This is a genomic window from Microbacterium sp. LWH10-1.2, assembly GCF_038397765.1.
GTDB classification, from domain to species: Bacteria; Actinomycetota; Actinomycetes; order Actinomycetales; family Microbacteriaceae; genus Microbacterium; species Microbacterium natoriense.
Window position 1 is genome coordinate 1401830 of record NZ_CP151638.1, and the last position, 226987, is coordinate 1628816.

Consider the following 226987-nt stretch of genomic DNA (forward strand, 5'->3'; position numbering starts at 1 on the left):
GCCGTCGGTGCCGAGGATCGCGATCCGAGGGCAGGTCACGTCGAAGATCCGACCGGAGAAGAGGTGGAGGTCCTTCTTGTCGCGCGGGCGGCGCACATCGGTGATGGTGACTCCTGCGGCGATGCTCGCGGAGACGAACTCGGCATCGTCGCCGAGGAACTCGTGCAGACCGCTGACGATGTGCATTCCCCGTGAGATGCCGTCGAGCAGGGCCCGGCGCACCGCGGGGGAGATGAGCCCGTCGGCGGGGGCGACACCGCAGATGAGGTAGTCGGGCACCCGCCCGGCGTTGACGATCGCCTGGGCGAGGTTCGCGAGGATCGGGATGCCGTTGTCCGCGCCGTCGAGGAACGCACCCGTGTCCTGGAACGCGCGTGTGCTGTCGATGACGCTGAGGATCTCGTACTTCTCGGAGTGGCGCACGAGTCCGTTGGCGGTCTTGCCGTCCTGCTCGCCGAACTGTCCCTCGCAGTACACCACGGCCGTCGAACCGGCAGGAAGCGTCGCGGGGAGTGCCCAGTCGAGCGCAGAGGAGTCGATCGGGTCGGAAAGGGAATGGGCGGGCATGGCGCGCTCCTAGGATCACCCAGAGGAGGCGACGGAGAACGAAATGGCTGATGGAGCCCGTTGGTCGACAAGAAGTCTTCCCTGACGTCGGCGAGGTGCCGACCCGGTCACCGTAGCAGTCGAGCCTGGGACTACCCCGCGAACCCGGTCGACGCCGTGGCGACCCCGCGCTGACGACTCATCGTCCAGACCAGTGCAGCCGCGGCGAGGAGGGCGAGCAGCAGGCCTCCGGCGGTGGCCGCGAGTTGTGCGGCGCCCCGTTCGGGAAGGAGGAATCCGTAGGGGACCCATCCGTCTGTCGCGCCGCGGACGAGCGTCACGACGAGCCAGGTCAGCGGATAGGGGAGGACGATCCAGAGCCGCCGCCAGGGCAGCGGCGGCCGATCGCCGACGAGGAGCCAGTCCAGCACCAGCAGCACGGGGAACACGAGGTGGAGCGTGATGCTGACCCACGCGGGAGCGGTTCCCGTACCCGGGACGATGAGGTTGTAGATCAGGGCGACGATGATCATGCAGGTGACGGCCGCGCCGCGCGCCTGCGGCATCCAGTCCGGCACGGTGCGGGTGACTGCCGCCGCAGCCCCGCTCGCGATCAGGATCAGGCCGGTCAGCAGGCTGGTGAGGTTCGTGAAGTAGCCGAAGTAGTCGAACGGATTCGCTCCCTGTGCCGGGATGCCGATCGCATACGTGTAGATCAGGGTGCCGATGACGGCGGCCCCGACGAGCATGCGTGCGATGGCGACGGGGCGAGAGGCGGGGCGGATCTCGGGCACGTCCCCAGGGTATGCGGGTAAGTCGGCAATCCGTTTCCCCCTGCGCTCCGAACCAGCTGTGAGTCGCGATCCGCGGCGCAGCTAAGGAGGAATCATGCGTTTCATCCCCACCAAGGTCCACGGTGCCCTCGACTACTTCGTCGGCGTGGCGTTGATCGCCGCACCGTGGCTGTTCGGCTTCTCCAGCGTCGGGGGCGCTGCCGTCGTCATCCCGATCGTGCTCGGTGTCGGGCTCATCGTCTACAGCCTCTTCACCAAGTACGAGTGGGGTCCGTTCGGGTTCATTCCGATGCCGGTCCACCTCGTGTTCGACATCGTGGCGAGCCTGTTCCTCGCGCTGTCGCCGTGGTTGTTCGGCTTCTCGGGACAGGCTCTCAACGTCTGGCTGCCGCACGTCGTGGTCGGCGTCGCGGTGATCGTGGTCGTGCTGTTCTCGCAGCCTCAGCCGGCCCGCGTGAAGGTCTCTGCGGCTCACGCGTGAGAGCGACGACGACGGTGCTGCCGGACCTGTCCGGCGGCACCGTCATCGACGTGTGAGGTCACCGAAGGGCATCGCTCAGCCAGCGGGCATAGAGCGTCCACGGCTCGCCGCGTTCGCGCAGAGCCGCGATATGCGCTCTCACCTCGTCGGTCAGGGTGAACCACTCGCCGCCCTCCCTGACCGAGGCGAACTCTCGATGCCGCTGCTGTTCGAGGGCCCTGCCGCCCTGTTCGAAGGCGAGGAGCTCGTCGTGCCGGATGCTCGCGAGGCGCTGCCGTGGCCTCCGGCTCGTGCCGATCTTCACGCGGCGGTCGTATCGGAGGTAGTAGACCACTTCGATCACGGGAAGAGGCAGGTCCGGGTCAGGCGCATCTCCGTAGCGCCAGCCGCAGTCGACGCAGATCAGGGAACCTTCGCGCCGCGTGCCGCGCAGACCCCCGCAGAGTCCGCACGGCCCTGGCAGGGGAGGAAGGTCTGACACGGTGTGAACGGTAGCCGTGGGCTCCGACACCCGAGACTGAGCCGGTCGGGCCTTCTGCTGCGGTGAGACGAAGAAACCCCGCGGAGTCGAAGCTCTGCGGGGTTCTGTGGTGGGCGATACCGGACTCGAACCGATGACCTCTTCCGTGTGAAGGAAGCGCGCTACCAACTGCGCCAATCGCCCATACCCGTGGGGTACGTCAACCGATACTACCCGACCGTCGGAGGCCCTGTTGACCAGATCGCGGGACACGCGCGAGATTCGGGTCTGGTTTTGACAACCGCCGATCGTCGGCTAATGTTTATCAAGTGCTCGGGGCAACAACCCGGGAACAACGCGGATGTAGCGCAGTTGGTAGCGCACAACCTTGCCAAGGTTGGGGTCGCGAGTTCGAGTCTCGTCATCCGCTCAAGTGCAGGGGCCTTCTTCGGAGGGCCTTCGGCACGTGGGGTCAATCCACACGGTGGCGTGGCCGAGCGGCTAGGCACCGGCCTGCAAAGCCGTTTACACGGGTTCGAATCCCGTCGCCACCTCTCAGAAAACTGAATAGCCCCAACGGGCGCGATTGGCGCAGCGGTAGCGCGCTTCCCTGACACGGAAGAGGTCACTGGTTCGATCCCAGTATCGCGCACACTTGAATTCCCAGATCAGCTCCGGTTTTCCGGGGCTTTTTTGTTTCCGCTACCGCGCCGCTACCAGTTGGTATCGCGTTCCGGACCGCTCACTGTTCCGGTTTCCGTGTAGCTTGACCACCGTGACGATCCTCGACGACATCATCAACGCCAGCACCGATTCGTCAGTGGCAACCGCCGATCTCTTGCGCAAGGTGCAAGTCGTTGCTCACCGCCTTGGCGCTACCGATGTCGTGGCCTGGGCCAAGAGCGAGCTAGCTGGATACGACGCCGAAGCTGAGCTCCCCTCGTATCGCACCATGAACACATCTGTCATGGGCGTGTTCACGGGTCCGTATCAGTCGGTAATCAGGCAGCAGCTCACCATCCCGACGCCTGAGTTGGAGTCGATGTGGTTGGTGGAGTTCCGCGTGCCGCTCACGGAGCTTCAGGCGCTGTCGGAACTAGAGAAGGATCCTCAGCGCGAATGGCCGGCGATGATCGTCAAGGCCTATGAGGACTCCGGGGTCTTCCGCATGCAATTTCACAGGCTGTTCTCCGCGCACAACGTGATCACGCGTCAGAGCCTTAAGGGTTTGATTGACATCATCCGCTCGAAGGCGATGGAGTTCGCGCTCGAACTTCAGACTGACTATCCCGAGGCGGGCACTCCCGGCGGGCCAACCGTTGCGTCTGAGCCGGGACTGTCGAGCACAGTGATCCACATGACCAACAACATCTATGGCGACGGCACGAACGTGGCAGCTGGCTCTGAGATTCGGCAGCGGTCGCGAGTCGAAATGGGCGACCTCGCTGCGTTGCGACGCGAGGCAGAAGCGAACGGCCTCTCTGCTGACGTCGCCGAAGAGTTCGTGGCCGCAGTGCAGGCTGAGCGCTCATTGGACGGCACGAAGACCAAACGCATCCTCGACGGGGTGCGGAACGGGGCGATCGCTCTTTCAGGCAGCATCGCCTCCGACGTGGCGGCGGGCGGCCTAGTAGAGATCGTGAAGGGATTCCTGGGTCTGTAGTAACGCCCTATGCCGTGATTCGAATGAGTCACGGCTCCGCTATCTTGTGTCTTGTGCCCACTTGCAATCTCGCATATTCGACGGGCGAGAAGGGGCGATTGCGTGGCTGACGAACGAGAAGTCCTGTCCGAGGTCTTCACTGATTTCTCGAGGAAGCGCGACGCGCTCAAGGAGAATCCCAACGTCGGAATCGACGAGATCGCTCTTCTCCCTCTGGTCGAGGTATGGGTACGCCTTCTTGAATGGGCGGAGACAGCAAAGTTGCCCGACGATGCGGTGAGGCACGTCGCCACCGCCGCGCGAGAGGCTTACACCCAGCAGAACGTCTATCGACAAGTGGCCGGGAACGCGAAGCGCCAAGCACTTTCCGGGGTAGACGGGAATCTCGATGTCTTCTTCCCGATCTTCAATGCACTGGCCGCCCCTGCGCACTCAACCCCGAAGACTGACGCGCTGAAGGGATTCATCAAAGAAGCGCGTGAAGAGTCGCGCCGCTCCTCCTCGGTCATGGCTTACGTGACGCAGCGCACCTCTGGCCTAGAAGAGGCCGTCCGTGACGCGAGCGAGGCCGCAGGACGGGCCGAGGCCGCCCTGGAGCTTGCGGAGAAGGCAGCCACGAAAAGCGCGACTTCCACTCTCGAGCGCTCATTCGAAACGACTGCGAACAAGAACGCCCGCTCAGCGTTCTGGTTCCGAACCGGAACGATTACCACGCTCGTGGGAACTGTAGCTCTAGGCGTTTACTATGCCGTCGACAGCCCGACACATCCGGCTGATGACTGGCGTGGCCTCGTGTATCGAGTAGCGATCCTCTCGGCGCTCGCTGGAGTCGCTGCCTACCTCGGGCGGCAAGCCAGCCACTACCACCGCATCGCTACGTGGGCGCTCGGCATCGAGATCCAACTCAAGGCGTTCCGCGGGTTCGTGAACGAGATCGACGATCCCGAGGCACGGCAGACGATGTTTACTCTCTTCGGAAAGCGCGTCTTGGAGGCACCACCGGACGGCAAGTCCGGCAACGACGAAGTGACGAATGTGATCCAACCCATCATCGAGCACGCCACCCGATATCGGCCGTCCAGCCCGCCCAGCACGCCAGGCGCGTAGCCGACTACTCGGGGCGATAGCCGAGCAGCGCGTTCACGCTCTCGCGGACCTCGCTGAGGTCCATGTGATCCCCACGGCCGAGCGTTCGGAGCCGTGCCGGCCGGGAGCGCTGCCCAGCCGATCAGTCCGTCGATGCTCTCGAAGGACCGAAGGTGGCGGGGGACTTTCAGGAACGAGCGCAAGCTGACGGTCATCGCGGTGCGCCCGACACCGTGCGCGGCGTCGATCGCGTCGTCGCAGACTCCAGAGACGACACTGGGAAGGGTTCATGATCCCGACGCTTCGCGTTCTCGACGACGGGATCGTCAGGCACTGGCGGGAGTTTCAGCCGCTGGTCGCAGACGCGGCGGGGCTGACGGAGTCTCAGAAGCAGGAGATGCTGCCGTCGGGCAGTCAGGTCAAGTACGAGAACCGCATCGGCTGGGCGGTCTCGTTCCTCACCAACGTCGGTGCGCTCGCACGGCCGAAGCGGGGCCATTACACGATCACAGACGCCGGCCGTCAGCTCATCGGCTCCTTTCCCGACGGCATCCGCGAGCGCGACATCCGTGTGCTCGGTGCCGACCCGGAATCGCCGATCAGCCTCTACGAGAAGACCGAGCGGGCGAAGCCCAGCGATACGGTCGCGGCGGTCGACGGCGAGTCGATGACACCGATCGAGCAGGTGCAGAGCGGTATCGCGCGCATCGATGAGGAGGTCGCCGCCGAGCTCCTCCAACGACTCCAGGGCAAGGAACCCGGATTCTTCGAGCAGGCGGTCGTAGAACTGCTGCTCGCCATGGGCTACGGCGGAACCACCGGCGGCGGCAGCGTGACCCAGCGCAGCAACGACGGCGGGATCGACGGGGTCATCGATCAGGATGTGCTCGGGCTCAGCCGCGTCTACATCCAGGCGAAGCGCTATGCCGACCACAACGTCGTCCAGCGCCCCGACGTGCAGGGTTTCGTCGGGGCTCTCAGCGGAAAAGCGGACAGCGGCGTCTTCATCACGACGGGCCGGTTCTCCGAGGGGGCGCGCGCCTATGCCGAAGGCGTCCCGATGCGCGTCATCCTCATCGACGGTGCGCGGCTCACGAGCCTGATGATCCGTTACGGCGTCGGGGTCCAGGTGCGCGAGACGTACAAGGTCGTCGAGATCGATGAGGACTTCTTCGCCTGAGCCGACGCGCGACGTACGACGCTTGCGGGTGCGCCCACTGCCGGAACCCCAGGCGGGACACGCGCTGTCAACGGAGCGGGTCGCCACCCTCGGCGGTCGCCCACAGCGCCCAGAGCACGAGCAGCGGCTGCAGGAAGAGACGGCAGAGCCGGCGGGCATCCGTGTCGAGGCCGGGTGCGGAGCGGCGCGTACGCCACTGGTGCACGTTCCCGGGGAACACGGCGACGAAGAATCCCGCCACGGCCCAGCCCATCCTGCGACGTTCGCGGGGGAGGGCGACGAGACCGGCAGCCAGCGCGAGCTCCGCCGCCCCCGAGGCGACGACGATCGTGTCCTTGTCGAGGCGCGTGACCCGCGTCGCCCAGTCCGGGACGACGATCCGAAAGCCCCGGGTGCGGACGAGATGGGCGGCGCCGGCCGCGGCGAGCACCAGCGCGAGCATCCATCGTGCAGCAGTCCTGATCATGTGCCCACGCTATCCGGTGCCCGTCGGCGACCTCAGTCGACCTGCGCCGATCGAGCCGCCTCCCATGCCCGGAACTCTTCGGCGATCCGCGGCGACTGCGTGTGGTGCAGATAGTGCGAGCCGTCGAGGGCGATCACCGTTCCGTCCTCGACGCTCGCGGCCTGCTTCTCGTGCAGCTCCCGCCACTCCGGGACCTCCTCGTTGTGCTCGACGACGAAGAGCAGCAGCGGCAGCGTCGGGGCGAACCCGGTGCCGAGCGCGTCAGCGAAGTTCGTGCGGATGTGCGACATCTCATCGAGATACGTCGCACTCAGCGAGTTCCGGTTGGAGAGCATCACCAGTTGCTCGCGCACCTCTTCGGAGTACGCGTCCTCCTCGTAGCCCGTGGCGGATGTGGCGACGAGTCGGATGAGCCCGAGGTTCTTGGCGGCGCCGAGCAGGCCGATGGGGAACGCGGTGTCCGTTCGGGGCTGACCGGGCACACTGGAGTCGATACCCACGAACGCCTGGACCTCGTCGGGATAGCGACGTGCGAGTTCGATGCCGTACACCCCGGCGATCGAGTGCCCCATCAGCACATACCGGTCGATGTCGAGCTCGTCCAGAGCCTCGTGCACCTCGGAGACGATGTTCGCCGTGGTCCGTTCGCGGTCCGTGCCGTCGCTCAGGCCGTAGCCGAACGGCTCGACCACGACGACGCGGTGATCCGCCGACAGGTCATCGACGAGAGGCGCGAAATCGAGCGCGGGGGACGCCGTGCCGAACCCGGGGAGGAGCACGATGGTCTCGTCGCCCTTGCCGCTGATGACGACGTTCATGTGGCGTCCGTCGACCTCGACGAGCTGGCCGTAGGGCTCGATCCGCTCCTGTTCGGCGTCGGTGGCGACGACGTTCACGATCGTGGTCGTCGCCAATCCGACGGCGATCACCGCGGCGACGGCGGTCACCGAGACGAGCACTCTCTTCACAGACTTCTTCATTCGGACCTCTCCCGCGGCGCACGGTGCGCCCCGTCCTTCCAGCGTCGTTCGGATGCCCGCTCGAGGCATCGCCCCGGCGCAGACATCTCCCTACCGCGTTCGCAGTACGGGGAAGTCATCCTCAGGGCGGACTCCCGATCCGGCCGCGCGCGGAATACTGGAAGGATGCCCGCCCGCCCCGCTTCCGGACTCACCGCGCCGTTCGGGGATGTGATCGCCGTCGCCGTCATCATCCTGTTCGCGGTGCTGCCGTACCCGGAGGCGGTCTTCCAGGTCCCCGGGATGCTGCTCCCGATCGCGCTCCTGCCGGCCGCGGTGATGCCGTTCCGTCGCCGGTGGCCGCTCGCGGTCCTGGGCGTCAGCGTCGTCGTCGCGGTCGTCCTCTCGCTGACGGGGATACTCTCGCCGAGCTCTCTCATCGCGACGGCGATCAGCGCGTTCGCCGTCACCGCGTATACACGTCGCACCGTGGGGCTGATCGCGCTGACGCTGGTCGTCGGAGTCGTCTTCGTCTCCAACGCGGTCCCGCTGCACGGCGAGTTCTTCGATTCGAGGGCCCTGCAGTTCCTGTTCTTCATCGCACTGGCCGGGGCGATCGGCGATGCCACACGATCACGTCGCGAGTTCGGCGCCGCGATGACCGAGCGTGCGGAACGTGCGGAGCGCGGCCGAGAAGAGGAAGCCAGACGTCGGGTCGCGGAGGAGCGTGTGCGCATCGCGCGCGATCTCCACGATGTCGTCGCGCATCAGATCACGGTGATCAGTCTCAACGCGGGAGTCGCGTCGTCGGCACTGGAATCCCGACCGGATCGCGCGAGAGAGGCGCTGACGACGATTCGACGCGCGTCCCGCACGGTCCTCACCGACATCGGGGGCCTGATGGCGCTGCTGCGCTCCGAGGATCCGGAGGACACCGGGGACCTGCGCCCGCAGACCGGGCTCGCGGGCGCCGCCGACCTGATCGCGCGCTTCGTGGTCGCGGGGCTGCGCGTCGAGCTCCACGACGAGTCCGCCGGGGTCGCGCTGTCTCCGTCGAACGATCACGTCGCCTACCTCGTGCTCCTGGAGGGCCTCACCAACGCCCACAAGCACGGGTCGGATCGTCCCGTGCGCGTCCGCCTGGACGTCGTCGGCGGCGATCTCCTCATCGACGTCCGCAACGAGGTGCGTCCGGGGCCGGAGGCGTTCCCTGGCGGTCACGGGCTCGTCGGCCTGCGTGAGCGCGTCACAGCCGTCCGCGGTACGGTCCGGACGGAGAGCGTCGACGGAGTGTTCCGTCTCGACGTACGACTCCCCACAGCCGGAGAGAGTGACGAATGGTCAGCGTGATCATCGCCGATGACCAGCCGCTCATCCGGCAGGCCGTCCGCGACATCCTCGGCGACGCCGGCATCCTCGTGGTCGGCGAGGTCGCCACAGGGCGGGACGCCGTGCGCGCCGTGGAGCGCGAGACGCCGGACGTGGTGCTGATGGACATCAGGATGCCCGACCTCGACGGCATCGCCGCGACGGCTGAGATCTGCGCAGAGGGCGCAGGGGGTCGCACGCGCGTGCTCATCCTCACGACCTTCGAGGAGGACGAGTACGTGGTGGCGGCCCTGCGCGCGGGTGCCAGCGGATTCATCGGCAAGGGCGCCGAGCCGGAGGAGATCGTGCGCGCCGTGCTCACGATCGACCGGGGAGACGCGCTGCTGTCGTCCGCCGCGACTCGCGCCCTCATCGAGCGCTCGCTGCGCGCCGCCGACGCCTCACCCCGCGTTCCGGATCTGGGCCTTCTCGACGCGCTCACCGATCGCGAGCGCGAGGTGATGCTGCTCGTCGCCGGCGGACTGACCAATCAGGAGATCGCCGAGACCCTGACGATCTCTCCGCACACCGCGAAGACCCATGTGAATCGGACGATGATGAAGCTGGGAGCCCGCGACCGCGCACAGCTCGTGATCCTCGCCTATGAGTGGGGCCTCGTCGTTCCCGGCGTCTGACGAGACCTCCTCGTACCGCAGAGGGAGGCGGATTCCATACCCCGGTAGCTGTTCAGCGGCCCGGCGCCTCCGTAGCGTGTCTCCCATGCGCTCCCGTCTGCTGTCCTCCACCGTCATCCTGCTCGCCGTCACCGCCGCCCTGACCGGCTGCGCGGCGTTCGACACGGGGACACGGGTGAGCGAGGACCGACCGATCACGGACATCAACGAGGTGGTGCTGGACACGAGCGGCGATCTCACGATGCGCGTCGGCACCACGCCATCCCTGCGCATCACCGCAGGGGAGAACGTGATCGGCGAGCTCACGTCAGAGATCTCCGATGGGGTGCTGACCCTCGGCATGGAGAAGACGCCCATCGGATGGAACGGTGAGATCCGCTACGAGCTCACGGTGACGACCCTCGAGACTCTCCACGTGCGAGGCTCGGGCGACGCGCAGGTCGACTTCACCGGCGCGACGGCGCCCTCGATCGACGTGCAGGGTTCGGGCGATGTCGAGGCCACAGGCGTCGCCGCGGACTCGGCCTCCGTCGTCGCGGACGGGTCAGGCAGCATCTCCGTCGACGATGTCCAGCTCTCCGAGCTGACCGTCCGCATGACGGGATCCGGGGGCGTCGAGATCGACGGCACGGCCGCCGCCCAGGACGTCGAGGTTGCGGGGTCGGGTGGGTTCAGCGCGGCATCCCTGCGCAGCGACCGCGCCCGCGTGGTCGTCACCGGGTCGGGGGATGCCGATGTCGACGCCCGGCTCTCCCTCGATGTCGTGATCGACGGGAGCGGAGACGTCTCCTACGCGGGGGACCCGAGCGTGACGAAGAGGATCTCCGGCTCGGGGGAGCTGTACCGTCGCTGAACCTCGGAGGTCAGCTCCGGGACCGCGTACGCGAGCTCACCAGGAGCGCAGCCCCTCCCGCGCCCAGCAGGACGGCCAGGGCGCCGAGACCGAGCGCGGCGCGCGCATCTGATCCGGTGGTCGCGAGAGTGCTCCCCGACCCCGGCGAGGTCGGCGCTTCCGGAACGAGGGGACGTGCGGAGACGGTGACCTCTGCGGTGGGCACCGGTGGCTCCACGGACTCTTCCGCGTTCCGGGGCACGACTCCGCGGGCGTTCCCGCTCCAGGAGACGGTTCCCGGACGAGGCCCTGATGCCGTCGCGCGGAACGTGTAGGTCACCACGAGCGTCTCGCCGGGGCCGACGATGCCGGTCCAGCGGACGGCGCGGCCGTCCACCGTCACGGCACCGGAACTCGCGTCCGCATCGCGGAGGAGGACGGAGGCGTCGTTCGCGGCGAGGAGGTCGGCGACGTTCACGTCGAGCGGGGTGTTGCCGGTGTTCGCGATGGTGAGAGCGACCCGTCCGGTCGTCTCTCCGGGGGCGGCGGTGTCGGGGGTCACTGCGCGGTCCACGGACAGCGCCGGAGAGATCGGGGCACCGGAGGCCGCTCCGCCCGAGCCGGCGAAGAAGGCGAGAGTGGACAGCCCTCCCACTCCGTTCCCCCCGCCCTGGTGCCCGCCGACCGATCCGGTCACGATACGGGTGCCGGCGCCGAACACCTTCCGTCCCTGAAGCGGGAGGGCGGTGTTGGGAGCGTCGAACAGCGAGGGGCCCGCCGAGACGAGGTCGTACGCCTGTTCGACGACGATGTATCCGGTCGGAGAACCGGTGACCGTGACGCCGAACACCGGCCCGCCATCGTGCGTCTCCTGCTCGTCCACCGTGTAGTCGACGCCGTCCTGCCACAGGGATGCCGGATCCGTGAACCCGTCCAGGGTGGCGGGGAGCTCGTCCAGCCCGAACACCCGGGTGGTTCCGCTGACAGGGGCGAGTCTTCCGGACCAGTCGCTCGCGCCGCCCACTCCGATCCACTGACCGCCATCTTCGGCGAACTCGGGGACGGCCTCGACGACGGAGCGTGCGAGGAAGCGCAGGGAGCCGGTCGGGCTCGGGACCCACGTTCCCACGGTGCCGGCGGGGTTCCAGGCGAGTCCCGTGTAGGAGGCGCTGAGCGGGAACACGAGGCCGTCGGCCGCGGCCTGAGCCGTGAGCGTGTCTTTCCCCGGGCCCACGGAGTCGGCGCTGACGAAGATCGCGAGCTCGGCCTGCAGATCGACGACCGCGGCGGCTGCGGCGGAGTACGTGACGGTGATGCGGTGTCCGTCGGGTGACACGGCGAAGGTCGCGAGCTCCACCCCGTCCTCATCGCGCAGCGTCCCGGGAGCGGCCGCCGCAGTGAGATTCGCGGAGAGGTCGATGTTCGTGGCTTCGCCTGGCACGGGATCGGCGTCGGAGAGATCGATGCGCAGCGCCCAGGTCGGGTACGCGGTGGACGGCCAGGACGGCTCGCCGGGGAAGTACGGCTCCAGCGACACGGCCACGACCGGAGTCACGTCGTCGGAGGGAGCGACCGCGGCGACCGCGGCCGTCGGCAGCGCGACGATTGCGATGGCGAGAAGGCCGGTGACGGCGGCGGGGCGGGAGCGGACAGAGCGCATGGCAGGGCCTATCGGGTGCAGTGGGGGAGACGGGGATGCGATCAGCTCCCCGTGATCACCGTATCGATCAGGACGGTGAGCGCGGGAACCCTGGAACACTGAACGCATGACCGTTCTGCGCATCAGCATCCTGTTCCTGCTCGCGGCCGTCGCGGAGATCGGCGGCGCCTGGCTGATCTGGCAGACCGTGAAGGAGGACCGCGGGTGGCTGTTCGCCGTGTTCGGAGTGATGGCCCTCGGAGCGTACGGATTCATTGCCGCGCTGCAACCCGATGCGAACTTCGGGCGAGTGCTCGCGTGCTATGGCGGTGTGTTCATCGCCGGCTCCCTGGCGTGGGGCATCATCGTCGACGGATTCCGGCCCACGACATGGGACTGGGTGGGTTCGACCGTCGCGCTGGTCGGTGCGGCGATCATCGTGTTCGCTCCGACGGCTGGCGGCGCGAGCGAGCCGGCAGCGCTGTGAGTCAGGGGAGATCCGCGGAGGTTCGTTTCATCCGCTCATAGGCCGCGAGAGCCGCTTTCCTCGTGGCGCCCAGGTCGACGATCGGCGTCGTGAGGAGGGAATCCCCGGCCCATCGTTCGACATAGCGGGACTGCGGATCGAACTTCTTCGCCTGAAGCTCAGGGTTGAAGACCCGGAAGTAGGGCGCGGCATCGGCGCCGGACCCGGCAACCCACTGCCAGTTGAAGGGGTTGCTCGCCTCGTCCGCGTCGACGAGCGTGTCCCAGAACCACTCCTCGCCGAGCCGCCAATCGATCAGCAGATTCTTCACCAGGAACGACGCGGCCACCATCCTGACGCGGTTGTGCATGAATCCGGTGCTCCAGAGCTCCCGCATCCCGGCATCCACCAGCGGCACGCCGGTGCGTCCCTGCTGCCACGCGGTGAGCTGTTCGACGTCGACCGGCGGCCAGGGGAAGGCGTCGAAGGACGGGCGCAGGTTGCGGGTCGCCAGATCGGGGAAGTGGAAGAGGGTGTGCCAGGCGAACTCCCGCCATCCGAGCTCGGCGAGGAACTTCCCTGTCCCCGGTGCGCCCGCGGCGCTGTGCCACACGGTGAACGGGCTCAGCTCGCCCCAGCGCAGTCGAGGAGAGAGCAGCGAGGTCATTCCCGCCGCGGGCTCATCACGCGTCCGTTCGTAGTCGTCGACGTCTTCCGTGAGGAACTGAGCGAGGCGGTCGATCGCTGCGGGCTCGCCGGGTGTCCACGTCTCTCGCAGACCTCCGGCCCAATCAGGGGACGACGGGCGCAGAGCCCACCCGGCGATGTCGTCGGATTCGAGAGCGGGTGGGATGCCGACGAAGTCGTCAGGTTCCGGCAGCGGATGCCGGGGCGCCGGAAGCGCCTGGCAGGCGCGCCAGAACGGAGTGAAGACGGAGAAATGGGTGCCCCCGCCCGTCCTGACCATCCACGGCTCGTGCAGAAGCGACGCCGAGAAGGACTCGACCAGAAGACCGGCCTCGCGTAGGGAGGACTTCAGGGCGCCGTCGATGTCGCGCTCGGCCGCCCCGTAGCGCCGGTTCCAGTACACGGCGCCGGCGGAGCTCTCCCGAACCACATCCTCGACGACCCGTGACACGGGGCCTCGCCTCAGCACCAGGGGCACGCCCTTCTCGCCGAGCCGCTCCGCCAACGACGCCAGCGAGTGGTGCAGCCACCAGCGAGCAGCCCCTCCCAGGACCCGGACACCGGGTGATTCCTCATCGAGCACGTACAGCGCGATGGTCGGCTCCCCGCGGCGCGAGGCCGCGAGCAGGGCCGGGTTGTCCGCGATTCGGAGATCATCGCGCAGCCAGACGATCGTGGGAGAGGGCATATCTCATTGTCCCCTCTGCGTGCTCTTCACCGCGGAGCTCCCCACGGCTCGCCAGATTCCGAGAGCGAGAGCGGTCTGAAGCACCCGGTCGTGCGGGTAGCCTGGATTCCTGACCCAGATGGAGTGCTCAGTGCCTGAAAACGCCCAGCCGAAAGACGGCTTCGCCCTGTTCTCTGACCGATCCGTCGTCGCGATGCGCGTCGGCGGCGTCCTCAAGGACCTCGCCACTACCGTGACCGACGCCGACGAGGTCGAGCCCGTCACCATCGACAGCCCCGACGGGCTGAACATCCTGCGTCACTCGGCCGCCCACGTGCTCGCTCAGGCGGTGCAGCGCATCAATCCGCAGGCGAACCTCGGCATCGGCCCGCCCATCACCGACGGGTTCTACTACGACTTCGGCGTGGACACGCCCTTCACCCCCGAAGACATCAAGGCCATCACCAAGGAGATGCAGCGCATCGTCCGCGAGGGCCAGCGCTTCGTGCGCCGCGTCGTCACCGACGACGAGGCGCGCGCCGAACTCGCCGATGAGCCGTTCAAGCTCGAGCTCATCGGGCTCAAGGGCTCGAACGCGGACGCGGCCGAGGGCGCGTCCGTCGAGGTCGGCGAGGGCGAGCTCACGATCTACGACAACACGACCCGAGACGGCGAGGTGGTCTGGAAGGACCTCTGCCGCGGGCCGCACCTGCCCAACACGCGGATGATCGGCAACGGCTGGGACCTCACCCGCATCGCCGCGGCGTACTGGCGCGGCAGCGAGAAGAACCCGCAGCTGCAGCGCATCTACGGCACGGCGTGGCCGTCCAAGGACGAGCTGCGCGCGTATCAGGAGCGCCTCGCCGAGGCCGAGCGTCGGGACCACCGCAAGCTCGGCGCGGAGATGGACCTGTTCTCCTTCCCCGACGAGATCGGCTCCGGCCTCGCGGTGTTCCACCCGAAGGGCGGCATCATCCGCTACGAGATCGAGGAGAACCTGCGCCGTCACCTGCTGCGCAACGGGTACGACCTCGTGAACAGCCCGCACATCACGAAGAAGGATCTCTTCATGACGTCGGGTCACCTGCAGACGTACGCCGACGGCATGTTCCCTCCGATGCACCTCGACGAGATCGTCGACGAGGAGGGGAACATCACACGGCAGGGGCAGGACTACTACCTGAAGCCGATGAACTGCCCGTTCCACAACCTCGTCTTCCGTTCGCGTGGACGCTCGTACCGCGAGCTGCCGCTGCGGCTCGCCGAGTTCGGCACCGTCTACCGATACGAGAAGAGCGGCACGCTGTCCGGCCTGACCCGCGTCCGAGGGCTGACGCAGGACGACGCGCACATCTACGTGGCCCAGGATCAGGTCAAGGAGGAGCTCACCACCAACCTGAACCTCGTCCTGGACCTCCTGCGCGACTACGGGCTCAACGACTTCTACCTCGAGCTGTCCACGAACGAGGAGGGGAACCCGAAGTTCCTCGGAGAGCCTGAGCAGTGGGCCACGGCCATCGAGACCCTGCGCGAGGTCGCCGTCGCATCCGGCCTCGAGCTCGTCGCCGATCCCGGCGGCGCGGCCTTCTACGGTCCCAAGATCTCGGTGCAGGCGCGCGACGCGATCGGCCGCACGTGGCAGATGTCGACGATCCAGCTGGACTTCAACCAGCCCGATCGCTTCGAGCTCGAGTACACCGGATCCGACGGGCAGAAGCACCGTCCGGTGATGATCCACCGCGCCCTGCTGGGTTCGGTCGAGCGCTTCTTCGCGATCCTCCTCGAGCACTACGCGGGAGACTTCCCGCTGTGGCTGGCGCCGAGCCAGGTCGTCGGCATCCCGGTGGCCGAGCAGTACGGCGACTACCTCGACGATGTGATCGGCCAGCTGCGCGCGGCGGGAGTGCGCGCAGACGTCGACCACTCCGACGACCGCATGCAGAAGAAGATCCGCAACCACACGACGGCGAAGGTCCCCGTGATCCTCATCGTCGGCGAGCAGGACAGGGCCGCTGGTACGGTCTCGTTCCGCTTCCGCGACGGCACGCAGGAGAACGGCGTGCCGGTGGCGGATGCCGTGCGCCGGATCACCGCGGCGATCTCCTCGCACGCGCTGGTGCTGAAAGCAGGGGACCTGGCGTGACATCGGGTTCTGAGTCGTTGGAGGACGCCGGTCATCTGGCCGGCGTCCCCGACGAGTTCCAGAGGCTGTGGACCCCGCACCGGATGGCGTACATCCAGGCGGGCCCTGAGCCGCTGCGCGAGGAGTGCCCGTTTTGCGAGGCGCCGAAGCACCCGGACCCGGAGAGGCTGATCGTGGCACGGGGCGAGACCGCCTATGTGCTGCTGAACCTGTTCCCGTACAACTCCGGCCACATGCTCGTGTGCCCGTACCGGCACATCGCGACCTACGATCAGGCGACGCCGGAGGAGGTCGCCGAGATCGGCGCCCTCACCCAGACCGCGATGCGCGTGCTGCGCGAGGTGTCACGCTGCGACGGCTTCAACCTGGGCATGAACCAGGGCGCCGTCGCCGGGGCCGGCGTCGACGCCCATCTGCACCAGCACGTGGTGCCGCGATGGACGTCGGACGCCAACTTCTTCCCGATCATCGCCAAGACGAAGGCGCTGCCGCAGCTGCTCGGCGAGGTGCGCGAGGCCGTCGCGAACGCCTGGCCCTCCGCCTGAGCCTCACACGTTTCGTCTCGTCGCTGCGCTCCTCGCTCAACGACCAGACGCGGGAGTCCGGTCGTTGAGCGAGCGAGTGCAGCGAGACGAAGCGCGGTAGCGTCCGCGCCTCAGCGCACCTGGCGTGCGGTGAACTGGAGTCGCGGGTTCGCATAGAACTCCTGCGCCTCGATGAGCTGCAGCTCGCGTTCGCCCGACTCGAGGGTCAACGACAGCAGGTCGAACACGCTCGACGCCGTGCGCTCCAGCGCCGTCTGCGCGCTGCCTGTCTGCACGTAGTGGGCGGTGAACAGTGCGGCGGTGACGTCGCCGGAGCCGTTGGCCTTCATCGGAAGGCGCGGGGTCTGGACGATCCACGCACCGGTCGCGTCGGCGACGAGCATCTCGATCGTGCCCTCTTCGCGGTCGGGTCGCTCGACGCTGGTGACCAGCACGGTCGAGGGGCCCATGGCCATCGCGAGGTCGACGGAGGCGAGGGTCGACTCCAGGGTGTCGGGCTCGGTCTCGGTGAGGAAGCCCAGCTCGAACTGGTTCGGCGTGATGATGTCGGCGACGGGGACGACCTTCTCGCGGAGCAGGATCGGAATCGCGGGAGCGACGAAGCAACCGGACTTCGCGTTACCCATCACCGGATCGCACGCGTAGACGGCCTCCGGGTTGGCGGCCTTGACTCGGGCCACGGCGTCGATGATGACGTCGCCGATGCCCTCTCCGCCCTGGTAGCCGCTGAGCACCGCGTCGATCTCGCCGAAGACGCCGCGCTCCTCGATGCCGGTGATGACCTCGGCGACATCGGCCGGCGCGATGAGCGGGCCGCGCCAGGCGCCGTAGCCGGTGTGGTTGGAGAAGTTCACCGTGTAGACCGGGAGCACCTCGACGCCGATGCGCTGCAGCGGGAAGACGGCCGCCGAGTTGCCGACGTGGCCGTATGCGACGGCGGACTGGATGGAGAGGACCTTCATTCTCCGATCCTTTCGTTCAGAGCGGGCCGGAGACCGCGGGGGTGGATCATCGCACTGCCGCGACGAGGTCGGTGACGAGCGTCGCCGCATCGTCGTCGGAGAGATCGTGGACGGTGAGGCGCAGGTGGCGCGACGGCTCTGCCCTGTCGTCGAGAGCGAAGTCGTCACCTGTGCGGGCCAGCCAGCCGCGCCGCATGAGGCGCTCGGCGACCGTGCGCGCGGCGATCGGCAGGGCGACCCACAGGCTCAGTCCGTCTGATGCGGCGGCCTCGATGCCGTGCTCTCGCAGGCGCGTCGCGAAGTCGTCGTTCTTGGCCGCGTAGTGCTCGGATGCCGCCGCGATCCTCGCTGCCACGGTCTCGTCGGTCAGCTGCGCGAGCGTCAGGCGCTGCAGCAGGTGGCTCACCCAGGTGGTGCCGGGGCTCAGCCGCATCGCGAGACGCTCTGCGGTCTCGGGATCGGTCGCCGCCACGGCCAGGCACATGTCGGGACCCAGGAACTTCGAGACCGAGCGCACGAGCGCGAACCGTCGATGCGCGGGGCCGATCAGGGTCTCGTAGGGGCGGCGCGACAGCATCGAGAAGTGATCGTCCTCGATGATCAGCACGTACGGGTGCGCGGCGAGCACGGTGCGCAGCTCCGCCGCCCGGCGGGCGCTGAGGCTCGCCCCGGTGGGGTTCTGCGCGCGGGGTGTGCAGATCACCGCGCGGACGCCGGCGTCGAGTGCGGCCCGCAGACCGTCGACCGTCATGCCCTCTTCGTCGACGGGCACGGGGACGGCACGGTATCCGCCGAGCCGGACGGTGTGGATGCTGGCCAGGAAGCACGGATCCTCGAGCGCGACGGCGTCGTCGCGCATGAGAGCCTGCGCGAGCAGGCGCTCCACGGCATCCACCGCACCGCTGGTGATCGTGATGCGGAAGTCGGCGTCGCCGAGGTCTGCGGCGACCCAGTCGTGCGCCCACTCGTCGAGCCCGCGGTCGATCACGGGCTCTCCGTAGAGCACCGGGCGGCCGGCGAGGGTGGCGAGTGCGGGGGATGGGTCCGGGATCAGCCGAGGATCCGGGTTTCCGGTTCCGACATCGCGGAGCACCGTGTCGGCGGCGTATCCCTCCTGGGCGACGGACTCGTGTCCGGCGACGACGGTCCCCGCGCGGCCACGCGACACGACGAGTCCCGCCTGGGCCAGCTGACGATACGCGGCGACCGCCGTGTTGCGATTGACGCCGAGGGTCGAGGCGAGCTCACGCACCGGAGGCAGGACGCTGCCCGCACGCAGCAGGCCGCGGTCGCGTAGCCCGCGCACGCTGTCGGCGATCTCCGCCGCTGTGCTCCCTGTGATGTCCGTCATGAGTCCTCGTGACCGATTCTAGGTCGTTCCGGACAGTGCTATCTTTTGACATAGATCAAAACGAGCTTTGGTTCATCCTGACAGGAGCCCCTCATGACCGAACAGACCACCACCGGATCCTCGCGCGTCAAGCGCGGGCTCGCCGAGATGCTCAAGGGCGGCGTCATCATGGACGTCGTCACCGCCGAGCAGGCGAAGATCGCCGAAGACGCCGGCGCCGTCGCCGTGATGGCCCTCGAGCGCGTTCCCGCCGACATCCGCGCCCAGGGCGGCGTGTCGCGCATGAGCGACCCCGACATGATCGACAGCATCATCGACGCGGTCTCGATCCCCGTGATGGCGAAGGCGCGCATCGGCCACTTCGTCGAGGCCCAGGTGCTGCAGGAGCTCGGTGTCGACTACATCGACGAGTCCGAGGTGCTCTCCCCGGCCGACTACGTCAACCACATCGACAAGTACGGCTTCACGGTGCCCTTCGTGTGCGGCGCCACCAACCTCGGCGAGGCACTGCGCCGCATCAACGAGGGCGCGGCGATGATCCGCTCCAAGGGTGAGGCGGGCACCGGAGACGTCTCCGAGGCGATGAAGCACATCCGCAGGATCCGCGGCGAGATCGCCGCGCTCACCGCGCTCCCGAAGGACGAGCTGTTCGTCGCCGCCAAGGAGCTGCAGGCGCCGTACGAGCTGGTCGCCGAGATCGCCGAGACCGGCACGCTCCCCGTCGTGCTGTTCGTGGCGGGCGGCGTGGCCACCCCCGCGGATGCCGCCATGATGATGCAGCTCGGTGCCGACGGCGTCTTCGTCGGCTCCGGCATCTTCAAGTCGGGCAACCCCGCAGAGCGCGCGAAGGCCATCGTCAAGGCCACGACGTTCTTCGACGACCCGAAGGTCATCGCCGAGGTGTCCCGCGGACTCGGCGAAGCCATGGTCGGCATCAACGTCTCCGACCTCCCCGCACCGCACCGCCTCGCCGAGCGTGGCTGGTAGCCCGAAGGTCGGCGTGCTCGCGCTGCAGGGCGACGTGCGCGAGCACGCCGCCCTGCTCGCCGGTCTCGGCGCCGAGGTCGTGCTCGTGCGCCGTCCGGAGGAGCTCGCGACGGTGTCGGGGCTCGTGATCCCCGGCGGCGAGTCGAGCGTGATCGACAAGCTCTCCCGGATCTTCGGTCTGCAGGAGCCCATCCGCGAGGCTATCGCCGCGGGGATGCCGGTGCTCGGCACCTGTGCCGGTCTCATCATGTTGGCGGATGCCGTGGTCGATGCGATCGACGGACAGGAGTCGTTCGGCGGGCTCGACGTCGTCGTCCGACGCAACGCCTTCGGCCGCCAGGTCGAGTCCTTCGAGGCCGAGCTCGACGTGCCCGAGCTCGGCACGGGGTCCGTGAAGGCGGCGTTCATCCGTGGACCGGTGGTCGAGAGCGTCGGAGAGGCGGCATCCGTCCTCGCCGCGCTGCCGGACGGCCGCGTCGTCGCCGTCGAGCAGGGCGGTCTGCTCGGGCTCAGCTTCCACCCGGAGATCATGGGGGAGAGCCGCTTCCACGCGCGCTTCCTCGATCGGGTCGCGGCGCGCGCGGCGTGATTCGTTAGACTGGACGATGCCCTGGGCCAGGCGCCCGGGCGGATTCGACGAGCGGGAGACTTATGTCCGGGCATTCCAAGTGGGCCACGACCAAGCACAAGAAGGCGATCATCGATTCGCGGCGTGCGAAGTCGTGGGCGAAGCTCATCAAGAACATCGAGGTCGCGGCCAAGCTCGGCGGCGCCGACCTGCAGGGCAACCCGACGCTGTTCGACGCCGTCCTCAAGGCGAAGAAGACCTCCGTCCCGAAGGACAACATCGACCGCGCCATCAAGCGCGGCGCCGGTATCGGCGGCGAGGCCGTCGAGTACACCTCGATCATGTACGAAGGCTACGGACCCAACGGCGTCGCCCTCATGATCGAGTGTCTGACCGATAACAAGAACCGTGCGGCGGCCGAAGTGCGCACCGCGCTCAGCCGCAACGGCGGCACCCTCGCCGACCCCGGCAGCGTGGCGTACAACTTCAGCCGCAAGGGCGTCATCGTGGTGAGCTCTGAGGGCACCACCGAAGACGACGTCATGATGGCGGCGCTCGAGGCGGGCGCCGAGGAGATCGAGCCGCACGCCGAGGGCTTCGAGATCGTGACCGAGCCGACCGACATGGTCTCGGTGCGCTCGGCCCTCGTCGACGCGGGCATCGAGTACGAGTCGGCCGACGTCGAGTTCGTCCCGAACCTCAAGGTCGAGATCGACGCCGACACGGCGCGCAAGATCTTCCGACTGATCGACGCCCTCGAGGACAGCGAAGACGTGCAGAACGTGTTCAGCAACTTCGACCTGTCGGCCGAGGTGCAGGCGGAGCTCGAGAACGACGAGTGACGGGCGCGCCGGGCAGCCGGCGCCGCTGACGGCGCATAGCCTGGAGAGGTGACCTCCTCCACGTTGCGCGTCCTCGGCATCGACCCCGGTCTGACCCGGTGCGGTGTCGGCGTCGTCGACGTCGACCGCGCCCGTCGAGGGACGCTCGTGCACGTCGGCGTGATCCGCTCCGCCGTCGACGCGCCGATCGGCGAACGTCTCGCGACGGTGGCCGCCGGCATCCGCGAGGTGATCGCGGCGCACCGCCCTGACGCGGTCGCCGTCGAGCGCGTGTTCGCTCAGCAGAACAGCCACACGGTGATGGGCACCGCGCAGGCGAGCGGTGTCGCGCTCCTGCTGGCAGCCGAGGCCGGTCTTCCTGCGGCGACCCACACGCCGAGCGAGGTGAAGGCCGCGGTCACGGGCTACGGTTCCGCCGACAAGCGACAGGTGCAGGCGATGATCGCCCGCATCCTCCGTCTCGACGCCCCGCCGCAGCCCGCCGACGCCGCCGACGCGCTCGCGATCGCGCTGTGCCATGCCTGGCGCCGAGGGGCTGCGGGAGCGCCAGGGCAGGATGTGCTGACGCCCGCGCAGAAGGCCTGGGCGGATGCCGAGCGTGTCGCTCGAACGTATGTACGATCCGGTGCCTAGACTGGTGAGATGATCTCCTCGCTGCACGGCATCGTCCTGCACACGACGCCGGACCAGGTCGTCATCGAAGTCGGAGGAGTCGGGTTCTCCGTCGCCGTCCCGGCCGACGTCGCGCACACCGCCGCGATCGGAGAGCGGCTGATGCTGCACACGAGTCTCATCGTCCGCGAGGACGCCCTGTCGCTCTACGGGTTCGCGGATCGCAGCGAACTGGAGGTCTTCGGGCTGCTCATCAGCGTCACCGGGGTCGGACCGAAGTCCGCGCTCGGCGTTCTCTCGCACCTCACGGTCGACCAGATCGCCGAGGCCGTCACCGCGGAGGACGACGCGCCGTTCCGCCGCGTGTCCGGCATCGGTCCGAAGACCGCCAAGCTGATCGTCGTGCAGCTCGCCGGCAAGGTGGCGCCCGTCGGGAGCCCGGCCAGGAAGCCCGCCGCCGGGGGCGTCGACATCATCGATCAGGTCGCGGCGGCGCTCATCGGACTCGGCTGGTCCGAGAAGGTCGCCGTCGAGGCGGCGACCCAGACGGCTGCCGACGCCTCGGAGGCGGAGCGCTCGTCCGTCGCGTCGCTCCTGCGCCGCACCCTCGCGATGCTGGGGCCGGCGCGTGTCTGACGCGCGCGACGCGACCGAGCCGGTCGACGAGACAGAGCTCGCCATCGAGGGCGCGCTGCGACCGACCAGTCTCAGCGACTTCGTCGGTCAGCAGAAGGTCCGCGGCCAGCTGCAGCTGCTGCTGGACGCCGCCGGCATCCAGAGCCGCCCGGCCGACCACATCCTGCTCGCGGGCCCCCCAGGGCTCGGCAAGACCACTCTGGCCATGATCGTCGCCCACGAGAGCGGGCGTCCGCTGCGGCTCTCCAGCGGCCCGGCGATCCAGCACGCGGGTGATCTGGCCGCCCTGCTGTCGAGCCTGAGCCCCGGCGAGGTCCTCTTCATCGACGAGATCCACCGCATGGCGCGCTCGGCCGAGGAGATGCTGTACCTCGCGATGGAGGACTTCCGCATCGACATCATGGTCGGCAAGGGCGCCGGGGCCACGAGCATCCCCCTGGAGCTCGCCCCGTTCACCCTCGTCGGCGCGACGACCCGCTCCGGTCTGCTCCCGAACCCGCTCCGGGACCGCTTCGGCTTCACCGGCCACCTCGAGTTCTACGACGAGTCCGAGCTGGAGCGCGTGATCGACCGATCCGCTCGCGTACTCGGAGTCGATCTGCCCTCTGACTCCCTCGCCGAGATCGCACGGCGCTCCCGTGGCACCCCCCGCATCGCGAACCGCCTCCTCCGGCGCGTCCGCGACTACGCACTCGTGCACGGCGGGGGAGAGGCGACCCTCTCCGGCGTCCGCGCGGCCCTCGAGCTCTACGACGTCGACTCGATCGGCCTCGACCGCCTCGACAGAGCAGTGCTGGAAGCGCTGGTCCGCCGGTTCAAAGGCGGCCCCGTCGGTCTCAGCACGCTCGCCGTCGCCGTCGGCGAGGAGGCCGAGACCGTGGAGAGCGTCGTGGAGCCGTACCTCGTGCGGATCGGCTTCCTCGGTCGCACTCCGCGGGGTCGGATCGCCATGCCGGAGGCCTACGCGCACCTCGGCGTCGCCCGTCGCACCGAAGACGGACTGTTCGATCACCTATAATCGCTGAAGACTTCCTTCCGATCCCCCCTGGTGCACGCCGTCGTCGGCGTGTGCGCGACTGAAAGGCATCCGCGATGGATCCCACACTCATCATGCTCCCGATCCTCGCGGTGCTGATCATCTTCATGTTCGTCAACACCCGCAAGCGTCAGAGGCAGATGAAGGCCGACCAGGAGGCCAAGGCGACGAAGACCGTTCCCGGCGCCAAGGTCCTGCTCCAGGGCGGCATCTTCGGGACGATCGTGGCCTACGACCCGATCGACCTGGACGAGCCGGCTCTGGTGGAGATCGCACCCGGCACGATCATCGAGGTGCACAGCCAGGCGATCCTGCGGGTCGTCGAGCCCAAGGACGCCATCGCGGACGACGTGACGGATGCCGTCGACGAGACGCCCGCCGCTGACGCCGCTCCCGGCATCGAGACGGCCGAGGAGACGCGCGCGCGTCTCGAGCGCGACGCGGACGACAAGTAATCCTCCTCAGGACCATGGCGCCGCACCGGCGCTCCGGCATCTCAGAAAGCTGATCACGTGGCTTCTTCCTCTCCGGTCCGTCACGCCTGGAGGGTCCTTCTCGGACTCGTCCTGGTGACAGGCGTCCTCTTCGGCATCAACGCGCTCGGCGTGTATGTGTTCAAGCAGAGCTCGTGGACCCCAGAACTCGCCCTCGACCTCCAGGGCGGCACGCAGATCGTCCTCCAGGCGCAGACCGAAGACGGCGCAGCGCCCTCGCAGGAGCAGATGGACCAGGCGGCCGCGATCATCCGGCAGCGTGTCGACGCCTCTGGTGTGAGCGAGGCCGACATCACGACCGAGGGCGGCCAGAACATCGTCGTGCAGATCCCCGGTGTGGCCGACGAGGCCACGCGCGAGCGGATCAAGTCGAGCGCTCAGCTGGAGTTCCGCGCGGTGCTCTACACGACGGCCGCCGCGACGTCGTTCACCGGGGAGGACGGCAACACCACGCCGTATCCGACGCCGGACCCCTCGCTGAACGCCACCCCGACGGTGAAGCCGACGGACTCGAGCGACCTCGCGTGGGTCACCGACAAGCTGCAGGCCGAGTTCCTCGCCTACGACTGCGCGAACCCGCCGGCCGACGCCTCCCGGGCTCCCCAGGACCAGCCGCTGATCGCCTGCGACCCGAGCGGCACGGCCAAGTACCTCCTGGGCCCGGCCGAGCTCACCGGCACCGCGATCACCGATGCGACGGCCGGCCGCGACCCCAAGTCGGGCGCCTGGCTCGTGCAGCTGACCATGACGTCTGAGGGGGCCGACGCCTTCGGCAAGGTCAGCACGCGTCTGTACCAGAACAAGCTCGCCAACCTCTCGCCGCGCGACCAGTTCGCGTTCGTGCTCGACGGCAGCGTGATCAGTGCTCCGCAGATGAACGGGCAGATCCTCGACGGCCGCCCGAGCATCTCGGGCAGCTTCACCCAGGAGTCCGCGACCACTCTCGCCGACCAGCTCAAGTTCGGCGCCCTGCCTCTCAGCTTCGTGGTGCAGAGCTCGGGAACCGTGTCGGCGACTCTCGGTACGCAGCAGCTGCAGATCGGCCTCATCGCCGGTCTCATCGGCCTCGCGCTCGTCGCGATCTACTCGCTGATCGTGTACCGGGCTCTCGGCGCCGTCATCGTCGCCTCGATCGCGGTGATGGGTGTGCTGACCTACATCATCATCTGCATCCTCGCGTGGCGCATGGGCTTCCGTCTCTCGCTCGCCGGCGTCGCGGGTCTGATCGTCTCGATCGGATTCGTCGCGGACTCGTTCATCGTGTACTTCGAACGAATAAGGGACGAGCTGCGCGACGGCAAGTCGATCACGGCAGCCGTGGAAGACGGCTGGGGCCGGGCGAAGCGCACGATCTACATCTCGAAGTCGATCAACATCCTCGCCGCCGTCGTGCTGTACATCCTGGCCGATGCGACGGTGAAGGGCTTCGCGTTCACCCTCGGGCTCACGACCCTGATCGACGTGTTCATCTTCGTGATCTTCACGCACCCGGTCATGCAGCTGCTCGTGCGCACCCGCTTCTTCGGCGGCGGACACAAGCTCTCGGGCCTCGACCCGGAGTCCCTCGGCGCGGTGTACCGCAGCCGCTCGCAGTACCGCGAAGTCTCTACGGCATCCGCCGGTCGCGGGGCGAAGAACGCGCGCTCGCGCGGAGAAGCAGATCGCAGGCAGACGATCGCCGAGCGCAAGCGCGCGGAGGCACTCGCCGGCGACAGAGCCGGCAGCGGCGGAAATGAGGGGGCGAACTGATGGCTTCCATGAGTGAGTTCGGCAACAACCTGTACTCGGGAAAGACCTCTTTCCCGTTCGTCGCCAAGCGTCGACTGTGGTTCATCATCGCCATCGCGCTGGTGGTCGGGTCGATCCTCGTCCCGTTCATCCGCCCCGTGCAGTTCTCCATCGAGTTCACCGGCGGATCGCAGTTCACGGTCACCGCCCCGAACAGCATCGATCAGAGCACGGCGACCAAGGCCGTGCACTCGGTGGTTCCGGGCGCTGCGACGAAGGTCGTGGTCGTCAGCGGCAAGGACATCCGCGTCCAGACCGATCAGATGAGCGACGAGGAGACGCAGAAGGTCTCCGCCGCTCTCGCCGATGCCTACGGAGTCGACCCGAAGAGCGTCACGTCCTCGTTCATCGGCCCCGCGTGGGGTGAGAACGTCACCAAGCAGTCGCTGTGGGGACTCGCGATCTTCCTCGCGCTGACCTTCCTCATCCTCGCCCTGTACTTCCGCACCTGGAAGATGTCCGCTGCGGCGATCATCGGCCTGCTCGACGTCCTCGTCATCACGATCGGCGTGTACGCTCTCGCGGGCTTCGAGATCTCCCCGGCGGCCGTCATCGGCTTCCTGACGATCCTCGCCTACTCGCTGTACGACACGACCGTCGTCTTCGACAAGGTCCGAGAGAACACCACGGAAGACGGGGAGAAGTCCGGACGCACCTTCGGGGAGTCGGTCAACCTCGCCGTCAACCAGACGCTGGTGCGCTCGATCAACACCTCGGTCGTCGCCGCCCTGCCCGTCGGGGCGATCCTCTTCATCGGCGCCTTCTGGCTCGGTGCGGAGACGCTGACCGACATCTCGCTGTCGATCTTCGTCGGCATCCTGGTCGCGACGTACTCGACGCTGTTCGTCGCCGCTCCGCTCTACTCGCTGTTCCGCGAGAACGAGCCGCAGCTCATGGCGCGTGACGCGAAGATCCGCGAGGCCCGAGCCAAGGCGACCGTCGACGCGTGAGCGTGCCCGTCCTGCGGGGCTCGGCCCCGCAGGACCCGCGTAAGATGTACTGATTGGGGAGGTGAGCGGATGGCGGAACCGCAGACGTCGTCGCAGGGTTCGAGCCTGCGACGCCTGGTTCCCCGCATCTTCTCCCGCGCGCCCCGGATCAATGATCTCGACAACCTGATCCGCACGGTCCGAGCGAATCATCCTCGCGGTGACTTCGCCGTGATCGAGCGCGCCTACGCGGTGGCCAAGGAGAAGCACGAGGGCCAGAAGCGTCAGAGCGGCGAGCCGTACATCACCCACCCGCTCGCGGTCGCGCAGATCCTCGCCGAGCTGGGCCTCGGACCCAGGGCGATCGCCGCGGCACTCCTGCATGACACCGTGGAGGACACCGGCTACGCGCTGAGCGAGCTCACCGCCGAGTTCGGCGACGAGGTCGCGATGCTCGTCGACGGCGTCACCAAGCTCGACAAGGTCAAGTACGGCGAGAGCGCCCAGGCAGAGACCGTCCGCAAGATGATCGTGGCGATGTCGAAGGACATCCGCGTGCTGCTGATCAAGCTCGCCGACCGACTGCACAACGCGCGCACCTGGGGCTTCGTGCCGCCCGAGAAGGCGGCCAAGAAGGCCAAGGAGACGCTGGAGATCTACGCGCCCCTGGCCAATCGACTCGGCATCCAGGCGATCAAGTCCGAGCTCGAGGACCTGTCCTTCGCGGTGCTGCACCCGAAGATCTACAACGAGATCCACAGCCTCATCGCGCAGCGCACGCCGCAGCGCGAGAAGTACCTGAACCAGGTCGTCCAGGAGATCGACGAGGATCTGCGTGACCTGCGCATCCGCGGCAAGGTCGTCGGACGCCCCAAGCAGCTGTACTCCGTCTATCAGAAGATGGTCGTGCGGGGTCGCGAGTTCGACGACATCTACGACCTGATCGGCATCCGGGTGATCGTCGCCTCCGTGCGCGACTGCTATGCGGTCCTCGGAGCGATCCACGCCCGCTGGACCCCGCTGCCCGGCCGGTTCAAGGACTACATCGCCACCCCGAAGTTCAACCTGTACCAGTCGCTGCACACCACGGTGATCGGTCCGGCCGGTCGCACGGTCGAGATCCAGATCCGCACGCAGGAGATGCACCAGCAGGCGGAGTACGGCGTCGCCGCCCACTGGATGTACAAGGAGCGGATGAACGGCGGCAAGGCCGAGGTGCGCGCCGCAGACGCCGACATGGCGTGGCTCGCACACATCTCCGATTGGCAGGCGGAGACGGCCGACCCCGGTGAGTTCCTCGACTCCCTGCGCTTCGAGATCGGAGCCAAGGAGGTCTACGTCTTCACGCCGAAGGGACGTGTGATCGGCCTTCCGGCCGATGCGTCTCCCGTGGACTTCGCCTACGCCGTGCACACCGAGATCGGTCACCGCACGATGGGCGCCAAGGTCAACGGGCGCCTCGTGCCCCTGGAGTCCGAGCTCAAGAGCGGAGACGTCGTCGAGGTCTTCACGTCGAAGAACCCCGACGCGGGTCCGAGCCAGGACTGGCTGGGCTTCGTCAAGAGCACACGGGCGCGCAACAAGATCCGCGGATGGTTCACGAAGGAGCGTCGCGAGGAGGCGATCGAGCAGGGCAAGGAGGCCATCGCCCGGGCGATGCGCCGGCAGAACCTCCCGCTGCAGCGCCTGATGAGCCAGGACTCCTTCGCAGAGGTCGCGCACCAGCTTCGCTACGAAGACGTCTCCGCACTGTACGCCGCGGTCGGCGAGGGGCACGTCTCCACGCAGTCCGTGCTGGAGAAGGTCACCGCGCTGGTGGCGGCCAACGATCCGGCCACGGGTCCCATCGACCTCCCCGGGAGCATCCCGACCAGGGAGCCCCGTGCCGGAGACTCCGGCGTGCTCGTGCGCGGAGCCGCCGACATCCTCGTGAAGCTCGCAAAGTGCTGCACTCCGGTGCCGGGCGATCAGATCGTCGGCTTCGTGACCCGTGGCAGCGGCGTCTCTGTCCACCGGGCCGACTGCGTGAACGTGAAGGCGCTCAGCAGCGAAGAGGACAAGGACCGCTTCGTCGAGGTGTCCTGGGCGCCCACGACCAAGAGCGTGTTCCGCGTGCAGATCCAGGTCGAGGCGCTCGATCGCTCCGGACTGCTCTCCGACGTCACCCGCGTGCTCAGCGAGCACCACGTGAACATCCTCTCCGCCACGGTCTCGACCACCGACGAGCGCCTCGCGCTCAGCCGGTTCGTCTTCGAGATGGGCGATGCCGTGCACCTCGATCGCGTCCTGAACGCGGTGCGGCGCATCGATGCGGTGTACGACGTGTACCGCGTCACGTCCTCCTGAGCCTCAGCCTCTCGAGAGTCGCGAGCGCGCCACGTGATCCGGGGACGCGCGTCCTCGCCGACAGGGAGCGAACGGCCTCCTCGACGAGCGGTGGGCTCTCGGCCGCGAGCAGGCGCATCCAGACGAGCATCCGCGGGTCACGGGTGGTGGTGAGCGCGAGATCGACCATCGTCCTCACCGGAGTGGTCGTGAGGACTCCGCCGAGCACCTGGACATCGGATGCCGGGACGCGCGTGTCGTGGAAGATCAGCCGATGATCGGGGTCCGGTCTGAATCTCCTCTCCACGGCGCGGTGCACGTGGTGGGGTGTCGGGGGCGTGTCGCCGGCACCGTGGATCCACGCGGCTGTCGGTCCCGAGGCCGCAGTGCCGGCCGGGACCAGTCCGGCGATCATGCGAGCCCTGAGAGCCGGCCCCTCGATGAGATCGGCGGGGATGTACCCCTCGCCGAGCTCGACCACGTGCCCGTCGAGCCGCGCGGAGCTGAGCTCGGGCAGCGTCAGACGATCGCCGGGCAGATACACGAACGCGGGATGCATCACGCCAGTGTGGCGTACGGCATCCCGCGTCCGGGCGTCTCTGCGGAGATCTGTGGAGAGGGTCAGCCCCCGAGGGCGTTCAGCCAGGTGCGACGCGCCTCGAGAGCGTCAGCCGCGGTCTTGGCCGCCTTCTTGTCTCCTGCCTTCTCCGCCGCGGCGAGCTCGGCCTCGAGCTTCTCGATGGCCTCGACCAGTTGCGAGCTCATGTCGTTCGCGCGTGCCTTGGTCTCGGGGTTGTTCTTCTTCCAGTCGACCTCTTCGCGGGCCTTGAGCGCCTGTTCGATCACGCGCAGGCGGTCATCGAGAGCGCGCTCCTTCTCGCGGGGGAAGATGCGACCGACCTCGTCCCACTGACGCTGGATGCGGGTCAGCAGTGCGCGGGCGCTCTTGATGTTCGGCTCGTCGGCGACGGCCTTGGCGTCTTCGAGGAGCGCCTGACGGGCCTCGATCTTCGGAGCCGAGTCGGCTTCCTCCGCCGCGGCCTGCTCGGCACGGGCCGAGTACAGCGCATCTCCTGCGGCCTTGAAGCGCGCCCAGAGCGCGTCGTCGGCCTTGCGACCGGCACGGCCGGCGGCCTTCCACTCGTCGAGGAGGTTGCGGTACGACGGGATGCCGTCGGTCCCGCGGGGAGCGAGGGCCTCAGCGCGCTCGACGAGGCGGGTCTTCGCATCGCGGGCCGCCTTGTGCGCGTCATCGAGCTCCGAGTAGAACGCGCGGCGCTGCTTGTCGACGACGGCGCGCGCATTGCGGAATCGCTTCCACAGCTGCTGCGAGACGCCCTTCGACAGACGAGGACCGTTCTGCTGGTGGGCCTGCCACTCGTCGAACAGCGCGCCGAGCTCGGCGGTCAGCTGCTTCCACTGCACCTTCGAGAGGTCGCGGGCGGCGATGGCCTCCGCGCGCTCGACGAGGGCGGTGCGCTCGGCGATGGCCCTGTCGACCAGCTCCTTTGCCTGGCGCGCCTCTTCGGCGGTGGCCTCGGACAGGGAATCGGTCAGGGCGTTCAGGCGGTCGCGGAGTCCGGCGAGATCGCCGACGGCCGCGGCATCCGTCGCCTCCGTCAGAACGTGGCCCGCCTGCTTCGCGAGATCGCCGGCCGAAGCGCCACCGGCCTGGTGGCGCTGCTCCAGCGCGTGCACCTTGAAGGCGATGTCGTCGTACTTGCGCACGAAGTAGGCCAGCGCCTCCTCGGGAGTGCCGTCGGGGTACTGACCGACGACGCGCCAGGTCTCGCCCTCGAGCACCTCGACGGTGCCGTCCTCCGACACGCGTCCCCACTTCGCCACCTCCTCGGGAGTGGACGTGGGGGGCGTCGCGGCGGCTGCGACGGGCGCGACAGCGGCCGGCGACGGCAGCTTGCGCGGCAGCGGCGCGGCAGGGGGAGCGGGAACGGGGGGAGTCGGCTTCGAGGACTCGGGGGCAGACACGATGATTCTCCTTGCGCGGTACGGCCGCGGGAGGCGGAAAGGACGAACTTCAGCCTAGTACGAGGGGCACTCCCGTTGTGGCCCCGCGTTCTCACGCCGACGTTATCGATCTGTGAGGAGAACGTTCGATGCGCGAAACACGGCGCATCACCTCCGGGAAACACCGCGCTCCTATCGTCGCCAGCACGACAGTCCCCGCGTCGACAGGAGATCCATGGACGACATCGCCCCCGTAACCCCCGAGATCGTCGTCGTCGGGGCCGGCATGGTCGCGCATCGGTTCGTGGAGAGTCTGCTCAGCAGGACGGATGCCGCGATGCGCGTGACCGTGCTCGGCGACGAGGGGCGGCATCCCTACGACCGGGTCGGACTGAGCGGCTTCTTCTCCGGCGCGGGGCCAGAGGATCTCGAACTCGACCGATCCGTGTTCGACGACGATCGCGTCGAGCTCGTGAGGGATGACCGCGTGCTGCGGCTCGATCGCGCCGCGCAGACGGTGACGACGCGATCCCGGCGCGTGCTTCGGTACGACACCCTGGTGCTCGCCACCGGCTCGTACGCCGCGAGGGTGGCGGTCGACGGGGCGGACCTGCCCGGATGCTTCGTGTATCGCACGCTCGACGACATGCAGCGGCTGCAGGAGTTCGTGTCGCGACGCGCAGGCATGCTCGGGCGCCCGCTTCGCGGCACCGTGATCGGGGGCGGACTGCTCGGCCTCGAGGCGGCAGGTGCGCTGCAGGGGATGGACGTCGACGTCACGGTGGTGCAGTACTCCGATCGGCTCATGTCCCAGCAGCTCGACGCGGTCGGCGCCTCCATGCTGCGTCGGCTCCTGGAGGCCCGCGGCATCACGGTGCGGACGGAGGCCCGCACGACCCGAATCGACCCCGATGAATCGGGAGCGGTGACCGCTCTGGAGTTCCAGGACGGCTCGTTCCTGCGCGCCGACGTCGTGATCTTCACCGTCGGAGTGCGTCCGCGCGACGAGCTCGCCCGCAACGGGGGGCTGCGGGTGGACCCTCGCGGCGGTGTGCTCATCGACGATCGATGCACGACATCCGACCAGAACATCCTCGCTATCGGCGAGGTCGCCAACTACGAGGGGCGCTGCGTCGGGCTCGTGGCGCCCGGGTACGCGATGGCCGAGGTCGCGGCGACCGGTCTGCTCGGAGGAGAGGCGGCGTTCCCCGGATACGACGACTCGTCCAAACTCAAGCTCTCGGGCGTGGACGTGGCGAGCTTCGGCGACGCCATGGCGACGACGCCCGATGCGCTCGACGTCGTCTACGCAGACCCGGTGGCGGGCGTGTACAAGAAGCTCGTCCTCTCGGACGACGCCCAGACCCTGCTCGGCGGCATCCTCGTCGGCGACGCGTCCGCATACGGAGCGTTGCGTCCGCTGGTCGGCGCGCGTCTGGGTGCTGACCCTGCCGCCTACCTGCTGCCGGAGAACGGCGACGAGCCCGCGCGAGCGGCCCTCCCCGACGAGGCGGTCGTGTGCTCGTGCGCGAACGTGACCGCCGGGCGCATCCGGAGCGCCGTGCACGAGGAGGGGTGTCGGGATGCCGCCGCCGTCAAGGTCTGCACCAAGGCGGGCGCCACGTGCGGCTCGTGCGCCCTGATGGTGAAGAAGCTGGTCGGACAGGAGCTCGTCGCGCTGGGTCAGACGGTCTCCCACGCGCTGTGCGAGCACTTCGAGCTGTCGCGGGCGCAGCTCTTCGACGCGGTGAGGGTATCCGGGCTGAGCACGTTCAGCTCGATCGTCGAGCGCTTCGGACGAGGGCGCGGGTGCGACATCTGCAAGCCGGCGATCGCGAGCATCCTCTCGGTCCTCGTCGGATCGCACGTCCTCGACGGCGAGAACGCCACGCTGCAGGACACCAACGACCACGTCATGGCGAACATGCAGAAGGACGGCACCTACTCGGTGGTGCCTCGCATGCCGGGCGGCGAGGTGACGCCGGACGGTCTGTTGGCGATCGGCGGCATCGCGAAGGACTTCGCCCTCTACACGAAGATCACGGGCGGCCAGCGCATCGACATGTTCGGCGCCCGTCTCGAACAGCTCCCGCTCATCTGGGAGCGGCTGGTGGATGCGGGATTCGAGTCGGGGCACGCGTACGGTAAGTCCCTGCGCACGGTGAAGTCCTGCGTCGGATCGACCTGGTGCCGCTACGGAGTGCTCGATTCCGTGGGGATGGCCGTGCGGCTCGAGCTGCGCTACCGGGGCCTCCGAGCGCCGCACAAGCTCAAGCTGGGGGTCTCCGGATGCGCTCGCGAGTGCGCGGAGGCGCGAGGGAAGGACGTCGGCGTCATCGCGACCGAGACCGGCTGGAACATGTACGTGGGCGGCAACGGCGGATTCGCTCCGAAGCACGCGCAGCTGCTCGCCTCCGATCTGGACGACGACGGGCTGATCCGCGCGATCGACAGGTTCTTCATGTACTACATCCGCACGGCCGATCGACTGCAGCGCACGGCGCCCTGGCTCGACGAGCTCGAGGGCGGGCTCGACACGCTGCGCTCCGTCATCTTCGACGATGCGCTCGGCATCTGCCGCGACCTCGACGAAGCGATGGCTCAGCACGTCGACCGGTACGAGGACGAGTGGGCGGCGACACTGCGCGACCCCGAGAAGCTCGCCAGGTTCCGATCGTTCGTGAACGCGGCTGACACTCCGGACCCCTCGCTCGCCTTTGTCGCGGAGCGAGGGCAGATCCGCCCGGCGACGGCGGCGGAGAAGCGCGGCGGAGTCCTCATCGCCGGCACCGCTCTGGAGGTGCGCCGATGACCTCGCCTGCGGTGCGGGAGAGCATCCGGGTGTGCGGGCTCGACGACCTCGAGGTGGAGCGCGGACGCGCCGCCCTGGTCGACGACCTCCAGGTCGCGCTCTTCCGGCTGCGGGATGGATCGGTGCGCGCCGTCGACAACCTCGACCCGTTCACCGGCGCCCAGGTGATCGCGAGAGGGATCGTGGGCACTCGGGGGGACGCGGACACCGTCGCCTCCCCGCTGCACAAGCAGGTGTTCGATCTCGCCACGGGTGAGTGCCTCGACGCCCAGGGGAGAGAGGTCGTCCAGGACGGGGCGCAGTCCGGTCTGCGGGTCTGGCCGGTGCGGGTCATCGAGGGCGACGTCTTCGTCGAGGTGCCCCGGTGAAGCGGCGGCGTGTGGGACGGGTCGATCTGGTCGGAGGCGGCCCCGGCCCCGCGTACCTGATGACGCTCCGCGGGTACCGGCTGCTCCAGGAGGCCGACGTGATCGTCGCCGACCGCCTGGGACCGTTCGACGAGCTGCGTGCCGAGATCGACCCTGATGTCACGGTGATCGACGTCGGCAAGCGACCGGGGCACCATCCGGTGCCGCAGGAGGAGATCAACGCGCTGCTCGTGGCGCATGCGAAGGCGGGGAGCAGGGTCGTGCGCCTCAAGGGCGGTGACCCCTTCGTTTTCGGACGCGGCGGCGAGGAGGTCATCGCGTGTCAGGTGGCAGGCGTCCCCGTGAGCGTCACTCCGGGAGTGAGCAGCGTGATCTCCGTCCCACAGGCCGCGGGCATCCCGGTCACCCATCGCGGCGTCGCCTCGGCGCTCCACGTGGTGAACGGTCAGGGCGAGATCACGCACAGCACGCTTGCGTCGATGGCCGATCCCGCAGTCACGACCGTGGTGCTCATGGGCGTGTCGGCCCTTCCGCGCATCGTCTCGACCGCCCTCGACTTCGGGGTCGATGCGGCGACGCCCGTCGCCGTCGTCGAGAACGGGCTCACGGATCGTCAGCGGACGATCCGGTGCACACTGGGAGACGTGGTGAGACAGGCCGAGGACGCACGTGTGACCAACCCCGCGGTGATCGTGTTCGGTCAGGTCGCGCGGGCGGACCTCCTGCTCCCCGCCGATCTGATCTCCACAGGTACAGCGTGAGTCCGACGCGTCCGCTCGAACACGCACTCGCCGGCTGCACGATCGTCGTCGCCGCCGATCGACGCTCCGCGGACCTGGCGTCCGCCCTCGAGCGCCGCGGCGCCGCCGTGCACCGGGCGCCCGCGCTCAGCATCGTGCCCAACGCCGACGACGAGGAGCTGCTGCTCCGCACGGAGCGGCTCGTCGCCGCACCTCCGGACATCGTGGTCGTGACGACCGGTGTCGGCTTCCGAGGCTGGATGGACGCCGCCCACGAGCACGGCGTCGATGAGCGACTGGACGCCGCGCTCGACGGCGCGCACTTCGTCGCGCGGGGGCCCAAGGCGCACGGCGCGATCCAGCAGGCGGGATTCTCCGCGGACTGGGTCGCTGAGTCCGAGACGTCAGCGGAGGTGGGGGAGTACCTGCTTGCGTCGGGCGTGTCGGGCAAGCGCATCGTCGTGCAGCACCACGGTGCGGGTGCGGACGGTCTCGACGAGCTCCTGGAGGGCGCGGGCGCCGAAGTCATCAGCATCACGGTGTACCGCTGGGGCCCGCCGCCGAACCCCGAGGTCGTGCGCCGCTCCACGCTGCAGGCAGCCTCCGGTGAGGCGGATGCCGTGCTCTTCACATCCGCCCCCGGAACGGCCTCATGGCTCGCCGTCGCTGCCGAGGCAGGGGCGCTCGACCGGATCCGTCGACGCGCGGAGGCCGGGCGGCTGCTGCTGGCTGCGGTGGGGCCGGTGACCGCGATCCCCTTGAAGGAAGCGGGCCTTCCGCTCACGATCGCCGAACGGGGTCGACTCGGCTCCCTCGCGCGGACCGTGATCTCTCACTTCGGGGGCGGTCGGGCGCCGTCGCTTGTCACGGACGTCGGCCGCGTGGAGGTGCGCAGCAGCGGTGCGCTCATCGACGGGCGCTTCATCGCGCTGTCGCGCACGGGATCGGCGCTCCTGGAGGCACTGGCCGATGCCGGTGGCCGGGTGCTCACCAGGGCGGACCTCGGGAACGCACTGCCCGGAGGCGAGCGCAATCCCCACGCCGTGGAAGTCGCGATCGCGCGACTCCGTGAAGCAGTGGGCGGGACGGATCTCATCCAGACGGTCGTCAAGCGCGGCTATCGCCTCGCCGTCAGCGACCGCTGAACACGACGACGATGGCCCGGAGCTGCATGCTCCGGGCCATCGTCGTTGAGGCGCTCAGATCGCTCCGACGACCTCGGGTGCGCGCTCCGGTGCGGTGCGCGGCGCGCGGCGCTCGCGTTCGGCGCGCTGGGCGCGGATCGATCGGGCTGCGGCCGTCCTCCCGTAGGTGAGGTAGAGCGGGAGGCCCGCGAGGAGGAGCCCTCCGACGAGGTTGCCCACGACGGTCGGGATCTCGTTCCACACGAGATAGTCCATGATCGTGAAGTCGGCGCCGAGGAGCAACCCGGAGGGGAACAGGAACATGTTCACGATGGAGTGCTCGAATCCCATGTAGAAGAACAGGGTGATCGGAAGCCACATCGCGACGATCTTGCCGAGCACGGTCTTGGAGACCATCGACATGATCACCGCCGTCGACACCATCCAGTTGCACAGGACTCCTCGGATGAAGAGGGTCAGCATGCCGGCGGCGCCGTGCTCCGCGTAGCCGACCGTTCGACCGTGTCCGATCTCGCCGATCGCGAGGCCGACCGGGCTCGGATCGGCCGAGAAGCCGTAGGTGAAGTAGATCGCCATGAGCAGCGCGACCAGGAGCGCGCCGGCGAAGTTGCCGAGGAAGACCAGTCCCCAGTTGCGCAGGACGGCGGTGACCGTCGCTCCGGGGCGACGGTCGAGGACGGCGAGCGGGGCCAGAGTGAACACCCCCGTGAGCAGGTCGTAGCCGAGGAGGTAGAGAAGCACGAAGCCGATGGGGAACAGGAGAGCGCCGAGGAGCGGCTGCCCGGTCTGCGTCGAGACGGTGACGGCGAAGGCGGCGCCGAGGGTGAGCACGGCCGCACCCATGAAGGCGCGGATGAGGGTGTCGCGGGTGGAAAGACGGAGCTTGTAGGCGCCGGCATCCACCATCAGGGTGACGAGCTCTGCGGGCGTGGCGTATGACATGGGCGGACCTCCACGAGGATCGAGGCGAGCGGATCACTCGCTGTGCCCACACTCGTGCATACGCGTTTCGGACAGACGCCCGAGGCGTTACATCCGTGGTGCGATCCGCTCACACCGCGCGGCGGCGGGTGTGAGGTCGTCGGTCACTCCGCCGGGGTCTCCGCGGGCGTGGGCTCCTGCGAGGGCTGCACGGTCGGTGCATCCGTGGGGGAGACCGTCGACGTCGGGGTGTGGGTCGGCTCGGGGGCGGTCACCTGCGCGTGCACGAACTGGCTGGCGATGGCCGCGGCGACGACGAGTCCTCCGACGACGCCGGCGATCGTGTTGTCGCGCACCCGACGGCGGATCTGGCCGTCGTGCCAGGCGCCGCGCGCCGCATGCAACCGGGCGCGCTCCGCCTGGGCGCGTGTCTGTGCGCTCTTCGAACCGCGTGCCACCATGCCGTGCTCCCTTACTGGACGTGAATCGACGACGTCGCCTGAGAGCCTATCGCCGCGAGTGTCCCTCTCCCGCATTAGCCTGGAGAGCATGACATCCGCTGCCGCACTGCTCTCAGGGCAGACGCCCCTCGCCGTGCGCATGCGACCCGTCTCGCTCGCCGAGGTCGCCGGTCAGAAGCACCTGCTCAGAGCGGGGTCGCCGATCGTCGCCCTCGCCGATCCCGCGGCGACCTCGCCCGGAGCCGTGTCGATCATCCTGTGGGGGCCGCCGGGCACCGGCAAGACGACCCTGGCGCAGGCGATCGCGCGCTCGTCCGGTCGCCGGTTCGTCGAGCTCTCGGCGATCACGGCCGGCGTGAAGGACGTGCGGGAGGTCATGCAGGAGGCGATCACCCAGCGCGACCTCTACGGCCAGACGACGATCCTCTTCCTCGATGAGATCCACCGGTTCACCAAGGCCCAGCAGGACGCCCTCCTGCCCGGCGTCGAGAACGGGTGGGTCATCCTCATCGCCGCGACGACCGAGAACCCGTCGTTCTCGGTCATCTCGCCACTGCTCTCCCGATCCCTGCTGCTGACGCTGCAGCCGCTCACCGACGACGACATCGGCGTGCTCGTCGACAGGGCGGTCGCCGACGCGCGCGGACTGAACGGCGGCGTCTCCCTCTCCGACGAGGCGCGCTCGGCGCTGGTGCGGCTCGCATCCGGCGACGCCAGGCGTGCTCTCACCGGGCTGGAGGCCGCGGCAGCGGTGGCGCTGTCCCACGGCGAGAGCGACGGCGACGCCGACGGCGTTCCCGTGGTCACCGCCGACGACGTGGCGCAGGCCGTCGACAAGGCGCTGCTCCGCTACGACCGGCAGGGCGATGAGCACTACGACGTGATCAGCGCGTTCATCAAGTCGATCAGAGGATCGGATCCGGATGCCGCGCTCCACTACCTCGCACGGATGATCGAGGCGGGGGAGGACCCGCGCTTCATCGCCAGGCGGCTCGTGATCTCGGCGTCGGAAGACGTCGGCCTCGCCGACCCGCAGGCCCTGGTGATCGCCGTCGCGGCCGCAGACGCCGTCGCCTTCATCGGCATGCCGGAGGGGCGCATCCCGCTCGCGGAGGCGACCGTCTACCTCGCGACGACGGCGAAGTCCAACGCCGCGTACGTCGGCATCGACGCGGCGATCGCCGACATCCGTTCAGGCGGCTTCGGCCGGGTGCCGCTGCATCTCAGAGACGCGCACTACCCCGGGGCGAAGCGTCTCGGGCACGGCAAGGGCTACGTGTATCCGCACGACAGCGAGTACGGCATCCTCCCGCAGCAGTACCTGCCGGACGAGCTCGACGGGCGACGGTACTACGAGCCCAAGAACCTCGGCGCGGAGCGCGACATCTCCGCGCGTCTGGAGCGGATCCGCAAGATCCTCGGGGATCGCTGAGCGGAGCTGCATCCGCGGTCCCGCGCCGCCTTCCCTCTACAGTGGGCTCGTGCCAGGCAGACTCACCCGCATCCCTCCCGATCGCGATCTCTCGATCGACTTCGTCCGCGCGATCTGCCTGCCCGTCGTCGTGCTGCTGCATGCGCTGCAGATGGGCATCGACGGGGATCCTCTCCGCGCCTTCAACGCGCTGGCGGAATGGACCCCGCTGGCCGGGCTGACCTGGGTGGGCATGATCATGCCCACCTTCTTCATCGCCGGCGGGTTCGCCGGCATCACCACGTGGCGTCGGCTGCGTCATCGCGGGGAGACAGCGGGGGAGTACATCCGCGTGCGCGCGCTGCGTCTCGCCCGGCCCGTGCTGCTGGCGATGCTCGGGGTGCTGGTCGTGATCGGCGTGATGGCGGCGAGCGGGGTGGATCCGGAGTTCCTGCGCACCTTCGCGTTCCGCCTGGCCGAGCCGCTGTGGTTCATCGCGGTCTATGCGATCTGCACCTCTTTCGTGCCGCTGATGGCGTGGTTCCATCGCCATGCCGCCTGGGCGACCTATCTCTCGCTCGCGGCTCTCGTCGTGGCGGTGGACCTCGCCGGACGGTATCTGGGGCTGCCTATCGGCGCGCTGAACTGGCTCTTCCTCTGGCTGTTCGTGCAGCAGCTGGGCTTCGGGGTGCGGGACCAGTGGTACTCCCGCCGTCCGCGGTGGCTGCTCCTCGTGCTGGCGGCAGTCGCCTACGGGCTCATGTGCATCGCGGTCTTCGGCATGGGGTACGACCCGGACATGATCGCCAACCTGAATCCGCCGACCGTGCTCCTCCTTCTGCTCGGGCTCGCCCAGGTCTATCTGTTCACCCTGCTGCAACCGGCGATCCGCGCCCTCATGCGCAGACGGTCCGTCCTCGTCGTCATCGGCGCGCTGGGGCTGTACGGCATGGTGATCTATCTCTGGCACACCGTCGCGATGGCCGTGGTCGTGGGCGGGCAGCTCGCGTTCGGTCTGCCGTTCCCGACCGTGCTGACGCCGGAGTGGTGGCTCACCCGCATCCCCTGGCTCATCGCGATCATCGTCGTGATCGGGGTGTTCTGCGTCGTCGTCCCGCCCATCGAGAAGCGGTGGCCGACGGAGAAGGCGCGCGTCATGCCGCTGTGGGCGGCGGCATTGTGCACCCTGCTGCTCGTCGTCGCCGTCGGCTGGGTGCTCACGCAGGGGTATCTGGCTCCTGGCGCCGCGGGCGCGCTGCTCGCCCTCGTGGCTGCGATCGTCTGGCTCACCGTGGGCGGTCCCGGTCCTCGGCGGAGCGTCGAGCCGATGGAGGATGCGGGGAACCCCGGTGTTCCGCGGGAGTGATCGGCGATCTGTTAGACTTGATCGGCTCGAAACCGAGTTTTCGGGCATCTCCTCGTTCACACCCCACCTTGCTGGCGCCCCGGCGTGCGCTCCAAGGCAGAACGCGGGCGATACGTCCGCGAGTCGCGAAAGTCGCGACCGCGTCATCGGAAGGACAGCTTCGTGACCACGAAGTCCCAGGACCGCCGCAAGGTCCGTCTCAGCCGCGCCCTCGGCGTGGCCCTCACCCCGAAGGCCGCCCGCTACCTCGAGAAGCGTCCCTACGCTCCGGGTGAGCACGGCCGCACGAAGCGCAAGGCCGACAGCGACTACGCCGTCCGTCTGCGTGAGAAGCAGCGTCTGCGCGAGCAGTACGGCATCCGCGAGAAGCAGATGCGCAACACCTTCAACGAGGCTCGCCGCCAGGAGGGTCTGACCGGTGAGAACCTGGTCGAGCTCCTCGAGATGCGTCTCGACGCCCTCGTGCTGCGTTCGGGCTTCGCCCGCACCACCGCGCAGGCTCGTCAGCTCGTCGTGCACCGTCACATCCTCGTCGACGGCCAGCTCGTCGACCGCCCGTCGTTCCGCGTGAAGCCGGGTCAGCTCATCCACGTCAAGGCCAAGAGCGAGGGCACCGAGCCCTTCCAGGTCGCAGCAGCCGGCGGTCACGCCGAGGTCCTGCCTCCCGTTCCCGGCTACCTCGAGGTCGAGCTCGACAAGCTCCAGTCGCGCCTGGTCCGTCGCCCGAAGCGCGCCGAGGTCCCCGTGACCTGTGAAGTGCAGCTCGTCGTCGAGTACTACGCAGCTCGCTGATACAGCGTTTCTCACACAGGAGGCGTCGGGGTCACCCGACGCCTCCTGTCGTTTGCGCATACGATGGGATGACCGCGCCTTCGCGGGTCTAATGGCAAGGATGACGACATGAAGAACGTGCTGTGGTTCCTGATCGGCGTGATCGGCGGCTTCGTCGCGGCCCACTTCATGAACAAGGACCCGCGCGGCCACGACATCCTCGCCGAGGTCGACGCCCGGATCAACGAGTTCACGGCGATCATCGGCGACGCGTACCGCGAGCAGGAGGCACGGCTCACCGAGCCGGCCGACGACTGAGACCCGCGCTCCACCACGCGGCACCCTTCCCCTCCCTTCACACGCAAGGACACCCGGCACAGCTATGAAAACTGCGGAGATCGCGCAGCGCTATCTCGATTTCTTCGAGAAGAACGACCACCTCATCGTCCCGTCGGCTTCGCTGGTCAGCGACGACCCGTCTCTGCTCTTCACCGTCGCCGGCATGGTGCCGATGATCCCGTATCTCACGGGCGTCGTCCCCGCGCCGCATCCCCGCATCGCGGATCTGCAGAAGTGCATCCGCACCAACGACATCGAAGAGGTCGGCCGCACGGCACGCCACGGCACGTTCTTCCAGATGCTCGGCAACTGGTCGTTCGGCGACTACTTCAAAGAGGGCGCGATCCGCTACGCGTGGGAGCTGCTGACCTCGTCTGAGGCCGACGGCGGCCTCGGTTTCGACGAGAAGGACCTCTGGGTCACCGTCTACGAGACCGATGACGAGGCGGAGGCGATCTGGCGCGACATCATCGGCCTGAAGCCCGAGCGCATCCAGCGTCTGGGCCGCGCGGACAACTACTGGAACACCGGTCAGCCCGGCCCCGGCGGACCCGACAGCGAGATCTTCTTCGATCGCGGCCCCGCCTACGGCAAGGACGGCGGACCGGCGGCCGACGACTCGAGGTTCCTGGAGATCTGGAACCTCGTGTTCATGCAGGACTTCATCGAGAACATCCGCGGCAAGACCGAGTTCGACATCGTGGGCGAGCTGCCGATGAAGAACATCGACACCGGCATGGGGCTCGAGCGCGTCGCGTTCCTCAAGCAGGGCGTCGAGAACATGTACGAGACCGATCAGGTGCGCCCGGTGCTCGACCGTGCGGTCGAGCTCTCCGGCCGCACGTACGGCTCCGTGCACGAGGACGACGTCCGCTTCCGTGTCGTCGCGGATCACGTGCGCTCCTCGCTCATGCTGCTCTCCGACGGCGTGCGTCCGTCGAACGAGGGCCGCGGGTACATCCTGCGTCGGCTGATGCGCCGCACGGTGCGCTCGATGCGGCTGCTCGGCGTCGATGAGCCGGTCTTCCCTGAGCTCTTCGCGACCTCTCGCGACGCCATGAAGTCCGCGTACCCCGTGCTGGAGCAGGACTGGTCGACGCTGTCGGCATCCGCGTTCGCGGAGGAGGAGACGTTCCGCCGCACGCTCGCCCAGGGCTCGACGATCCTGGACCTGGCGCTCGACGAGACGAAGAAGGGCGGCGGCACGACCCTCAGCGGCACCGAGGCCTTCCTGCTGCACGACACCTACGGCTTCCCGATCGACCTCACCCTCGAGGTCGCCGAGGAGGCGGGGCTCGATGTGGACCGCACCGCGTTCGACGGGCTCATGCAGGAGCAGCGCCAGCGTGCGAAGGCCGATGCCCGCAACCGCAAGCGCCAGCTGGCGGACGTCTCGGTGTACCGCGAGCTCCGCTCGCTCGGCGAGACCGGTTTCGACGGCTACACCGCGCTCGAGGTGGAGTCCCGCATCCTGGGCATCCTCGTCGACGGGCAGCCGGTGAAGAGCGCAGCGGAGGGCCAGATCGCCGAGGTCGTGCTGTCGGAGACCACGCTGTACGCCGAGTCGGGCGGCCAGGTCGCCGACAAGGGGACGATCGTCGGACCGGGGTACGAGCTCGAGGTCCTCGACGTCCAGCGTCCGGTTCCCGGGCTCATCAGCCACACGGTCGAGGTGAGCCGCGGCTCCGTGGCGGTGGACGATGCGGCGACGACCGTGGTGGACGCCGCGAACCGTCGCGCGGCACGCCAGGCGCACTCCGCCACGCACCTCGTGCACGCCGCTCTGCGTGACACCCTCGGCAAGACCGCGACCCAGGCGGGCTCCCTGAACCGCGCCGGCTACATGCGCTTCGACTTCGCGTGGTCGCAGGCGCTCTCCGCGGAGACCCGCACCGAGATCGAGGAGATCACGAATCGCGCCGTGCAGGACGCGCTCGAGGTCACCACCCGCATCGTCTCGCTGGATGAGGCCAAGGAGGCCGGCGCCATGGCGCTGTTCGGCGAGAAGTACGGCGACGTCGTGCGCATGGTCGACATCGGCGGCCCGTGGTCGCGTGAGCTGTGCGCCGGCACGCACGTGAGCTCCAGCGCCGAGATCGGGCTGGTCAGCATCGTCGGGGAGTCGTCGGTCGGCGCCTCCAACCGCCGCATCGAGGCTCTCGTTGGTCAGGACGCGTTCCGCGAGCTCGCAGCAGAGCGCGCTCTCGTGTCGCAGCTGAGCGCCTCGCTGAAGACGCCGCGTGAGCAGCTGCCGGAGCGCATCGCCGACCTGTCGGCGAGCCTGAAGGCCGCAGAGAAGCGCATCGCCCAGTTCGAGGCGAAGGAGCGCGCCGGTCAGGTTCCGGCGATCGCCGATGCCGCCGCCCGCGTGGGCGATTTCCTGCTCGCATCGCAGTCGCTCGGGGAGCTGGCCTCTGCCGACGATCTGCGCGATCTCGTGCTCGGGGTCCGCGATCGCCTGGGGTCGGATGCTGCCGTCGTCGCGCTCGGCGCGGTCGTGAACGGCCGCCCCGTCGTGGTCGTCGCCACCAACGACGCGGCTCGCGTGTCCGGAGCCAAGGCCGGGGTGCTCGCGAAGCGCGCCGCCGGGGTGCTCGGAGGCGGAGGCGGCGGTCGCGATGACGTCGCCCAGGGCGGTGGAACGGATGCCGCGGCTCTGCCCGCGGCTCTCGACGCCGTCTCCCAGGAGCTGCACGCAGCGTGAGCGGGTTCCGCCGCGGAGTGCGGATCGGCATCGACGTCGGCAAGGCGCGCGTCGGGGTCGCCAGGTGCGATCCCGACGGCATGCTCGCCGTCCCCGTCGAGACCGTGCCGCGCTCGGAGACGTCGATCGACAGGATCGCCGAGATCGCCGCCGAGTACGAGCCGCTCGAGTTCGTGGTCGGTCTGCCCGTGAACATGCAGGGCGCAGACACCGCATCCACGACGGATGCGAGGGAGTTCGCCGAGGCGCTGCAGAGGCGGACGGGCACCACGGTGCGTCTCGTCGACGAGCGTCTGAGCACCGTGTCCGCACACGCCGCGCTCCGTTCTTCGGGGAGAAATCAGAAGAACTCTCGTAGCATTGTGGATCAGGTCGCCGCCGTGGTGCTTCTGCAGCAGGCGATCGACACGGAGAAGAGCACGGGGAAAGCGCCCGGTGCCGCGATTCCGTTCGACGAGGAGTCCCACTGATCATGCCCGAACGTGAGAGTGCCGCCCCCCAGCACGATCCGGAAGCGCGCCTCGGCGAGCTGTTCGAGAATCTCCCCGCGCCGACGCACCAGATCCCGACGGTGGACAACACCCCTCCCGCCCCCGGATCCCGTCGTGCCGCCCGCGAAGCCGCATCCTCCGGTGCACCCACCGCGTCGAACGGCCCGGCAGGGGAGCAGCCTGCGGCCCCCGGCCCCGCGCCTGCGGCCGAAGCGCTCCTCGCATCGACCGGGTCAGCTCCGAGCGGCCCGCCTGTGGCATCGGCTGATGCCACGCCGGCGGCAGTGGCCCAGGAGTCCGCTGCGGCGCGATCCGCGGCGCAGGAGCCGCTCGCCCCGACCCCGGTGTCTCCCGTCGTTCCCGCATCGGCCCCCGACAAGCCCGCGGGCGGCGGACTCGAAGACCTCTTCCACCACGTCGACGAGGACGATCACCGGGCAGCGCCCAAGAAGAAGCGCCGCACCGGATGCCTGGTCGCGCTCATCATCGTCCTGGCGCTCATCGGCGGCGTCGTCGCCGGGGGAGTCTGGGCGATGAACACCTACGGCGACAAGATCAACGAGATCATGGGCTGGGGCGACCCCAAGGACTGGGAGCCCGGGCTCGCCTCGGGCGAGGCCATGGTCACCATCCATGACGGAGACACCGGGAAGCCGGTCTCGGCCGCGCTCTTCGAAGCCGGGGTCACCCGCACGAAGGACGTGTTCTACGACTACCTCGTCGACGAGAACATCGCCGTCACCTTCTACCCGGGCATCTACCGTCTGCAGGAGAAGATGACGGCCGCCGACGCCCTGGAGGCGCTGAAGAACCCGGAGAACAAGCTCGAGAACACCGTCGGGGTGAACGAGGGCGGGACGATCGCCTCGATCCTGCCGGGGATCTCGGAGTCGCTGGGCTTCCCTCTGGCCGATCTGCAGGCCGCGGTCGCCGATCCATCGGCGTACGGCGTCAGCGCCCAGAGCCTCGAAGGCTGGCTCTTCCCCGCCGTGTACACCTTCGATCCGGGTGTGACGCCGGTCCAGGTCATCCAGCGCATGGTCGACCGCACCCGCGAGTCCCTGACGAAGGCTGGCGTGCCGGATGCGGATGCCGAACGCATCCTCACCATCGCCTCGATCATCCAGCGCGAGGGCCGCACGGACGACTTCGCCAAGGTGTCGCGGGTCATCCAGAACCGCCTCGACATCGACATGAAGCTGCAGATGGACTCGACGGCGCAGTACGGATACGGCTCCCTGCACGAGGGAGTGGTGTCGAGCTCGGCCGAGGCGCTCAAGGACCCGAACCCGTGGAACACGTACGTCAACACGGGGCTTCCCGTGACGCCGATCGCGAGTTCGAGCGACGCCGCGATCGACGCCGCCATGCACCCCGCTGACGGGCCGTGGCTCTACTTCGTGACGATCAACCTCGCGACGGGGGAGACGGTGTTCTCCACGACGTACGAGGAGCACCAGGCGGCGATCGAGAAGTGGGACGCCTGGTGCAAGGCGAACCCCGACGGCGGCTGCAGCTAGTGAGCCGAACCCGTCTGGCGGTGTGGGGTGACCCCATCGCCCATTCGAAGTCCCCTCAGCTGCACGCTGCGGCGTACGGCGTCCTCGGGCTCGACTGGTCGTACGACCGTCGCCGGGTGACGGAGGGCGAGTTCGCGGGTGCGGTCCGCTCCCTCGACGACTCCTGGCGGGGACTGTCGCTGACGATGCCGTTGAAGGACGAGGCGTATCGGATCGCCGACGTCCGCGACGCGCACGCCGAGCTCACGGGAGTCGCGAACACGCTGACGCTGGGCGACACGGTCCACGCGTTCAACACCGACGTCGGTGGCATCATCGACGCGCTCGGCGAGAGCGGGATCACGACCGTCGAGCGCGTTCGGCTGCTCGGCGCCGGGGCGACGGCGGCATCCGCACTCGTCGCCGTCGCGGACATGGGCGCGCGATCGGCGGACGTGCGGGCCCGTCGGCCCGAGAGCGCGTCGAGCCTTCGCGAGCTGGGTGCGCGGTTGGGCGTGGAGGTGACGGTGCTCCCGTTCACGGAGACGGCGGATGCCGTCGAGTTGACGGTGTCGTCGTTGCCGGGCGGCACCGCGCTGCCCGGGGACGTCGTGGCGCCGCTCGCCGCGGCCGGCGGTGCGCTGTTCGACGTGGCGTACGCGCCGTGGCCGTCGGCTCTCGCGACGAACTGGGGCGAGGCGCCGGCCATTCCCGGTCTGGGCATGCTGCTGCATCAGGCCGTGCGGCAGATCCGCGTCTTCGTGCACGGCGATCCCGGTGTCCCGCTGCCGGATGAGCAGGACGTCGTCGCCGCGATGCGCGCCGCGCTCTAGCCTCTCGGCGACATGCGGCGCGGAGCGGGTCGAAACGCGTGGGAGACTAGAGCAATGCTCCGCGTGCTCACGGCCGGCGAATCGCACGGCCCAGAACTCATTGCCGTCATGGAGGGTCTGCCCTCCGGCGTCCCGGTGTCGTCCGAGGCCATCCAGGCCGACCTCGCCCGTCGCAAGCTCGGCTACGGCCGCGGCTCGCGCATGAAGTTCGAGCAGGACGAGCTGACGATCTCCGGCGGAGTGCGGCACGGCAAGACCCTCGGCAGCCCGATCGCGCTGCGCATCGGCAACACGGAGTGGCCGAAGTGGATCGAGGTCATGAACCCCGAGCCCGTCGAGCTCACCGACAAGTCCCGCGGCCGCAGCGCCCCGCTCACGCGTCCGCGACCCGGGCACGCCGACCTCGTCGGCATGCAGAAGTACGACTTCGACGAGGCGCGTCCGATCCTCGAGCGCGCCAGCGCCAGGGAGACCGCCGCCCGCGTCGCGCTGGGCGCCATCGCCCGGTCCTTTCTCGGCGAGCTCGGCATCCGCCTGGTCAGCCACACGCTCTCGATCGGCCCTGTGCAGGTGCCCTCGGGCTCGCCGCTGCCGACGCCCGACGACGTCCAGGCGCTCGATGCCGATCCGCTGCGCTGCTTCGACCCCGCGACCTCTGCGCTGATGGTCGCCGAGGTCGACGACGCCAAGAAGGACGGCGACACCCTCGGCGGCATCGTCGAGGTGCTCGCCTACGGCCTCCCGCCGGGGCTCGGCTCGCACGTGCACTGGGACCGTCGCCTCGACGCGCGACTCGCCCAGGCGCTGATGAGCATCCAGGCGATCAAGGGCGTGGAGGTCGGCGACGGCTTCGAGACCACCCGCCGCCGCGGATCCGCGGCTCACGACGAGCTGTTCGCGACCGCGGACGGCATCTCCCGAGGCTCCGACCGGGCCGGCGGCACCGAGGGTGGGATGTCGACCGGCACCGTCCTCCGCGTCCGCGCGGGCATGAAGCCGATCGCGACCGTCCCGCACGCGCTGCGCACGATCGACGTCGCCACGGGCGAGGACGCCACCGCCCACCACCAGCGTTCCGACGTCTGCGCGGTTCCCGCGGCCGGCGTGGTCGCGGAGGCGATGGTGGCGGTCGAGCTCGCGAACGCCGTGCTCGAGAAGTTCGGCGGCGACAGCATCCGCGAGACCCGGCGCAACCTCGACTCGTACCTGGAGAGCATCCCGGCCGAGCTGCGGACGACTCCCGCATCCGAGGCGGCGCTCATCGCGCATGACGAGCGCGGCTGATCCTCTGACGCTGGTGCTGGTCGGCCCGATGGGGGCCGGCAAGACCAGCGTCGGTCGACGGGTCGCGCGCGCGCTGGGGGTCGCGTTCATCGACACCGACAAGCGCATCGCAGCCGTGCACGGACCGATACCGGCGATCTTCTCCGAGCACGGGGAGGCGCATTTCCGGGCTCTCGAACGTGAGGCGGTCGCGACGGCGCTCGACGAGGGCGGCGTCGTCTCCCTCGGCGGCGGTGCGGTGACGGACGCGGCCACGCGGCAGCTCCTGCGCACGCATCAGGTGGTCTACCTGACCGTGAGTGCGGAGGCGGTCGCAGACCGGATCACCGGCGGGGGGCGGCCCCTGCTGGCCGGAGACGACCCCGTGCAGCGGTGGAGACAGATCTTCGAGCAGCGCCGGGGTCTGTATGAAGAAGTGGCATCGGCGACCTTCGACACGTCGCGTCGTCCGATGCAGAGGATCGCGGACGATATCGCCGCATGGAGGAGAGAACAGCGATGAGCACGACGACCATCAGCGTCACGGGCGACGACCCCTACGACATCCTCATCGGACGGGGCATCCTCGACAGCGTCTCGGCGGCGCTCGACCCGGCCGTGCGGAAGGTCCTCGTGGTGCATCCGCCCACGCTCGCCGCGCGGGCCGCAGAGCTGCGCGATCGCCTGCTCGCCGACACGGCGAACGGGCCGCGCGAGGTGCTGCTCGCCGAGGTCCCCGACGCCGAGCAGGGCAAGCGCATCGAGGTGGCGGCCTTCTGCTGGCAGGTCATGGGGCAGGCTGACTTCACCCGCACGGACGCGGTGATCGGCTACGGCGGGGGAGCGGTCACCGACCTCGCGGGCTTCGTGGCCGCGACCTGGCTGCGCGGCGTGCAGGTCGTGCAGGTGCCGACGACCGTTCTGGGCCTGGTCGATGCCTCGGTCGGCGGGAAGACCGGGATCAACACCGCCGAGGGCAAGAACCTCGTCGGCGCGTTCTGGGCGCCGAGCACGGTGATCGGCGACCTCGACGAGCTCGGCAGTCTGAGTGCGAACGAGGCGACCGCCGGCTACGCCGAGGTCGTGAAGGCCGGGTTCATCTGGGCGCCGGAGATCCTCGACATCATCGAGGCCGATCCGTCGCGCGCCGTCGACACCACGACCCCGGAGTTCCGCAGGGCGGTCGAGCTCGCGATCGACATGAAGGCCAGGGTCGTCACCGACGACTTCCGCGAGGCGGGTCAGCGCGAGATCCTCAATTACGGGCACACCCTCGGGCACGCGATCGAGCACGCGGAGCGCTACAAGTGGCGTCATGGCGCCGCGATCTCCGTGGGCATGATGTACGCGGCCGAGCTGTCGCGGCTCGCCGGACGGCTGTCAGACGACTCCGCCGAGCGCCATCGCACCGTGCTGGAGTCGCTGGGGCTCCCGACGACCTACCGTTCGGGGGCATGGAAGCAGCTGCTCGCCACCATGCAGCGCGACAAGAAGACCCGAGGGGGGATGCTGCGCTTCATCGTCCTCGACGAGATCGGCAAGCCGACCGTGCTGCAGGCGCCCGACGAGTCGCTGCTGTTCGCCGCGTACCAGGAGGTCGGGGCGTGAGCGCACCGCGCCGTCTGCTCCTGGTCAACGGGCCGAACCTCAACCTCCTCGGCACCCGTGAGCCGGGCATCTACGGTTCGGCCACCCTCGCCGACGTCGAGCGGCTCTCGGCAGAGGCCGCCGCCGAGGTCGGCTTCGACCTGCGCGCGCTCCAGAGCAACCACGAGGGCGTGCTCATCGACGCCATCCACGCCGCGCGCGAGGACTGCGCCGGCATCGTGATCAATCCCGGCGGCCTCACGCACACGTCCGTCTCGCTCCGCGACGCCCTCACCGGCGTCGGTCTGCCGTTCGCCGAGGTGCACATCTCCGATGTGTATGCCCGCGAGGAGTTCCGGCACCACTCCTACCTCGACGACGTCGCGGCGGTGCGGGTGGTCGGCCGAGGCGTGGACGGCTACGCCGACGCCGTGCGGGAGCTCGCAGCGCTCATCCCGTAGAATCGACTGTCGGCTCGCGCTTCGACCAAGCCCGGCCACCCGCGAACTTCACACCACGAACGGAACTCTCAGCGCATGGCATCTACCGCAGACATCAAGAACGGCATCGTCCTCAACCTGGAGGGCCAGCTCTGGAGCGTCGTCGAGTTCCAGCACGTCAAGCCCGGCAAGGGCGGCGCGTTCGTGCGCACCAAGCTCAAGAACGTCCTCACGGGCAAGGTCGTCGACAAGACGTTCAACGCCGGTTCCAAGGTCGAGATCGAGAACGTCGACCGCCGCGACTACACGTACCTGTACACGGACGGCGACGGCTACGTCTTCATGGACCAGACCGACTTCGATCAGATCACGGTCGGCTCGGCCACCGTCGGCGACGCGAAGAACTTCCTGCTCGAGAACCAGCAGGTCACGATCGCGCTGAACAACGGCAACCCGCTGTACCTCGACCTCCCGGCATCCGTCATCCTCGAGGTGACCTACACCGAGCCCGGCCTGCAGGGCGACCGCTCCTCCGCCGGCACCAAGCCCGCGACGCTGGAGACCGGCTACGAGATCCAGGTGCCGCTGTTCCTCGAGACCGGAACCAAGGTCAAGGTCGACACCCGCACGGGTGACTACCTCGGTCGCGAGAAGTAAGGCGTGAGCGCTCGGACGAAGGCGCGCAAGCGCGCACTCGACATCATGTTCTCCGCCGACGTGCGCGGAGACGAGGTCTCCGTGGCACTGGCCGCCGAGGCCAAGCGCGCGGCGAGCGAGCCGGCCCGTGAGGCGTCGTGGCTGTACGCCCGCGAGATCGTCGACGGGATCATCGATCACCGCGACGAGATCGACGAGCACATCACCACGCACAGCCGGGACTGGAAGCTCGAGCGGATGCCGGCCGTCGATCGCGCTCTGCTGCGCATCGGCGTGTGGGAGATCCTCTACAACGACCAGGTGCCCACGGCCGTCGCGATCGACGAGGCCGTCGAGCTCGCCAAGGAGTTCTCGACCGACGACTCCGGCGCGTTCGTGCACGGAGTCCTCGCCAGGGTGGCTCGCGCCGCCTGAGTCGCCGCCCGAGTCGCTGCGTCCGCATTGTCCGACGCAGCGGGAAGGATGCTGGCATGCCCGCACCTCACGTCGATCTCCGAGATCTCATGCAGATCACGGATGCGGGAGGCTATACGCGCGGACTGGCGTACTTCCGTGAGGGCAACGTCCTCGATCTGATCTGGCACGAGGATCGCCAGGAGCTCGAGGCGTATGTGAAGGGGAGCGCAGGAGCGCAGTACCTGTGCGAGGTCACCTTCATCTCGTCCGGTGGCAAGAGACGAGTCCGCTCCACGCGTTGCTCGTGCCCGGTCCGCACGGCGTGCAAGCACGTCGTGGCCGCGCTGCTCGCGTCGAACGTGCACGAGTACGCCCAGCAGGCGGGGGCGAGGGCCGTCGATCCGGTCGCGGAGCCCGCTGCGGAGGCTCCCGCGGCTCCCGCAGCCTCGTGGCGATCGCTCATCGGCCCAGCGGTCGCCGCGCACACCCAGTCGCTCGCCCTCGGCGTCGAGCTGCGCCACCGCGAGTCGCGCGGCGACAACCACTGGGCCCCGAGGGCGGTGCGCCCCGCGACGCCTCGAGATCTCGCCAAGCCGTCGGGAGAGCTTCTGCTCGCGATCCGTCCGCTGATGCGCAGCCACCAGACCGGCTCGTGGATCCAGGGGCACGCGGGCTGGGATGTGGTGCGTAGGGACGTGTCGCAGTTCGGCAGGGTCCAGAACCGCTGGTTCGGCGACCTGCTCAGCATCTCCCGCGACTCGCTGCTCTCGGGGAACGCCGGCGAGTGGCTGGTCGTCGACCAGATCGAGTCGACGCTGCTGTGGGGCCATCTGCGTGCCGGGGCGGCGCTGGGCATCCCGTTGGTGCCGAGTCAGAAGAGCGCGACGGTGCGCCTCGCCGAGCGGGCTGAGGTGGCTGCGTCCATCACCCGCCCCGACGGCGGTGATCTGCGCGTCGCCGCGGAGGTGGCGATCGACGGCCGCGCCGTCCCCTCAGCAGAGGTGCATCCGATCGGACGCACGGGCGTGTACTCCGCCACCCTCATCGGCAGTCGGATGGAGATCGTCCTCGCCGAGGCGCCGCTCAGCGAGCAGATGCACGCATTGCTGAGCGCGCGGCTGCCCATCGAGGTGCCTGCCGAAGAGGAGTCCGCGTTCGTCGAGAACGCCTACCCGCTGCTGGCCAGACGAGTGCCCGTCCGCACGGCCGGCGCGGTGTCGCTGCCGGAGATCCCGGCGCCGGAGGCGGTGCTGAATCTCGCCTTCGAGCGGGGCGATGTCGTGAGCTACTCCTTCGAGTGGTCGTACGGCGGGTTCGGCAGGGTCCCCTTCGAGGCGGGGAGTGCAGCGGTGCGCGATCCGGCGGCCGAGTCGGAGAAGCGCGCCCTGCTCGAATCCGTCTGGCAGGAGCACTCGACCACGCGCTTCGCGCCGACCGGTTCCTTCCACGACATCGACGCCGCGGCCTTCGTCGCGCAGGTGGTCCCCGCGTTCGAGGCCGTCGGCGTCATCGTCGCGACCACGGGGACGCGCAAGGAGTACCGGGAGCTGACGGGAGACCCCGAGGTCAAGGTGACGACGCTCGAGACCACCGACTCCGACTGGTTCGACCTCGGGATCCTCGTCACGATCGACGGCAGGAGCATTCCCTTCGGGCCGCTCTTCACCGCGCTCAGCAAGGGCAGGAAGAAGCTGCTGCTCTCCGACGGCGGGTACTTCTCGCTCGCGCATCCGGCGCTCGACAGGCTCAGGGAGCTGATCGACGAGGCCGGCGAGCTCGACGAGTGGGAGACCGGTCCGCGGATCAGCCGCTATCAGACCGACCTCTGGGAGGAGTTCGAGGACCTGGCCGACGAGGCCCAGCCGGCGGTGAGCTGGCGCTCGACGGCGGAGGGACTCCGCCAGGCGACCGGTGTGCCACCGACGCCGGTGCCGTCCGGCCTGCACGCCGAGCTCAGGCCGTACCAGAAGACGGGCTTCGACTGGCTGGCGTTCCTCTGGAGGCACCGGCTCGGCGGCATCCTCGCCGATGACATGGGACTCGGGAAGACGCTGCAGCTGCTGACCTTCGTGCAGCACACCAAGGAGAAGGGGGAGAAGCGGGCGTTCCTCGTGCTCGCCCCCACCTCGGTCCTCAGCACCTGGAAGTCCGAGGCTGCGCGCTTCACTCCCGGGCTGCGGGTTGCAATCGTCGACAGCACGAGCGGGCGTCGCACAGGCCGGCTGGCGGATGCCGCGGCATCCGCCGACATCGTCGTGAGCTCGTACACGGTCGCTCGGCTCGATGAGAGGGAGTTCGGCTCGGTCGACTGGGCGGGGCTGATCCTCGACGAGGCGCAGTTCGTGAAGAACCCGAAGACCAAGCTGCACAGAGCCATCTCGGCCTTCCGCGCCGATGTCACCTACGCGGTCACCGGCACCCCGATGGAGAACAGCCTCTCCGAGCTCTGGTCGCTCCTGAAGCTCTCCGCACCCGGGCTCTTCCCGTCGGCGCGGAAGTTCCGCGATCGCTACATCCAGCCGATCGAGAAGGGCAAGGTTCCCGAGAACGAGGAGGGCGGGGAGTACCGCCAGCGCCGGCTCGCCCAGCTGCGCCGTCGCATCCGCCCGCTCATGCTCCGCCGCACGAAGGAGCTCGTCGCGTCGGATCTGCCCCCGAAGCAGGAGCAGGTGCTCGAGGTCGAGATGAGTCCCGCGCATCGCGCGCTCTACGACGTCGTGCTGCAGCGGGAACGCCAGAAGGTCCTCGGTCTGCTGGACGACCTCGATCGCAACCGGTTCATCGTGTTCCGCTCGCTGACGCTCATGCGGATGCTGAGCCTCGCGCCGGAGCTCATCGATGAGAACGATGCGCACATCGGATCGAGCAAGCTCGACACCCTGCTCGAACGCGTCGTCGAGCTGCAGGCCGAGGGGCACCGTGCCCTGGTCTTCAGCCAGTTCACGTCGTTCCTCGACCTCGCCGCGGCGCGTCTCGATGCGGCCGGCATCCCGTACGCGCACCTCGACGGCTCCACGCGCCGTCGCCAGGATGTCATCGACGGATTCAAGTCGGGGCAGCAGCCCGTGTTCCTGATCAGCCTGAAGGCCGGCGGATTCGGACTGACGCTCACCGAGGCCGACTACGTGTTCCTGCTGGACCCGTGGTGGAATCCCGCCGCCGAGGAACAGGCGATCGACCGCACGCACCGCATCGGCCAGACCAGCCAGGTCTTCGTCTATCGGATGATCTCGTCGGGCACTATCGAGGAGAAGGTGCTGGAGCTCCAGCAGCGCAAGGCGCGTCTCTTCACCGCGGTGATGGACGACGACGAGCTCTTCGCGCAGTCGCTCACCGCCGACGACATCCGCGGTCTCTTCGACGAATAGACCCTCCGGCTCAGTACTCCCGGAACGCGGAGGCCTGTGCACGCTGGGTCGCAGTGGCCTGGGGGTTCAGGCCTGCGCACCAACTCGGATAGACCCGGAAACCGCGCTTTCCCGACGTGCGCCCTGCCGTGATGCCGAGTCGGGAGAGGTCCGCCGCAGCGAAGCGGAAGACGCCGCGACGGTCGTCCTGCTCCACGAACACGAGCAGGCCCGCCGCAGGGTCCTGATCGTCGAACGGTGCGGTCTTCCCCGCGGCGTCGCGCCGCCAGAAGGCGAGGAATGCTCCCGGTTTCGTCGGGGTGACGCGGGCGGTGCGGAGGTGCCAGAGCTCGCCGTCGATCCGCACGGCGCCCGACTCGTAGTCGCCGTTCTGCTCCTGTGGGGTCACCGCCACGTCCATCCCCAGGATGGACGAATAGGTGTGGAACGCACGGAACTCCATCCGGCCAAGCTATCGCGCGTTCCGGTGACGGGCCGCAGAGGTCCGCCGCCGAGAGGGTCAGTGCGGAGCGGGCATGTCATCCATGACCGCGAACAGCTCGGCGTCCGGCGCCGGGCGCGGCGGTTGCGGCCTGGCGGCCTGACGGCGCCGGCTGCGGATGACCAGCAAGATGACGACGGCGGCGATCGCAGCGAGCAGGACGAGCCAGGGGAGTGCCACGCCGATGCCGATCAGCATCGCGCCCCAGAAGGCGACGAATCCGTCCCAGCCGATCGTCAGCGCGTCGCCGAAGTCCTTCGGGGCGGTCTCGACCGGCACGTACTCAGACATGAGGCTTAGCGTGATAGTCGACATGGCCACCTGGTCCTCCAGGGAACGGGACTGGGCCTCCAGCCCCTCCAGCTCGCTCTGGCGCTCGGCGATCGCCGACTCCAGCTCGATCAGGTCCGAGGTCTCGGATGCCGTGCCGAGCCAATCCGTGTAGCGGGCGATGGAGGCGCGAAGAGTGGTGATCCTGGCATCGAGGTCGCGCTGCGTCGCGCCCACCTCGGTCGACTCGAGCGCGGTCTCCTTCACGGCGCCCAGCGCGGCGAGGTCGGTGCGGACCTCTTCGATGGCGTCGGCCGGGATCCGCAGCGTGAGCTCGGCGCTGGCCTGTCCGCCCTCCTCGGCGGCGCGTTCGGTCCTTCCGCTGACGCGGCCCCCCGCATCCGACACGATCGACGTGGCATCCGCCGCCGCGGCGATGGGATCGTCGGCGACGATGGAGATCCGTCCGGTGATCACGACCGCGGTGTCCGGCTCTTCGACCTCGTTCGATGACGCCGCCTCCTGCACCGGGGCCCGACCTCCGCCGGCCGATTCCGCGCCCCCCGACCCACCGGCGGCGCAGCCGGCGAGGCCCAACCCCGCCAGCGAAGCGAGGACGAGCGCTGTCAGCAGTCTCCGTGTCGTGTTCATAGGGGCAGGGTAGTGAGCGGAGACCGGCGTGCAGCAGGGAGTTCGATCACGATCCGGTCAGGGTTGGGTAACGAGTCCGCAACGCGCGCCGAGGCCGGTGGCGGTGCGTATTCACGGCCGGTCTCCGAGGTCGTCCAGGCGGTCGCCGGTAGACTCTACGGGTTCACTTCGAGAGGAATGCAATGCGGATCACGGGACTCGGCCACGCGGGAATGTTCATCGAGACGGTCGGCGGCAACATCATCTGCGACCCCGTGCTGGGCCCCTCGTTCTTCGGATCCTGGTTCCCGTTCCCCGACAACCGCGCCCTGGACTGGGAGCACTTCGGACGGGAGGCGGACTTCCTCTACATCTCGCACAGGCACCGCGACCACTTCGATCCGAAGCTGCTGGAGCGGTACATCCGCAAAGACATCGAGGTGCTCCTGCCCGAGTACCCGATCGACGATCTCGAACAGGACATCCGCGCTCTCGGCTACACGAACATCACCTACGCGCCCGCGGGGGAGATCATCGAGCGCGGGGAGCTCAAGATCATGATCACTCCGCTCCGCGCCCCCAGCGACGGTCCGATCGGCGACTCCTCCCTCAGCGTCGACGACGGCACGGGATCGATGCTGAACCAGAACGACTCGCACCCCCTCGACCTCGAGAAGCTGCTCCACTTCGGAACCCCTGACGCGTACTTTACGCAGGTCTCCGGCGCCATCTGGTGGCCGATGGTCTACGACCTTCCGCTCGACGCCAAGCAGAACTTCGCGAAGCTCAAGCGCGACGCGCAGAACAAGCGCGCCATGTACTACATCGAGAAGGTCGACGCCCCGCACGTCTTCCCCATGGCGGGTCCCCCCATGTTCCTGCGCGACGACCTGTTCGACTTCAACGGGCTCGGCAAGAACGGCGAGTCGATCTTCACCGATCAGAAGCAGTTCCTCGCCCACATGAAGGAGCTCGCGCCGCAGTACGACGGCCAGCTGTTCATCCCCGGGACGGTCGTCACCGTCGAGGGCGGCGAGGTCACGACCGCACAGACGCTGTACTCGGATGCCGAGATCGCCCACATCTTCGACGAGAAGTGGGACTACCTCGAGGAGCAGCGGGCGAGCAGGCAGCAGGAGATCCGCGACGAGGAGGCGTCCCGCGCGGAGATCATCCCGCCCGCGGAGATGCTCGAGGCGATCAAGACCTGGTGGGAGCCGCTGCTCAAGAAGTCGCGCACCATCCGGCTCGGCGTCGGCGGCTGCGTGCGGTTCCGCATCGGCGATCTCGACATGGTGGTCGACTTCCCTAGGGCGAAGGTCCGCGAGTACGCGGGGGAGGAGTGCATCTACTGGTACACGATCCCCGCAGACCTCGTCTCCACGAACATCGTCGACCACGAGATCGACTGGTCGAACTCGATCTTCCTGTCGATGCAGTTCTCCGTCGGCCGCAGCGGGAAGTTCAACGAGTTCCTCACGACCTTCCTCAAGTGCCTCTCGGTCGATCGGATCGAGTACGTCGAGAACTGGTACCAGGAGCAGACCGACCAGACCGAGGACGCCGAGGTCGGCGGGTGGGTCGTGCAGCGGCGCTGCCCGCACCTGCGTGCCGATCTCACCCGCACGGGCACGGTGGATGAGGACGGCATCCTCACCTGCAGCATGCACGACTGGAAGTGGGACCTGAAGTCCGGGCGCTGCCTGTCGACCAGCGGCCACCCGATCCGCGCGAAGCGCATCGACGAGTCCGCCGACGAGGAGCTGCTCCCCACGAGCTGACGTCCAGGGGCTCCGGCTCCGATAGACTGGATCTGCAAACAACCTTTAAGACCGTCCTGTGAGGCGGAGAAGGGAGTGGCTGATGAGTGCACGCACTGTGCTGCACCATGCCGACATCTCGCGGGCTCTGACCCGCATCGCCCACGAGATCCTCGAGTCCAATCGAGGCGCCGAGGACCTCGTCCTCCTGGGCATCCCGACCCGCGGAGTCACCCTCGCCCGTCGCCTCGCGCTCGTGATCAGCGAGATCGCCCAGACGCCGGTGCCCTCCGGTGCGCTCGACGTCACGCTGTTCCGCGATGACCTCTCGAAGCATCCGACGCGGTCTCCGCATCCCACCGAGATCCCGGCGGGCGGCATCGACGGCAAGACCGTGGTGCTCGTGGACGACGTGCTCTTCTCCGGACGCAGCATCCGCGCGGCCCTCGACGCCCTGCAGTCGATAGGGCGGCCGTCGATCGTCCGTCTCGCGATCCTCATCGATCGTGGGCACCGTGAGCTGCCCATCCGCCCCGACTTCATCGGCAAGAACATCCCGTCCTCCCGTCAGGAGCGCGTCAACGTGCGTCTGATCGAGAACGACGGCGCCGAGGAGGTGACGATCGAGGCATGAGGCACCTGCTCGACACCAAGAACCTCGACAGGGCGACCGCCCTGCGCATCCTCGACGTCGCCGAGGACATGGCCGACACCCAGTCGCGCGAGGTCAAGAAGCTGCCGACCCTGCGTGGCAAGACCGTCGTGAACCTCTTCTTCGAGGACTCCACGCGCACCCGCATCTCGTTCGAGGCCGCAGCCAAGCGCCTCTCCGCCGACGTCATCAACTTCGCCGCGAAGGGGTCGAGCGTGTCCAAGGGCGAGAGCCTGAAGGACACCGCGCAGACCCTCGAGGCCATCGGAGCGGATGCCGTCGTCGTGCGGCACCCCTCGTCGGGCGCGCCGCAGACGCTCGCCACCAGCGGGTGGATCTCCGCAGGGGTGGTGAATGCCGGCGACGGCACGCACGAGCACCCCACGCAGGCTCTCCTGGACGCGTACACGATCCGCAAGCGCCGGTTCGGCGCCGACAGCCGCGGGCGCGATCTCAGCGGCATCCGCGTGGTCATCGTCGGCGACGTGCTGCACTCGCGGGTCGCTCGCTCCAACGTCTGGCTGCTCAGCACCCTGGGTGCGGAGGTCACTCTGGTCTCGCCGCCGACCCTCGTTCCGCAGAACGTCTCCCTCTGGCCGGCGAAGGTCGTCTACGACCTCGATCAGGCGCTGGCCGATGGGCCGGACGCCGTGATGATGCTGCGCATCCAGCTGGAACGCATGAACGCCGCGTATTTCCCGACTGAGCGGGAGTATTCCAGGCGCTGGGGCCTCGACGCACTGCGCGTGGCCGGTCTCCCGGACGGTAGCATTGTGATGCACCCCGGGCCCATGAACCGCGGGTTGGAGATCTCCTCTGAAGCCGCCGACTCCGCGCGTTCCACCGTGCTGGAGCAGGTGACGAACGGAGTGTCCATCCGGATGGCTGTGCTGTACCTGCTGCTGGCAGGGGAACGAGACGACGAACGAGGGGGAGACCTGTGAGCGAGACCCTCGTCATCACCGGCGCGCAGCTTCTCGGTGCCGAGAGCGCCGACATCATCGTGGAGAACGGGGTGATCTCCGAGATCGGCTCCGGCCTCACCCGCGCGGGTGCTCGCGTGATCGACGCCGCAGGGCTGGTGGCACTGCCCGGTCTCGTCGATCTGCACACCCACCTCCGCGAACCCGGCTACGAGGCCTCCGAGACGATCCTCACCGGTACCCGCGCTGCGGCTGCCGGCGGATTCACGGCGGTCTTCGCCATGCCGAACACCTCGCCCGTCGCCGACACCGCCGGCGTCGTCGAGCAGGAGCTCGCCCTCGGCGAGGCCGCCGGCTATGCGACCGTCCAGCCGATCGGCGCGGTCACCGTCGGCCAGAAGGGCGAACGCCTCGCCGAACTCGGCGCCATGGCGACGTCCAGGGCGCAGGTGCGGGTCTTCAGCGACGACGGCTTCTGCGTCTTCGATCCGCTGATCATGCGCAGGGCGCTGGAGTACGTGAAGTCGTTCGACGGCGTCATCGCCCAGCACGCACAGGATCCTCGCCTCACCGAGGGTGCGCAGATGAACGAGGGCTCGGTCTCCGCCGAGCTCGGACTCGCCGGCTGGCCCGCGGTCGCCGAGGAGTCGATCATCGCGCGCGACGTGCTGCTCGCCGAGCACGTCGGCTCCCGGCTGCACGTCTGCCATCTCTCGACCGCCGGATCAGTGGACATCATCCGCTGGGCGAAGAAGCGGGGCATCAACGTCACCGCCGAGGTCACCCCGCATCACCTGCTCCTCACGGACGAACTGGTGCGCGGCTACGACGCGCGGTACAAGGTCAACCCGCCGCTGCGTCGTCAGGAGGACGTGCTGGCCGTGCGCGAGGGCCTCGCCGACGGCACGATCGACATCGTCGCCACGGACCACGCCCCGCACCCCAGCGAGCACAAGGCGTGCGAGTGGCAGGCCGCGGCCAACGGCATGGTGGGTCTGGAGAGCGCACTGCGGGTCGTGCACCAGTCGATGGTGCAGACCGGCCTCATCGGCTGGGCGGACGTCGCCAGGGTCATGAGCGCCGCGCCGGCGAGGATCGGCCGTCTGTCGGGCCACGGCACGCCGCTGGAGGTCGGGCAGCCCGCGCAGCTCGCGCTCTACGACGCCTCGATCGCCGGGGTGTTCACGGAGTCCGACCTGCACGGCCGCAGCGTGAACTCGCCCTACCTGGGCCGCGACCTGCCGGGGCGCGTGCAGTTCACCGTGCACGGCGGCGTCGTGACGGTCGCCGACGGCGCAGTGGTCGCGGAGCTCGGCGCGTGACCCGCGAGGTGGCGATCGCCCTCACGATCGTCCTGGCGCTGCTGGTGCTGGGCGCGATGACGTTCGCATGGCGTCGACGTCTTCGTCGGGACTCGGGGCTCTCCGCTCCGCTCGGGGTCCCCGAGCACGCAGAGGTCACCCATCGCCGCGAGGTGCTCTACGTCTCGACCACGAAGCACGATCAGCCTCTCGAACGGCTGACCATCTCCCCACTGGCGTACCGGGCCCGAGGCGAGGCGGCCGTCACCGACCGCGGACTCGCACTCTGCCTCGACGGGGCTCCGACGGTCTTCGTCGCGGCATCCCGACTCGTCTCGGTCGACCGCGCGACGGTCACGATCGACCGCGTCGTCGAGCCGGGCGGTCTGGTCCGAGTCGCCTGGAACGCCGACGACGACACGATCGTCGACTCCTATCTGCGCGTCGCCGACGGCGACCCCACCACCTTCATCACCGAACTGCAGCGGATCGTCCCCGCCGCCCCCGATTCAGGAGCCACATCATGACCTCCCTGCCAGAACCCGCCGTCCTCGTCCTCGAAGACGGCACCCGCCACACCGGCCGCGCGTACGGAGCCATCGGCACGACGCTCGGAGAGGTCGTGTTCGCGACCGGCATGTCCGGATACCAGGAGACGCTCACCGACCCGTCCTATGCGGGCCAGATCGTGCTGCAGACGGCACCGCACATCGGCAACACCGGCATGAACGACGAGGACCCCGAGTCCCGACGGATCTGGGTGGCCGGGTACATCGTGCGCGACCCTTCGCGCGTCGTCTCGAACTGGCGTGCAAACGCCTCGCTCGATGAGACGCTCGTCGAGGACGGCGTGGTCGGCATCAGCGGCATCGACACCCGTTCCATCACCCGTCACATCCGGTCGGCCGGCTCCATGCGCGGCGGCATCTTCTCGGGAGAGGCCGCCGGCCTCGACGCGGAGGAGCAGGTGCGCATCGTCCGCGAGGCGCCCCAGATGGCTGGGCAGAACCTGTCCGCTCAGGTGTCGGTCGACGTCGCCACGGTGACCTCGGCGATGGGACAGCGCATCGGCAATCTCGCCGTGCTCGACCTCGGCGTCAAGCAGGCCACGATCGACAACCTCGCGGCCCGCGGCTTCGAGGTGCACGTGCTGCCGCAGAACTCGACGATCGACGACATCCGCGCGGTCGACCCCGTCGCGGTCTTCTACTCGAACGGACCCGGTGACCCCGCCGCCTCCGACGCGCACGTCGGGCTGCTCCGCAGCGTGCTCGACGACGGACTGCCGTTCTTCGGCATCTGCTTCGGCAACCAGCTGCTGGGGCGCGCGCTCGGTCTGGGCACGTACAAGCTCCCGTTCGGGCACCGCGGCATCAACCAGCCCGTCCTCGACAAGTCCACAGGGCGCGTCGAGATCACCGCTCACAACCACGGCTTCGCCGTCGAGGCGCCCCTGGACGGCGCGTTCGACAGCCCCAACGGCTACGGCAAGGTCGAGGTCAGCCACATCGGCCTCAACGACAACGTCGTGGAGGGCCTGCGCGCCCTCGACATCCCCGCGTTCTCCGTGCAGTACCACCCGGAAGCCGCGGCCGGACCGCACGACGCCAACTACCTCTTCGACCGATTCGCGGCGATGGTCCGCGAGAACAAGGACGCCAAGTAATGCCCAAGCGCGACGACATCACCTCCGTCCTCGTCATCGGATCCGGCCCGATCGTCATCGGTCAGGCCTGCGAGTTCGACTACTCCGGCACCCAGGCGTGCCGCGTGCTCCGCGAGGAGGGCGTCCGCGTCATCCTCGTCAACTCGAACCCGGCGACGATCATGACCGACCCCGACTTCGCGGACGCGACGTACATCGAGCCGATCACCCCCGAGGTCATCGAGACGATCATCGCGAAGGAGCGGCCCGACGCCATCCTCCCGACCCTCGGCGGACAGACCGCCCTCAACGCCGCGATGGAGCTGGACGCCCGCGGCATCCTCGCCAAGTACGACGTCGAGCTGATCGGCGCCAAGGTCGATGCCATCAAGAAGGGCGAGGACCGCCAGATCTTCAAGCAGCTCGTCCTCGACGCCGGTGCCGACGTCGCACGCAGCGTCATCGCGCACACGATGGACGACCTGCTCGCGGGCGCCGCCGAGCTCGGGTACCCGCTGGTGGTCCGGCCTTCGTTCACGATGGGCGGCCTCGGCTCCGGCTTCGCATACGACGAAGAGGACCTCCGTCGCATCGGCGGCGCGGGTCTGCGGGACTCGCCGACCACCGAGGTGCTCCTGGAGGAGTCCATCCTCGGCTGGAAGGAGTACGAGCTCGAGCTCATGCGCGACACGGCCGACAACACGGTCGTGGTCTGCTCCATCGAGAACGTCGACCCCGTCGGCGTGCACACGGGCGACTCCATCACGGTGGCCCCCGCCCTCACGCTCACCGACCGCGAGTACCAGAAGCTCCGCGACATCGGCATCGACATCATCCGCGCCGTGGGCGTCGACACGGGCGGCTGCAACATCCAGTTCGCCGTCGACCCCTCCAACGGACGCATCATCGTCATCGAGATGAACCCGCGCGTCTCGCGGTCGAGCGCGCTCGCCTCGAAGGCGACGGGCTTCCCCATCGCGAAGCTCGCGGCCAAGCTCGCTCTGGGATACCGCCTCGACGAGATCCCGAACGACATCACCGGGGTCACCCCGGCGAGCTTCGAGCCCACGCTCGACTACGTCGTGGTGAAGGTCCCGCGCTTCGCCTTCGAGAAGTTCCCCGCGGCCGACGCCACGCTCACCACGACCATGAAGTCGGTCGGCGAGGCGATGGCCATCGGCCGCAACTACGCGACGGCGCTGCAGAAGGCGCTGCGCTCGCTCGAGAAGCGCGGATCGAGCTTCCACTGGGGCGCGGAGGACCGCACGGTCGACGAGCTCCTGGAGATCTCGAAGATTCCGACCGACGGTCGCATCGTCACGCTGCAGCAGGCGCTGCGCAAGGGCGCCACCGTCGAGCAGGCCTTCGAGGCCACGGCCATCGATCCGTGGTTCCTCGACCAGATCGTCCTGATCAACGAGGTCGCCGAGCTCGTCCGCACCGCGGACGAGCTGGATGCCGCCACCCTCCGCTACGCGAAGGAGCACGGCTTCTCCGACGCCCAGCTGGCGCAGCTCCGCGGCACGACGGAGGCCGAGGTCCGCGGCGTGCGCCACGGACTGGGCATCCGCCCCGTGTACAAGACGGTCGACACCTGCGCAGGCGAGTTCCCCGCGCTCACGCCGTACCACTACTCGAGCTACGACTTCGAGTCGGAGGTGGCGCCGTCCGAGCGGACCAAGATCGTCATCATCGGGTCCGGTCCGAACCGCATCGGTCAGGGCGTCGAGTTCGACTACTCCTGCGTCCACGCGTCCTTCGCGCTGTCGGACGCCGGGTTCGAGACCGTCATGGTCAACTGCAACCCGGAGACCGTGTCCACCGACTACGACACCTCCGACCGCCTCTACTTCGAGCCGCTGACGCTCGAGGACGTGCTCGAGGTGCTCGATGCCGAGGCTGCGAGCGGCAAGATCCTCGGTGTCGTCTGCCAGCTCGGCGGCCAGACGCCCCTCGGCCTCGCCAAGGGCATCGAGGCGGCCGGGTACACCGTGCTCGGGACCAGCCCCGCCGCGATCGACATCGCCGAGGAGCGCGAGCTGTTCTCGCAGCTCCTCGACAAGGCGGGCCTCCTGGCGCCGCGCCACGGCACCGCGATCGACGCGGACGGAGCCGTGGCCGTGGCCGAGGAGATCGGCTACCCCGTGCTCGTGCGCCCGAGCTTCGTGCTCGGCGGACGCGGCATGGAGATCGTCTACGGCACCGATGCGCTGCGCGACTACTTCGTCCGCACCGCCGGGGAGGTCGTGATCGAGGAGGGCAAGCCGCTCCTGGTCGACCGCTTCCTCGACGACGCGATCGAGCTGGACGTCGACGCGTTGTACGACGGCGTCGAGCTGTACATCGGCGGCGTGATGGAGCACCTGGAGGAGGCCGGCATCCACTCCGGCGACTCCAGCTGCACCCTGCCCCCCGTGTCGCTCGGCCGCGCCGACGTCGACCGTGTCCGTGAGGCGACACTGGCCATCGCCGAGGGCGTGGGGGTGCGCGGTCTGCTCAACGTGCAGTTCGCGATCAGCGCCGGCGTGCTCTACGTGATCGAGGCGAACCCGCGCGCGAGCCGCACGGTGCCGTTCGTCTCCAAGGCGCTCGGGATCCCGCTCGCGAAGGCCGCCAGCCGCATCATGGCGGGCTCCACGATCGCGGAACTGAAGGGCGAGGGGATGCTCCCCGCGCAGGACGGATCGCGCGTGCCGCTCGGCTCCCCGGTCGCCGTCAAGGAGGCCGTGCTGCCGTTCAAGCGGTTCCGCACGGCCGACGGCAAGACCGTCGACTCGATCCTCGGCCCGGAGATGCGCTCGACCGGCGAGGTCATGGGCATCGACCGTGACTTCCCGACGGCGTTCGCGAAGAGCCAGGCAGCCGCATACGGCGGCATGCCGACCTCGGGCACGGTGTTCATCTCGGTGGCCGACTCCGACAAGCGCGCGGTGATCCTTCCGGCGCACCGTCTGCAGCAGCTCGGGTTCACGATCGTCGCGACCGAGGGCACCGCAGAGATCCTGTCCCGCAACGGCATCGCGGTGACCGTGGTGGAGAAGTACAGCGAGACCCAGGAGTCCGGAGCGCGGAACATCGTCGACCTCATCAACGAGGGCGAGATCGACATCGTCGTGAACACGCCCTCCGGTGGGGCGGCGCGCGCCGACGGCTACGAGATCCGCGCGGCGGCCGTCGCCGCGGACAAGGCGCTCTTCACGACCATGGCGGTGCTGGGCGCAGCCGTGAGCGGAATGGACGCCGCGCACGAGGGGTTCGAGGTCCGGAGCCTGCAGGAGTACGCCATCGACCGGAAGGCGACGGTGTGAGCGAACGCTTCGGCGAGCGGGTCCGTGCGACGCTGACCGCACGGGGCCCGCTCTGCGTGGGCATCGATCCGCATGCGGCACTGCTCGACGCGTGGGGTCTGCCCCAGGATGCGGACGGCGTGCGAGAGTTCGGTCTGCGGACGGTGGATGCCGCAGCCGATCGTGTGGGCATCGTGAAGCCGCAGGTGTCGTTCTTCGAGCGGTTCGGCTCGCAGGGGATCGCCGCTCTGGAAGACGTGCTCGCCGCGGCGAGAGCGGCGGACCTGATCGTGATCGCGGACGCCAAGCGCGGCGACATCGGCACGACGATGGATGCCTACGCGGCCGCCTGGCTCACTCCGGGCTCCCCGCTGGAAGTAGATGCGCTCACCGTGAACCCCTTCCTCGGCGTCGGGGCACTGGACGGCGCGTTCGACCTCGCGGCCGGGGGTGGCAAGGGGCTCTTCGTCCTCGCCTCCACGAGCAACACGGAGGCCGAGCTGCTGCAGCGGTCGGTGTCGGCGACAGGCAGAACCGTATCCGCCGACATCATCGCCGACGTGTCGGCCCGCAACCGGGAGACCGTGCAGGCAGGGGAGTGGGGCGACGTCGGATTCGTCGTCGGCGCCACCGTCGACTGGGCGGATGCCGGGATCTCCGCGTTCTCCCCGGTCGCACCCCTCCTCGCACCCGGCTTCGGCGCACAGGGGGCGACGCCTGCCGATCTCGTCGCCCGGTTCGGACCGATGAGCGACGCCGTCATCGCGAGCGAGAGCCGCAGCATCCTCTCGGCAGGCCCCGACGGCCTGTCCGCCGCCATCGACGCTCGCGTCGCAGAGTACTCGGAGTCGACACGTGGCTGAGAACCGTTCCGTACCCGAGGTCGATCGGGCAGCCGCAGCGCGCCGGGCCGTCGAGCGCCGCCGCGCGCGCGCCTCGCTCAAGCGCGACCTCACCATGCGCGTGATCACGCCGCAGAAGGTCCTGGAGCGCGCGATCGCCGACGCCGACTCGGTCGAGGGATCCATGCGGATCACCGACTTCCTGCTGGCGCTGCCCGCTATCGGCGCCGGCAAGCGCGACCGCATTCTGGACGAGCTGCAGATCTCGCCGGTGAAGCGCCTGGGGGGTCTCGGCGTGCGGCAGCGCGTCGTGCTGGCCGAGTGGCTCGACGGGCGCTTCCCCGTGCTGGAGCCGCGAGGGGGACGCAGCCGTCTGCTCGTGCTGGCCGGCCCCACCGCGGTCGGCAAGGGCACGGTCGCGGCGCACATCCGTGAGAACAACCCCGAGATCCACCTGTCGGTGTCCGCGACGACCCGCGCCCCGCGCCCCGGTGAGATCGACGGCGTGCACTACTACTTCGTCGACGATGCGGAGTTCGACCGTCTCATCGCCGAGGGCGAGCTCCTCGAGTACGCGGTCGTGCACAACCGGTCCCGTTACGGCACCCCGCGTGCACCGATCGACGCCGCGCTGGCCGATGGCAGGACCGTCCTCCTCGAGATCGATCTGCAGGGAGCGCGCCAGGTGCGCAAGGCCGAGCCGGCCGCGACGCTGATCTTCCTGCTGCCGCCGACCTGGGACGAACTCGTCCACCGCCTCGTCGGCCGCGGCACCGAGAACGCCGAGGAGAGGGCCCGCCGCCTGCGCACCGCGAAGGTGGAACTCGCCGCCCAGAACGAGTTCGATCACCTCATCGTGAACGAGGACGTCGCCACCGCGGCCGCGGAGGTCGTAGAATTGTCCTCAGGCTCTGCGCGCTGACCAGAGGCATCAGCTGTTCGATGGTCCCTGAGCTTGTCGAAGGGTCGCGCGCCCATTGCACCGTCTTCGCGACGAACCCGTCGCCTTATCAGGAGGTCCCATCATGGCCGGACACCACAACAAGGGCATCATCGATCCCCCCATCGACAACCTGCTCGACCGTGTCGACTCCAAGTACGAGCTCGTCATCTACGCGGCGAAGCGCGCGCGTCAGATCAACGACTACTACTCCGACCTGCACGAGGGCAACCTCTTCGACAACGTGGGGCCGCTCGTCGACTCGTCCGTCGAGGACAAGCCGCTGACCATCGCGCTGCACGAGATCAACGAGGACAAGCTCCGCCTGCGTCACGCAGAGTGATATTCGGAGCCGCGCCGCCGCATTGTCGGCGGCGCGGTTCAGAATGGGTTCACACCCTCACACCCTTCGATCCCGTTCTGGAGTCCTGATGAGCGCGCTGCGTCTGTTCACGTCCGAGTCCGTCACCGAAGGGCACCCGGACAAGATCTGCGACCAGATCTCCGACAGCATCCTCGACGCGCTTCTCGCCAAGGATCCGGGCTCCCGCGTCGCCGTGGAGACGCTGGTCACGACCGGCCTCGTCCACGTCGCCGGCGAGATCCGCACCGAGGCGTACGTCGACATCCCCACGATCGTCCGCGATGTCGTGAACGGCATCGGCTACACCTCGAGCGACACGGGCTTCGACGGCTCCTCGTGCGGCGTGAGCGTCTCGGTGGGCGAGCAGTCGGGCGACATCGCGAGCGGCGTCGACAACGCACAGGAGCACCGCGATGGCACGTCGACCGACCCGCTGGACGGTCTCGGCGCAGGAGACCAGGGCATCATGTTCGGCTTCGCGACGAACGAGACGCCGCAGCTCATGCCGATGGCCGCGTGGACGGCGCACCGCCTCGCGGAGCGCCTGACCGAGGTCCGCCGAACCGGGCTGCTGCCGTTCCTGCGCCCCGACGGCAAGACCCAGGTCACGCTGGGCTACGACGGCTTCACGCCGAAGACCGTCGACGCCGTCGTGCTGTCCACGCAGCACAATCCCGACATCTCCCAGGACGACCTCAAGGCGCAGGTCCGCGAGCACGTCATCGATCCTGTGCTGGCGACGACGGGCCTCGACCTCGACGACGTCACCTTCTACATCAACCCCGCCGGTCCGTTCGTGACCGGAGGACCGAAGGGCGATGCCGGTCTGACCGGACGCAAGATCATCATCGACACCTACGGCGGCGCCGCGAGGCACGGCGGCGGTGCCTTCAGCGGCAAGGACCCGTCCAAGGTCGACCGCTCCGGCGCGTACGCGACCCGCTGGGTCGCGAAGAACGCCGTGGCGGCGGGTCTCGCAGAGCGGCTCGAAGTGCAGGTCGCCTACGCGATCGGCGTCGCGCGCCCCGTCGGCCTGTACGTCGAGACGTTCGGCACCGGTGCGGTGTCGGACGACGCCATCATCGCCGCGATCACGAAGGTCTTCGATCTGCGCCCGCAGGCGATCATCGAGGAGCTCGACCTCCTGCGTCCGATCTACGCGCAGACCGCCGCCTACGGGCACTTCGGCCGCGAGCTGCCCGATTTCACGTGGGAGCGCACCGACCACGCCGAAGAGCTTCGTCGCGCCGCCGGGCTCTGACGGCGAGTCGCCTCTGATGACGACGCAGAGCCGACGCATCGCGCGCGTGCTCCTGGACTCGCCGCTGCCGCAGCTCGATCGGCTCTTCGACTACTCGCTGCCCGACGCGCTCGGCGACGTGCCGCTCGGGGTGCGCGTCCGGGTGCCGCTGCGCACCGCAGGACGCGTGATCGACGGGTACGTCGTCGAGATCGACACGGAGGACGACGCGGATCGCCCGCTGTCCGAGGTGGACAGCATCGTGTCGACGGTCGCCGTCCTCCCCGAGCGTCTGCACAGCCTCGCGCGCCGGGTCGCCGACCGTGCGGCGGGCTCGGCATCCGACGTCCTCCGGCTCGTGATCCCGAAGCGTCAGGTCCGCGTTGAGAAGGCCTGGACGGCGGATGCGCCCGCCGTCATCCCCTCCGCCGACGCGCAGGCCAGCGCCGACGACGTGGTCTCCGCCTACGACGGCCTCGCCGACGTGCTCGATGACGGCGGTCGCGCAGCCGTCGAGGCCATTCCCCAGCTGCAGGCGGACACGCCGGGGTGGGCTCTGCTGCTGGCTTCGGCGGCGACGAGGATGCTGGCGTCCGGCCGTTCGAGCATCCTCGTGGTCCCCGACCACCGGGACCTGGATCGGCTCCTCGCCGCTCTCGAACGACTCGTGCCGGCGGAGGCTGTCGCGCGTTACGACTCACGGCAGACGAACCCCGACCGCTACCGCTCGTTCCTCCGCTCTCTCGAGGACGCGCCGTGCATCGTCGTCGGCAACCGTTCCGCGGTCTACGCGCCGACGAGGGCCGGTCTCGTCGCCATCTGGGACGACGGAGACCCGCTGCTCGGCGAGCCGCTCGCCCCCTATGCGAACGCTCGAGATGTGGCTCTCCTCCGCCAGGGAGAAGAGGGATCCGCGCTCATCTTCGCGGGCCACACCCGGACGACCGACGTCGAGCGGCTCGTCGCGCACGGGTGGCTGCAGGACGTGAGGGCCGCCCGCCGCGTCATGCCGCGCGTGATCCTCGCCACCCCGCAGGAGATGGAGCAGCAGTCGCCGCAGCGGATGCCGTCCTCGGCTTTCCTCTCGGCGCGTACCGCGGCATCCGAGGGTCCTGTCCTCGTGCAGGTGTCCCGACCAGGGTTCGCCCCCTCGCTCGTGTGCGCCGAGTGCCGAGCCCCTGCGCGATGCGCCCACTGCGGCGGACCCCTCGGAGCGGCGCACCGAGGAGCGGTGCCGGTGTGCGGCTGGTGCGGCAGGGGAGCGCGGGCGTGGGCCTGCCCCTCCTGCTCGTCGACGCAGCTGCGTCTCGCCTCCTCCGGCAGCGAACGGACCGCCGACGAGCTCGGCCGTGCGTTCCCCGGCATCCGCGTGATCGTCGCCGACAGCGCGCACCCGGTAGAGCGCGTGGCCGACAAGCCCGCACTGGTCGTCGCGACCAGGGGAGCGGAGCCGCTGGCAGACGGCGGCTACCGCGCCGTCGTGCTGCTGGACGGTCCTCGTATGCTGCAGGCCCCCGATCTCCGCATCGGAGAGGCCTGCCTTCGCTGGTGGTCCAATGCCGCAGCCCTCGCCGCGCCAGGGGCGCCCGTCCATCTCGTGGGCGTCGACGGTGGGGTCGCCCGCGCCCTCGCGACCTGGAATCAGGCGGGCTATGCGCGCGCCGAACTCGCCGAGCGCGCCCCCCTGCACATGCCGCCGTCGGCCAGGGTCGCCCTGGTCGAGGGAACCCAGGAGGCCGTCGCACGGGCGCTCGAATCGCTGGCCGAACTCGCCCTGCCCCGGGATGCCGTGCTGGGACCCGTGCCCATCGAGTCCGATGACGTCCCGCAGCGGGTGCGTGCTCTCGTGCGGTTCGACTACGGCGCTGGCAGCCGTGTCGCGGCGACCCTGCGGGCGTCGGTCGTCGCCGAAGCCGTCAGCACCCGTCGCCGCAAGGGACGCACGAACCGCAGCACGCTCTCGGTCCGCCTCGATATCCTCGATCCAGAGCTCTAACCCTTCCGGAGAACCTTTCATGCGCCTCGTCTTCGCCGGCACGCCGTCGGCTGCCGTACCCACCCTGCGCCGCCTCGCGGCGGATCATGACATCGCCGCGGTCGTCACCCGGCCCGATGCACCGCTCGGACGCAAGCGCGTCCTGACGCCGTCGCCGGTGGCCCAGGCCGCCGACGAGCTCGGCCTCCCGATCATCAAGACGACGCGCCTCGACGACGCCGCCACCACCGCCATCACCGCCCTCGGTGCGGAACTCGGCGTGATCGTGGCGTACGGAGGCCTCGTCCGCGAGCCGCTGCTGTCCGCGCCGGTGCACGGATGGATCAACCTGCACTTCTCCCTCCTCCCCGCCTGGCGCGGCGCCGCGCCGGTGCAGCGGGCGCTGATCGCCGGAGACGCCGAGCTCGGGGCGAGCGTGTTCCAGCTGGTTCCCGCCCTCGATGCCGGTGACGTCTTCGCGATGCGCACGGTGGACGTTCCCGCTGATGCGACGGCGGATGCCGCGCTCGACGCACTGGCGATCGACGGCGCGGCGCTCACCGCAGACGTCGTCGCGGGCATCGCCGACGGCACCGCTCGGGCGGTTCCGCAGACCGGGCAGGAGTCCCTCGCTCCCAAGCTGTCCCTGGAAGACGGCCTCCTCGACTGGACCCAGCCGCTGGAGAAGGTGTTCTCCAGGTTCCGCGGCGTGACACCCGAGCCGGGAGCCCACACGACCGTGGAGGGCGTCAGGGTGAAGATCCTCGACGCGGCGCCGTCCGCGGAGAACCCGCTGGAGCCAGGGGAGATCGTCTCGACCAAGAGCGCCCTGCTCATCGGCACCGGATCGGCGCCGCTCGCGGTCACCCGGGTGCAACCGGCGGGCAAGGGAGCCATGAACGCCGTCGACTGGTGGCGCGGCCAGCGCTCCGAGGGTCTGCGAGCAGGGCTGTGAGCGGCGAGCGACAGCGTGACGGACGGTCTTCCCCGCGACGTCCCTCTCCGCAGAACAGATCCCAGTCCCCGCGTGGACCCGTGCGGACCGTGCAGCCCGCTCGACGCGTCGCCTACGACGTGCTGCGCGCCGTGTCGGATGCCGATGCCTACGCCAACCTGATGCTGCCGTCCGTGATCGCCGACGCGCAGCTGAACCCGCAGGACGCCGCCCTCGCGACCGAGCTCACCTACGGAACGCTCCGCCGCCGCGGCACCTACGACGCCATCATCGCGGCCGCCGCTGATCGACCGGCGTCCGACATCGATCCGGCCGTCCTCGACGCGCTGCGGCTGGCGACGCACCAGCTGCTCGCGACGAGGGTCGCCTCGCACGCTGCGGTGAACGAGTCGGTCAACCTCGTCGCCTCCGTGCAGGGGCGCGGAGCGGCGAGCTTCGCCAACGCGGTGCTGCGCCGCATCTCCAGGGAGACGCCGGGGGAGTGGCAGGACCGCATCGAGGCCGATGCCCGCTCCGACGACGAGCGACTCGCACTGCGCAGCGCGCACCCGGTCTGGATCATCCGAGCCCTGCGTCGCGCACTCGCGGCGGAGGGGCGCGCCGAGGAGCTCGAGACCCTTCTCGAGGCCGACAACCTGTCGCCCGAGGTCACTCTGGTCGCTCTGCCGGGGCTCGCGCCCACGGGGGAGCCGCGACGTCCCTACGCTCCGACGGCGTTCGGATCGCCGGGCGGCGACCCGCACCGGATCGTCTCGGCATCCGGCGGCGCCGTCCGTGTGCAGGACGAGGGCTCGCAGCTGGTCGCCCTCGCCCTGGCCGACGCGGCCCCGATCAGAGACGGTGAGCGCTGGCTCGACCTCTGCGCGGGCCCCGGGGGCAAGACGGCCCTGTTGGCGGCGATCGCCCATGAGCACGGCGCCGTTCTCGAGGCCAACGAAGTGGTCCCGGCGCGCGCAGGTCTCGTCCGCAACGCCCTCGAGCCCGTCCCCGCCGAGGTGATCGTCCACGAGGAGGACGGTCGTGCCTTCACGGCCGCGCACCCCGGCCGATTCGACCGCATCCTCGTGGACGCGCCCTGCACCGGTCTCGGGGCGCTGCGGCGCCGACCGGAGGCGCGATGGCGCAAGTCGCCCGCCGACGTGGCCGAGCTCGTGCCCCTGCAGACCGAGCTGCTCTCGGGAGCGATCGACGCGCTCGTCCCCGGTGGGATCGTCGCGTACGTCACCTGCTCACCGCACCTCGCCGAGACGACGGGTGTCGTACAGGAGGTGCTGCGCACGCGCACGGATGCCGAGGAGATCGACGCCCGCGCGATCCTCGCCGACGTGTCGGACTCGCCCATCGATCTCGGCGACGACGGGCCAGGACGCGTGCAGCTCTGGCCCCACCGCCACGGAACCGACGCGATGTTCCTCGCGCTGATCCGGAAGCGGTCCTGACAACGGCGCTGCTCCGCGGGCTTCGCCTGGCGACGCCGTTCTGACGCCGACGGGGCCTTCGTAGCCCGATCGACGTCCGCCGCCGCAGGGAAGGGCTCGTCCGCACCAGGGATAATGGGCGCATGGCCGACCTTCCCGCAGCCCCCCGCATCAACCCCAGCATCCTCGCCGCGGATTTCGTGAACATGCAGCGCGACCTCGCGAAGATCGCGTCAGCCGACTTCGCCCACGTCGACGTCATGGACAACCACTTCGTGCCGAACCTCACTTTCGGGCCGCAGATGGTCGAGCGCATCCAGGCGACGAGCCCGATCCCGCTCGACGTCCACCTGATGATCACGGATCCCGACCGCTGGGCGCCGGGGTACGCCGAGCTGGGGGCGGCCAGCGTCACCTTCCACCTCGAGGCGGCGTCGGATCCGGTCGCACTCGCCCGGCGACTCCGCAGCATCGGCGCACGCGCGGGAGTGGCGGTCAAGCCCGGCACGCCCGCCGACGGGCTCTACGAGATCCTCGACGAGTTCGACCAGATCCTCGTGATGACGGTCGAGCCTGGATTCGGGGGACAGGGATTCATGGGCGAGACCATGCCCAAGCTGCGCGGGCTCGCCGATGAGGCGAAGCGCCGCGGATCCTCGGTCTGGCTCCAGGTCGACGGCGGCATCGCGGACAGCACGATCGAGATCGCCGCGGCCGCCGGCGCCGACACGTTCGTCGCCGGGTCGGCGGTCTACGGCGCCGATGACGTCGAGGCGGCCGTCACCCGGCTGAGAGAGCTCGCGAGAGCCGCTAGCCTGGAACCGTGAAGACTTTCGACGAACTGTTCGCGGAGCTCAGCCTGAAGGCGGAGACTCGCCCCGAGGGATCGGGTACGGTCGCCGAGCTCGACGGCGGGGTCCACACGATCGGCAAGAAGATCGTGGAGGAGGCCGCCGAGGTGTGGATGGCGTCCGAGTACGAATCCGACGAGGCCGCTGCCGAGGAGATCTCGCAGCTGCTGTACCACCTGCAGGTGATGATGATCGCGAAGGGACTCTCCCTCGCGGACGTCTACCGACATCTGTGATGCGCTCCGATACTTCCGATCCGATCTGAAAGCCGATCATGCTGCGCATTGCTGTTCCCAACAAGGGCTCTCTCTCCGAGACCGCCGCCGAGATGCTCGCGGAGGCCGGCTATGCCGGTCGTCGCGACCCGAAGACCCTGCACGTCATCGACGCCGAGAACGACGTCGAGTTCTTCTTCCTCCGTCCCCGTGACATCGCGACCTACGTCTCCTCCGGAGCCCTCGACGTGGGCATCACCGGCCGCGACCTGCTGCTCGACGTGCAGCGGTCTGCGCGTGAGATCGAGCAGCTCGGCTTCGGCGGGTCGACGTTCCGCTTCGCGGGCCCTCCCGGTCGCTTCACGTCCGTGGAGGACCTCAACGGCGTGCGTGTCGCCTCCGCATACCCGGGACTCGTCGGCGCGTTCCTCCGTGAGCGCGGTGTCGACGCCGAGCTCGTCCAGCTCGACGGCGCGGTCGAGTCGGCTGTGCGGCTCGGTGTGGCGGATGCCGTCGCCGACGTCGTCTCCACCGGCACGACGCTGCGTCAGGCCGGCCTCGAGATCTTCGGTCCGGTCATCCTCGAGTCCGAGGCTGTCCTGATTAGCCGCCCAGGCGAGGCCGAGGGCACCGACACGCTGCTGCGCCGTCTGCGCGGCGTCATGGTCGCGCGGCGGTTCGTGCTGCTCGACTACGACCTCCCCGCAGACCTCGTCGACCAGGCCGTGGCCATCGCCTCCGGCCGCGAGTCCCCGACCATCTCGCCGCTGCGTGACCCCTCCTGGGTCGCTGTGCGCGTGATGGTGCCTAGTCGTGGCGTCAATCAGGTGATGGACGACCTCTACGCGCTCGGGGCGCGGGCGATCCTGGTCACCGCCATCCACGCCGCGAGGCTCTGATGACGCTCGCCAGTCGCGTCATCCCGTGCCTCGATGTGGCCGATGGCCGCGTCGTCAAGGGCGTCAACTTCGAGAATCTCCGTGACATGGGCGACCCGGTGGAGCTCGCGCGGCACTATGCGGCGCAGGGCGCCGACGAGATCACCTTCCTCGACGTCACCGCGACCGTCGACGCCAGGGCCACGACGTACGACGTGGTGCAGCGCACCGCGGAGCAGGTGTTCGTCCCCCTCACCGTCGGCGGGGGAATCCGCAGTGTCGACGATGTGGCGCGGCTCCTGGCCGTCGGCGCCGACAAGGTCGGCGTGAACTCGGCGGCGATCGCCCGCCCCGAGCTCATCGGCGAGATCGCCGACCGTTTCGGGGCGCAGGTGCTCGTGCTGTCCCTCGACGTCAAGCGCGCCGACACCACGCCGTCCGGATTCGTCGTGACGACCCACGGCGGCCGCCAGCAGACCACGCTGGATGCGCTGGAGTGGGCCCGTGAGGCCGCGGAGCGGGGAGCGGGGGAGTTGCTCGTGAACTCGATCGACGCCGACGGCACCAGGGACGGGTTCGATCTCGAACTCGTCCGCCTCATGCGCGAGACCGCATCCGTGCCGGTCATCGCCTCGGGCGGAGCGGGAGCCGCGTCGCACTTCGCTCCCGCGATCAAGGCGGGCGCGGATGCCGTTCTCGCCGCGAGCGTGTTCCACACCGGAGCGCTCACGGTCGGCGACGTCAAGGACGCGCTGCGCGCGGAAGGGGTTCTCGTCCGATGAGCGACATCGAGGAGCGCATCGCACAGGTCGCGTTCAACGCCGACGGTCTCGCCCCCGTCATCGTGCAGCAGTGGGACACGCGCGAGGTCCTCATGCTCGCCTGGGTGGATGCCGAGGCGCTGCGTCGCACGCTCACATCGGGTCGCGCCGTCTACTGGTCGCGCTCGCGTCAGGAGTACTGGCGCAAGGGCGACACCTCCGGCCACATCCAGGTCGTGCGGGAGGCGCGCCTCGACTGCGACGGCGACGCGATCCTGCTCCTCGTCGAGCAGACCGGCCCCGCGTGCCACACCGGGACCCGCACCTGCTTCGACACGACCGACCTGGACGCGGTCGTCGGGACGGGCTCCTGATGGACCTGGTGCGCAGAGGGCGCTCGCTCTCCGTCTCCGGATTCCTCCTCGGCGGGGCGATCGGCATCATCTCGTCGACGCAGACCTGGCTGACGGTGCAGCGGGCGGATGCCGGAGCGGACATCCTCGTCCCCGGTGCATCCGCGGTCCCGCTTCTCGCGCCCCTGAGCCTCGCCGTGCTCGCTCTCGGAGCGGCCCTGTCGATCACCGGGCGCGCGCTGCGCCTCGTGTTCGGGGTTCTGGCCGGGGCGACCGCGCTGCTGCTCGGATGGACCACGCTTCAGCTCCTGCTGACCGCTCCGGTGAGCGCCGTCCGCTCGACCGTGACCGAGACGACGGGACTCGCCGGCGGTGACGCCCTGTCCGACGTGGTGAAGGCCATCGTGCCCACCGCGTGGCCGGTGATCGCGCTGGTCGGATGGGTCGTCCTGCTCGCAGCATCCGTGGTGGTCCTGCTCACAGGACGGGCCTGGAAGAAGGGCGGACGCCGCTATGCGACCGATGCCGCGCCCTCGACGCCGACGGCCGGTCCGGTCGACGCCGTCGATTCCTGGGACGAGCTGTCGCGCGGAACCGATCCCACTCGTTGACACCGATAGACTGAAACCGATCCTGCACGTCGTCCCCCGGAGGAGAACATGACCAACCCGATCGCTGACCCCGGCCACGGACACTCGCCTGCGGCCTGGACGGCCGTGATCATCATGCTCCTGGGCTTCACGATGGCCACCGTCGCGTTCTGCTTCGAGCAGCCGGCGCTCGTGTGGGCTTCCGTCGTGATCATCCCGATCGGCGCCCTCGTGGGCTGGATCATGGCCAAGGCCGGCTACGGCGTGAAGGGCCCCAAGTACCAGCCGAAGGGCCACTAGTGGTCCTCGCCGACCTGACGGCCGGCGCAGTCGCAGACGCAGAGCGTCGTGCCCTCACGAGGCCTCTCGCCGAGGTCGAGCGCGCTGCTCTCGCACGCCCGGCTGCCAAGGACGCACTGGCCTTCCTCGCTCCCGCCGAGCGCGTCAAGATCATCGCCGAGGTCAAGCGTGCGAGCCCGTCGCGCGGCGCCCTCGCGGAGATCCCCGATCCCGCTCATCAGGCGTCGCTGTACGAGACCGGCGGCGCATCCGCGATCAGCGTCCTCACCGAGGAGCGCCGCTTCGGCGGCAGTCTGGCCGACCTCGAGGCCGTGACGGCCCGGGTGTCCCTGCCCGTGCTGCGCAAGGACTTCATTGCGACGCGCTACCAGGTGCTCGAGGCGCGCGCCGCCGGCGCCGACCTCGTCCTGCTCATCGTCGCGGGCCTCGAGCCCGCGGTGCTGCGCGACCTGTTCGGCTTCATCACCGATCTGGGCATGACCCCGCTCGTCGAGACCCATTCGGCAGACGAGCTCGAGGCGGCGATCGATCTCGGCTCGCCGCTCATCGGGGTCAATGCACGCGATCTGAAGACCCTCGAGCTCGACCGCGACCTCTTCGGCCGCCTGGCCGATCGCATCCCGGACTCCGCGGTCAAGATCGCCGAGTCCGCGGTGCTCACCCCCGCAGATGTCACGCACTACCGTTCGGCCGGTGCAGACGTCGTCCTGATCGGAGAGGCGCTCGTCACGGGCGATCCGGTCGCCACGCTCAAGACCTTCCTGGAGGTGTGATGAGTCTCCGTGACCAGCACGGACCGCTCTTCGGCGACTACGGCGGGCGCTACATGCCCGAGTCGCTGATCGCCGCGATCGACGAGCTCACCGAGGCCTACGCCGACGCGATCGCCGACCCGGCGTTCCGCGCCGAGCTCGCCGGTCTCCTGAGCTCGTACGCGGGCCGCCCGTCTCCGCTCACCGAGGTGCAGCGCTTCGCCGAGCACGCCGGCGGCGCGAGGATCTTCCTCAAGCGCGAGGACCTCAACCACACCGGGTCGCACAAGATCAACAACGTCCTCGGGCAGGCCTTGCTGACCAAGCGACTGGGCAAGACCCGCGTGATCGCCGAGACCGGGGCAGGACAGCACGGCGTCGCCACGGCCACCGCTGCGGCGCTGTTCGGCCTGGACTGCACGATCTACATGGGCGAGGTCGACACCGAGCGCCAGGCCCTGAACGTCGCCCGTATGCGCCTCCTCGGGGCAGAGGTGGTCGCGGTCACCTCGGGATCCCGCACCCTCAAGGACGCGATCAACGACGCCTACCGCGACTGGGTCGCCTCGGTCGAGACGACCAATTACATCTTCGGCACGGCGGCGGGCCCGCATCCGTTCCCGGCGATGGTGCGCGACTTCCAGAAGATCATCGGCGAAGAGGCGCGCCAGCAGCTCCTCGACGAGGCGGGCAGGCTCCCGGATGCCGTCATCGCGTGCGTCGGCGGCGGCTCGAACGCGATCGGCATGTTCGACGCGTTCCTCGACGACGAGCACGTCAAGCTCTACGGGGTCGAGGCGGCCGGCGACGGCGTCGACACCGACAGGCACGCCGCCTCCATCGAGCGCGGACGCCCCGGCATCCTGCACGGCTCGAAGACCTACGTCCTGCAGGACGTAGACGGGCAGACGATCGAGTCGCACTCGATCTCCGCTGGTCTCGACTATCCCGGAGTCGGACCGGAGCACTCCTGGCTCGCCGACATCGGGCGCGCCGAGTACATCCCGGCCACCGACGACGAGGCGATGCAGGCGCTGCGCCTTCTCAGCCGCACGGAGGGCATCATCCCCGCCATCGAGTCGGCGCACGCCCTCGCCGGCGCGCTGCGGCTCGGCCGCGAGCTCGGGCCCGATGCGATCCTCGCGGTGTGCCTCTCCGGGCGCGGAGACAAGGACATGGACACAGCGGCCAGGTACTTCCACCTGTACGACGAGGGAGCAGTCGGATGAGCCGCGTCGAAGAGGCGATCCAGAAGGCCGAGGCCGCCGGTCGCAGCGTGTTCGTCGGCTACCTCCCGGTCGGCTTCCCCGACCTCGAGACCAGCATCCAGGCCGCCATCACCCTGGCAGAGAACGGCGTCGACATCATCGAGCTGGGTCCGCCGTACAGCGACCCGGTGATGGACGGCGCCGTGATCCAGGAGGCGACCACGGCGGCGCTCGCCAACGGCTTCACCATGAAGGATCTGTTCACGGCGGTCCGCGCGATCACGGCGGCAACGGACGTGCCCGTCCTCGTCATGACGTACTGGAACCCCGTGTTCCAGTACGGGGTCGACCGCTATGCGGACGACCTCCTCGCCGCCGGCGGCGCCGGGCTCATCACCCCGGACATCACGCCGGATGTCGCAGGGGAGTGGATCGCGGCCAGCGAGCGCACCGGCCTGGACCGCGTGTTCCTCGCCGCGCCGACGTCGACGGACGCACGCCTCGACCTCATCGTCTCGGCGTCCACCGGCTTCATCTACACCGTCTCCACCATGGGCATCACGGGGGAGCGCGCCGAACTCGACCGCGCGGCCCGCACCCTGGTCGGACGCCTGCGCGCCCACGGCGCGACCCGCACCTGCGTCGGCATCGGCATCTCCACCGCCGAGCAGATCGCCGGCGTCTCGGAGTACGCGGACGGCGCGATCGTCGGCACCGCACTCGTCCGAGCCCTGCGCGACGGCGGCCTCCCCGCCCTCGCCGAAGTCACCCGAAACCTGGCCGTCGGCACGTCGTCGGCACGCCCCGTACACGAGAACTAGAATCGCACTCATGTCCCTCGCGCTCCACAGCACCGTCACCGGCGTGCTCGCCAGCATCCCGAGTCCTCCGGTCGCCTACTTCGACCTCGGACCCATCCGGATCCACTTCTACGCCCTCTGCATCATCGCCGGCATCATCGCCGCGGTCTTCCTGACGAACCACCGCCTCACGCGGCGCGGCGCGGAGCCGTGGGTCGTGATCGACATCTCGATCCTGGCCGTGCCGCTCGCGATCATCGGCGCGCGCATCTTCCACGTGCTCACGCACCCGAACTTCTACTTCGGCGAGGGCAAGAACACCTGGAACCCCTTCGAGCCCGGCTCGGTGTGGGCGATCTGGGAGGGCGGCATCGCGATCTTCGGCGCCCTCATCGGCGGTGCGGTGGGCGCCTACCTCGGCTGCAGGTGGACCGGCATCCGCTTCTGGACCTTCGCCGACGCCCTCGCGCCCGGCCTTCTGCTCGCGCAGGCGATGGGACGCTTCGGCAACTGGTTCAACCACGAGCTTTTCGGTCTGCCCACCGACCTCCCCTGGGGACTCGAGATCGAGTCCACGAACTCGGCATTCCCTCCCGGCCTCGCCGAGGGCACTCTGTTCCACCCGACGTTCCTTTACGAGGTCATCTGGAACGGCCTCGGCGTCATCGTGCTGCTCTGGCTGAGCCGCAAGGCCACGTCCCTCCAGTGGGGCCGCCTGTTCGCGATCTACCTGATCTGGTACAGCGCCGGCCGTGTGGTCTGGGAGTCGATCCGCATCGACCCGAGCGAGATCATCCTCGGCCTGCGCAGCAACGTGTGGGCTGCGATCATCGGCATCGTCGTCGGTCTCGCCATCCTCGTCGTCCAGCGTCGTCACCTCGGCCTGGAGCCCTCGCCCTACCAGCCGGGTCGAGGTCGGAAGGATCTCGACGCTGTTGTAGACTCGCAGAACAATCCCTCCGATTTCGTAGACCTGAGTGAGCCTCCGGTCGAAGAAGTCCCCGCAGGAGCCAGGGCCACAAGCACCGCTCCCACGGACGCGGAAGGCTCTCGATAGCCGCCGGTCCGTGAGGACCACACTGCATTCGCCCGGCCAATGACGTCCCCGGGTCACTCGAAGATCTGAGGACGGTACAGGTGTATTTTCAGCCTCCGTACGGCGCTTCCGGCGCTTACCCCCCGAAGCAGGGCATGTACAACCCGGCGTTCGAGAAGGACGCCTGCGGCCTTGCCATGGTCGCGACACTGCGCGGCGAGGCGGGCCACGACATCATCGCGCTGGCGCTCGAAGCGCTGCGCAACCTCGAGCACCGCGGTGCGATCGGCTCGGATGCCGGCACCGGAGACGGTGCGGGCATCCTGACGCAGATGCCCGACGCGTTCCTGCGTGCGGTCACGGATTTCGAACTGCCACCGGTCGGCGAGTACGCCGCGGGTCTGGCGTTCCTCCCGCGTGACTCCAGCGAACGCCGCCAGCAGAAGGCCGGCATCGAGAAGATCGCCCGCGCCGAGGGCCTGCGCGTCCTTGGATGGCGCGAGGTGCCCACGGTCAACGAGAACCTGGGCAAGCTCGCCGATGAGGCTCGCCCCGCGTTCGAGCAGCTCTTCGTGAGCGCCGGGGGAGCGACCCACTCGCAGGCGCCGCTCACCGGCATCGCCCTCGACCGCATCGCCTATCGTCTCCGCAAGCGCGCAGGTCATGAGCTCGGCGCCTACTTCGTCTCGCTGTCCGCCCGCACGCTCGGCTACAAGGGCATGGTCACGACGCTGCAACTCGAGCCGTTCTACCCCGACCTGCAGGACGAGCGGTTCATGTCCGAGCTCGCCGTCGTGCACTCGCGCTACTCGACCAACACCTTCCCGTCGTGGCCGCTCGCGCAGCCGCTGCGGATGCTCGCCCACAACGGCGAGATCAACACGGTCGGCGGCAACCGCAACTGGATGCGCGCCCGGCAGTCTCAGCTGGAGTCGGAGCTGCTCGGCGACGTCGAGCCTCTCCTGCCGATCTGTACCGACGGGGCCAGCGATTCGGCCTCCTTCGACGAGGTGCTCGAGCTGCTGACCCTCACCGGCCGCAGCCTGCCTCACGCCATCATGATGATGGTCCCGGAGGCGTACGAGAAGCAGTCCGACATCTCCCCGGAGCTGCGTTCTTTCTACGAGTACCACTCGAACCAGATGGAGCCGTGGGACGGCCCCGCCGCGCTCATCTTCACCGACGGCACCCTCGTCGGCGCCACGCTCGACCGCAACGGTCTGCGTCCTGGTCGCTGGACGGAGACCACCGATGGGCTCATCGTCATCGGCTCCGAGACCGGCGTGCTCACGTTCGAGCCCGAGCGCATCAAGCGCCGCGGCCGTCTGCAGCCGGGAAAGATGTTCCTGGTCGACACGGCGCAGCGCCGGATCATCGAAGACGAGGAGATCAAGCGCGATCTCGCGACGCTGCACCCGTGGCAGGAATGGCTGGATGCCGGCGCGGTCCGGCTCGCTGACCTCCCCGAGCGCGAGCACATCGTGCATCCGCCCGCGTCGATCACCCGCCGTCAGCGGACCTTCGGATACACCGAGGAGGAAGTGCGCATCCTGCTGACCCCGATGGGGCAGACCGGCGTGGAACCGCTCGGCGCCATGGGGTCGGACACGCCGATCGCGGTGCTCAGCAAGCGCCCGCGCCTGCTCTTCGACTACTTCACGCAGCAGTTCGCCCAGGTGACGAACCCGCCGCTGGACTCGATCCGTGAAGAGGTCGTCACCAGCCTCAAGCTCGGACTCGGCCCTGAGGCGAACCTCCTGAGCTGGGGGCCGGAGCACACCCGCACGGTGTCGCTGGACTTCCCAGTGATCGACAACGACGAGCTCGCGAAGATCCGCCACATCGACAAGGCCCTCCCCGGCCGCTCCAGCGTGACCATCAAGGGGCTCTACCACTTCGACGCCGGACCCCAGTCGCTCGAGGATCGGCTGACGGAGATGTGCGCCGAAGCAGACGAGGCGATCGAGCAGGGGGCGGAGTTCCTCATCCTCTCCGACCGCGACTCCAACAAGGACCTCACGCCGATCCCGTCGCTGCTCATGCTCTCCGCGGTGCATCACCACCTGATCCGCCGTGAGAACCGCATGAAGGTCGGTCTGATCGTCGAGGCCGGAGACGTCCGCGAGGTGCACCACGTCGCGACGCTCATCGGCTACGGAGCATCCGCGATCAACCCGTATCTCGCGATGGAGACCGTCGAGCACCTCGTGCGCACCGGCTACATCACCGGCATCTCGCCGGAGAAGGCCGTCCGCAACCTGATCTACGCCCTGGGCAAGGGCGTGCTGAAGATCATGTCCAAGATGGGCATCTCGACGGTGTCGTCCTACGCGGGAGCGCAGGTGTTCGAGGCCGTGGGCCTCAGCCAGGAGCTCATCGACGCGTACTTCACGCGCACCGAGTCCAAGCTCGGCGGCATCGGCATCGAGGACATCTTCGCGGAGAACCAGGCGAGGCACGACTACGCCTACCCCGAGGATGCAGCGGCCAGGGCGCACGAGCGCCTGTGGACCGGTGGCGAGTACCAGTGGCGTCGCGACGGCTCCCCGCACCTGTTCAGCCCGGAGACGGTCTTCAAGCTGCAGCACTCGACCCGCGAGCGCCGCTACGACATCTTCCGCGAGTACACGCGGCTCGTCGACGACCAGGCTGCGGAGCTCAAGACCCTGCGTGGCCTGTTCCGTCTGCGCACCGGCACCCGCAAGCCCGTCCCGCTGGACGAGGTGGAGCCGGTCTCGGAGATCGTCAAGCGCTTCTCGACGGGTGCGATGAGCTACGGCTCGATCTCCAAGGAGGCGCACGAGACCCTCGCGATCGCCATGAACCGGATCGGCGGCAAGTCGAACACCGGCGAGGGCGGAGAGGACTCCGACCGCCTTCTCGACCCCGAGCGCCGCAGCGCGATCAAGCAGGTCGCGTCGGGTCGCTTCGGCGTCACGAGCCTGTACCTCACCGAGGCGGACGACATCCAGATCAAGCTCGCCCAGGGCGCCAAGCCGGGCGAGGGTGGTCAGCTGCCCCCGCAGAAGGTGTACCCGTGGGTCGCCCGCACACGCGGCGGCACACCGGGGGTGGGCCTCATCTCGCCGCCGCCGCACCACGACATCTACTCGATCGAAGACCTCAAGCAGCTCATCTTCGATCTGAAGCGCGCGAACCCCGAGGCGCGGATCCACACCAAGCTGGTGAGCCAGTCGGGCATCGGCGCCGTCGCGGCGGGCGTCGCCAAGGCGCTCAGCGACGTGGTCCTCGTGTCCGGTCACGACGGCGGCACGGGCGCGAGCCCGCTGAACTCCCTCAAGCACGCCGGGACGCCGTGGGAGCTCGGCCTCGCCGAGACCCAGCAGACGCTCATGCTCAACGGCATGCGCGACCGCGTCGTCGTGCAGGTCGACGGCCAGCTCAAGACCGGTCGCGACGTGATCATCGGCGCCCTCCTCGGCGCCGAGGAGTTCGGCTTCGCCACGGCGCCGCTGGTCGTCAGCGGCTGCATCATGATGCGCGTGTGCCACCTCGACACCTGCCCGGTGGGCGTCGCGACGCAGAATCCGCTGCTGCGCGAGCGCTTCAGCGGCAAGCCCGAGTTCGTGGTGAACTTCATGGAGTTCATCGCGGAGGAGGTCCGCGAGCTGCTCGCCGAGCTGGGCTTCCGCTCGCTCGACGAGATCGTCGGCCGTGCCGAGCTCATCGAGGTGAACGCGGCCGTCGACCACTGGAAGGCGGAGGGCCTCGACCTCAGCCCGATCCTCGACGGCCCCGCCTTCCCGGCGGGAGAGCCCCGTCGCAGTGGGCGCGAGCAGGATCACGAGCTCGAGAAGCACTTCGACGTGCAGCTGATCGACATCGCGAAGGGCGCGCTCCTGAACGGCGAGCACGTCGTCATCGAGCTCCCGATCGCGAACACCGAACGAGCGGTCGGCACGATGCTGGGCCATCAGGTCACCGCCCGATACGGCGCCGCCGGGCTCCCGCGCGAGACGATCGACGTGACGCTGCACGGCACGGCCGGGCAGTCTCTCGGCGCGTTCATGCCATCGGGCATCGTGCTGCGGCTCGAAGGCGACGCCAACGACTACGTCGGCAAGGGCCTGTCCGGTGGCGACATCACGATCAGGCCGCCTCGCGGCTCCTCGATCGAACCGCATCGCAACGTGATCGCGGGCAACGTGATCGGCTACGGCGCGACCTCCGGCTCGATGTTCCTCTCCGGCGTGGTCGGAGAGAGGTTCCTCGTGCGCAACTCTGGCGCCACGGCCGTCGTTGAGGGCGTGGGCGACCACGCGCTCGAGTACATGACCGGTGGCGTCGCGGTGATCCTCGGCTCGACCGGACGCAACTTCGGCGCCGGAATGTCCGGGGGAGTGGCGTACGTCCGCTCCCTCGACACCGCGAAGGTCAACGCGCAGTCTCTCGGCAGCGGCGAACTCCTGCTGATGCCCTTGGACCGCGCGGATCTCGAAGTGCTGAGAGGCCTGATCTCCGAGCACGTGGAGCGCACCGCGTCCCCGCTCGGATCGGAGATCCTGTCGCGGTTCGAAGAGACCGCCGCAGAGTTCGTGAAGGTCCTCCCGCGTGACTTCGCCGCCGTGCGGAGCATGAGAGAGGAAGCAGTGGCCGAGGGGATCGACCCCGACGGCGACGTCGTCTGGAACCGCATCCTGGAGGTGACCGGTGGCTGATCCCAAAGGTTTTCTGAAGGTCACGGAGCGCGAGCTCCCCGCCCGGCGCCCCGTGCCGGTACGGATCATGGACTGGAAAGAGGTGTACGAGCCCGGCGACCAGGCCGTGCTCCGCCGCCAGGCGAGCCGCTGCATGGATTGCGGCGTGCCGTTCTGCCACCAGGGATGCCCCCTGGGCAACCTGATCCCGGAGTGGAACGATCTCACCTGGCGCGGCGAGGGCCGCGCGGCGATCGACCGACTGCACGCGACGAACAACTTCCCCGAGTTCACGGGACGTCTGTGCCCCGCTCCCTGCGAGAGCGCCTGCGTGCTGGGGATCAATCAGCCCGCCGTCACGATCAAGCAGATCGAGGTCTCGATCATCGACGAGGCCTTCAGCAAGGGCTGGGTCGAGGCGCAGCCGCCGGCGCGTCTCACGGGCAAAACGGTCGCCGTCGTCGGATCGGGCCCCGCCGGGCTCGCGGCCGCGCAGCAGCTCACCCGCGCCGGCCACACCGTGGCCGTGTTCGAACGCGACGACCGCATCGGCGGCCTGCTCCGTTACGGGATCCCGGACTTCAAGATGGAGAAGTCGCAGCTCGAGTCCCGCCTCCGCCAGATGCAGGAGGAGGGCACCCGGTTCCGCGCCGGAGTCGAGATCGGCAAGGACATCACCTGGGCGGACCTCCGTGCGCGCTACGACGCGGTCGTCATCGCGACCGGTTCCACCGTTCCTCGCGATCTCGCGATCCCCGGTCGAGACCTCGATGGCGTCCACTTCGCGATGGAGTACCTCGTGGAGTCGAACCACGCGGTCGCCGGCGACAAGGTCACGGAGCAGATCACCGCCGAAGGCAAGCATGTCATCGTCATCGGCGGCGGTGACACCGGTGCCGACTGCATCGGAACCGCCCACCGCCAGGGCGCGCTCAGCGTCACGAACCTGGCGATCGGCCAGCAGCCGGGTGCGGAGCGTCCGGGCCACCAGCCCTGGCCGATGATGCCGACCGTCTTCGAGGTGTCCTCCGCGCACGAGGAGGGCGGTGAGCGGGTGTTCCTCGCCTCCACCGTCGAGTTCCTCTCCAACGAGGTCGGTGAGGTCCGCGCGCTGCGCGTTGCCGAGACCGAGTACGTCGACGGACGTCGCGTGCCCAAGAGCGGTACCGAGCGGGAGATCCCGGCCGATCTCGTCCTGATCGCCATGGGATTCACCGGTCCCGAGCAGGACGGGTTCACCGAGGACACGCGTCCGCAGGTGACCGACCGTGGCAACTTCCAGCGCGACGCATCCTACGAATCCACCGTGTCCGGCGTGTTCGTCGCCGGGGACGCAGGCCGCGGACAGTCGCTCATCGTGTGGGCGATCGCCGAGGGCCGCGCGGCGGCCGCCAACGTCGATCGCTTCCTCATGGGCGAGACGGTCCTCCCTGAGCCGGTGCGGCCCACGGATGTCGCGATCGGACTCCAGCCCGCGTAGGCTGAGCGCGGCACCGTCGCCTGATTTCTAATCCCCCCCCTCTACCCTGGAGAATCTGTTGAGACGCGCGAAAATCGTCGCCACCCTGGGCCCAGCCACCTCTACGTATGACACCGTGCGAGCGATCATCGAGGCTGGTGTGGACGTCGCCCGACTGAACCTCAGCCACGGCGACTACTCCGTGCACGAGGCGAACTACGCCAACGTCCGCCGCGCTGCGGATGACGCAGGCAAGGCGGTCGCGGTCCTCGTCGACCTGCAGGGGCCGAAGATCCGCCTCGGCAAGTTCGAGGCCGGACCCTACGAGCTCGCGGTCGGGGACATCTTCAAGATCACGACCGAGGACATCATCGGCAACAGGGAGATCTGCGGTACGACCTTCAAGGGTCTGCCCCAGGACGTCAAGGCGGGGGACTTCCTGCTGATCGACGACGGCAAGGTGCGCGTCGAGGTCGTCGACACCGACGGCGTCACGGTCACCACTCGCGTAATCGTCGCGGGAGCGGTGTCGAACAACAAGGGCATCAACCTGCCCGGTGTCGCCGTGAACGTCCCCGCGCTGAGCGAGAAGGACGAGGACGACCTGCGTTGGGGTCTGCGCACCGGCGCCGACCTCATCGCGCTGTCGTTCGTGCGCAACGCCGCCGACGTCGACCGGGTCCACGAGATCATGGCCGAAGAGGGCGTGAAGGTCCCCGTCATCGCCAAGATCGAGAAGCCGCAGGCGGTGGATGCTCTCGAGGAGATCGTCGACGCGTTCGACGGCATCATGGTCGCCCGAGGCGACCTCGGCGTCGAGCTCCCGCTCGAGGCCGTTCCGATCGTGCAGAAGCGCGCCGTCGAACTCGCCCGTCGCATGGCGAAGCCCGTCATCGTCGCGACGCAGATGCTCGAGTCGATGATCAGCAGCCCGGTGCCGACGCGTGCAGAGACGTCCGATGTCGCGAACGCCGTGCTGGACGGTGCGGACGCGGTCATGCTCTCCGGAGAGACCAGCGTCGGCGAGTATCCGGTCGTGGTCGTGGAGACCATGGCCCGTATCGTCGAGTCGACCGAGGAGCACGGCCTGGAGCGCGTCGCCCCGCTCACGACCAAGCCGCGCACGCAGGGTGGCGCGATCACCCTCGCGGCTCTGGAGGTCGCGGAGTTCGTCGAGGCGAAGTTCCTCTGCGTCTTCACCCAGTCCGGTGACTCCGCTCGCCGACTGTCGCGGCTGCGCTCGCGCATCCCGATGCTCGCGTTCACGCCAGAGCCCGGCATCCGCCGCCGTATGGCGCTGACCTGGGGCATCCACTCGACCCTCGTCGAGATGGTGCAGCACACCGACCTCATGTACCACCAGGTCGACGAGTACCTCCTCGGCAACAAGCTCGCAGAGGAAGGGGACAGGGTCGTCGTGATCTCCGGTTCCCCTCCCGGGATCATCGGGTCGACGAACGACCTCCGCGTCCACAAGGTCGGCGACGCGATCCGCGGTGCGGCGCCGATTTACAAGGCCGGCGTCTGACGATTTCGTACACTGCGCGCCGCACCCCCTCATCGGGGTGCGGCGCGCAGTCGTCTATCGGGCGTGCGATAGGGTCTACGGTGGGCCGGCGTGGCGGAATGGCAGACGCGGAGCACTCAAAATGCTTTGTCCGAAAGGGCGTGTGGGTTCGAGTCCCACCGCCGGCACCCAGAATCGCGAGCGGTCCGAACGTCGCTCGCGACAAGCGCTCGACACGGCGGATCGCGGCACGGCATCGCCCCGCGGCCAGCGCCGGAGCCTGGTTCGATAGGATAGACCTGTGACTGAGCAAGAGCAGGCTGAGCAGCCCACGGCATCCGCACCCCGACGCGTCGTCGTCGCCGAGGACGAATCGCTGATCCGCCTCGACATCGTCGAGATCCTCCGCGACAACGGCTTCGACGTCGTCGGAGAGGCGGGCGACGGCGAGACGGCCGTCGCACTCGCCACGGAGCTTCGCCCCGACCTCGTCATCATGGACGTCAAGATGCCGCAGCTCGACGGCATCAGCGCCGCCGAGAAGCTGCACAAGGGCAACATCGCCCCCGTCGTGCTGTTGACCGCATTCAGCCAGAAGGAGCTCGTCGAGCGCGCGAGCGAGGCCGGCGCCCTGGCCTATGTCGTGAAACCGTTCACGCCGAACGACCTGCTTCCCGCGATCGAGATCGCTCTGGCCCGCCACGAGCAGATCATCACGCTCGAGGCCGAGGTCGCCGACATGGTCGAGCGCTTCGAGACCCGCAAGCTCGTCGACCGTGCCAAGGGACTCCTCAACGAGAAGATGGGGCTGTCCGAGCCGGAGGCGTTCCGCTGGATCCAGAAGGCGTCCATGGACCGTCGTCTGACCATGCAGGATGTCGCCAAGGCCATCATCGAGCAGCTCGCGCCGAAGAAGTAGCAGTGCGTCCGCTTGACGCGGAGCACACTCTGCGGGCGGTGCGGATCGGTGATGGCGCCGCGCTGGCTCGCGCTTACACCTCCAATCGGAGCCATCTGGCTCCGTGGGATCCGTCGCGGCCTGCGGAGTTCTTCACGGAGGCCTGGCAGGAGAACCACTCCCGGCTGAGCGTCGAAGAGGCCGCTGCCAGACGGAGTGCGCGTTTCGTGATCGTGTCCGGCGACGGCGAGATCCGCGGACGCATGAATCTCAACAACATCGTCCGGGGAGCATTCTGGAGCGCCGATCTCGGCTATTGGATCGACGCGACCCGGCTGCGACGAGGACTCGCATCGAAAGCGGTCGCGCAGGTCATGGCGTACGCGGCCGACGAACTCCATCTGCACCGCGTGCAGGCCGCCACATTGGTGCACAACACCGGCTCGCAGCGTGTGCTGCTCGGGAGCGGGTTCGCTCAGATCGGGATGGCCCCTCGATACCTCCGCATCGCGGGGGAGTGGCAGGATCATCTGCTGTTCCAGCGAGTCCTCGGCGAAGCCTGACTCTCCCTCCCCAGCACGTCATTGTGGGGGATCTCTCCACTGGTGCCGGTCACCGGGCGCGGTGGCCTGCGCGGGCGGCGTATCTTCGACGCATGGCGATGACACCCACGCAGGCAGACCTCCGGATGGAACAGAACACCAACGACATCTCCGCGATCTACGAACTGCTCGAGGAGATGAATGCACGGCTCGCCGGGCATGATCTGCAGCTGGGCAGCATCGGCGTCCGCTTGGACGGGATCGATGGTCGTCTGGACGGGCTCGACGGTCGTCTGGACGGGATCGATGGTCGCCTCGACGGGCTGTCGTCTCAGATGACCGAGGTGCTCAGTCTCTTGAAGAGCCGTCCCTGATCAGGCGGGGAGATCCTTGATCATGTTCGTGATGCGAATCGTGGAGCACCGACGACCCTGATCATCGGAGATGACGATCTCGTGCACGGTGATGCTACGGCCGAGGTGGATCGGCGTGCATACGCCGGTCACCGTGCCCGAGGTCGCGGAGCGGGTGTGCGTCGCGTTGATATCGACGCCGACGGCGAGTCGTCCCGGTCCGGCATGGAGGTTCGCCGCCATCGATCCGAGCGACTCGCCGAGGACCACGTACGCACCTCCGTGGACGAGCCCAACCGGCTGGGTGTTGCCCTCGACAGGCATCGTGCCGACGGAGCGCTCGACGGAGAACTCGGTGAACTCGATGCCCATCTTCTCGGCCAATGCGCCCATGCCGCGGGCGGTCGCCCACTCGAGTCCTTCGCTCGTCGTGACGTCGCTCATGAATCCTCCTCAGCGGGTGTCTGTCGTCCTCGTTAGGCTGACAGGGTGACGGACTCCGCAAAGCCTACCCTCATGGTCGTCGACGGCCATTCGCTCGCCTATCGTGCCTTCTTCGCCCTTCCGGTCGAGAACTTCACGACCAAGGACAACCAGCACACGAACGCCATCTACGGCTTCCTGTCGATGCTGGTCAACCTCATCAAGGCCGAGCAACCCACCCACATGGCCATCGCGTTCGACACGTCGCGGCACTCGTTCCGCACCGACGAGTACCCCGAGTACAAGGCCACGCGGTCCGAGACGCCTCAGGAGTTCCGAGGCCAGATCCCGCTGCTGCAGGACTGCCTCGCCGCGATGTCGATCCCAGTGCTGACCAAAGAGGGCATCGAGGCCGACGACATCCTGGCCACCCTCGCATCGCAGGGCGCCGCCCAGGGCTACGACGTGCTGGTCGTCTCCGGAGATCGCGACACGATCCAGCTCGTCACCGATGACGTCACCCTCCTGTATCCGTCGGTGCAGGGCGTCTCCCAGCTCAAGCGTTACGACCCGACGACGGTGCAGGAGCGCTACGGCGTCCGCCCCGAGCAGTACCCCGACATCGCGGCGCTGGTCGGCGAGACGAGCGACAATCTGCCGGGAGTGCCGAAGGTGGGCGAGAAGACCGCCGTGAAATGGCTCACGCAGTTCGGGTCTCTGGACGATCTCCTCGAGCGCTCCGGGGAGATCAAGGGCGTCGTCGGCGGCAACCTGCGAGATCACATCGAGGATGTTCGACGCAACCGCAAGCTGAACAGGCTGCTCACCGACGTCGAGCTGCCCGTGGCGCCTGACGACCTGGCGGTCACGCCGATCGATGCGCAGGCCGTGCGCGACATCTTCGCCCGACTCGAGTTCCGCACGCTCCTTCCGCGCGTGTTCGAGGCCGTCGGCGCAGGAGAGGTGGCAGACGACCCGGCATCCGTCGTCGTGCTCCCCGAACCGGTCGAGGTCGATCCGGCGGCCTTCGTCGCATGGGCGACGGGCGTGCAGGGCGACATCGCGCTCACCCTCACCACGCAGTCGGGCGCTCCGTCACGCCTGGGTGCCGCGACGGAGACCGAGCTCCGGGAGCTCGACTGGAGCGCCGAAGCCGAGGAGGCTCTTCGCGGCTGGCTCGAGTCCGACGCTCCGAAGATCATCCACGACGCGAAGCCGCAGGTGAAGGCTCTTCTCCGTCGCGACGTCCGCCTCGGCGGGCTCGTGTACGACACGAGCCTCGCAGGATGGCTCCTGCGGCCGAGCTTCCCCGACAAGTCCCTCAGCGACCTCGTGGAGCGGTACCTGGGAGAGAAGCTGCCCGAGGCCGATCCCTCGCAGCTCGTCCCCGAGACCGAGGGCGCGACGCCCTCGCAGGAGGCATGGTTCGCCCTCCGCGTCGCGGCGGCACTGCGTGAGGACATCCCGGACTCGGTCGCGGCCGTCCTCACGGACATCGAGCTGCCGACCCTGCTCACGCTCGCCGACATGGAGGTCGCCGGCGTCGCCGTCTCTCACGACGTCCTGTCCACGTTCTCGGGCGAACTGGGAATCCGGGCCGAGGGCATCGCTCAGGAGGCGTTCGCTCTCGTCGGACGCGAGTTCAACCTCGGTTCGCCGAAACAGCTCCAGGAGGTGCTGTTCGACGATCTGCAGCTGCCCAAGACGCGCAAGACCAAGACCGGATACTCGACGGATGCCGCGGTGCTCGCCGATCTCCAGGAGTCGAACCCGCATCCGTTCCTGGGACTGCTGCTGCAGCACCGCGAGGCGACCAAACTCCGCCAGATCATCGAGTCCCTCGACACGGCGATCGGCGACGATCACCGGATCCACACCACGTACGTGCAGACGGGGAGCCAGACGGGCCGTCTGTCGAGCACAGACCCGAATCTGCAGAACATCCCCGTGCGCACCGAGGAGTCTCGGCGCATCCGCAGCGCCTTCCAGGTCGGAGAGGGCTACGAGTCGCTGCTCACCGCCGACTACTCGCAGATCGAGATGCGCATCATGGCGCACCTGTCGGGAGACGAGGGGCTCATCGAGGCCTTCAACAGCGGCGAGGACCTGCACCGCTTCGTCGGCGCCCGGGTCTTCGGGGTCGAGCCGAGCGATGTCACCTCTGCCATGCGCACGAAGGTGAAGGCCATGTCCTACGGGCTCGTCTACGGCCTCTCGGCGTTCGGTCTCTCGAAGCAGCTGCGCATCGAGCAGTCCGAGGCGAAGCAGTTGATGGTGGAGTACTTCGCCCGTTTCGGCGCCGTCCGCGACTACCTGCGGGCTTCTGTGCTCAAGGCCAAGGAGGTCGGCTACACCGAGACGATCTTCGGACGGCGTCGGCCGTTCCCCGACCTCGCGAGCCCGAACCGCGTGCTCCGCGAGAACGCCGAACGTGCTGCCCTCAACGCGCCGATCCAGGGGAGCGCAGCCGACATCATGAAGATCGCGCTGTTCCACATCCACGACGATCTCCGCACAGAGGGGCTCGGGTCGCGGGTACTGCTGCAGATCCACGACGAACTCGTGCTCGAAGTCGCCCCGGGGGAGTGGGATGCCGCAGAGCGCATCGTCCGCGCCCGTATGGGTGACGCTGCAGCGCTGACTGTTCCGCTCGATGTGCAGGTCGGTCGGGGCCAGGACTGGAACGAGGCCGCCCACTGATCTCGGCGGCGACCCGGTTCCCGATATGTTGCGAGGGGGTGCCGCGGGCTACGCTGGAGGGATGACTTCCGCACCCCGCACCCCGTCAGCCATCGACAAGGTCGCCGACGAGTGGGTCGACACGATCGCCGTCCTCGCTCCCACCCTCGGCACCTACATCGGCCGTTCCGAGGTAAACGATCGCTTCGGTGATCTGAGCCCGCAGGGTCACGAGGAGGTCGCCGCGGCGACGAGGGCGACGCTCGCGAAGCTGGCCGCCCTCGAGCCGGTCGATGCCATCGATGAGGTGACCAAGAACGATCTCAGCGCCGAGCTGAGCCTCGATCTCGAGCTCCACGAGGCGAACTGGCACCTGCGCGACCTCAACGTGATCGCGTCTGCCGCACAGGATGTCCGTGCCGCGTTCGACCTGATGCCGACCGCGACGAGCGACGACTGGTCGGTGATCGCCACGCGACTCGCTGCCGTCCCCGATGCGCTCCGCGGCTACACCGAGACGCTCCGCGCCGGTATCGCGGCGGGCGTCACACCCGCACGCCGTCAGGTCACCGAGGTCGCCACGCAGATCGATCGCTACACGGCCGATGACGGCTTCTTCGCCGAGTTCGTCGCGAACGGCGGCCCCGAGGAAGGCAACCTCCCGGCATCCCTCGCCCGTACCCTCGCCGACAACTCCGCAGCGGCCCGCGTCGCCTACCACGAGCTGCGTCGTTTCCTCGCTGAGGAACTCGCGCCGGTGGCGAGCGAGGTCGATGCTGTGGGCCGGGAGCTCTACGCGCTGAACTCGCGTCGCTTCCTCGGCGCCACGATCGATCTCGATGAGACGTACGAGTGGGGGCGCGAGGAACTCGCGCGCATGGTCGCGGAGCAGACGGCGATCGCGAATGAGATCTTCCCCGGAGCCTCGGTCGAGGAAGCCGTCGCGCACCTGGAGTCCGACCCGTCGCGAAAGCTCGTGGGCACCGACGCGCTCCAGCGCTGGATGCAGGAGACGAGCGATCGTGCCGTCGCCGAGCTCGGTGCGACCCACTTCGACATCCCCGAAGCGATCCGTACCCTCGAGTGCATGATCGCGCCGACGCAGGAGGGCGGGATCTACTACACCGGCCCGACCGATGACTTCTCGCGCCCCGGTCGCATGTGGTGGTCCGTCCCCGAGGGCGTCACCGAGTTCGACACCTGGCGTGAGCTGACCACCGTGTACCACGAGGGCGTCCCTGGCCATCACCTGCAGATCGCGCAGGCGGTGTACAACCGCGCGGAGCTGAACTCCTGGCGGCGCCTGCTCGCCGGCACCTCCGGCCACGCCGAGGGGTGGGCTCTGTACGCCGAGCGCCTGATGCAGCAGCTCGGCTATCTCGACGATCCGGCCGACCGTCTCGGCATGCTCGACGGCCAGCGCATGCGTGCGGCGCGTGTGGTCCTCGACATCGGCGTGCACCTGGGCAAGCCGCGGCTCGAGGGCGATGGGGTCTGGGATGCGGACTACGCTCTCGCCTTCATGCGCAAGAACGTGAACATGTCGGATCAGTTCGTCCAGTTCGAGGTCAACCGCTATCTCGGCTGGCCGGGGCAGGCGCCGTCCTACAAAGTCGGGCAGCGCATCTGGGAGCAGGTTCGTGAGGCGTACCAGGCCGAGCGCGGTGCAGACTTCGACGTCAAGGAGTTCCACAAGAGGGCGCTCGACATGGGTGGAGTCGGTCTCGACACGCTGCGCACCGCATTGCTCGAGAAGTAGCGGGAATGGTCCGGCCTGCACCGGTGTTCATGCATCTGAATGGAAAGGGATGACATGAGCATCGAGTTCGGGCTGGACACCTTCGGCGACATCACCAGAGACGCGGGCGGCGACCTCCTCAGCGGCGCGCAGACGATCAGGAACGTCGTGGCGCAGGCCGAGCTGGCAGACGCCGTCGGCGTCGATTTCTTCGGCGTGGGGGAGCACCACCGTCCGGAGTTCGCCGTGTCCGCACCCGAGATGGTTCTCGCGGCGATCGCCGGGAAGACCGAGAACATCCGCTTGGGCACCGCCGTCACCGTGCTGTCATCGGACGATCCTGTCCGTGTCTTCGAGCGCTTCGCCACGCTGGATGCCGTCTCGAACGGCCGCGCGGAGGTCGTTCTCGGTCGCGGCTCGTTCATCGAGTCCTTCCCCCTCTTCGGGTATGACCTGCGCGACTACGAGGCTCTCTTCGAGGAGAAGCTCGACCTGTTCGTCCAGCTCCTGAAGGAGGAGCCCGTCACCTGGTCGGGCACGATGCGCGCGTCGCTGGAGAACGCGGATGTCTTCCCGAAGACGGAGAAGGGCCTGCGCACATGGGTCGGCGTCGGCGGCAGCCCTGAGTCGGTCGTGCGCGTGGCTCGGCACGGACTCGGGCTTATGCTGGCGATCATCGGCGGGCCCGCTGTGCGGTTCAAGCCGTTCGTCGATCTGTACCACCGCTCCGTCGCATCTTTCGGGACGACGTCGCACCCCGTCTCCGTGCACTCGCCCGGCCACATCGCGGACACCGACGACGAGGCATGGGATGCCGCATACTCCGGCTTCGAGGCGATGAACAACACGATCGGACGCGAGCGCGGGTGGCCTCCGTACAGCCGGGCGCGCTTCCAGAACGACGTCGGCCCCGAGGGCGCGCTGTACGTCGGCTCGCCCGACCGCGTGGCGACGAAGATCGCCGACACCGTCAAGACTCTCGGCCTGGGTCGCTTCGACCTGAAGTACGCCACGGGGACCCTCTCGCACGAGGCGATGATGCGCAGCATCGAGCTCTACGGCACCGAGGTCATGCCGCGCGTGCGCAGACTCCTCGCCGACTGACGGGGGAGGGGCGGCGCCGGCCCTACGATGAAGGACATGGCCAACACCTCTCTGCCGAGTCGTGCGTCTCTCGCCCAGCGCCTGGATGAGGTGCCGTTCACCAGGAGGCATCTGCGGCTCCTCACCGGTTCGGGTCTGGGCTGGGCACTCGACGCGATGGATGTCGGGCTCATCTCGTTCATCATCGCGGCGCTCACGCAGCAGTGGGAGCTGACGAAGCCCGAAGCCGGATGGGTCGCCTCGGTGGGCTTCATCGGAATGGCCGTCGGCGCGACGCTCGGAGGGCTGCTGGCGGACCGCCTGGGGCGCCGCCAGGTGTTCGCCATGACCCTGCTGATCTACGGGCTTGCGACAGGGGCGAGCGCGCTCGTCGGCGGCCTGGCGATGCTCCTGGTGCTGCGCTTCTTCGTGGGACTCGGGCTGGGTGCTGAGCTGCCCGTGGCGTCGACCTACGTGAGCGAGTTCGCTCCGGTGAAGATCCGCGGGCGCCTGATCGTGATCCTCGAAGCGTTCTGGGCGGTCGGGTGGACGGCCGCGGCGCTGATCGGTTTCTTCGTGATCCCGGCATCCGACGACGGCTGGCGCTGGGCTTTCGCGCTGGGGGCGATCCCCGCGGCGTACGCGCTGTTCGTGCGGTGGGGCATGCCGGAGTCGCCGCGGTGGCTCGCCATGCGCGGCCGCATCGCGGAGGCCGAGCGGATCGTCGTGTCCTTCGAGCTCGATGCGGGAATCGTGGCGGGTCCGGCGATCAGGAGGGAACCGCCGTCCAGGGCGATCACCGCGACCACGAGGTCACGCGTCACGACGCTGTGGCATCCGGAGTTCCGACTCCGTACGGTCTGCCTGTGGGTGGTGTGGCTGGGAGTCAATTTCGCCTACTACGGCGCTTTCATCTGGATACCGAGCATCCTCGTCGACGCGGGTTTCGATCTGGTCCGGTCGTTCGGGTTCACGCTGATCATCACACTCGCCCAGCTTCCGGGGTACGCCGTGGCCGCATGGCTGATCGAGGTATGGGGGCGGCGCAGCACGCTCTCGGTGTTCCTCGTCGGGGCTGCGATCTCCGCGGTGTTCTTCGGCACGGCGAGCACGGCCGGCACGATCATCGCCGCGGGGATGGCGCTGTCCTTCTTCACTCTCGGTGCATGGGGTGCGCTCTACGCCGTGACTCCGGAGGTCTACCCCACGTCTCTGAGGGCGACGGGCGCAGGATGGGCGGCCGGCATCGGGCGGGTGGCGTCGATCATCGCGCCGCTCGCGGTTCCGGCACTGCTGCTCATGGGAGGCGCGCCCCTCGTCTTCGTGATCTTCGGCATCTGCTTCCTCGTCGCCGCGCTGGCGGCCTGGGGTCTCAGCGACCGGAAGGGGCAGTCGCTGGACGACCGCTGAGCGCCGATGTCGCCACCCGGCCATAGGCTGAGGGGGTGGCAGATGTACGTTTCGTGGCGATCGGCGACTCCTTCACGGAGGGTGTCGGCGACGTCCTCCCCGACGGGCGGGAGCGCGGCTGGGCAGACCTGACCGCGCAGGGCTGGGCGGATGCCGCGGGGCACCCGATCCAGTACGCGAATCTCGCGATCCGGGGCAAGCTCGCCTGGCCGATCGTCCAGCAGCAGCTCGAGGCTGCGCTGGCCCTGCGTCCGACGCACCTCTCGTTCAACGGCGGAGGCAACGACGTGCTCCGGCCTCGAGCCGATGTCGAGCACATCGCCGACGCCTTCAGCCGCGTGCTGCGACGTTGCGACGAAGAGGGCGTGACCCTCATCCTGCTCTCCGGAGCGAACCCGAGCGGGCAGCTGCCGATGGGCAAGGTGTTCCAGAAGCGCGGAGATCTCCTGTCGGATGCCGTGCTGCGGCGGGTCGCCGAGCGTCCGGACGTCGTCACGGCGCTGAACTGGGGCGATCACGAGCTCTACCGACCGCAGTACTGGTCGGAGGATCGTCTTCACATGAACGCGGCCGGGCATCATCGCGTGGCCGCTCGCGTTCTGCACGCGCTCGGATTCGAGCCGCCGGAGAGCTGGTGGGCGCCGCGGGAGGAGCGGGCAATGGGCCCGGGTGGACTCGCCTACTATCGCGAATTCGTCGGGCCGTGGGTCAAACGGCGCGTGACAGGGACGTCGTCGGGGGATGGGCGCACCGCGAAGTACCCCGACTGGGTCGAGCGGACGCCACGGACGCCGTGACCGACATCGAGATGCGGCGGATCGCCGGCGGCGCCGTCACCCTGCATGACGCGCGACGCAAGGTCGAGCGTCTCGTCGAGGTGGAACCCTTCGAGATCGGTGTCTTCCCGATCACCGAGGAGCAGTTCGCCGAGGTGCTGCCGGTGCCGTCACGGCATCCGCGTCGTCCGGCGTCCGACCTGAGCTGGCTGAGAGCGGTGCACTTCTGCAACGCCGCATCGGAGTGGGAAGGACTCGACCCCGTCTACCGGTTCGACGGAGAGGACGTCAGCTGGGATGTGACCGCAGAGGGATACCGGCTGCCCACCGAGGCGGAGTGGGAGTTCGCCTGCCGCGCGGGCTCGACGGGCCCCCACTACGCGCCTCTCGCCGATGCGGCGTGGACCGGTGCGGACGGGGTCGCCTCTCCTCAGGATGTCGGCGGGAAGCTCCCGAACCTCAATGGCCTGTTCGACACCCTCGGCAACGTCTGGGAGTGGTGCTGGGATCTGCTGGACCCTGCGCGCTACGACGACTACCGCGTGTTCCGCGGGGGCGGCTTCGCGGATGATGCATGGAGCGTGCGCGCATCGGTCCGACGCGGGGGAGCGCCCCGCATGCATCATGAGGACGTCGGTCTCCGGGTCGCGAGAGGCGCTTTCGACACCCCTGGCGAAGCACAGGGGTGGTCAGCGAGGGCGGACGAGGAGAGAGCGGTCGTCGACGGCCCTGTGCCGTTCGGGTGGACGCCGCTCAGACGCCCCACCCGGTGACCTTCGTCCGGCCTCAGAGTCGCCGTTCGAGGCCGTCAACGACGCCGGTCGGGATCCAGGCCGACGCGGATGCGAGTGCGCTTGCGCTCGATGAGGATGAACACGGTGCCGAGGATCCACAACGGGATCGGCATGAGGAATGCGACGCGGAACGCATCGAGCGTGTAGGTGGCGGGTGTTCCCGCGCCCTGCAGATCGAGCGCGAGTCCGATCAGGAAGATCGCGATGAGCGCCGCGATGAAGCCACCCGCGTTCGTCACGCCCGTCGCGGTGCTCAGCCGGTGGGACGGGTTGTGCGTGCGGGCGTGGTCGAAGGCGATCATGGAGGCGGGGCCTCCGGTCGCGAGCGCGACGGCGAGCACGTACAGCATCCACTCGGGCGCTCGTGTGGGGAGCGCGATCACCGCGACCCAGGCGACCAGCTGGATGCCGACGGCGGGCAGGACGAGCCCGAAAGAGCGCTGGTTGGGCATGCGCCGAGACAGGTCGCCGATCACCGGGCCGAGTGCCATGCCCGCGACGACATACACCGAGATGATCGCCGCGGCATGCGCCGTGTCCAGTCCCTGTGCGGCGGTGAGGAACGGCATTCCCCAGAGCAGGACGAACGCGGTGCCGGCGAACGGCGTGGTGAAGTGGGACCAGAACGCGAGGCGGGTGCCCGGGTGCGCCCATGCGGCTCGGATGCCGACACCGGTGTCGATGGCGGAGGTGACGACGCGGATGACCCCCGTGTCCGTGTCGACGGTGACGTCCGCACCGCGCTCGGGCGGATGGTTGCGGATGACGAGGAAGACGAGGATCGCGAACAGCACTCCGAGTCCCGCGATGCTTCCGAAAGTGATCGTCCAGCTGGTGGCGTGCAGGAACGCGGCGAGCGGAACGAGCGCGACCAATTGCCCCGCCTGCCCGAGGATGCCGGTGAACTGCACCATCAGCGGCCCCCGCTGCGCCGGGAACCAGGTCGCCACGAGACGGAGCACCGCAGGGAAGATCGCGGCATCGCCTGCCCCGAGCAGGATGCGGGCGAGGATCGCGATGCCGATGCTGGGGGAGACCGCCATGGTCAGCTGCCCCGCCGCCATCAGGATCATGCCGATGGTCATGATCGGGCGCGATCCGTACTTGTCGAGAAGGACGCCGACCGGAATCTGCATCCCGCCGTAGACCGCCAGCTGCACGACGGCGAAGAGCGCGAGCGTCGAGGCGTCGGCTTGGAACCGGTCTGCAGCATCGACGCCGACGGCGCCCAGAGAGGTGCGATTCGTGATGGCCAGGACATAGGCGGCGACGCCGACGGACCAGATGAGCCAGGCCCGCCATCCCGGTGTGGCTGCGGGGGAGACGTGTACCTGCTTCACGGTTCAACGCTACTCCTGCTCGGCGGTTCGGATCGCGCCACCCGACGTCGCGGAACGACGAGTCGGCGTCCGCGGAGGAGGTCAGACGGAGCCGCTCAAACTCCGACGACCGGTCAGATGGACGGTGACGGCGTCTCCATCGGTCTTGCCGATCCTCTTCCTGATCGCGGACGCGACGGGCAGCTTGTGGGTTCCGTCACCGAGAGCCATGAAAGCGCCCCGGAACGGCACGTCATCGATGGTGCCCTCGACTTTGACCAGGCCCCGAGTGGCGAAGATCGACGCCGAGTCCGGCAGTTGCACACAGGTCCACGTGTCTCCGGCGCGAACCTTTCCCAGTGTCGCGGTGAAGGTGATGTCCAAGGGGGTCGTGCTGGTCATGAGGTTCTCCGATCGGGCTTCGTGTCAGAGGAAGAGGCCGATGATGACCCCGATGAGCGTGAGCTTGATGATCCAGTCGAGCAGATGCACGCCGGCTGCCGACAGGGCGGTGTTCTCATGCACCACGCCGCCCATGAGGAGGATGAGGGGGAGTGTGGAAAGGGCGAGGCCGAGCGCTGCGCCCGTCGCAGGGCCGTGCCAGTCGGCAGCCAGCATCAGCCCGGCGATCAACACGGAGGCGAGGATGCTCCGCAGCAGCACGCTGAGCATCTGGACGACGACGGGGAGACCGGGTCTCGGCGTCGCCGTTCGCGCGATGAGCGCAGAGACGGCGGGTATTGCATAGAGGGCGGCGCTGGCGAGGAATGAGGCTACCGACGCGACAAGGATTCCGATGACGATCATGACACTCCTTTAGTACCGATTAGTACTGAATGCTATTCCGCCAACTTTAGAACTGTCAAGTACTAAAGTAGTGACCATGACAGACAGCGTTCGCGGCCCCGGCCGACCTGCGGGGAGTTCCGGTGCCGACTTGGTCGCGGTCGCTCGAGGGGTGTTTCTGGAGCGTGGATACGCCGGGACCTCGATGGATGAGGTCGCCAAGCGCGCGAAGATCTCGAAGGCGTCCCTGTACCGGGAGCACTCGTCGAAGCCGGCACTCTTCGCCGCGGTCGTGCGCGATTGGGCGCACGCGGGGAGGGATGCGATGCGGCCGGCGTTGGCACGCCTGGGGGAGAGCGGTGACGTGAGGGCAGGGCTCGTGGAACTGGGGGAGACGATGCGAGCGGGCATCCTCAGCGCCCCCGTGCTGGAGATGCGTCGGCTGGTGACGGCTGAGGCCACGGCACACCCGGATGTGGCGGAGCGGTACCTCGAGGAGAGTTGGAACGCGAACATCGAGAACCTCGCCGCAGCGCTGCAGGGGATCAGTGAGCAGGGGCGGCTTCAGATCGAGGATTCTCACGCGGCCGCGGAGCAGTTCACCTGGCTCGTGATCGGCGCCCCGCTGAACGCGCAGTTGCTCGGAGGCGCTCCCGCCGGTGTCGACGTCTCACGAGCGGTCGCACTGTTCCTCGCAGGTTACGGGGTCGACGGCTCTCACTGAGCGTCCATGCACCGACACGTCCGCTCAGGGGAGTGCAGACAGGACGATCTCGTGGTCCCACTCATCCGTGAGTACCGATCGCAGCCGGTCGTCGCGACTCCCGACGCAGTACGGGGTGTGATCCGGATCGAGTACGGCGAGTCGCACAGGCGTGCCCAGAAGGCCCCACGGCTCGATGGCGTTGGCCACCAACCCGTCGACGACCAGGTCGGCGTACTGCGCCGACCACCACGCGTCAAAGACGCGGCGAAGCTCGCGGGGATCGATGGCGATCCAGATCCCATACGTGACCGTGTGTCCTGCGGTCAGGTGCACCGGCAGCAGGGCGCGTACGAACGCCCCGACGTTGTTCACCTGCATCATGACCGATGCATTGGCATCGGCGTCCGTCATCCAGATATCGGATGTGGGGATCTCTCCAGCATCCACGACGGGATCGGGTTTGACGAACCGCACGTGACGATCATGAAGATCCACGGAGTGACCGCATCGCTCGCATCTATCGGCGTTGGTCATGCTGAGAGCCTAGACGAGCGACTCCCACGCGACCGGGACGCAGCGGGACCGTCTCGTCAGCGAGATGCGCATCGCACGGGGATGTGAACCACTGAGCCGCCGACGGATACCCTTCAGGGGTGGACAACGAGGATCCGTGGAAGCTCTCCATCAGCGCGCTGCCCGAGCCGACACTGGATGAGGGCACGCTCACCAATCACCGGCTGCCGGACGGCGCAGGATTTCCGCCGTCGTACGTCTCTTTCGTCCGCTCGTTCGGCTGGGGGCGGCTGTTCGGTCTCTGGCTCATCTACACACCGGCCCCCACGGGATTCGGTGACGGCGTGGTGGGTCGAGGCCAACACCTGACTGATCGATTGCATGAGGACTTCGATGAGGGCCGGACAGACGGCTACGACTGGAAGGTCGAACCCCACGGCTCGTGGGAGATCGCGCAGCGACTTGTGGTCTTCGCCATGAGCGAGAACGGCGACTATCTCGCCTGGGACATCGGCGCCCGCGATGACGATGATGAGCTGACGATATATCACACGACCCGATTCGACTCGCTGACGAACATCGGCCGAGACCTGCACGAGGCGATCGAATGGCTTCGAGCACGCCACCGTGACTCAAGTGTCGACTTCACGCCGTTGACTCTCACCGCGCTGTGAGCGTCACCTCGGCTGGCGTAGGCGATGGCGCCGTCAGGGGAGGATGCGTCGGTTAGTCCCGGGACGCTTCCCACATGACTGGATAACCGGCTTATCGGTTCGAGGACTATTCGCCTGCAGGAGTGCGCGAGTGCTGCGTCGTTGACGAGAGCGCGGCGGCTAGCCGCGACTAAGTCCCATAACCTGAACATCAGGGGAGAGGAGCCCTAGTCTCCGCCATCCGCTCCGTTCATAGAGCTTTACGGCGGCATCGGAGGCGTCGGTTGTTGTGCTCAGCAAACACCGTCCCGTCACGCCATCGAGGAGCGCGTCATGGAGCGCGCGCCCGGTTCCAGCACGGCGGTTGGAGGAAAGGACACCGAGTTCGACGAACTCGAAGTGATCACCCATCCATTCTTCGGCGATGTGGGCGGGAAGACTTCTGGTCGCGAGGTCGGTCCAGTACTGTCCCGGTTTGCCTATGTATCCCCAACTGAATCCCAGCACCGTGTCGTCCTCAGCAGCGATCACAAGTCTGAATCCGTCGCGTTGCGCATGACGTGTGAACATCTCACGGTTCCAAGTTTCGTAGTCCTGGCTGTCGTCGAATACTGATGAATAGCACCGCCAAATTGCCGCACTCACTTCAGCGGCCTCCGCGCCGTTGAGTAGGACGAGCTTGGAGGGGCCGAACTGAGCCTCAGACATCGCGGCAGACGTCAACGATCAAGTTGCCTGGACCGCGGAGGTAGGCGGCCTCGGTTCCCCAATCGGTGCGTAGGGGCCCCTTCACAAGTTCAGCGCCTGCGTCGATAGCGCGAGCGACCGCAACTGTTACGTCCTCGACATACTGGTGGAGGATCACGCCATCCGCCGCGCCCCACGGCACCATCGCATCAACCGAGAGCATTACTCGAATCTCGCCGGCGTCGAGCTCTCCAAAATTGGGATCGTCAGACAAGACTCGCCAACCGTAGGCGCCCGCAAGCAGCCGGGTCGCTGTAGGAACGTCATCCACTTGAATGTCCACTGCTTGCACTCCCATGCGCCGCTCTCCGCTCAGTATCGTTTCTCAAGGACCGAGTTTCTCATAGCTGCTGGCGCTTGGTGGCGGGGTAGCTCGCCATCGCGTTGCCGGTTCGCGCGGAGTGGTTCGCCATGACCTTCGCTGAGTAGCCGAGGGGCGCTCCGAGCGTAGATGCATCGAGTTCCTTGGTCAGATTGAACAAGGTTGTGTTTCGAGTTGGTTGAGGCTGGATGCCGAAGATCTTGAGTCGATTCCAGAGAGTGTTCGCTGAGATGTGCTGGCCGGGTTTCGTGGACGGGAAGAGCCAAGATGAGTCCTTGTTCATCGATCGACTGCCGACGCCGTTGAGGTGCTCGTTGAAGAGTGGAATGAGCGATTCGGGAACGGGGGCCGGCTGATTTCCGAGCTCGATCGTCATGCCGTCGACCGCTGATGTGATTGCGTCGGCTTGCAGCGCGACGATCCGCCCGATGGGCGTGCCGTAGAGCAAGAAGATGATGGCTGCGACTCGCGTTGAGGGTATGACGTGGGCTGCCTCAAGGACGACGCGGATCGCGTCGAGTCGTTCTCGAGTTGCGGCCATCGGGGTGGTTTCGGCAGTCCGAGCTTTCGCTTTGAGGGCGCGGCGGTGGCCTGTGAGTTTCCTCTGCTGGAGGAAGGCTCGGACATGTTTGCGACTCGATGTTCCCTCTGACCAATAGAGGTCGATCTGCTCCTGGCGAAGGTCGTCGATCTTGGTGCGCTGTTCGGTGTCGAGCCAGACGAGGAACTTCCCAGATGAGGGCCTTTGTTCATGCTGTCAACGGTTGGCGTACCAGGGGAGGACTGTCTGCAAATCATGCCGATAGTCCTCTTACGACCTGACATAATGTGCATTATCGGCATTACCTCACGAGGTCGCTGGGCAGGTCGCGTATCCATTCGTTCGCGGCCGCGGGATACAGCGGAACCGTGAGCTGAGCGTCATCGAACGGACGCCACACGACAGGGACCGTCGAGCCGTCGGATTCCGTGAGCGCGCCGCCTTCGCTGGGCGGCATGTACGCCAGACGTCCGGTGTACAGCGCGACGATCTCATGACCGAGCTCACCGTTGAACCGGAAGATGTTCTCGACGACGCCCACATGCACCAGATCCAGGATCTCGGAGTCGAGTTCCTCCCGAACCTCGCGGATGATCGCCTCACGATGGGTTTCTCCGAGCTCGACGCTGCCGCCGACGAGACGGTCGTATCCGTCCGGGTTCTCCGTGGTCGGAGCATTCCTGCTGACGAGGTGCCGGGATCCATCGGGATGCGGTGCGATGAGCATCGTCTTGACGCGGATGTACGAGCGATCTACGGACATCCGTCCATTCTCCCGCTGCACTGACGGCCCGGCGTGCACCACGGCGGATAGGCTCGCATCGTGAACGAGAGCAACGTGGAGATCGGGTGGGAGGATGCGCGGGCGACGAACCGGGAGAACTGGGAGGATCGCGTGCCGCTGCACGAAGAGGCGTACGGGCTGGACGCGTACGACGATCCCGCGCACCTGAGCGATGTGGTCCGCGCGGATCTCACCGCCCTGGCGCCGTTCCTTCCTTCGGAGAGCCTCGCCGGGCTCGACCTGTGCCACCTGCAGTGTCATATCGGCACCGACACCGTCTCGTTGGCGCGTTGGCGCGATCGTCACGGGTGTGGACTTCTCCCCCTCTGCGCTCCACGCGGCGTCGAAGCTCGCGGAGCGCGCAGGTGTCGACGCGACCTGGGTCGAGACCGACGTCCTCGACGCCCGACGTGTCGTGACCGGAGACTTCGATGTCGTCTACACGAGCATCGGGACCATCACGTGGCTCGACGACCTGGACCGATGGGCGGCGCAGATCGTCGCGCTCCTTCGGCCCGGCGGGACGTTCTTCATCCGAGACGGTCATCCTCAGCTCTATGCGCTTGATGAGGACTCACCAACGCTGACCCTCCGCTACCCGTACTTCGGTGACGGCACCGCGCAGCAGTGGGACGACGAGTACACGTACGTCGGCGACGGCACGCTCGCGCATCCGCGAACCTACGAGTGGCCGCATCCGCTCTCCGAGATCCTCGGCTCCCTGCTCAGGGCAGGCCTGAGGCTCCTCCACTTCGACGAGGGGAAGACACTCCCCTGGCGGTTCAGTCAGCGGATGATCGAGGTGCCGGGCGGCTTCGCCTGGCCGGAGGCGGAGCAGAACCTCGTCCCGTGCACCTATACGATCATCGCGCGCCGCGACTGACCCTTCACGCCCCGACGTACTCGGCGAGGTGCTCCCCCGTCACCGTCGCCCTGCCGGCGACGAGATCGGCCGGAGTGCCCTCGAACACGACCCGGCCGCCGTCGTGACCTGCGCCGGGACCGATGTCGATGATCCAGTCGGCGTGAGCCATGACAGCCTGGTGGTGCTCGATGACGATGACCGTCTTGCCCGATTCCACCAGTCGATCCAGGAGCCCGAGGATGTTCTGCACATCGGCGAGGTGGAGTCCGGTGGTGGGTTCGTCGAGGACGTAGATGTCGCCCTTCTCCCCCATCTGGATCGCGAGCTTGATCCGCTGACGCTCGCCGCCCGACAGCGTCGACAGCGGCTGTCCGAGCGAGAGGTAGCCGAGTCCGACGTCTTGGAGCCGTCCGAGGATCGCCGCGGCCGCCGGCAGCTTGGCCTCACCCTCGGAGAAGAACACGCGCGCCTCGGCGACCGGCAGGTCGAGCACCTCGGTGATGTCCTTGCCCGCGAGCTTGTACTCCAGCACGCTGGCCTGGAAGCGCTTCCCGCCGCAGTCCTCGCACGGCGTCTCGATGGTGTCCATGAAGCCGAGCTCGGTGATGATCACGCCCGCCCCCTTGCAGGTGGGGCACGCTCCCTCGGAGTTGGCGCTGAACAGCGCAGGCTTCACGCCGTTCGCCTTCGCGAAGGCCTTGCGGATCGGCTCGAGCAGGCCGGTGTAGGTGGCGGGGTTGCTGCGACGGGAGCCTTTGATGGCCCCCTGGTCGATGGCGACGACGCCCTCGCGCTTCGAGACGGAGCCGTGGATGAGGGAGCTCTTGCCGGAGCCGGCGACGCCGGTCACGACCGTGAGCACGCCCTTGGGGATGTCGACGTCCACGTCCTGCAGATTGTTCGCTGTCGCTCCCCTCACCTCGATGGCGCCGTCGCCCGTGCGCACGGAGTCCTTGAGAGCCGCCCGATCGTCGAGATGCGCCCCGGTCTTGGTCCCGCTCGCCTTGAGCCCTTCGACGGTGCCCTCGAAGCAGATCTCGCCGCCGGCGCTGCCAGCGCCTGGTCCGAGGTCGACGACGTGGTCGCCGATGGCGATCGTCTCGGGCTTGTGCTCGACGACCAGCACCGTGTTGCCCTTGTCGCGCAGGCGCAGCAGCAGGGAGTTCATGCGCTGGATGTCGTGCGGGTGCAGGCCGATGGTCGGCTCATCGAACACATAGGTCACGTCCGTGAGGGATGAGCCGAGGTGACGGAGCATCTTGATGCGCTGCGCCTCTCCCCCCGACAGCGTGCCCGACGGGCGCTCCAGCGACAGGTAGCCGAGACCCAGAGTGACGAAGGCGTCGAGATTCGCGCTCAAGGCCTCGAGCAGCGGCCCTGCACCGGGCAGATCCAGCCCGCGCACCCAGGCCGCGAGGTCGGTCACCTGCATCCGGCATGCGTCGGCGATGCTGACACCGTCGATCTTCGACGAGCGGGCGCCCTCCGTCAGACGGGTGCCGTCGCATTCGGGGCAGACCGCGAACGTGGCGACGCGCTCGACGAACGCGCGGATGTGCGGCTGCAGCGCGTCGAGATCCTTGGAGAGCATCGACTTCGTGATCTTGGGGATGAGACCCTCGTAGGTCATGTTGATCCCGGAGATCTTGACCTTCGTGACCTCGCCGTAGAGGAAGAGGTGCCGCTGCTTCTCGCTGAACGCGGCGATCGGCTTGTCAGCCGGGTAGAACCCCGATTGCGAGAAGCCCTTCACCATCCATCCGTCTGCGGTGTAGCCGGGCACCATGATCGCGCCCTCGTCGAGGGACTTCGACTCGTCGACGATCTGGGCGAGGTCGAGATCGGAGACCGCTCCCCTCCCCTCGCACCGCGGGCACATGCCGCCGAGGTAGATCGCGTCCTTGACGATCTTCTTCTCCCCGCCGGGGCCCGTCATCACACCGCTGGCCTTCTGGGTGGGGATGTTGAAGGAGAACGCGGTCGGGCCGCCGATGTACGGCTGCCCCAGCTTGGAGAAGAGGATGCGCAGCATCGCGTTCGCGTCGGTGACCGTGCCGACCGTCGAGCGCGGGTTCGCTCCGAGACGCTCCTGATCGACGATGATCGCGGTCGTGAGCCCCTCGAGCACGTCGACGTCGGGACGAGGCACGGACGGCATGAATCCCTGCACGAAGGCGCTGTAGGTCTCATCGATCATCCGACGCGACTCCGCGGCGATGGTGTCGAACACCAGGGAGCTCTTCCCCGATCCGGACACCCCGGTGAAGACGGTGAGGCGTCGCTTCGGGATCTCCACGCTCACGTCTTTGAGGTTGTTCTCACGCGCGCCCTGCACGCGGATCAGGTCATGGGTGTCGGCGGCGTGCTGCTGCATCCTCTTGCTCTTCTCTCGATCAGGCGGTCTGCTGCAGACGCACCATGTTTCCGGCCGGATCGCGGAATGCGCAATCGCGGATGCCGTAGGGCTGGTCGATCGGCTCCTGGACGACGTCGGCGCCCCTCGCTTCGATCTCAGCGTACGCGGCGTCGACATCCGACGTCGCCAGGACGATCCCGCCGTAGCTGCCCTTCGCCATGAGCTCGAGGATCGTGGCGCGCTCCCCTTCGCTGATGCCGGGATCGACCGCGGGCGGCGTGAGGACGATGGCGGTGTCGGGCTGGCCGACCGGACCGACGGTGACCCACCGCATCTGCTCGTACCCGACGTCCTTGCGGACCTCGAATCCGAGCACGTCACGGTAGAAGGCGACGGATGCCTCGGCGTCCGTGTGCGGGAGGAAGCTGGCGTTGATGGTGATGTTCATGCCCACGACGCTACCGATCCCCTCGCTCCGACACTTCTCGATTCCTGATCGGTCTCGTCGCCTGTTTCTCCACCCATGAGGGGATGCCGGGTCCGGGCTCGGGATGACGGCGGTACTCGCGCGGCGACCGGCCGACGAGCTCCGAGAAGCGCGTGCTGAAGGTGCCCAGGGATTGGAACCCCACCTCGAAGCACACCTCGGTCACGCTGAGGTCGCCCCGTCGGAGCAGAGCCATCGCGCGCTCGATCCGACGCGTCATCAGGTAGGCGTACGGTGACTCCCCGTAGGTCTCGCGAAACTTGCGGCTGAGGTGCCCCGCCGACATATGCACGCCGGCCGCGAGGGCCGGGACGTCGAGCGGCCTGGCGTACTCGCGATCGATCCGGTCGCGCACGCGCCGCATGGCCGAGAGCTCGCGCAGCCGGGCATCGTCGACAGGGGTCACGTTCCGATACTGCCATGTCGTCGGATCACGGCCTATGACCGTGTGCAACGCCCCGCCGTCGCGCGTCCCCGCGCGCGGAACGGTCAGCGCTACAGTGTTGGGCATCCCTCACAGGATCTTCCCAGAAAGGATCCACATCATGTCCGAATCTCTCGTCGCAGACGCCAAATCCGCCTTCAAGGCCATCCGCCTCTCCCTGGCCGTCTCCGGTGTGCTGTCGCTCATCGCCGGCATCGTGCTCCTGGTCTGGCCCGTCAAGTCGGCCGTCATCGTCACCGGCATCTTCGCCACCTACCTGATCATCGCGGGCGTCGTCTACGTCGGCCTCGGGATCTTCTCGAAGGCGAAGGGCGGCTGGGCCCGCGTCGGCCACATCCTGCTCGGTCTCCTCTACGTCGTCGCCGGCGTCATCGCGTTCGCGAACCTCAAGGAGGCGGCGCTCACGCTCGCCCTCATCACCGTCATCTTCATCGGCGTCAGCTGGCTGTTCGACGGCATCGTGTCCCTGACGCTGCTCGGCAGCGACGGATCACGCGTCTGGACCCTGCTGTACGCGATCCTCAGCATCGTCGCCGGCATCTACGTCCTCTTCAACGTGCTCGCTGCCGGTCTCGTGCTGTGGGTGTTCCTCGGCGTCTCGCTCGTCGTGCTCGGCCTGGTGCAGATCATCCGTGCCTTCACCCTCGGTCGCGATGCGAAGATCGTCACGCAGGCGGTCGCGGGCGAGTAGTCACGCCGCTCACGCAAAAGCGGCCCCGTCCTTCGAGGACGGGGCCGCTTCTTTGCGTGAGCAGACGGTTACTCGGCGGCGAATCCGCTGGTGTCGCCGACCAGACGGGTGTTGTCCGCCGGGACGGGATCGATCGCGGCCTGGGCCACCTCCGCGGCGAACTCCGAGACGTTGTAGAGCTTGCCCGCCGACTCGCGGCGCTCGGAGATGGCACCGGGGTTCGCACGCTCGAGGAGCGTCGCGGTGATGGTGCCCTCGATCATGTCGCCCGACACGACGGTGAAGCCGATGCCCTTCTCGGCGAGCCCGGGAATGAGCTCACGGAGCGCGTCCTCTCCTGCGCGCTTCGAGAGCGCGACCGGGAGGTACTCCGGCATCGTGGGAGTGGTGCGGATGAAGTGCGCCTGGTGGCTGGTCACGAACACGACGCGCGCGCCGTCGCCCAGGAGGGGCGTCGCGGCGTTCAGGACGTTGAGCTGCGCATCGCGGTTGAGGGTGAGCGCGTAGTCCTCGGCCATGCCGGACTCCATGCCGCCGGAGGCGTTGAGCACGAGGACGTCGAGGCGTCCGAACTCGGACCGCACCTGGTCGAACATCGCGGAGACGGACGCCGGGTCGGTCAGGTCGGCGCCGACCACGAGCACCCGACGACCGAGCGCGCGCAGCTCGTTCGCGAGCTTCTCCGCACGCGGCGCCTTGTTGCGGAAGTTGATGACGACGTCGGCTCCGGCCTCGGCGAAGTAGCGCACGGTGTCGGCGCCGATGCCCCGCGATGAGCCGGTGACAAGGGCGACCTTGCCATCGAGGGAACCTGCGGGAAGAACGTCGGTCACGGTGACTCCTCATGATGCGTGAACGCCGCGATGACGCGGCTCTCTCACATTACCAACTGCCCTCCGTCGCGCCGTGCCGCGGCGCCGGCCGCGTGATAGGTTGACCGAAAAGGAGGCCGCATGAACGAATTCTCCGTCTTCATCGACCTGATCGAGAACTGGGCGTGGGTCGGCTGGATCATCCTGATCGCCGTGTTCCTCGTCATCGAGATGCTCTCACTCGACTTCACCTTCCTCATGCTCAGCCTGGGCAGCGCCGTCGGCCTGGTGAGTGATCTCTTCGGCATCCCCGCCTGGGCGCAGGTGATCATCGCGATCGCTGCGACAGCGATCTTCATCCTCTTCCTCCGGCCGCCGCTCTTGAAGCGTCTTCATCGAGGTGAAGACCCCACGAAGTCGAACGTCGATGCCCTCATCGATCTGCGGGGTCTCGCTCTGCAGGAGGTGACGCAGATCTCGGGCCAGGTCAAGCTCAGCAATGGTGACACCTGGACCGCCCGCACGTTCGCGCCGATCGCCATCCCGGAGGGCGCGAGGATCGCGGTCACCGAGATCAACGGCGCCACCGCCATCGTCCGTCCCGTCAACGACTAGGAGCCTCCGTGGACGACACATCGTTCATTCCGACCGCGATCCTCTGGATCGTGTTCATCGCACTGATCATCTTCCTGATCGTCACCCTCGCTCGATCCATCCGCATCATCCCGCAAGCCACGGCCGGGGTCGTGGAGCGGCTGGGCAAGTATCACAAGACCCTCATGCCCGGCCTCAACCTCCTGGTTCCTTTCATCGACCGGCTCCGTCCGCTCATCGACATGCGCGAGCAGGTCGTCTCGTTCCCTCCGCAGCCGGTGATCACCGAAGACAACCTGGTCGTCTCGATCGACACGGTCGTGTACTTCCAGGTGACGGATGCCCGGGCCGCGACCTATGAGATCGCGAACTACCTCGGCGCGGTCGAGCAGCTCACGACCACGACGCTCCGCAACGTGGTCGGTGGCCTGAACCTCGAGGAGGCGCTGACCAGCCGTGACAACATCAACGGCCAGCTCCGCGTCGTCCTCGACGAAGCCACCGGCAAGTGGGGCATCCGCGTCGGTCGCGTCGAGCTGAAGGCGATCGACCCGCCCCTCTCCATCCAGGACTCGATGGAGAAGCAGATGCGCGCGGAGCGTGACCGACGCGCCGCGATCCTGACCGCCGAGGGTTCCAAGCAGTCGCAGATCCTCGAGGCCGAGGGGCAGCGGCAGGCCGCGATCCTTCAGGCCGAGGGTGACAAGCAGGCCGCCGTGCTCCGTGCACAGGGTGAGGCCGAGGCGATCCAGAACGTGTTCACGGCCATCCACCAGGGGCAGCCGGACGACAAGCTCCTCGCCTACCAGTACCTGCAGATGCTCCCGAAGATCAGCGAGGGCCAGTCGAACAAGCTCTGGATCATCCCGAGCGAGCTCACCGAGGCCCTGAAGGGCATCGGCAGCGCGTTCACGCCCAAGCCCGGCCAGCCGCCGACGAACTTCCCGGGCGCGTGACCCACCCGTACTTCGAGAAGGCACGGCATCCCCGAGTCCTCGCCCACCGCGGCCTCATCACCGCGGCGGGCGAGGACTCCGGTGTCTGGGAGAACACCGCTGCCGCCTTCGCCGCCGCCCACGCCGCCGGGGCGGAGTACATCGAGACGGACTGCCACGTCACTGCGTCCGGTGACGTGGTGCTGTTCCACGACCCGACCCTGACGCGCCTCACCGGTGACGATCGTGCGATATCCACCGTGACCACCCGCGAGTTGCGCCGGCTCTTCGCCGACCACGGCGGTCTCCTGACCGTGGAAGAGGCGCTGAGCACGTTCCCGGGCATCCGCTTCAACATCGACGTGAAGACGGATGCCGCCGCCGACCCGCTCGGACCGATCCTCGCGCCGCACGCCGATCGCGTGCTCGTCACGAGCTTCTCGGATGCCCGTCGGCGCAGGGCCGTCGCGGCCGTCCTCAGGTCCGGCTCGAGCATCCGACCGGCGACGTCGGCCGGCAGCGGGACGATCGCGTCGCTCCTCGCCCTGTCGACTCTCCGCCTCTCCCCTGCGAAGGTCCTCCAGGAGATCGATGCCGTGCAGATCCCGGAGAAGCAGGCCGGTCTGAGGGTGTTGAGCCCGGCGCTGATCAGGGCGGCGCATCGCCACGGCGTGGAGGTGCACGTCTGGACGATCAACGAACCCGATGACATGACCCGCATCGTCGCCCTCGGCGCCGACGGCGTCGTCTCGGACCGCGCCGACGTGGCTCTTCGGGTTCTCGCGCCCGAATAGCCTTCTGCGCTGGGATTCGGCTGTGAATCCTGAGCAGAAGGCGTCCGCTCGGATGAAGCGCACAGGCTGGAGCGTTATACCTGACAGCGACGAGAGGACCACACAATGGCAGATCGCAGCCTACGCGGCATCCGACTCGGCGCCCAGAGCCTACAGAGCGAAGAGGGCGTCGTTTTCATGGAGCGCCGTGAGACCACCTACACCTGTGACACCTGCGGCCACGTGACGAACCTGATGTTCGCGGCCGATGCAGAGCCGCCGCAGACCTGGGAATGCCGCTCCTGCGGCGCGGAGGCCCGCCTGAACGTCGACGGCCAGGCCGTCACGCTCGAGGCCACCGATGAGAAGGCCGCACGCACGCACTGGGACATGCTCCTGGAGCGACGGACACGGGCAGAGCTCGAGGAGCTCCTCGAGGAGCGTCTCGCGTACATCCGCGGCCGCCGCGGCGCCGGCGAAGACCCGACGCGTCAGAAGATCGGCGCCTGAGAGCGCCGGGCGCGCCACCACCCGACCACGAGCGCGCCCAGTCCGCCCCAGAGCAGCAGTTGTTGCAGCCAGGGGCCCACGACCACTCCCCCGGTGAGGCCGGTGCGGAGCTCGACATCCTCGAGCATCGCACCGGCCTCATCCGCGTCCAGGCTCGTGACCGTCGACCCGTCGGCCCTGATGATCTGACTCGTTCCGACGGTCGAGACGTTGACCACGCTGCGGCCCGTCTCGATCGCCCTCATGCGTGCGAAGGCGAGCTGCTGCAGGTTCTCGTCGGTGCCCCGGAAGTCGGCGTTGTTCGTCTGGAACACGAGCACCTGCGCGCCGTCCTGCACGCCCTCGTGGATCAGGTCGTCGTAGATGACGTCGAAGCAGATCGCCAATCCCACCTTGACGCCGTCGATGTCGACGATCGGCGGATTCGTGCCCGGCGTGTATTCGCGACCGATCAGTCCGATCAGGTCGGGGACGATCGCGTTGTAGAACGCGCGGTCGGGGACGTACTCCCCGAACGGCACGGGATGGCGCTTGTCGTGGATCTGATCCGCGCTCCCCTCCGACGTCCAGAGCATGGAGGTGTTGTAGAACAGATCGCCGCGCCCCGTAGCGGCGTTCGCGAGAAGAGGTGCGCCGATGCGGGCGCTCACGTACGACATCCTCCGCGCGAGGGCGTCGTACTCGAACGGATCGGCGTCGAGAGACCCCTCGGGCCAGACGAGCAGGTCGACGTCCTCGCCGTACAGCGGCTCGGTGGCGGCTGTCTGCGCGTCGATCACCGCAAAGGGCTCCCGGTCGTCGAAGTACCCGGTGGGCCCGTTTCCCTGCACTGCGGCGATCCGCATCGAGCCGCTGGGGGCCGTCGGGAAGAGCGGAGTGAACAGGAGCACAAACACGAGCGCCGCGGGGACGACGAAACGGAGCGGCCTGTTCCAGAGCCGGAGCCTCACAGCCTCGATGAGCATCGCGACGAGCAACACCATCAGGAAGCTGAGGCCGCTGACTCCCACCCACGAGCTCACGGGGGCCAGCGGGCTCTCGGCCTGACTCATGCCGAGACGCGCCCAGGGGAAACCCCCGTACGGCCAGTTCCCGAGGAAGAGCTCACGCCCCACCCAGAGCGCCGCGACGACGGAGGGCAGCAGGACCAGGCGCCCGGTGGGCCCGGAGAACGCCTGGGGAAGCCACCGGTAGGCCAGGGCGAGCGGAACGATCGCGAGGGCCGTGAGGCCGCCCTCGACGACGCTGAGAGCACCCCAGGGGATCGGTCCGAGGTAGCGCGAGGTCCAGGACACGAGAAGCGCGAAGAACAGGATGCCGTACACGAGACCGACAAGGAGGGCTCCCCCCGCGCGTCGACCGATCACGCTGAGCAGCAGCAGTGCCGTGGCGGGAAAGGCGAGTATCCACATCGCGGCCCCGGGATACGAGAGGTGCATGAGCACCGCGGCACCGGCCGCCGAGAGGACGGCAGCCCAGAGCGGGAGCAGAGGGCGCGGCCGCGCCGGAGAATCGGACATCAGGTCCTATTCTCACATCGACGAATATGCGACGATGCCGCGGCGCACGCCGTCGAGGGCTGCGCGGGCGTTGCGCGCGAGCGCGGCATCCTCTGCGACGATCGACAGCTGATCGAGCAGGTCGATCGTCTGCTTCGCCCATCGCACGAAGTCACCGGCGGCCATGTCGGCGTCGATCAGCACGCGATCGAGCATCCCTCCGCGCGCCCAGGAGTGCATCGCTCCGGCGAGTCCCGGCGCCAGCGGCTCGGAGCCGGGAAGGTGGTGGTCCTTCTCCAGGTCGTCGAGCTCGGCCCACAGCGTGGTCGTCTTCTCGTAGGCGACCCGGAAGGCGCCCCGAGGGAGGTCGCGCTCCCCCGAGTTCGCCTCGTCGCGACGGGGTTCGTAGACGAGGCAGCACGCCATGGCGGCGAGTGAGGGGGCGTCGAGTCCCGACCACAGTCCCTGGCGGAGCGACTCGGCGACGAGGAGATCGCGCTCACCGTAGATGCGGCGCATCGTCCGACCGGCATCCGTCAGCGTCGTCTCCCCCGCGGCGTCGACCGTCAGGTAGTCGAGCGTCTCGAGAACCTCGACGACCCTGTCGAACACGCGCGCGACGGTGCCCGTGCGGGTCTCGATCTGGCGGCGGATGCGGTCGGTCTGGCGCTTGAGCTTCCAGTAGCGCTCCGCCCAGCGCGCGTGCGCCTCCCGATCAGGACACCTGTGACATCCGTGCCGCTGCATCTGCCCGCGGAGGGACTGGATGCGCTTCATCCGCTTCTCCCGTGCGCCTCGCGGGGCGTGGGAGTCCTGACGGTTCTTCTTCTCGAGGTCGCTGAGTTCGCGGCGGATCGCGGCGTATTCGGTGAAGTCCCCGTGATCGCAGGCCATCGACTTCTGGTATCCGGCCAGCGACTCCTCGGCCTCGCGCACCTGTCTCGCCAGCCCGACCACCGAGCGATCCGCCTGGAACTGCGCGAACGACGACTCCAGGATCTGGCGCGCGCGGGTCTTCCCGAACAGATCGATCAGGTTGACGGCCATGTTGTACGTCGGGCGGAAGCTGGAGTTGAGCGGATAGGTCCGTCGCGAGGCGAGAGCGGCGACAGCCTGCGGATCCATGCCCTCGGTCCACTGCACCACCGCATGACCCTCGACGTCGATCCCCCGTCGGCCGGCGCGACCGGTGAGCTGGGTGTACTCGCCCGACGTGATGGCGACACGGGCCTCGCCGTTGAACTTCTCCATCTTCTCGAGCACGACCGTGCGCGCCGGCATGTTGATGCCGAGCGCCAGCGTCTCCGTCGCGAACACGACCCTGACGAGCTTGCGCTGGAAGAGCTCCTCGACGACCTCCTTGAACGCGGGCAGCAGGCCGGCGTGGTGAGCGGCGACACCGCGTTCGAGGTTGTCCAGCCACTCCCAGTAGCCGAGCACGCCGAGATCCTCGTCCTGCAGGGTCCGCGTGCGCTCCTCGACGATAGCCCTGATCTCCGCGCGCTCCTCCGTGGTCGTCAGCCGCACGCCGGAGCGGCGGACCTGCTGCACGGCGGCATCGCATCCGACGCGACTGAAGATGAAGAAGATCGCCGGAAGGAGGTTCGCTCGATCCAAGAGGTGCACGACCTCGGGCCGGTCCATGCGCTCGATGCGCCGCGCGTTGGGTCGGCTCCCGCCGCGTTGCGGGCGCTGGGCGTTCCGCCCGGCGTGCCGGTTGCTGTTGTATGCCTGCGCGCGGCGGTTGTTCTCGTAGTTGGAGCCGGTGAAGGAGCGGATGCGCATGAGCTCCTGGTTCACCGTGGTCGTGGCGAGGCCGGCCCGCTCATCGAACAGCGGCAGCAGGTCGTCGCGCACGAGGACGTGCTGCTCGAGAGGGACCGGACGGATCTCCGACACGATGACCTCGGTGTCGCCGCGCACGGTGTCGAGCCAGTCGCCGAACTCCTCGGCGTTCGACACGGTCGCGCTGAGGGAGACGAGGCGGACGTGCTGAGGGAGGTGGATGATCACCTCTTCCCACACTGCACCGCGGAATCGGTCGGCGAGGTAGTGCACCTCGTCCATGATCACGTAGCGCAGGTCGCGCAGCGCGGGTGAGTCTGCGTAGATCATGTTGCGCAGCACCTCGGTCGTCATGACGACGATGCGCGCGTTGCCGTTGATGTTCGTGTCGCCGGTGAGGAGGCCGACCTGATCCGCACCGTACACATCGACGAGCTCGCGGAACTTCTGGTTCGACAGCGCCTTCATCGGCGTCGTGTAGAACGCCTTGTCTCCGGGGGTCTGCATCGCCAGGTGGATGGCGAACTCCCCCACGATGGTCTTCCCCGCCCCGGTCGGCGCGGCGACGAGCACGCTGCGGCCCTGCTCCAAGGCATGGCATCCGGCAACCTGGAACGGATCGAGATCGAATCGCTGCTTCGCTGCGAACGCACGGGTCTCCGGATGCTCCGATGCGTCGCGTGCCGCGGCGTAGCGGTCGGAAGGAGACGTCATGCGGCGTCGGGCAACAGACCGGCCGCCTTGTCGCGCTTGCGCTTGCGGCGGTCGAACAGGAGGGAGACGAATGCCGCCGCAAAATACAGGAGCACGAGGATCCCCGCCAGCATGAGCATGCTCACGATGTCGGCCGCCGGCGTCGCGAGGGCGCCGAAGACCGCGGCCACCAGGACTGCGATGCGCCAGCCTTTGAGGATGTCCCGACCGGTCATCACGCCGGCGAGATTCAACGCCACGAGGAACACCGGCAGAACGAACGAGACGCCGACGACGATCATCAGCTTGAACACGAAGTCGTAGAACGTCGACGCCTCGTAGAGGTTGTTTCCGCCCTCAGGGGTGAACCCGGCCATCAACTCGATCACGTGCGGGACGACGAGCGTGCCGACGTAGCAGCCGGCGAAGAAGAGCGGAATCGCCGCGCCGACGAATCCGACCGTATAGCGGATCTCTTTCTTCGTGAGCCCAGGCATGATGAACGCCCAGATCTGCCAGAGCCAGACGGGAGCAGAGAAGAAGAGCCCGATCGAGAACGCGATCCGCATGCGGAGATCGAACGGGCTGGTCACCGAGGAGAACGTCAGCGCCACGATCTGGTCGCCGCGCTCTTCGGCGATCTTGCGTACAGGCTCGGTGATGAAATGGATGATGGGGTCGGTCACAAGGAACGCGACCACCATGCCGAGGACCAGCGCGATGGCAGCGATGATCAACCGCTTGCGCAGCTCAACGAGATGCGCGCCGAGCGACATGCGGCGTTCGGCGCGCCCGTCGCTCTCAGCCTGCGCGGCCGATTCGATGGCGGCCACGAAGGTCAGCTGACGCGATCGGGCCCGGCTACAGTGCCGCTGTCGGATGCCGTCGAGCCGCCGTTCTTCGGCGCTTCAGTGGAATCCGCCTGCCCCGCGGGCGCGTCTTCCTCGCGCATTGCCTTCATCTCGCCCTTGAAGACGCGGGCAGACTGCCCCATGCTCTTCGCGAGTGCCGGGAGCTTTGCAGCCCCGAACAACAGCAGCACGATGACGACAAGTGCCAACAGGTGCCAACCGGTCAAGCCAGCCATGGGGAACTCCTTAAGTCGGGGTTAACTGAGTCTAACGGGCAAAGCCGTCGGCAGGTTGGTGATAGAGCGCGAGTCCTGCGGCGGCCCACTCTCGGGTCGCACAGCGCGCGACCCCCGGATCGATCACTTCAAGCGCTCCCCCGAACCGCGCGGCGAGTCTCTTGATGCTGCGCGGGTCTGCGAGATGCAGCTGCGCGGTGACGAGTCCAGCGTCCGCGGCGACGTTGTCGGCCGACAGGAACGCGCCCAGCAGCGGGGCGACACGCTCGGGCACGCGTACGGTCACCTCTCCCTCGTCCGCCACCGTGGAGAAGGCCTCGGGAAGGTGATCTCCCCCGTGCGTGATCGGGATGTCCGTCAGGTGCGGGTCGCTCACCCTGTCGAGGTGGAACGTGCGCATCGCCTGACGCAGATGGCACCAGCCCTGCAGGTACCACTGCGCGTTGGTGATCAGGATCTGCACGGGGTCGACAGTGCGCGTCGTGGGGGTGGCATCCGGCGCCTGGTAGGTGAACGAGACGGCCACGCCGTCCTGCACGCCGCGGGCGACGACTTCGCGCACCTCGTCGACCGCGCTCGGCGCCACGACGACCTCGGCCGGAGCATCCGCCGCACCGCGCGAGAGCTTGGAGATGAGCCCCTTCACCAGCCCGGTGTCGGAGACCGCGGGCACGGCGGCGACCATCTGCAGGCCCGCCAGCAGCGCTGCGGCCTCGCGGGCGGTGAATCTCGGCACGCGACGGAGTGCGACGTCGTTGGTGATCTCGATGACGTCCTCGTCGTCGAGGAGATCCCAGTTGATGTCGAACATCTCCTGCGGCTGCTGCCAGTACCCGGAGTCCCCGGGCAGGCCGATCACCGTGAGCTTCTCGACCATCGCGCGCATCTCGTCGCGGCCCACGCCGAACTCGGCTGCCGCCTCATCGAGCGACACCTGACCGTGCTCCAGCAGGTAGGGGACGAGTGTGAGGTAGAGACGCACGCGCTCCGCAGCGAGGAGGGGCTTCGGCTGGGCGTTCATGCGCTCTTCTCCGAGTTGGCGTCGACGACCGCCTGCAGTCGTGCGATGACGGCGTCGCGGAGCGCGGCCGGCTCGACCACGCGCACCTCGGGGCCGTAGGACGCGAGCTCATCGGCGAGGATGTGCAGATCGACGAACGGCACGCGGATGCCCTGGGTCGCCGGACGAGCGCGGCGTCCCAGTCGCAGGGAGGCCTCCGTACCGGGGGTCACCTCGAGCAGAGCAGAGTTCCTCGCGGCGACCTCTTCGAGACCGGCCAGAGCCCGCTCCCCCGCACCCTCCCGCAGCTCGGGGGCGAAGGATGTGTTCGTGAGCTTGACGGCGCCGACGATCCGGCTGAGCAGGAACATCCGATCGGCGTCCGCGTCGATGTCGATGCCGAAGACGTGCCACCTGGCCTCGTAGTCGACGAGCGCGAGGGGACGAATGCTGCGGCGTCGGGGCGCGTCCTCCCCGGGCTTGAGGTAGTCGAACGAGACGACCCTGCTCTTCTCGATCGCATCCTGCAGCGGCGTGAACGCGGCGTCACGGGCCGTGATCCGCGGGGCGAACCCGATGATCGGCTCGTCGCCGTCGATGCCGAGCGCCCGGATCTTGCGGACGCCGGCCTGGGCATCGCCCGACACCGACTCCGCGCTCCACACGCTCCCGGCGAGCTGCAGGACAGCGAGCTCGGCGGGAGTGAACTCGATGTCGCTCGGGAGGTCGTACTCCGCCTGCGGGATGCGATAGCGGGCCTCGCGCAGATCGTTCGGGTCAGCGGCTTCGCCGATCGTCTCCACCGGTACGCCGAGCGTGCGCAGCTCGTCCTTGTCGCGCTCGAACATCTTCTCGAGGGCATCGGACCGCGCACCGGCATCCGCGCGCTGACGGTATCCGGAGACGTTGTCGAGGATCTGCTGCTTGGTGAGCCCGATGTCCGTCGCCATCAGGGCGACGACGAGGTTCGTCAGTCGCTCCTCTGCCGGGATGCGGGCGGCCATCACTTCCCCGCGGTCGTCACAGCGCCCAGGATGTCGACGACGTACGCCACGGCGCCTCCGCCGTTCGCAGCGGGGGTGACGACGAGGATCTGGGATCCGACCGGCTTGCCCACCAGGGCCTCCGCGACGGCCGGCGCCGAGGACGCGAGGTCGAGCATCGGGTTGGCGCCCCACGTGGTGTTGAGGACGGACTTGTCGTCCCAGTTGACCGCCGTGACGTTGACGACGGGCGTCTGCGTCTTCTCGAGCGGGTCGCCGTCGCCCTCGATGAGGGTCTGCACGACCTGCGAGGTGGGAGCCGCGGCGTCCGGGATGATCACGCCGGGGCGGCCGTCGGGGGCGCGCACGACGGTCGGGACGCCCCGGGCGTCGTTGAACTGGAGGGCGCCCTCTGCCCTGGAGCGGAACGTGTCGACGACGTCGATCACGAAGACGGGGTGGTCGTCGGCCTTGAGGCCGAAGTTCGACAGCTGCTCGGCGCCGAAGTCCTTCGGGGTGAGCGAGGCGATCACACGGGAGCCGCCGGTGACGCACTCCAGCACCTTGGCGAGCCCGGGCACCTGACCGGACCACGTGTCGATGTTGGAGAGGTTGCCCGTGCTCTTGTCGTACGACGTCGCATAGACGAGGTCGCCGGTGTTGCCGCTGAAGATCGACAGCTCGGCCGTCATCACCTGCTGGCCGTTGACGAGCGGCAGCCCCTTGCCGGTGATGGTGTCGGCGTACGTCGTCTTCGTGCCCTTGACCGGTGTGTAGACGGTGACCTTGGGCTCGGTTCCGAGGTCGCCCTTCACGGTGACGGCGTCCTCGATGCCGGAGGAGTGCGTCGTCCGGTCGCACGAGGCGCCGTTGAACGTCGGCGCCGACGAGCAACCGGTCAGGGCGAGGACGGCAAGGCTGAGAGTGGCCACAACGGCGGACGTTTTACGCACGCGCTCAAGTCTATTCCGTCGGCGCGTCCGATTTGCGCGATGTCGCGGCGAGGCGCGCGCCGTCCGCGGCTTTCGCGGCCTCACGCGCGCGCTTGCGGAGGTTCTTGTCGTTGATCTCCCTGTCGCCGACCGCGCCGGGCGTCCAGAGCTCGACGTCCTCGTCGCCGTAGCTGCTCTTCGATGCTCTGCGCTTCACCGACGGCGCCACAGCACCGGGTGCGAGGCGGCGAGCGGTTAGCAGGAAGCCGGTGTGGGCGACCATACGGTGATCGGGGCGCACGGCGAGGCCCTCGACGTGCCAGCCGCGCACCATCGTCTCCGAGGCGTCGGGATCGGTGAACAGCCCGGTCCCGCGGATGTACTCGGCGACGCGGGACAGCTGCGTCGCGGTGGCCACGTAGCAGAGCACCACGCCGCCGGGGGTCAGTGCGTCGGCCACGACATCCATGCACTCCCACGGGGCGAGCATGTCGAGCACGACGCGGTCGACGCTCCCCGCGGGGAACTGGACGGGGAGCTCCTCGGCCAGGTCGCCCACCACGACGTCCCAGGTCTGCGGGGTCTCGCCGAAGAAGGTCGTGACGTTGCCGCGTGCGACGTCGGCGAAGTCGTCGCGACGCTCGAAGGACACGAGCCTTCCGGCCGGGCCGATCGCCCGCAGAAGGGAGAGCGACAGGGCGCCGGAGCCGACCCCTGCCTCGACCACGACGGCACCGGGAAAGATGTCGGCCTGCATGACGATCTGCGCCGCATCCTTCGGGTACACGATCGCCGCGCCGCGCGGCATCGACATCGCGAAGTCGCGCAGAAGGGGGCGGAGCGCGAGGTAGTCGTGCCCGGAGCTGTTCGCCACGACCGATCCGTCTGGCAGGCCGATCAGATCCCGGTGACGGAGGACGCCCTGATGCGTGTGCAGCTCGCCGTCCTCTTTGAGGGTCACCGTGTGCAGGCGCCCCTTCGGCCCCGTCAGCTGCACGCGGTCACCTTCGCGGAAAGGGCCGCTGGGGCGCTGTGCGCTGGAGGGGGTCATCGGGTGGCTCCTGTCAGGGACGTGATGCGGGTGAAGAGCTCGGAGAGGTCGGTCGCGCCGCGGTCGGCCAGTGTGGGCCAGAGCTCGTGTGCGCCGACCCCGTCGAGCGGGACGATGTGCGGCACCCCGAGGGCGACCGCTCCGGAGGCGATTCCGGCGCGCAGACCGGTCGGGGAATCCTCGATCACGACCGCATCGGCGATGTCGACGCCCAGGAGCGCCGCCGCCTGCAGATAGGGCTCGGGGTGCGGCTTGGCGTTGTCCACGTCGTCACCGGCGACGACGATGTCGAAGGCCTCGAAGTCGATGAGCTCGACGACGCTCAGAGCCATCCGCCGGAGCGACATGGTGACGAGGGCCGTCGGGATGCCGGCGTCGCGGAGGTCCTGGAGCAGCTCACGCGCTCCCGGGCGGAAGGGGACTCCCTGCGTGCGCAGAGACTCCTGCACGGCATCCGTGAGATGCGAGACGATCGCCTCCGCATCCATCTCGACCCCCGCGTTCTGAATGATGATCGCGCTGTCGATGAGGCCGCTGCCGACGAGCTGCAGAGCGTCCTCATGGGTCCAGGTGCCGCCGAACGACTCGATCAACGCCGTCTCTGCCGCCATCCAATACGGCTCGGTGTCGACGAGTGTTCCATCCATGTCCCAGAGGACTGCGCCCGGCTGTCTGCTCACCGGTCCATGTTAGCCGTGGCTCCGCCCGGGACCCGCCGCCTCGGACTAGCCTTGAGGGATACCCATCCACCGTCACGAAGGGAGCTCACGATGGATGTTCTCGGCTCGCGCATCATCATCGCCGCCTTCGACGGCTGGAACGACGCCGGCGAAGCAGCGAGCGGCGCCATCGCCGCACTCCGCGACATGACCGAGTACGACCTCGTGCACTCGATCGATCCCGAGCTGTACTTCGACTATCAGTACACGCGCCCCGCGACGAAGATGGATGCCGAGGGCCGACGACAGCTCACGTGGCCCGAGGCAGGACTCTGGCGCCCGCGTGATCCGGGCCCCGGACCGGAGTTCTGGCTCCTCACGGGTGTCGAGCCCGCTCGCACCTGGCAGGCCTTCGCCTCCGAGTTCATCGACGTCGCCCTGCGCGACGACGTCTCGGGTCTCGTCACGCTCGGGGCCATGCTCTCCGACGTCCCGCACACGCGGCCGATCTCGATCTTCGCGTCGAGTCAGAACGACGAGGTCCGCGAGGCGCACGGGCTCGAGCGCTCGCTGTACGAGGGGCCGGTCGGCATCCTCAGCGTGTTCGAGCACTTCGCCGAGAACGCCGGGATCCCCACCGCGAGCCTCTGGGCGAGCGTTCCGCACTACGTGGCGACGGCGACGCCCTCCCCCAAGGTCACGCTCGCGCTCCTGGATCGACTCGAAGAGCTCACCGGAGTCGACGTTCCCCGCGACCACCTGCGCACCGAGGCCGCCGCGTGGGAGGCGTCGATCGACGCGGCCGCGGCCGACGACGAGGACATGACGGAGTACATCCGCCAGCTGGAGCGAACCCGCGACACCTGGGACTCCCCCGACGCCTCCGGCGACGCGATCGCGCAGGCCTTCGAGCGCTACCTGCGTCGCCGTGGCGACGGGCCGGGCGACCTCAAGCGCTGATCACGCCCGTTCCGAGCAGGATGAGCAGCGCGGTGCCGAGAAGGATCCGGTAGACCACGAACGGCATGAAGCTGCGCTTGGAGATCCAGTTCATGAAGAACGCGATCACACCGAGGGCGACGACGAACGCGATGCCGGTCGCCGCGAGCGTCTCCCCGAACGAGAAGTGCTGGTTCGGCTCGTCCCACTTGTCGAAGAGCTGGTAGAAGCCACTGCCGAACACCGCCGGGATCGCGAGCAGGAACGCGTAACGAGCCGCCGCGGCGCGCTCATACCCCAGGAACAGCCCCATCGTGATGGTGCCGCCCGAGCGCGAGACTCCGGGGACGAGAGCGAGCGCCTGAGCGAAACCGTAGGCGATGCCGTGGGGGTAGGTCAGGTCGTTCAGGGTGCGCCGCTTGGCTCCGACGTAGTCGGCGATGCCGAGCAGGATGCCGAACACGATAAGCATCACGGCCACGATCCACAGGGACCGGAACACTGTCTCGATCTGATCCTTGAACACGATGCCGAGGACGACGATCGGGATGCTGCCGATGATGATCAGCCAGCCCATGCGCGCATCCGGATCGTTCCGCGGCACCTTGCCCGCGAGGGACTGGAACCATCGCGAAATGATCCGGACGATGTCCCGCCAGAAGAACACGACCACGGCCGCTTCCGTGCCGATCTGCGTGATGGCGGTGAACGCGGCGCCCGGGTCCTCCCCAGAGGGCAGGAAGCTGCCGACGATGCGCAGGTGCGCGCTGGACGAGATCGGCAGGAACTCGGTGAGTCCCTGCACGATGCCGAGGATGAGTGCTTCGAGCAGGTGCATGAAGGGCCTTCAGATCATGGATGCGCCGTACGGCGTCGGCTCAGTACGAGCGCAGCAGATCGGCCAGCACGCGCTGACCGAAGACAAGCGATTCTACGGGCACGCGCTCATCGACTCCGTGGAACATGCCTGTGAAGTCGAGATCGGCCGGGAGCTTGAGCGGGGCGAACCCGTACCCGGTGATGCCCAGATACGCGAGCGCCTTGTTGTCGGTCCCTGCACCCAGAAGGTACGGGATGACAGGGACACCGGGGTCGTGCGCGCCGATGCTCGCCACCATCGCGTCGACGAGGTCGCCCTCGAAGCCCGTCTCCATGCCGATGTCCTGCACCACGATCTCGATGGCGATCTCGTCGCCGACGATCTGCTGGAGCTGGGCGAGCACGTCGTCTTCGGTGCCGGGGATGACACGGACGTCGATCAGCGCCTCGGCCCGCTCCGGGATGACGTTGTGCTTGTACCCCGCCGTCAGCACGGTGGGATTGGTCGTGGTGCGGAAGGTCGAGCGGAGGAACGCCTCAGCAGGACCTGCGGCCGCTGCGAGGGCGTCCGGATCCTCCACGGAGCGTCCGGTGAGCTCGCTGAGCCCCGCCAGGAGCGCCTCCGTCGTCGGGGTGAGCCTGATCGGCCAGCGGGTCCGCCCGATCGCCGACACAGCCTCCGCGAGCCTGATGATCGCGTTGTCCTCATGCAGACGGCTGCCGTGCCCCGCGCGCCCCTTGGCGACGAGGCGGATCCAGATCAGCGCCTTCTCGCCGACCTGCAGCAGGTACGCCCGGTGGTCGTCGACCGTGATCGAGTAGCCGCCGACCTCGCTGATGGCCTCGGTCGCCCCAGCGAACCACTCCGGTCTGTTCTGCACGACGAGGGCGGAGCCCTCGACGCCGCCGTTCTCCTCGTCGGCGAAGAACGCGAGCACGAGGTCGCGCTCCGGCTGCTCTCCCGCGCGGAGGATGTCGGCGACGGCGGTGAGGATCATGGCGTTCATGTTCTTCATGTCCACGGCGCCACGGCCCCACAGCATGCCGTCCTTCACCACGCCGGCGAAGGGGTCGACGCTCCAGTCCTCGGCCATCGCGGGGACCACGTCGAGATGCCCGTGCACGACGAGCGCGGGCTTGCGGGAGTCACGGCCGGGAACGCGGGCCATGACGTTGGTGCGCCTGTCGATCGGCTCGTAGTACTCGACATGGAGTCCGAGACCCTCCAGGTAGCGCCCGACGTATTCGGCCGCCTCACGCTCCCCCTTGGCGTTGCCGCCGCCGAAGTTCGAGGTGTCGAAGCGGATCAGATCGCTGGCGATGCGGACGACCTCGGGGAGCGACGGATCTGTCATGCGTTCAAGGCTATCGAACGGCTGAGGCGCGCCCGGGCGTCGCCGCCGGTTTCTGAGTCCCCCTCCGCTCGTGCTAATGTAAATCTTCGTTCGGCAACGAACATCCAACACCTGCGCGGGTGGCGGAATGGTAGACGCGCTACGTTGAGGTCGTAGTGCCCGTAAGGGCGTGGGGGTTCAAGTCCCCCTCCGCGCACAGAACGAAGAAGAGCCCCGATCCGGTTGGATCGGGGCTCTTTTTCTTTTCGTCGCGCGTGCGGATTCGTCGCGCGACGAAGTGCACGAGAACGATGCGGCCGGGGCCGGCGCGGTCTCAGACCGCGCCGACTCCGAACACCAGTCCGAGCACATAGGTGATGGCGGCGGCGCCGAAGCCGATCGCCAGCTGGCGCAGGGCGCGCCGCAGCGGCGGACCGCCCGACAGGATGCCGACCATCGCGCCCGTGGAGAGCAGCGCCACGCCCACCAGGACCAGGGCCACGACGACGGCCGTCGTCCCCTGCAGGCCGAAGATCCACGGCAGCACGGGAATGATCGCTCCTGATGCGAACAACAGGAAGCTCGAGATGGCGGCCGTCCAGTCGCTTCCCACGATCTCGTGGTCGTCTCCCTGGGTGCGCACCGGTCCGGTCGTCGTCCGCTGAACGCCCGCGCGGGCGGCGGCCACGATCCGATGTGCGCGCCGCAGGGCCTCCTCCTGCTCCATGCCCCGGGCGCGGTACACGAGGGCGAGCTCGTTCTCGTCGATGTCGAGATCGCCGGCGGAAGCCGCGGCATCCTCGTTCGCCTCCGTGGCGGCCAGCAGCTCGCGCTGCGAGCGCACCGACACGAACTCCCCCGCGCCCATCGACAGGGCGCCGGCGAGCAGTCCCGCGATGCCGCTGAACAGCACGAAGCCGGAGCTGACTCCGGTCGCCCCGATGCCGAGCACGAGGGCGAGGTTGCTGACGAGACCGTCATTCGCTCCGAACACCGCAGCGCGGAAGGAACCGGAGAGCCGTCGGCGGCCGCGTGCGGCGAGCCCTCTGACGACCTCGAAGTGCACCTTCTCGTCGGCGCGCATCGCCGGCGTCGCCCACTTCTCGGTGTCGTAGGGTGATCGGGCCTCTGCGCTCTGGGCGAGGGCGAGCACGAAGATCGAGCCGAACCGCCCGGCCATCCAGCCGAGGGTGCGGGAGCGCAGACCGGCCTTGGGCAGGCGTGCGGGTTCCGCACCGAGCAGGTCGAGCCAGTGCTGCTCGTGGCGACGCTCGGCATCCGCGAGGCTGAGCAGGATCTCGCGCTCCTCGCCCGTGCGCCTGGCGGCCAGCTTCTGGTACACGAGGCCCTCGGCGCGCTCCTCCACGAGGTAGCGCGCCCAGCGGCGGCGGTCGGCGGTGGTGGGCTCTGCGGCAGCGGGGGCTGTCATGCTTCCTCCTGGTCGGGGACAACCGTTCCACGCTATCCGGGAGGGTGGCGGCGGCTCCCACTCAGGCGAGGATTGCCAGGATTTCGGGTTTCCGAAGGTCAGGAGCGCACGCGCTTGCGCAGCACCTCGATACGCGACTGGAGCTGCGTCACCGTGGCCTGAGCGACCGCGGGGCCGCCGCAGATGCGACGGAGTTCGGCGTGCACCGATCCGTGGGGCTCGCCTGTCTGGCGCGCGTAGAGGCCGACGAGGCTGTTCAGCAGCTGCCGCTGCTCTTTGAGAGTGCGATGCAGGGGCGCGGGGAGCGTCGTGGTCTCGAGCGGATCCGCCGTCGCCTCGCGCGTCTCCCGCAGACGGGACTGGCGCGCCTGGCGCTGCATCAGGAGCTCGTGCACGTGCTCCGGTTCGAGAAGCCCGGGGAATCCGATGAACTCCTCCTCCTCCGGTGTGCCGGGCTCGGCGAGCTGGCCGAACTCCTTGCCGTCGAAGACCACCCTGTCGAAGTGGGCGACCGAGGAGATCGCCTGGTAGCTGAACTCCTGCGTCAGCGCGTCGGAGGCGTCGTCCTCACGGTTCGCGCTCTCCAGCAGCGAGTCGTCGAGGCCGTCGGCATCCTTGTCCTGGCGATCGAGCGCGTGATCGCGCTGCTTCTCCAGCTCGTTGGCGAGCCCCATGAGCACAGGGACGTTGGGCAGGAAGACGCTCGCGGCCTCACCCCGCCTGCGGGCGCGCACGAAGCGACCGATCGCCTGCGCGAAGAACAGCGGCGTGGAGGATGATGTGGCGTACACGCCGACCGCGAGGCGAGGCACGTCCACGCCCTCCGACACCATGCGGACGGCGACCATCCAGCGCTCGTCGGTGGCGGAGAACTTCTCGATCCGCTCGGACGCGGAGGCGTCGTCCGACAGCACGATCGTGGGCTGTCGACCCGTGATGCTGTGGAGGATCTTCGCGTAAGCGCGTGCGACGGTCTGATCCGTCGCGAGCACGAGTCCGCCCGCGTCGGGGATGTGGTGCCTGATCTCGGTGAGACGACGATCCGCGGCCGACAGCACTGCGGGCATCCACGAGCCCTCCGGATCGAGAGCGGTGCGCCAGGCCTGGGAATTGACGTCCTTGGTGTTGTCCTGCCCGAGGTGCGCCTCGAGCTCATCCCCTGCGCTCGTGCGCCAGCGCATCTTGCCCGCGTACATGTGGAACAGCACCGGCCGCACGACGCCGTCGGCCAGAGCGCGCCCGTACCCGTAGCTGTAGTCGGTGCTCGAGATGCGGGCTCCGGACTCGTCGGGCAGGTACTCGACGAACGGGATCGGAGCGGTGTCGCTGCGGAACGGAGTACCCGACAGCAGCAGACGGCGCTTCGCTGGTCCGTAGGCGTCGCGGATCGCGTCGCCCCAGCTCAGCGCGTCGCCGCCGTGGTGCACCTCGTCGAGGATCACCAGGGTCTTCGCATCTTCGGTCAGATGCCGGTGCACGGAGGACTTCGCGGCCACTTGCGCGTAGGTCACCACGACGCCGTGATAGTGCCGCGCCGGCGCCCAGTGGCTGTTCTTGAAGTGCGGATCGAGCCGGATGTGCACGCGCGCCGCGGCGTCGGCCCACTGGGTCTTGAGATGCTCCGTGGGCGCCACGACGATGATCCGGTTGACCTCGCCGATGCGCATGAGCTCGACCGCGAGGGTGAGGGCGAAGGTCGTCTTGCCTGCGCCCGGCGTCGCGGCGACGAGGAAGTCCCGCTGATCCGCCTGGAAGTACTGCTCCAGCGCCTCCTGCTGCCAGGCCCGCAGCTTGTTCGCGGTACCCCACGGGGCGCGCTGAGGAAAGGAGGGGGAAAGCATCCCTTCAACGATAACGCCGCCTCCGACACTCGACGCGCGCCCGCCGTGGCGAGCGATTGCCGGGTAGGCTCGGACACTGCGCCGCCGCGATCAATGGACGGCGCTCGTTCGCGAAGGAGAGCTGGATGACAGACCAGGATTCGACTCGGACCCCCTACGTGGCCAACGAGACCTCGCATCCGTGGCGGCGCTTCGTCGCCGTGGGCGACTCGTTCACCGAAGGCATCGGCGATCCCGATCCCTCGGTGCCCGGGGGCCACCGGGGCTGGGCGGATCGCGTGGCCGCTGTGCTCTCCGAGCAGGTCGACGACTTCGCGTACGCGAACCTCGCCGTGCGCGGGAAGCTCATCGCGCAGATCGCCGAGGACCAGATCGAACCCGCCGTCGCGCTGCGGCCCGACCTCATCTCGATCTGCGCGGGCGGCAACGATGTGATCCGCCCCGGCACCGATCCCGACGCGATCGCGGTGCAGCTGGAGGACGCCGTCACGCGTCTGGCGTCGACGGGCGCGGCGATCGTCCTGTTCACGGGCATCGACACCGGCTTCACCCCCGTGTTCCGCCCGTTCCGCGGCAAGGTCGCCATCTACAACGAGAACGTCCGCGCGATCGCCGACCGCCACGACTGCATCGTCGCCGATCAGTGGGCGCTCAAGGTCGTCCAGGACATGCGCTTCTTCGACGACGACAGACTGCACTACAACGCACTGGGTCATCATGAGGTGGCCCGGATGGTGCTCAGGGCGCTGAACGTGCCCAACGACCTCGAGGCCATGCAGCCGGAGCCGCTTCCGGTGCGTACCTGGCGCGAGGCCAGGGCCGAAGATCTCGGGTGGGCGCGCGAGCACCTGGTGCCCTGGGTGCTCCGTCGCCTGCGTCACCAGTCGTCGGGCGACCACGTCGAGGCGAAGCGGCCGGAGCCTGCGCCTTTCCTCCGCCGCGAGGACTAGGGCTTCATCGCCCACAGTGCGACGGCGGCCGCGGCGGCGACGTTGAGCGAATCCACGCCGCCCGTCATCGGGATGGTCACGATCGCGTCGGCGTTCGCGAGCGCGTCGGCGGAGAGTCCCTCCCCCTCCGAGCCCATCATGAGCGCCACCCTCTCCGGGCGGTTCTTGGCGTAGGCGTCGAGAGACACGGCGTCGTCCCGCAGCGCGAGCGCGGCCAGGCGGATATCCGCTGCCCGCAGGTCGGCGACCGCGGCGTCCCAGTCCGTGATGCGGGTCCACGGCACCTGGAAGACCGTCCCCATGCTGACGCGCACGCTCCGTCGGTAGAGCGGGTCCGCGCAGCGCGGCGACACGAGCACGGCATCCGCGCCGAGCCCCGCCGCCGCGCGGAACGCCGCTCCGATGTTGAGAAGCGCCGCAATTCCCTTTAGCTCAGATTTGAGGCAAGTCGGTCCGGGGTCGAGCGTTGGGAGGATCCCCGTCGGCGGTGATTACCCAGGTCAGTCGGTCATTTCGCATGGCAGCGCTCAGGATGCCCGACGAGCCATGTTCAATTAGGGTATGACCTCCCCGCCTTCCTCATCCCGTTTCCTATGGTGAGATTCGTCGGTCTGGTTCGAGTGACAAAGGTCGCGGAGGAAGTGGAGCATCAGCGGGCGACGCTGAACGCGGTTTGCTCGCAGGTCTTCGAGGAAGAAGCGAGCCGGCGGTTGCTGATCAGTAGCCGCCCTGCACTCCAGGCGGCTGTGGGGGTGCTCGGCACCGACGACGTACTTGTGGTCGTGTGCATCAAGGACCTCGCGCAGAACTTCGTCGATGGGTGGCGTGTCCTACTCGACCTGCTTCGGCAAGGCACGCCAGTTCGAGTGATGGAAGGAAGTGCTACGGGGCGGAGTCTGAGTTCGACGCCAATGCGCGAGAGATCACGCGGATGCGGGCGAAGATGAGGAGCGACGACATCAAGAGGGGTATGGAGGCCGCTCGACAGCGCGGCTCCGTGATCGGCCGTCCGCGAGTCGTGGACGAGGAAGTCCGGCTGGCGATCCTGTCCCAACGGCACGAAGGAACATTACTCCGCTCGATCGCGCGGAACGTCGACGTCTCCGTCGGCACCGTCAACGCCGTCGTAGCGAACGCATAGCGATAAGCCTCTCAGAGTCTGCCTTCGCGTCAGAGTCAGCCCACCTACTGGACGGTCGCATCCCGACCTACCGCGATCCGGAACGGACGCAGCCGGGCGAGCAGCCACGCGCCGCGACGACGTTCCCGGCGCTGGGCCCACACGCGGAGCGTCGCACGGGTCTCGCGACGGGACGCGACGAACACGACATGGATGGGCCCGAGGCTCACATGGGTGCTCGTCATGTCCTCATCATCCCAGAGTGGACAAGCAGTCGATCTCGGCATCGGTCAGCTCACGCTCGTGCCAGCACGCGGCCGGTCGTCCACCACTCCCGGATCCCGATGACGAGGACGGCAGAATGGCCGAGCACGACCCGGCGCGATATGTCGTCGTCGGCGACCGTCGGCGGGTCGTCGTCAATCGACCCCTCCGGCCAGATCGCGCGTAGCCGCTGCCACCGACCGTCGTGGGACCCGCGTTCACGACGCCTTCGGCGTGCGGCGCGGTCAAACACATCCACGCGAGCCAGCCTCGGCGAAGGTCGACGACGATCCGACCGCGGTGCTTGCGTCAGGGCGATTGGTACTTCTTGACGCTCTTCAACCAACCGTCGAGCACGTCGATCTCGGCCTTCAGCGTCTCTACCGAAGGCGGCGTGTAGTTCAGTTCCGGGTGCGGGTCGTGACGAGCCGCCCAACCGGAAATCCGACTGTACGAATCGTCATAAACCTTGACGTCTTCGTTCGTTACTCGCCCGACGACGCGCAACTTCCCTACGCGGACTTCCAGAGACTTGTAGTCGACGAGGGGCTCAGCGAGCACCTGGCTGATGATGCGCTCCCAGGTCTGGGACATATGACCTGCGATCTCCTCGGTCTGCCTCTGGTACTCCGTCTCGGACATGCCTTCCTCGCCCCGACGCAACGCCGCCACCTCTTGACGCAGAGTGTCCACGCGCTGTGCTGCGTCTTGTGCTGTCCATGGGTGACTCAAGGTCGTGAATCCGGGCCCGACCTTCCGCTTCCGTTCGATTCCGCGAGTGGTGAACGAAACCGCTGATGCATCCGCGATCTTACGAAGCGACATGGTGAATGCGATGTCATGGGTGAACACGATCACCTGCCGTTCCCCGGCGAGGTCGACGATTCTCTTAGCGACAGCCTCGCGTCGCATGTGATCGAGCGAGGAGACAGGGTCGTCGAAGACCAAAGCGGACCTGCTCGTGTCGAAATGCACCTCGGTCAGGAACCCCGCGAAGCCGAGAGCGGTCTGCTCACCCTCGGACAGCACCGCACGGAGACGCGCGCCCGTGCGCGCGTTCAAGAAGTCGGCCTTGTGCATCAATCCCAAGCCTTGACGCGATTTGGTGGCCTTGAACGTGACGCGTTCGAGCTCCAGCCGGTCCGACTCGCGGGTGAAGCGGTCACGTGCTTCCTCGGTCACGTACTTCTTCGTCAGTTCGCCAACCTTGTCAGTGATGGCGCGCGTATTCGTCGCCGCGAACTTTTCGTTCAGCAGCATGAGCTCCCGCAGCCGGTCGCGTTCTGATTCAATCAGGCGCTTCCCATCGCGCATCGCGATCTGGTCTCGCAGCCGGTTCTCTTCAGCCTGAGCTTGGGAAAGGTATTCGGTGAAGTCGGCGGCATCAAGCGAGCCGACCTGATCCCGGAGGCCTTGAGCTTGGGAGGCAAGTACCTCAATCTCCTTAGCCACGCCAACATCCGCTGGTTGTTCGTCGGCGATCATCCCGACTTGACGGTCGCGGAGCACGTCGAGCAACACCTGAATCCGCGCGGTGAATCCAGGTTCCGATTGTTCGATCGTCGCGATAGCGACCGCCAACGGTTGCGTCTCGATCGGCTGCCGTCCAAGTGCCGCCAGGAACGCCTCGAGCTCAGTCTTCGCCGTCTCCGCGTCCTGAGCTGTCGTATCCGAGACGAACGTATGGAATCGCCCAAGCCGCTCCGCACCTCCGCCGTCGAGAGGCTGCTGGCACAAGACGCACACGGCTCCGCCATCTGCGTGCGGGAATTCGTGCTCCGGGTAGACAACGAGGGAGTACTTCTCCGCCGCCTGCCAGAGCACCTTCCATACCGGAGAGCCGATACCGGCGAGCGGTTCGTCTCCGAACGTGGTCGCTGAGGCAGCATCCGCTGCCTGCTGTGCCGTGCGCACCTTCTCGCGCAGTTCGCCGAGCTTCCCACGCACGTTTGGTCCGAATGCGCGATCGAGATTGCTGAGGTGTCTGGAGACTTCGTCGAGTGCTGCAGCCGCGTGGTTCAGCCTCTTCTTCTCCTGTGCGGGATCCGCGGTCCGGAGCCGAGCCACTTCGTCGACCTGATCGCTCAGCTTCTGGTCAATGTCTTGAGGGCATGAGACCGCAGCGGCGATCTCTGCGTCCGTCGTCTTCGCCGTAAGGGCCTTCAGGAACACCGCCGCCGAGCCCTGCTCGCCGACGACCGGGAGAGCTCCGGTCCTCTCCTTCTCCGACTTCCACCCGTCTATGACGCGTCGAACGCCCGCGGTCACGGTCGAGAGGTCGTCGAGAAGCTGCACGGCCGAGGGCCGGTAGGAGATCTCTGCCTCTTTCTCGAGATAGGTGTCCCCGCAGTGCTCGTCATAGAGGGCGATTCGGCCGAGAGCAGGATCTGCCGTGGCTCCGAGCGACGAGGTCTGCTCGACCTCGCCGACGAGAAACACTACTTCGCCGGACTGTGCTCCTGGGGATTCGGAGAACACATCAGGGAGGATGTCCGCCCGGTGACGCGCACGCACCATTGACTGCAAGACCCGCGCGTATCCGGACTTGCCGCTGCCGTTGTTGCCGTAGACAACAGTGAGTCCGTCGGGCGCGAACGTCAGCTCTTGGTTCTCCGCCAGTCGGTTGACGTTCGACACGCCTTTGACCGCGAGGAGGCGCACCGGCTCGTCGTTGGTGCTCTGAGGGGCGGTCACCGATGCGAGCCAGCCCCCTTCTGGAGCAACGGGCGGCTTATCGAACAAGCTCCTGGCGATCTCTTCGTACTCGGTTTCACCGATCGTTTCGCCGTTCGCGATGCGTGCCAGCGCGTGTTGCTGCCACCAGGGTCGGGTAGCGATCCAATCGAGTACGTCTTCGTAAGCGGTCACTGTGTCTCGTTCTGTCTGGGGCGTTGCCTGGGCAAGATCAGTGCATCATGCTGCTGCTTGCGTCTAGGGCGTCAGCGCCTACGGCTTTGTCGAAGCGTTCTCGGCCAGTTTCAAAGCGCTCGCGGCTTCCTTGACCAGTCCGGGCAGTTCCTCGGTCTTGACCTCACTGGCGTGCTTTGCGGCGTCACGGTGCGAGAAGCGGGAGAGCACATTCTTTACGAGCACCGCATCGCCGAGCTCGACTCGTGCCGCCAGGCGGATTCCGTCAGCTGAGTTCGCATAGAACGGAGCAAGCGCCTTGAGGGAGAGAGCGACGTCCTCGGCGGTGTCCGCCTCGCGGAAATGCCTGCCTGCCTCGCGCAGTAGCAATCCGCCAAACGCACCAATGACCACCGCAATCGAAGCGCGGAGAATACCTCCGCCGACGGAGATGTCGAAGTTCTTGATGATGGCTTCGTTGACGATGTAGAAGCCAACGGCCCCTGCAAAGAGAAAAGCCGCCCACGCCCCGAAACGGATCCAGTGCGCGGCGCTACGCTCCCGCTTCGCCCGACCGTACCAGTCGACGGCGCTAAGGTCGCCGGCTGCGTGTTCAGCAAGTGCCTCACCGGCCTTGGTCGTCGCCGCGAGCGCGGCGATGCTTGCCAGCGCTTGCGTGTCGTGCTCCAGGTCTGTGGCCTCGCGATCCTTGTGCCAGGCTTCGAGTGCTTCTGTCCACGCGTCACGCATGTCGGTATCGGCAGATTGACTAACTGCCGTGATGGCTTCGCGTTCGGTTTGGATTTCCGTACGCAGCGTTTGGACGTCGATCGTGATCTTATCCAGCTCAGCGAGGCGCAATTTCAGTGATTGCTCGGTCTCGGCGATACGCTGCTCCAGCTCGCCAAGTCGGTCGTTCCGGGCGATGACTTCCTGGTCGAGGAGCTCGACATAGCTTGCCTTCAGATCTTTGGGCGGTGGCAGCGGCAGCGCGCGAAGCGCCTGTTCTAGTTGTTGGAAAGCATGGCCGTTCTGCTGGCGATACGCGATGAACTGCTGGAAACCGGCAGTGTCGACGGGGAGTTGGTTGAGCGCCGAACTGAGGACGTCCAAGGTGCTGAGATAGAGCGCGGGCTGCCGGGCAGCGCGCGTCTTGAGCGCTTCGTCAAGCCACTCCACGATGTCCTCACGCCATTGTTCGGCGTCGGCATTGTCAAACCGTGCCGCGTTGAGCGACTCCCGCTTGAGCCGCAGGGACTCCCAGACCGCGTGCTTGCTGTACCGCTCATAACCCGTCGCCATCACGCCGCCCTACCTATTTCCTTTGGCGCGATTGTGAGGGACACAGAGCATCTCGCAGTTTGCGAGATTGGTAGGCCCGTCCTTGGACCATGCCGTGACATGATCTGCATCCATCTCGCTGTAACTGTAGATGCGTTCGGCATTGTTGTTCGTGCCGCTGGCGCACATGGGGCAGTTCGAGATTCCGGCGGCCTCTGCCTCCTTGCTCTGCTTCTCGTAGGCAGCCAGCTTGGTCCGCTCGTCGAAGACTCGGACTTCGATCAACCTGGTCTCAACCTCGCCACCGAGGACGAACTCGTAGATCCCGCGCTTGTTCTTGACATCGACGTCGCCCATGAGCTCGGCGATCCGCAGATCGAGTTCGGCGGGGTCGAAACGGCCATCCTTGAACTGCCGGTGAAGCGGGCCCCATTTGACCGACTTCATCGGTGCGCGCTTCTTGGGAAAGGTGGTCTCAACCCAGTCGATGACACGCTTGAAGTACAGCCACAGTTCGTTGGCGTTCGTGTCGTGCTGGTGGGCTGCCATGTACTCGTCGATCTTGCCGTCGTTGTACCACTCGATCACGGTCTCGAGGAAGTCCTGGCGGATCGGCGTGCCGGACATGTAGTCAGAGGCAATGCCGTAGGCAGGGCAGCCGTTCTTGCTGAAGTACTTCTTGGCCGCCGTCACCCAGGGGCCGTGGTAGACGGCGTTGCGGAGCTCCTGGTCGGTGAGCTTCTCACCGGCGATGTTGATGGTCTTGAACCAATCGAGCTTCTCGGAGTCAGTACCCTCACAGAGATACACCATGAGTTCGTAGTCGAGGATTTGGTCTTGCTGGTCACTCTGAAGGTTATGGAAGGCGAGCTGGTGCCCATCGATCTGGATCGAAAAGTCGCCTTCGACGTACTGGCAGATGGAGATGGTGCGCTGCTGACCATCGATGATTTCGTAAGCGACCCCATCGTCACCCGGATTGTCGATGACCGCCCAGTACATGACGTTCAGCGGGAAGTTCCTGCGGAGCGTCTCCATGACTGCGTCGCGCTGCTTGTCTTTATACACGAACTCCCGCTGATACGGAGGGCGTACATCGAGCTTCCCTCCGTACGCACGCACACCCAGCTCGTCGTTGTCTTCGTAGTCCGCGATCAGATCGCGGACCTTGATGCGTTGAAGCTCGATCTTCATTCAGCGACCGACTTTCGTCGTATGAAGATCCGCTTATAGGTGCGCCTCAACGGGTAGCCCACGTCGAAGTAGGTGCCTGACCCAAACGAGTCTGCGCGGACATAGGCTCCACCTGATCCAGTGTTCGATCGCACCGGTACACCATTGACGACCTTTCTCTTACCCCTGTAGGTCTTGGTCGCTGGGAAGTCCGACTCGTCGGTACCAAGGATCTCGAACTGATCGGGGTTGTACTTCCCTAGAAAGGTGACAGGAACCCCCATGACGCCTTCGTAGTCGACCGGGATCTCCACGGTCTTCGCCACCTCGATCGCATCGAAGTTGTCGTAGTGCGGATACTCCTGCGGATTGTAAGTTTTGTAGAGGATGAGCTCTTCGTGACGCTTCGCGTGGTCTACGTTCGTGAACCAGGCAGTATTGCCGATTGTCTGATATCGATGCCCGTCGTCACCGATTTTCTGGCCCGACTTGACAGGAAAGTTCTCCGATACCCGGAACCACATCTGTCCGGTGCCAGTTCGTGTCACACCGAGCCACAATCTGTCAGCCTTAATGTGTGACCAGATCTCCTTGTAGGCGACCGCGTTCATATTGCCGAGGACAATGAACTGCTTGTCATGGGCGATGAGCTGGGCAATGTACTCGCGGAACAAGCTGAACGGAGGGTTGGTAACAACGATGTCGGCCTGCTGGAGGAGTGCGATACTCTCCGGTGACCGGAAGTCGCCATCACCCGTGAGCGGCTGTACCTCGATCTCGTCGCGGCTCGGGATCCGATCACCATCCTTGTCGCCGGTGTATTCGAGGTACACGGCCTGCTCGCTGTCCTCGGTGGAGAACAGGTCAATGTCCTGGCTCTTGTAGCAGGCGGCGATAAGCTTCTTTAGCCCGAGCTTCTCGAAGTTGTAGCTGAAGTAGTGGAAGAACTCCGACTCACGCGGATCGTCGCAGTTGAGGTAGACAACCTTGCCCTTGAAGTGCTTCTTGTAGTGCCGCATCTCCTTCTCGATGTCCGAGAGCTGGGTGTAGAACTCGTCGTCCTTGGCAGCCTTCGCATTGCCTAGACTGCGTTGCTTCGATGCCATCCATTCCCCCGCTCACCTGGCTGCTTCGCACCGCCGGGCACGGGGTGCGATCACGTCACAATCCTATCGACGGGTTGTGACAACGCCTGCGAGGCGCAGCCGACCAGTCAGTCTCTCTCGGGAGAGTTCCGGTGGCGGATTTCCCTGGGAGTAGCGTTCATGCCTACCTCGTCGCGTAGAACGTGACAGCGGATGCTGCTGCGACGTTCAGCGAGTCGACGCCGCCCATCATCGGAATCGTCACTCGGCGATCGAGCAGGGCATGAGCGCGTGGCGTGATCCCGAATCCCTCGGACCCGAACACAAGAGCGAGCTTCTCATGGTCTTCAGCGACGAGCTCATCCAGCGTGATCGCACCCTCCCCCAACGTCATCCCGGCCACCACGTAGCCGGCGTCCTTGAGAAGGTCAATGCCCGAGGGCCACTCAAGGATACGCGTCCATGGCACCTGGAAGACGGTGCCCATCGACACCCGCACGGAGCGGCGATACAGCGGATCGGCGCAGTCGGGCGTCACCAGGACAGCATCCACGCCTAGTGCAGCGGCCGACCTGAAAAGCGCCCCGACGTTCGTGTGATCGGTCACGCCTTCCAAGATCGCGATGCGAGACCGAGTCTTGGCTTTCGGTGTTTTGGAACACCCCACGTTGGTGTGGTCGCCGATCCCCTCGAGGATCAGAACCAGCGAGGCGCCCGCCACGACGTCGGCGACAGAGTGCAGTGGCGGCCTGTGCATGGAGGCCAGAGCTCCACGGTGCACCGCGAACCCCGTCACCGCCTCGGCCACCTCATCCGGGACGACGTAGACCGGGACGTCGTGCTCCGAGAGGAGGGAGCGGATGCCGTCGACCCATCGCCTCTGCACCATCACGGAGCGCGGGCGGTGGCCGGCACGCACCGCACGCTCGATGACCTTCGCGGACTCGGCGATGTACAGACCGCCCGCCGGCTCGGAGATCGCCCGCAGCGCCGTGTCCGTGAGGGCGCGGAAGTCGTCCAGTCGGGGGTCCGCTGCGGAGGTGACGTCGATGAGTTCCATAGACCTCCACTGTGGCACGTGCGACGCCGTCGCCTCCGCCGAGCGTCGTAGACTCGCACAGGGAGGTGCCGTGACCGCGATGACCGATACCGAGCTGCATGCCCGGATCACTCAGGCAGCCGATCTCCTCCGGGGTCGGAAGGTCGCGCTCCTCACCGGAGCGGGCATCTCCACGGACTCGGGCATCCCCGCGTACCGTGGCGAGGGCGCCCGCACCCGCGCCGATCCCATGACCATCCAGCGCTATCTCGGCGACGAAGCCGCACGCAGACGCTACTGGGTGGGCGGTCATCTCGGCTGGCGGGCCTTCGCGCAGGCCGAGCCGAACGCGGGCCACATCGCCCTCGCCGAACTGGAATCCGGCGGCGTCGTGAGCGGCATCATCACGCAGAACGTCGACGGCCTGCATCTGCGCGCCGGCAGCTCGCACGTGATCGAGGTCCACGGGACGATGCGCCGGGTGACGTGCCTGCACTGCGGCCAGGTCTTCGACCGCCGCGACATCGCCGTGCAGATCGAGGAGAGCAATCCCTGGATCGCCGTGCCGGAGAACGTCCTGCTCGCTCCCGACGGCGACGTCCTCCCGGAGACCACGGAGGGCTTCGTGGTGCCGGTGTGCACGGTGTGCGGCGGGATGCTCAAGCCCGACGTCGTCTTCTTCGGAGAGTTCGTCCCGCAGGACAGGTTCAAGGCGGCCGAATCGCTGCTGCGCGCCAGCTCCGCGATGATCGTCGCCGGCTCCTCCCTCGTCGTGAACTCCGGCGTCCGCCTGGTGGAGCGCGCACGTCGCCGCGGCATCCCTCTCGTCATCGTCAACCACGAGCCCACCCGTGCCGATTCGTGGGCGGACATCACGCTCGCGGCGGGCACGAGCGTCGTGCTCCCCGCCATCCAGGAGCTTCTGCTGTGACCCTCATCACCCTCGTCCGCCACGGTCAGACCGACTGGAACCTGGAGAAGCGCATCCAGGGATCCACCGACATCCCGCTCAACGAGAGCGGACGCGGGGATGCCCGGTGGGCGGCGTCGCAGCTCGGCGCGACCACGCATCACGCGATCTACGCCAGCCCGCTGCTGCGCGCCCGTGAGACCGCGGAGATCATCGCCGCCGAGCTCGCCCTCCCCGCTCCCGCCCTCGTGCCCGATCTCCGCGAGAGGGAGTTCGGCGAGGGCGAGGGGATGCTGGTGCCCGACTACATCGCCTCCTACGGAGACTGGCACGCCGAGGTGCCAGGGGCCGAGACCCTCGACGAGGTCGGGGTCCGCGCGCTGGCGGCGCTGCATCGGATCGCGCGCGAAGCCCGTCGTCGTTCCGCCCCGGTGGCGGAGTCCCTCATCGTGGTCTCGCACGGCGGCGTGATCCGCTCGCTGATCGACCACGTCTCCGGCGGCACCCTGCCCCGGGAAGGAGAGGTGCTCGCGAACGGCTCGATCCACCGCTTCGAAGCGTCGCCCGGGTCGCTGCGCCTGCTCGAGCAGGCCTACGTCCTCTGAGTCATGGACGTCGACGAGACGACGGAATGGCTCAGCCGCAGCCGGGTCGCCTTCGACGCGGTCGATCCGGAGGACATACCGGACGAGCAGCTGGAACCGCTTCTGTCCTTCGTCGGGGACGCACGCGTCGTCGCTCTCGGCGAATCGATGCACCGCACGCACGAGTTCCTCGCCTGGCGGAACAGGCTGCTGCGATTCCTCGTCGAGCGGGCGGGGTTCACGGCGATCGTTCTGGAGAGCGGCGTCGTCGAAGGGCTCATGGTCGATGACTGGGTGCGCTCCGGCGAAGGGCGTCTGCGCGACGTCCTGAACGACGGGGTCACCTACCACTTCGGCAAGTGCCAGGAGACGCTGGACCTCGTCGTGTGGCTGCGCGAGAAGACGGTCGCCGGTGCGCCGGTGCGCTTCTACGGGATGGACGTGCCCGACTCGGCATCCTCATCGCTCCCGGCTGTGCAGCACGTGGTCACGTTCCTGGACTCCGCGGATCCGCACTACGCCCGGCACGTGCGCGACATCCTGCTGCCCGAGTTCGAGTACCTGCCCGCCGACCGCGCCGGCCTCGCGAGAGCGGCCACCGCCCTGCACGCCTACCTGGGTCTCGCCGAGGAACGGCGCCGCGCGATGACCTCGACGATCTCGGGCATGACGGAGCGGGTCAGAGCTCGGAGGACCGACTACGTGCAGGCGGGAGCCGACGCCGACGTGGTCGACGTCGCCGTGCGGGCCGCGGAGCTCGCACGGAGCACCGACGCCTTCCTCGCGGCGATGGCGGAGGGAGCGTCACGCACCTGGGCGCCGGCGAACATCCGCGATTCGGCGATGGCCGACGCGGTCGAGTGGGTCCTGCAGCGGGAGGAGCGCGTGGTCCTGTTCGCGGCGAACGGGCACGTCCGCACGACGCCCTACCTCGCGCCGCCGTTCGTGACCGAGCCTCTCGCGACCGTGGGCACGCATCTCCGCGGACGCCTTGGCGACGACCTGCGCGTCATCGGCACGACGTTCGGCGGTGGTGCCGCGTGGCTGCACCGCCCCGCTCCGACAGACGCCCCCGGGCATTCCACGCCCTTCGTGCAGCAGCTGGATCGGCCGCGCGCGGAGACGCTCGACGCACTGCTGAGCACGCGCGCGGAAGGGTCGTTCTTCGTCGACCTCGCCGGGGCTCCCGCCTCCGTCGACCTCGTGACGGGCACACACAACGGACCCGAGGTCGAGCTCGCAGACGTCCGCGCGTCCTACGACGGGATCCTGCACGTCGACCGCATCAGCCCGTGGCACACCTGGATCGACGAGCGTGGACTCTGGCGGTGATCAACCGGCCCGGTCGATCACCGAGCGGGCGTGCCGGAGCACCGGCTCATCGATCATGCGGCCCTGGAAGCGGAACACGCCCCGCTCGCTCTCGGCCGCGGCGATCACCGCATGCGCCCAGTCGACCGTCGCGGCATCGGGACGGTACGCGTCCCTGATGGTGGCGACCTGCGAGGGGTGGATGCACGCGGTGGCGCGGAACCCGGATGCTGCGGCATCCGCTGCCTCTCGAGCGAGGGCCGGCAGGTCGTCGATCGCGATGTGCACGGCGTCGACGGCGGCCTTGCCCTGCGCTCCCGCCTCCAGCAGCACACGGGAGCGGGCATAGCGGGCGATGTCGCGGTAGCCGCCATCGGGCGTCCTGCTGGACGTGCCGCCGAGGGAGGCGACCAGGTCCTCCGCGCCCCACATCATCGCGACCACTCGCGGATGCGCGGCGATGCGATCCGCCGCATGAATCCCCCGGGCGGTCTCGCACAGGGCGATGAGGGAGTAGCGCTCGTCGAAGGCGTGGAGGCGCTCGGGATCCTCCGTCTTGGCGACCATCACGGTGCGGAAGTCCGTCTGAGCGAGGGTGGCGAGGTCGGAGACGAACGCCTCGGTGTCCGGAGCGTTCACCCTGACGATGACGCGGTCGGGGTCGAGGTCGGCGTCGATCAGGTTGCCCCGTGCCGTCGCCTTCGCCTCGGGGAGGACCGCGTCCTCCAGATCGAGGATGACGGCGTCCGCCTTCTCCAGTGCACCGCGGAACCGTTCAGGGCGATCGGCGGGGCAGAACAGCAGCGTGGGTCCGAGATCGAAGGTCATCGGTTCTCCTCCTCGGGGCGGCAGCGGACGAGGACCGTCCTGCTCGCGGTCGCGACGACGATGCCGTCCTGGTTGCGCCCGGTGTGGGAGATCGTGACGATCCCCTGACCGGGGCGGGACGACGACGGTCGCTTCGCGACGATCGTGCTCTCGGTGTACAGCGTGTCCCCCGCGAACAGCGGATGCGGGAACGCGATGTCGCCGAGACCGAGCTGGGCCACCAGGGTCCCCTGAGTGAGCTGGGCGACGGATGCTCCCACCATGGTCGACAGGGTCCACATGGAGTTCATCAGCCGCTGGCCGAACTCCTGGGTCTGCGCGAACGCGGCATCCAGATGCAGCGCCTGCGTGTTCATGGTGAGGGTCGTGAAGAGCACGTTGTCGGCTTCGGTCGCCGTGCGCCCCGGCCGATGCAGATAGCGGGCGTCGACCTCGAACTCCTCGAAGTAGAGACCTCGCTGGATGATGTCCCGTGCGGTCACCTCGCCGCCCTCCCGTCGGTCAGTGCGTCTGGCATGCTGACACGCTACCCGGCGAGACCCAGAGCCCTGGCGATGACGAGCAGCTGCACCTCGGTCGTCCCCTCGCCGATCTCGAGGATCTTCGAGTCGCGGTAGTGCCGTGCCACGGGGAACTCGTTCATGAAGCCGTTGCCGCCGAAGATCTGCGTCGCGTCGCGCGCGTTGTCCATCGCGGCTTCTCCCGCGACGAGCTTGGCGATCGCCGCCTGTTCGGCGAAGGGCTTCCCCGCATCGCGCAGTCGGGCCGCGTGGTGCCACGCGAGACGGGCGGTGTGCACACGTGCGCGCATGCGTGCGAGCGTGAACTGCGCGTTCTGCCGGGTGCTCAGGGCGCTGCCGAAGATCGTGCGGCTCTTCGCGTAGTCGACGGCCGCTTCGAGACACCCCTCCGCGGCGCCGGTCGAGAGGGCCGCGATGGCGATGCGTCCCTCATCGAGGATGCTGAGGAAGTTGCGGAACCCGCTCCCCCGCTCGCCGAGCAGGTTGCCCGCGGGCACGCGCACCCCGGAGAAGGTGAGCGGGTGGGTGTCTGAGGCGTTCCAGCCGACCTTGTCGTAGGGCGCTTCGACGGTGAACCCCGGCGTCCCGTTGGGCACGATGATCGTGGAGATCTCCTTGCGCCCGCCCTCGTTCCCGGTGACGGCGGTGACGGTGACGAATCGCGTGATGGGCGTGCCGGAGTTCGTGATGAACTGCTTGGTCCCGTCGATCACCCACTCATCGCCGTCGAGGCGGGCGGTGGTGCGCGTGGCGCCCGCGTCGCTCCCCGCCTCCGGCTCGGTCAGACCGAACCCGGCGAGGGCGCGGCCGGCCAGCAGATCGGGCAGCAGATCGCGCTTCTGCTCCTCGGTGCCGAACCGGAACACCGGCATCGCTCCGAGGCTGACGCCGGCTTCCAGGGTGATGGCGATGGACTGATCGACCCGCCCGAGCGCCTCGATCGCGATGCCCAGAGCGAAGTAATCTCCGCCCTGACCGCCATGCTCCTCCGGGAAGGGCAGGCCGAACAACCCCAGCTCGCCCATCTGCGCCACCACGTCCATCGGAAGCGTGTGCGTGCGGTCCGCCTCGTAGGACTGCGGCGCGACGACGGTCTCGGCGAACTCCCGGACCATGGCGGCGAGCTCGCGCTCGTCCTCGTTCAGATCTTCACTCATCGGATCTCCTCTGCGGCCCCGTCGTGGGGACTCGTCGTCACGCGGGCGACCGGTTGGTCGCGCCGCACCTGATCGCCCACGGCGACCAGAAGATGCACCGTGCCGTCGTGCGGCGCGAGCACCGGGTGCTCCATCTTCATCGCCTCGATCGACAGCAGCGGCGTGCCTGCGGCGACGCGCTCGCCGTCGGCGACGTGCACCGCCACGACGCTGCCCGGCATGGGGGCGCGGCCTTCGGGCTCTGTGGCGACGGCGGCCCGCTGCGCTGTCGCGAGGCGTCGCCGCATCCGTGCCCGACGATCGAGGGGACGAAGACGCATCGTGCGGCCGCGCTCGGCGACCCAGACCGCGCCGTCGGCATCGAGCGCCGTCGGCAGCTGCGACGGCGTCCCCGATTCGGACTCGACCAGCGCGTCGTCATCCGTGAGGAACGCCACGTCTGCGGCATCCCTCTCCGTGAGGGCGGTCCAGACGGCGCCCGCGTCGGAGACGGTCGGCGCGCTCTCCTGCACGCGGGCTCTCGCACTGGCGAGCATGCGCGCAGAGGGAGAGGGCACAGGCAGCCGCAGGAGGGTCTCGATGAGCCCGGTGTCGAGATCGCCGGCGATGACCCTCTCGTTTCGGCACAGCGTCCGGAGGAAGTCGATGTTGGTGTCGACGCCGAGCACGACCGTCCGGCTCAGCGCCTCATCCAGTCGGCGCAGCGCCGTGACCCTGTCGGCGGCGAGGGCGATGACCTTCGCGATCATCGGATCGTAGAATCCGGTGACCTCGCTTCCGGTCTCGATCGCGGCGTCGACCCGCACACCCTGCGGCGGATCGAAGAGCAGCACCCGTCCGGTGGACGGCAGGAAGCCTCGCTCCGGAGACTCCGCATAGATGCGGGCCTCGACCGCGTGTCCGTGGACTCGAGGCGCGGGATCGAGTCGTCCCCCGGCAGCGACACGGAGCTGCAGCGCGACGAGATCGAGCCCGGTGACCTCCTCGGTCACGGGGTGTTCGACCTGGAGACGCGTGTTCATCTCGATGAAGAAGATCTCATCGGGCTCATCCGCGTCGATGAGGAACTCGACCGTTCCGGCGCCGACGTAGGAGACGCTCTCGGCGGCCCGCACTGCCGCGGCGAGCAGCCTCTCGCGGGTCTCGGCGGGCATGCCTGCGGACGGCGCCTCCTCGATCACCTTCTGATGCCGGCGCTGCAGCGTGCACTCCCGCTCGCCGAGCGCCAGCACGGTGCCGTGCTCGTCGCCGAACACCTGCACCTCGATGTGCCGAGGGCGGCGGATCAAGCGTTCGAGGACGAGCGAGTCGTCTCCGAACGCGGACGAGGCGACCCTGCGCGCGGACGCGAGGGCCGCGGTGAGCGCGGAGGCGTCGGCGACGACTTCCATGCCCTTCCCTCCCCCGCCCGCGCTGGGCTTGACGAGGAGCGGGAATCCGATCCGCTCCGCCTCCTCGGCGATCTCGATGTCGGAGAGACCCGTGGCGTCGAAGCCGGGGACGACGGGCACGCCGTATCGCGTCACGTGCTCACGCGCCCTGGCCTTGTCTCCCATGATCTGCAGCGCCTCGACCGAGGGGCCGATGAAGGTGATGCCGCTCTCTGCGCAGGCCTCGGCGAGACCGACGCTCTCGGAGAGGAATCCGTAACCAGGGTGTATCGCCTGGGCTCCCGCCGTCCGTGCGGCCGCGATGACGGCGTCGATGTCGAGGTACGACTCCGCTGCGGGCGCAGGGCCGACCCGCACGGCCGCGTCGGCCTCGCGGACGTGCGGCGACTGCTCGTCCGCATCGCTGTAGACCGCGACGCTGCGGATGCCGAGCTCGCGCAGGGTGCGGATGACCCGGCGTGCGATCTCGCCGCGGTTGGCGACGAGGACGGTGTCGAAGAGGTGGTCGCTCATGAGTCTCACATCCGGAAGACGCCGAAGCGCGGTTCGGGCAGCGGGCTGCGTGACACGACGTCCAGGGCGAGGCCGAGGAGGTCGCGGGTGTTCTCGGGATCGATGATGCCGTCGTCCCACAGGCGGGCCGTGGCGTAGTACGGCTCGCCCTGCTGTTCGTACTGGTCGCGGATCGGCGCCTCGAACCCGGAGCGCTCCTCCTGGCTCCACGACTCCCCCCGAGCGGTCAGCTGATCCTCCTTGACGGTCGCGAGCACGGACGCGGCCTGTGCTCCGCCCATCACGGAGATCCGGCTCGCCGGCCACGTCCACAGGAAACGCGGCGAGTAGGCACGCCCGCACATCGAGTAGTTGCCCGCCCCGAAGGAGCCGCCGATGATGACGGTGAGCTTCGGCACCCGGGTGCTCGCGACGGCGGTGACCATCTTGGCCCCGTCCTTGGCGATGCCCCCGGCTTCGGCATCCGACCCCACCATGAAGCCCGAGATGTTCTGCAGGAAGAGCAGAGGGATGCCGCGCTGGTCGCACAGCTCGATGAAGTGCGCGCCCTTGAGGGCGGACTCGCTGAAGAGCACGCCGTTGTTCGCGACGATGCCGACGGGATGACCGTGCAGTCGGGCGAACCCGGTGACGAGAGTGGTTCCGTACTCGGACTTGAACTCCCGGAACGTGTCCGCGTCGATGAGGCGGTCGATCACCGCGTGCACGTCGTAGGCGGCGTTCACGTCGACGGGGACGACCTCGTACAGGGAGGACGTCTCCGCCGGATCACGACTCGGCACGATCTCCCAGGCCGGGGCGTGCGGCGCCGGCAGCGTGGAGACGATGTCGCGGAGGATCTCCAGCGCATGCTCGTCGTCTTCGGCGAGGTGGTCGACGACGCCGCTGCGCCGAGCGTGCAGCTCTCCCCCACCCAATTCCTCGGCGCTGACGATCTCGCCGATCGCGGCCTTCACCAGCGGCGGGCCGCCGAGGAAGATCGTGCCCTGTCCGCGGACGATCACCGTCTCGTCGCTCATCGCGGGGACATAGGCTCCGCCCGCCGTGCACGAACCGAGCACGGCCGCCAGCTGCGGGATTCCGGCGGCCGACATGCGCGCCTGATTGAAGAAGATGCGGCCGAAGTGGTCGCGGTCGGGGAACACCTCGTCCTGCTTGGGGAGGAATGCGCCTCCGGAGTCGACGAGGTAGAGACAGGGCAGCCTGTTCTCCAGAGCGATCTCCTGCGCGCGCAGATGCTTCTTCACGGTCAGCGGGTAGTAGGTGCCGCCCTTGACGGTGGCATCGTTGCAGACGACCATCACGTGACGCCCGTGCACGAGTCCGATGCCGGCGATCACCCCGGCTCCCGGCGCCTCTCCCCCGTAGAGACCGTCAGCCGCGAGGGGCGCGACCTCGATGAAGGGGCTCCCCTCGTCGAGCAGCCGCGCGACACGGTCTCGCGGCAGGAGCTTTCCGCGCGAGAGATGACGCGCACGCGACGCCTCCGGGCCGCCGAGCGCCGCGGCGGCGAGCCGCTCGCGCAGCTCCTCAGCCAGGGACTCCTGGGTCATCTGCATCGTGACGTCCTCCTCGACCCACGCGAGCGCGCGACACACGGTGGCGCGCCGCACGCATTCTCGGTTAGTGTTCACTAACCCGATGATTCAGGTTAGCGAGGATTAACTGAGATGACAAGCCCGCTCACCGCCCGAGACCGTGCCAAGGCCGAGCGCTCCGACGCCATCCTCCGCGAGGCGGCGCAGCTGTTCGCCGCACGCGGCTACAACGGCGTGAGCCTCGAGGACATCGGGGCGGCCGTCGGCGTATCAGGGCCGGCCGTGTACCGGCACTTCGCCGGAAAGCAGGCGCTGCTCGGAGCCGTCCTCGTGAAGGTCAGCCAGGACCTCGTCTCCGGCGGCACCCGGGTCTCCGCGGAGGTCGACGACAGTGAAGAGCGGATGCGAGCGCTGATCGGCTTCCACGTCGAGTTCGCGTTGGGGAACGCCGAGGTCATCCGCGTGCAGGATCGAGACGTCGCTCATCTCGCCGAGTCCGACCACGCCGACGTGCGTCGACTGCAGCGCTCGTACATCGAACTGTGGATGGAGGCGCTGCGTCCCCTCGTCGACACGTCGTCCGATGAGCTCCGCCTGCGCGTGCAGGCGTGCTTCGGACTGATCAACTCGACGCCGCACTCCACCCGCTCTGCGGCGAGAAGCCACTCCGCCACCGCGTCCGTCCTGGCCGCGATGGCGGAGGCCGCTCTCCGCGCGACTACCTGAGCAGCATCGCCCGCCCCGGTTCCTCGAGGATGTCGGCGACGTCCTTGAGGAACCGCGCTCCCTCCGCGCCGTCGACGAGGCGGTGATCGAACGACAGGCTCAGCGTCATCATCTGGCGCAGCACGATCTCGCCGCGGTACTCCCACGGCTGACGGCGCACGGCGCCGACGGCGAGGATGCCCGACTGACCGGGGGGAAGGATCGGCGTCCCGGCATCCACTCCGAACACGCCGATGTTCGAGATCGAGAAGGTCCCGCCGGCGAGCTCGGCGGGGGTCGTCTTCCCCGAACGGGCGGTCTCCGCGAGGGCCTTCAGCGCGTCGGCGAGCTCGGTCAGCGTCAGGCGCTCCGCGTCCCTGATGTTCGGGACGATGAGGCCCCGCTCGGTCGCGGCGGCTATGCCGAGATCGACGTAGTTGCGCTGCACGATCTCGCCCGCGGCCTCGTCCCACCGGGCGTTGAGCCCTCGGTTCCGCCCGAGCGCCAGGCACACGGCCTTCGCGATCACGGCCAGAGGGCCGATCCTGTGCGCGGCCAGGGAACGGTCCTCCCGCAGCGACGCGAGAAGATCCATCGTCGCAGTGACGTCGACGGTGTGGAACACCGTGACGTGCGGAGCCGTGAACGCGCTCTCGACCATCGCAGCCGCCGTGTGCTTGCGCACGCCGCGGATGGGGATCCGGAGTTCGCGGTCATCGTCAGCCAGGGCCGCAGCGGTGAGCGGAGCCGACACGGTCGTCTCCGCCTCCTCCGCGCGGATGCCGGCGCGCCGCGCGAACTCGTCGATGTCATCACGGGTGATGACGCGGTCGCCCACGACGGCGGACACCAGGACGAGGTCGACGCCGAGCCTCTTGGCATAGGCGCGCACGGGTGGCGTCGACCGAGGACGCTCGATCACGGTCTCGACGCTCGCGCTGGGCCGCGCATCGTGCGGTGCGGCCTCAAGAACGGCGGTGTCCGCGGTCATCGACGGGCTTCCGACCCGACGTGCACGCCGAGCGGGACGTCCTGAGCGGGCCGGTGCTGCGCCGTAGCCGACGAGGTTCGGCTGCGCCTTCTCCTCGGCATCCGATGCCCCCGCGGGAGGTGTCTCCTCCGTGCCCGCGACATCGAAGGCGATCAGCGGTGCGCCGACGGCGACGGTCTCCCCCGCCTCGGCGTGCAGAGTCGAGACGACGCCCTCGTACGGCGACGGCAGTTCCACGATGGCCTTGGCGGTCTCGACCTCGGCGAGGTTCTGATTCAACGCCACGCTGTCGCCAGGCGCGACGAGCCACTGGACCACCTCTGCCTCGGTGAGCCCTTCTCCCAGGTCGGGCAGGCGGAACTCGGCGATCATGCGTCGGCCCCCGTCAGGCTGTGCGGGCGATCGAGCACGCGGTCGACCGCGTCGAGAAGTCGATCGAGGTCGGGCAGGTGGTACTTCTCCAGCTTCGCGGGCGGATAGGGCACATCGTGACCCGTCACGCGCAACGGGGCGGATTCGAGGTACTCGAAGCAGCGCTCCGTGATGCTCGCGATGACCTCGGCGGCGACCCCCGCCTCGCGAGAGGCCTCGTGCGCGACGACGACGCGACCCGTCTTGCGGACGGATGCCGCGACCGAGTCGTAGTCGACGGGCGACAGGGAGCGCAGATCGATGACCTCCAGGGAGATCCCTTCGTCCTCCGCGGCCTCCGCCGCCTGCAGCGCCGTCGTCACCATGGCGCCGTAGGTGATGAGCGTGGCATCGGTCCCCTCGCGCACGACGCGGGCGAGCCCCATCGGCGGCGCATCGGCGAGCGGCGCCTCGAGATCGACCTCGCCCTTGTGGTGGTAGAGCCGCTTGGGCTCGAAGAAGATCACGGGATCGTCGCTGGCGATCGCCTGTCGAAGGCTGCGGTAGGCGTCCTCGGGGTTCGAGACGGCGACCACGCGGAGGCCCGCTGTATGCACGAAGTACGCCTCGGGCGACTCCGAGTGGTGTTCGGCCGCTCCGATGCCGCCGGCCCAGGGGATGCGGATCGTGATCGGCATCTTGACCCTGCCCTGCGTGCGGTAGTGCAGCTTCGCGACCTGAGCCACGATCTGGTCGAACGCCGGGTACACGAAGCCGTCGAACTGGATCTCGACGACCGGTCGATAGCCGCGGAACGCGAGGCCGACCGCCGCACCGACGATCCCCGACTCCGCGAGAGGCGTGTCGATGACCCTCTTCGCCCCGAACTCGTCGAGGAGTCCGTCCGTGATGCGGAAGACGCCGCCCAGCTTGCCTATGTCCTCTCCGAGGAGGACGACGCGATCGTCGTCGCGCATCGCCTGCCGGAGACCCGCGCCGAGGGCCTTGCCCAGAGTCAGCTCGGTCATGATCACACCTCGCCGTCGAACGACGCGAGGTACGCGGCGTACTCGTCGCGCTGGCGATCGAGTCCCGTGTGCGGCTCGGCGTACACGCCGTCGAACACCGCGAGCGGAGGACGCGTGACCATGCCGAGGCACGCGGCGCGCATCTCCTTGGCCACGGCATCCGCCGCAGCCTGGGTCTCTGCGACATGCACGTCGCTCAGCTCTCCGCGCGCTCGCAGATGGGCCTCGAGACGGGAGATCGGGTCACGGCGGCGCCACGATTCAAGCTCGGCCTCGTCGCGGTAGCGCGTCGGGTCGTCGGCCGTGGTGTGCGGGCCCATCCGATACGTGACCGCCTCGATGTAGGCCGGCCCCTTGCCCGAGCGCGCGTGCTCCAGCGCCCAGCGCATGGCGGCCATGCAGGCGAGGACGTCGTTGCCGTCGACGCGGAGGCTCGGGATGCCGAAGCCCGGTGCGCGACCGGCGATCGGGAACTGCGACTGCACGGCGACGGGCTCCGAGATGGCCCAGTGGTTGTTCTGGCAGACGAAGACCACGGGAGCGCGGTACGAGGCGGCGAAGATCATCGCCTCGTTCACATCCCCCTGGCTGGTCGCACCGTCGCCGAAGTAGGTCACGGCGACCTCGTCTGTCTCGTCGTGCTGGATCCCGAGCGCATAGCCGACGGCGTGCAGGGTCTGCGCGCCGATGATGATCTGCAGCGGCGCCACGCGCAGCGCCGCCGGGTCGTGACCGGCTCCCTCTTCGCCGCGCCACATGCGGACGTAGTCTCCCGGCTTGGCTCCTCGCGCGTAGATCACGCCGGTCTCGCGGTAGCTCGGGAACACGTAGTCCTGCGGCGCGAGCGCACGAGCCGTGCCGATCTGCGTCGCCTCCTGCCCGTTGCAGGGCGCCCAGAGACCGAGCTGGCCCTGGCGCTGGAGCGCGACGCCCTCGGCGTCGATGCGACGGAGGACGACCATGTCGCGGTGCAGGGCGCGCAGCTGCTCGGCATCCACATCGGCCACATAGGGGTCGAGCTGGGCGTTCGCGATGCGCGTGCCGTCGGGGCCGAGGATGCGCTCGGAGAGCTCGAGATCCTGCGCTGCGTCCGCGATGGGCGTGAGTTGCGGTGACATCATCGTCCTCCTCTGTCGTGGCTGCCCTCGTGGGGCTCTGCACGTCGGTCATCGGCAGCTCCGCCGATGACCTGAGCGTACGTCTGTTCAACACGACGCTCAAGCAATTGCGAGGCTGTTGAGCATGTTGCTAAATCCGGGTCGATACGAGACTGCTACTCTTTGGCACTATGCCTGGACTTGACCGCATCGATCTGGAACTCCTCGCCGCCCTCGCCGACGACCCGCGCATCACGATCGTCGCGCTCGCCGAGAATCTCGGCCTCTCACGCAACACCATCCAGGCGCGCATGGCGCGGCTGGAGCAGACCGGGGTGTTCCTCTCGTACGAGCGGTCCTTCTCCCCCGATGTCCTCGGATTCCCCCTGCAGGCGTTCGTGAGCATCGGCGTCAGGCAGACCGAGCTGCCGCGCATCATCAACGAGCTCGCACGCATCCCCGAGGTCGTCCAGGCCCACGGCCTGAGCGGCTCGATCGATCTGCTGGCCAGGGTGGCCTGCCGCGACGCGCGTCACCTGTTCGACACGGACGCGCGCATCCTCTCGATCGACGGCGTCGAGCGGACGGAGACGTCACTCGCCATGGGCGAGGTCATCCCCTTCCGGGTGGCAGGGCTCATCGGCCTCGCGCGACGGGAATCCTGAGGAAGCGACGGATCGCGCCGGCAGCCTCGGCCGGCGTCTCGTAGTGGATGAGGTGCCCGACATGGGCGATCTCGACCAGTTCCGCATCGTCGAACAGCGTCACGAGCACCCGCTCCGCCTCGATCGGCGTGATGTCGTCGCGGTCGGCCGCGATCAGCAGCGTCGGCACGTGGATCTTCGGGGCGAACTCCCGCACGTCATGCGAGACGCTCGCGACGAACGCGTCGCGCAGCACGTCACGATCCGCGAACCGTGAGAAGTACGTGTCGTGCTGGTCGTGGATGAACCTGCGGAGCTCCGGATCCTGCGTCTTCGCCATCGTGACGCTCATGATGCGGACGATCGCCCGGTTCCGCAGCAGAGCCGTGCCCAGCGTCTCCGGCAGGCGCGCCCCCATCGCGTAATAGAAGACGGCGAGTCGGGTCATCAGCCCCTTGGGCCCCTCGAGGGCGGGGGCGCCGATCGGATTGATCAGGATCAGCCGGGGCGTCTCCAGGCCGGACGCGATCGCGGCCGACACGACGATCGATCCGAACGAGTGCCCGAGGATGACGGCACCCGGCGCGACCGCGGCGGCGAACTCGACGAGCCAGGACGCGTACTCGTCGAGGTCGTACGTGCGCCCGGGCACCGGTGCGCTCTCGCCGAAGCCGGGGAGGTCGGGGGCGATGACCCGCGCCTCCGGGAGGAAGGCGAGCACCGGCTCCAGGCCGTGGTGATCTCCGCGGAAGCCGTGCACGGCGATGACGGTCGTCTCGGCATCGGCCGCCCCGTACTGCCAGTACGCGGTGACGCCGTCGCGGACCTCGACCTCGTGCCGCTCCACCGGAAGGCGGCGGAGTCGTTCGGCGTAGGGCGAGGATGCGGTCATGATCCGAGTCTACGGAGTCGCCGTGCGCCTTCCTGGCAATGTCCGAGGCCGCGCCTACCGTGAGGGCATGCCCGCAGATCCCGCACTCCCGACGTGGCTCACCCGCGTCGGAGTGTTCGATCTCGAGACCACGGGCGTCGACGTGGAGAGCGACCGCGTCGTGACCGCGCACGTCGGCGTCCTCGACGCGAACGGGCGCGAGATCGCCGCGCGGGACTGGCTCGCGGACCCCGGGATCCCCATCCCCGACGGAGCCACCGCCGTGCACGGGATCACCACGGAGCAGGCCCGTCGCGCCGGCAGACCGGTGCGCGAGGTGGTCGCCGAGGTCACCGCGGCCCTGCGCTCGCTGCTCGACCAGGGCGTCCCGATCGTCGCCTACAACGCCTCCTACGACTTCTCGCTGCTCGCCCACGAGTGCGTGCGCCACGGCATCCCTCCGCTCGTCGCTCCGTCGCCCATCATCGACCCGCTCGTCATCGATAAGGCGTACGACAGGTACCGCCGCGGCAAGCGCACACTGGAGGTCGTCGCCGCGCACTATGCGGTGCCCCTGGAGGGCGCGCACGACGCCTCGGCGGATGCGGTGGCCGCAGGCCGCGTCGCTCAGGCGCTTGCGCGACAGTTCCGCCTCCCAGAAACCCTGAGCGAGCTGCACACGCGACAGATCGGATGGGCGCGCTCTCAGGCCGAGAGCCTGACGGAGTACTTCATCAGCGTCGGACGACTCGATCCTGAGGATGCGCTCGACGGCACCTGGCCGGTGCGCAACAGCTGACGGCGCCCGCGCTCTCCTCGCGCCCAGCACCTTCCCTCCCCTCGGGAGGGCCCACACCACTCTCTTCGGCGCGACTCGTCTTCGCGCGTCAGTGCATCGACGGAGCAGGCATCCCCCTGGACAGGGAAAGGACCCGGGGAGAGTGCAGATGCACCTTCTCCGGGCCCTTCCCTTCACGCGCCGACTAGATTCAGGCGGTGCGCTTCCGGGTCACGAGCAGGACTCCCGCACCGACGAGCAGGAGGACTCCTGCGGTGACACCGTAACCCCACGGAATGTCACCACCCGTGGCTGCGAGATTCCCGGCGACCGGGGCGGGAGGCGGCGTGGTCGCCGGCTGAGGAACGACGGTCGTCAGGTCAGCGGTGGCGCCGGCATCGACCGTGACGCCTCCAGGCGATACGCCCGTGGCGGAGGCGACGTTCGTGAGGGGCTTCCCGGTGAGGTCGCCGGCACCGGCGACGTAGGTCGCGGTGCAGGTAAGGCTCTCGTCGACGGCGAGCTCGGTGACCTCACCGCAGTCGATGTCGCCGAAGGTCCCGGTGCCGCCGACGGGGCCCGGGTCGGACACCTCGACGTCGTGCAGGGGCAGCTCACCGTCGTTGAGGACGACGAACGTGTACACGACCTCCTGGCCGGCCTTGGTGACCTGTGCCGGGTTCACGGACTTCGTGAGCGACAGCGAGGGGACGAGAGCGCGGATGGACGCCGACGGCTCCCCGTTCAGGCCCGAGGCGCCGTCGATGACGTTGGTGTAGTCGCCGCCCGCGCCGAGGACGACGTTCACGGCGATCTCGCAGCTCGTCTGGCCGGTAGCGAGCGATCCGGCGTCCACGACGACCTCGGAGCCGGCAGCGGGAGCGTCGATCTCCGCAGAGCAGCTGGAGTCGACGTTGGGCTCGTCGGCGATCGTCATGCCCTCGGGGAGCACGTCGGTGAAGGACCAGCCGGTCTTCTCCGACAGCTCGCTGGTGTTCACGATCGTCAGATACATCGTGACGGGCTGCCCCACCTCGACGGTCTCCTGATCGAACGCTTTGTAGATGCTCGGCGTCGCGTCGAAAAGGCGCAGGTTGTCGTACGCGAAGTCGTTGCCGCCACCGCTCGTCGCGCGGTTGCGGACGAGGAGCTCCGCCGAGCTCGACTCCTCGGCGCGGAAGCCGCCGCTGTAGAACTGCCCGCTGCGGATGGCGAACCCGTTGACCGTCTGCACGTTCGGCGAAGAACACGCCCTGGCGGGGTTGCCGGCGATCATGATCTCGCCGTTGGGCAGAGAAAGACCGAAGTCGAGGGTCGACTGCACAGCGCCGATGCCGCAGTTGACCTCGGCCGTGTCGATGCTCGCGACGTAGAAGCGGCCTTCGGTCAGTTCGATGCCGCTGTCGATCGACTGGGCGAGCAGCGTGTCTGCGGCGCCCCCGTTGGCCTCGGTGTATGCCGCGACGGCGCGGTTGTCGGCGTTCCCGCCGCCGAGGACCGTGGCGAGGTTGACGAGTCGATTGGAGGCGTTGACGTTGCAGGCCGCGCCATCGCCTGCGAACGGGATGGGGGTGTTCCCCTGCAGGACGAAGCCGTTGCACGCTGCAGCGTTCAGCCAGAACGGCGAGGCGGTGTACGTGGCTCCGTCCACGCCGGTGTAGTTGACGAGTCCGACGACGTCGGCGCCGGTGACGTTCTCGAAGGTCTCCTCGAACACGAGCGAGGGGTCGGCGGGGGCGGCCGGCGTGGGTGGTGCGGCTTGAGCGGCTGTCGGCACGAGTGCCGCACCGGCGAGTGCGAGGAAGGCGACGGCTGCTGCTGCAGACGTTCGCACGGCTTTCTTGGGGATCACGGTTCGCAGTCTCCTTCGTATCTGGGGTTGACGGACAACGACCGGTCGCCACGTTAGGGAACTCCCCGCGTCAGATGGGCGATCGCGACATATTGGTGTATCGATGACCCCCGGCGGAGGTCACGTGCGCGACCGAACGTCAGAATCCGGCTCATCTCGACACTCGTGCCACGGCCGGAGAGGCTTTCATCACCCGCGAGCCGCCTCTCGGCCCACGATCGCATCGCACGAACACATCGTCGAAGTCGAGCGAGCCCCCTGCGGACTGGGGAGATGACGCAGGGGGCTCGACCCCATCGATGCTCGGAGAGGAGAGGGAGCATCTGCGGTGGAGGTTCGCTGTTCCGCGATCACCGCGAGGTCATCGTGGCACCAGACCTTCGACTCCACCAGACCTTGACCCCGAACGGGGTCAGTCCAGGAGCGAGACGCACGAGGCTGCGCTCTCGGCGCGTACCTGGCTCACTGGGTACGTCCGAACAGCGCACACCGGGAGCGTGCCGGACAGGAGTAGGGCGGGCGGGACTTGAACCCGCGAATCGTTGGGTTATGAGCCCACTGCCTTAACCAGCTTGGCCACCGCCCCGTACGCACCCAGCCTAGCGGGCGCGCAGACTCAGACGGAGGTCGCGGACGTGTGCGTCAGCAGGTGGCCGAGGTAGGTGTCCGCGTTCGCGATCAGGCCGGCGCGCTCGTCATCGTTCAGCGCTCGGCGGACCTTCGCAGGGACACCGGCGACGAGCGATCCCTCGGGGATCTCCGTGCCGCCCAGCACCACGGCTCCCCCGGCGATCAGGCAGCCCGCTCCGATCACCGCGCCGCTGAGGATCACCGCACCCATCCCGATGAGCGAACCATCGCCGATCGTGCAGCCGTGCACGACCGCGTTGTGGCCGATCGACACCTTCGATCCGATGACGACGGGGTGTCCGGCATCCACGTGCACCGAGACGTTGTCCTGCACGTTGCTGCCGGGGCCGATCACGATCGGCGCCGAATCGCCTCGTAGCACCGCGTTGTACCAGACGCTCGATCCGGCCGCCAGAGAGACCGCACCGACGATGCGCGCGCCCTCCGCCACGAAGGCGCCGTCGGCGATCGACGGCACGCGATCCTGGAGGGCGAGGACGGATGCTCCCTGCGCGATGCTCATAAGGCGAGACTACCCTCATTACCGCGTGTTTCCGCGGATTTCTGCCCCACTAAGCCCAGCCTTCGCTTGCTTGCGGAATGTTTCAGGATGAGTAGCGTTGACTCCAGCACCACAGAAACAGATGATCTCGGAGGAGCACAAGATGAGCAAGGCACAGACCGTTTCCACCACCGCCAGCGACCCGACGGTCGCCGCAGCGGCCGCACAGTTCCTCTCCCCGCTCGTCCTCGGCCTCGAAGCCCTGACGGTCAACGGCAAGCAGGCCCACTGGCACGTCCGCGGAGCGAACTTCGTCGGCGTCCACGAGCTCCTCGACACGATCGTCGCTCACGCCGGCGACTTCGCCGACACCGCCGCAGAGCGCATCGTCGCCCTCGGCCTTCCGATCGACGCCCGCATCTCCACCGTCGCAGAGAAGGCGGGCGCCACCTCGGTTCCCGCCGGCTTCACCCAGTCGGATGACCTCATCCGCGCGGTCGTGGCCGACATCGACGCGATCCTCGTCGACGTCCAGGCGGCGATCGACGGCCTCGACGAGGTCGACCTGACCAGCCAGGACGTCGCGATCGAGATCAAGCGCGGACTCGACAAGGACCGCTGGTTCCTCGTCTCGCACATCGCAGCCTGACTACTCACACCACACGACGAAGGGCACCGGAATCCGTTCCGGTGCCCTTCGTCGTGTTCAGGAGCGGTGGGTGACGCGTCCGGCGAGCAACGTCGCCTCCACCGGCATCCGTCTCAGTCCGTCGCCGTGCGCGGCTCGCGGATCCTCGCCACACAGAACGAGATCGGCCGGCTCTCCTGGCCGCACTGAGGACCGCACGCTCGCCTCGAGCGCCTCATCGATCGTGAGCCGCTCCTCGGGATGCCACGGCTCCCGCGCATCGTCGGTGCGATCCACGGCTGCTCCGATCCCCTGCCACGGGTCCAGCTCGGCGACGGGCGCATCCGATCCGAAGCGGAGCTGCACCCCCGCTCGGCGCAGTGCGGCGAGCGGATAGCCGATGGACGTCTGCCCCGCCCAGTGCGTCTCGACCAGGTCGCGATCATCGAGGGCATGCTGCGGCTGCACGCTCGCCACGACGCCCAGGCGAGCGAAGCGTGAGAGATCGGCGTGCCGGACGAGCTGCGCATGCTCGATCGTGCCCACGGCGCCCGACACGGTGAACGCGTCGAGCGCTGCGGTGACCGCGCGGTCGCCGATGGCGTGGACGGCGACGGCGAGGCCTGCCCCCGTCGCGGCGACGAGCAGATCCGTCAGCTCCTCTGGCGGCACCGTGAGCACGCCGAAGTTCGCGGGGTCCCCCGGGTAGTGATGAGAGCAAGCGGCGGTCCTCGTGCCGAGGGATCCGTCGGTGATGATCTTGAGCGCGCCGACCATGATCAGCGGGCTCCCGTGGCTCTCGCCGGTGCGCAGTCCGCTCTCCACCGCGCGGTCGAAGTCGAAGGGGTACACCGAGAACTCCACCCGATGCGCGGAGAATCCGGCGGCCACGCGCCGAGGCCAGGCATCGGCGTTCCAGGCCATGTCGAAATCCACGAGGCCGATGACGCCCCTCGACGCCGCGCGCTCCCCCGCCCGCAGCACGGCGTCATCAGCTCTGGCGGGGTCGACCGCATTCAGACGTCGCGAGATCTCGAAGGCGTCCTCTTCGCGGAGGACTCCGTCCGGCGCACTGAACCCTTCGCGACGCAGGGCCGCGGAGTTGAGCCACGTGCTGTGGACGTCGGCATTGATGAGATAGGTCGGCACCTCCCCCGTCGCGTCATCGAGCAGCGCGAGCGACGGCTGATCCGACCACAGCGCGTCTCGGAAGCCCGCCCCGACCCGTCGCCCGTCGGGGAGCGGCTCCGCGTCCGTCATGAGCCGCGCGGCCTCGGCGGCCGATCCCACCGCGAGCAGCGGCACGCGTTCCGCAGCCAGCGCCCACTGCACCGTGTGGACATGGTTGTCCCAGAGCCCAGGGACGACCCACGCGCCACCGGCGTCCAGGACCTCCCCTGCGGGCCGCAGGGCACCGGTGGGGGCGATGTCGGCGATCGCTCCGCCGTCGATCACGATGTCGACGGGCTCGTCGTCGATGAGGAACTCGCGACCGGGACCGGCGATGCGAACCCCCTTCACCATGCTGACATCGGTGCCGATCATCGCCGTCCTTCCGCGAGAGCCTCATGGGCTCTCCTCATCTCGCGGGCGAGGTCGGGCTGCGCATACGGGCCCGAGCCCTCCAGTTCCGCGATCACGGTCTCGACGGTGTCCGCGGGCTTGTTCTGGCTGAGCTTGCGCTTCGCGACCACGCGCGTGGGGGTGAGTCGGAACCCCACGGTCCCCGCGGCGAGACGCTGCACGAAGCTCTCATCGTTGGGACGCTCCCACATGCGCCGCGGCTCCGGCATCCGCCCCTCGAAACGGTCGACGAGACGGTCGAGCACCTCGAGGTTCTCCTCCGGGCTCAGGATCTCGGGGATCCCCGAGAGATGCACGGCGACGTAGTTCCATGTCGGCACAGCCTGCACGTCTCCGTACCAGCCCGGGGAGATGTATCCGTGCGGCCCCTGGAAGACGACGAGGAGCTCGCGGTCACCGAGACCGTGGATCAGATCGTCCGGGCGTCCCACATGCGCGACGATCGTGAGGTCGTCGCGCGACTCGTCGAGGAGCACGGCATAGTGCGATGCGACCAGACCTTCGGGGCCGGCGCTCATGATGGTCGCCCACGGGCTGGCGTCGATCACCCGACGCATCTCGGTCACATCCGCAAGGGTGAAGCTCGGGTTCTGACGCATGAATCGAGCCTAGACCGGAAGGTCGGAGCGACGGCGGCGAGAGGACCGCGTCAGGCCTGACACCGTGGGCACCAGTAGAGCTTGCGCGCGCCGATCTCCTCCAGGGCGATCTCCGTGCCGCAGATCCGGCACGGAAGCCCGGCGCGGTGGTACACCCAGTGACGATCGTCGCGACTCGCCATCGCGGCACGATACTGCTCGGGAGACAGGTCGTCCATCGTCATCATCTGCCCGGTCTCGACCCCGATCGCGAGCAGCCGAACCCAGTCGCGCCACAGCTCGCGCACGATCTCCTCGGGGACGTCGCGTCCTGGCGTGTGCGGATTCAGCCGGTGTCGGAAGAGGATCTCGGCGCGATAGACGTTGCCGATTCCGCTGACCACGGCCTGGTCCATCAGGAGCAGCGCGATGACGGTCTGCTTCTTGCGCACCGCACGGACGAAGCGCTCCTCGTTCTCCGCGGGGTCGCCGACGAGGGGATCCGGACCGAGCTTCGCGACGGTGGCGAGCATCTCCTCCGGCGTCTGGATCACGCAGGCGGTCGGGCCCCGGAGATCAGCAGCGGTGATGTCCGTCATCAATCGCAGACGCACTTGCCCGACGATCGGCGGAGGCCACTCCCCGTCCTCGTCGGCGAGACCCTTGGTCTGCTCCGACATCCGGACGTGCACTCGCGTGCGCCTCGGCGCGCCGATCGACGCGAGCGAGTTCTCTCCCGCATCGTCGAGGATGGCCTCGCCGAGATCGGTGCCACGCTGGTTGGTCTGCCCCATGCGCCCGTTCGCCGAGGCGATTGTGGGATCGATCAGGATCTCCCCTGCGAAATCCCAGGCGCCGTAGAGCCCGAGATGCACCCTCAGCCAGAGGTCGCCCTCCACCTCGAGGAACATCTGCTTGCCCACGGCCTGCACACTGACGGCCTCACGACCGTCGAGCACCGCGGCGCCCTCTGCGAATCGCCCCTGCGGACTCGACGCCCGCATCGGCTTGCCGACGAAGTTGCGATCGAACTGCCGCGCGATGCGATGGACGGAATGCCCCTCGGGCATGTCAGGCCCGGGGGTCCGGCAGCAGCGAGCCGTCGCGCTCGAAGTCGGCGATCTGACCGATGCGGCGCACGTGCCGCTCCTCGTTCGAGAACGGCGTGGAGATGAACGTGTCGATGAAGGTGGTGACCTCGTCGAACGTGTGCTGACGGGCGCCGATGGAGATCACGTTCGCGTCGTTGTGCTCGCGGGCCAGCTCGGCCGTCGAGACGTTCCACACCAGCGCGGCGCGGATGCCCTGCACCTTGTTCGCCGCGATCTGCTCGCCGTTGCCCGATCCGCCGAAGACGACGCCGAGAGCCTCGACACCGGCCGTCTGATCGGCGACGACGGCCTGCGCTGCCCTGATGCAGAACGCGGGGTAGTCGTCCACCGCGTCGTACTCGATCGGCCCGTGATCGACCACTTCATGGCCCGCGGCACGCAGATGCTCCTGCAGCTGCGTGGAGAAGTCGAGGCCGGCGTGATCGGTGGCGATGTGGATGCGCATGGCTCCCATCCTATTCAGGGCAGCCGACGTCGAATCCGTCTCACGGCGCGATGCCGGCGGCGGCGGGCTTGAAGCCGGCACGGATGTTCTCGCAGCAGCCGGGGCGGCAGACGTCGAACCCGCCGGGCAGCGACGTGACGTGCGGGCGCTCCTCGTTGGGACGCCCCTCCAGACGCTCCTCGATCAGATCGACGATGCCGGCGACGAACGTCGGAGACACACCCGGCGTCGGCGTCCTGGTGAAGGCGAGCCCCGCCTCCTCCGCGGCCTCCGCGGCCTCCGTGTCGAGATCCCAGAGGACCTCCATGTGATCGCTCATGAACCCGACGGGCACGACGGCGACGGCCTTGCGCCCCCGTTCGGGCAGCTCTCCGATCACATCGCACACGTCTGGCTCGAGCCACGGCTGCGACGCAGGTCCGGAGCGCGACTGGTACACCAGCTCCCAGGAGACGTCGGCGGCCGCGGGGATGCTCTCCCGCACCCGGTCCATGACCCAGGCCGCGACCGCGAGGTGCTGCGCCGCGTACGCTCCGCCCTCGCCCCACTCGATGTCGCGCGCGCCCGAGCGCTCCGCGTCTGCGGTGGGGATGCTGTGCGTCGAGAAGAGGATCTGGATGTCGGCGGCGGCGATGCCGTCGGCGAGGAAGGCCTCGACCGCGTCGCGGACGCCGGTCTCGAATGCCTCGACGAAGCCGGGGTGGTCGTAGAACGGGCGGATCTTGTCGATCGTCACGGTCTCGCCGAGTCCGGTGTCCTCGAGGATCCGCGCGAAGTCCTCGCGATACTGGCGGCAGCTGGAGAACGAGCTGTACGCGCTGGTGGCGAAGGCGAGAAGCGTGTTGTGCCCCTTCGCGGAGGCCTCGGTCACGACCTCCTCGAGATAGGGGCTCCAGTTGCGGTTGCCCCAATAGACGGGGAGGTCGATGCCGCGTCTCTGCAGCTCGGCTTCGAGCGCCTCCTTGAGCACGCGGTTCTGCCCGTTGATCGGGCTCACGCCGCCGAAGTGGCGATAGTGGTGCGCGACCTCCTCCAGACGCTCGTCGGGGATGCCGCGCCCTCTGGTGACGTTGCGGAGGAACGGGATCACGTCGTCCTGCCCCTCGGGTCCGCCGAATCCCGCGAGCAGGATCCCGTCGTAGGCGACCGGCGTCGTCACGTAGGGGGCGCCGCCTGCAGCGGCCGGAGAGGCAAAGGGAACGATGGTGGGCTCGGTCGCAGTCACCCCTCCATCCTTCCATCTCCTCGCGGGTGCGTCGCCCTGGCGGCATCCCTCGACGACTGGCGTAGGCTGTCATGGTTGCCGTGGGCGCCAACTGCGCCTGGACCGCGGCAGCATCCCCTCACCCCTGGGAGTACAGCTGTGCCTGGAGAGAACCTCACCCGCATCGAAGCGCAGGAGCGCCGCGACGTCATCGACACGCAGTCGTATGAGGTCGCCCTCGATCTGACGAAGGGCGCCGAGGTCTTCGGCTCTCGCAGCGTCGTGCGCTTCACCGCGACCCCCGAGAGCTTCACCTTCATCGACCTCATCGCCCGCGAAGTGCGCGAGATCTCGCTCAACGGAGAGCAGCTCGACCCCAGCGAGGTCTTCGCCGACTCGCGCATCGCGCTGACCGGCCTGCAAGCCGAGAACGTCCTCGTCGTCGACGCGGACTGCCTGTACACCAACACCGGCGAGGGACTGCACCGCTTCGTCGACCCCGTTGACGGCGAGGTCTACCTCTACTCGCAGTTCGAGGTCCCCGACTCGCGCCGTGTGTTCGCGGTCTTCGAGCAGCCCGACCTCAAGGCGACCTTCCAGTTCACGGTCACCGCGCCCTCCGCGTGGAAGGTCGTGTCCAACTCCCCCACGCCCGAGCCCATCGTGCACGACGACAGCGCCGTGTCCACCTGGGGCTTCGAGCCGACCCCGCGCATCTCCTCGTACATCACGGCGCTCGTCGCCGGCCCCTACGAGTCGACCTTCTCCGAGCTCACCAGCTCCTCCGGCGATGTCATCCCGCTCGGCGTCTACGGCCGCAAGAGCCTCTGGCAGCACCTCGACGCCGACTACATCTTCGACAAGACCCGCGAGGGCTTCGCATACTTCGAGTCGAAGTTCGGCGTCCCCTACCCGTTCGCCAAGTACGACCAGCTCTTCGTCCCGGAGTTCAACGCCGGTGCGATGGAGAACGCGGGCGCCGTGACGTTCACCGAGACGTACGTCTTCCGCAGCAAGGTGACGGATGCCGTCAAGGAGCGCCGCGTCGTCACGATCCTGCACGAGCTGGCGCACATGTGGTTCGGCGACCTCGTCACCATGAAGTGGTGGAACGACCTGTGGCTGAACGAGTCGTTCGCCGAGTGGGCATCGACGATCGCCACGGCCGAGGCCACCGAGTGGACCGAGGCGTGGACGACGTTCAACGCGATGGAGAAGACCTGGGCGTACCGCCAGGACCAGCTCCCCTCGACGCACCCGATCGTCGCCGAGATCAACGACCTCGAAGACGTCCAGGTCAACTTCGACGGCATCACCTACGCCAAGGGCGGGTCCGTCCTCAAGCAGCTCGCCGCATGGGTCGGGATCGAGGCGTTCTTCGCCGGCGTCTCGCAGTACTTCCAGAAGCACTCCTGGGGCAACACCGAGCTCAGCGACCTGCTCACCGAGCTGGAGGCGACGAGCGGCCGCGACCTCAGCACCTGGTCGAAGAAGTGGCTGGAGACCGCCGGCGTCAACACGCTCGAGCCGGTCATCGCCGAAGACTCCGACGGCACCATCTCCCGCTTCGCGGTGACGCAGACCGCGCCGGCCGACTATCCGACCATCCGTCCGCACCGCCTCGGCATCGGCTTCTACACGCTGCGCGACGGGACGCTCGTGCGCACCCACTACGCCGAGGTCGACATCGACGGCGACCGCACCGAGGTCCCCGAGCTCAAGGGCATCGCCCGTCCCGACCTCGTCCTGCTGAACGACGAGGACCTGGCCTACGCGAAGATCCGTCTCGACGACCGTTCGCTCGCCACCGCGATCGCGCACCTCGCCGACATCAGCGATCCGCTGGCCCGCTCGCTCGTCTGGGGCGCGGCCTGGGATCAGACGCGCGACGCGGAGAGCGCGGCATCCGACTACATCGATCTCGTACTGGGCAACATCGGTCGCGAGACCGAGTCGACGACCGTCCGCACCACTCTGGCGCAGCTGCGCACGGCGGCGACGCTCTACGTGACGCCGGCCGAGCGCCTGGCCGCCCGTCAGAAGATCGCCGACGGCCTGTGGGCTCTCGCCGAGGGCGCGGAGGCCGGCAGCGACAGCCAGCTCCAGTTCGTCACGGCCTTCGCCGGCGCCCTCGTCACCCCTGAGCACGCCGGTGTCATCGGCCGCCTCCGCTCGGGCGAGGAGACGCTGCCCGGGCTGGAGATCGACGCCGACCTGAACTGGCAGCTGCTGGTCGGACTGGCGACGATCGGCGCGACCGACGCCGCGACGATCGACGCCGCCCTCGCAGCGGACAACACCGCCAAGGGCGGCGAGTTCGCGGCGCAGGCGCGTGCCGCCCTTCCCGACCTCGCCTCCAAGAAGGCCGCGTGGGCCTCCCTCATCGAGCGCGACGACGCACCGAACACGATCGTGCGCTCCGCTGCTCTGGGCTTCGTGCACCCCGCGGGCGTCGAGGCCCTCGCCGAGTTCGTCCCGGCGTACTTCGACATGCTGCTGCCGATCTGGGAGTCCCGCAGCTACCAGATCGCCCAGTACCTCGTCGTCGGACTGTTCCCGACCGCGCTGGCGAACGCCGAGCTGCGGGACGCGACGCGCGCCTGGCTGTCCGCACACCAGGACGCCGCCCCTGCCCTGCGCCGCCTGGTGCTGGAGAACCTCGCCGACGTCGAGCGCGCCCTCGCGGCGCAGGCGCGCGACGCCGACGACTGAATCCGAGCGTTCCCCCTCTCGATCAGGCCTCTGCGCGGTGCATCCAGCCCGCGCAGAGGCCTGATCGCTAGGATCTGGAAGTGATGATGATCCCCTTCCAAGTCAGCCCTCCCCCCGCCGAGACGCCGCTTCCCGAGTGGCTGCAGACGCTGCCCGAGTGGCTGCGGAGCGTCCTGACGGTCCTGCTCCCCGTCGGCGGGGTCATCCTGTCGATCGCCATCATCATCGTGAGCTGCGTGCTCATCGCCCTCGTGCTGCGGGTCCTCATCCGCCGCGTGGTGCACCGCATCGTTGACAGCGCGAAGAGCAAGGCCGCGGTCGACGACACACAGGCCCTCGAACGCTCACCTCTGGCCGACATGCGTCTCGTGCAGCGGACGCGGACTCTCGGCAGCATCCTGCAGAACATCGTGAACGTGATGCTCGTCATCATCGCGATCGTGCTGATCGTCAACGCGATCGACAACAGGCTGCTCGGCTCCCTGACGCTCCTCACCGCTGCGGTGGGCGCCGGTCTCGGCTTCGGCGCCCAGAACATCGTCAAGGACGTCCTGAACGGCATGTTCATCGTCGCCGAAGATCAGATCGGCATCGGCGACGTCGTCGACCTCGGCCTCGCCAGCGGCGTGGTCGAGTACGTCAGCGTGCGCATCACCCAGGTTCGCGACGTCAACGGCACGCTCTGGTACGTCCGCAACGGCGAGGTCACCCGCATCGGCAACATGTCCCAGGGGTGGGCCCGCGTCATCATCGATCTCGGCGTCGCAGCCGACTCGGATCTGGAAGCGGTCGAGCACACCATGCTCGAGACCGCTCAGGGTCTCGCGAAGGATCCGAAGTGGCGCACCCGCATCGTCGAGAAGCCGGAGCTGTGGGGACTGGAGTCCATCGGGGGCGACGCTCTCGTCGTTCGCATCGTCATCAAGGCGCGCGCCAACGCGAAGGACGACGTCTCGCAGGAGCTGCGCAAGCGCCTGCGCGCGGCGCTCCTCGAGAAGGACGTCACGATCCCCAGCATGGTCGGCGTGATCCCGACAGGGCTGGAAGGCGCACAGCGCGTGCGCGGCGCGAACCCGCCGAAGACCCGACCGAACGCCGTCACCGGCGTCCCCGCTGTTCCCGAGCGCGGGATCTGGCGGCGCAAGAAGTCAGACGATGACAAGAAGACCGGCGACGAAGGGACCCCGCAGCGATGACGTTCTACGACGAGGTCGGCGGCTACGAGACCTTCGAGAGGATCGTCGGGGTGTTCTACCGCGAGGTCGCCCTCGATCCGGTCCTCAAGCCCATGTACCCCGAGGAGGATCTCGGTCCGGCCGCAGAACGGCTCACGCTCTTCCTCGTCCAGTACTGGGGCGGCCCCGCCACCTACGGCGAGACCCGCGGACACCCGCGACTCCGCATGCGCCACATGCCCTTCCACGTCGACCCCGATGCGCGCGATCGTTGGCTGGCTCACATGCGCACCGGCGTCGCAGAGGCGCAGTTGTCGCCTCTGCACGAAGCGACGCTCTGGGACTACCTCGAACGCGCCGCCTATGCCATGGTGAACACGTTCGAACCGTCCGGAATCGGCCCCGCCGCCTCGGGCAGGCCGACGCTCGAGACCAGCTCACGTCAGGAATCAACAGAGAACTCATGACGAACACGCCCCTGTCCGCAGATGTCCTGGTGATCGGGTGGGGGCTCGCCGGTCTCGTCGCGGCCTCCGAGGCTCTGGATGCCGGCAAGCAGGTGATCCTGATCGATCAGGAGCCCCGCACCAACCTCGGCGGTCAGGCCTGGTGGTCGTTCGGTGGACTGTTCTTCATCGACTCCCCCGAGCAGCGCCGTATGGGGATCAAGGACTCGCTGGAGCTCGCCACGCAGGACTGGCTCGGCACCGCCGGATTCGACCGTCCAGAGGACGAGTGGCCGCGGCGCTGGGCCGAGGCCTATCTCCAGTTCGCCGCCGGGGAGAAGCGCTCCTGGCTGCGAGAGCGCGGCGTCGGGTTCTTCCCCGTGGTGGGGTGGGCGGAGCGCGGCGGTTACGGCGCTCTCGGTCCGGGCAACTCGGTGCCGAGGTTCCACATCACGTGGGGAACCGGTCCGGGGATCGTTGCGCCGTTCGCTGCCCGCGTGGAGCAGGGAGAGCGGGAGGGCCGCATCACGATCCTCCCGCGGCATCGCGTCACCGATCTCGTCATGACCGACGGCGCCGTCACCGGCGCACGTGGCGCGATACTCGTCAGCAGCGGTTCGGAGCGAGGAGAGGTCTCGTCTCGCGAGGAGATCGGCGACTTCGAGATCAGCGCGTCGGCGACGATCGTGTGCTCGGGCGGCATCGGCGGAAACCACGACATGGTGCGCGCCGCCTGGCCCGAACGGCTCGGCACGCCCCCTGCGCACATGCTCACCGGCGTTCCTGCGTACGTCGACGGCTCGATGCACCCCGTCGCAGAGTCCGCCGGTGCGCGGCTCGTCAACGGCGACCGGATGTGGCACTACGTCGAGGGCATCACGAACTGGGATCCGATCTGGCCGTCACACGGGATCCGCATCCTCCCCGGTCCGTCGTCGCTGTGGCTCGACGCGACCGGCGCCCGACTCCCCGTTCCGCTGTTCCCCGGCTTCGACACCCTGGGTACGCTCGCCCACCTGCGCACGACGGGCCACGATCACTCCTGGTTCGTCACCTCGCGGCAGATCGTCGAGAAGGAGTTCGCCCTGTCGGGGAGCGAGCAGAACCCCGACCTCACGGGCAAGGACGTGGGCCTGCTGCTGAAATCGCGCCTCGCCAAGGGCCCCACCGGTCCCGTGCAGGCGTTCCTCGACGAGGGCGAGGATTTCATCGTGGAGAACGACCTGGAGTCGCTGCTCGAGCAGATGAGCAACCATCCGGGTGGCGAGTCTCTCGACATCGATCGGGTCCGCCGCGAGGTGATCGCCCGCGATCTCGAGATGGAGAACGAGTTCACGAAGGACTCCCAGATCGGGATGCTGCGATCCATGCGGGGCTACCGCGGTGACAGGCTGATCCGGACTGCAGCTCCCCACCGCTTGCAGGACCCGGCTGCCGGCCCTCTGGTGGCTGTCAAGCTGCACGTGCTCACGAGAAAGTCTCTCGGCGGCATCAACACCGATCTCGTCGGCCGTGCGCTGCGGGCGGACGGCTCGCCGATCGACGGTCTGTTCGCCGCGGGAGAGGCGAGCGGATTCGGCGGGGGCGGCGTGCACGGCTACCGCGCGCTCGAGGGAACCTTCCTGGGCGGCTGCCTGTTCTCGGGCCGCCAGGCGGGACGTGCGGCGGCCGGCTGAGTCCGGGGTTGCGGCGGAACAGCCGTCGTGCGCGGCATCCGTCCATTCGCCCCTCGACATGGCGCCCCCAAGCGGTCCCGGTGAGGGCGCTGGTCTGTTCGGCGGGTCGCGGCCTCAGTCCGCGGCGCCGGTGCCCCGGACTGCGGTGAGGCCCATGGCCACCGGCCCCCTCAGCAGCACGTGACCTCGGCGGAACGCGAGTCTCGTCCAGCGGCCCGAGGTCATCACCTTGACCTGCTCTTCGCCCGAGATGAAACCGAAGGCGTCGGCGGCGAAGGCGGCCCCCCGGGGGATGCCGCCGAGGTCCTCGTCGGGCTCGCCCCAGATCGCGGCGCGCAGGGCCCGTACGGCCTCCTCCCCTGCTCCCGGTGTCGCTCCGTGCGCCACCGCGCTGATCCCCCACTGCGCGCGCTGAGCGATCAGCGATGCCGGCAGCTCCGCACTCGGCTGCCACGCGCCGCGGGGCGGAGCGATGCCCGCCCATGCCGGGGAGAGTCCCGTGTCGGGGAGGTCCAGCACGCGTGCATCTTCCGTGTTCTGGGTGAGCGAGTCTACGACGATGTCGCATTCGAGCTCGGGGTCGGCGTGCACGATGCGCATCGCGAGAATCGTGGGCGTCTGATCGAAGAGCCCGTGGGGTGAGAGCGCCGCCGCGGTGAGGGCGAGAACACCGTTCGACGCCTGCAGCCGAACGCCTTCGTCGGAGATCCTGGCGGAGCGTCCGGCGAAGGTCAGGACGTCCTTGGACGTTTCGGCATCGGCGAGGAGAAGGGGATGCGGCACGCCCTCTAAACTAGCAACGCCAGCGGCCGCCCCGGCGCGGGAAGGAACACATGACCGTCGACACGCACGCGATCCGCACCGTCGAGCAGCTTCTCGCAGTTCTCGATCTGGACGAGACCAGGGCGCGGACCACGGAGGACATCTTCACGGGCTCCTCGCATCCGATGCCGAGCGGGCGCATCTACGGAGGTCAGGTCCTCGCGCAGAGCCTGATCGCCGCGGAGCGGACCATGCCGGAGGACCGCGCGGTGCACTCGATGCACGGCTACTTCCTCCGACCGGGCGACGCGAGCCAGGGCATCACGATCGCCGTGGATCGCATCCATGACGGCAGGTCCTTCTCCACCCGCCGATCGCAGGCGTATCAGAACGGCGTGCCGATCTTCTCGATGATCGCGTCGTTCCAGGATCAGGATCCGGGGCTCGATCACGCGGTCCCGATGCCCGCGGACGTGCCCGATCCGGAGTCACTGCTCCCGGACGAGGCGCGCGTCGACGGCCTCCCCGCGGGTACGGCTCGGATGCTGAGCGATCGTGCAGCAGACGTCCGTCACGTGGAGTCCCCGCTCTTCCTGCCGAGCGACGATGCGAATCGTCCGCGTCAAGCGGTGTGGATGCGGCTGCGCGCCCCGCTCCCCGACGACCAGCGCCTACACCGGGCGGCTCTCGCCTACCTCAGCGACATGACGATCCAGGAGTCCATCCTGCGCGCCCACGGAGTGTTCTGGGGCCTGCCGGGACTCAAGGTCGCGAGCCTCGATCACGCGATGTGGTGGCACCGACCGGCGCGCGTGGACGAGTGGCTGCTGTACGTCCAGGAGTCCCCGAATGCGCGAGGCGGTCGCGGTCTCGCGCAGGGACGCATCTACACGCGCGCGGGCGAGCTGGTGGCGAGCGTCGCGCAGGAGATCATGATCCGCGTACCCGAGGGGCAGCGCTGAGTCCAGGCAGCGCGGTGACTTGAGGTGCCTCGGTGAGTCGAGGCGCCGCGTTGAGTCGAGAAGCCGAGGTGGCTCGAGGCGCCTCGGTGAGTCGAGACGCCACGTTGAGTCGAGAGGCCGCCTTGAGTCCAGGTGCCGCGTTGAGACGGGAAGCCACGTCGAGTCGAGGCGCCGCGTTGAGTCGGGGCCGTCGTATCCGGGGTGTGCTCCGCGCTCAGTGACGCGTCCGCTCGCTCAGTGGTGCGAATCCTCGATCAGCGATGCGTGTGCTGGCTCAGCGGTCCAGGAACGTGATCCGCGATGCACGAGCGTGATCAGCGGTACACAAGCGTGATCAGCGGTGCGCGTACTCGATCGACGGTCCGAGGTACGGCTCCCAGGCGTCGCGCATCTCCTGAGTGAGTCGCGTCGGTCGCCCGGACGCGGCGTCCACGAGAACGATCACGGCGGTCGAACGCGCGTAGATCGTCCGAGGTTCGGCCGTGGGGTCGTTGTGCACCTCGTAGCAGACCTCGACGCTGGAACCGCCCAGCTTCCCGAACCACATCTGGACCTCGAGCGGCCGACGCTGATACGGGACCGGTGCCAGGTACTCGATCTCCTGCCGGGCGATGAGGGTCAGGATGCCCTCGTCCAGACCGGAGTCGAGCACCGCCGTCGACGGCGCCTGTTCGCCGGGACCCGCACGCCAGAACGCGCGCACACGAGCCTCCTCGAGCAGTTTCAGCATCGAGGTGTTGTTGACGTGGTTGAACGCATCCAGATCGCCCCAGCGGAGCTGGATCGGTATGTGCAGGCGGGGTCCCGGCGTCGGCGCGGTCATCGTGTTCTCAGTCGCGCGTGAGCTTGCGGTGCGTCGAACGGTGCGGCTTCGCGGCGTCGGCCCCGAGACGCTGGATCTTGTTCTGCTCGTACGCATCGAAGTTGCCCTCGAACCAGTACCACTGGTCGGGGTTCTCGTCGGTGCCCTCATACGCGAGGATGTGCGTCGCGATGCGGTCGAGGAACCACCGGTCGTGGGTGATGACCACGGCGCAGCCGGGGAACTCGAGCAGCGCGTTCTCCAGCGAGCTCAGGGTCTCGACGTCGAGGTCGTTGGTCGGCTCGTCGAGGAGCAGCAGGTTGCCACCCTCCTTGAGCGTCAGCGCCAGGTTCAGACGGTTGCGCTCACCGCCGGAGAGGACGCCAGCCTTCTTCTGCTGGTCGGGTCCCTTGAACCCGAACTTCGACACGTACGCGCGAGAGGGGATCTCCGTCTTGCCGACCGTGATGAAATCGAGCCCGTCGGACACGACCTCCCACAGGGTCTTGTTCGGGTCGATGTTGGAGCGCGACTGGTCGACGTAGCTGATCTTGACGGTCTCGCCGATCTTCAGGTCGCCGCCGTCGAGGGGCTCGAGGCCGACGATCGTCTTGAAGAGCGTCGTCTTTCCCACGCCGTTCGGGCCGATCACGCCGACGATGCCGTTCGGCGGAAGGCTGAAGCTGAGGCCGTCGATGAGCGAACGCCCGTCGAATCCCTTCTTGAGCTTCTTCGCGTCGATCACGATGCTGCCGAGGCGCGGACCTGCGGGGATCTGGATCTCCTCGAAGTCCAGCTTCCTCGTCCGCTCGGCCTCGGTCGCCATCTCCTCGTACCGGGCGAGACGTGCCTTGGACTTGGTCTGACGGCCCTTGGCGCTCGATCGCACCCACTCCAGCTCCTCCTTGAGGCGCTTGGCGAGCTTCGCGTCCTTCTTGCCCTGGATCTCGAGGCGCTCACCCTTCTTCTCCAGGTAGGTCGAGTAGTTGCCCTCGTAGCCGATCAGGCGCCCGCGGTCGACCTCGGCGATCCACTCGGCGACGTGGTCGAGGAAGTACCGGTCGTGGGTGATCGCGATCACCGCGCCCTTGTACGCCTGCAGGTGCTGCTCGAGCCAGAGCACGCTCTCGGCGTCGAGGTGGTTGGTGGGCTCGTCGAGGAGCAGGAGGTCGGGCTTCTGGAGCAGGAGCTTCGCCAGCGCCACACGGCGCTTCTCACCACCGGACAAAGGGGCGATCGCCGCGTCTCCCGGCGGCGTGCGCAGAGCATCCATGGCCTGGTCGAGCTGGGAGTCGAGATCCCAGCCGTCCGCCGCGTCGATCTCCTCCTGGAGCGAGCCCATCTCTGCGAGGAGCGCGTCGAAGTCGGCATCGGGGTCCGCCATGAGCGCGGAGATCTCGTTGAAGCGGTCGAGCTTCGCCTTGATGGCGATTCCGTCCTGGATGTTCTCGAGCACCGTCTTGGACTCGTCGAGCTCCGGCTCCTGCATCAGGATGCCGACGGAGAAGCCGGGCGACAGCTTCGCCTCGCCGTTCGACGGAGTGTCGAGCCCCGCCATGATCTTGAGGATCGTCGACTTTCCGGCGCCGTTGGGACCGACCATGCCGATCTTCGCGCCCGGGAGGAACGCCATCGTGACGTCGTCGAGGATGAGCTTCTCACCCACCGCCTTGCGCGCACGGACCATCGAGTAGATGTACTCAGCCATACCGTTTAAACACCTTTGCTGATCAGAACCGAACCTGCAGTCGCACCGCGGAAGCCGCGGGGAAATCTCACTAAAGACTACCTCCGGGGCGGCGGTCCGACGATTCCTAAGCGCTGGGACTGCGCTTCACTGCCTGTCGGCTCCCACGGGCGTCCAAGATCATCGACGAGTTCGGTCTCGAATGGCTGGAGCTGCAGCAGACCACTGATCACCGCGTCGACCTCGGCCTGCACATCCTCAGGTCGCACGCACTCCGTGGAGAACGCGCCTTCGGGCGCATCGATGACAGCAACCCAGCGACGCGTCTCAACTGGAAACACTTCAACGCGCAGCCGCATATCCTCAGCTTCCCACGTCGGTGCGCAGCCGACCGATCACCAATCGATCGGGCGAGTGTTCCCGATCAGGCAGCGCCCTTCGGCGAGCTGCGGCATCACCGCGGTCACGGGTGCACCCGTGGACGGCCCGACCTGCCCGATCAGGCACTCGGCATCACCCCAGCGTACGGAGAACTGCAGGCTCTCCGCGGCGTTCCCCACTGTGGATTGGTCCTGGGTCACCTGCATCGCGGCGCGGTCGAATCCGGCGGCGATCAGGGCGTCGATGTATGCGCGACCCGAACCCCGCTGATCCGTCGCCCAGATCTGCTCCGTGATCGCGGTGAACACGGGGAGGTTGTCCTCTGCGGTGCCGTCGGGCACGTAGGCCGGCCCCTCAGCAGTGGCCGACGGCGTCGGCGACGGGCCGGCATCCGAAGCAGAAGGAGACGGCGAGGCTGTCGGGCCGCAAGCGGTGAGCAGGAGGATCAGAGCCGCGGCGAGACCCGCGACCGCCGCCCTAGGAACGGATGAGGCCGGTCGTCGTAGCACGACTCCGAGTCTACGGGCCGACCTCACCGATCTTGAGCATCCGCCGAGAGATCCGTCGCGCTCCGCTCAGAACGGCACCGACGCCCCGACAGTCATCGCGTCAGCCCCGTCCTGAGCTTCCCACTCCCCGTCATCGGTGACGGAGTCGCCGTCCGGCGCCGATTCCGTCGGCGGTGCGAGCGCGCCGCGCGTTGCTGCGCCGGCGGGGAGATCGCGTGCGCGCTCAGCCGAGGCTGCCCGTGACGCGGAGAGGAAGGCACTCGTCCCCCACCGCAGATCGTGACCGATCGACTCCGCGTCGATGTCGACGCTCGTTCCCTGCTTGCCGTTGGCCTCCCAGGCGCGGATCTTCAACCTGCCCGTCACGATCACGCTGTCCCCGGTCCTCAGCGAGGCTTTGACGTGCTCGCCCAGCTGGCGGAACGCCGCGATGGAGTACCAGTTGGTACCGGCATCCACCCATGTCTGCGTCGCCTGGTCGAATCTCCTGTGCGTGGTCGCGAGGCGGAAATTCGTCACGGGGATCCCCGTCGTGGTCCGGCTGTGAGTCGGGTCTGTCGCGACCTTCCCCATGACGGTCAGCGTGTCGGTCATCGTCGTCTCCTCTGTACGCCGGGTCGAATCGCCCGGATCGCTCCAGAGTGCGCTCTCCTCCGCCCTGACGGACACCGGAAACCCAGTAACCGTGGAGAACCCGGGCAGCGCACATTCATGTGCAGGAGAACTCGACTCGTGCGCGGGCCGCACAGACCGGTGCCGCCGGACCGAATGTCCGAGGTCGGTCATATGTTCGATTCAGAAAGGAGTCGACGATGTCGCACAGCCTGATCACATCATTGCCCGAGGTGCCGTTCGCCACCCCGGCACTCGCGTCCCCCAGGGAGCACCTCGTGCGAGCCTCCGCGCATCTGTGGCGTGTGCAGGATCGCGCGGGGCGCGTGCTCGGCCACCTGAGGGTCATGCCCGACCCTCTCGGCATGCGCTATCGCGCCGAGCGGCTGCACCTCGCGACCGGATCGTTTCGACTCGTCGGCGACTTCTGGCGTGCCGACGATGCGGTCGCCGCTCTCCGGAACGGATGAGGATCGTTGCGCCCCCGGCAGGATTCGAACCTGCGACCAAGAGATTAGAAGGCTCCTGCTCTATCCCCTGAGCTACGGAGGCGTATGCACCTACCGTACCGCGCCGGACGGGCGATGTCGGTGCCGTCGATAGGATGACGTCATGGTATCTGCTTCCGAGAACGACCGACTCGTCTGGATCGATTGCGAGATGACGGGACTCGATCTCTCGGTGGACGAACTCGTCGAGATCGCCGTCGTCATCACGGATTTCGAGCTTCAGCCGGTGGACCCCGGCTTCCAGATCGTGATCCGGCCGAGCGAGGCAGCACTCGCGAACATGAACGATTTCGTCACGAAGATGCATGAGACCTCAGGTCTGATCGACGAGATCCCTCTGGGCGTTCCCCTCGCCGAGGCCGAGGCGCAGACGCTCGCGTACATCCGACGGTTCGTCCCGCAGGAGCGGAAGGCGCCGCTCGCCGGCAACACCATCGGGACCGACCGGATGTTCCTCGCGAAGTACATGCCGCAGATCGACCAGTGGCTGCACTACCGCAACGTCGACGTCTCGAGCATCAAAGAGCTCTCCCGCCGTTGGTACCCGCGGGTGTTCTTCCACGCTCCGTCCAAGGACGGCGGGCACCGGGCCCTGGCCGACATCCTCGAGTCGATTCGCGAGCTCCAGTACTACCGCGAAGCGGTGTTCATCGACGAACCAGGACCCACCAGCGACGAGGCGCGCGACATCGCGAGCGACGTCGTGTCAAAGTTCGCTCCCAACATGTAATACACTCGAGTGGTTGCCTGCTACGGCGGGCACATGGTGGGTATAGCTCAGCTGGTAGAGCGCTGGCTTGTGGTGCCGGATGTCGCGGGTTCGAGTCCCGTTACTCACCCCACGTGCGAAGGCCCCGGTTCATAGAGCCGGGGCCTTCGCCATTCCCGCTCCCTGTTCGACGCTCAGTTGATGATCTCGGCCTGGTCGTCGGCGCGGATGGCCGCCAGACGCTCGCGCCACATCTGCAGCGCATCCGGGGTCAGTCGCGTCCACTCGGTCACCTCACGCACGACACGCAACGGAGATGTGCTGCGGAAAGAGCGCGTCGGGTTGCCCGGGAACTTCTTGTCGGTGACGTTCGGGTCGTTCTCGAACTCCCCCGTCGGCTCGACCTCGTACACCCGCGGCTTGCCGTCGCCCAGTTCCCCCGCGATCTCCGCGGCAAGTCCTGCTCCGTCGCGCAGGGCCGTGAAGTAGATGTGGTTCATCACGATCTCCGGTCGATAGTTCGACCGGAAGCCTGCGGTGAGCAGGTCTCCGACCCGCAGATCCGCGGTCGTGCCATGGAAGAAGGGACCGTCGTCCAGGTTCACGCTCATCGGGTCAGCCTACCGATTCCGGGTGTTTCGGAATACCCACCGGGGGTATCCGAGTTGTACGAAGCATGAACAGTCACGAGCATGTCGCGCAGGGACATACGCATCACTCGGCTCCGCAGTCCCCGGACGATCACGGTTCCCCCACACATCGCCACGAGCAGAGCCACACGCCCAACGACGACCAGCACGCTCACGCCGACCAGCACGCTCACGCCGACCAGCAGGCACACGGCGACCAGCACGCTCACGGAGGCCACGACTCCCACGCCGGTCACGCCGGTCACACGGAGCGCTTCCGGCGCCTGTTCTGGGTGATGCTCGTCGTCGCGGCGCCGGTCGTCGCAACCTCCCCCATGTTCGGAATGATCCTCGGCTACGAGATCGACGGCTGGGCACGCTGGATCGCCCCACTCCTCGGCACGGTGATGTTCGTATGGGGCGGCGCCCCCTTCCTCAGCGGCGCAGTCTCCGAACTGAAGGCGCGGAAGCCCGGCATGATGCTGCTCATCGCGCTCGCGATCACCGTCGCCTTCCTCGCGTCCTGGGGTGCGAGCCTCGGTCTCCTGCACCACGAACTCGAGTTCTGGTGGGAGCTCGCCCTCCTTATCGTCATCATGCTGCTCGGCCACTGGCTCGAAATGAGGTCTCTCGCTCAGACGACGTCGGCGCTCGACTCGCTCGCGGCTCTCCTCCCCGACGAAGCGGAGCGTGCCGACGGCGACCTCATCGTCAAGGTCTCCCCCGCAGACCTGCGCCTCGACGACATCGTGGTCGTCCGTCCTGGCGGACGCCTCCCGGCCGACGGAATCATCGTGCAGGGTTCGGCCAGCATCGATGAGTCGATGATCACGGGAGAGTCCAAGCCCGTGCGCCGTGAGACGGGCGACCGTGTCGTGGCGGGCACCGTCGCGACGGACTCCGGGCTGCGGGTGCGAATCGACGCCGTGGGCGATGACACCGCCCTCGCCGGCATCCGCAGGCTCGTCGCCGATGCGCAAGCGTCGTCGTCGCGTGCGCAGCGCATCGCCGATCGCGCCGCGGCCTGGCTGTTCTGGTTCGCGCTCGGAGCCGCGCTGATCACCGCGGTGGTCTGGACAGCCGTCGGCATGCCCGACGAGGCCGTCGTGCGAACCATCACCGTCCTCGTGATCGCCTGCCCCCACGCTCTGGGACTCGCGATCCCCCTCGTGGTGTCGATCGCCACGGAGCGGGCGGCGAAGGCGGGGGTCCTCGTGAAGGACCGGCTGGCACTCGAGACGATGCGCACGATCGACACGGTCCTGTTCGACAAGACCGGAACCCTCACGAAGGGCACTCCTGCCGTCACCGCAGTCGTGCCGTCTGGCGACCTGTCCTCCGAGGAGGTGCTGGCTCTCGCCGCGGCCGCCGAGCGCGACTCGGAGCATCCCCTCGCCAAGGCCCTGGTCCGTGCCGCTGAGGATCGTGAGCTGGCTGTGCCCGCATCCACCGACTTCTCCTCGTCTCCCGCGATCGGCGTGAGCGCCAGAGTCGACGGACGCGTGGTCCAGGTGGGCGGTCCCCACCTACTGGAGGAGCACGGCCTGTCAGAGCTTCCGGTCTCCGACGACTGGCGTACGGAAGGAGCGATCATCCTCCACGTCCTCGTCGACCACCGGGTCGTCGGCGCGCTGCGTCTCGCCGACGAGGTCCGCCCCGAGTCCCACCAGGCCGTGGGCGACCTGCACGCTCGCGGCGTGCAGGTCGTGATGATCACGGGCGATGCGCAGGCGGTCGCCGACCACGTCGCGGCCGAGCTCGGCATCGACCGGGTCTATGCGGGCGTCCGTCCGGAGGACAAGGCGAAGATCGTTCGGGAACTGCAGCAGGAAGGGCGGCGCGTGGCGATGGTCGGCGACGGCGTGAACGATGCTCCCGCACTCACCCAGGCCGACGTCGGTCTGGCCATCGGCGCGGGCACCGACGTCGCCATCGCCTCGGCGGGAGTGATCCTGGCGGGGAGCGACCCGCGCGCCGTGAAGTCCGTCATCGACCTGTCCGCGGCGAGCTACCGCAAGATGACGCAGAACCTGTGGTGGGCCGCCGGATACAACCTGATCTCGGTGCCGTTGGCCGCGGGCGTCCTCGCCCCGGTGGGATTCGTCCTGCCGATGTCGGTGGGCGCGGTGCTGATGTCGCTCTCGACCATCGTGGTCGCTCTGAACGCCCAGCTCCTCCGGCGCCTAGACCTGCAGCCGTCGCGGTGAGCCGAGCGCGGTGGGCGGCGAGCCCTAGAATGACGACGTGTCTGTCGCGCTCTGGGTCTCGCTGCTCACCGCGTGCATCGTGATCAGCTTCACCCCCGGCGCCGGTGCCATCAACACGATGTCGAACTCGCTCAGTCAGGGCTGGCGGCGATCGATCTGGGGCATCATCGGGCAGCAGATCGCCCTCATCATCCATGTGGTGATCGTCGCAGCGGGCGTCGGCCTCATCGTCTCCCGCTCGGAGATCCTCTTCAACGTCATCCGCTACGCGGGCGCCGCCTACCTCGTGTATCTCGGCATCCGGCTCATCCTGACGAAGCCGACGATCGCCTCCGAGGACGAGGCCGCGCTCGCCGAGGTCCCCCGCGAAGGCCGCTGGTCGATGATCCGTCGCGGCCTCTGGGTCAATCTGCTGAATCCGAAGGCCATCGTCTTCTTCCTCGCCTTCATCCCGCAGTTCGTCCGTCTCGACCAGCCCCAGCTCCCCCAGTACCTGACGATCATCACGACATCGATCGTCGTCGACGTGATCGTCATGTGGGGCTTCTTCGCCGCGGCGGCCCGTCCGTTCCGGCGGCTCACGCGGTCCGCGAGAGGTCAGCGCGTGCTCAACACCGTCTTCGGCGTGCTCTTCATCGCGGTCGCTGCGCTTCTGGTGCTGTTGCACTGAGGTCGCTGACATAGACTCGCGCTGTGTCTACCCGGGTGCTCGTCGTCGATGACGAACCTCTGCTGGCCGGCCTCGTGGCACGGCATCTCCAGCGTGAAGGGTACGAGACGGAGACGGCCGCCGACGGCATCGCCGCCCTCTCCGCGGCCTCGACCCGGAGTTTCGATCTCGCGATCGTCGACGTGAACATGCCGGGAATGACCGGATTCGAGTTGTGCCGACGTCTGAAGCAGCATGACGAGCAGATCAAGGTCCTCATGCTGACAGCGCGCAACGCGATCGACGACCGCGTGCACGGCCTCGATTCCGGCGCCGACGACTACCTGATCAAGCCGTTCGACTTCGCCGAGCTGTTCGCGAGACTCCGCGTGCTGACCCGCCGCGACGCCTCCCTCCGGCTCCGCCTCACGGCCGGCGATCTCACGCTCGCCGTCGACCGGGGGACGGTCGCCGTGGGTGGCGAGGAGGTGCTCCTGAGCAGGCGCGAGTTCGACCTGCTGAAGACGCTGGTCCAGCGGCTCGGGTCGACGGTGGCTCGATCGGAGCTGCTCGCGGAGGTCTGGGGTTCAGAGCACTTCCAATCGAACGTGGTCGATCAGTACGTGGGCTACGTGCGCCGGAAGCTGGAGGCCGCGGGGTCCGATGCGCAGATCGTGACCGAGCGCGGAGTCGGTTTCCGTCTGCTCGCAGAGGACGATCGATGAGACGTCGACTCTCCCTGCGCGCCAGGGTCACGATCGGCTCCACCGTGGCCGCCGTGCTCGTGCTCGCCATCGCCTCGGCCATCGTGTTCGCGCAGTTGACGGGCATCGTCGAGCAGAAGGAGAAGGCGGTGCTCCACGGCATCACCGAGGTCTACCGCGGGGTGATCCAGGACAATCCGGATGCACGATTCGAGAAGCCCGGTGCGAACCAGCACGTCGCGATCGTCGCTCCGGACGGCGTCGAACGGATGAACACGCTCCCCGAGGGCGTCGCGGACCGCGTCGCCGAGTTCATCGCCGACGGACCCCGCCTGCACAGCGTCAGCACGCCGCAGGAGGGCTTCTACGTCTACGTAGACCCCGTGGAGACGGCAGACGGCACCTGGTACGTGCTCGCGACGAGGGACGCGGACATCGCCGACGACGTGCTCTCCGAGGTCATCCTCCTGCTGACCGGCATCCTGCTCGTCGGAGCGCTCGTGTTCGCTCTCGGCTCGTGGTTCGTCACGGGCGCCGCGCTCCGCCCGGTGGAGAGGATGCGGCGCAGTGCGGAGTCCCTCGTCGTGTCGCGTCGCGGCGAGCTGCTTCCCGTCGGAGCATCGCGCGACGAGCTCGCCGATCTCGCCCGCACTCTGAACGACCTCCTCGAACGCATGCGTGCGGCCAGCGACCGGGAGCGCCAGATGGTGTCCGACGCGAGCCATGAGCTCCGCAACCCGCTCGCCGTCCTGCAGGCGCAGCTCCAGCTCGTCGACGGGTTCGATGCCGCCGCCGACGCCGCCGTCCTCGACGACGCCCGCGCGACTCTCACTCGTCTGACGAGAACCGCCGATGCGCTTCTGCAGCTGTCACGGATCGACTCCGTCGACGGCACCGGTGCGGCCACCGTGTCTCAGCTCGCCTCGACCCTGACCGACAGCATCGACCGACTGCGTCTGCGCTCCTCGGAGCTCGGCCCTGAGCATGAGCTCGATCTCGACTTCCACGTCGTGGTCGATGCGGAGTCCGCCGTCGTCCCGATCTCTGCGGACGACTTCGGGAGGATCGTGGAGAACCTCGTCGACAACTCGATCGGCGCGGCGGACGGCCCGGTGAGCGTCACCGTCACCCTCACGCAGTCTCTCGCCGCGATCGAGCTCTCCGTGAGCGACGACGCGGGAGGATTCGACCCGGAGGTCGCACAGCGCGCCTTCGAGCGATTCGTGCGCGGAAGCGCACCGACCTACCCCGGAAGCGGCCTGGGCCTCGCGATCGTCGCCCGACTCGCCCAGAAGGCGGGAGGGGTAGCTCGCATCGAGAACCGTCAGGGCGTCGGCGCGACCGTCGTCGTGACCTTCACGGCCTCCCGGGTCTGATCTCCGCGCTCCGCGAAGACCCACCAACGATACGCCGCGAAGCGGACGGCCGAGCCGGCGAGCAGGCCGATCACGTTCGCGGACACGTTGTCATCGACCGTCGTCGTGAGGTTCAGGAGGTAGTGCGACACACCGAGGCACAGCAGCGAGACCCCGCTTCCGATGAGGCTGGCGATCAGGAACTCGACCGCTTCGCGCGCGGCATCCGCTCTGCGGCGATCCCGGAAGGTCCAGAGCCTGTTGCCGACCCAGTTCACGACGATCGCGAGGGCCGTGGACACGACCTTCGCGACCATCGGCCAGGCCGCGACCGGCATCGGATGCAGCAGGAGCAGGTTGAACACGGCGACGTCGACGATCAGTCCGACACCGCCGACGGCGGCGAACTTCACGATCTGCGCGGCCAGTCCCCCGAGACGCGGCCGACGGCCCTCAGACACGGGCCACCTCCGCATGCGTCGTGTCGAGGCGGTCACCCTTGCCGAACCTCCTCTCGATGCCCCAGCGGGTGACCTGGCGCAGCGCTTCGAACACGATGCGACCCGACATCTTCGACTCGCCGTGCAGGCGGTCGTCGAAGGTGATGGGAACCTCGGCGATGCGGCATCCGGTGCGCACGGCACGGTCGAGCATCTCGATCTGGAAGCAGTAGCCCCGGCTCGTCACCTGATCCGGTGCGATGCGGCGGAGAGCCTCGGTGCGGAATGCGCGATAGCCGCCCGTGATGTCCTTGTTCGGAATGCGGAGGAGGAGGCCGGCGTAGAGGCTCCCTGCTCGAGAGAGGAGATACCGTCCTGCGGACCAGCGCTCCACCGCGCCGCCGGCGGCCCAGCGCGATCCGATGACGACATCCGCCGAGTCCAGCGCGGAGAGCATCGCGGGGAGGTCCTCCGGGCGATGGGAGCCGTCCGCATCCGACTGGACGATCACCTCGTACCCGAGCGCGGCCGCCTCGGCGAAACCGGCGATGTATGCCGGGCCGAGGCCCTGCTTCTCCGCGCGATGCAGCACCCTCACCTGCGGCATGCGAGACGCGAGCAGGTCGGCCAGCTCCCCGGTGCCGTCGGGAGAGGCGTCATCGACGATGAGCACGTCGACGTCGGGCGCTTCCGCACGCAGCCGCCCGACGACCTCGGGAAGGGATTCGATCTCGTTGTACGTGGGCAGGACGACCACGATGCGCTCGTTCATGATGGTGTTCCCTTCTGGAACTCGTAGACGACGGTGCGATTGATGTCCGTACGCGAGACCTCGGTGAATCCCGCCCGCTGGATCGCTGCGACGTCCGCGTCAGCGGACCCGGTCGATCCGGTCTCCAGGAGCCACACGGTCCCGGCGGAGAGGTCAGGAGCGACGGACGCGACGGTGGCCAGGCGATCCCAGAGCCCGTCGGTGTCATCTGCGGCGGTGATCAGCTGCGGATCGCTCATGCCCTGGAACGCCTCCGGGTACAGGCGGTAGACGAGCCGCGGGGCACGCGAGGGCCTGGTGCCCGTGCCGAACAGAACCGTGTCACCCGGTCGCCCGATCGACGCGACCTGCGCGGCGGCGGCCCTGCCGTCGGCGCCGCCGTCCTTCGCATACACGCCGCGCTCGTGCACGAACTCAGGCGCGAGCAGGAGCGCTCCGAGGATGATCAACACTGCGGACGAGCCCAGGAGGCCCCGTCTGCCTGCCGCCCCACGCGCCAGATCGAGGATCGCCCAGACCCCTGAGGCGAGGAGCATCGCGACGGCTCCGAGGCTGAAGGAGAGATAGCGGGGGTTGTAGGTCGGCGAGATCAGGACGTCGATGAGCACCAGCACGATGCCGGGGGCGAGAAGCCAGACGATGACGGGGGCGGCGCCCTCCCTCCGCGGCCTCCGCAGCACGACGGCGATGATGCCGATCAGGAGCACGGGGATCAGCAGCGCCGCCGCTTCGACGTGGCCGAACCACGGCGTCACGAACCAGCCCGTCGGCGTCATGTACCCACGGCGGGCGAGGAACTCCACCTGGCCCTTCTGCTGCTGGGCGCTCATCATGATCGGCAGCGCAAGGACGGCGGCGAGCACCATCGACACCAGCCAGCGGCGGAGGACCCGAGGATGGCGCGTCCACGCGCGGTCGACGAGGAGGACGGTGAAGTGCACCAGGGGCATGAGAAGCAGATAAAGGAAGAACGTGGCGCTCACGGCCACGGCGACGCCGTAGAGGATCCAGCCGCGCCGTCGTCCGTCTCGATCCACGAGCCGGACGAAGAGGATCGTGACCCACACGGCGGCGGCCGCGGCGATCGCGTACCCTCGCGTCTCGATGGCGAGAACCCCCGCCCGGGGGATCACCGCGATCAGGATGCCCGCGAGCACGCCGGTGCGGCGATCGAACCAGCGCTCGCCCAGGACGACGACTCCGGCCGCGAGGACACCGATGCCGAGCGCGCTGAGCGCCCGCGTCGACCATTCGGTGCTGCCGAACACGCCGATCCACAGGTGGAGCAGCGAGTAGTAGAGACCGTGCACGGCATCCACCGTGCTCAGCTCGGCGAAGAGGCTCGGCCATGAGCGCTCGGCCGACAGCACGCTGGCGGCCTCGTCTCCCCAGTAGGACGGCACCCCGGCGCCCAGATACGTGACGAGCGTGACGCCGACGCCGATCGCGATCGGCGCGCGCCACCGCGCACGGGGACCGCGGACGGCATCACCGATCCGCGGGACCTCATCTGCTGCGCGCTCCAGAACGACCATGCACCGAGCTTCCGCCCCGCGCTTCTCCATCCGCTCCGAAAAGAGGCCGCCGTTCGTGAGAGAACTCACATCCGCCTCTAGCCGAATAGGCTGGACGAGATGGAGATGGATGCGGACGCCTTCGAGGAGCTCGTGATCGACGAGCTCGATCGCCTGCCCGACGACATGGTCGACGGGCTCGACAACGTCGTGTTCGTCGTCGAGGACCGCCCCGAGGACGGCACCCTCGACCTTCTCGGGTTGTACGACGGACTCGCGATCACCGAGCGCGGCCAGTACGGCATGGGAGAGCTGCCGGATCGCATCGTCGTGTACCGCGAGCCGCATCTCGCCGAGTGCGACGACCTGGATGAGCTCCGCGACGAGGTGCACACGACCCTCGTCCACGAGATCGCGCACTTCTACGGCATCGATGACGAGCAGCTGCACGAGCTGGGGTGGGCATGAGCGCTCCTGCCGCCTCCCCCGAACTCGATGAACAGCTCGATCTGTCCGCGGCTCCGATGGAGCCCTGGCAGGTCGTCGTCTGGAACGACCCCGTGAACCTGATGAGCTACGTCGTACGCGTCTTCCGCACGTACTTCGGCTACTCCCTCGACCGCGCCACCCAGCTCATGCTCGCCGTCCACCACGACGGGCACGCGATCGTCGCCACCGGGCCTCGCGAGACCATGGAGGTGCACGCGCAGGCGTTGCACGACTTCGGGCTCTGGGCCACGGTCCGGAAGGCGCCCACATGAGCGCGGCGACGGTGCGGATCAGCATGGCGCCGATCGAGGCGGTCCAGCTCGCGGAGATCCTGGGCGAGTTCGCCGATCTGGTCGGCGGGCAGCGCGACCTCAGCGACCCCGCCGTCGCGCGGTTGACACCGAGCGCGTACCCCGACGACGCGGATGCCGCTGACGAGTTCGCGGCGGCCACACGAGACGACCTGCTCGACCGGCGCTCGGCGGACACCGCGACCGTCCGCGCCGCGCTGGAGCCGCTGCGCTCCGAGTTCGCCGATCTCACGGAGGAACAGGCGTTCGCCGAACACGATCTCGCCATCGAGGCGAGCGACGTCGACGCGTGGCTGCGGACGCTCACGGCGGTGAGGCTCGTCGTCGCCACCCGACTCGGCATCGTGGACGATGAGCATCACGATCCGGAGGACCGACGGTTCCACGTCTACGACTGGCTGGGCTACCGACTCGAGCTGCTCATCGAGGCCGCGGACGAGTCTCTCGACTGACCGACTAGGGAACGTCGATGATCCGCGTGGCCAGCTCGCGTGGAGCATCCCGCTCGATGTGCCGCGACTCCTGAGCGGCCCACCTCTCCCAGTGCGGACGGTAGGTCTCTCCATCACGCGCGAGCGCCCTGGCCTTGCGACCGGTCTCGGCGGACTCCACCCACACGCGCACATCGGCGATCGCCGCGCTCGCCGCGGTGAGGATGCCGCTTCCCTCGATGATCAGCCCGAGTGCCGGGTTCACCGCGTAGCTCTCGGCCTCTGCGCCCTGCTCCCAGTCCCAGCGGTTCCAGGTGCTGTGATATCCCCGCCCGTGCGGCCGCAGGATCCGTTCGAGCGCGCGTTCCGCGCCCGCGTCGAGGCCATCCCACCCCGGGTAGATCGAGTCCAGCGCGATCAGCTGCACCGGCCCCGCGACGGGCCAGCGCGACGCGACACGACGCGCAAGCGAGGTCTTGCCCGCGCCGCTGCGGCCGTCGATCAGGACGACGGGGTTCGCTGCCGCGAGGGCGCGGATGTCGGCCTCGATGAGCCCGGCCGCACGGTCGAGCGCAGCGGCTACCGGATCGTCACTTCTTGAGAGCACGGATGATGCGGGTGATCGCACGACCGGCGATCCAGACGAACGGACCGGCGACGACGAGGAGGGTGATGATGTTCGGCTCGAACCGGAGGCCCTCTTCGCGGCGGATGTAGACGCCGACGGGCACCGCGATGCCGCCGCCCGTTCCGCCCTCTCCCGCCTCGGCGCTGCCGCCGGCGAACCCCGTGATGGCCAGGGCGACGGGCGTGATGCTCGCGCCGTCGACATCCTGGGGCTCGCCGTACGCGCTCTTCACGCCGAACGAGGCGGCCTGCTTACCGAGTTCCAGTGCAATGTGGGGCATGTGTCCACGCTAGCCGACGCATCGGACGGATGGGCCTCAATCCAGGCCGTGATCCTTCGGATGCCGCGCGGCTCCTCGCCCCTCTCCCCGTCCGATGTGGCGCGCGCGGGTGATGGTCGCCGTGCCGAACCTCGCGACGGCGTCGTCCATGGCGCCCTCGACCCTGCGCCAATCCTCATCGTCATCCCACAGGCCGATGCCTCCGCCGCCCGCGGGGCGCAGCTTCTCGGCGCGGACCCCCACGAGACGGACCGGATCCCGGCTCTCGATCTGCTCGAACAGCGTCTGCGCCGCCTCGCCGATGCGCTGACCGACTGCTGTCGGCTCCGCGAGGGTCTGCGATCTGCTCAGGGTGCGGAAGTCGTCGAAGCGCACCTTGATCGCCACCGTCCCGGTCTCCCACTCCGCGCGTCGCAGGCGAGCGGCGACACGGTCGGCGAGTCGGAGCAGCTCCGAGCGCAGGAACACGCGATCGGTCACGTCCGTCTCGAAGGTCTCCTCATGCCCGATGCTCTTCTCGATGCGCTCTGTCTCGACCATGCGCGCGTCTTCGCCCCGAGCGAGCTGCGCGAGACGGATGCCGAGCGCCGGCCCCACGGCACGGTCCAGCATGTCCTGAGAGCTCTCGCGGATGTCGCGGATGGTCCGGATGCCGCGCCCCTCCAGTGCCTCGGCTGCTTTCGGCCCCACACCCCACATCGCCCGGACCGGCCGCGGCGCGAGGAAGTCGAGCGTGTCGGCCGCGGCGACCACGAGCAGTCCGTCGGGCTTCGCCATCGTCGACGCCATCTTCGCGACGTGCTTGGTCGCGGCGACCCCGACGCTGCAGGTGATCCCCACCTCGTCCTGCACGCGTTCGCGCACGAGCTGCGCGATGCGAGCGGGACTCCCCCAGAGCCTTCTGACGCCGTGCACGTCGAGGAAGGCCTCGTCCACAGACAGCGGTTCGACCAGCGGGGTGAACGATTCGAAGATCGCCATCACCTGCTTCGACACCTCCTGATACCGGTGGAAGTGCGGCAGGACGATGCGTGCGGACGGGCAGAGCCTGATCGCCTGCGACACGGGCATCGCGGCGCGGACGCCGTACCTGCGGGCTTCGTAGGAGGCGCTGGAGACGACCGAACGTCCGTCCGGCGCCCCGATGATCAGCGGCAGACCGCGAAGACTCGGGTCGTCGAGAACCTCGACGCCGGCGTAGAACGCGTCCATGTCGACGTGGAGGATCCGCGTGCCCGTATCGTCGGCGCCGTCGGGCGAGACGATGCGCCCTCTGCCGTCGCCGTGTCCCATGAGTCCATTGTCTCCCGGGCCTCTGACATCGGGCCCGGGAGACGATGACGACTACTGCGCCGCGCGCTCCAGGACCAGTTCGCGCACGCGGGCGGCGTCGGCCTGGCCCTTCATGGCCTTCATGACCGCGCCGATCACGGCCCCGGCGGCCTGGACCTTGCCGTCCTTGATCTTGGCGAGGACGTCGGGCTGTGCGGCCAGTGCCTCGTCGATCGCGGCGATCAGCGCGCCGTCGTCCGACACCACGGCGAGTCCGCGTCCGTCCACGACCTCCTGCGGGGTGCCTTCGCCGGCGATGACGCCCTCGAGCACCTGCCGGGCCAGCTTGTCGGTGAGCGTGCCCGCGTCGACCAGCTTCTGGAGCGCGGCGACGTTCTCCGGGCTGATCAGGTCGGACGCATCCTTCTCCTGCGTGTTCGCGAGGCGGGTGATCTCGCCTGTCCACCACTTGCGCGCGGTGGCGGGCGTCGCACCCGCGGCGATCGTCGCCTCGACGACCTCGAGCAGGCCGCCGTTGCGGACGTCCTGGAACTCCAGGTCCGTGAAGCCCCACTCCGCCATCAGACGGCGACGACGTGCCACCGGCTGCTCTGGGAGTGCGGCGCGCAGCTCCTCGATTAGTTCGGCGGCGGGCTCGACGGGCAGCAGATCGGGCTCCGGGAAGTAGCGGTAGTCGTCGGCGTCCGACTTGGGGCGGCCCGGCGAGGTCGTGCCGGTGTCCTCGTGCCAGTGACGGGTCTCCTGCGTGATCGTCCCGCCGTCGGCGAGGATCTGCGCCTGGCGCTGGATCTCGTAGCGGACCGCGCGCTCGACCGAGCGCATCGAGTTGACGTTCTTGGTCTCGGTGCGGGTGCCGAGCTTCTCCTGGCCGCGGGGGCGCAGCGAGACGTTCGCGTCGCAGCGGAGGTTGCCGCGCTCGAGCCGAGCCTCCGAGATGCCGAGGCTGCGGACGATGTCGCGGATGGTCTGGACGTACGCCTTGGCGACCTCCGGTGCACGGTGCTCGGCGCCGAAGATCGTCTTGGTGACGATCTCGACCAGCGGCACGCCCGCACGGTTGTAGTCGACGAGCGAGTACTCCGCACCCTGGATGCGCCCGGTCGCGCCGCCCATGTGGGTCAGCTTGCCGGCGTCCTCCTCCATGTGCGCGCGCTCGATCGGGATCTGCACGATCGTCCCGTCCTCGAGCTCCACCTCGACGGACCCCTCGTACGCGATCGGCTCGTCGTACTGCGAGATCTGGTAGTTCTTGCCGAGGTCGGGGTAGAAGTAGTTCTTCCGCGCGAACCGGCTGGACTCGGCGATCGAGCAGCCGAGCGCGAGACCGAGGCTGATCGACGAGCGGATGGCCGTCTCGTTCACCACCGGGAGGGACCCGGGCAGGCCGAGGTCCACCGGCGCGATGAGCGTGTTCGGCTCGGCCGCGTGATAGGCCTCGTTCGCCGGGTTCGGCGCGTCCGAGAACATCTTCGTGTTGGTGTTGAGCTCGACGTGCACCTCGAATCCGAGCACGGGCTCGAACAGTTCCAGCGCCTTGTCGAAGTCCATGAGCTTGGCGGTGGCCATCAGCGGGTCCCTCCCACGAGCTGCGGTGCACGGCTGAGCAGCGGGGCACCCCACGAGTCGAGCAGCACGGCCTCGAGAGCCGCGCCGACCTTGTACAGACGGGCGTCCTCACGCGCCGGAGCGATGAACTGGATGCCGACGGGCAGGCCGTCCTCGGCGGCGAGGCCGCTGGGGATCGAGATCCCGGGGACCCCGGCGAGGTTCACCGGGATCGTCGTGATGTCGTTGAGGTACATCTGCAGCGGGTCGTCGATCTTCTCGCCGAGCTTGAACGCCGTGGTCGGCGCCGACGGCGTGGCGATCACGTCGACCTCCGCGAAGGCGTTCGCGAAGTCCTGCTGGATGAGGGTGCGGACCTTCTGCGCGCTGCCGTAGTAGGCGTCGTAGTAGCCCGCCGACAGCGCGTAGGTGCCGAGGATGATGCGGCGCTTGACCTCGTCGCCGAAACCGGCGTCACGGGTCGCGGACATCACGTCCTCGACCGTCGGGTTGCCCTCGGGGGTGACCCGCAGACCGAAGCGCACCGAGTCGAACTTCGCGAGGTTGCTCGACGCCTCCGCGGGAAGGATCAGGTAGTACGCGGCGACGCCGTACTCGAAGTGCGGGGCTCCGATCTCGACGATCTCGGCTCCCTGCGCCTCCATGAGCGCCAGCGACGCACGGAAGGACTCGGCGACACCCGTCTGGAAGCCGCTGTCCGGCAGCTCGCGGATGACACCCACCTTGAGGCCCTTGAGCACGTCGCCCCTGGCTCCCTCACGAGCGGCTGCCGCGAAGGACGGCCACTGGTCACGCAGCGAGGTGGAGTCCTTGGGGTCGTGTCCGCCGATCGCATCGTGGAGCAGACCGGAGTCGAGCACCGTGCGGGACACGGGTCCGACCTGGTCGAGGCTCGACGCGAGTGCGATCGCACCGTAGCGGCTCACGCCGCCGTAGGTGGGCTTCACTCCCACCGTGCCGGTGACGTGCGCCGGCTGCCGGATCGAGCCGCCGGTGTCCGAACCCAGCGCCAGCGGAGCCTCGAAGGCGGCCACTGCAGCGGCGGAGCCTCCGCCGGAGCCGCCGGGGATGCGGTCGAGATCCCACGGGTTGCGCGTCGGACCGTACGCCGAGTGCTCGGTCGACGAGCCCATGGCGAACTCGTCCATGTTCGTCTTGCCGAGCGGGATGAGGCCCGCTGCGCGAGAACGCGCGACGACGGTCGCGTCGTACGGGGACCGGTAGCCCTCGAGGATGCGCGAGCCGCTCGTGGTCGGCTGGTCGGTGGTGACCAGCACGTCCTTGATCGCGAGCGGCACTCCGGCGAGGGGGCCGAGGTCCTCCCCCGCGGCGCGGCGGGCGTCGAGCTCGGCGGCGGCGGCGAGAGCGCCCTCGTTCACATGCAGGAACGCGTGCACGTCGCCGTCCACGGCCGCGATGCGGTCCAGGTGCGCCTGCGTCGCCTCGACGCTGGACACCTCGCGGGCGGCGAGCTTGTCGGCGAGCTCCGCCGCGGTAAGGCGGATGATGTCGCTCACTGCTCTTCTCCCAGGATCGCGGTCACGCGGAAACGGCCGTCGGCCTCGTCGGGTGCGTTCTGGAGCACCTGCTCGTGCGTGAGCGTCTGCCCGACGACGTCGGGGCGGAAGACGTTGCTCAGCGGGATCGGGTGGCTCGTCGCCGCGACGTCGGCGGTCGCGACCTCCGACACCTTCGCGATGTTGTCGACGATGGCGTCGAGCTGGCCCGTGAGCCGCGTCACCTCGTCGTCGTTCAGCTGGATGCGCGCGAGCACGCCGAGATGGCGCACAAGATCAGGGGTGATTTCAGACACGCCTCAAGTCTAGTCAGCGCACTCACCGCTCCCGCGCCCCTCTGCGGACCCGGCATATGCTGAGCACGTGAGCACGTTCCAGCCTCCTCGCCCGTGGGTCGCCAGCTACGCAGCCGGCGTCCCTGAAGACCTCGCTCCCGTCGAGGGTTCGCTGATCGACATCGTCGCGGCATCCGCGAGGGACTACCCGGATGCCCCGGCGCTGCAGTTCTTCGGCAGGGAGACGAGCTATGCGCAGCTGCAGGATGCGATCGACCGCGCCGCCGCGGGGCTGCGCGATCTCGGCGTCAAGGCCGGCGACCCCGTGGCGATCGTGCTTCCCAACTGCCCCCAGCACATCGTGGCGTTCTACGCCGTGCTCCGGCTGGGCGCGGTGGTCGTCGAGCACAACCCGCTGTACACGCCGCGGGAACTGCGCAAGCAGTTCGAGGACCACGGCGCGAAGCACGCCATCGTCTGGAACAAGGTCGTCTCGACCGTGCAGGAGTTCCCGGCCGATCTGGCCGTAGCCAACCTGATCTCCGTCGACGTCACGCGGGCCATGCCGTTCCTCACGCGCGTCGCCCTGCGTCTGCCCGTCGCGAAGGCGCGCGAGTCCCGCGCGGCCCTCACGGAGAGCGTGCGCGGCACGATCACGTGGGACACGCTGGTCGGCTCATCCCCGATCCCGGCGTCACACGCGAAGCCGCAGACCGACGACCTCGCGATCATCCAGTACACGTCCGGCACCACGGGAACCCCGAAGGGGGCCGCACTCACGCACCGGAACCTGCTGTCGAACGCGGCACAGGCCCAGGCCTGGGTGCCGTCGATCCAGCGCGGCAAGGGCTGCGTCGTCTACGCCGTGCTCCCGATGTTCCACGCCTACGGTCTTACGCTGTGCCTCACCTTCGCGATGTCGATGGGTGCGCGCCTCGTGCTGTTCCCGAAGTTCGACCCCGACCTTGTGCTCGACGTCATGAAGAAGCATCCGGCGACGTTCCTCCCGCTCGTCCCGCCGATCGCGGACCGGCTGCTCTCTGCCGCGAACGCTCAGGGCGTCTCCCTGGAGGGCATCGAGGTCGCGATCTCCGGCGCGATGGCGCTGCCGCACGAGCTCGTCGTTCCTTTCGAGAAGGCCACGCACGGGTATCTGGTGGAAGGCTACGGACTGAGCGAGTGCTCCCCCGTGCTGATGGCGAACCCGGTCGCCGAGAACCGGGTCCCCGGAACCGTCGGACTGCCGCTCCCCGGCACGGAATGCCGCGTCGTCGATCCCGAGAACCCGACGCAGGACGTGCCGGAGGGCTCGCCCGGCGAGCTGATCGTGCGCGGACCGCAGGTGTTCTCCGGCTACTACGGCAAGCCGGAGGAGACCGACGCCGTGTTCGTCGACGGCTGGTTCCGCACCGGCGACATCGTCACCGTGGACGACGCCGGCTTCATCCGCATCGTCGACCGCATCAAGGAGCTCATCATCACCGGCGGCTTCAACGTCGCGCCGACCGAGGTCGAGAACGCCCTGCGGCAGCATCCCGATGTGTCGGATGCCGCCGTCGTCGGCCTTCCGAGCGATCACTCCGGCGAGGAGGTTGTCGCCGCGATCGTCGTCGACGGAGCGAAGGACGTGGATGTCGAGGCCATCCGCGAGTTCGCCCGCGGCATCCTGACCCCGTACAAGGTGCCGCGCCGCATCTTCGTCGTCGACGAGCTGCCGAAATCGCTGATCGGCAAGGTCCTCCGCCGCCAGGTCAAGGAGAAGCTGCTGGCGCTGACCAGCGGTTCCTGACTGCGCGCCCAGGCGCGATGGGGTCGGAGACGCTACCCTTGGTCAGTGACTGAAGAAGACGCTGTGCCCACCGACGCCCCCTCGACCCCCGGATTCGAGGAGCTCGGCATCACCGGGCCCGTCCTCAAAGCCATCAAGGACCTCGGCTACGAGACCCCCTCGCCCATCCAGGCGGCGACGATCCCCACCCTGCTGGCCGGCCGCGACGTCGTCGGCATGGCGCAGACCGGAACCGGCAAGACCGCTGCGTTCGCCCTGCCCGTGCTGGAGCGCCTCGACATCTCGCAGAAGACCCCGCAGGCGCTCGTGCTCGCTCCGACCCGCGAGCTCGCGCTCCAGGTGTGCGAGGCGTTCGAGTCCTACGCGTCGAAGATGAAGGGCGTGCACGTGCTGCCCGTCTACGGCGGTCAGGGCTACGGCGTCCAGCTGTCGGCGCTGCGTCGCGGCGTGCACGTGGTCGTCGGCACCCCCGGTCGCATCATGGACCACCTCGCCAAGGGCACGCTCGACCTGTCGGAGCTGCAGTACCTCGTGCTCGACGAGGCCGATGAGATGCTCAAGATGGGCTTCGCGGAGGACGTCGAGCAGATCCTCGCGCAGACGCCGGAGGAGAAGCAGGTCGCCCTGTTCTCCGCGACGATGCCTCCGCAGATCCGCCGGCTCGCGCAGCAGTACCTGCGCGACCCCGAAGAGATCAGCATCAAGTCGAAGACCGCGACGGGCACGAACATCACCCAGCGCTACCTCGTGGTCTCGTACGCGCAGAAGGTCGATGCACTCACCCGCATCCTCGAGGTCGAGAACTTCGACGGAATGATCGTCTTCGTCCGCACGAAGAACGAGACCGAGACCCTAGCCGAGAAGCTCCGCGCCCGCGGCTACTCCGCCGCCGCCATCAACGGCGACGTGGCGCAGGTGCAGCGCGAGCGCAGCGTCAACCAGCTCAAGGACGGCAAGCTCGACATCCTCGTCGCCACCGACGTCGCGGCGCGCGGTCTCGACGTCGAGCGCATCAGCCACGTCGTCAACTTCGACATCCCCACCGACACCGAGTCGTACGTGCACCGCATCGGCCGCACCGGACGCGCCGGGCGCAAGGGCGACGCGATCAGCTTCATCACGCCTCGTGAGCGCTACCTGCTCAAGTCGATCGAGCGCGCGACGCGCCAGGAGCCGACGCAGATGCAGCTGCCGAGCACCGATGACGTGAACACCACGCGTCTCGCACGCTTCGACGACGCCATCACCGCGGCGCTGAGCGAGACGGCACGCATCGAGAAGTTCCGCGACATCATTGCCCACTACGTGCGCAACAACGACGTGCCGGAGTCCGATGTCGCCGCCGCTCTCGCGATCGTCGCACAGGGCGAGACGCCGCTGCTGCTCGACCCGTCGAACGACCCGCTCTCCAAGGCCGTCGAGGCCGACAACCGTCCTCCCCGCGAGCGCGGAGCGCGTGACGCGCGCGAGCCCCGCACAGAGCGTCGAGGACGCGGCGACTACGCCGCCTACCGCATCGAGGTGGGCCGCCGTCACCGCGTCGAGCCGCGCCAGATCGTGGGCGCGCTGGCCAACGAGGGCGGTCTCGGCCGCGACGACTTCGGTGTCATCAACATCCGTCCCGACTTCTCGATCGTCGAGCTTCCGGCGAACATGGACGCCTCCGTGCTGGAGAAGCTCCGCGACACGCGCATCTCCGGCCGTCTCATCGAGATCAAGCCCGACCGCGGTCCGCGCGGCGGTGCACGCCGAGACGGCGACCGCCCGTCCTACGGCGACCGCGGTCCGCGACAGGACCGCGGAGAGCGCTCGTTCCGTGACGATCGCCCCGCCCGCGAGGACAAGCCGTTCCGCAAGCCGCGCCACAAGGCCTGATCGGCGCCGACCGGGCGCTCAGGGAGTCCTGAGCGCCCGGTCGCGCTGCATCAGCCTCGCGCCAGCCGGGCGGCGAGATTCACCAGAGCCTTGGCGCGATCAGTGGACCGTAGCGCTTCACTCGAGTGCCGACGGGCCCTCGGTCACCAGCAGGTGGAACTGCGCCGCGTCCAGGATGCGGATGCCGAGCTCCTCCGCCTTCGCGAGCTTGGATCCGGCGCCGGGGCCTGCGGCGACGAAGTCGGTCTTCTTCGAGACGCTCGAAGCGGCCTTGCCTCCCGCCTTGAGGATCGCCTCCTGCGCGCCGTCACGCGTGTACCCGTCGAGAGAGCCGGTGGCGACGACCGTGAGACCGTCGAGCACACCTCCTTCGACGACTGCAGCTCCAGGACCCGGATGCCCCGGAGTCGACCACTGCACGCCCGCGTCCGCCCAGCTCCGGACGATGTCCTGATGCCAATCGACCTCGAACCAGGCGAGGAGGGAGTCGGCGATGATGCCCCCCACGCCCTCGACAGCCGCCAGGTCTTCACGCGAAGCCGCACGGATCGCATCCAGGGACCCGAACCACTGCGCCAGGGCGCGTGCCGCGACCGGTCCGACGTGGCGGATGTTGAGCGAGACGAGGAGACGCCAGAGCTCCTTCGTCTTCGCCTTCTCGAGCTCGGCGAGGAGTTTCGTGGCGGCCTCTGACGGCAGCACCTCGCGATAGTCCTTCCTGACTCCGAGGCGGCGGCGCTCCGCGGCATCCATCGCCTCCGTGCCCGGCGGGTACTGCGCAGGGCCGAGCTTCTGGAACGGCGCCCGACGCACGAGCTCACCGGTCTCCTCGTCGACCTTGGGCTCGCCCGTCTCGGAGTCGCGCACGACCACCGAGATCGGCACCAGATCGCCGAGCGCGAGGGAGAACAGCCCCGCCTCCGTGTCGAGAGGTGCGACCGCCGGCGGCTCCGCCTGCGTGAGAGCGGCGGCGGTGACCTCACCGAGCACCTCGACGTCGAGCGCGCCGCGAGAGCCGATGTGCTCGACGCGACCGCGGACCTGTGCGGGACAGGAGCGCGCGTTCGGGCAGCGGAGGTCGATGTCGCCCTCCTTCATCGGACGCAGCGGGGTCCCGCACTCCGGGCAGTCCGCCGGCATGACGAACTCCCGTTCGGTGCCGTCGCGCTTCTCCACCACGGGTCCGAGCACCTCGGGGATCACGTCCCCCGCCTTGCGCAGGACGACCGTGTCGCCGATCAGCACGCCCTTGGCCTTCACGACGTCCTTGTTGTGGAGGGTCGCCTGACGAACCACGGAACCGGCGACGTGCGCAGGGGCCATCACGGCGAACGGCGTCGCCCGGCCGGTGCGTCCGACGGACACCACGATGTCGAGGAGCGTCGTCTGGACCTCCTCCGGCGGGTACTTGTACGCGATCGCCCAGCGCGGGGCGCGACTGGTCATGCCGAGCTCGTCGTGCAGCGCGAGTTCGTCCACCTTCACGACGATGCCGTCGAGCTCGTGCTCGATATCATGACGGTGCTCGCCGAAGTGCTCGACGAACCCGATGACCTCGTCGATGCTCGTGCAGACCTTCGCATGAGGGCTCGTCGGCAGGCCCCAGCCCGCGAGGAGCTCATAGACCTCGCTCTGCGCGGAGACCGGAGGGTTCTCCCACGCGCCGATGCCGTGCACGTACATCGCGAGCGACTCGATCCGCAGCAGACCGGCCTCGAGTTCGAGCCCGTCCTTCTTGTCGATCTGCTGGCGGAGACCTCCGCTCGCGGCGTTGCGGGGATTGGCGAATGCCGGGAAGCGACGAGCGGCCGCCGCACTCGCTTTCTCCTCGTCGAAGGGCTTCTTCGCTCCGCTGCGGGACTCCCAGCGCGCGAGGGCATCGGCGTAGGCGCGCTCGCGGAAGGACGCCTGCGCGGCGTTGAGGCGCTCGAAGGCCGCCACGGGGATGAAAACCTCGCCGCGTACCTCCACGATCGACGGATGCCCCGTGCCGCTCAGCCGTTCGGGGATCTCGGGCAGGCGCAGGGCGTTCTCGGTGACGATCTCGCCGACACGGCCGTCTCCGCGTGTCGCCGCGGACGTAAGCACGCCGTCCTCGTATCGCAGGTTGATCGCGAGTCCGTCGATCTTGAGCTCCGTGAGCCAGTTCACATCGCGCCCCGCGGCGGCCCGCGTCTTCGCTGCCCATTCGCGGAGCTCCTCGATGGAGAAGACGTTGTCGAGGCTCAGCATCCGCTCGGCGTGCTCGATCGTGTCGAGCCCCGTCGACTCGGCGGCGCCGACCATCTGCGTGGGCGAGTCCTGCCCCTGCAGCTCCGGATGCAGCCGCTCCAGCTCTTCGAGGCGGTGCATCCAGCCGTCGTAGGTGAAGTCGTCGACCACCGAGGTGTCGCGTCCGTAGTACGCGTCTTTCGCCTCGAGTATGAGCGTGGTCAGCTGTTCGGCCTCGGTACGGGCGTCTTCCAGCGAGATGTTCTCCGGCACCCCGTCAGTCTACGATCGGGGGCCGACATCGCACGGCTCTAGACCCCGGCGGGCACCGCCGACACGGTGCGGTCGATCGTGAACTGCCCGAGGACCCTGGTTCCGACGTACAGCACGGCCGTCTGCCCCGGCGCGACACCGTCGAGCGGCACCTCAGGCACCACCCGCAGTCCGTCCGGCTCCACGAAGGCCTGCGCGGGCACCGGCTCGGCGTGGGCGCGGATCTGCACCTCGCAGGCGAAGGATCGCTCATCGGGCCCCGCACCGGCCCAGCTGAAGCGGCGACCCGAGATCTCCGCCGTCGCGAGAGCCTCCTTGGGGCCGACGACAACGGTGTTCGAGACGGGCCGCACCTCCAGGACGAATCGCGGCTTGCCGTCGGCCGCCGGCACCCCGAGCTTGAGCCCCCGACGCTGGCCGACCGTGTACGCGTGCGCGCCCTCGTGCGAGCCGACGACGGCGCCCGCGCGATCGACGATGTCACCGGTGGCCGTGCCGACCTTCTCGGCGAGCCAGCCGCGCGTGTCCCCATCGGGGATGAAGCAGATGTCGTGGCTGTCGGGCTTCTGCGCCACGCTCAGGCCCCGCTCCTCCGCCTCCGCGCGGACGAGCGCCTTCGACGGCGTCTCTCCGAGCGGGAAGTACGTGTGGGCGAGCTGCTCTGCGGTGAGCACGCCGAGCACGTAGGACTGATCCTTCGCGTCATCGGCGGCACGATGCAGCTCGAGCCCTGAGCCGGTGGGGACGAGGTTGGCGTAGTGCCCGGTGCAGACCGCGTCGAAGCCCAGCTCCAGCGCTCTTTCGAGAAGAGCGGCGAACTTGATCTTCTCGTTGCAGCGCATGCACGGGTTGGGCGTGCGACCAGCCTGGTACTCGGCGATGAAGTCGTCGATCACGTCGTCGCGGAAGCGCTCGGAGAAGTCCCACACGTAGAACGGGATTCCGAGCAGGTCCGCTGCTCTGCGAGCGTCGAGGGCGTCCTCGATGGTGCAGCAGCCGCGACTGCCTGTCCGCAGCGTGCCGCCGGCGCGAGACAGCGCCAGGTGGACGCCGACGACCTCGTGCCCGGCGTCGACAGCGCGCGCCGCAGCGACCGCGGAGTCCACTCCCCCGCTCATCGCCGCAAGAATTCGCATCCGTCCAGTCTACGAGGGCGCGGCTGGACGGGCTCCGAGTGCGTTCAACGCGCCGCGGACGCCCTCGCGTACGCATCCGCGATCGCGGAGAGCACCGCGTCGACGTCGGCATCGATCGAGGTGCGCCCGAGCGAGAACCTCAGAACGCTGCGCGCGTCCTGCTCGCTGCGCCCCATCGCCATGACGACGTGCGACGGTTCGGCGACGCCCGCCTGGCAGGCCGACCCCGTGGATGCCGCGACCCCTGCCATGTCCAGGAGGAACAGCAGGCTCTCACCGACGGCTCCGGGGAACAGCAGGTGCGCGTTGCCCGGCAGGCGGTCCACCGGGTCGCCCAGCAGCACTGCCGCGGGGACGAGCGAACGGATGCCGTCGACCAGCCGGTCGCGGAGCAGGATCAGCCGCTCCGTCTCCGCGTCGAGCTCGGTGGAAGCCAGTTCGAGGGCGGCGGCGAACGCGGCGGCGCCCGGCACGTCCTGCGTACCCGCCCGAAGACCGCGCTGCTGCGCTCCGCCATGCAGGAGAGCGGCGATCCGCGCCGTGCGGGCGACGACGAGCGCCCCCACTCCGACGGGGGCCCCGATCTTGTGCCCGGCGACGCTCAGGGCGACGAGACCGCTCCCGCCTGACGCATCCCCGCGGAGAGCACGGAACGAGAGCGGGAGATGACCGAGGGCGGACACGGCGTCGAGGTGCAGCGGCACACCGGCATCTGCAGCGGCCGCGCTCAGTGCACGCGCGTCGTTGACGGTTCCGACCTCGTTGTTCGCGACCAGCGCGGTCGCGAGCGCAGCACCGGGCAGCGCCCGGGTGAAGCCGAAGACGGGGATGCGCGCCTCCGCAGTGACCGCGACAGGACGCAGCACGGCGCCCCCGGCGACCAACGAGGCGACGGTGTCCATCGTCGCGTGGTGCTCTGCATCCGGCATCACGATCGCGTCGGCGCCCTCCGCCCTCGCGCTCCACAGCCCCTGCAGGGCGAGGTTGATCGACTCCGTCCCGCCGGAGGTGAACACGACTTCGATGGGCTCGCATCCGAGCACCGCGGCCGCACGCTCGCGCGATTCCTCGAGCAGACGGCGGGCGTCCTGCCCCGCTCCGTGCGTGGACGACGCGTTTCCCACCACGTCGGTCGCCGTCAACCAGGCCTCGCGCGCCTCCGCACGGAGGGGCGTGGTCGCTGCATGGTCGAGGTAGTGGCGCATCCCTACAACTCTCCCCTATTTCCGGCACCGTGGCACACGGAACTGAGTACGCCCTGTCGTGAGACCCGAGCCCCGCCCCCTAATGTGTACCTATGCCCGCGAACCGAGACTTCACCGTGCCCGGCGGTCCAGCACTCGACAACCTCGGCGTCCGTCTGCACGACGGCGTCGGCACCCTGCGCGTCTGGTCTCAGAACGCCTCCTCCGTCGAGCTCGTCGTCTTCGACGCCACCGACCTGGACTGGGTGACCGACCAGGCCGACCTCGAGCGTCTCCCCGGAGGCGTCTGGGAGGTCACGACCCCGCTCCTCCAGCCCGGAGTCCGCTACGCCCTGCGCGTCGGTGGACCGCACGGCCCGGGCAACACGTTCAACCCGGAGACCCTTCTCCTCGACCCCTACGCCCGCGGACTCGCCCAGGGCGACGGTTACGAGGAATGGCGCTCCGTCGTCATCGTCGACGGCTTCGACTGGGGCCAGTCGCAGAAGCCCCGAGTGCCGCTCGACCGCACCGTGATCTACGAAGGACACCTGAAGGGGCTCACCAAGCGCCAGCCCGATGTTCCTCCGGCGCTCCACGGCACCTACGCGGGCCTCGCCCACCCCGCGATGATCGAGTACTTCCACTCTCTGGGCATCACGTCCATCGAGTTGCTGCCCGTGCACGCGTTCGTGCCGGAGCCGCGGCTGCTCGAACGCGGACTGACGAACTACTGGGGCTACAACACCCTGAACTTCTTCACTCCGCACACCGCCTACGCGACGGAGGAGTCCCGCAAGGGCGGCCCCGAAGCCGTCCTCGCCGAGTTCAAGGGCATGGTCCGGCTCCTCCACGAGGCAGGTCTCGAGGTCATCCTCGACGTCGTCTACAACCACACCGCCGAGGAAGGTCTCGGCGGTCCCCGGTGGAGCATGCGCGGCATCGACAATGCCAGCTACTACCGACAGGACGCGAACGGCGCGTACATCGACACGACCGGATGCGGCAACACCGTCAACACCTCGACGGATGCCGGCGCCCGACTCGTCCTCGATTCGCTGCGCTACTGGGCCGAGGAGATGCAGATCGACGGGTTCCGCTTCGATCTCGCGACGGCTATCGCCCGGGACGCCGCGCACACCTACACCCCGGAGCACCCGTTGCTCACCGCGATCTCGAACGACCCGGTCCTCAAGGACACGAAGCTCATCGCCGAGCCCTGGGACGTGGGCCTCGGCGGCTGGCAGACCGGGAACTTCCCGGCGGGCTGGCACGAGTGGAACGACCGCTACCGCGATCGCGTCCGCAACTTCTGGCTCAGCGACATCGACTACGCACGACGCGCATCGGCCCCCGTGGGCATCGGCGGTTTCGCGACCAGGCTCGCCGGATCGTCCAACACCTTCGCCGATGAGCGCGGCCCCCTGGCCAGCATCAACTTCGTCACCGCGCACGACGGCTTCACCCTGCACGATCTCGTCTCCTACGACGTGAAGCACAACGAGGCCAACGGCGAGCAGAACCGCGACGGCGCCGACATGAACCGCTCGTTCAACCACGGCATCGAGGGCCCCACAGACGACCCGGCCATCCTCGCTGCACGGCGCAAGGCGATGCGCAACCTGCTGGGCACTCTGCTGCTCTCGGCCGGCATCCCCATGCTCACCGCCGGCGACGAGGTGGGACGCACGCAGCGCGGCAACAACAACGCCTACGCGCAGGACTCGGCGATGACGTGGCTCGGCTGGGATGAGGAGCCGTGGCAGGAGGACCTCCGCGCGCACGTGGCTCGTCTCATCTCGCTCCGCTCCGAGAACCCCGCCCTGCGCCCGAGCAAGTACGCGCGGCTCGGCGAGCACATCCCCAACGCGAGCGTCATGGACTGGTTCGATCAGAACGGCGAGACGATGGAGAGCGAGCAGTGGACGGACCCGGGAAACCGGACGATCCAGTACGTCGCCGCCTCGACCCCCGACACGGAGGCCGCCAACAGGATCCTCCTGATCGTGCACGGCACCGAGGCGCCGATCGACGTGCGGCTGCCCGAAGAGATCGAGGGAGCGACGCGCTTCGTCGAGCTCTGGTCGAGCGCCGACGAGCGTCCGTCGGATGCCGCGGAGGTGTTCGCACCCGGCGACGTGCTGCCCATTCCGGGCACGTCGATGCGCCTCTTCCGGGTCGAGTGAATCGTAGCGCGACCCGCCCTGTCACCTCGCTACCCGCGTTGCTCGGGTAGCGGTACATTCAGGGTGTGGCAGCACGCGCGAGTACCCGGACCACGGCTCTTCGGAGCCCCTCTCAGATCCCCCTGCGCCCCCTCGGCGCCCATTCGGACGGCGAGGATCTGCGCACGACGCGCATCCCGCTGCTGAACGGCGCCCCCCGGGTGCCCGGAGGGTTCGCCCCCAAGGCCTTCGTCGGAGAAGTGGTGCCGTTCAGCGTCGTCGCGTTCCGAGAGGGGCACGACATCATCGGCGTCCAGCTGCGGCTGGTCTCCCCCGAGGGCGAGGAGTCACTCCACCGTCTCCGCCCTCGGAAGGACGGCACCGACACCTGGGCCGCCGAGCTCGCCGTCGACGTCCAGGGGGCATGGGCCTTCGTGTTCGAGGCCTTCTCCGACGACTTCGCGACCTGGGCGCACGCCGCGGAGCTGAAGATCGCAGCCGGCGTCGACGTGCCGGTGATGGCCGCGCTCGGCGCAGAGCTCCTCCTCCGCGCCGCGGCGGAGAAGGACCGCCCCGCTCCGCAGCGCAAGCACCTCGCCTCGGTCGCCGCATCCCTCGCCGACGGGGATGCCGACCTCGCTCTCGCCGCGTCGACGGATGCCGAGCTGGCGCAGATCTTCCACGATCGCCCGCTGACCACCCTTCGCTCGGCGACCGCACCGCAGACGCTCCTCGTGGAGCGCCCGGCCGCGGGCGTCGGCGCCTGGTACGAGTTCTTCCCGCGGTCGGAGGGCGCGAAGCGACTGAAGGACGGCACCATCAAGAGCGGCACGTTCCGCACGGCCGCCAAGCGGCTCCCCGCGGTCGCCGCCATGGGGTTCGACGTGATCTACCTGGTGCCGATCCACCCGATCGGCACCACCAACCGCAAGGGCCGCAACAACACCCTCACGACCGAGCCGGGAGACCCTGGCTCCCCCTATGCCATCGGAGCGGCAGAGGGCGGTCATGATGCGATCCACCCCGACCTCGGCAAGCCCGCCGACTTCCGAGCGTTCGTGCGGGCGGCGCAGGCCGAAGGGCTCGAGGTCGCCCTCGACCTGGCGCTCCAGGCATCCCCCGACCACCCCTGGGTGGTCGAGCACCCCGAGTGGTTCACGACCCTCCCCGACGGCACGATCGCGTACGCGGAGAACCCTCCGAAGAAGTACCAGGACATCTATCCCCTGAACTTCGACAACGATCCTGAGGGCATCTACCAGGAGATGCTGCGCATCGTGCAGCACTGGGTCTCGCAGGGCGTGAAGATCTTCCGCGTCGACAACCCCCACACCAAGCCTCTGCAGTTCTGGGAGTGGCTGATCTCCACCGTGAACGCGGCCGACCCCGACGTGATCTTCCTCGCCGAGGCGTTCACCCGCCCTGCGGTGATGCGGGCACTCGCCGCTGTCGGATTCCAGCAGAGCTACAGCTACTTCACCTGGCGCAACACCAAGGCGGAGCTCGAGGAGTTCCTGACCTCCGTCTCCCACGAGACGAGCGACTACATGCGTCCGAACCTGTTCGTGAACACGCATGACATCCTCACCGAGTACCTGCAGTTCGGTGGACGCGCCGCGTACCGGATCCGCGCGTGCATCGCGGCGACCGCGGCCCCCGTCTACGGCGTGTACGCGGGCTACGAGCTGTTCGAGAACGTCGCCCGCCCCGGGTCGGAAGAGAACATCGACAACGAGAAGTACGAGTTCAAGCTGCGGGACTGGGAGGGAGCCGAGGCCGCCGGGGAATCACTGGCCCCGCTCCTCCGCCGTCTCAACGGCATCCGTCGCGAGCACCCTGCACTCCGTCAGCTCCGCAACCTGTCGGTCCACTGGAGCGACGATGACGCGGTGCTCGTCTACAGCAAGCACCTCGACGCCGAGTTCACCGGCACGGGGGCGTCAGACACGATCATCGTCGTCGCCAATGTCGACCCGCACTCGGTGCGAGAGACCACGGTGCACCTCGACACGACCGTGTGGGGTGTGCCGCTCGGTGAGAGCTTCGAGGTCGAAGACCTCGTCACGGGGGCTGTCTGGACCTGGGCAGACCACAACTACGTGCGCCTCGACTCGTTCAGCGAGCCGGTGCACATCCTGAAGGTGAGGGAACGAGCATGAGCTACGTCGAAGACGTGACGGCATCCGCAGACTGGGCCACCGTCGCTGGAGCGTCTCATCACGATCCGCACTCCGTGCTCGGCGCTCATCCGTTCAAGGATGCGGCGGATCGCACGATGACGCTCATCCGCGTCCGTCGACCGCTCGCCTCATCGGTCGCGGCCGTCTTCTCCGACGGCACCCGCCTCGACCTCACCCACATCGCCCACGGGATCTGGGAGGGTCAGCACGACGGCGCTCCGGTGGCCTATCGCGTCGCGACCGCGTACAACGACGATCCGGAGACCATCGTGGGCGACCCCTACCGCCACGTTCCCACACTCGGCGACATCGACCTGCACCTCATCGCCGAAGGGCGTCACGAGAGGCTCTGGAAGGTGCTCGGAGCCCATCCCCGCACCCTCGACGGCGACACCGGCGTCTCATTCGCGGTGTGGGCCCCCAACGCCACCGCCGTGCGGGTGGTCGGCGACCACAACGGCTGGAACGGCGAGGCGCATGCGATGCGCTCGATGGGCGTCAGCGGTGTCTGGGAGCTCTTCATCCCCGACCTCGATCTCGGTGCCAGGTACAAGTACGAGATCCGCACGCGGTCGGGCGACTGGATCCTCAAGGCGGATCCGATGGCCCAGGCCGCGCAGGTGCCCCCGGAGACGGCGTCCGTCGTCACGGAGTCCTCGCACACCTGGTCCGACGGCGCCTGGATGACGCGCAGAGCCGCCACGCACGCCGTGGCGCAGCCGCTCTCCGTGTACGAGGTGCACCTCGGGTCGTGGCGCGGCGGCCTCGGCTACCGAGATGCGGCGGAGCCGCTCATCGAGCACGTCACGAACGCCGGCTTCACGCACGTCGAGTTCATGCCGCTCGCCGAGCATCCGTTCGGCGGCTCCTGGGGCTATCAGGTCTCCGGCTACTACGCGGCGACCAGCCGTTTCGGGACGCCGGACGACCTGCGGTATCTGATCGACCGCCTCCACCAGGCCGGCATCGGCGTGATCATGGACTGGGTGCCCGGGCACTTCCCGAAGGACGCCTTCGCTCTCGCGAAGTTCGACGGCCAGGCGCTCTACGAGCATCCGGACCCTCGTCGTGGCGAGCACCAGGACTGGGGCACCCTGATCTTCGACTACGGTCGCCCGGAGGTCCGCGGCTTCCTCGTGGCGAACGCCCTGTTCTGGCTGAGCGAGTTCCACGTCGACGGACTGCGGGTGGATGCCGTGGCCTCGATGCTGTACCTCGACTACTCGCGCAAGGACGGCGAGTGGGAACCGAACGTCCACGGCGGGCGGGAGAACCTCGAGGCCATCCGCTTCCTCCAGGAGGTCAACGCGACCGCGTACCGTCTGCACCCCGGCATCCTGATGATCGCCGAGGAGTCGACGGCCTTCCCCGGCGTGACCGCGCCCACCGACCACGCCGGCCTCGGGTTCGGATTCAAGTGGAACATGGGCTGGATGAACGATTCGCTCCAGTACATCGAGCGCGATCCCATGTACCGCGCCCACCACGAGGGCGAGATGACGTTCTCCTTCGTCTACGCCTTCGGGGAGAACTACCTGCTGCCCATCAGCCACGACGAGGTCGTCCACGGCAAGGGCAGCCTGCTGGCGAAGATGCCCGGCGACCACTGGCACAAGCTCGCGAACATGCGCGCCTACCTCGCCTACATGTGGGGGCACCCCGGAAAGAAGCTGCTCTTCATGGGGCAGGAGTTCGGTCAGCTGGCCGAGTGGTCCGAGTCGCGTGAACTCGACTGGTGGCTGCTCGAGCAGCCGTCGCACGCGCAGCTGCAGGACTTCGTCGGCACGATGAACCGCACCTACCGCGCACAGGCTCCGCTCTGGGAGCGCGACAACGACGGATCATCCTTCTCACGCCTCGGCGCGCCGAGCTGGGACCCGACGGTGATCGCCTTCGAGCGACGCGACGGACACGGCGGACGCCTGGTCGTGGTGAGCAACTTCGCCGGCGTCGAGCGCACCGGATACCGGCTGAGCCTTCCGCGGGAGGGCGTCTGGAACGAGATCCTCAACACGGATGCGGCGGAGTACGGCGGCCGCGGTTCGGGGAACCTCGGCGTCGTCGTCGCGAGGTCCGACGGGGCGGAGGCGCCGACGGCGACGATCACCCTTCCCGCCCTGTCGACGATCTGGCTGCGCTATCAGGGCGAGCCGCACGTGCCGACCATCAACCACGGCTGATCGATGCGCCGTGGGCCCGTGACGGGCCCACGGCGCATCGATCAGAACAGCAGCGAGGTCAGCCGGTTGCGTGCAGCGCCGACGCGGGGGTCAGCGGCCCCGATGAGACCGAAGAGCTCGACGAGGCGCTCCCTCACGGCGGTGCGCTCGTCGGACGGCAGCTTCTCGAAGAGATCGAGCAGTCGCCCGAACGCGTCGTCGATGTGTCCGCCTGCGAGATCGAGATCGGCGACATCGAACTGCGCCTGCACGTCGAGCGGACCTGCGGCCGCCGCCGCACGAGCAGCCTGGAGGTCGAGAGACTGCACGCGATCGAGAAGACGCACCTGGCCGAGACCGGCGATCGCCTCCTCATCGCGAGGGTTCTCCGCGAGCGCCTTCTCGTAGGCCACGATCGCGGCGGCGTAGTCGCCCGCCTCGATCGCGGCGTAGGCCTCGGCATGCAGCGGGGGCAGCGGCAGCTCTTCGGGCTCGGCAGCGGGCTCCGCGCCCTCTCCCACCGTGAGCGTGCCGGTGACGCCGTTCTGCGCGGCGAGCTGCAGCAGCTGGGCGAACACGTCCCGCACCTGCTGCTCCGGCACCGCACCGGTGAACATCGGCACGGGCTGACCGGCGATGACCGCCACGACCATGGGGATCGACTGCGCGCGGAACCCCTGCGCAAGCTGGGGGTTCGCGTCGACATCGACCTTGGCGAGCAGCACGCGGCCGTTCAGCTCGCGGGTCACCTTCTCGATGATCGGGCTGAGCTGCTTGCAGGGACCGCACCACTCCGCCCAGAGGTCAACGACGACGGGGACGGTGCGAGAGATCTCGAGGATCTCGCCGAAGGACTCGTCGGTGGCGTCGACGACGAGGTCGGTCACGCCGGGCGCGGGGGCTCCCTGCGCGGGGGCAGCGGGGCGGTTGCGGAGCGTCGAGAGGTCGACGGCGCCGCGAAGGGCTGCGGGCGAGATCTCGCTCACTTGATCACCTCGACGGAGAGAAGGTCCTGCCGCACGGCGAGGAGACGGATCTGCTCCGTCGACCCCTGCGCCGGAACGGCGAAGAACAGCTGGAACTCGTACTTCGTGGCCACGCCCTTGGCGGACTCGGTGACTCCGGTCAGGGCCTTCGCCTCGGGGTTCTTCTCGAACCGGATCACGGCCTCCGCCGACGTCGGAGTGACCGTCTGCGTGTCGATCAGGGAGACCGCGACGATCGCTCCGCTGTCGAGGGTCGTCATCGAGACCGGGGGCGAATCCGACGGGACGATGTCGAAGGCGGTCTGCGAGGTCTCGGCGGCGTTGTTGGCGGCGAGGTTGTCCACCACGGCCTGCCGGCTGTCGCGGATGGAGGTCGCGTACTTGAGCGCCAGTTCATCGAATGCGCCGTAGGACGCGCTCTGCTCGTTCGCATCGACCACGTCGGCGAACGCCGCGGCGAGCTTACCCGGAGCCAGGCTGAGGAACGCGGAATCGTCCGGGACGAGCGAGGTGCCGAGCCACGGGGCGACGACCTCAGGGAACACCGAGTCCGCCGACATCTCCGCGATGTTGGTGACCTTGTAGTTCGACCACGGGTCCTGCTGCGTCATGGTGAGGATGACGGGCGGCACGGTCTCGTCGCCCTTGCTCTTCGACAGCAGGAGCACGGTGCGCGGCCAGCGATCGGTCGCCTCGGGAAGCACGACCTCGACGTCATCGGTGGGGATGACCGCCGGGACGGGAGTCTCGGGGATCGCGGCGCGCAGTGCGTAGTCCGTCGCGCGCGTCGCCAGCGCGGCGCCGTCGAGACGGGTCTTCGCGAGCTCGATGTCCATCGCGGAGTCGGCATCAGCCACGGTCGACGAGATGCTCTCGAGGATCCGCTTCGCCTGCGCCTCCGTGACAGCCGGTGGCTTCTGGTTCTCCGGGGCAATCACGGTCGGCGTCGGAGTAGGGGTGGGCGTGGATGCCCCGAGCTGCGGCCACGAGTCGGCGGTGCACCCGGTCGCCAGGACAGCTGTGACCGCGAGAGCGGGAAGGGCGAGCGCCCAGCGGCGGCGAGCCGGTCGCGCGCTCCGCATCTCGGTCTTCGGCGGCGCGGACTCCGGATCGTCCTCCTTCGGCGCCTCCGGCGTCTCTGCGGCGTCTGCGGCGGCGGGCGTGGACGAGGATTCGATCACTGCACGCTCGGCAGCGGGCAGCGCGGCCACGTCGATGGGCTCGGTCACCGGGAGCGGGCCGGGACCCTTGCGGCGCGGACCACGTCCGCGGCGCTGGTGACGGATCGCGAGGATGTAGAGGACGAGGCCGACGAGCAGGACGAGCACACCGGCGGCGACGAGGGGGCCCGCGAGCGGCGTGGAGGTGTCCAGCGGCCAGGAGACCTTGATGTCGTCGGGTGCGTTCTTCGTGCCGTCGTAGGCGATCAGCATGCTGACACCGTCGGGCAGCTGCATCTTGTCGGCGATCAGGGTGTCGGCGTTGGTGAAGGAGTCGAGCCAGAGGTCGGATCCGGCGGGGTTGTGCCCGCCGGTCGTCGCATCGGTCGATCCGTCATCGGCGGCCGGCGTCTCGGTGGGTGCCGGCGTCGAGCCGTCGCCGGTTCCGGGATCCGCAGCATCCGACGTCTCCGCCTCGACGAGCTTCACGTTCAACGCGCCGCTCTTGCCGACGGTGACGTGGTTGTACGAGGTGTCGGCGAGCCAGGCCTTCATGTCTGCCGTGCGACCGTACGCGGCGAAGATGTCTCCGCCTCCCTGCACGATCAGCGTCTGCATACCTGGGTGCTGGCGCAGCACGTCACCATCCAGCATCACGAACGGAGCGGGCTCCTCGACCTTGACCGTCGTCTGCTGCGAGTCCGGACCCAGGAAGATGGTTCGCTGTGCGATGCCCGCACCGATCAGAACCGTGGCCAGCACGAAGGCCACGACGGCCCATACGAAACGCACGAATAGTCTCCTCACGCGCCTCGGACATCCGTCCGAATCGCAACACTCGACGTTCCAGACTAGCGAAAGCTCCTGTGTGTTGCCCACGAGGGCGTCGACGGGCCGGCTCCACGGCACGTCGGGAGCGTCTGGAAGGGCTCTGCTCGATAGCCTTGCTTCAGCCGATTCGCCCGAGGAGCTCCGATGAAGATCCACAACCCGTTCCGCACCGCCCTCGTGGCGACGCTCGGCGTGGGTCTGGGCGTGATGCTCATCGGCAGCCTGCAGAATCTGTCGACGATCCTGCTCTACGTCGGCACCGCACTGTTCCTCAGCCTCGGCCTCGACCCGCTCGTGTCCTTCCTCGAGCGGCGCCGTCTCCCCCGCTGGCTCGCCGTCCTCGTGACGATCCTGGCCGTGCTCGGCGTCTTCGCCGGTATCGTCCTGATCGTCTTGCCGGTGCTGGTCGATCAGATCTCCGAGCTCGTCGCGCAGATCACGGCCATCGTGCAGCGCAGCAACCTGATCGACGACACGCGGGACTGGATCGTCGCCACCTTCCCGAATCTGGATGTGGACAAGGTCTTCAGCTACCTGGAGGACTGGCTCAACACGAACCTCACGGAGATCGGTCAGGGCGTGATCGCCGCGAGCGGGGCGATCCTCAGCGGCCTCTTCGGCGCCTTCATCGTGCTGATCCTGACCATCTACCTCACCGCGTCGACCCCGTCGCTCAAGCGGGCGGTCTACCAGCTCGCCCCCGCGTCGAAGCGCGAGCGCTTCATCGACCTCGCCGAGCAGATCACGGACTCCGTGGGGTACTACGTCATGGGTCAGGTCGCGCAGGGCGCGATCAACGGCGTGCTCAGCATGATCTTCCTCTCGATCATCCAGGCGCCGTTCACCGCGGTCCTCGCCGTCGTCGCCTTCTTCTTCTCTCTCATCCCGCTCGTCGGCACGCTGACGGGATCGACGATCATCGTGCTGGCGTGCCTGATCCCCGGCCTCGGCTCCCCCGCGACCGCGATCGCCGCAGCCATCTACTACCTCATCTACATGCAGATCGAGGCGTACATCATCTCGCCGCGCATCATGAGTCGGGCGGTATCGGTCCCCGGTGCGGTGGTGGTCGTCGCCGCTCTCGCCGGTGGAAGCCTCCTGGGCCTGCTCGGCGCTCTCATCGCTATCCCTGTGGCCGCGAGCGTCCTGATCATCTACCGGCAGGTGCTGATCCCCCGGATGAACGAACGCTGATCCGTCGTCAGTCCGTCGGCCAGTGCGTGGCCAGCGGAAGCGCGGAAGGATTGACGGCCGCGACGATCTCGGTGAGGACCCGTCTCGTCTGGCTCTCCCCCACCCAGAGGTGCTTGCCGCCTTCGACGGCGATCAGCCGGGCATGAGGGATCGACGCGAATCGATCCGCTGCCTCTTTCGGGCGCAGATAGTCGTCGAGTTCCGGAACGAGGATGACCACCTCGTGATCGGTCTCCGCCCATGCGGCCACCTCCGCCTCGGTGGCGCGGTGCAGCGGCGGGGACAGCAGGACGATGCCTTCGATATCGTGCTCTCGGCCGTACTTGAGGGCGAGCTCGGTGCCGAATGACCAGCCGACCAGCCAGGGCCGGGGAAGAGCGCGCTCGCGGACGAAGTCCATCGCGGCCGCGACGTCGAACTGCTCGGCCGCTCCGCCGTCGAACGCGCCGTCGCTCGTTCCCCTGGGCGACGTCGTCCCGCGCGTGTTGAAACGCAGCACCCCGAGGTCCGCGAGCGCAGGGAGGCGGGCGGCCGCCTTCCGGAGGATGTGGGAGTCCATGAAACCGCCGGCCGTCGGGAGCGGATGCAGCGTCACCAGCGTCGCGACAGGCGCATGCGCCTCGGGAAGAGCCAGCTCGCCGACGAGAGTGAGACCGTCCGCCGTCTGCAGGACGATGTCCTCACGCGCCGCCGGAAGCTCCAGGGGGCCACGGATCTCGATGGTCATCCAATCCTCCAGCAGTGCGAATGCCAATGACGGCGCGCAGCGAGGTCGGCGGCATCGCCGAGCACCCCGTCCGCGCGCCAGGCCACGAGATGAGCCGTCCCCGCCTCGACGGAGCGACCGCATCCGGGGCAGATGTAGTCCTTCAGAGCCTGGGCGCCCGAGACCGGCTGCACGGTCCACTCGACGCCACGGCGCACCTCAGTGCGCTTCCAGGAGGAGAGCAGACGATCCAGGGAGTCCTCGGTGTCAGGGCGCGCCGGACGGCGTTTCCGTGAGCGGGCCATGACCCGAGCTCACCACCAGTGGTTCTTCGACCAGAACGCCTGCGCGCCGGCCCAGCTGCCGTAGCGGCCGGTCGCGTAACCGGTCGCCCAGCGCAGGTTGTCCACCGGGTCGTAGCCGTTGCCCGGGACCTTGCTGCACGGGAGAGCCTGGACGAGTCCGCAGGCACCCGAGCTCCTGTTGGTCGCGTTGGGATTCCATCCGCTCTCGCGGGAGACGATGTAGTCGACGTATCCCCAGTCGCCTTCGGAGATCCCTGCGGCCGACATCCACTCGGCGGGAGCCCCGCCGCCCGTGTAGAAGAGCGGTCCGCCGCCCCCTCCGCCACCCGTCGAGGCCGGCTTCGCCGTCGCCGTCGGGGTCGGCTTCGGGGTCACATAGACCGAGAAGGTGCCGCGCTCGATCGGAGCGATCGTCGCACCCTCGACCGTGACGGTGAGGTTCTGCGTGTCGACCAGAGCGGCCGAGAACGCCGATTCGGTCGCAGCCTCTGCGGGCGGATCGGCCAGCGCAATACCGGTCGGCGCGACCATGGCGCCCGCGAATCCGACGACCGCGAGAGCGGCGACGATACCTGCCGCCCGACGTCCGCGGGTTCCCGTGCGCGACGACAACGCCGTGGATGCCGGAGCAGCCTTCACGTCGTTTCGTTCGGAGATCATGTCTTTTCGGGAGTTCACGATGCGTCGAAGTCTACCGGTCATCTCTGAGACGGGCCTCTGAACTCTCAGCGAACGGCCAGGATGACGTCGACCGTCGCATCGATGAGCGCATCCACCTGCTCTTCGCGGTACCCGCCGCGCTGCATGCGGAAGGCGGCAGAGCGCAGCTGCTCGGCCGTGAGCGCCTCACCGTCGCGAAGGTAGCGGACGATGCGTGCGGCGACGTGGTCCACCTCGTCGATCCGGTAGCCGAACGTGAGCACACCGGTTCGAGCGAAGCGATGACGCTTGCGCCGCGCCAGATGATCCAGGATCACCTGGGCCTCCTCGCGGGCCTGCTCGACCCAGACGCCCGCTCCCTGAGAGCGCACGACCCTGTCGCGCTCGCGTCCGGCGAGGGCGTCCTCGACACGACCGAGAGCCGCGTCGACCTCCGCCACCACGTAGCCGTTCTTCACCAGGGGGAAGGACGCGATGCGGACATCCGCCGCGGTCAGGTCACCGCCGCCCTCGAACGCCGTGCGAGCCGCAGACAGGAACGTGTCGACGGCAGCGCGGTGGTACCCGCGGGTCCGTCCACTGACGAGAGAGAACGCCGGCGGAGCCTCGGTCTTGTCGAGAGCGAGAGAATCTTCTGAAGCCATCACAGCACCACCCAGGGAGAGAGAAGGAAGTAGAGGCACAGGGCGGGGATCGTCGACGGCAGGATGCTGTCGAGGCGATCGAGCAGCCCCCCGTGCCCAGGCAGCCAGGAGCTCATGTCCTTGATGCCGATGTCACGCTTGAGCATGCTCTCGGCGAGATCGCCGAGAGTGGCCGACAGCAGGATCGCGACTCCGAAGATCGCTCCGGCCCACCACGGCAGCTCGAGGAGGAACAGCGCGAGGAGCACGCCGGCAGTGATCGACGCGACGACGGCCCCGGCGAATCCCTCCCAGGTCTTCTTGGGGCTGATCCTGGGGGCCATCGGGTGCTTACCGAAGGCCAGGCCGGCAGCGTAAGCTCCCGTGTCGGCCGCGACGGCGATCGCGATGAAGCTCAGCACCCACCACTGTCCACCCTCCTGACGGAGCAGGATCAGCGCCACTGCAGCGAGGAAGGGCACATAGATCTGGACGAATCCGCCGATGACGGCATCCGAGAGGACATCCCCGTAGGTGCGCCCGTCCTTCTCGACCATCTGCGCGACAAGTCGCCACACGATCACGAAGGCCACGGCGAGGAAGAGCATCACCCAGACGAGCCAGATCTCGACGAAGTACGCAGGACCGACCAGCAGAGCCGCAGCGATGAGCTGCGGTGCCAGATCGATCCGTCGACCGGCACCACGCAGCGCGAGCGTGACCTCGTACACCCCGAGAAGGGCGGCGGCCAGCGCCAGCGGCACGAAGTAGACCTTGTCGAACAGAAGGGAGGCGAGCAGGGCTGCGCCGAACGCGAGGCCGATCCCGATCGCGAGGATCAGGTCCCGACCGGTGCGCTGCTTGATCCGCTCATTGCGCTGCTTGATCCGCTCGTTCGCCTGATCGAGCTGGTCACGAGCATGGGAGACGTGGCTGCCCAGCTCATCGCGAGCCGCTCTCCACTGCTCCCGGATCGCGTTGTGCTCCCCCGTGCTCAGAAGAGCATCGGACTGGGCGGGAGCGGGCAGCGAGGGTCGCGGCGGGATGCTCGATGCGTCGAAGGCCGGAAAGGCCTCATCGGCCAGCGGAACGCCGCCCGACGGGGTCGCCGAACCGCGCGCCTCTCGGCGCCCCGGCGGCGTGCCGTCGACGGCCTCGCGCGAATCGTCGGACATGTCCGATCACACCTCGAGGAGCTCAGCCTCTTTGCGCTTGAGAGCGTCGTCGATCAGATCGACGTGCTGGCGCGTGAGTGCGTCGAGTTCCTTCTCGCCTCGAGCGATCTCGTCTTCGCCGAGCTCGCTCTTCAGGGCGTCCAGCTCGTCCTTGGCCTTGCGACGGATGCCGCGGACGTGGACCTTCGCGTCCTCGCCCTTGGCCTTCACGAGCTTGACGTACTCCTTGCGACGGTCAGCCGTCAGCTCGGGCATCGTCACGCGCACGATGTTGCCGTCGTTGGTCGGGTTGGCGCCGAGGTTCGGCATGTCCCTGATCGCCTGCTCGATGGCCTTCAGCGCGGACTTGTCGTACGGCGTGATGATGAGCGAACGCGCCTCGGGGTTCGCGAGCGAGGCGAGCTGAGCGAGCGGGGTCGGCGTGCCGTAGTAGTCCACCAGCACCTTCTGGAACATCTGGGGGTTCGCACGTCCCGTACGGACCGTGGCGAAGTCCTCCTTGGCGGCATCGACGGCGCGCGTCATGCGAGAGGTGGTTTCAGCGAGGACATCCGCGATCACGGTGACTCCTATCGTCGGGGTGTTCTGAAAATTCTATCGGTCGCGGGCTCTGAGCCCGCTGAGGCGCTCAGGCGGTGACGAGAGTGCCGATGGGCTCGCCGAGCAGCGCACGAGTCACGTTGCCCGCGGGCTCCATGCCGAAGACGCGCATGTCCATGTTGTTGTCCATGCACAGGCTGAACGCCGTGGAGTCGACGACCTTCAGGCCGCGCTGCAGCGCGTCGCGGTAGGTGACCCGCTCGATGCGCTCGGCATCGGCATGCTTGTTCGGGTCGGCGGTGTAGATCGCGTCGACGCCGTTCTTGGCGACGAGGACCTCCTGGGCGCCGATCTCGAGCGCGCGCTGAGCGGCGACCGTGTCGGTCGAGAAGTAGGGCAGGCCTGCCCCTGCACCGAAGATCACGACGCGGCCCTTCTCCATGTGCCGCTCCGCGCGCAGCGGGATGTACGGCTCAGCGACCTGGGTCATCGAGATCGCGGACTGGACGCGGGTGGGTGCGCCTGCCTGCTCGAGGAAGTCCTGCAGGGCGAGGGCGTTCATGACGGTGCCGAGCATGCCCATGTAGTCCGCACGACCACGGTCCATACCGCGCTGGCTGAGTTCGGCGCCGCGGAAGAAGTTGCCTCCACCCACGACGATCGCGATCTCGACGCGATCGACGGCGGCCGCGATGTCACGGGCGATCTGGCTGACGACGTCGGGGTTGACGCCCAGCTGACCGGCGCCGAAGGCCTCACCGGAGAGTTTCAGAAGGACGCGGCGGCGTCCGGTGCGTTCGGTCATGGGTGTTGTCCTCTCGTCCCGATTCAAGATAGTGCCTCTTGGGCATGAAGAAGGGGTTCGGATCGAGACGATCCGAACCCCTTCGACGGTGCTACGCGCCGACCTTGAAGCGCGCGAAGTCCGTCACGGTGATACCGGCGTCCTTCGCCACCTGGGCGACAGAGAGCTTGTTGTCCTTCGCGTAGTCCTGCTCGAGCAGGGCGACCTGCTTGATGAACGCGGACACACGGCCTTCGACGATCTTCGGCAGAGCCGCCTCGGGCTTGCCCTCGTTGCGGGAGATCTCGGTGACGATCTCACGCTCCTTCTCGACGGCGTCGGCCGGGACGTCCTCGCGGGAGAGGTACGACGGGTTGGCGAACGAGATGTGCTGCGCGATGCTGCGAGCGGTCTCCGCGTCGTCACCCGAGTAGGCGACGACGACGCCGATCTGCGGCGGCAGGTCCTTGCTCGTGCGGTGCAGGTAGACCTCGACCTTGTCGCCCGAGATGGTGCGGACGCGACGGAGCTCGACCTTCTCGCCGATGATCGCAGCCTCTTCCGAGATGATCGTCTCGACGTTCTTCTCGCCGGCCTGAGCGGCCAGAGCCGCCTCGACCGAGTCCGCCTTGACAGCGGCAGCAGCGTCGGCGACCTTGTCGGCGAGGGCGATGAAACGCTCGTTCTTCGCGACGAAGTCGGTCTCGCAGGCGAGCTCGATGAGCGTCACAGCGCCATCCTGCTCGCGGGCGACGATGAGGCCCTCGCTGGTGGAGCGGTCGGCGCGCTTCGCGTTGCCCTTGGCACCCTTCAGGCGCAGGATCTCGGTGGCCTTCTCGACGTCTCCGTCAGCCTCCTCGAGCGCCTTCTTGGTGTCGACCATTCCCGTTCCGAGCTGCTCACGCAGCGCCTTGAGGTCGGCGATGGTGAAGTTGGCCATGTGTGGTGGCTCCTTGCTTCGTAGGTGTGTGTGCGTGGTGTTCGCGTGGATTACTTGGAGTCTGCTGCCTCGGCGGCGGCGACCTCTGCGGTCTCCTCGCCGGACTCGACCGCGACGGCCTCGTCGTGCGCCTCGGCGCCGGCCTCGTCGGCTGCAGCGACCGCGGGGGCCTCGACGAGCTCGGCGGCGTCAGCCGGAGTCTCCTCGGCCGGGGTCTCGAGAAGCTCGCGCTCCCAGTCCGCGAGCGGCTCGGCGTCACCGGTCTCCGGGTTGTGCTTCTGCTGGAGGCCCTCGGCAGCTGCATCCGCGATGATGCGGGTGAGCAGCGAGACGGAGCGGATCGCGTCGTCGTTACCGGGGATCGGGTACTGGAAGTCGTCCGGGTCCGCGTTGGTGTCGAGGATGCCGATCACCGGGATGCCGAGCTTCTTGGCCTCGTCGATGGCGAGGTGCTCGCGCTTGGCGTCGACGACCCAGAGCGCGGACGGCGTCTTGGTGAGGTTGCGGATACCGCCGAGCGACTTGTGCAGCTTGTCGAGCTCGCGCTTCTTGAGGAGGAGCTCCTTCTTCGTGAAGCCCGAAGCGGCCGGGTTCTCGTAGTCAAGCTCCTCGAGCTCCTTCATGCGAGCGAGACGCTTCGCGATGGTGGAGAAGTTGGTGAGGAGTCCACCGAGCCAGCGCTGGTTGACGTAGGGCTGGCCGACGCGGGTGGCCTGCTCTGCGAGGATCTCCTGCGCCTGCTTCTTGGTGCCGACGAAGAGGATGGTGCCGCCGTGAGCGACGGTCTCCTTGACGAAGTCGTACGCCTTGTCGATGTAGCCCAGCGACTGCTGCAGGTCGATGATGTGGATGCCGCTGCGCTCGGTGAGGATGAAGCGCTTCACCTTCGGGTTCCACCGGCGGGTCTGGTGTCCGAAGTGCACGCCGCTGTCGAGCAGCTGGCGGATGGTGACCACAGCCATGGTCGTCTCCTTGTTCTGGCGCGGTTCTGCGCCGTTGAGGTTATCGCCGATCGGATGATCGGACTGCCTGGTGCCCGACACACGCCCGCCACCTCTTGCGAGATGGACCTGTGGGAGTGGATGCCACGACCTCCGCAGAAATGCAGTGGTCGCTCAGGGCACGCGTAGTCACCTCGATTTCGAGGTGCCCCTTCAGCATACAGGATGCCGTCGCCTCCATTCCTCCTTCACAACGGCAGACCCGAAGCCACTTCTCCCCCGCTTCCGTCCGGTACGCGATCTGCATCGCAGCGTCTCTGTCCGTGCGGGGCAGTATGACGCTCATGCGCACACTGGAACGTCTCGGCACCGGCATTCTCCTCATCGCTCTCCTCCTGCTCTCGCACATGCCTGCGGACGGCGCGCTCGCGTCAGCGGACCGAGCGTTCACGCCTGCGCGAGCCGTCTTCACGCCGGTCAGCGGATCCCTCCTGTCTGCCAATGGAACGGTCTCGCCCGGGAGCGGGATCCTCACGACAGGGATCCTCACGCCTACAGTCCAAGTCGTCGCGTCTGTAAACGGGATCCTCACACCTGCGAGCCAAGCCGACGTGTCTGCGAGCGGGACCCTCACACCTGCAAGCCAAGCCGTCGCGTCAGCGAGCGGCACCCTCACACCTGCAAGCCAAGCCGTCGCGTCAGCGAGCGGGGCCTTCGTTTCAGCAGGGGATCCGGACGGCGACTATCCGCGGTGGGCGTGGCCGCTCGACGGGGCGCACGAGGTGACCGCTCCCTATCGCGCCCCCGCGCATGAGTACGGCCCTGGCCACCGGGGTATCGATCTGGCCTCCGCACCCGGCTCTGTCGTTCACGCACCGGCAGACGGCGTCGTGGCGTTCCGCGGGATCGTCGTCGACCGCGCCCTGCTCACGATCGAGCATCCCGGCGGCTACGTGTCGACCTTCGAGCCGCTGACGTCAGACCTGTCTCCCGGAGACGTCGTGTCGGCAGGCCAGCCGATCGGGACCGTCGCGATCGGCGGGCACGCGTTCGCAGGCACACTGCACCTCGGAGTTCGGCTCGGCGGCGCCTACATCAATCCGATGCTTCTCTTCGGAGACGTGCCCAGGGCGGTGCTGCTTCCGTGCTGCGCCCCACTCTAGGCCGGGGCGGCCCGCCGCACACGGTCGAGATTGCGTCGGAGAAAGGCAGCCGCTCACGCGCTGGCATGCTCATGCACGGGGATGCGCCAGACGATACGTCGCCGTCAGACGTTCGGCCGACACGTGGGTGTAGATCTGGGTCGTGCCGAGACTGGCGTGCCCGAGGATCTCCTGCACCGCGCGGAGGTCCGCTCCCCCGTCGAGCAGGTGAGTGGCGGCCGTGTGCCTGAGTGCATGTGGCCCCACGGTCTCCGCCCCGACGAACGGGGCGAGCGCGTCGGCGACCAGCGAGTACACGGCTCGGGCACCGACGCGAGCCCCACGAGCCCCGAGGAACACCGCGGGCGTTGCGGTCTCGGCTCGTGCACGGAGCGACGGACGCGCTCGGGTGAGGTAGCCGGCGACCGCGATGCGCGCCGGCACCCCGAACGGAACCACCCTCTCCTTCGCACCCTTTCCGAGAACACGGGCGGTGCCGCGGTCGAGATCGAGATCATCGATGTCGAGTCCGCACAATTCTGAGACGCGGATTCCTGCTCCGTACAGGAGCTCCAGGATCGCGTGGTCTCGCAGCGCGATCGGATCTCCGTCAACCGCCGCGGCCCGTTTCGTTTCGAGAAGTTCGCGCATCGCGTCCTGGGAGGCCACTGTCGGCAGCGTTCGCCCACGCTTGGGCGCGACGAGGCGAAGGCTCGGATCGTGATCGATCAGCTCCTGCTCGAGCGCCCACGTGAAAAACGAACGGGCTGCCGCCGCACGCCGTGCGAGCGTCGATCGCGCATCACCTCTCTGCGTGGCTTTCCAGAGCCAGTCGCGCAGCACCTCGAGATCGACCGCCGCGAGATCGGCGCCGTCGAACGAATCACCGAGGTCACGCAGGTCCGACCGATAGGCGCGCACCGTCGCCGGCGACAGCCGCCGCACCTGCTGCAGATGCTCGGTGAACGCCTCCGCCGCCGCCGCGAACTCCATGGCTACAGCTTGCCCCGCCCTACATCCATCACCGCTCAGCCTCGCCGCTTCGGCGTCATGCTCACCACGGCTCACCCCGCCGCTTCAGCCTCATGTTCCTCCCGCCGCTTCGGCCTGACGCTCACCACGGCTCACTCTGGCCGCTTCGGCGTGATGCTGACAGATGTGCCGTCGATGCTGTCAGAGATGAGGCGCTCTCGAGATCGCGCCGCGCCCATCGCTGCGGTCGGAGATCTCTTATCCCCCGTCGCGTGTCGGTGTTCGTCGCCATCCGTCGTCTCTGCGATCAACCACGGACTCGACTTCGAGAAGGCCGAGAAGGGCATTGACCTTCTCCGGCGCCAAACCGCTCCGTCGCGCGAGCTCCTGCGTCGAGACGCGCGAGCGGGTCGACAGGGCGTCGAGCAGCCTCGTCAGTTCAGGGTCGGTGACATTCGCACTCTGGTCGCGAACGGGCTCACCCCACAGTTCTCGGATCTCCGCTGTCGTCGTGACGCAGCGTGCGTCGTACTCGCGAAGCAGACGATGGCAGCCCGCTGACGCCGCGGAGGTGACCGGCCCGGGGACCGCACCGAGCGGACGCCCGAGGGACGCCGCGTGCCCGGCCGTGTTGAGCGAGCCACTTCTCCACCCCGCCTCGATGACCACCGTGGCCTGGCCGAGCGCCGCGATCAGCCTGTTCCTGCTCAGGAACCTCCACTTGGACGGCGCCGTACCGCAGGGAACCTCGCTGACCACCGCGCCACTCCTGGCGATCGCCCCCAACAACTCCTGATGTCCCTGCGGATAGGCCCGATCCACACCGCCTGCCAGCAGCGCAACGGTCGCCCCGCCGACACCGAGCGCTGCCCGATGAGCCGCTCCGTCAATTCCGTACGCGCCGCCCGAGACGATCACGACTCCGCTCGCTGCGAGATCCCCTGCGAACTCCGACGCGAGCAACTCTCCATAGGTGCTCGATGCCCTGGCGCCGACGATCGACACACGAGGCGACGCAGTGAGGACGGCAGCATCCCCGCGCACCCACAGCATCGTCGGTGCATGGTGCCCGAGGTCATCGAGGGACTCAGGCCAGAGGCCGTCGCCGGGGAGGAGCAGGGTCGCCGCGACGTGCTCCGCGTCAGTCACGGCGCTGCGGACGGCATCTACAGAGGCACGAGGACGCCATCTGCCGAGTGCGTCTCTGAGCGCGCGCGACCGTCTCTGATAGGCGAGGGAGCCCCCGTCGTCGGCGAAGGCGAATCGGAGCGCCTCCTCTGCACCCAGTTCCGCGATCAGAGCTCCGGCGACGGCATCGCCCGGTTCGACGAGCACATTCCACGCGACACGGGCCGCGACTTCCGCGATGTCATCGTCGGGGCGCGCCCGCCGAAGGGCCTTCACGAGCGCCTCGTCCTGACGCAGAGCATCCATCACGACGCGCCGCCTCTCTTGAGCACCAGCGCTCGCCCGACCTCGTCGAGCCCTGGTCGCTCGCGGCCTTCGAGGTCTGCCATGGTCCAGGCGAGCCGCAGCACGCGGTCGTACCCTCGAAGTGTCAGGGCGCCGCGTTCCAGGGCGCGCTCCAACGGCACCCGTGCAGCCTGATCGATCCGCTGCGATGTCTGGCGGAGCCAAGTTCCGGGAACATCGCCGTTCAGACGCCATGGCGTGCCCTTCAGCCGAGCGGCCGCCCGCTCCCTTCCTTCGATGACACGCTGCTGCGCCTCCGCCGACGACAGTGCGGATCGCCCAGCGGACATCGCCCGCGAGGTTGCGACGCGCGCCACGGGCAGATCGATGTCGATCCTGTCCCGGAGGGGACCGGAGAGTCGCGTCGCATACCGTCGAATGGCCATGGACGGGCATACGCACTCCGCCCCTCGCACACCGTAGTTGCCGCAGGGGCAGGGATTCATCGCGAGGAGCAGTTGGAACCGCGCGGGGAAGTGAGCGGTGAAGCCGGCGCGGTGCACGTCGATCTTCCCTGACTCCAGCGGCTGTCTCAACGCATCCAACGCGACCCTGGAGAACTCCGCCGCTTCGTCGAGGAACAACACCCCGCGGTGCGCACGGACGATCGCCCCCGGGCGCACGGCACGGGACCCTCCGCCCACGAGCGCGGTGACCGATGCGCTGTGGTGCGGTGCCTCCAGCGGAGCTCTGTGGTCGAGCACTGCGACGGAGCCGCCGGTCAGAGACCTGATCGATGCGACCTCCAATGCCTCGCCCTCCGTCAACCTCGGGAGTATCCCCGGCAGTCTTCGGGCGAGCATCGTCTTTCCCGCGCCGGGAGGACCGCTCAACAGCATGTGGTGGCCTCCAGTGGCCGCGACGATGAGCGCCGTCACCGCTTCGTCCTGGCCCACCACGTCCGCCAGATCACCGTGAGCCTCGGGTTCGACGGAAGGAGCCGCGGCGGGCACGGGATCGACCTCCGGAACCACCACATCGGCTCCGTGCCAGACGGCGACCTCCGCCAGCGAGCGAGCGGCACGCACATCGATGCCCGGCACGAGACGAGCTTCGTCGGCATTCGCATGAGGGACGATCACCTGGTCGAAGCCGGCGCGTGCCGCCGCGAACACGGCGGGCAGCACCCCTGGCACCGGTCTCACCCGACCATCCAGGCCGAGTTCGCCGATGTGCACCGTGCGGGAGATCGACCTCTGCTGCACCGCTCCCCCTGCAGCCAGCGCCGATACGGCGATCGCCAGGTCGAATCCCGATCCGTGCTTGGGAAGACTCGCGGGTGACAGGTTCACGGTGAGTCGTCGGCGCGGAAGGTCGAGCTCCGCGTTCTTGCACGCATTGTGGACGCGCTGGACCGCCTCACCCAGGGCCTTGTCGGGGAGGCCGATGATCTTGAACTCCGGCGTCTGATTCGAGAGGTCTGCCTCGACCTCGACCAGATGCCCGTCGACCCCCGACAACGCGACCGCCCAGGTCCGCGCCGTCGTCATGACAGATCCTTCAGGTGTTCGAGCTGTCCGGCATCCGGATCGGGTCCGATCACGCCGATCGCGTCGAGCCGGACCGTCCTTCCCCGAACCTGATCGGAGTGCCGCTCCATCCAGGCATGTGCGAGCTGCCAGAGCCTACGTCGTTTTCGTGCGTCTATCGCCTCGAACGGATGGCCGAACGCCGTCGACCGACGGGTCTTGACCTCGACGATCGCGAGCACCTGGCCCTGCGCGGCGACGATGTCGATCTCGCCCTGCGGACATCGCCAGTTCCGGTCGAGTATCTCGTACCCGTGGTCGATCAGATAGCGGGTCGCCCGCTCTTCCCCCGCTGCGCCGAGGTCGTCTTTCGCTGCCATGTCGACAGCCTGCCGATCCGCCTCAGGAGGAGCGCGGGCGCACTCTCACCATTCCGCGAATCGGTGGACAACTCGCCGAGGATCGCCTCTTGGGGACGGCTACTCGCCGTCGAGGGAGAGCTCCTGCGGAAGTTCGAACTCCCGACGCTGCAGCTCTTCGACGTTGACGTCCTTGAACGTGAGGACGCGCACGGCCTTCACGAAGCGATCAGCGCGGTAGATGTCCCACACCCAGACATCGCTCATCGAGATCTCGAAGTAGAAGTCGTGCTCGGTGTCACGACGGACGACGTTCACCTCGTTCGCCAGGTAGAACCGGCGCTCCGTTTCGACGACGTACTGGAACTGGGAGACGACGTCCCGGTACTCGCGGAACAGCGCCAGCTCGAGTTCGCGGTCGTAGTCGTCGAATGCTTCCTCATCCATGATGTGTCCATCCTAGAGTCGTGCGCACCACCGCGCGGCACGGAGCCGCTCAGAACGCGGATCAGAACAGCGTGGGAGCGTCCGTGATCGCCCACGATGCACGGTGATGAGGAGACAGTCCCCGTGCGCGGATCGCATCGCGATGCTCGGGGCTGGCATAGCCCTTGTTCCTGTCCCATTGGTAGTCGGGATGCGAGAGATGCAGCTCGGCCATGTGCGTGTCTCTCGCGACCTTCGCGATCACCGATGCCGCCGACACCGATGCGCAGTCGCGGTCGGCCTTCACCTGGGAGCGCACGCGGAGCGGCACCGGGTGCACCCGAGAGACGTAGTCATGGTTCCCGTCGAGCAGCACGAGAGCGCTCTCGATAGCGACGCCCTGATCCACTACGCTCTGCACCGCTCGTGACGCCGCAAGCCCCAGCGCCCTCATGATCCCGACTTCGTCGATCTCCGCCGCACTGGCCCAGCCGACACCGGATGCACGCACCCAGGCCGCGGCGCGCGCTGCGACGTCCGGACGACGCTTCTCGGTGACGAGCTTTGAATCACGCAGGCCTTCGGGAACGCGGCGACGTGCACCAGCCGCATCCATCACGGCCGCTCCGACGGCGACCGGTCCCGCGAGTGCGCCCCTGCCCACCTCGTCGAGCGAGATGATCAGCTCGCACTCGCTCAGGAGCTTCCGTTCGAGGGTGAGCTTGGGTGCGACGACGGTCATTCCGGATCCGGCACGCCGTTGAAGGTGTCGTGGTGGCCGTCGATCGTCCCGAAGCGGTTCAGGGGCCAGGTCGTGAGGAACGCCTTGCCCACGACGTTCGCGAGAGGCACGAAGCCTCCGCTCGGGAGATCCTGATGCTCACGGGAATCGCGCGAGCGATCGCGGTTGTCTCCCAGCAGCCAGAGGGAATCCTTCGGAACCACCACGTCGAAGGGCGCGTTGGAGGCGGCTGTGTCCCCCTGCGGGAGGTTCAGATAGGACAGCTCGTCGATGGGGGTGCCGTTGATGGTGATCTGGCCGAGCGCGTTGCAGCACACGACGTGATCGCCGGGGAGCCCGATGATCCTCTTGACCAGATGATCCTGCGAGTCGGTCGCGGAGATGCCGACGAGGTTGAGAACCCAGTCCACCGCCTGCACGAGCGGCGGCGCCGCCGGGGTCTGCGGCTGCGGGTCGAGCCAGCCGCCCGGGTCCTTGAACACCACGACGTCACCGCGGTCGTATCCCGTCCAGTGCGGGGTGAGCTCGTCGACCAGGATGCGGTCGTTGACCATGAGCGTCTGCTCCATGGACGCCGACGGGATGTAGAAGGAGCGCACGACGAAGGTCTTCACGACGAAGGACACCAGCGCGGCGATCAGCACGATCACCAGAACGTCGCGCAGGAAGATGAGGAACCCGCGGCGCCGCTTGACGGGTGGCGTGGACGCGGTGGCGGGCTCAGTCGTCATCAAGGTTCCTTCACAGTCTCGCACCGCTCTGAGACGGCACTACCAAGGGTCGCACATCCGGCGCAAAACACAGCACCCCGGAACATCGTGTCCCGGGGTGCTGTGGAGAACCTGCGCGTCAGTTGTCGCGCTTCTCCTTGATCTTCGCCTTCTTGCCGCGCAGCTGGCGGAGGTAGTAGAGCTTCGCGCGACGCACGTCACCGCGGGTGACGACCTCGATGTGGTCGATCACCGGGGAGTGCACCGGGAAGGTGCGCTCGACGCCCACCTGGAAGCTGATCTTGCGGACCGTGAAGGTCTCGCGCACGCCGTCGCCCTGGCGGCCGATGACGACGCCCTTGAAGACCTGGACGCGAGAGCGGGTGCCCTCGGTGATGTTCACGTGGACGTTGACGGTGTCTCCGGGGTTGAAGACCGGGATGTCGGAACGGAGCGAAGCCGCATCGACGGCGTCGAGGATCTGCATGATCGTCTCTTTCTGCACTCGCCTCAGGTCGGTTGCATGTTTTCAAAGGAACAAGAACGGATGTGCATCGTACGGCGCTTGCGCGTCCGCGGGTTCCCCTGAGGCAGAACCGGTCACGGCACAAACATCCATTCTGCCATGGATGCGTGCCGCGGCCAAAACGAGGATCAGTCGCGGGGGTCGGTCTCCCGCACGACGATGACCTCGTGCACGGTGGTCTGCGGCGCGGGCTCGTCCGGCGCGGGAACCGTCGACCACGAGATGGTCTCCCGGAGACGGGCGCCGCTGCCCTTCGCCTCGCTCCAGAGCTGCCACAGCTGGAGCCAGACGAGCGCGATGCCCACGATGATGGCGCCGGCCAGCAACCAACCGAATGCGCCCTCGATGAAGCAGCCGACCGCGATGGTGAGCGCATGCCAGAGCGTGAAACCGGCGACGTCCCACCAGGACACCGCCCGTTCGATGCGGACCGACGGGCGAGAGCGCGTGAGCAGCGTGAGGAGAAGCTGCCCGACGAAGACCGAGGGCACCGCGATGAACAGCACCCAGAGCATCCCCCACCCCGCGTGGAAGACGATCCCCCCGATGACCAGCCAGAGCGGGAGCAGGAAGGCAGCCGGAAGCAGCCACCGGAAGAACGCCTGACGCAACCACATGTTCAGATCGTACGACGCGCGGCCCACCCTCACCCCGGTGTTCGCTGTGAGCGCGCGGATCTCCGCGGCCGCCGCATCAGGGAGAATGGAGTGGACGAGAGGACACCCCATGATCGAACTGCGCACCCCTGCCGAGATCGACGAGATGCGCGCAGCCGGGCGATTCGTCGCCGAGACCCTGGCGACCCTGCGCGACGAGACGAAGGTCGGCACGAACCTCCTCTCGATCGACCGTCGCGCACACGACATGATCCGCAAGGCCGGCGCCGAGTCCTGCTACATCGACTACCACCCTTCGTTCGGAGCGAGTCCGTTCGGCAAGGTCATCTGCACCTCGGTGAACGACGCGGTCCTGCACGGACTCCCCCACGACTACACGATTCGCGACGGGGACCTCGTGTCGCTCGACTTCGCCGTGTCCGTGGACGGCTGGGTCGCCGATTCGGCGGTGTCGTTCGTCGTCGGCACACCGCGCGACGAGGACCTCCGCCTCATCGAGACCACGGAACGCGCGCTGGACGCGGCGATCCAGGCCGCTGTCGTCGGCAACCGCATCGGCGACATCTCTGCGGCCATCGCCGCCGTGTCACACGGCGAGGGCTACTCGATCAACACCGATTTCGGCGGCCACGGGGTCGGACGCATCATGCACGGCGACCCGCATGTGCCCAACGACGGGCGAGCCGGTCGTGGCTTCCCGCTGCGCGCGGGACTCGTGTTCGCACTGGAGCCGTGGCTGCTCGCCACCACGGACGAGCTGATCACGGACCCCGACGGCTGGACGCTGCGCAGCGTGGACGGCTCTCGGGGTTCGCACTCGGAGCACACCGTCGCGGTCACCGAGGACGGTCCGATCATCCTCACCGACCGCTCCTTCCTCGGCGTCGACTGACTCAGCC

Annotated in this window: 217 protein-coding genes and 9 tRNA genes (1 of these 226 only partly in view); 121 read left to right on the forward strand and 105 right to left on the reverse strand. The window is 68.3% G+C overall.

Annotation, left to right across the window (positions count from 1 at the left end; translation table 11 throughout):
• Together MRBLWH10_RS06650 and MRBLWH10_RS06655 are read right to left on the reverse strand one after the other, a co-directional pair.
• A protein-coding gene (locus MRBLWH10_RS06650) for a DUF1611 domain-containing protein (protein WP_105673091.1) crosses the window boundary here: on the reverse strand, positions 1-567 show its 5' end (the start). Its footprint begins 594 nt before the window's first position; 567 of the gene's 1161 nt are visible here — the first part of the coding sequence; its start codon is at positions 565-567; its stop codon lies beyond the left edge, outside the window.
• A gap of 131 nt (positions 568-698) precedes the next feature.
• Complete coding sequence (locus MRBLWH10_RS06655; RefSeq protein ID WP_341942091.1) at positions 699-1340, reverse strand: Pr6Pr family membrane protein; 642 nt, start codon at positions 1338-1340, stop codon at positions 699-701.
• 94 nt (positions 1341-1434) lie between these two features.
• On the opposite strand from MRBLWH10_RS06655, the gene MRBLWH10_RS06660 reads away from it, so the two are divergent.
• Positions 1435-1821, forward strand: coding sequence for an SPW repeat protein (locus MRBLWH10_RS06660; protein WP_341942092.1), 387 nt, complete (start codon positions 1435-1437; stop codon positions 1819-1821).
• A gap of 58 nt (positions 1822-1879) precedes the next feature.
• On the opposite strand, the gene MRBLWH10_RS06665 is transcribed toward MRBLWH10_RS06660, so the two are convergent.
• Both MRBLWH10_RS06665 and MRBLWH10_RS06670 read right to left on the reverse strand, forming a co-directional pair.
• Positions 1880-2164, reverse strand: a complete 285-nt coding sequence (locus MRBLWH10_RS06665) for a GIY-YIG nuclease family protein (protein ID WP_341942093.1) — start codon at positions 2162-2164, stop codon at positions 1880-1882.
• A 245-nt stretch (positions 2165-2409) separates the two neighbouring features.
• Positions 2410-2485, reverse strand: a tRNA-Val gene (locus MRBLWH10_RS06670).
• A 153-nt stretch (positions 2486-2638) separates the two neighbouring features.
• Between MRBLWH10_RS06670 and MRBLWH10_RS06675 the strand changes: the two genes are divergently transcribed.
• The 6 genes from MRBLWH10_RS06675 (at position 2639) to MRBLWH10_RS06700 (ending at position 6210) form a co-directional block, all read left to right on the forward strand.
• Positions 2639-2711, forward strand: a tRNA-Gly gene (locus tag MRBLWH10_RS06675).
• A 53-nt stretch (positions 2712-2764) separates the two neighbouring features.
• Positions 2765-2835 (forward strand) — tRNA-Cys (locus MRBLWH10_RS06680).
• Positions 2836-2861: 26 nt separating this feature from the next.
• A tRNA-Val gene (locus MRBLWH10_RS06685) sits at positions 2862-2933 on the forward strand.
• A gap of 123 nt (positions 2934-3056) precedes the next feature.
• Positions 3057-3944: a hypothetical protein gene (locus MRBLWH10_RS06690; protein ID WP_341942094.1), complete on the forward strand. Its 888-nt coding sequence runs from the start codon at positions 3057-3059 to the stop codon at positions 3942-3944.
• Positions 3945-4046: 102 nt separating this feature from the next.
• Positions 4047-5051 (forward strand): hypothetical protein, encoded by a 1005-nt coding sequence (locus MRBLWH10_RS06695; RefSeq protein ID WP_341942095.1) that lies wholly within the window; start codon positions 4047-4049, stop codon positions 5049-5051.
• A 268-nt stretch (positions 5052-5319) separates the two neighbouring features.
• Positions 5320-6210 (forward strand): restriction endonuclease, encoded by an 891-nt coding sequence (locus MRBLWH10_RS06700; protein ID WP_341942096.1) that lies wholly within the window; start codon positions 5320-5322, stop codon positions 6208-6210.
• 67 nt (positions 6211-6277) lie between these two features.
• Here the strand turns inward: MRBLWH10_RS06700 and MRBLWH10_RS06705 are convergent, their stop codons facing one another.
• Entirely contained in the window at positions 6278-6676 is a 399-nt protein-coding gene (locus MRBLWH10_RS06705; protein WP_341942097.1) for a hypothetical protein, read from the reverse strand.
• Between the two features lie 32 nt (positions 6677-6708).
• On the reverse strand, positions 6709-7656 hold the full coding sequence (locus tag MRBLWH10_RS06710; protein ID WP_341942098.1) for an alpha/beta hydrolase: 948 nt from the start codon (positions 7654-7656) through the stop codon (positions 6709-6711).
• Positions 7657-7821: 165 nt separating this feature from the next.
• On the opposite strand from MRBLWH10_RS06710, the gene MRBLWH10_RS06715 reads away from it, so the two are divergent.
• The 3 genes from MRBLWH10_RS06715 to MRBLWH10_RS06725 all read left to right on the forward strand — a co-directional run bounded on the left by MRBLWH10_RS06715 (position 7822) and on the right by MRBLWH10_RS06725 (position 10491).
• The gene (locus tag MRBLWH10_RS06715) at positions 7822-8985 is read left to right on the forward strand and encodes a histidine kinase (protein ID WP_341942099.1); all 1164 of its coding nucleotides are present in this window, start codon (positions 7822-7824) and stop codon (positions 8983-8985) included.
• Complete coding sequence (locus MRBLWH10_RS06720; protein ID WP_341942100.1) at positions 8973-9638, forward strand: response regulator transcription factor; 666 nt, start codon at positions 8973-8975, stop codon at positions 9636-9638. Before MRBLWH10_RS06715 ends, MRBLWH10_RS06720 begins: the two co-directional genes overlap by 13 nt.
• 85 nt (positions 9639-9723) lie before the next feature.
• On the forward strand, positions 9724-10491 hold the full coding sequence (locus MRBLWH10_RS06725) for a head GIN domain-containing protein (protein WP_341942101.1): 768 nt from the start codon (positions 9724-9726) through the stop codon (positions 10489-10491).
• A gap of 10 nt (positions 10492-10501) precedes the next feature.
• Here the strand turns inward: MRBLWH10_RS06725 and MRBLWH10_RS06730 are convergent, their stop codons facing one another.
• Positions 10502-12130, reverse strand: a complete 1629-nt coding sequence (locus MRBLWH10_RS06730; RefSeq protein ID WP_341942102.1) for a hypothetical protein — start codon at positions 12128-12130, stop codon at positions 10502-10504.
• Positions 12131-12236: 106 nt separating this feature from the next.
• Between MRBLWH10_RS06730 and MRBLWH10_RS06735 the strand changes: the two genes are divergently transcribed.
• Entirely contained in the window at positions 12237-12596 is a 360-nt protein-coding gene (locus tag MRBLWH10_RS06735; protein ID WP_341942103.1) for a YnfA family protein, read from the forward strand.
• Position 12597: 1 nt separating this feature from the next.
• Here the strand turns inward: MRBLWH10_RS06735 and MRBLWH10_RS06740 are convergent, their stop codons facing one another.
• Positions 12598-13950, reverse strand: a complete 1353-nt coding sequence (locus MRBLWH10_RS06740; protein ID WP_341942104.1) for a deoxyribodipyrimidine photo-lyase — start codon at positions 13948-13950, stop codon at positions 12598-12600.
• 118 nt (positions 13951-14068) lie between these two features.
• On the opposite strand from MRBLWH10_RS06740, the gene thrS reads away from it, so the two are divergent.
• Together thrS and MRBLWH10_RS06750 are read left to right on the forward strand one after the other, a co-directional pair.
• On the forward strand, positions 14069-16072 hold the full coding sequence (thrS, locus tag MRBLWH10_RS06745; protein WP_341942105.1) for a threonine--tRNA ligase: 2004 nt from the start codon (positions 14069-14071) through the stop codon (positions 16070-16072).
• Positions 16069-16617: an HIT domain-containing protein gene (locus MRBLWH10_RS06750; protein ID WP_341942106.1), complete on the forward strand. Its 549-nt coding sequence runs from the start codon at positions 16069-16071 to the stop codon at positions 16615-16617. Before thrS ends, MRBLWH10_RS06750 begins: the two co-directional genes overlap by 4 nt.
• 110 nt (positions 16618-16727) lie before the next feature.
• Here MRBLWH10_RS06750 and pdxY read toward each other — a convergent pair whose 3' ends face one another.
• Positions 16728-17579: a pyridoxal kinase PdxY gene (pdxY, locus tag MRBLWH10_RS06755; protein WP_105677370.1), complete on the reverse strand. Its 852-nt coding sequence runs from the start codon at positions 17577-17579 to the stop codon at positions 16728-16730.
• 46 nt (positions 17580-17625) lie between these two features.
• Positions 17626-18930: an aminotransferase class I/II-fold pyridoxal phosphate-dependent enzyme gene (locus tag MRBLWH10_RS06760; RefSeq protein ID WP_105677368.1), complete on the reverse strand. Its 1305-nt coding sequence runs from the start codon at positions 18928-18930 to the stop codon at positions 17626-17628.
• A gap of 93 nt (positions 18931-19023) precedes the next feature.
• On the opposite strand from MRBLWH10_RS06760, the gene pdxS reads away from it, so the two are divergent.
• The 10 genes from pdxS to MRBLWH10_RS06810 all read left to right on the forward strand — a co-directional run bounded on the left by pdxS (position 19024) and on the right by MRBLWH10_RS06810 (position 29168).
• Positions 19024-19917, forward strand: coding sequence for a pyridoxal 5'-phosphate synthase lyase subunit PdxS (gene pdxS, locus MRBLWH10_RS06765; protein ID WP_341942107.1), 894 nt, complete (start codon positions 19024-19026; stop codon positions 19915-19917).
• Positions 19907-20506, forward strand: coding sequence for a pyridoxal 5'-phosphate synthase glutaminase subunit PdxT (pdxT, locus tag MRBLWH10_RS06770; RefSeq protein WP_341942108.1), 600 nt, complete (start codon positions 19907-19909; stop codon positions 20504-20506). The genes pdxS and pdxT overlap by 11 nt, the downstream gene beginning before the upstream one ends.
• A 62-nt stretch (positions 20507-20568) precedes the next feature.
• A complete protein-coding gene (locus tag MRBLWH10_RS06775) occupies positions 20569-21327 on the forward strand; it encodes a YebC/PmpR family DNA-binding transcriptional regulator (protein WP_223586398.1) in 759 nt (252 codons plus the stop codon).
• A gap of 48 nt (positions 21328-21375) precedes the next feature.
• Positions 21376-21960, forward strand: coding sequence for a crossover junction endodeoxyribonuclease RuvC (gene ruvC / locus MRBLWH10_RS06780; RefSeq protein WP_105677363.1), 585 nt, complete (start codon positions 21376-21378; stop codon positions 21958-21960).
• 9 nt (positions 21961-21969) lie between these two features.
• On the forward strand, positions 21970-22575 hold the full coding sequence (gene ruvA, locus MRBLWH10_RS06785; protein WP_341942109.1) for a Holliday junction branch migration protein RuvA: 606 nt from the start codon (positions 21970-21972) through the stop codon (positions 22573-22575).
• The gene (gene ruvB, locus MRBLWH10_RS06790; RefSeq protein ID WP_341942110.1) at positions 22568-23593 is read left to right on the forward strand and encodes a Holliday junction branch migration DNA helicase RuvB; all 1026 of its coding nucleotides are present in this window, start codon (positions 22568-22570) and stop codon (positions 23591-23593) included. The genes ruvA and ruvB overlap by 8 nt, the downstream gene beginning before the upstream one ends.
• 74 nt (positions 23594-23667) lie before the next feature.
• Complete coding sequence (locus tag MRBLWH10_RS06795; protein ID WP_105677360.1) at positions 23668-24066, forward strand: preprotein translocase subunit YajC; 399 nt, start codon at positions 23668-23670, stop codon at positions 24064-24066.
• A 57-nt stretch (positions 24067-24123) separates the two neighbouring features.
• Entirely contained in the window at positions 24124-25854 is a 1731-nt protein-coding gene (gene secD, locus MRBLWH10_RS06800; RefSeq protein WP_341942111.1) for a protein translocase subunit SecD, read from the forward strand.
• On the forward strand, positions 25854-26843 hold the full coding sequence (gene secF, locus MRBLWH10_RS06805; protein WP_341942112.1) for a protein translocase subunit SecF: 990 nt from the start codon (positions 25854-25856) through the stop codon (positions 26841-26843). Before secD ends, secF begins: the two co-directional genes overlap by 1 nt.
• A gap of 69 nt (positions 26844-26912) precedes the next feature.
• Positions 26913-29168: a bifunctional (p)ppGpp synthetase/guanosine-3',5'-bis(diphosphate) 3'-pyrophosphohydrolase gene (locus tag MRBLWH10_RS06810; protein ID WP_105677356.1), complete on the forward strand. Its 2256-nt coding sequence runs from the start codon at positions 26913-26915 to the stop codon at positions 29166-29168.
• On the opposite strand, the gene MRBLWH10_RS06815 is transcribed toward MRBLWH10_RS06810, so the two are convergent.
• Both MRBLWH10_RS06815 and MRBLWH10_RS06820 read right to left on the reverse strand, forming a co-directional pair.
• The gene (locus MRBLWH10_RS06815; RefSeq protein ID WP_341942113.1) at positions 29155-29706 is read right to left on the reverse strand and encodes a hypothetical protein; all 552 of its coding nucleotides are present in this window, start codon (positions 29704-29706) and stop codon (positions 29155-29157) included. The genes MRBLWH10_RS06810 and MRBLWH10_RS06815 overlap by 14 nt on opposite strands.
• Before the next feature lie 62 nt (positions 29707-29768).
• A complete protein-coding gene (locus MRBLWH10_RS06820; RefSeq protein ID WP_341942114.1) occupies positions 29769-31133 on the reverse strand; it encodes a DUF349 domain-containing protein in 1365 nt (454 codons plus the stop codon).
• Positions 31134-31347: 214 nt separating this feature from the next.
• On the opposite strand from MRBLWH10_RS06820, the gene nirB reads away from it, so the two are divergent.
• The 4 genes from nirB to MRBLWH10_RS06840 are packed head-to-tail and all read left to right on the forward strand — an operon-like array spanning position 31348 to position 36177.
• Positions 31348-33924 carry a nitrite reductase large subunit NirB gene (gene nirB / locus MRBLWH10_RS06825; RefSeq protein ID WP_341942115.1) on the forward strand — a complete coding sequence of 859 codons (2577 nt, stop codon included), beginning with the start codon at positions 31348-31350 and terminating at the stop codon, positions 33922-33924.
• Positions 33921-34292 carry a nitrite reductase small subunit NirD gene (gene nirD, locus MRBLWH10_RS06830; protein WP_341942116.1) on the forward strand — a complete coding sequence of 124 codons (372 nt, stop codon included), beginning with the start codon at positions 33921-33923 and terminating at the stop codon, positions 34290-34292. The genes nirB and nirD overlap by 4 nt, the downstream gene beginning before the upstream one ends.
• Positions 34289-35053 carry a uroporphyrinogen-III C-methyltransferase gene (cobA, locus tag MRBLWH10_RS06835; protein ID WP_341942117.1) on the forward strand — a complete coding sequence of 255 codons (765 nt, stop codon included), beginning with the start codon at positions 34289-34291 and terminating at the stop codon, positions 35051-35053. Before nirD ends, cobA begins: the two co-directional genes overlap by 4 nt.
• Positions 35050-36177: a uroporphyrinogen-III synthase gene (locus MRBLWH10_RS06840; protein ID WP_341942118.1), complete on the forward strand. Its 1128-nt coding sequence runs from the start codon at positions 35050-35052 to the stop codon at positions 36175-36177. Before cobA ends, MRBLWH10_RS06840 begins: the two co-directional genes overlap by 4 nt.
• 54 nt (positions 36178-36231) lie before the next feature.
• Here the strand turns inward: MRBLWH10_RS06840 and MRBLWH10_RS06845 are convergent, their stop codons facing one another.
• Together MRBLWH10_RS06845 and MRBLWH10_RS06850 are read right to left on the reverse strand one after the other, a co-directional pair.
• Positions 36232-37119 (reverse strand): formate/nitrite transporter family protein, encoded by an 888-nt coding sequence (locus tag MRBLWH10_RS06845; RefSeq protein WP_341942119.1) that lies wholly within the window; start codon positions 37117-37119, stop codon positions 36232-36234.
• A gap of 143 nt (positions 37120-37262) precedes the next feature.
• The gene (locus tag MRBLWH10_RS06850; RefSeq protein ID WP_341942120.1) at positions 37263-37559 is read right to left on the reverse strand and encodes a hypothetical protein; all 297 of its coding nucleotides are present in this window, start codon (positions 37557-37559) and stop codon (positions 37263-37265) included.
• Between the two features lie 88 nt (positions 37560-37647).
• Here MRBLWH10_RS06850 and MRBLWH10_RS06855 point away from each other — a divergent pair, with 88 nt between their 5' ends.
• The 15 genes from MRBLWH10_RS06855 (at position 37648) to MRBLWH10_RS06925 (ending at position 54684) form a co-directional block, all read left to right on the forward strand.
• A complete protein-coding gene (locus MRBLWH10_RS06855; RefSeq protein ID WP_341942121.1) occupies positions 37648-38991 on the forward strand; it encodes a replication-associated recombination protein A in 1344 nt (447 codons plus the stop codon).
• 49 nt (positions 38992-39040) lie between these two features.
• Positions 39041-40336 carry an acyltransferase gene (locus MRBLWH10_RS06860; protein WP_341942122.1) on the forward strand — a complete coding sequence of 432 codons (1296 nt, stop codon included), beginning with the start codon at positions 39041-39043 and terminating at the stop codon, positions 40334-40336.
• A gap of 162 nt (positions 40337-40498) precedes the next feature.
• Entirely contained in the window at positions 40499-41128 is a 630-nt protein-coding gene (gene rpsD, locus MRBLWH10_RS06865) for a 30S ribosomal protein S4 (RefSeq protein ID WP_052674772.1), read from the forward strand.
• Between the two features lie 108 nt (positions 41129-41236).
• Complete coding sequence (locus MRBLWH10_RS06870) at positions 41237-41425, forward strand: hypothetical protein (RefSeq protein ID WP_105676339.1); 189 nt, start codon at positions 41237-41239, stop codon at positions 41423-41425.
• A 64-nt stretch (positions 41426-41489) separates the two neighbouring features.
• Positions 41490-44150, forward strand: a complete 2661-nt coding sequence (gene alaS / locus MRBLWH10_RS06875; protein ID WP_341942123.1) for an alanine--tRNA ligase — start codon at positions 41490-41492, stop codon at positions 44148-44150.
• Positions 44147-44620: a Holliday junction resolvase RuvX gene (gene ruvX / locus MRBLWH10_RS06880; RefSeq protein WP_105676335.1), complete on the forward strand. Its 474-nt coding sequence runs from the start codon at positions 44147-44149 to the stop codon at positions 44618-44620. The genes alaS and ruvX overlap by 4 nt, the downstream gene beginning before the upstream one ends.
• Before the next feature lie 2 nt (positions 44621-44622).
• A complete protein-coding gene (gene mltG / locus MRBLWH10_RS06885) occupies positions 44623-46161 on the forward strand; it encodes an endolytic transglycosylase MltG (RefSeq protein ID WP_341942124.1) in 1539 nt (512 codons plus the stop codon).
• Complete coding sequence (locus MRBLWH10_RS06890; protein ID WP_341942125.1) at positions 46161-46973, forward strand: shikimate dehydrogenase; 813 nt, start codon at positions 46161-46163, stop codon at positions 46971-46973. The genes mltG and MRBLWH10_RS06890 overlap by 1 nt, the downstream gene beginning before the upstream one ends.
• A gap of 54 nt (positions 46974-47027) precedes the next feature.
• The gene (gene aroC / locus MRBLWH10_RS06895; protein WP_341942126.1) at positions 47028-48257 is read left to right on the forward strand and encodes a chorismate synthase; all 1230 of its coding nucleotides are present in this window, start codon (positions 47028-47030) and stop codon (positions 48255-48257) included.
• Positions 48241-48759, forward strand: a complete 519-nt coding sequence (locus MRBLWH10_RS06900) for a shikimate kinase (protein ID WP_341942127.1) — start codon at positions 48241-48243, stop codon at positions 48757-48759. Before aroC ends, MRBLWH10_RS06900 begins: the two co-directional genes overlap by 17 nt.
• Complete coding sequence (gene aroB, locus MRBLWH10_RS06905; protein WP_341942128.1) at positions 48756-49844, forward strand: 3-dehydroquinate synthase; 1089 nt, start codon at positions 48756-48758, stop codon at positions 49842-49844. Before MRBLWH10_RS06900 ends, aroB begins: the two co-directional genes overlap by 4 nt.
• Entirely contained in the window at positions 49841-50284 is a 444-nt protein-coding gene (locus MRBLWH10_RS06910; RefSeq protein ID WP_341942129.1) for a type II 3-dehydroquinate dehydratase, read from the forward strand. The genes aroB and MRBLWH10_RS06910 overlap by 4 nt, the downstream gene beginning before the upstream one ends.
• Before the next feature lie 75 nt (positions 50285-50359).
• Entirely contained in the window at positions 50360-50920 is a 561-nt protein-coding gene (efp, locus tag MRBLWH10_RS06915) for an elongation factor P (RefSeq protein WP_105676325.1), read from the forward strand.
• Between the two features lie 3 nt (positions 50921-50923).
• The gene (gene nusB, locus MRBLWH10_RS06920; RefSeq protein ID WP_105676323.1) at positions 50924-51334 is read left to right on the forward strand and encodes a transcription antitermination factor NusB; all 411 of its coding nucleotides are present in this window, start codon (positions 50924-50926) and stop codon (positions 51332-51334) included.
• 56 nt (positions 51335-51390) lie between these two features.
• Positions 51391-54684 carry an SNF2-related protein gene (locus tag MRBLWH10_RS06925; RefSeq protein WP_341942130.1) on the forward strand — a complete coding sequence of 1098 codons (3294 nt, stop codon included), beginning with the start codon at positions 51391-51393 and terminating at the stop codon, positions 54682-54684.
• A gap of 10 nt (positions 54685-54694) precedes the next feature.
• Here the strand turns inward: MRBLWH10_RS06925 and MRBLWH10_RS06930 are convergent, their stop codons facing one another.
• Both MRBLWH10_RS06930 and MRBLWH10_RS06935 read right to left on the reverse strand, forming a co-directional pair.
• On the reverse strand, positions 54695-55126 hold the full coding sequence (locus MRBLWH10_RS06930) for a MepB family protein (RefSeq protein ID WP_341942131.1): 432 nt from the start codon (positions 55124-55126) through the stop codon (positions 54695-54697).
• A 57-nt stretch (positions 55127-55183) separates the two neighbouring features.
• Positions 55184-56086, reverse strand: a complete 903-nt coding sequence (locus MRBLWH10_RS06935) for a DUF4349 domain-containing protein (RefSeq protein WP_341942132.1) — start codon at positions 56084-56086, stop codon at positions 55184-55186.
• Between the two features lie 182 nt (positions 56087-56268).
• On the opposite strand from MRBLWH10_RS06935, the gene MRBLWH10_RS06940 reads away from it, so the two are divergent.
• The 32 genes from MRBLWH10_RS06940 to MRBLWH10_RS07095 all read left to right on the forward strand — a co-directional run bounded on the left by MRBLWH10_RS06940 (position 56269) and on the right by MRBLWH10_RS07095 (position 90549).
• Positions 56269-57846, forward strand: coding sequence for a Rieske 2Fe-2S domain-containing protein (locus MRBLWH10_RS06940; protein ID WP_341942133.1), 1578 nt, complete (start codon positions 56269-56271; stop codon positions 57844-57846).
• Positions 57847-57928: 82 nt separating this feature from the next.
• The gene (gene pyrR / locus MRBLWH10_RS06945; RefSeq protein ID WP_105676318.1) at positions 57929-58459 is read left to right on the forward strand and encodes a bifunctional pyr operon transcriptional regulator/uracil phosphoribosyltransferase PyrR; all 531 of its coding nucleotides are present in this window, start codon (positions 57929-57931) and stop codon (positions 58457-58459) included.
• Complete coding sequence (locus MRBLWH10_RS06950) at positions 58456-59421, forward strand: aspartate carbamoyltransferase catalytic subunit (RefSeq protein WP_105676317.1); 966 nt, start codon at positions 58456-58458, stop codon at positions 59419-59421. Before pyrR ends, MRBLWH10_RS06950 begins: the two co-directional genes overlap by 4 nt.
• Entirely contained in the window at positions 59418-60722 is a 1305-nt protein-coding gene (locus tag MRBLWH10_RS06955) for a dihydroorotase (protein ID WP_341942134.1), read from the forward strand. The genes MRBLWH10_RS06950 and MRBLWH10_RS06955 overlap by 4 nt, the downstream gene beginning before the upstream one ends.
• Positions 60719-61228, forward strand: coding sequence for a hypothetical protein (locus tag MRBLWH10_RS06960; RefSeq protein ID WP_341942135.1), 510 nt, complete (start codon positions 60719-60721; stop codon positions 61226-61228). The genes MRBLWH10_RS06955 and MRBLWH10_RS06960 overlap by 4 nt, the downstream gene beginning before the upstream one ends.
• Positions 61225-62367: a glutamine-hydrolyzing carbamoyl-phosphate synthase small subunit gene (gene carA, locus MRBLWH10_RS06965; RefSeq protein WP_105676312.1), complete on the forward strand. Its 1143-nt coding sequence runs from the start codon at positions 61225-61227 to the stop codon at positions 62365-62367. Before MRBLWH10_RS06960 ends, carA begins: the two co-directional genes overlap by 4 nt.
• Entirely contained in the window at positions 62367-65654 is a 3288-nt protein-coding gene (gene carB, locus MRBLWH10_RS06970) for a carbamoyl-phosphate synthase large subunit (RefSeq protein ID WP_341942136.1), read from the forward strand. Before carA ends, carB begins: the two co-directional genes overlap by 1 nt.
• Entirely contained in the window at positions 65651-66496 is an 846-nt protein-coding gene (pyrF, locus tag MRBLWH10_RS06975) for an orotidine-5'-phosphate decarboxylase (RefSeq protein WP_341942137.1), read from the forward strand. The genes carB and pyrF overlap by 4 nt, the downstream gene beginning before the upstream one ends.
• Complete coding sequence (gene gmk, locus MRBLWH10_RS06980) at positions 66489-67397, forward strand: guanylate kinase (RefSeq protein WP_341942138.1); 909 nt, start codon at positions 66489-66491, stop codon at positions 67395-67397. The genes pyrF and gmk overlap by 8 nt, the downstream gene beginning before the upstream one ends.
• A 103-nt stretch (positions 67398-67500) precedes the next feature.
• Positions 67501-67758, forward strand: coding sequence for a DNA-directed RNA polymerase subunit omega (gene rpoZ, locus MRBLWH10_RS06985; protein WP_045258544.1), 258 nt, complete (start codon positions 67501-67503; stop codon positions 67756-67758).
• 88 nt (positions 67759-67846) lie between these two features.
• Complete coding sequence (gene metK, locus MRBLWH10_RS06990; protein ID WP_341942139.1) at positions 67847-69040, forward strand: methionine adenosyltransferase; 1194 nt, start codon at positions 67847-67849, stop codon at positions 69038-69040.
• 16 nt (positions 69041-69056) lie between these two features.
• The gene (locus tag MRBLWH10_RS06995; protein WP_341942140.1) at positions 69057-71015 is read left to right on the forward strand and encodes a primosomal protein N'; all 1959 of its coding nucleotides are present in this window, start codon (positions 69057-69059) and stop codon (positions 71013-71015) included.
• Positions 71016-71034: 19 nt separating this feature from the next.
• Positions 71035-71949 (forward strand): methionyl-tRNA formyltransferase, encoded by a 915-nt coding sequence (gene fmt / locus MRBLWH10_RS07000; RefSeq protein ID WP_341942141.1) that lies wholly within the window; start codon positions 71035-71037, stop codon positions 71947-71949.
• A gap of 80 nt (positions 71950-72029) precedes the next feature.
• Positions 72030-73388 carry a transcription antitermination factor NusB gene (locus tag MRBLWH10_RS07005; protein ID WP_341942142.1) on the forward strand — a complete coding sequence of 453 codons (1359 nt, stop codon included), beginning with the start codon at positions 72030-72032 and terminating at the stop codon, positions 73386-73388.
• Positions 73389-73510: 122 nt separating this feature from the next.
• A complete protein-coding gene (gene rpe / locus MRBLWH10_RS07010; protein WP_341942143.1) occupies positions 73511-74194 on the forward strand; it encodes a ribulose-phosphate 3-epimerase in 684 nt (227 codons plus the stop codon).
• The gene (locus MRBLWH10_RS07015) at positions 74191-74454 is read left to right on the forward strand and encodes a phosphoribosyl-ATP diphosphatase (protein WP_105676298.1); all 264 of its coding nucleotides are present in this window, start codon (positions 74191-74193) and stop codon (positions 74452-74454) included. Before rpe ends, MRBLWH10_RS07015 begins: the two co-directional genes overlap by 4 nt.
• Positions 74455-74492: 38 nt before the next feature.
• Entirely contained in the window at positions 74493-75332 is an 840-nt protein-coding gene (gene hisG / locus MRBLWH10_RS07020; protein ID WP_105676297.1) for an ATP phosphoribosyltransferase, read from the forward strand.
• On the forward strand, positions 75332-76093 hold the full coding sequence (hisF, locus tag MRBLWH10_RS07025; RefSeq protein ID WP_341942144.1) for an imidazole glycerol phosphate synthase subunit HisF: 762 nt from the start codon (positions 75332-75334) through the stop codon (positions 76091-76093). The genes hisG and hisF overlap by 1 nt, the downstream gene beginning before the upstream one ends.
• Positions 76090-76446 carry a phosphoribosyl-AMP cyclohydrolase gene (gene hisI / locus MRBLWH10_RS07030; protein WP_341942145.1) on the forward strand — a complete coding sequence of 119 codons (357 nt, stop codon included), beginning with the start codon at positions 76090-76092 and terminating at the stop codon, positions 76444-76446. Before hisF ends, hisI begins: the two co-directional genes overlap by 4 nt.
• Positions 76446-77036: a Trp biosynthesis-associated membrane protein gene (locus MRBLWH10_RS07035; protein ID WP_341942146.1), complete on the forward strand. Its 591-nt coding sequence runs from the start codon at positions 76446-76448 to the stop codon at positions 77034-77036. The genes hisI and MRBLWH10_RS07035 overlap by 1 nt, the downstream gene beginning before the upstream one ends.
• A gap of 48 nt (positions 77037-77084) precedes the next feature.
• A complete protein-coding gene (locus MRBLWH10_RS07040; RefSeq protein WP_341942147.1) occupies positions 77085-77315 on the forward strand; it encodes an HGxxPAAW family protein in 231 nt (76 codons plus the stop codon).
• The gene (trpC, locus tag MRBLWH10_RS07045) at positions 77315-78088 is read left to right on the forward strand and encodes an indole-3-glycerol phosphate synthase TrpC (protein WP_341942148.1); all 774 of its coding nucleotides are present in this window, start codon (positions 77315-77317) and stop codon (positions 78086-78088) included. Before MRBLWH10_RS07040 ends, trpC begins: the two co-directional genes overlap by 1 nt.
• Positions 78088-79296, forward strand: coding sequence for a tryptophan synthase subunit beta (gene trpB / locus MRBLWH10_RS07050; RefSeq protein WP_341942149.1), 1209 nt, complete (start codon positions 78088-78090; stop codon positions 79294-79296). Before trpC ends, trpB begins: the two co-directional genes overlap by 1 nt.
• Positions 79293-80096 (forward strand): tryptophan synthase subunit alpha, encoded by an 804-nt coding sequence (gene trpA / locus MRBLWH10_RS07055; RefSeq protein WP_105676288.1) that lies wholly within the window; start codon positions 79293-79295, stop codon positions 80094-80096. Before trpB ends, trpA begins: the two co-directional genes overlap by 4 nt.
• Before the next feature lie 10 nt (positions 80097-80106).
• Complete coding sequence (gene lgt / locus MRBLWH10_RS07060; RefSeq protein WP_341942150.1) at positions 80107-81132, forward strand: prolipoprotein diacylglyceryl transferase; 1026 nt, start codon at positions 80107-80109, stop codon at positions 81130-81132.
• A 134-nt stretch (positions 81133-81266) separates the two neighbouring features.
• On the forward strand, positions 81267-85790 hold the full coding sequence (gltB, locus tag MRBLWH10_RS07065) for a glutamate synthase large subunit (RefSeq protein ID WP_105676285.1): 4524 nt from the start codon (positions 81267-81269) through the stop codon (positions 85788-85790).
• Positions 85783-87249, forward strand: a complete 1467-nt coding sequence (locus tag MRBLWH10_RS07070) for a glutamate synthase subunit beta (protein ID WP_105676284.1) — start codon at positions 85783-85785, stop codon at positions 87247-87249. Before gltB ends, MRBLWH10_RS07070 begins: the two co-directional genes overlap by 8 nt.
• A gap of 58 nt (positions 87250-87307) precedes the next feature.
• Positions 87308-88756, forward strand: coding sequence for a pyruvate kinase (pyk, locus tag MRBLWH10_RS07075; RefSeq protein ID WP_223586409.1), 1449 nt, complete (start codon positions 87308-87310; stop codon positions 88754-88756).
• A gap of 84 nt (positions 88757-88840) precedes the next feature.
• Positions 88841-88923, forward strand: a tRNA-Leu gene (locus tag MRBLWH10_RS07080).
• A 113-nt stretch (positions 88924-89036) separates the two neighbouring features.
• The gene (locus MRBLWH10_RS07085) at positions 89037-89654 is read left to right on the forward strand and encodes a response regulator (RefSeq protein ID WP_025103469.1); all 618 of its coding nucleotides are present in this window, start codon (positions 89037-89039) and stop codon (positions 89652-89654) included.
• A gap of 2 nt (positions 89655-89656) precedes the next feature.
• Positions 89657-90196 (forward strand): GNAT family protein, encoded by a 540-nt coding sequence (locus MRBLWH10_RS07090; protein ID WP_341942151.1) that lies wholly within the window; start codon positions 89657-89659, stop codon positions 90194-90196.
• A 92-nt stretch (positions 90197-90288) separates the two neighbouring features.
• Positions 90289-90549: a hypothetical protein gene (locus tag MRBLWH10_RS07095; protein WP_341942152.1), complete on the forward strand. Its 261-nt coding sequence runs from the start codon at positions 90289-90291 to the stop codon at positions 90547-90549.
• Here the strand turns inward: MRBLWH10_RS07095 and MRBLWH10_RS07100 are convergent, their stop codons facing one another.
• Positions 90550-90972: a hotdog fold thioesterase gene (locus MRBLWH10_RS07100; protein WP_105677426.1), complete on the reverse strand. Its 423-nt coding sequence runs from the start codon at positions 90970-90972 to the stop codon at positions 90550-90552.
• Between the two features lie 45 nt (positions 90973-91017).
• On the opposite strand from MRBLWH10_RS07100, the gene polA reads away from it, so the two are divergent.
• From polA to MRBLWH10_RS07130, 6 genes are all read left to right on the forward strand, one after another.
• Positions 91018-93651 (forward strand): DNA polymerase I, encoded by a 2634-nt coding sequence (polA, locus tag MRBLWH10_RS07105; RefSeq protein ID WP_223586412.1) that lies wholly within the window; start codon positions 91018-91020, stop codon positions 93649-93651.
• Between the two features lie 61 nt (positions 93652-93712).
• On the forward strand, positions 93713-95389 hold the full coding sequence (locus MRBLWH10_RS07110; RefSeq protein WP_341942153.1) for a DUF885 domain-containing protein: 1677 nt from the start codon (positions 93713-93715) through the stop codon (positions 95387-95389).
• A gap of 54 nt (positions 95390-95443) precedes the next feature.
• Entirely contained in the window at positions 95444-96472 is a 1029-nt protein-coding gene (locus MRBLWH10_RS07115; protein ID WP_341942154.1) for an LLM class flavin-dependent oxidoreductase, read from the forward strand.
• 36 nt (positions 96473-96508) lie between these two features.
• Positions 96509-97861, forward strand: a complete 1353-nt coding sequence (locus MRBLWH10_RS07120; protein WP_341942155.1) for an MFS transporter — start codon at positions 96509-96511, stop codon at positions 97859-97861.
• A 35-nt stretch (positions 97862-97896) separates the two neighbouring features.
• Positions 97897-98658 carry an SGNH/GDSL hydrolase family protein gene (locus MRBLWH10_RS07125; protein ID WP_341942156.1) on the forward strand — a complete coding sequence of 254 codons (762 nt, stop codon included), beginning with the start codon at positions 97897-97899 and terminating at the stop codon, positions 98656-98658.
• Entirely contained in the window at positions 98655-99410 is a 756-nt protein-coding gene (locus tag MRBLWH10_RS07130) for a formylglycine-generating enzyme family protein (RefSeq protein WP_341942157.1), read from the forward strand. Before MRBLWH10_RS07125 ends, MRBLWH10_RS07130 begins: the two co-directional genes overlap by 4 nt.
• A 35-nt stretch (positions 99411-99445) precedes the next feature.
• Here MRBLWH10_RS07130 and MRBLWH10_RS07135 read toward each other — a convergent pair whose 3' ends face one another.
• The 3 genes from MRBLWH10_RS07135 to MRBLWH10_RS07145 all read right to left on the reverse strand — a co-directional run bounded on the left by MRBLWH10_RS07135 (position 99446) and on the right by MRBLWH10_RS07145 (position 101557).
• On the reverse strand, positions 99446-100771 hold the full coding sequence (locus MRBLWH10_RS07135; protein WP_341942158.1) for an MFS transporter: 1326 nt from the start codon (positions 100769-100771) through the stop codon (positions 99446-99448).
• An 81-nt stretch (positions 100772-100852) separates the two neighbouring features.
• Complete coding sequence (locus MRBLWH10_RS07140; protein ID WP_341942159.1) at positions 100853-101152, reverse strand: DUF1905 domain-containing protein; 300 nt, start codon at positions 101150-101152, stop codon at positions 100853-100855.
• 24 nt (positions 101153-101176) lie between these two features.
• On the reverse strand, positions 101177-101557 hold the full coding sequence (locus MRBLWH10_RS07145) for a DUF1761 family protein (protein ID WP_105677509.1): 381 nt from the start codon (positions 101555-101557) through the stop codon (positions 101177-101179).
• Between the two features lie 76 nt (positions 101558-101633).
• Between MRBLWH10_RS07145 and MRBLWH10_RS07150 the strand changes: the two genes are divergently transcribed.
• Positions 101634-102260, forward strand: coding sequence for a TetR/AcrR family transcriptional regulator (locus MRBLWH10_RS07150; protein WP_341942160.1), 627 nt, complete (start codon positions 101634-101636; stop codon positions 102258-102260).
• 24 nt (positions 102261-102284) lie between these two features.
• Here the strand turns inward: MRBLWH10_RS07150 and MRBLWH10_RS07155 are convergent, their stop codons facing one another.
• Complete coding sequence (locus MRBLWH10_RS07155; protein WP_341942161.1) at positions 102285-102776, reverse strand: hypothetical protein; 492 nt, start codon at positions 102774-102776, stop codon at positions 102285-102287.
• A 119-nt stretch (positions 102777-102895) separates the two neighbouring features.
• On the opposite strand from MRBLWH10_RS07155, the gene MRBLWH10_RS07160 reads away from it, so the two are divergent.
• A complete protein-coding gene (locus MRBLWH10_RS07160; protein WP_341942162.1) occupies positions 102896-103429 on the forward strand; it encodes a hypothetical protein in 534 nt (177 codons plus the stop codon).
• 159 nt (positions 103430-103588) lie between these two features.
• On the opposite strand, the gene MRBLWH10_RS07165 is transcribed toward MRBLWH10_RS07160, so the two are convergent.
• From MRBLWH10_RS07165 to MRBLWH10_RS07180, 4 genes are all read right to left on the reverse strand, one after another.
• Positions 103589-104116, reverse strand: a complete 528-nt coding sequence (locus MRBLWH10_RS07165) for a GNAT family N-acetyltransferase (RefSeq protein WP_341942163.1) — start codon at positions 104114-104116, stop codon at positions 103589-103591.
• Positions 104109-104438: a hypothetical protein gene (locus MRBLWH10_RS07170; protein ID WP_341942164.1), complete on the reverse strand. Its 330-nt coding sequence runs from the start codon at positions 104436-104438 to the stop codon at positions 104109-104111. The genes MRBLWH10_RS07165 and MRBLWH10_RS07170 overlap by 8 nt, the downstream gene beginning before the upstream one ends.
• Before the next feature lie 58 nt (positions 104439-104496).
• A complete protein-coding gene (locus tag MRBLWH10_RS07175) occupies positions 104497-105018 on the reverse strand; it encodes a hypothetical protein (RefSeq protein ID WP_341942165.1) in 522 nt (173 codons plus the stop codon).
• 301 nt (positions 105019-105319) lie between these two features.
• Positions 105320-105781: an NUDIX domain-containing protein gene (locus MRBLWH10_RS07180; RefSeq protein WP_105677512.1), complete on the reverse strand. Its 462-nt coding sequence runs from the start codon at positions 105779-105781 to the stop codon at positions 105320-105322.
• Between the two features lie 331 nt (positions 105782-106112).
• Between MRBLWH10_RS07180 and MRBLWH10_RS07185 the strand changes: the two genes are divergently transcribed.
• Positions 106113-106685: a class I SAM-dependent methyltransferase gene (locus tag MRBLWH10_RS07185; protein WP_341942166.1), complete on the forward strand. Its 573-nt coding sequence runs from the start codon at positions 106113-106115 to the stop codon at positions 106683-106685.
• A 4-nt stretch (positions 106686-106689) separates the two neighbouring features.
• On the opposite strand, the gene MRBLWH10_RS07190 is transcribed toward MRBLWH10_RS07185, so the two are convergent.
• The 3 genes from MRBLWH10_RS07190 to MRBLWH10_RS07200 are packed head-to-tail and all read right to left on the reverse strand — an operon-like array spanning position 106690 to position 109874.
• Positions 106690-109041, reverse strand: coding sequence for an excinuclease ABC subunit UvrA (locus tag MRBLWH10_RS07190; RefSeq protein ID WP_341942167.1), 2352 nt, complete (start codon positions 109039-109041; stop codon positions 106690-106692).
• Positions 109042-109060: 19 nt separating this feature from the next.
• Positions 109061-109471, reverse strand: a complete 411-nt coding sequence (locus tag MRBLWH10_RS07195) for a VOC family protein (protein ID WP_223586423.1) — start codon at positions 109469-109471, stop codon at positions 109061-109063.
• A gap of 10 nt (positions 109472-109481) precedes the next feature.
• Positions 109482-109874 (reverse strand): helix-turn-helix transcriptional regulator, encoded by a 393-nt coding sequence (locus MRBLWH10_RS07200; protein ID WP_223587462.1) that lies wholly within the window; start codon positions 109872-109874, stop codon positions 109482-109484.
• Positions 109875-110055: 181 nt separating this feature from the next.
• On the opposite strand from MRBLWH10_RS07200, the gene MRBLWH10_RS07205 reads away from it, so the two are divergent.
• The gene (locus MRBLWH10_RS07205; RefSeq protein ID WP_341942168.1) at positions 110056-110646 is read left to right on the forward strand and encodes a DUF308 domain-containing protein; all 591 of its coding nucleotides are present in this window, start codon (positions 110056-110058) and stop codon (positions 110644-110646) included.
• 68 nt (positions 110647-110714) lie between these two features.
• Here the strand turns inward: MRBLWH10_RS07205 and MRBLWH10_RS07210 are convergent, their stop codons facing one another.
• Positions 110715-111479 (reverse strand): SDR family oxidoreductase, encoded by a 765-nt coding sequence (locus MRBLWH10_RS07210; protein WP_341942169.1) that lies wholly within the window; start codon positions 111477-111479, stop codon positions 110715-110717.
• Positions 111480-111599: 120 nt separating this feature from the next.
• Between MRBLWH10_RS07210 and MRBLWH10_RS07215 the strand changes: the two genes are divergently transcribed.
• From MRBLWH10_RS07215 to MRBLWH10_RS07230, 4 genes are all read left to right on the forward strand, one after another.
• Positions 111600-112073: an NfeD family protein gene (locus MRBLWH10_RS07215; RefSeq protein ID WP_105675053.1), complete on the forward strand. Its 474-nt coding sequence runs from the start codon at positions 111600-111602 to the stop codon at positions 112071-112073.
• 8 nt (positions 112074-112081) lie between these two features.
• Positions 112082-113008 (forward strand): SPFH domain-containing protein, encoded by a 927-nt coding sequence (locus MRBLWH10_RS07220; RefSeq protein ID WP_341942170.1) that lies wholly within the window; start codon positions 112082-112084, stop codon positions 113006-113008.
• Positions 113005-113781 (forward strand): glycerophosphodiester phosphodiesterase family protein, encoded by a 777-nt coding sequence (locus MRBLWH10_RS07225; RefSeq protein ID WP_341942171.1) that lies wholly within the window; start codon positions 113005-113007, stop codon positions 113779-113781. Before MRBLWH10_RS07220 ends, MRBLWH10_RS07225 begins: the two co-directional genes overlap by 4 nt.
• A 105-nt stretch (positions 113782-113886) precedes the next feature.
• The gene (locus MRBLWH10_RS07230; protein ID WP_105675046.1) at positions 113887-114270 is read left to right on the forward strand and encodes an RNA polymerase-binding protein RbpA; all 384 of its coding nucleotides are present in this window, start codon (positions 113887-113889) and stop codon (positions 114268-114270) included.
• On the opposite strand, the gene lnt is transcribed toward MRBLWH10_RS07230, so the two are convergent.
• The 9 genes from lnt to MRBLWH10_RS07275 all read right to left on the reverse strand — a co-directional run bounded on the left by lnt (position 114252) and on the right by MRBLWH10_RS07275 (position 123980).
• A complete protein-coding gene (gene lnt, locus MRBLWH10_RS07235; RefSeq protein WP_341942172.1) occupies positions 114252-115790 on the reverse strand; it encodes an apolipoprotein N-acyltransferase in 1539 nt (512 codons plus the stop codon). The genes MRBLWH10_RS07230 and lnt overlap by 19 nt on opposite strands.
• 12 nt (positions 115791-115802) lie before the next feature.
• The gene (locus tag MRBLWH10_RS07240; RefSeq protein ID WP_105675042.1) at positions 115803-118268 is read right to left on the reverse strand and encodes a DEAD/DEAH box helicase; all 2466 of its coding nucleotides are present in this window, start codon (positions 118266-118268) and stop codon (positions 115803-115805) included.
• Positions 118265-119023 carry a twin-arginine translocase subunit TatC gene (gene tatC, locus MRBLWH10_RS07245; RefSeq protein ID WP_341942571.1) on the reverse strand — a complete coding sequence of 253 codons (759 nt, stop codon included), beginning with the start codon at positions 119021-119023 and terminating at the stop codon, positions 118265-118267. Before tatC ends, MRBLWH10_RS07240 begins: the two co-directional genes overlap by 4 nt.
• Before the next feature lie 62 nt (positions 119024-119085).
• Positions 119086-119334: a twin-arginine translocase TatA/TatE family subunit gene (locus MRBLWH10_RS07250; RefSeq protein ID WP_341942173.1), complete on the reverse strand. Its 249-nt coding sequence runs from the start codon at positions 119332-119334 to the stop codon at positions 119086-119088.
• 31 nt (positions 119335-119365) lie between these two features.
• Positions 119366-120355: a WYL domain-containing protein gene (locus MRBLWH10_RS07255; RefSeq protein WP_341942174.1), complete on the reverse strand. Its 990-nt coding sequence runs from the start codon at positions 120353-120355 to the stop codon at positions 119366-119368.
• Positions 120352-121338, reverse strand: a complete 987-nt coding sequence (locus MRBLWH10_RS07260) for a WYL domain-containing protein (RefSeq protein ID WP_105675036.1) — start codon at positions 121336-121338, stop codon at positions 120352-120354. Before MRBLWH10_RS07260 ends, MRBLWH10_RS07255 begins: the two co-directional genes overlap by 4 nt.
• Positions 121338-122270 (reverse strand): hypothetical protein, encoded by a 933-nt coding sequence (locus MRBLWH10_RS07265; RefSeq protein WP_341942175.1) that lies wholly within the window; start codon positions 122268-122270, stop codon positions 121338-121340. Before MRBLWH10_RS07265 ends, MRBLWH10_RS07260 begins: the two co-directional genes overlap by 1 nt.
• Positions 122271-122280: 10 nt before the next feature.
• Positions 122281-123300: a tRNA (adenine-N1)-methyltransferase gene (locus tag MRBLWH10_RS07270; RefSeq protein ID WP_341942176.1), complete on the reverse strand. Its 1020-nt coding sequence runs from the start codon at positions 123298-123300 to the stop codon at positions 122281-122283.
• Positions 123297-123980 (reverse strand): HAD family phosphatase, encoded by a 684-nt coding sequence (locus tag MRBLWH10_RS07275; RefSeq protein WP_341942177.1) that lies wholly within the window; start codon positions 123978-123980, stop codon positions 123297-123299. Before MRBLWH10_RS07275 ends, MRBLWH10_RS07270 begins: the two co-directional genes overlap by 4 nt.
• A 90-nt stretch (positions 123981-124070) precedes the next feature.
• Here MRBLWH10_RS07275 and MRBLWH10_RS07280 point away from each other — a divergent pair, with 90 nt between their 5' ends.
• Positions 124071-124919, forward strand: coding sequence for a PAC2 family protein (locus tag MRBLWH10_RS07280; protein ID WP_105675028.1), 849 nt, complete (start codon positions 124071-124073; stop codon positions 124917-124919).
• Here the strand turns inward: MRBLWH10_RS07280 and MRBLWH10_RS07285 are convergent.
• Positions 124909-125736, reverse strand: coding sequence for an undecaprenyl-diphosphate phosphatase (locus MRBLWH10_RS07285; protein WP_341942178.1), 828 nt, complete (start codon positions 125734-125736; stop codon positions 124909-124911). The two genes, MRBLWH10_RS07280 and MRBLWH10_RS07285, sit on opposite strands and share 11 nt — an antisense overlap.
• 40 nt (positions 125737-125776) lie before the next feature.
• Positions 125777-127072: a M20/M25/M40 family metallo-hydrolase gene (locus MRBLWH10_RS07290; protein ID WP_341942179.1), complete on the reverse strand. Its 1296-nt coding sequence runs from the start codon at positions 127070-127072 to the stop codon at positions 125777-125779.
• Between the two features lie 113 nt (positions 127073-127185).
• Here MRBLWH10_RS07290 and MRBLWH10_RS07295 point away from each other — a divergent pair.
• A tRNA-Leu gene (locus MRBLWH10_RS07295) sits at positions 127186-127268 on the forward strand.
• 117 nt (positions 127269-127385) lie between these two features.
• Here the strand turns inward: MRBLWH10_RS07295 and MRBLWH10_RS07300 are convergent.
• Both MRBLWH10_RS07300 and MRBLWH10_RS07305 read right to left on the reverse strand, forming a co-directional pair.
• Positions 127386-128480: a VIT1/CCC1 family protein gene (locus MRBLWH10_RS07300; RefSeq protein WP_105675021.1), complete on the reverse strand. Its 1095-nt coding sequence runs from the start codon at positions 128478-128480 to the stop codon at positions 127386-127388.
• A gap of 98 nt (positions 128481-128578) precedes the next feature.
• Positions 128579-130321 carry a DEAD/DEAH box helicase gene (locus MRBLWH10_RS07305; protein WP_105675019.1) on the reverse strand — a complete coding sequence of 581 codons (1743 nt, stop codon included), beginning with the start codon at positions 130319-130321 and terminating at the stop codon, positions 128579-128581.
• Positions 130322-130446: 125 nt separating this feature from the next.
• On the opposite strand from MRBLWH10_RS07305, the gene MRBLWH10_RS07310 reads away from it, so the two are divergent.
• Positions 130447-131271 (forward strand): SGNH/GDSL hydrolase family protein, encoded by an 825-nt coding sequence (locus MRBLWH10_RS07310; RefSeq protein ID WP_341942180.1) that lies wholly within the window; start codon positions 130447-130449, stop codon positions 131269-131271.
• Here MRBLWH10_RS07310 and MRBLWH10_RS07315 read toward each other — a convergent pair.
• The 7 genes from MRBLWH10_RS07315 to MRBLWH10_RS07345 form a co-directional block, all read right to left on the reverse strand.
• Entirely contained in the window at positions 131268-131693 is a 426-nt protein-coding gene (locus MRBLWH10_RS07315) for a TrmH family RNA methyltransferase (RefSeq protein WP_341942572.1), read from the reverse strand. The genes MRBLWH10_RS07310 and MRBLWH10_RS07315 overlap by 4 nt on opposite strands.
• Before the next feature lie 763 nt (positions 131694-132456).
• The gene (locus MRBLWH10_RS07320; RefSeq protein WP_341942181.1) at positions 132457-132636 is read right to left on the reverse strand and encodes a hypothetical protein; all 180 of its coding nucleotides are present in this window, start codon (positions 132634-132636) and stop codon (positions 132457-132459) included.
• A gap of 328 nt (positions 132637-132964) precedes the next feature.
• A complete protein-coding gene (locus MRBLWH10_RS07325; RefSeq protein WP_341942182.1) occupies positions 132965-135523 on the reverse strand; it encodes an AAA family ATPase in 2559 nt (852 codons plus the stop codon).
• Between the two features lie 78 nt (positions 135524-135601).
• On the reverse strand, positions 135602-136804 hold the full coding sequence (locus tag MRBLWH10_RS07330) for a hypothetical protein (RefSeq protein WP_341942183.1): 1203 nt from the start codon (positions 136802-136804) through the stop codon (positions 135602-135604).
• 9 nt (positions 136805-136813) lie between these two features.
• Positions 136814-137977, reverse strand: coding sequence for a DUF262 domain-containing protein (locus tag MRBLWH10_RS07335; RefSeq protein WP_341942184.1), 1164 nt, complete (start codon positions 137975-137977; stop codon positions 136814-136816).
• Positions 137974-139062, reverse strand: a complete 1089-nt coding sequence (locus MRBLWH10_RS07340) for an adenine-specific methyltransferase EcoRI family protein (protein ID WP_341942185.1) — start codon at positions 139060-139062, stop codon at positions 137974-137976. The genes MRBLWH10_RS07335 and MRBLWH10_RS07340 overlap by 4 nt, the downstream gene beginning before the upstream one ends.
• A gap of 163 nt (positions 139063-139225) precedes the next feature.
• Positions 139226-140101 carry an RNA methyltransferase gene (locus MRBLWH10_RS07345; protein ID WP_341942186.1) on the reverse strand — a complete coding sequence of 292 codons (876 nt, stop codon included), beginning with the start codon at positions 140099-140101 and terminating at the stop codon, positions 139226-139228.
• Positions 140102-140180: 79 nt separating this feature from the next.
• On the opposite strand from MRBLWH10_RS07345, the gene MRBLWH10_RS07350 reads away from it, so the two are divergent.
• Genes MRBLWH10_RS07350 through MRBLWH10_RS07360 form a run of 3 tightly spaced genes read left to right on the forward strand, consistent with a single transcriptional unit; the run spans position 140181 to position 142906 of the window.
• The gene (locus tag MRBLWH10_RS07350; protein WP_341942187.1) at positions 140181-141011 is read left to right on the forward strand and encodes a Sir2 family NAD-dependent protein deacetylase; all 831 of its coding nucleotides are present in this window, start codon (positions 140181-140183) and stop codon (positions 141009-141011) included.
• Positions 141008-141595: a histidine phosphatase family protein gene (locus tag MRBLWH10_RS07355; protein ID WP_223586433.1), complete on the forward strand. Its 588-nt coding sequence runs from the start codon at positions 141008-141010 to the stop codon at positions 141593-141595. Before MRBLWH10_RS07350 ends, MRBLWH10_RS07355 begins: the two co-directional genes overlap by 4 nt.
• Positions 141596-141598: 3 nt before the next feature.
• Positions 141599-142906 carry an erythromycin esterase family protein gene (locus MRBLWH10_RS07360; protein ID WP_341942188.1) on the forward strand — a complete coding sequence of 436 codons (1308 nt, stop codon included), beginning with the start codon at positions 141599-141601 and terminating at the stop codon, positions 142904-142906.
• Here MRBLWH10_RS07360 and MRBLWH10_RS07365 read toward each other — a convergent pair whose 3' ends face one another.
• The 5 genes from MRBLWH10_RS07365 to MRBLWH10_RS07385 are packed head-to-tail and all read right to left on the reverse strand — an operon-like array spanning position 142907 to position 148854.
• On the reverse strand, positions 142907-143713 hold the full coding sequence (locus tag MRBLWH10_RS07365; RefSeq protein WP_341942189.1) for a CoA ester lyase: 807 nt from the start codon (positions 143711-143713) through the stop codon (positions 142907-142909).
• Positions 143710-144195 carry a MaoC family dehydratase gene (locus tag MRBLWH10_RS07370; protein WP_341942190.1) on the reverse strand — a complete coding sequence of 162 codons (486 nt, stop codon included), beginning with the start codon at positions 144193-144195 and terminating at the stop codon, positions 143710-143712. The genes MRBLWH10_RS07365 and MRBLWH10_RS07370 overlap by 4 nt, the downstream gene beginning before the upstream one ends.
• Before the next feature lie 44 nt (positions 144196-144239).
• Complete coding sequence (locus MRBLWH10_RS07375) at positions 144240-145391, reverse strand: acyl-CoA dehydrogenase family protein (RefSeq protein ID WP_105675005.1); 1152 nt, start codon at positions 145389-145391, stop codon at positions 144240-144242.
• On the reverse strand, positions 145388-147295 hold the full coding sequence (locus MRBLWH10_RS07380; RefSeq protein ID WP_341942191.1) for a biotin carboxylase N-terminal domain-containing protein: 1908 nt from the start codon (positions 147293-147295) through the stop codon (positions 145388-145390). The genes MRBLWH10_RS07375 and MRBLWH10_RS07380 overlap by 4 nt, the downstream gene beginning before the upstream one ends.
• 5 nt (positions 147296-147300) lie before the next feature.
• A complete protein-coding gene (locus MRBLWH10_RS07385; protein WP_341942192.1) occupies positions 147301-148854 on the reverse strand; it encodes a carboxyl transferase domain-containing protein in 1554 nt (517 codons plus the stop codon).
• A 111-nt stretch (positions 148855-148965) separates the two neighbouring features.
• Here MRBLWH10_RS07385 and MRBLWH10_RS07390 point away from each other — a divergent pair, with 111 nt between their 5' ends.
• Positions 148966-149559, forward strand: coding sequence for a TetR/AcrR family transcriptional regulator (locus tag MRBLWH10_RS07390; RefSeq protein ID WP_341942193.1), 594 nt, complete (start codon positions 148966-148968; stop codon positions 149557-149559).
• Here the strand turns inward: MRBLWH10_RS07390 and MRBLWH10_RS07395 are convergent.
• From MRBLWH10_RS07395 to pdhA, 3 genes are read right to left on the reverse strand one after another with little or no spacing between them, the layout of a single operon-like run.
• On the reverse strand, positions 149552-150901 hold the full coding sequence (locus tag MRBLWH10_RS07395; protein WP_341942194.1) for a dihydrolipoamide acetyltransferase family protein: 1350 nt from the start codon (positions 150899-150901) through the stop codon (positions 149552-149554). The two genes, MRBLWH10_RS07390 and MRBLWH10_RS07395, sit on opposite strands and share 8 nt — an antisense overlap.
• Positions 150898-151908 (reverse strand): alpha-ketoacid dehydrogenase subunit beta, encoded by a 1011-nt coding sequence (locus MRBLWH10_RS07400; RefSeq protein WP_105674995.1) that lies wholly within the window; start codon positions 151906-151908, stop codon positions 150898-150900. The genes MRBLWH10_RS07395 and MRBLWH10_RS07400 overlap by 4 nt, the downstream gene beginning before the upstream one ends.
• A gap of 2 nt (positions 151909-151910) precedes the next feature.
• Entirely contained in the window at positions 151911-153026 is a 1116-nt protein-coding gene (gene pdhA, locus MRBLWH10_RS07405; protein ID WP_341942573.1) for a pyruvate dehydrogenase (acetyl-transferring) E1 component subunit alpha, read from the reverse strand.
• Between the two features lie 170 nt (positions 153027-153196).
• On the opposite strand from pdhA, the gene MRBLWH10_RS07410 reads away from it, so the two are divergent.
• A complete protein-coding gene (locus MRBLWH10_RS07410) occupies positions 153197-153670 on the forward strand; it encodes an Lrp/AsnC family transcriptional regulator (protein ID WP_105674993.1) in 474 nt (157 codons plus the stop codon).
• Here the strand turns inward: MRBLWH10_RS07410 and MRBLWH10_RS07415 are convergent.
• A complete protein-coding gene (locus MRBLWH10_RS07415) occupies positions 153642-154541 on the reverse strand; it encodes an alpha/beta hydrolase (protein ID WP_341942195.1) in 900 nt (299 codons plus the stop codon). The genes MRBLWH10_RS07410 and MRBLWH10_RS07415 overlap by 29 nt on opposite strands.
• A gap of 67 nt (positions 154542-154608) precedes the next feature.
• Between MRBLWH10_RS07415 and MRBLWH10_RS07420 the strand changes: the two genes are divergently transcribed.
• A complete protein-coding gene (locus MRBLWH10_RS07420; RefSeq protein WP_341942196.1) occupies positions 154609-155319 on the forward strand; it encodes a 3'-5' exonuclease in 711 nt (236 codons plus the stop codon).
• A 190-nt stretch (positions 155320-155509) separates the two neighbouring features.
• Here MRBLWH10_RS07420 and MRBLWH10_RS07425 read toward each other — a convergent pair whose 3' ends face one another.
• From MRBLWH10_RS07425 to MRBLWH10_RS07435, 3 genes are all read right to left on the reverse strand, one after another.
• On the reverse strand, positions 155510-157150 hold the full coding sequence (locus MRBLWH10_RS07425) for a hypothetical protein (RefSeq protein ID WP_341942197.1): 1641 nt from the start codon (positions 157148-157150) through the stop codon (positions 155510-155512).
• A 511-nt stretch (positions 157151-157661) separates the two neighbouring features.
• Positions 157662-157736: transfer RNA gene (locus MRBLWH10_RS07430), tRNA-Ile, on the reverse strand.
• A 30-nt stretch (positions 157737-157766) separates the two neighbouring features.
• The gene (locus tag MRBLWH10_RS07435; RefSeq protein ID WP_341942198.1) at positions 157767-158303 is read right to left on the reverse strand and encodes a gamma carbonic anhydrase family protein; all 537 of its coding nucleotides are present in this window, start codon (positions 158301-158303) and stop codon (positions 157767-157769) included.
• Between the two features lie 142 nt (positions 158304-158445).
• Here MRBLWH10_RS07435 and MRBLWH10_RS07440 point away from each other — a divergent pair, with 142 nt between their 5' ends.
• On the forward strand, positions 158446-158931 hold the full coding sequence (locus tag MRBLWH10_RS07440; RefSeq protein WP_105675066.1) for a DNA starvation/stationary phase protection protein: 486 nt from the start codon (positions 158446-158448) through the stop codon (positions 158929-158931).
• A 57-nt stretch (positions 158932-158988) separates the two neighbouring features.
• Here MRBLWH10_RS07440 and MRBLWH10_RS07445 read toward each other — a convergent pair whose 3' ends face one another.
• Genes MRBLWH10_RS07445 through MRBLWH10_RS07465 form a run of 5 tightly spaced genes read right to left on the reverse strand, consistent with a single transcriptional unit; the run spans position 158989 to position 163854 of the window.
• Positions 158989-160455 (reverse strand): amidohydrolase family protein, encoded by a 1467-nt coding sequence (locus tag MRBLWH10_RS07445; RefSeq protein WP_341942199.1) that lies wholly within the window; start codon positions 160453-160455, stop codon positions 158989-158991.
• Complete coding sequence (locus MRBLWH10_RS07450; RefSeq protein ID WP_341942200.1) at positions 160452-161093, reverse strand: FMN-binding negative transcriptional regulator; 642 nt, start codon at positions 161091-161093, stop codon at positions 160452-160454. Before MRBLWH10_RS07450 ends, MRBLWH10_RS07445 begins: the two co-directional genes overlap by 4 nt.
• A 50-nt stretch (positions 161094-161143) precedes the next feature.
• Positions 161144-162142, reverse strand: coding sequence for a DNA-formamidopyrimidine glycosylase family protein (locus MRBLWH10_RS07455; RefSeq protein ID WP_341942201.1), 999 nt, complete (start codon positions 162140-162142; stop codon positions 161144-161146).
• Position 162143: 1 nt separating this feature from the next.
• Positions 162144-162629 carry a ribose-5-phosphate isomerase gene (locus MRBLWH10_RS07460; protein ID WP_105674977.1) on the reverse strand — a complete coding sequence of 162 codons (486 nt, stop codon included), beginning with the start codon at positions 162627-162629 and terminating at the stop codon, positions 162144-162146.
• Between the two features lie 40 nt (positions 162630-162669).
• Positions 162670-163854 carry a ferrochelatase gene (locus MRBLWH10_RS07465; protein ID WP_341942202.1) on the reverse strand — a complete coding sequence of 395 codons (1185 nt, stop codon included), beginning with the start codon at positions 163852-163854 and terminating at the stop codon, positions 162670-162672.
• Between the two features lie 138 nt (positions 163855-163992).
• On the opposite strand from MRBLWH10_RS07465, the gene pepN reads away from it, so the two are divergent.
• From pepN to MRBLWH10_RS07485, 4 genes are all read left to right on the forward strand, one after another.
• The gene (gene pepN / locus MRBLWH10_RS07470; RefSeq protein WP_341942203.1) at positions 163993-166545 is read left to right on the forward strand and encodes an aminopeptidase N; all 2553 of its coding nucleotides are present in this window, start codon (positions 163993-163995) and stop codon (positions 166543-166545) included.
• An 83-nt stretch (positions 166546-166628) separates the two neighbouring features.
• Entirely contained in the window at positions 166629-167741 is a 1113-nt protein-coding gene (locus MRBLWH10_RS07475; protein WP_341942574.1) for a mechanosensitive ion channel domain-containing protein, read from the forward strand.
• Entirely contained in the window at positions 167738-168187 is a 450-nt protein-coding gene (locus tag MRBLWH10_RS07480; protein WP_341942204.1) for a globin, read from the forward strand. Before MRBLWH10_RS07475 ends, MRBLWH10_RS07480 begins: the two co-directional genes overlap by 4 nt.
• On the forward strand, positions 168184-169842 hold the full coding sequence (locus MRBLWH10_RS07485) for an FAD-binding dehydrogenase (protein ID WP_341942205.1): 1659 nt from the start codon (positions 168184-168186) through the stop codon (positions 169840-169842). The genes MRBLWH10_RS07480 and MRBLWH10_RS07485 overlap by 4 nt, the downstream gene beginning before the upstream one ends.
• Positions 169843-169956: 114 nt before the next feature.
• Here the strand turns inward: MRBLWH10_RS07485 and MRBLWH10_RS07490 are convergent, their stop codons facing one another.
• Entirely contained in the window at positions 169957-170625 is a 669-nt protein-coding gene (locus tag MRBLWH10_RS07490) for a hypothetical protein (protein WP_105674965.1), read from the reverse strand.
• Positions 170626-170675: 50 nt separating this feature from the next.
• Here MRBLWH10_RS07490 and MRBLWH10_RS07495 point away from each other — a divergent pair, with 50 nt between their 5' ends.
• A complete protein-coding gene (locus MRBLWH10_RS07495; protein ID WP_341942206.1) occupies positions 170676-171566 on the forward strand; it encodes an acyl-CoA thioesterase II in 891 nt (296 codons plus the stop codon).
• A gap of 334 nt (positions 171567-171900) precedes the next feature.
• Here MRBLWH10_RS07495 and MRBLWH10_RS07500 read toward each other — a convergent pair whose 3' ends face one another.
• The 4 genes from MRBLWH10_RS07500 to ssb all read right to left on the reverse strand — a co-directional run bounded on the left by MRBLWH10_RS07500 (position 171901) and on the right by ssb (position 175539).
• Positions 171901-172389 (reverse strand): thioesterase family protein, encoded by a 489-nt coding sequence (locus MRBLWH10_RS07500; RefSeq protein WP_105674961.1) that lies wholly within the window; start codon positions 172387-172389, stop codon positions 171901-171903.
• Positions 172390-172396: 7 nt separating this feature from the next.
• On the reverse strand, positions 172397-174076 hold the full coding sequence (ettA, locus tag MRBLWH10_RS07505; RefSeq protein ID WP_105674959.1) for an energy-dependent translational throttle protein EttA: 1680 nt from the start codon (positions 174074-174076) through the stop codon (positions 172397-172399).
• A gap of 374 nt (positions 174077-174450) precedes the next feature.
• A complete protein-coding gene (locus MRBLWH10_RS07510) occupies positions 174451-174945 on the reverse strand; it encodes a hypothetical protein (RefSeq protein ID WP_341942207.1) in 495 nt (164 codons plus the stop codon).
• A 66-nt stretch (positions 174946-175011) separates the two neighbouring features.
• Positions 175012-175539 carry a single-stranded DNA-binding protein gene (gene ssb, locus MRBLWH10_RS07515; RefSeq protein WP_341942208.1) on the reverse strand — a complete coding sequence of 176 codons (528 nt, stop codon included), beginning with the start codon at positions 175537-175539 and terminating at the stop codon, positions 175012-175014.
• 218 nt (positions 175540-175757) lie between these two features.
• On the opposite strand from ssb, the gene MRBLWH10_RS07520 reads away from it, so the two are divergent.
• Complete coding sequence (locus MRBLWH10_RS07520) at positions 175758-176027, forward strand: hypothetical protein (protein WP_105674955.1); 270 nt, start codon at positions 175758-175760, stop codon at positions 176025-176027.
• A gap of 9 nt (positions 176028-176036) precedes the next feature.
• On the opposite strand, the gene MRBLWH10_RS07525 is transcribed toward MRBLWH10_RS07520, so the two are convergent.
• A tRNA-Arg gene (locus MRBLWH10_RS07525) sits at positions 176037-176109 on the reverse strand.
• 60 nt (positions 176110-176169) lie between these two features.
• On the opposite strand from MRBLWH10_RS07525, the gene orn reads away from it, so the two are divergent.
• Together orn and MRBLWH10_RS07535 are read left to right on the forward strand one after the other, a co-directional pair.
• Positions 176170-176796 carry an oligoribonuclease gene (gene orn, locus MRBLWH10_RS07530; protein ID WP_341942209.1) on the forward strand — a complete coding sequence of 209 codons (627 nt, stop codon included), beginning with the start codon at positions 176170-176172 and terminating at the stop codon, positions 176794-176796.
• Between the two features lie 36 nt (positions 176797-176832).
• Positions 176833-176908, forward strand: a tRNA-His gene (locus MRBLWH10_RS07535).
• Positions 176909-176969: 61 nt separating this feature from the next.
• On the opposite strand, the gene arr is transcribed toward MRBLWH10_RS07535, so the two are convergent.
• Positions 176970-177386, reverse strand: a complete 417-nt coding sequence (gene arr / locus MRBLWH10_RS07540) for an NAD(+)--rifampin ADP-ribosyltransferase (protein WP_341942210.1) — start codon at positions 177384-177386, stop codon at positions 176970-176972.
• Positions 177387-177451: 65 nt separating this feature from the next.
• Here arr and MRBLWH10_RS07545 point away from each other — a divergent pair, with 65 nt between their 5' ends.
• Genes MRBLWH10_RS07545 through MRBLWH10_RS07560 form a run of 4 tightly spaced genes read left to right on the forward strand, consistent with a single transcriptional unit; the run spans position 177452 to position 182340 of the window.
• Positions 177452-179611 (forward strand): heavy metal translocating P-type ATPase, encoded by a 2160-nt coding sequence (locus tag MRBLWH10_RS07545; protein WP_341942211.1) that lies wholly within the window; start codon positions 177452-177454, stop codon positions 179609-179611.
• 37 nt (positions 179612-179648) lie between these two features.
• Entirely contained in the window at positions 179649-180281 is a 633-nt protein-coding gene (locus MRBLWH10_RS07550; RefSeq protein WP_341942212.1) for a LysE family transporter, read from the forward strand.
• A gap of 23 nt (positions 180282-180304) precedes the next feature.
• Positions 180305-180985, forward strand: a complete 681-nt coding sequence (locus MRBLWH10_RS07555; protein WP_341942213.1) for a response regulator transcription factor — start codon at positions 180305-180307, stop codon at positions 180983-180985.
• Positions 180982-182340: a HAMP domain-containing sensor histidine kinase gene (locus MRBLWH10_RS07560; protein WP_341942214.1), complete on the forward strand. Its 1359-nt coding sequence runs from the start codon at positions 180982-180984 to the stop codon at positions 182338-182340. Before MRBLWH10_RS07555 ends, MRBLWH10_RS07560 begins: the two co-directional genes overlap by 4 nt.
• Here the strand turns inward: MRBLWH10_RS07560 and MRBLWH10_RS07565 are convergent.
• Genes MRBLWH10_RS07565 through MRBLWH10_RS07575 form a run of 3 tightly spaced genes read right to left on the reverse strand, consistent with a single transcriptional unit; the run spans position 182289 to position 185066 of the window.
• On the reverse strand, positions 182289-182780 hold the full coding sequence (locus MRBLWH10_RS07565) for a GtrA family protein (protein WP_341942215.1): 492 nt from the start codon (positions 182778-182780) through the stop codon (positions 182289-182291). The two genes, MRBLWH10_RS07560 and MRBLWH10_RS07565, sit on opposite strands and share 52 nt — an antisense overlap.
• Complete coding sequence (locus MRBLWH10_RS07570; protein WP_341942216.1) at positions 182773-183531, reverse strand: polyprenol monophosphomannose synthase; 759 nt, start codon at positions 183529-183531, stop codon at positions 182773-182775. The genes MRBLWH10_RS07565 and MRBLWH10_RS07570 overlap by 8 nt, the downstream gene beginning before the upstream one ends.
• A complete protein-coding gene (locus tag MRBLWH10_RS07575) occupies positions 183528-185066 on the reverse strand; it encodes a glycosyltransferase family 39 protein (protein WP_341942217.1) in 1539 nt (512 codons plus the stop codon). The genes MRBLWH10_RS07570 and MRBLWH10_RS07575 overlap by 4 nt, the downstream gene beginning before the upstream one ends.
• A gap of 99 nt (positions 185067-185165) precedes the next feature.
• On the opposite strand from MRBLWH10_RS07575, the gene MRBLWH10_RS07580 reads away from it, so the two are divergent.
• The 3 genes from MRBLWH10_RS07580 to MRBLWH10_RS07590 are packed head-to-tail and all read left to right on the forward strand — an operon-like array spanning position 185166 to position 186297.
• Entirely contained in the window at positions 185166-185513 is a 348-nt protein-coding gene (locus tag MRBLWH10_RS07580) for a metallopeptidase family protein (protein WP_105674937.1), read from the forward strand.
• Complete coding sequence (gene clpS / locus MRBLWH10_RS07585; protein WP_341942218.1) at positions 185510-185806, forward strand: ATP-dependent Clp protease adapter ClpS; 297 nt, start codon at positions 185510-185512, stop codon at positions 185804-185806. The genes MRBLWH10_RS07580 and clpS overlap by 4 nt, the downstream gene beginning before the upstream one ends.
• The gene (locus MRBLWH10_RS07590) at positions 185803-186297 is read left to right on the forward strand and encodes a DUF2017 family protein (protein WP_341942219.1); all 495 of its coding nucleotides are present in this window, start codon (positions 185803-185805) and stop codon (positions 186295-186297) included. The genes clpS and MRBLWH10_RS07590 overlap by 4 nt, the downstream gene beginning before the upstream one ends.
• Before the next feature lie 4 nt (positions 186298-186301).
• Here the strand turns inward: MRBLWH10_RS07590 and MRBLWH10_RS07595 are convergent, their stop codons facing one another.
• From MRBLWH10_RS07595 to gatC, 6 genes are read right to left on the reverse strand one after another with little or no spacing between them, the layout of a single operon-like run.
• Positions 186302-186904: a hypothetical protein gene (locus MRBLWH10_RS07595; RefSeq protein ID WP_341942220.1), complete on the reverse strand. Its 603-nt coding sequence runs from the start codon at positions 186902-186904 to the stop codon at positions 186302-186304.
• Positions 186867-187184 (reverse strand): hypothetical protein, encoded by a 318-nt coding sequence (locus MRBLWH10_RS07600; RefSeq protein ID WP_105674933.1) that lies wholly within the window; start codon positions 187182-187184, stop codon positions 186867-186869. The genes MRBLWH10_RS07595 and MRBLWH10_RS07600 overlap by 38 nt, the downstream gene beginning before the upstream one ends.
• 36 nt (positions 187185-187220) lie before the next feature.
• Positions 187221-188477, reverse strand: a complete 1257-nt coding sequence (dinB, locus tag MRBLWH10_RS07605; RefSeq protein WP_341942221.1) for a DNA polymerase IV — start codon at positions 188475-188477, stop codon at positions 187221-187223.
• Positions 188478-188528: 51 nt separating this feature from the next.
• The gene (gatB, locus tag MRBLWH10_RS07610; protein ID WP_341942222.1) at positions 188529-190043 is read right to left on the reverse strand and encodes an Asp-tRNA(Asn)/Glu-tRNA(Gln) amidotransferase subunit GatB; all 1515 of its coding nucleotides are present in this window, start codon (positions 190041-190043) and stop codon (positions 188529-188531) included.
• Entirely contained in the window at positions 190043-191560 is a 1518-nt protein-coding gene (gene gatA / locus MRBLWH10_RS07615) for an Asp-tRNA(Asn)/Glu-tRNA(Gln) amidotransferase subunit GatA (protein ID WP_105674927.1), read from the reverse strand. The genes gatB and gatA overlap by 1 nt, the downstream gene beginning before the upstream one ends.
• A complete protein-coding gene (gene gatC, locus MRBLWH10_RS07620) occupies positions 191557-191856 on the reverse strand; it encodes an Asp-tRNA(Asn)/Glu-tRNA(Gln) amidotransferase subunit GatC (protein ID WP_341942223.1) in 300 nt (99 codons plus the stop codon). The genes gatA and gatC overlap by 4 nt, the downstream gene beginning before the upstream one ends.
• A gap of 67 nt (positions 191857-191923) precedes the next feature.
• Here gatC and MRBLWH10_RS07625 point away from each other — a divergent pair, with 67 nt between their 5' ends.
• Together MRBLWH10_RS07625 and MRBLWH10_RS07630 are read left to right on the forward strand one after the other, a co-directional pair.
• The gene (locus MRBLWH10_RS07625; protein ID WP_341942224.1) at positions 191924-193624 is read left to right on the forward strand and encodes a long-chain-fatty-acid--CoA ligase; all 1701 of its coding nucleotides are present in this window, start codon (positions 191924-191926) and stop codon (positions 193622-193624) included.
• A gap of 45 nt (positions 193625-193669) precedes the next feature.
• Positions 193670-195499, forward strand: coding sequence for a DEAD/DEAH box helicase (locus MRBLWH10_RS07630; protein WP_181155903.1), 1830 nt, complete (start codon positions 193670-193672; stop codon positions 195497-195499).
• A 117-nt stretch (positions 195500-195616) separates the two neighbouring features.
• Here MRBLWH10_RS07630 and ligA read toward each other — a convergent pair whose 3' ends face one another.
• Genes ligA through MRBLWH10_RS07645 form a run of 3 tightly spaced genes read right to left on the reverse strand, consistent with a single transcriptional unit; the run spans position 195617 to position 200324 of the window.
• Positions 195617-197983, reverse strand: coding sequence for an NAD-dependent DNA ligase LigA (gene ligA / locus MRBLWH10_RS07635; RefSeq protein ID WP_105674917.1), 2367 nt, complete (start codon positions 197981-197983; stop codon positions 195617-195619).
• Positions 197984-198021: 38 nt separating this feature from the next.
• Positions 198022-199119 carry a tRNA 2-thiouridine(34) synthase MnmA gene (gene mnmA, locus MRBLWH10_RS07640; RefSeq protein ID WP_341942225.1) on the reverse strand — a complete coding sequence of 366 codons (1098 nt, stop codon included), beginning with the start codon at positions 199117-199119 and terminating at the stop codon, positions 198022-198024.
• Between the two features lie 44 nt (positions 199120-199163).
• Positions 199164-200324: a cysteine desulfurase family protein gene (locus MRBLWH10_RS07645; protein ID WP_341942226.1), complete on the reverse strand. Its 1161-nt coding sequence runs from the start codon at positions 200322-200324 to the stop codon at positions 199164-199166.
• 92 nt (positions 200325-200416) lie between these two features.
• Between MRBLWH10_RS07645 and glgX the strand changes: the two genes are divergently transcribed.
• The 3 genes from glgX to glgB all read left to right on the forward strand — a co-directional run bounded on the left by glgX (position 200417) and on the right by glgB (position 206828).
• Positions 200417-202489, forward strand: a complete 2073-nt coding sequence (glgX, locus tag MRBLWH10_RS07650) for a glycogen debranching protein GlgX (RefSeq protein ID WP_341942227.1) — start codon at positions 200417-200419, stop codon at positions 202487-202489.
• Positions 202490-202647: 158 nt separating this feature from the next.
• Positions 202648-204627, forward strand: a complete 1980-nt coding sequence (locus MRBLWH10_RS07655) for an alpha-1,4-glucan--maltose-1-phosphate maltosyltransferase (RefSeq protein ID WP_341942575.1) — start codon at positions 202648-202650, stop codon at positions 204625-204627.
• Entirely contained in the window at positions 204624-206828 is a 2205-nt protein-coding gene (gene glgB / locus MRBLWH10_RS07660) for a 1,4-alpha-glucan branching protein GlgB (protein ID WP_341942228.1), read from the forward strand. Before MRBLWH10_RS07655 ends, glgB begins: the two co-directional genes overlap by 4 nt.
• Positions 206829-206869: 41 nt before the next feature.
• Here the strand turns inward: glgB and MRBLWH10_RS07665 are convergent, their stop codons facing one another.
• A complete protein-coding gene (locus tag MRBLWH10_RS07665) occupies positions 206870-207793 on the reverse strand; it encodes a tetratricopeptide repeat protein (protein WP_341942229.1) in 924 nt (307 codons plus the stop codon).
• Positions 207790-209745, reverse strand: a complete 1956-nt coding sequence (locus MRBLWH10_RS07670) for a glycosyl transferase (protein ID WP_341942230.1) — start codon at positions 209743-209745, stop codon at positions 207790-207792. The genes MRBLWH10_RS07665 and MRBLWH10_RS07670 overlap by 4 nt, the downstream gene beginning before the upstream one ends.
• 183 nt (positions 209746-209928) lie before the next feature.
• Here MRBLWH10_RS07670 and MRBLWH10_RS07675 point away from each other — a divergent pair, with 183 nt between their 5' ends.
• On the forward strand, positions 209929-210978 hold the full coding sequence (locus MRBLWH10_RS07675) for an AI-2E family transporter (RefSeq protein ID WP_341942231.1): 1050 nt from the start codon (positions 209929-209931) through the stop codon (positions 210976-210978).
• Between the two features lie 7 nt (positions 210979-210985).
• Here the strand turns inward: MRBLWH10_RS07675 and MRBLWH10_RS07680 are convergent, their stop codons facing one another.
• From MRBLWH10_RS07680 to rpsB, 9 genes are all read right to left on the reverse strand, one after another.
• The gene (locus MRBLWH10_RS07680) at positions 210986-211705 is read right to left on the reverse strand and encodes an alpha/beta hydrolase (protein WP_341942232.1); all 720 of its coding nucleotides are present in this window, start codon (positions 211703-211705) and stop codon (positions 210986-210988) included.
• A complete protein-coding gene (locus MRBLWH10_RS07685; RefSeq protein ID WP_341942233.1) occupies positions 211702-211989 on the reverse strand; it encodes a hypothetical protein in 288 nt (95 codons plus the stop codon). The genes MRBLWH10_RS07680 and MRBLWH10_RS07685 overlap by 4 nt, the downstream gene beginning before the upstream one ends.
• A gap of 9 nt (positions 211990-211998) precedes the next feature.
• Entirely contained in the window at positions 211999-212667 is a 669-nt protein-coding gene (locus MRBLWH10_RS07690) for a transglycosylase SLT domain-containing protein (protein WP_341942234.1), read from the reverse strand.
• A gap of 47 nt (positions 212668-212714) precedes the next feature.
• Positions 212715-213293, reverse strand: a complete 579-nt coding sequence (locus MRBLWH10_RS07695) for a DivIVA domain-containing protein (protein WP_341942235.1) — start codon at positions 213291-213293, stop codon at positions 212715-212717.
• Complete coding sequence (locus MRBLWH10_RS07700) at positions 213293-214447, reverse strand: phosphatidate cytidylyltransferase (protein WP_341942236.1); 1155 nt, start codon at positions 214445-214447, stop codon at positions 213293-213295. The genes MRBLWH10_RS07695 and MRBLWH10_RS07700 overlap by 1 nt, the downstream gene beginning before the upstream one ends.
• 6 nt (positions 214448-214453) lie before the next feature.
• The gene (frr, locus tag MRBLWH10_RS07705; RefSeq protein ID WP_105673367.1) at positions 214454-215008 is read right to left on the reverse strand and encodes a ribosome recycling factor; all 555 of its coding nucleotides are present in this window, start codon (positions 215006-215008) and stop codon (positions 214454-214456) included.
• A 67-nt stretch (positions 215009-215075) separates the two neighbouring features.
• Complete coding sequence (gene pyrH / locus MRBLWH10_RS07710; protein ID WP_105673366.1) at positions 215076-215792, reverse strand: UMP kinase; 717 nt, start codon at positions 215790-215792, stop codon at positions 215076-215078.
• A 91-nt stretch (positions 215793-215883) separates the two neighbouring features.
• Positions 215884-216711: a translation elongation factor Ts gene (tsf, locus tag MRBLWH10_RS07715; protein ID WP_223586472.1), complete on the reverse strand. Its 828-nt coding sequence runs from the start codon at positions 216709-216711 to the stop codon at positions 215884-215886.
• Positions 216712-216761: 50 nt separating this feature from the next.
• On the reverse strand, positions 216762-217673 hold the full coding sequence (gene rpsB, locus MRBLWH10_RS07720) for a 30S ribosomal protein S2 (protein WP_223586473.1): 912 nt from the start codon (positions 217671-217673) through the stop codon (positions 216762-216764).
• A 761-nt stretch (positions 217674-218434) separates the two neighbouring features.
• Here rpsB and MRBLWH10_RS07725 point away from each other — a divergent pair.
• Entirely contained in the window at positions 218435-218815 is a 381-nt protein-coding gene (locus MRBLWH10_RS07725; RefSeq protein ID WP_341942237.1) for a M23 family metallopeptidase, read from the forward strand.
• Between the two features lie 69 nt (positions 218816-218884).
• On the opposite strand, the gene MRBLWH10_RS07730 is transcribed toward MRBLWH10_RS07725, so the two are convergent.
• The 9 genes from MRBLWH10_RS07730 to MRBLWH10_RS07770 all read right to left on the reverse strand — a co-directional run bounded on the left by MRBLWH10_RS07730 (position 218885) and on the right by MRBLWH10_RS07770 (position 226088).
• On the reverse strand, positions 218885-219787 hold the full coding sequence (locus tag MRBLWH10_RS07730) for a tyrosine recombinase XerC (RefSeq protein ID WP_341942576.1): 903 nt from the start codon (positions 219785-219787) through the stop codon (positions 218885-218887).
• A 237-nt stretch (positions 219788-220024) separates the two neighbouring features.
• Entirely contained in the window at positions 220025-221200 is a 1176-nt protein-coding gene (gene dprA / locus MRBLWH10_RS07735; protein ID WP_341942577.1) for a DNA-processing protein DprA, read from the reverse strand.
• Positions 221200-222729: a YifB family Mg chelatase-like AAA ATPase gene (locus MRBLWH10_RS07740; RefSeq protein WP_341942238.1), complete on the reverse strand. Its 1530-nt coding sequence runs from the start codon at positions 222727-222729 to the stop codon at positions 221200-221202. The genes dprA and MRBLWH10_RS07740 overlap by 1 nt, the downstream gene beginning before the upstream one ends.
• On the reverse strand, positions 222726-223088 hold the full coding sequence (locus MRBLWH10_RS07745) for a YraN family protein (protein ID WP_341942239.1): 363 nt from the start codon (positions 223086-223088) through the stop codon (positions 222726-222728). The genes MRBLWH10_RS07740 and MRBLWH10_RS07745 overlap by 4 nt, the downstream gene beginning before the upstream one ends.
• Before the next feature lie 99 nt (positions 223089-223187).
• A complete protein-coding gene (locus tag MRBLWH10_RS07750) occupies positions 223188-223514 on the reverse strand; it encodes a DUF2469 family protein (protein WP_017204525.1) in 327 nt (108 codons plus the stop codon).
• 61 nt (positions 223515-223575) lie between these two features.
• On the reverse strand, positions 223576-224235 hold the full coding sequence (locus MRBLWH10_RS07755; protein WP_105673360.1) for a ribonuclease HII: 660 nt from the start codon (positions 224233-224235) through the stop codon (positions 223576-223578).
• Positions 224232-224966, reverse strand: coding sequence for a signal peptidase I (gene lepB / locus MRBLWH10_RS07760; RefSeq protein WP_341942240.1), 735 nt, complete (start codon positions 224964-224966; stop codon positions 224232-224234). Before lepB ends, MRBLWH10_RS07755 begins: the two co-directional genes overlap by 4 nt.
• A 118-nt stretch (positions 224967-225084) precedes the next feature.
• Positions 225085-225432 carry a 50S ribosomal protein L19 gene (rplS, locus tag MRBLWH10_RS07765; protein ID WP_105673383.1) on the reverse strand — a complete coding sequence of 116 codons (348 nt, stop codon included), beginning with the start codon at positions 225430-225432 and terminating at the stop codon, positions 225085-225087.
• 167 nt (positions 225433-225599) lie between these two features.
• A complete protein-coding gene (locus tag MRBLWH10_RS07770) occupies positions 225600-226088 on the reverse strand; it encodes an MFS transporter permease (protein WP_105673382.1) in 489 nt (162 codons plus the stop codon).
• A 109-nt stretch (positions 226089-226197) separates the two neighbouring features.
• On the opposite strand from MRBLWH10_RS07770, the gene map reads away from it, so the two are divergent.
• Positions 226198-226980: a type I methionyl aminopeptidase gene (gene map / locus MRBLWH10_RS07775; protein WP_105673358.1), complete on the forward strand. Its 783-nt coding sequence runs from the start codon at positions 226198-226200 to the stop codon at positions 226978-226980.
• The last annotated feature ends 7 nt before the right edge of the window (positions 226981-226987 follow it).

Coding starts and splice junctions, on each gene's coding strand:
- MRBLWH10_RS06660 (WP_341942092.1), top strand. CDS start 1,435: ATGCGTTTCATCCCCACCAAGGTCCACGGTGCCCTCGACTACTTCGTC.
- MRBLWH10_RS06700 (WP_341942096.1), top strand. CDS start 5,320: ATGATCCCGACGCTTCGCGTTCTCGACGACGGGATCGTCAGGCACTGG.
- MRBLWH10_RS06705 (WP_341942097.1), bottom strand. CDS start 6,676: ATGATCAGGACTGCTGCACGATGGATGCTCGCGCTGGTGCTCGCCGCG.
- MRBLWH10_RS06710 (WP_341942098.1), bottom strand. CDS start 7,656: ATGAAGAAGTCTGTGAAGAGAGTGCTCGTCTCGGTGACCGCCGTCGCC.
- MRBLWH10_RS06715 (WP_341942099.1), top strand. CDS start 7,822: ATGCCCGCCCGCCCCGCTTCCGGACTCACCGCGCCGTTCGGGGATGTG.
- MRBLWH10_RS06720 (WP_341942100.1), top strand. CDS start 8,973: ATGGTCAGCGTGATCATCGCCGATGACCAGCCGCTCATCCGGCAGGCC.
- MRBLWH10_RS06725 (WP_341942101.1), top strand. CDS start 9,724: ATGCGCTCCCGTCTGCTGTCCTCCACCGTCATCCTGCTCGCCGTCACC.
- MRBLWH10_RS06730 (WP_341942102.1), bottom strand. CDS start 12,130: ATGCGCTCTGTCCGCTCCCGCCCCGCCGCCGTCACCGGCCTTCTCGCC.
- MRBLWH10_RS06735 (WP_341942103.1), top strand. CDS start 12,237: ATGACCGTTCTGCGCATCAGCATCCTGTTCCTGCTCGCGGCCGTCGCG.
- MRBLWH10_RS06740 (WP_341942104.1), bottom strand. CDS start 13,950: ATGCCCTCTCCCACGATCGTCTGGCTGCGCGATGATCTCCGAATCGCG.
- thrS (WP_341942105.1), top strand. CDS start 14,069: ATGGAGTGCTCAGTGCCTGAAAACGCCCAGCCGAAAGACGGCTTCGCC.
- pdxY (WP_105677370.1), bottom strand. CDS start 17,579: ATGAAGGTCCTCTCCATCCAGTCCGCCGTCGCATACGGCCACGTCGGC.
- MRBLWH10_RS06760 (WP_105677368.1), bottom strand. CDS start 18,930: ATGACGGACATCACAGGGAGCACAGCGGCGGAGATCGCCGACAGCGTG.
- pdxS (WP_341942107.1), top strand. CDS start 19,024: ATGACCGAACAGACCACCACCGGATCCTCGCGCGTCAAGCGCGGGCTC.
- MRBLWH10_RS06775 (WP_223586398.1), top strand. CDS start 20,569: ATGTCCGGGCATTCCAAGTGGGCCACGACCAAGCACAAGAAGGCGATC.
- ruvA (WP_341942109.1), top strand. CDS start 21,970: ATGATCTCCTCGCTGCACGGCATCGTCCTGCACACGACGCCGGACCAG.
- MRBLWH10_RS06795 (WP_105677360.1), top strand. CDS start 23,668: ATGGATCCCACACTCATCATGCTCCCGATCCTCGCGGTGCTGATCATC.
- secF (WP_341942112.1), top strand. CDS start 25,854: ATGGCTTCCATGAGTGAGTTCGGCAACAACCTGTACTCGGGAAAGACC.
- MRBLWH10_RS06810 (WP_105677356.1), top strand. CDS start 26,913: ATGGCGGAACCGCAGACGTCGTCGCAGGGTTCGAGCCTGCGACGCCTG.
- MRBLWH10_RS06815 (WP_341942113.1), bottom strand. CDS start 29,706: ATGCATCCCGCGTTCGTGTATCTGCCCGGCGATCGTCTGACGCTGCCC.
- nirB (WP_341942115.1), top strand. CDS start 31,348: ATGGACGACATCGCCCCCGTAACCCCCGAGATCGTCGTCGTCGGGGCC.
- nirD (WP_341942116.1), top strand. CDS start 33,921: ATGACCTCGCCTGCGGTGCGGGAGAGCATCCGGGTGTGCGGGCTCGAC.
- MRBLWH10_RS06845 (WP_341942119.1), bottom strand. CDS start 37,119: ATGTCATACGCCACGCCCGCAGAGCTCGTCACCCTGATGGTGGATGCC.
- MRBLWH10_RS06850 (WP_341942120.1), bottom strand. CDS start 37,559: ATGGTGGCACGCGGTTCGAAGAGCGCACAGACACGCGCCCAGGCGGAG.
- MRBLWH10_RS06855 (WP_341942121.1), top strand. CDS start 37,648: ATGACATCCGCTGCCGCACTGCTCTCAGGGCAGACGCCCCTCGCCGTG.
- MRBLWH10_RS06870 (WP_105676339.1), top strand. CDS start 41,237: ATGAAGAACGTGCTGTGGTTCCTGATCGGCGTGATCGGCGGCTTCGTC.
- alaS (WP_341942123.1), top strand. CDS start 41,490: ATGAAAACTGCGGAGATCGCGCAGCGCTATCTCGATTTCTTCGAGAAG.
- mltG (WP_341942124.1), top strand. CDS start 44,623: ATGCCCGAACGTGAGAGTGCCGCCCCCCAGCACGATCCGGAAGCGCGC.
- aroC (WP_341942126.1), top strand. CDS start 47,028: ATGCTCCGCGTGCTCACGGCCGGCGAATCGCACGGCCCAGAACTCATT.
- MRBLWH10_RS06900 (WP_341942127.1), top strand. CDS start 48,241: ATGACGAGCGCGGCTGATCCTCTGACGCTGGTGCTGGTCGGCCCGATG.
- aroB (WP_341942128.1), top strand. CDS start 48,756: ATGAGCACGACGACCATCAGCGTCACGGGCGACGACCCCTACGACATC.
- efp (WP_105676325.1), top strand. CDS start 50,360: ATGGCATCTACCGCAGACATCAAGAACGGCATCGTCCTCAACCTGGAG.
- MRBLWH10_RS06925 (WP_341942130.1), top strand. CDS start 51,391: ATGCCCGCACCTCACGTCGATCTCCGAGATCTCATGCAGATCACGGAT.
- MRBLWH10_RS06930 (WP_341942131.1), bottom strand. CDS start 55,126: ATGGAGTTCCGTGCGTTCCACACCTATTCGTCCATCCTGGGGATGGAC.
- MRBLWH10_RS06935 (WP_341942132.1), bottom strand. CDS start 56,086: ATGAACACGACACGGAGACTGCTGACAGCGCTCGTCCTCGCTTCGCTG.
- MRBLWH10_RS06940 (WP_341942133.1), top strand. CDS start 56,269: ATGCGGATCACGGGACTCGGCCACGCGGGAATGTTCATCGAGACGGTC.
- pyrR (WP_105676318.1), top strand. CDS start 57,929: ATGAGTGCACGCACTGTGCTGCACCATGCCGACATCTCGCGGGCTCTG.
- MRBLWH10_RS06950 (WP_105676317.1), top strand. CDS start 58,456: ATGAGGCACCTGCTCGACACCAAGAACCTCGACAGGGCGACCGCCCTG.
- carA (WP_105676312.1), top strand. CDS start 61,225: ATGACCTCCCTGCCAGAACCCGCCGTCCTCGTCCTCGAAGACGGCACC.
- carB (WP_341942136.1), top strand. CDS start 62,367: ATGCCCAAGCGCGACGACATCACCTCCGTCCTCGTCATCGGATCCGGC.
- rpoZ (WP_045258544.1), top strand. CDS start 67,501: ATGGCCGGACACCACAACAAGGGCATCATCGATCCCCCCATCGACAAC.
- metK (WP_341942139.1), top strand. CDS start 67,847: ATGAGCGCGCTGCGTCTGTTCACGTCCGAGTCCGTCACCGAAGGGCAC.
- MRBLWH10_RS06995 (WP_341942140.1), top strand. CDS start 69,057: ATGACGACGCAGAGCCGACGCATCGCGCGCGTGCTCCTGGACTCGCCG.
- fmt (WP_341942141.1), top strand. CDS start 71,035: ATGCGCCTCGTCTTCGCCGGCACGCCGTCGGCTGCCGTACCCACCCTG.
- rpe (WP_341942143.1), top strand. CDS start 73,511: ATGGCCGACCTTCCCGCAGCCCCCCGCATCAACCCCAGCATCCTCGCC.
- hisG (WP_105676297.1), top strand. CDS start 74,493: ATGCTGCGCATTGCTGTTCCCAACAAGGGCTCTCTCTCCGAGACCGCC.
- hisF (WP_341942144.1), top strand. CDS start 75,332: ATGACGCTCGCCAGTCGCGTCATCCCGTGCCTCGATGTGGCCGATGGC.
- hisI (WP_341942145.1), top strand. CDS start 76,090: ATGAGCGACATCGAGGAGCGCATCGCACAGGTCGCGTTCAACGCCGAC.
- MRBLWH10_RS07035 (WP_341942146.1), top strand. CDS start 76,446: ATGGACCTGGTGCGCAGAGGGCGCTCGCTCTCCGTCTCCGGATTCCTC.
- MRBLWH10_RS07040 (WP_341942147.1), top strand. CDS start 77,085: ATGACCAACCCGATCGCTGACCCCGGCCACGGACACTCGCCTGCGGCC.
- trpB (WP_341942149.1), top strand. CDS start 78,088: ATGAGTCTCCGTGACCAGCACGGACCGCTCTTCGGCGACTACGGCGGG.
- trpA (WP_105676288.1), top strand. CDS start 79,293: ATGAGCCGCGTCGAAGAGGCGATCCAGAAGGCCGAGGCCGCCGGTCGC.
- lgt (WP_341942150.1), top strand. CDS start 80,107: ATGTCCCTCGCGCTCCACAGCACCGTCACCGGCGTGCTCGCCAGCATC.
- gltB (WP_105676285.1), top strand. CDS start 81,267: ATGTACAACCCGGCGTTCGAGAAGGACGCCTGCGGCCTTGCCATGGTC.
- MRBLWH10_RS07095 (WP_341942152.1), top strand. CDS start 90,289: ATGGCGATGACACCCACGCAGGCAGACCTCCGGATGGAACAGAACACC.
- MRBLWH10_RS07100 (WP_105677426.1), bottom strand. CDS start 90,972: ATGAGCGACGTCACGACGAGCGAAGGACTCGAGTGGGCGACCGCCCGC.
- MRBLWH10_RS07110 (WP_341942153.1), top strand. CDS start 93,713: ATGACTTCCGCACCCCGCACCCCGTCAGCCATCGACAAGGTCGCCGAC.
- MRBLWH10_RS07115 (WP_341942154.1), top strand. CDS start 95,444: ATGAGCATCGAGTTCGGGCTGGACACCTTCGGCGACATCACCAGAGAC.
- MRBLWH10_RS07120 (WP_341942155.1), top strand. CDS start 96,509: ATGGCCAACACCTCTCTGCCGAGTCGTGCGTCTCTCGCCCAGCGCCTG.
- MRBLWH10_RS07140 (WP_341942159.1), bottom strand. CDS start 101,152: ATGACCAGCACGACCCCCTTGGACATCACCTTCACCGCGACACTGGGA.
- MRBLWH10_RS07145 (WP_105677509.1), bottom strand. CDS start 101,557: ATGATCGTCATCGGAATCCTTGTCGCGTCGGTAGCCTCATTCCTCGCC.
- MRBLWH10_RS07150 (WP_341942160.1), top strand. CDS start 101,634: ATGACAGACAGCGTTCGCGGCCCCGGCCGACCTGCGGGGAGTTCCGGT.
- MRBLWH10_RS07155 (WP_341942161.1), bottom strand. CDS start 102,776: ATGACCAACGCCGATAGATGCGAGCGATGCGGTCACTCCGTGGATCTT.
- MRBLWH10_RS07165 (WP_341942163.1), bottom strand. CDS start 104,116: ATGTCTGAGGCTCAGTTCGGCCCCTCCAAGCTCGTCCTACTCAACGGC.
- MRBLWH10_RS07175 (WP_341942165.1), bottom strand. CDS start 105,018: ATGGCCGCAACTCGAGAACGACTCGACGCGATCCGCGTCGTCCTTGAG.
- MRBLWH10_RS07180 (WP_105677512.1), bottom strand. CDS start 105,781: ATGTCCGTAGATCGCTCGTACATCCGCGTCAAGACGATGCTCATCGCA.
- MRBLWH10_RS07190 (WP_341942167.1), bottom strand. CDS start 109,041: ATGCAGCAGCACGCCGCCGACACCCATGACCTGATCCGCGTGCAGGGC.
- MRBLWH10_RS07195 (WP_223586423.1), bottom strand. CDS start 109,471: ATGAACATCACCATCAACGCCAGCTTCCTCCCGCACACGGACGCCGAG.
- MRBLWH10_RS07200 (WP_223587462.1), bottom strand. CDS start 109,874: ATGCGGCGCGTGCGCGACCGGATCGATCGCGAGTACGCCAGGCCGCTC.
- MRBLWH10_RS07205 (WP_341942168.1), top strand. CDS start 110,056: ATGTCCGAATCTCTCGTCGCAGACGCCAAATCCGCCTTCAAGGCCATC.
- MRBLWH10_RS07215 (WP_105675053.1), top strand. CDS start 111,600: ATGAACGAATTCTCCGTCTTCATCGACCTGATCGAGAACTGGGCGTGG.
- MRBLWH10_RS07230 (WP_105675046.1), top strand. CDS start 113,887: ATGGCAGATCGCAGCCTACGCGGCATCCGACTCGGCGCCCAGAGCCTA.
- lnt (WP_341942172.1), bottom strand. CDS start 115,790: ATGTCCGATTCTCCGGCGCGGCCGCGCCCTCTGCTCCCGCTCTGGGCT.
- MRBLWH10_RS07240 (WP_105675042.1), bottom strand. CDS start 118,268: ATGACGTCTCCTTCCGACCGCTACGCCGCGGCACGCGACGCATCGGAG.
- tatC (WP_341942571.1), bottom strand. CDS start 119,023: ATGTCGCTCGGCGCGCATCTCGTTGAGCTGCGCAAGCGGTTGATCATC.
- MRBLWH10_RS07250 (WP_341942173.1), bottom strand. CDS start 119,334: ATGGCTGGCTTGACCGGTTGGCACCTGTTGGCACTTGTCGTCATCGTG.
- MRBLWH10_RS07255 (WP_341942174.1), bottom strand. CDS start 120,355: ATGAACGCCCAGCCGAAGCCCCTCCTCGCTGCGGAGCGCGTGCGTCTC.
- MRBLWH10_RS07260 (WP_105675036.1), bottom strand. CDS start 121,338: ATGGCCGCCCGCATCCCGGCAGAGGAGCGACTGACGAACCTCGTCGTC.
- MRBLWH10_RS07270 (WP_341942176.1), bottom strand. CDS start 123,300: ATGACCCCCTCCAGCGCACAGCGCCCCAGCGGCCCTTTCCGCGAAGGT.
- MRBLWH10_RS07280 (WP_105675028.1), top strand. CDS start 124,071: ATGGATGTTCTCGGCTCGCGCATCATCATCGCCGCCTTCGACGGCTGG.
- MRBLWH10_RS07285 (WP_341942178.1), bottom strand. CDS start 125,736: ATGCACCTGCTCGAAGCACTCATCCTCGGCATCGTGCAGGGACTCACC.
- MRBLWH10_RS07290 (WP_341942179.1), bottom strand. CDS start 127,072: ATGACAGATCCGTCGCTCCCCGAGGTCGTCCGCATCGCCAGCGATCTG.
- MRBLWH10_RS07300 (WP_105675021.1), bottom strand. CDS start 128,480: ATGACAGCCCCCGCTGCCGCAGAGCCCACCACCGCCGACCGCCGCCGC.
- MRBLWH10_RS07305 (WP_105675019.1), bottom strand. CDS start 130,321: ATGCTTTCCCCCTCCTTTCCTCAGCGCGCCCCGTGGGGTACCGCGAAC.
- MRBLWH10_RS07310 (WP_341942180.1), top strand. CDS start 130,447: ATGACAGACCAGGATTCGACTCGGACCCCCTACGTGGCCAACGAGACC.
- MRBLWH10_RS07320 (WP_341942181.1), bottom strand. CDS start 132,636: ATGACGAGCACCCATGTGAGCCTCGGGCCCATCCATGTCGTGTTCGTC.
- MRBLWH10_RS07330 (WP_341942183.1), bottom strand. CDS start 136,804: ATGGCGACGGGTTATGAGCGGTACAGCAAGCACGCGGTCTGGGAGTCC.
- MRBLWH10_RS07335 (WP_341942184.1), bottom strand. CDS start 137,977: ATGAAGATCGAGCTTCAACGCATCAAGGTCCGCGATCTGATCGCGGAC.
- MRBLWH10_RS07340 (WP_341942185.1), bottom strand. CDS start 139,062: ATGGCATCGAAGCAACGCAGTCTAGGCAATGCGAAGGCTGCCAAGGAC.
- MRBLWH10_RS07345 (WP_341942186.1), bottom strand. CDS start 140,101: ATGGAACTCATCGACGTCACCTCCGCAGCGGACCCCCGACTGGACGAC.
- MRBLWH10_RS07350 (WP_341942187.1), top strand. CDS start 140,181: ATGACCGATACCGAGCTGCATGCCCGGATCACTCAGGCAGCCGATCTC.
- MRBLWH10_RS07360 (WP_341942188.1), top strand. CDS start 141,599: ATGGACGTCGACGAGACGACGGAATGGCTCAGCCGCAGCCGGGTCGCC.
- MRBLWH10_RS07365 (WP_341942189.1), bottom strand. CDS start 143,713: ATGACCTTCGATCTCGGACCCACGCTGCTGTTCTGCCCCGCCGATCGC.
- MRBLWH10_RS07375 (WP_105675005.1), bottom strand. CDS start 145,391: ATGAGTGAAGATCTGAACGAGGACGAGCGCGAGCTCGCCGCCATGGTC.
- MRBLWH10_RS07380 (WP_341942191.1), bottom strand. CDS start 147,295: ATGAGCGACCACCTCTTCGACACCGTCCTCGTCGCCAACCGCGGCGAG.
- MRBLWH10_RS07385 (WP_341942192.1), bottom strand. CDS start 148,854: ATGCAGATGACCCAGGAGTCCCTGGCTGAGGAGCTGCGCGAGCGGCTC.
- MRBLWH10_RS07390 (WP_341942193.1), top strand. CDS start 148,966: ATGACAAGCCCGCTCACCGCCCGAGACCGTGCCAAGGCCGAGCGCTCC.
- MRBLWH10_RS07395 (WP_341942194.1), bottom strand. CDS start 150,901: ATGATCGCCGAGTTCCGCCTGCCCGACCTGGGAGAAGGGCTCACCGAG.
- MRBLWH10_RS07400 (WP_105674995.1), bottom strand. CDS start 151,908: ATGACCGAGCTGACTCTGGGCAAGGCCCTCGGCGCGGGTCTCCGGCAG.
- pdhA (WP_341942573.1), bottom strand. CDS start 153,026: ATGTCACCGCAACTCACGCCCATCGCGGACGCAGCGCAGGATCTCGAG.
- MRBLWH10_RS07410 (WP_105674993.1), top strand. CDS start 153,197: ATGCCTGGACTTGACCGCATCGATCTGGAACTCCTCGCCGCCCTCGCC.
- MRBLWH10_RS07415 (WP_341942195.1), bottom strand. CDS start 154,541: ATGACCGCATCCTCGCCCTACGCCGAACGACTCCGCCGCCTTCCGGTG.
- MRBLWH10_RS07420 (WP_341942196.1), top strand. CDS start 154,609: ATGCCCGCAGATCCCGCACTCCCGACGTGGCTCACCCGCGTCGGAGTG.
- MRBLWH10_RS07435 (WP_341942198.1), bottom strand. CDS start 158,303: ATGAGCATCGCGCAGGGAGCATCCGTCCTCGCCCTCCAGGATCGCGTG.
- MRBLWH10_RS07440 (WP_105675066.1), top strand. CDS start 158,446: ATGAGCAAGGCACAGACCGTTTCCACCACCGCCAGCGACCCGACGGTC.
- MRBLWH10_RS07445 (WP_341942199.1), bottom strand. CDS start 160,455: ATGATCGGCACCGATGTCAGCATGGTGAAGGGGGTTCGCATCGCCGGT.
- MRBLWH10_RS07450 (WP_341942200.1), bottom strand. CDS start 161,093: ATGCGTCAGAACCCGAGCTTCACCCTTGCGGATGTGACCGAGATGCGT.
- MRBLWH10_RS07455 (WP_341942201.1), bottom strand. CDS start 162,142: ATGCCCGAGGGGCATTCCGTCCATCGCATCGCGCGGCAGTTCGATCGC.
- MRBLWH10_RS07460 (WP_105674977.1), bottom strand. CDS start 162,629: ATGCGCATCCACATCGCCACCGATCACGCCGGCCTCGACTTCTCCACG.
- MRBLWH10_RS07475 (WP_341942574.1), top strand. CDS start 166,629: ATGATGATCCCCTTCCAAGTCAGCCCTCCCCCCGCCGAGACGCCGCTT.
- MRBLWH10_RS07480 (WP_341942204.1), top strand. CDS start 167,738: ATGACGTTCTACGACGAGGTCGGCGGCTACGAGACCTTCGAGAGGATC.
- MRBLWH10_RS07485 (WP_341942205.1), top strand. CDS start 168,184: ATGACGAACACGCCCCTGTCCGCAGATGTCCTGGTGATCGGGTGGGGG.
- MRBLWH10_RS07495 (WP_341942206.1), top strand. CDS start 170,676: ATGACCGTCGACACGCACGCGATCCGCACCGTCGAGCAGCTTCTCGCA.
- MRBLWH10_RS07500 (WP_105674961.1), bottom strand. CDS start 172,389: ATGACCGCGCCGACGCCGGGACCCCGCCTGCACATACCGATCCAGCTC.
- ettA (WP_105674959.1), bottom strand. CDS start 174,076: ATGGCTGAGTACATCTACTCGATGGTCCGTGCGCGCAAGGCGGTGGGT.
- ssb (WP_341942208.1), bottom strand. CDS start 175,539: ATGACCGACACGCTGACCGTCATGGGGAAGGTCGCGACAGACCCGACT.
- MRBLWH10_RS07520 (WP_105674955.1), top strand. CDS start 175,758: ATGTCGCACAGCCTGATCACATCATTGCCCGAGGTGCCGTTCGCCACC.
- orn (WP_341942209.1), top strand. CDS start 176,170: ATGGTATCTGCTTCCGAGAACGACCGACTCGTCTGGATCGATTGCGAG.
- arr (WP_341942210.1), bottom strand. CDS start 177,386: ATGAGCGTGAACCTGGACGACGGTCCCTTCTTCCATGGCACGACCGCG.
- MRBLWH10_RS07545 (WP_341942211.1), top strand. CDS start 177,452: ATGAACAGTCACGAGCATGTCGCGCAGGGACATACGCATCACTCGGCT.
- MRBLWH10_RS07560 (WP_341942214.1), top strand. CDS start 180,982: ATGAGACGTCGACTCTCCCTGCGCGCCAGGGTCACGATCGGCTCCACC.
- MRBLWH10_RS07570 (WP_341942216.1), bottom strand. CDS start 183,531: ATGAACGAGCGCATCGTGGTCGTCCTGCCCACGTACAACGAGATCGAA.
- MRBLWH10_RS07575 (WP_341942217.1), bottom strand. CDS start 185,066: ATGGTCGTTCTGGAGCGCGCAGCAGATGAGGTCCCGCGGATCGGTGAT.
- MRBLWH10_RS07580 (WP_105674937.1), top strand. CDS start 185,166: ATGGAGATGGATGCGGACGCCTTCGAGGAGCTCGTGATCGACGAGCTC.
- clpS (WP_341942218.1), top strand. CDS start 185,510: ATGAGCGCTCCTGCCGCCTCCCCCGAACTCGATGAACAGCTCGATCTG.
- MRBLWH10_RS07590 (WP_341942219.1), top strand. CDS start 185,803: ATGAGCGCGGCGACGGTGCGGATCAGCATGGCGCCGATCGAGGCGGTC.
- MRBLWH10_RS07600 (WP_105674933.1), bottom strand. CDS start 187,184: ATGCCCCACATTGCACTGGAACTCGGTAAGCAGGCCGCCTCGTTCGGC.
- dinB (WP_341942221.1), bottom strand. CDS start 188,477: ATGGGACACGGCGACGGCAGAGGGCGCATCGTCTCGCCCGACGGCGCC.
- gatB (WP_341942222.1), bottom strand. CDS start 190,043: ATGGCCACCGCCAAGCTCATGGACTTCGACAAGGCGCTGGAACTGTTC.
- mnmA (WP_341942225.1), bottom strand. CDS start 199,119: ATGCGAATTCTTGCGGCGATGAGCGGGGGAGTGGACTCCGCGGTCGCT.
- MRBLWH10_RS07645 (WP_341942226.1), bottom strand. CDS start 200,324: ATGCGCCACTACCTCGACCATGCAGCGACCACGCCCCTCCGTGCGGAG.
- glgX (WP_341942227.1), top strand. CDS start 200,417: ATGCCCGCGAACCGAGACTTCACCGTGCCCGGCGGTCCAGCACTCGAC.
- glgB (WP_341942228.1), top strand. CDS start 204,624: ATGAGCTACGTCGAAGACGTGACGGCATCCGCAGACTGGGCCACCGTC.
- MRBLWH10_RS07675 (WP_341942231.1), top strand. CDS start 209,929: ATGAAGATCCACAACCCGTTCCGCACCGCCCTCGTGGCGACGCTCGGC.
- MRBLWH10_RS07680 (WP_341942232.1), bottom strand. CDS start 211,705: ATGACCATCGAGATCCGTGGCCCCCTGGAGCTTCCGGCGGCGCGTGAG.
- MRBLWH10_RS07685 (WP_341942233.1), bottom strand. CDS start 211,989: ATGGCCCGCTCACGGAAACGCCGTCCGGCGCGCCCTGACACCGAGGAC.
- MRBLWH10_RS07695 (WP_341942235.1), bottom strand. CDS start 213,293: ATGGCTTCAGAAGATTCTCTCGCTCTCGACAAGACCGAGGCTCCGCCG.
- MRBLWH10_RS07700 (WP_341942236.1), bottom strand. CDS start 214,447: ATGTCCGACGATTCGCGCGAGGCCGTCGACGGCACGCCGCCGGGGCGC.
- pyrH (WP_105673366.1), bottom strand. CDS start 215,792: ATGACCGAACGCACCGGACGCCGCCGCGTCCTTCTGAAACTCTCCGGT.
- tsf (WP_223586472.1), bottom strand. CDS start 216,711: ATGGCCAACTTCACCATCGCCGACCTCAAGGCGCTGCGTGAGCAGCTC.
- rpsB (WP_223586473.1), bottom strand. CDS start 217,673: ATGGCTGTGGTCACCATCCGCCAGCTGCTCGACAGCGGCGTGCACTTC.
- MRBLWH10_RS07730 (WP_341942576.1), bottom strand. CDS start 219,787: ATGGAGTTCGCGGCGGCGGCGGAGGCGTTCACCGAGCATCTGCAGCAG.
- dprA (WP_341942577.1), bottom strand. CDS start 221,200: ATGGATGCTCTGCGTCAGGACGAGGCGCTCGTGAAGGCCCTTCGGCGG.
- MRBLWH10_RS07740 (WP_341942238.1), bottom strand. CDS start 222,729: ATGACGACGGCGCGGACCTGGGCGGTCGCGTTGTCGGGGGTCGACGGG.
- MRBLWH10_RS07745 (WP_341942239.1), bottom strand. CDS start 223,088: ATGGCAGCGAAAGACGACCTCGGCGCAGCGGGGGAAGAGCGGGCGACC.
- MRBLWH10_RS07750 (WP_017204525.1), bottom strand. CDS start 223,514: ATGGATGAGGAAGCATTCGACGACTACGACCGCGAACTCGAGCTGGCG.
- MRBLWH10_RS07755 (WP_105673360.1), bottom strand. CDS start 224,235: ATGACCGTCGTCGCACCCAAGCTCACCCTCGAACGGAAGCTCCTGAGC.
- lepB (WP_341942240.1), bottom strand. CDS start 224,966: ATGACGACTGAGCCCGCCACCGCGTCCACGCCACCCGTCAAGCGGCGC.
- rplS (WP_105673383.1), bottom strand. CDS start 225,432: ATGCAGATCCTCGACGCCGTCGATGCGGCTTCGCTCCGTTCCGACATC.
- MRBLWH10_RS07770 (WP_105673382.1), bottom strand. CDS start 226,088: ATGTGGTTGCGTCAGGCGTTCTTCCGGTGGCTGCTTCCGGCTGCCTTC.
- map (WP_105673358.1), top strand. CDS start 226,198: ATGATCGAACTGCGCACCCCTGCCGAGATCGACGAGATGCGCGCAGCC.